Here is a 226,181-nt window from a genome sequence, read left to right as displayed (position 1 = left end):
GCCGCCGTTGAAGCTGGTCTGCACGGGGGAGGCGCGGCCCATCAGTCGTAATTCTCGCGCGCGTCGAGCCAGTCGGAGCGGAAATCGATCCGTCCCTTGCGGTCGCCGCTCGCCAGCCCATCCTGCCGCTTCGCGCGCCGCAGCGCCTCGTCATACCCCACGGACATCCGGGCGGCGATGCTGTCCAGCGCGGTCACCGGAATGGCCAGCTCCATCGCCAGCCGATAGCCGAGGCAGTCGACGAACCCCGCTGACCATTTCGAGACATCCTCGATCCGGCGGATCCCGCGCAGCCGCAGCGGCGCTTCCGCATCGCTCAGGATGAACCGGCCTTCCTGTTCGCCGATGAAGAAGTCGCAGCTCGCCCGCTTGGGCGGCAGCCAGCGCAGCCAGTCGCCGGGGATCTCGAACGCGCGCTTATAGCCGAACGCCGGCGCATCGGCGCTCGCCGCCACCTCCGCCCGCGCGATCGCGAAATTCCAGGGATGGTCCACCAGCACGCCATCGCGCGCTTCATCCCAAACGGCCTTCGCGGCCGTGGCGGCCGCGCTCTGTTCGTCGATGCTGATGATGCGCTGCGCGCTGCCGATCAGGGCGAGAGCCCTGTTGACGATCCGGGTCTGTGACGGCGGCTGCGGCATGTTTCACGTGGGACCTGGTCGAAAGGGGTTGTGCCGCCGCCTTCCCGGCAACGCCCGCTGAGGTCGGGCGGCGGCACGCCGGTCGGCGAGGAATTACCGACCGGAAAAGTAGAGATCGATGGTCAGGATGCCGGAGCTGGGCAGCGTCGCCGCACCCACCGTCATAATCACCGTCTCATCCGCTTCGAGCGGAGCATCGTCGACCGCGGAGGCGAGGCCGAACAGCGCCGGCGCCGCCCCGGTGAAGGTTGCGGCCGCCATATACTTGCCGGCGGTGCCGGCGATGCCGACCGCGATCGTCGAGCTGCCCATCGTCGCCGAAGCATTGATGATGCCGAAGGCGAAGGCGCAGCCGCCGGGGATCTTGCCCAGCACGTTCGTGTCACCGCTCGCCCGCGCCACTGTCGCCTGCGAGAGGTCGAGGGTCGCGCGGATGCGCCGCATGCGCGACTGATACACACGGCCATCGGCCTTCTTGGCCGGAATGACCGTGCCGTCGAGGACACCAACGGTCTCGGCGGAATAACCTTGTGCCATTTCATGTCACCTCACTTGCTGGATGACCGGCGGACCGTTGGCGATCCGCCAGCGATCAGGGTTACGCCGCTTCGAGGCAGAGCATCTGGAAGCACTTGTCTTCCAGAATGCGGGTGGCCGCACCGCAGGTATAACCCGCGATTTGCGTCGAGTGGTTCTTGTCGGCGCGCTCGTCGATCTTGCCCTTGAAATCGAGCCAGGTGCCGAAGTGCATGCCGCCGGGCATGAAGAACGGCACGCGCCGATAGCCGGTGCCGTCCACCGTCAGCGACGCCGCGAGCGGATAAGCCTTGGTGTTGCCGATCTCGGCCATCACGAAGCGGAAGCCGAGGAACGTCACCACCTTGCCGCTCTGCAGCGCCTGCACGTCGAGCGGGTTGAAGTCGCGCGACTGGATCTGGCTGATCTTCAGCAGATCTTCCAGCTGGGCGCCGGTGATGATCGCGATCGGCATCTCGCCCTCGCTCTCGGCGAACGCCTGCACGAAGTTGCGGCGCATGCGGATCAGCTTGTTCAGCGTGATGCCGCCGGGGGTGCCGGTCTGCCCATAGTCCACCGCCATGATGTTGGCGGACTTGAAGGGCACCGCGGTCGCGCCTTCCTCGCCGGTATAGGCCGTGCCGTAGAAGCCCTGCAGCCAGCGATCGTCCTGCGCGCGGCGGATCGCCTTCGCGGTCTGCGTCGCGATCGGCGACTTCAGGCCAACTTCGGTCGCCATCTCGTCGTCGGGATCGATCAGCGGCGCCACGGATTGCCGCTTCGGCTTCACCAGCCAGCGCCGGTTGACGTCGGTGTCGGTGTTCTGCGTGTCGCCGTTGCGGGTGTCGATCTCGCGCGCGACCAGTTCATCGAAGCGATCTTCGATCTGGACCTTCTTGCCCGTGTAGCTGCCTTGCGTCGCCAGCGGCTTCAACTTGCCCGGCATTTCGTTGAGCGCGAAGGTAACTGCCTTGCGATACTCAACGGTACGTGTGACTTCGGCCCAATTCTCGGCCATTACAGCCTCCTGAAAGAAACCCGGTTGATGGTGAGTTTCGATCGGGATGGCCGCCGAACGGCGGGGCCGGTCTGGCGGTTTAACGTCCGCCTACGACGCCGCGGCTTTCGCGGGAGCACCGGGGCCGCGCCCTTGCGGGAACGGGATGGCCGGAAAGTCGGAGGGATTGGACGCGGCTTCCCCCGGTGCCGATGGGGCCGGAAAATGAGTCCGGCCCCGGTTTCTGTCAAGCCTGATTTCAACCGCCCTGCGCGAGCCGGATCTCCTTTGCCGCGGCCGCCTTCACCAGCCGGTTATATTCCGCCTGCGCGGCCACATCACCGCTCGCCACCTTGGCGCGCCACCCCGCATCCTTCATCTTCGCTTCAAGCACCGCGTCGGGATCGCCGCCGCCATAGCCGCCACCGTCGCCACCATCGACGCGCAACGCCTCGCCGGCCTTGTCCGCCAGCCCCAGCATGAACCGCGCGGCCGGCCCGGTGCCGAGGCGCTTGACCAGATCCTCCGCCACATCCTGCGCCTTGTCGCCGGTCAGCTGGCGGAACAGCTGCTGCATTTGCGGCGCGCGCTGATCGTAATCGGGGTACTCCGCCTTGAGCGCCGCCAGCCCGGCTTCGTCCGCAGCCGCTGCGGCCGAGATCGCGTCGCTGGTCTGCGCGTTGAAGAACTCGGCGATGCCCTTCGCCTGGGAGACATTCAGCCCCAGCTTGTGCGCGATCGGGCGGAACGCGGCGGCGAGATCGGTATCGCCTTCCACGCCCTCCAAACCGGGGATCTCATACTTCGCGGCATCGGCCGGGCGGCCGAGCGCGTCATACACCTTGCCCCAGTCATCTTCGCTCGCCCCCTCGCCGGGGATGACGAACTTCGATTTCGCCACCTTGTGCGCCTCAAGATGCGCCCGCGCGAGCGCAGGCACGTCCGCAAAGCGGCTCAGCGTCGCGTCGCCGCGCATCTCTTCCGGCAGCGCACCCATCCATTCCGGAGCAACGCCACCACCGCCGCCGCCACCGCCACCGCCACCGCCGGCGCCGCCTTCGCCGCCGCCTTCACCACCGGCGCCACCCCCGTCGACTTCACTCATCGTCTTCCTCCCTCAGTTCACGTGTGAGAGCGGCCAGCCGGCGCTGATCGAGCCGGAGACCGCCGAGAATGTGCAGATAAACTTCGCGCCGCCCTGCCATGCGGGCATGCTCATAGGGATCGGCCCGGAACGACGTCACATCGCCCCCGCAGGCGTGCGCCAGTTCGTCGAGGAACCGCACCGCGTCTTCCGTCAACTCGCCGTCGGCGCCGACGAACAGCCGCTGATACACCCGATGCCGGCGGAACAGCGCCGCGATCCGCGCGCGCACCTGCGAAACGCGCGTGCGCGCCGCCCGCACGATCGCCGCCGCTTCCTCATCAAGCCGCATTGACCGCCTCCGCCTGGCTGAGATCGTTCGCCACCTTCGACACGATCGGCGCCGCGGTCAGCAGGCGTTCCGCCGCGGCCGCATCGGCCTGTGCCTGCTCGGCGGCCGCCTTTTCTTCGTCGGTCGCCTCCCAGCTCGCCGGCACCGAATGGATGTAGCCGAGGCCACGCACCAGCTTTTCGAACGGATAGATGCTCAGGAACTGGTCCAGCATCTCCGGCCGCGCACTGATGATCGGCGTCACCCCTTCCAGCAGGCGATAGAAGCCGCCGGCGGACTGCGCTTTCTGGACGCGCGCCAGCGGATTGTCATAGCCGAGCTGGTAGAGCCCGCCGGCCTCGACGACTTCCGGCGGCATGTCGTCGAGCAGCCCCATTTCCCACATCAGGTCGATCTCGCGATCGGTCTGCGGGTTGAGCCATTCGGTTTCCTGCCGGCCGAGCGGCGCCAGCAGCACGCCCGTCTCCGCCTTGCGCTCCATGATGTCGACTGCGGTCACATGGCTCTTGAGCTCCTGATTGACCAGATACAGGTCATTCCAGAACGCGCGGTCGACCAGCGCCGCGGTGCGCTCCTGCAGCTGCAGCGCGTCGTTCAGGTCGGCGCCGTCGAACATCGCGCGCACCATCTGGTTGCCGCGATCGTCGAGGCCGCCATAGGTCACCCCGTTGGGCGTGAGCTGGATCCCGTAATCCAGCATGTCGTCGCCGGCGAGCAACGGCGGCCGCGCCTTGAACTCGATCGCCGTCACCAGGTCGCGCATCATCCGCTGCAGCGCCTTGACCGCGGGCAGCACCGTCATCGCCGGCGATCGGCCCCACGTCTCGCGCGGGCTCTTTTCGAAGCGGCTGACGATCAGCGGCATCGTGCGATAGCCACCCACGCTGAACAGCTCGCGCGAATTGAGCTCGACATAGCAGCTCGCGATCGGCTTGCCCCGCCAGTCGATATGCCCCGGTTCATGCCTGCTGTTCGGCTCGATCACGTGCAGATAGGTGATCTTGTCTTCCGACCGCCGGATATCGGTCGCCATTTCCTTCGCCTTTTCGGGCGCCGCCGCACCCCAGCGCTGGATGGACTGGCGCGCCGTCAGCTCGAATTTGCGGTGGACCGTGTCCACGCGGCCCCACGCATCCTCCATGATGTAGAGCTGGCCGATATGCTCGCTGCGATAGAAGATCCCCATCGGCCGGCCCTGCCGGTCGCGGCGCAGCTCCGGCCACATCCCCTGCGTCCCGAACGCCAGAAGGCTCGCGATGCTTTCATGCGCCTGCGTATCGAAGCCGGATTGCGGCGCGCTCCGCAGCGCGAACAGCTGCGACGTCTTGCGCTCATACCATTCGCGCACCCGCTGGGTTTTCAGCAGCGCGTCGTCGCGCGGTTCCAGCGTCTGCCAGCGCTGCCCGCGCGGGATGACATAGGCTTCGAAGGTCGCGATGCCGCGATCGAGCGCGAGGATGGCGCGTTCGTCGTAGATCCGGCGCATCCGCGCCAGCCCCTCCGTCCAGCCATTGCCCAGAAACTCGCTTTGCCGCGGGAGGACATGCTCGGCGATGTCGTTCCACATCGTTTCGAAATTGGTGCGCGACAGCTCCATCACGCCCTGGCGGTGAAGGATCGCATCGACATCGTGCAGCATCGTATCGGCTCCGTTGCCCCTCCGCGCCGGGCGCGCGCGAAGGGGGAGAGGGGGGGTCAGAACGCCAGGCTACCGGACGGGAATTCGGCTTCCGCGCCGCCACCGGCCGGCAAGGGGGCCGAAAGCTCGACCTTGGCGACGATGCGGCCCGAAGGATGCCCCAGCCACACGCCGAGGATCCTGTGGTGCGCCCCGTCGCGGCGCAGCGTCAGCGCCCGCATGTAGACCGCACGGCCGCTCTGCACCGCCCAGTCCGCCGGCGAGGTCTCGATCGCCGGCAGTTCGTCGATCGGGCCGCTCGCATCCGCCAGCACGATGAACATCGGCCCGTCACGCGTCATGTCGATCGCGCGCTGGCTGTCCGTCCGGTTGTCCCAATCGGGCTTTCCGGTCAGGTCCGGTTCCGGCACCGGCTGTTCGGCGGCGCCGACGTCGATCGCCGGCCCCGGCTCGGTCGCATCCAGCGTCTGCGGCTTGGCATTTTCGACATCGTCGCCGACGCCACGCACCGGCTGCGCCTGGTCGGGCACCGGATCGTCCAGCCCGGCCGTCTCGCCATCCTCAAGCCGTTCCTCACCGCCCTGATCGCCGCCCTGATCGTTGCTGGTCTGATCGCCTTCGTCGCCTTCGCCACCGTCATCGTTGGTCTCGCCGCCCTCGATGTCGTCGAGCTCCGCCGCGATCGCTTCCAGCGCGCCCTTGCGGGCACCGTCGCCCTTAGCTTCCTCGAGCCTCAGCAGCTGCTCGAGCTGTTCCTTCGACAGGTCGTTGAGCTCCGCCTTGAAGTCGTCGAGCTTCATCGCGGAAATTTCGTCAATCGCTTTCGTCATCGTCAGTCTCCCAATGTGCCGGATCACTCGCCCAGCAAGACTTTCGCACCCGGCGTCACCGCTTCCGCGCCGCCACCGGTCAGCTCATTCGCCCCCGCACCCCTGCGGCGGCGCAACGCATCCTCGCGCCGCGCCGCTTCCGTTGCCGCATTCCGCGTCACCACCGGCGGCGGCGCGGCCACCTTCGGCTTTTTCGCGATCCCGGTGACCAATCCCGCCAGCGGCGAAACCAGCCATTTGACTGCACCACCCATTACGCAGCACCTCCTGAGAAATAATCGTTTCCGAAGTTGACACGGGCGCGCCGGTTTTGTCCGCGGCGGCGCCGGTCTTTCCCATTGACCTCGCGCACCGCATCGCCATCAGCCAGCGCGAGATACTGCAGCGCGTCCTGACTATGACTGAACATATTCTTTGAAGGTTCGTTCGCGAACCGGCCTGTGCCGTCGCCGATCGCCACCCGCTGGTAATGATACCCGCCGAGGAAGCCGCGACGCAGGATCTTGCAATCCGCGCTCATCAGGAACCCGTCATGGCGCAGCATGGGCTGGCGGACGACTTCCAGCCGGGTGTGAAGCCGGTTCGTCCGCGCCGGCCGGATGCGATAGCCGATGATGCCGGCCACGATCTCCATCCAGCTCTTTTCGTTGCCGCTGTTGTCGGTGCCGTCCTTCGCCGAGGGGTCGCACCAGAACTCGATCAGCACGTTGCGATCGAATTCATCGTCGATCAGCCGCGGCCCGCCATTGTGGCCGCGCAGATCGCCCTCGCCGGGGCGATAATGGTGCGGGAACTTGTCGACCAGCCAAGCGCGCAGCGCCTGGCCGAAGCGGGTGGCGCCGGCCTTGCCCAGCGTCTCGCCTTCCTCCGCGAACACCGCGAGCTCGCCCAGCACGCGCAGATCGCCCAGCGAGGTACGCTGCCCGGCGACGGCCGCCGGCGTCAGCCCGCCGTCCAGGCCGATCACCAGCGTCCGCGACCGGTCGGCCTGCAGGGGTTCCGTGGCGACGTGGCGCGCGAAGTCGAATTCCGGATAGACCGGCTGGCCGATCACTACCGGCGCAAACTGGTTTTTCAGCATGCGGTTGATGTAGTTTTTCGACTTGTTGACTGCGATTTGCCGCTCGTAATAGCCTAGCGGCAGGTTTGCCAAATTCTCGGCGTTCGGATTGACCGAATTGTCATCGAGAATGGCGCGCGGCTGCTGATAGAATTCGATCAGCGGTTGACCTTGCAGCACCGGCGACAGTGCTTTCGCCACGCCATCGTCAAGTTCATTGTCGATGAACAGCTTGTACGTGTAATTGTCGATGTCGGGCGCGTTGAAATCCATGATGATTTGGGGATCGACCACCAGTTTCGGATCGAGATCCGAGAAACGGCCGACGCGACCGCTCAGATACTCCCAAACGCCCTGCGCCAGCGTGTCCGCCTCGTTGATCCACGCCGCGTTGATCTCCCAGCCGCGCAACGCCTGCTCGACCGACTTGTCACCGATCGCACGAAACTCCGCTTCGAGATCCAGCACGTCGATCGCGCGGCCGTTTTCGTCCTTCCGCAGCACGATTTGCACCTTGTGGCTGCGCGGCGCGTCGCCGGTGAACTTGCCGATATGCTTCGGCACCAGCCGGAACCACGACGGCAGCACGTTTTCATCGATATTGGGGTAGGTATCGCGGATCACGCCCACCTTGGCCTTGCGCCAGGTGACGCCCTGCCGATCGACGCGGCCCTTCTGCATCGCGCCGATCCGCAGCAGCTTCTGGCAGCACGTCAGCGTCTTTCCCGACCCGACCGGCCCCATGATCCCGCACACGAACGCCCGCGACTGGAGAAACCGCGCGGCCACCGGCCCGACCGGCTGCAGCCGGGTGACACCAAAGGGGGCGCTCACGCCGCGACCCCCAGCGTGCGCGCCAGCGCCAGCGCGTGGCTTTCCTCGATTTTCCTACGGATAACGTGCGCACACGCATCCCGATCGAGGCCGTTGTTGCGAGACCAGTGATGGGGCATGCCGAGGCATTCGATCAGATCTGCCTGCGTGAGTTCGACAGGGCCGCAGTTCGCCTCGATATACTTGGCGATCAGATCGGTGCGCTGGCGTAGCGGCGAGCTCACTTGCCACCCCGCTTGACAGCGCCCGCGCCCGGGCGCAGCGTCTCGCCCGACGAAGCCCGGCTGCCCGCCACCGCTCCGAGATAATTCCCGTGCCCGCCCGCCGCGATTGCGTTCCGGGCGCTCCCCGGTTCAACCCGCGCCCGTGCCCGCTTGGCAGACCCCGAATTTTCCGGCTCCGCTGCCAGCAGGGCGATCCGTAGGAATTTCTGGCTGCGACGTGCGCAGGGGCCGGATGGGCAGGCGGCGCCCCCAAGGGGGGCGGCACCCCCCCGGCGGCCACCGCCAGCGGCGCGGCACGGCCGGCGATCGGCGCACAGCCTCGAAAGCTGACGACGGAGCGCCGAAAAGCGAGGCATATCAACGCTTTGCGCGATCCATTCCGACGATGTCATTCCGACGCCTCCCGATCGCCATGCGTAAGTGACTGATTTTCCTCGAAATCCGGTTGGAGCGGATCGACATCGACGAATTCGGCCTCGACCAGCCCGGCGATCTCCTGCGCGGTGTGTGTCAGCCCCTCGATCGCCAGCGTCAGATCGCCCTTGACGCTCAGATCGACGGCGACGGGCATCTTGCCCTCCATGTACGGCGCGAGCTCGGCGGCCGCCGACTTGATCACCGCCAGCGCCTCGATCGGCTTGCACCCCAGCTGCGCCGCCAGGACGTCGGCAGGCGTCGACTGGATCGCCGCCAGCGTTTCCAGCGGGTGCGTGTAGCGGCTGGCGAGGTAATCCCGCCAGGCGCCCGTCGCCCTGTTCTTCGCACCCCGCGGCCGACCACGGCCCCGCGGCAGCGCATCGACTTCCGCCTTGGTCGGCGCCCGATCGGCGGGCAGCAGCGCCAGCTGCTCCGCATCGGCGCCCCGCACCGGCAGCGACCCGGCCTGCTCGACGGCATCGGCCACCGCCGACGCGATGCCAGCGTCACGCGCAGCCATATCCACCCCCTATTTTATTCTTTTTCAGAGGCTTAGCGGCGCGCGGGGCGATCGCGGCGAAGAAAGTTCCCACGGTTCCCAACCAAAAGCGGGCTTGGGAACCGCGTTGGGAACGATTTTTTCGGCCTATCTCAACAAGATAGGTAAATAGTTCCCAAGTTCCCAATAAATAGACATGACCCCAGACGCGCGTGCACGCGCATGCGCGCATATCATCATGCGCGCGCGAGGCTTGGGAACTTGGGAACTTTCGTGTCAAGTGATTGAAAATGCGAGGGAATAAAGTTCCCAATCGCGGTTCCCACGAAAGTTCCCAATTCCAGTTGGGAACTTTCCCCCGCGCCCGATCGCAGACCGACAGCGGCCCGCCGGCCACTGCATTGACGTCATACGGGAACGGGCGCGGGAGCGCAAAAAAAATTGCGCGGCGGGCGCGGGTGCGGGCGCTTCGCGCTAGGTCGAGCCTTCGCGCGGCGATGGACGATAAGGAGTGCCCGCGCACCGGTTTGATTGACCTCCGGCCAATCAAACCTGCGGGCACGCGTTGGCCTGACGGCGGCCGGCAGCACGCGCAGGGGCATAAATAAAAATCTTGATGTGTGGATTGACAACCAGAATAGGGCCGCTTTATAGGAACTGCAACGGCGCTGGAATTGTCCGCGCCAAGGGTCAGAAAGGACCGCAAATGCCCACCATCGATCGCTCCGCAACCGCCAAAGCCATGGCCAAGGCAATTGCTTTCAAGGCCGTTGGCAAGGACGCCGAGGCGGAGAAATGGGCGCGGGAGCTCGTCCGCCTGCTGCAGTGCGCGAACATCCTGCGATAAGTTTTTCTCATCACGAACGGCGCCGGCACGGGCCGCGCCATGGGTCAGAAAGGACCGATCATGAAGACCACCGATCTCTATCAGACCATCACCGACACCATCGTTGCGGCGATCGAGGCGGGCACCAAGCCCTGGGCGTGCGACTGGACGCGCAGCGGCGTCCAGTCGATGGATCCGCGGCGCCACAACGGCGAGCGCTATCGCGGCATCAACGTGCTGCTGCTGACCATGTCGGCGCAGATCAACGGCTATGCCGGCGGCACTTGGATGACCTACCGGCAGGCGCAGGATCTCGGCGGGCAGGTGCGCCGCGGCGAAAAGGCGACCCCCATCGTCTATTTCAAGATGTTGGAGCGGGAACGCACGAACACGCGCACCGGCGAGACGGAGGATTACTTGATCCCCATGCTCAAGAGCTACAGCGTGTTCAACGTCGACCAGATCGACGGCCTTCCCGAACGCTTCTATCCGGCGCCGGTCGCGCTCATCACCGGCAAGGAGCGCGACACCGTCGCCGAGGCGGCCATCCGCTCTAGCGGCGCCAGCATCCGCGAAGACGGCGGCGACCGCGCTTTCTACCGCCCCTCGACGGACAGCATCCACCTGCCGGCCTTCGATCGCTTCCACACCGTCGGCGGCTATCTCGCGACCATGGCGCACGAAGTCATCCACTGGACGGGCGCAAAGACCCGCCTCGATCGGCGCGGCGGCGAGACGTTCGGCGATAAGGCATACGCCTTCGAGGAATTGGTCGCGGAGATCGGCGCCGCCTTCATCTGCGGCCGCCTTGGCATCGCCGGCGAGCATCTGGACAACCACGCCGCCTATCTCGGCAGCTGGGTCAAGATCCTGCGCGGCGACAAGCGTGCAATCTTCAAGGCCGCGTCGCTGGCGCAGGCTGCGGCCGATCTGGCGCTCGCCGGCGCCGACGAGATCGCCGCCGAGGCCGCCGCGCATGAGGCGCCGTTGCGGATGGTGCTCGCCGCCTAACCGGCGGGCACGGGGAGCGATGGACATCATCCATCCTCCCCGTCATTCGTTGCGAACGCCGCGTAGGGCACCAGCACAGACCATTCGGCCCGCGCGCCGATCTTCACTTTCTGCCGACGATGCGCCCCCGGAATGCGCGCCAGCGCCTGAGACCACACCCCCTTGGACCAGCGCGTTTCACGCAGCAGCAGATCCAGCCCTTGGTGCGAATTGGCCACCGCCACGAACAGCGCCAGGCCCTTGTCATTGTCGGGCTTGGGCGGCCCGCCGCCGCGATAGCGCTTGACGCAGGCTTTCCCATCCTCGCCGACCTCGCGCAGTGCCGTCACCAGCACCATGCCGTGCATCTGCAGGCGCCGCTGCACCTTGTCGACGTCGGCGCCGGCATCGCCCATCAGGCTCGGCAGGCCGGCCGCCAGCGCGCGGTTGATCCACATCGCCACCGTTTCCGGTTCCTCGCCGCCGCGCCCCTGCGCGACGCTGGTCGCGATGCGCCGGGCCGCCTGTTCGCCTTCGCCCTCATCCTCCGCCTTTTCGGCCAGGTGGCGCGCGTCGAGCCCTTCCGCGATCGTCCGGATATGTTCGTTGTCGCCCGCGTCGTACAGCAGCAGATCCGCGCAGGCGAGCAAGGTGCCGAACTGATCCTGCATGCGCGGATCGTGGCCGACGTCGGCGAGCTCGGCGCGATACGCCTGCAGCACCAGGTCGAGCCGGTGCCACTCATCAACCATGCGCCGGCGGATCATTCCGCCCCACGCTGTGAGCTCTTTGGCGTCGATGTCGGGCACGGCCGCGTTTTCGGGGATCGGCTGCAGCTCAAGGATGGCCATGCGGCTGCGATCGGCGGAATTGAGCGGCGGGATGAGGATCGATGAAAACAGGAAACTCGATCGCATCGTGAAATCATGTGCGACGTGATCGGATCCGCCGCGGCCCATCTTGGCGCCACTGGCGGCGAGGCGCGCCAGCTTGATGATCGATTGCGCGCGGCGATCGTCGCCTTCCGCCTCGAGCTCATCCAGCGCGATCGGCAGCGTCCGCATTTTCAGCGTCTGCCGCACCCATGCCTCTGTCACATCGGCCGCCTGCAGCAGGCCGTTGGTGCCCATCACCAGCTCGACGACTTTCTGCAGCGTCGATTTGCCGGTGCCGCGGCCGCCGGTCACCCACACCGCCGGCCGCCATTCCAGCGCACCGCAGACCGATGCGGCCGCGATCCATCCCAGCATCAGCAGCGCGTCAAGCGTGCCGCGTTCCCAATGCCAGGTGCGGATGAGCCCCAGCAGATCCTCACCCACCCTGGTTGTCACCGGATCGTACCACGGGCGCGGGGTGCGCGGCGCTGCCGGATAGATCATGTCGCCCAGCACGCCAGGCTGACCCCATTGCTCGCCGGCCGGCTGGTCGCCCCGCCACACCGCGTCGCCACAGTGCAGCACCAGCGAACCATCGTCCGCGCGGTGCGCGCCGGCGCCGCGCACCTTGCCCTCCGGTGTCCACAGCCCGATGTCGGCGCAGGATTTCCGCAGCGCGCGCGCGGCCTGTTCGGGCCGCCAGCCTGTAATCGGAAAGTTGCCGTCTTTGTCCGGCTTTCCCCAACGCGGCCAGATCCGGTCGACCAGATCGACGCGACGGCCGAACAACCCCTCGATATTGCCCTTTTCCAGTTCCTTACTCTTGAGCGAGCGGATCTGTTTCAGCTCATCAAGGAAATAATACATGCCATCGAACGTGCCGAGCGGATCGATCGGGATTTCGATCGGCAGCCCGTCACGCTGCCGGCTGTTCGGCCCGTGATACTCCGGATCCTCGATCGACCAGCTGCGCCGGTTGCGTTCGGGCACGGGTTCGGGGCCAGGCCGCGCAGCGGCCGCGCCATTGATCGGCACCACCTTGGCGCCGTCGATCAGCGCGCCCAGCTTGTCGAGCCCGCCTTTGCGATTGCCCCCCCGGCTGGCCACTTATGCCGCCTCCATCCGGATCAGATCGTTCGGATCCTTCACGCCTTCCGGCATCTCGACCACCGCCACCGTCACACCCCTCGCTTGCTGCGCCTCGATCGCCAGCCGCAGCTGTTCGGCCGCCGGCGATCCGGGCGGATCATTCTGTTTCAGGATCACCAGCCGCCCCGTCGTGCGCGGCGGGATGATGATGTTCGCGATGTTGCTCAGGCTCACCGCCGCCAGCACGCGCAGCTCCGGCCGCGCGCACGCGGCCGAAAGCGCATCCTCGATCCCTTCGGACATGAAGATATCCACGTCGCCCGGCAGGTCGCGCAGCGTCACGCGGTGCGCGCCCTTCCACACGGGAATATAGCCGCCGACGTCGCGATAGACCCCCAGCGTCGATTTCGGATCGGGCATGTCCGCCTTGCCCCAGCTGCCATCCGCCCGCTGCGCCAGCCAGGTGCGATGCGTCGCCACCTGCCGGCCTTCCTGCTCGCCGGCGCTGGAAAGGATCCGCGCGATCATCGCCGGCAGCCGCGGCGCCTCTTGCCCTTCCATGGCCAGCTGCCCGCACGGCACCGCCGGATGCCATTTCAGCGCACCCGGCGCATATTGCTGCCCGCGCACTTCCAGACAGCTCAGGTCGATGCCGCGCCCGGTCAGGTACTGCTCAACCGGCGTGTCGACGATCGACGTCGCCCGCCGATCGGTGAACAGCGCCAGCGCCGCCCGGCGCCGCTTCTCCGCCTGTTTCGCCGCGTCGATCCGCGTCCGCGCGGCCGCGCGCTGCACTTCCGCGCGCCGCGTCGCCAGCCGGTCAGGATCCAGATTGTCCATGCCGAGATAGGATCGCGCCCACGCGATCGCGCTCCGCTTGTCGCCGCCGAACCGCACCAGCGCGACCAGGTCGAGCATGTCGCCCTTGCCCTGCGCCATGCCCGGGTTGAAATCATGCCAGTGGCCCGGGTTGCCGCCGCTCACATTGACGACCAGCGACTGCCCCTTGCTGTCAGCCAGATCGCCGGTGCGCCAGTGGATCCCAGATCGATGCCCGTTCGGGAAAAGGTACGGCGCCAGGCTGGGCGCCATCGCGTTCAGCAGCCCCGCGATCGTCTGGATCTCTTCCAGTCGCCGGCGCCGCTCCGCTTCGTCGCGGATCCTCGACATCGCTACGCCCCAAGGTTGGAGGCGGCCGATACGCTGGCCGCCTCCGCCCCGGTGCGACCCGTGGGGCTAACCGATGATGGGAATGCGCGTGTCACCGCCCGCGCTCACCCGGCAGGGGAAGCGGCTGCGTGCGCGTCGCGCCGGTCACGAAATTTGATCCAGAATGGGAGCATTCTCCCAAGTGGCAGATTTCGTTAACGATTTGCGCAGGAAGCTCAGACCCTTGTGCCTGCAATCGGAGGGGAAACGATGCCGAAACGCACCTGGTTCGTAGAGAGCGCGCCAACGGTAGCGCTGGCCGATGACGGACTGGTCAACGTCCGCCTGCGCGATGGTCGAGACGTCCGCATGACGTCCAACACCGCGCTGGAATATGCCCGCCGACTGTTCGCGGCGGTGGCCGATGCCGAGGACGCCGAGGACGACGGGCCGCCGCCGCCGCCGAGGCGACCGCATTTGCAGCTGGTCTGCGGCGCATGCCCGCGCGGCGACCATTAGGCCGCCTCCGCCAGAGGATCCGGCAGCTGCGGAAGCCCATCAGGTGGCGCGTCGCCCATTTCATAGAAATCGTTCGGCGCCACCTGATGACGGCTCAGCCAGAAGATCCGCCGCATCGTTTCCGCTTCCGGAATGCGATCACCCGTCTCGTACCGGCTCACCGTGGCGATGACGACGCCGAGCAGATCTGCCAGCTCTTGCTGCGTCAGCCCTTCGCCTCTCCGCCAATCGGCCAATTTCACGCTGGCGCACTCCACATTGCCGCCGAGATTTCCATTATGGATATTTCAGATCGGCGTGCTATGGCAATACGCCAATATGGGAAGTTGCCAGATCGTCTATATTCGGCCGGTGACGAAAGCGTTGCCTGCACCGAACCGGATCAAGGAGATCCGTGAAGCCTTGGGGATGACCCAGGTCGAATTGGCGCGCCGTGCGAACGTCACCCCGTCCGCGCTCAATAAGGTCGAGCTCGGCACGCGCGGCCTGGATCAGGACTGGATGCGCAGGCTCGCGCCGCTTCTCGGCGTCGCACCTGCCGAGCTGTTGCCCGATCGCGACAATCCCCACCGCCTCACCACCGAGGAACGGGAAATCGTCGAGCGATATCGCGCTGCCCAGCGCGAAGAGCAGCAGACCTTCCGCAAGGTTGCCGATGCCATGCTTCCAGACAGAGCGCAGAGGCTGGACAACGCGGCTTGACCCCCGGCGACCGGGCGCGCGAGATCGTCGCGAAGCTTGGTTGGCCGATCCCGTTTTTGCTCATCAATTTCTGCATTCTTCTAGCCGGCATCGCTGAGCTGTTGCCGCGTGCGGCCTTTGCCCTGTTTGCAGCCCTCTACGGCCACGGCGCCGCCTATGTCCTCGATCCCACTAGCTGGATCGCGGCTGCAGCATGCATGGCCTTTCGCCGCTGGTGGGTGGATGTTGCCATTGCTTTCGCGGTCTCAGCCTTCCTGACCAGCCTCGCGGATGGCGCGTTCGCACTACCGATCGCAGTCGTGATCGCCGCCCGGATGATATCCATCTTGGCTGTTGCTGCGCTGCCGGTGGCGGTAGCAAATGCGTTTGCCCGAAAGCCAATCGGGCAGTGATTGCCAGAATGGAAATTTTGTAGCTTGACGAATTAGCCATTTTGGAAATAGCAAGGCCCCCGTTCACACGAACGGAGGCCCCATGCCACACATCCACCCACGTTTTGCGGAGCGCCGGCGCGAGCTGGGCAGCCTCCGTCTCGAACGGCACGCCGAGGAATATCGGCTGCACGACATTCAGCGGCTGCTGCGCCGCGAGGATCTGAACGTCGCCGGCGCGATCTCGCTGATCCGCCGCCTCACCGAACATGACGGCTTCCCGCCGCCGATCAGCGTCCACATGCGCGGCGAGCGCCGCCTTCGCGGCCCCGAGGCCGTCCAGCGCGGCGCGATCTGGAGCAAGCCGGCAGTCGATGCCTGGCGTGCCGACGGCGACGAAACCCCGCCGCCGATCGCCGGCGCCGTCGAGGCCGCCAACCTCGCCGCCCACGGGTCCGCGCTCGACGAGCGCGCCCGCCTCCTGTTCGGAGGCGCGCGGGCATGAGCAAGCTGCCGCCCTTTCCTGAGTTAAAGCGCGCGCGCGTGGAAAATCGGCAGGCCGGCGCGCCCGTCATCCACTTCTGCGATCGCCCCAAACGCCCCGATCGCATCGCCCACCTTCAGCCGGTTGGCGACGTTGTTCTCAGCGAGGCGGAGCTCACCAGCCAGGCCATCTTTCGGGACGCTTCCGGAAAGGTCGAGGTCGCGTTGATCCTCGCAAACCGCGCGGACCCGGGCGACGCGGCCGGGCGCGGGTTCGTCTACTTTTTCTCGCCGGCAGAAGCCCGCCGCCTCGCAGATAGCGTCATGCGTGCGGCCGACGATGCCGAGCGGCGGACGAACTGACGATGCCCCGCGCATCCGACATCCAGATTGAAGAGGCCGCGCGCCGCCATGGCGTGTCGGTGATGATCGCCAGCTTCGGCGACGTTCACACCGTCACCTATGGCGGCCGCGATCTCTCGCTGCCCTTCACCGATCGCGGCAAGGCCGAAGGCTGGGCACGCGATTGGCTGAAATTCGCACGTCGCCGGCGATGACCGGCGATCGGCACTCGCTCCCGTCGCTGGCGGAGGCGCTGTGCCTCGCCGCGATGATCCTCATCGGCGCCGGCATCGGCGCCCTGATCGCGGTGATCCCATGATCGTCAACGAATTCGAAAACGCGCGGTCGCCCTCGACCAAGCCACCGCGCGTCGCTCCCTCCGCCAGCACGACCCCCCAACCCTTGGCGGAGGGAGCACCCTTCTGGTTACCGCTCGGCATCTTCGGCGGCCCGCTCGCCTGGGTGGCGATCGCCATCGCGGTCAGGCCGCTCCTGCCATGAGCGCGGAGAACCAACGCTCCGCCGCCGCCCGCAACCGGCAGCCATGGACCACCACCGAAGAGGCCACGCTGCGCGCGACCTATCGCCACGGGGTGGACCACGCCATGGCCGCGCTCCCGCACCGCACCCGCATGGCGATCTACATGCGCGCCAAGCTTCTCGGCCTGGCCGAACAGCGCGAGATGTGGACCGGCAGGGAGGTCGCGATCATCCGTCGCGTCTATCCGACGCAGGGATCCCGGGCGGTGCAGGCGCTGCTGCCGCACCGCTCGATCGAGAAAATTCAACACGTCGCCCGGCGCGTCGGCATCCGCCGCGAAGGCCGCCGCTGGACGTGGCGCACAAAGGCCGAAGCCCTATGATCCGCAATCCAGAAAACACGCTGGCGATCGTCAGTTGCCGCCCCGTCGCCGTCTACAGCAATAACGATGTCGCGCGCGTGATCGAAGGCCGAGGCCTCTCGACGATCGTCGCGGAGCGTATCGCCCAGATCAACGATCGCGGTTTCGACCTGGCGCACGACCAGCTCCGCCACCCGATCGACCTGGTACGCTACATGCGCACCTTCCTCGATCTCGCCGAGACCGCGCTCGCCGCCGAGCTCGGCGCCGTCGACCGCCTCACCGCGGATCCGGCGCCGCTCTACACGGACCTGCTCGACGAACAGGATCCGCGCACCTGCATCGTCAAGGCCGCCGCGCTCGCTTGGGCGCTGCTCGACCGGCTCGACTTCGCGCCGGCAGGGGAGGCGAGCCATGGTTGATCCGATCGAGAAAAAGCACCGTTCTTTGATGAACGGGGTCGCAAGCGCGCTCGACCACGCCTTCAACCCGGACGGCAAGAGCAGCGTCGTCTTCACCCTCTTCATCGCCGAAGCCGGCAAGATGGAAGGCGGCCGCGTCAACTACATCAGCAACGGCAGCCGCGATGACATGGTCGCGATGGTTCGCGAATGGCTGAACCGCGTCGACGGCCGCGGCGCGCATGCGCCTTCGACGGCTACGAAGCAGTGAAGCCCTCCTGCACCAGCTGCCGCCACGAGCGCCTGCCGGCGATCAACCATCCCTGCGCCGCCTGCCTGCTGGCCCTGCGCCGCGGCGAGAGCCGCACCCAGTTTCAACCCAGGAGCAACGCCAATGTCTGACGTCGTCGCAGCCGAACAACTGCGCCTGTTCATAGAGCGCATCGAACGGCTGGAAGAAGAGAAGGCCGGCATCGCTGGCGACATCAAGGATGTTTACAGCGAGGCCAAGTCGAACGGCTTCGACACCAAGACGATGCGCTCCATCGTCAGCCTCCGCCGCATGGAGAAGAACGCCCGCGACGAAGCCGAAGCCCTGCTGGAAACCTACAAAGCCGCGCTGGGGCTGGATTGATGCCGGCGCCAGACGACACCGAGCTGCGCCGCCTCGCGCTGCTCGCCGCCAAGCAGGCGATGAAGGCCTGCGCCACCCTCACCGCGATCGCCGCCGAAGGCCCGGACCATCCGGAGCCCTTCGGCCACGAAGAAGTGATCGAGCTGCTGTGCGACGCGGCCAAGATCGCGCTCGCGATGGTCGACACCAGCACGGACGACGAGCGCGGCCAGATCGAGGCCGCGCTCGCTCGCTATCTTGAGGGGTGGGTCGGCTGATGGGCGCTTCGAAACCCACGCTTGGCTATGGCAGCCGCACCGAGGCGGTGCATGGACTGCGCGCGCAGGGGATCCCCACCGCACAGATCGCTCGCGCGATCGGCATTTCCGTCTCGACGGTTTCCGCGTTGGAAGCCGGCAGCAGTCGGCCGCGTCGCATGCCTCGCCCCAGCGAGGAACGCGGACGCACCGTCGTCGTGCCCACCGATATCCTTGATCGTCTGGGCCCGCCCGCCGCCCGACGCGGCATCCACCCCAACAGCCTCGCCCGGCTCATCCTCGAAACCGTCGTCGACGAAAACATGATCGACGCCGTGCTCGACGATGCAGCCGGGCATGAGCCCTTTTGAAGGATTGACCCAATGCCTCGCCCAATCCGCTGGAGCGATGACGATCGATTTTTCGGCCCGTTCACCTACGCCAATGAAAACCGCGGCTCGCGGTCCGAGAGGCGTATCCTCGGCGCCTATCTTGACAGCGGCGACGACGACGAACGTGCCGGCTGTCGACTGCGCATGCACCTGCTCGGTCACACCCTGATCGCCGCCCTGCCACGCCTGTTCGGGCCGGCAAGGCAGTGGGTCGATACATCCCACTATGAATGGTCGAAGAACCCGAACGGCGGCTATTGGGATGTTCATCATCGCAGCTATGGCTTTCTGTTCGTCGCCGGCGCTCTTCATGTCGATTACGGCCCACAGACGCATGACAGCGAAACCGATCGGACGAAGATTTACTTCCTCCCTTGGCGTTCGTGGCGACATGTTCGGCGCAGCTTCTACGGGCTGAAGGGCGAGCATGTCGCCACGATTAAGGATCGGTCCCGCAAAGGGCTGACGGACGCAGAGCGGCGCGCGATCTGGGACGAGAAAGAGCAGATCGAAGCTGCCGCCCCGGTTGCCAGCTTCGCGTTCGACGATTTCGATGGCGAGCGGATCACCGCAACCACCCGCATCGAAGAGCGGGAGTGGCGCCTCGGCGAAGGTAAATTCCGCTGGCTGTCAATCTTCCGGAAGCCGCAGATCCGCCGCTCGCTCGACATACGTTTCTCGGCGGAGACCGGCAGGCGCAAGGGCTCTTGGAAGGGCGGCACGGTCGGTCATAGCATCGAGATGAAGGCCGGCGAACTGCACGAAGCCGCTTTCCGCCGCTACTGCACCGAACATTCGATGACCTTCATCGGCCCCGCCGCATGATCGGCTTCGATTTCCCCATGATGTCGGCGCCGATCGCGCACCCGATCGAGGCCGACCACATCATCCGCCTCTCGCGCCGGCCGCCCTGGTCGATCGACCGCGCCGACATCCTGCGGGAGATCGAAACCGAGCTGGCCCACCGCCACGCCACCTATCCGAAAATGGTCTCAAAGGGCGCGCTGGATCCGAAAGAGGCGCACCGCCTGATCGAGCGCCTGACCGACATCGGCGAGGGCATCCGCGGCCACGCCACCCAACTGCCATGGCGTCAGAAGGTCAACGAGCTCCGCCGTGACATCTTCATGCGCCGGCGCAACTGGCCCCAGCGCATCGCCAATCACCGGCTGATCGAGGACGAAGCCGCCGACCGGATGGCGGCGATCGAGGCCGCCCACCTGTTCTACTGGATCGACGGCGTCGACATCGATGAAGAGGCGAACGGCGCCGAAACCCTCACCTTCGCCAGCCCCGAGGATCCGCACCCGCGCGCCTTCGACCACCTGCGCGCCGCCCGCGCGCACGAAGATGCCGCCCGCGCCGCCGGCGAGATCTGGGCCCGCCCCATCGTCACGATCGACGGCCTGCCGATGCTCGCCGGCCCCGATCACTGGATCAGCCAGGAGGCAGCATGAGCGACGAGTTTGGCCAGATGTTCGATTGGATCCGTCGCCAGCGCCGGCCCGTGCTGGCTTCCGAACTGGCAGACGAATTCGGCTACGGATCCGCGAACGACGCGATCGTTGAGCTGCAGCGCCGCGGCCGGATCCGCGCCACGTTCCCCGAGGCGAAGCCCGGCGACAGCGGCCGCCAGTTCTGGGAAGTCGAATGACCGCCGGCTATCGCCCCTGCCGCACCGGCCTGCACGTGTACGGCGTGCGCGACGACGACGAACAGGGCTTCACCCAATCAAACCTGCCGATGCGCAATCCCACCTGCGCATCGGCGCTTTTTGAGGCGGCACGGGCCGAGCTCGCCTGCAGTGAAAGTGAGCCCCACGACTTCGCGGTCGAGCTCTTCATCGCCGGCGATCATGCGAACGATTTCAGCATCACCCGCCAGATGCTGCCCCGCCTCGAACGCCTTTACCGCGCAACCTTTAGTTGAAGAGGGAGAGTGAAGATGAGTTATGACCAACGAATTATTGATATCGCATCTAAAGCCGCCGAGGGCGCCGCGAGGAATGCTGCTCGATACGGCGTGCCGCCGCAGATGTTGATGGCTGACATCACTTTCGCGATTGCCGACGCGATCGAAAACGGCACGCTCCGACTTGACGACGCCGTACCTCTGACCTTCGCTCAGTTGCGCACTGCGAACATGTCGCGCTGCATGCGCTGGCACCCCCGCGGCATCAACGAATGGTCGCTCAGCGACTGGATGACGGCGCTGGGTGGCGAGGTCGGTGAGGCGATGAACATCGCAAAGAAGCTCAACCGCGACCGCGACAGCATTGTCGGAAACTTCGTCAATGCTGAGGAACTGCGCACGGCGCTGGCGGACGAGCTCGCCGACATCGCGATCTATCTCGACATTCTGGCGGCGAGCGAGAACATCGACCTTGCCGCTGCGATCGTCTCCAAGTTCAACCGCACCAGCGCCAAGGTCAACTTCCCCGAACGGCTCCCCAGGCCGGCGCGGGCCGCCGCCAGCATGGCCGGCACCACGCAGACGGCCGCATCGACCGGGGCGCAGCAGGAACATGGCGCTGTCATGTCGGCGATCGGCCATCCCAACGACAGCGGCGGCGGGCAGGAACACAGCGACATCATGCGCGCCATCGGCCACGGCTGAGGGGAGCGCGCCATCATGACCATGATCGCATGGCTCCCCCCGACCTTCGTCGTCGACCAGCACAGCGCCAACGCCTCCAACAACCCGATCCGCATCGTGATCAAGCGCGGGGTGCCTTGCCCCGCCGCGATCATGATCCAGGAGTATCGGGAATGGTGCTTCAAGGCGCGGTTCTGGATCCCCGCGCTGGCCGCCGGCATCGCCCTGCAGCTTTTGCTGTGGACGATCATCCCGTTCTTCATGGCTGGCCCGGCCGCGCTGCTGATCACCCGCGTCGGCCCGCTCCACCGCCGGCTTGAGATCGATGGCGTCGCCGCCGACATCGAGGTGGCGGTGCGCCACTACGGCGCCGATCGCGACGCCTACACGACAAAAAAGGCTCAGGCCCGCCGCAACTACAGCCAGTTCAAGGGCATGACGCTGGACGCCATCCTGCGCCTGATCGCCAGCCGTCAGAAGGCCGCGGCCATCTACGTCGCCCGCCGCGAAAGCCGCATCGCCTTCTACCGGAGGAAGCTGGGATGAGCAGCCGCACCGATGACATCCTCTCCCGCGCTGTAGCGGAGGCTATAGCGCGGGAAACGGCGAGGATTGCCGACGAAGAGATCGCCGGCATCCAGCAGCGCGTCACCGATCGCGTCCGCCAGTCCATCGGCGGCATCGCCACGCGCGTGCTTGACCACGTAATTTTCGAGCGCGCCGAGCGCGAGCTCGTGATCCGCGTAAAGATCGAGGACAAGAGCAATGGCTGACACCCCGTTCGTGCGCGAAGAGCGCTACATCGTCATCAAGCGCAAGCACCTCGACGACAGTCAGGAAACTGCGGTTCGTGCCCTGCTCACCGAGCAGGGCATAGGCATCGTCGAATGCGCCGTCGTCGAGAGCGACTGGCCGGAATACGAGCCGGTCTGGAAAATGATCGAGGATCGCGTGGCTGGCGTTCTGAAATCCTGCCCGTTTTGCGACAGCGAAGCCGACTACGAACACCTCGAAAACGGACGATGGTCAATCGGCTGCGTAGATCCCGCGGGCAATTGCATGGGTTTTCAGACGCTCCAGACATTCGCCACTCAGGCAGAGGCGCGGAGGGCATGGAACACCCGCGCCAATCCTACCGAGCAAATCTCCGGAGAGCATACGTTCAGCATAAAGATCGCGGACGTATCCGAATGATCGACATCGCCCTGCAGATCATCGCCGGCACCGGCGTGATCCTGCTGGCGATCGCCGGCGTGCTGCTGTGCTGCGTCGCCCTGGTGCCGCTGTTCCGGCTTGCCTTCAAGCTCGACGAGATCTGGAGCCGGCAGCACCGGCTGCACGTCTTCCTCTACGAAGCCAGACACATACTCGGCCCCGCGCTGATCGCCCTTGGCTGGCTTGTCCTCGCATGGGCGATCGGCAGGGGAGTGCTTTCATGACCACCGCTACCGAAGCCGAAGTCGTCGGCCGCCGCATCAACGATATGGCGCAGCACGTCGGCGACCAGTTCCATGAAATTCTCGGCCGTCACATGCTGCTGATGCCCAGCGGCCACGAAGCCATCATGGTCGGCGTTTCCGCTTGCGCCAACCTGCTCTGCGAGGTGGCCGCCTTCGGGTATCGCGAGGCCATCGACAACGGGCAGAACGCGACCGAGATCTGGAAGGCCATCTTCCAGATATTCGAGGAAACCTTGCCCGACTTCCGCGGCCCCACCGCCGCCGAGCTCGGCATCGTTGAGGGAGTGCAGGGATGACCGAGCAGCCCGAGTATACCCGCGAGCAGCTGCACGACATGATGACGGACGAGCGGTGCGACGCTGCCCGGATGCAACTGCAGCAGGCCCTATTGGCAGAGATCGAGCGGAACATGCTCGACCTGCCGTTCCCCGTCGCGATCGGTGTGTCGGTCGCCGGTCTGGTCGGCCTCGCCTGCTACGCCTACCAGACCATGCCGCCCCGGCTCGGCGCCACCGAGGCCGATCTCCGCCGCGGCCTGCACGAAGCGATCGATGGTATGTGGGAGGAGACCCGCCAGTCGGCCATGGAATTCACCGGCTGGCCCACCGTGTTTTCCGATGCGGCCAATGGAGAGGCAGCGCCGGCATGAGCGGCGAGGGTTGGATCGTCGGCCGCGCTGACGACGGCATCTACGTTGAAGAAGGTGTGCCCTTTGTGGTCGGCGGGATCAGCAGCGGCGAACAGCATTTCAGCACCGAACTGGAAGCGTTGCGCTACGCGTCGATGTGCATTGACGATGATTACGAACGTGTCGTTGCGAACCGGAAGGATATCCGCGCGCGGCTTCGCAAGGCCGAGCGCAGCAAGACAGCCGCGGACCGACGATCCGCACGACATGCCGCTTGACGCCCCCGCTAGGGCCGCTTTATAGGAACTAACGCCGCGCGGTATCGGCCGCGCGAAGGGTCGAAAGGACCGCACATGAACCCAGATGAAAAGCTCGAGGTTTTTTCCAGAGGCGTCGACCTGCTCGGCGGCCAGCGCGCCACCGCAAAGGCGCTGGACGTGACCGATCGCACCATCCGCAAGCTGCTGTCAGGCGAGATGATCGTGCACGACGGTTTCATGAAGGACATGGCCGCCGCGCTCCACACCATGATGGCGGACTGCCGTGACCTGATCGCCAAGATCGACGGGCCGGAGCGGGCCGATGGCTAAGCTCGATATCCAGTATCTCACCGCCAAGAAGACGGCCGCCGGCCCCGCCTATTACTGGCAGCCGTCGCCGGCGCTGCGCAAGGCCGGGTGGAAGCCGCTCGCGCTGGGCCGCGACATCCAGCAGGCGATCAAGGTCGCGATCGATCGCAATCGGCAGGTCGACGCATGGCGCGCCGGCGGCGCCAAGCCCAAGACGGTGGCCAAGCATGTCGAGGCGAAGACCGTCGGCGCGCTGATCACTGCGTTCGAGAAGGCCAAGTTTCGGCCGGCAGGCGAGGGCGGTCTCGCCGACAACACGCAGCGCGAATACAAATCGAAGCTGCGCACGATCGAGGCCTGGGCGGAGGACGGCCGCACCCCGCTGGCCGCGATCGACCGCAAGCGCGTTCGCGTGCTGCGCGACGCGCTGTTGACCCCGATCGCCGAAGGTCCGCGCAAGGGCGAGGTCCGCCACCATGGCGCGCACGCCACGCTCCGCGTGCTGCGCACCCTGCTGCAGTTCGGCGTCGACGAGGGTTGGATCGCGGAAAACCCCGCAATCAATCCGGGCATTTCAACCCCGCCGCCGCGCGACCAGGTGTGGAGCCCCGCCGCGCGCGCCGCGATCGAGGACATCGCCGGCGCGGACGGAGCGCCCAGCCTCGCCCTCACCATCGCGCTCGCGCCGTTCTTCTGCCAGCGCCAGGCGGACATGCTCCATCTGTCGATCGGCCAGTACAAGGAGATACCGGCCTACATGATGGATGCCGACGTCGCCGAGACGCTGGCCCGCATGCACGACGATGGCCGGATCATGGGGATTGAGATCCGCCAGCGGAAGGGCAAGCGCTGGATCGGCGTGCCGATCGTCGGCCCGCTGCGCGACCGCATGGAGGCGGAGATCGCCAAGCGCAAGGCGGAGGGAAAGCTGCAGCTGTTCGTCGACGATCGCGACGGCCGCGCATGGACGCGCAGCAGCGGCCAGACCGCATTCCAGCGCCGCTTCGCCGAAATGCGCGATGCCGCGATCGCGGCCGCGAAGAAGGCGGGCGACACCGCGCTGGCGGCCGAGCTCGACGACCTGCAGTTCCGCGACTACCGCCGCACCGGCGTCGTCATGCTCGGCGAGCTCGGCCTCGCCGATCATCTGATCGCCGCGATCACCGGCCACAGCCTCGACGAGACGAAGAAGATCCTCGAAGTCTACATGCCCCGCACCACCGGCATGGCCGCCCGCGCCATCGCCCTCAGCACCGCACGGGCCCAGCCCAAGACGAAGGAGCAAGCCAATGGCCAATGAGAGCGCCGCTGGGCGTGACGGCTTTATCCTGGCGGCCGGCCGGAAGATCTATCACGTCTACAAGCAGAGTTTCCCGATGGAGTTTTGGTACGGCCTGACGCCAGATGCCAATCGGGAGTTCCATGACCGCCTCATAGATGTCCGCAGTCTGCCGGAAAGGTATCGCAGGGACAGTCACCCGCTGGAGGTGCATTGGACCGCCATCCCTAAGCGCAGCTTGGCCAAAGCTGGACGAGAGCAGCTTGTGGCGCACGCCATGACGTTCGCCGCCGCCATAGTAGATGGGTACGATCTCGACGCGCACATCGATCGCGAGCGTGCGGCAGCCGAGCAGGAGGCGGCACAAAGGCGACAAGAGAAAGCCAGGCAGGAAGCCGCGTGGTTGGCTGCAGGGCTTTGCTGCTGCTGCGGCCAAGTTGAGTGCGATATTCCGTTCTGACACGCCCTGTTGACAGCGCCGTCAGCGCCCGCCAATGAAGCTCCCGCGCTGCCATCGTCGGAATTCCGACGTCGGAAGCGTCGGAATACCAGAGGACTCTAGGCCAAAATCCTAGGATTTCTGCGGGTTTGCGGGTGTAGCTCAATGGTAGAGCAGAAGCTTCCCAAGCTTACGACGAGGGTTCGATTCCCTTCACCCGCTCCATTGATATCCAACGGTTTCTCCAGTGACGCGCAAGCCGGCGTGCAGGAACGCTGCAGTAAGGCGGGAAAACGCTCCAGGACGCGGCGCTTCAATCTCATCAATGATCGTCTCTGTGACCGCCAGCGCAAGCCTCAGATTAGCAGTATCGGGGATGGAGTAGATGTCGGTAATCGGCAACTTTTTATGGCCGATCGCTTCCACACGGTGCATCTATTGCCAGGCGAATCACAACCTCGATCCCTAGATGAACATCAAGACATGATCCCACTTGCGCATAAGGCATCAGCTAGTCATCAAACGCGGGAACGCTAGCGAGGCGGCCTTGTTGTCCATCGACTGTGCGCGGCGATGACTGCACATGGTGTGGATTGAGCAAAGCCGCTCAGTCGACCCATGCGCGGAATTCGTTGCCTCCAGCCTTAATTTGCGACTGTATCCGGACCCGCCTGCCGTTTGCACAGTCGGCGAACCATTGCAGCATTCGAGCGGTCGACTTGCTGGAGATCGAAATCGCGTCGACACGGTCGCATTCTTCAAAAGTAGCAGCCTTTTCTGCCGCGCCACGCATCAGCGTGTTGGCGTACAGAAATGCATCATCGCCCATCTTGGCATAGAGACGTGGGTAATCTTCTGGCTTATACCTATGGATGGCGTCTGCGGCGATCGGCGCATGAGAGGCAGGTGTGTCTTCTACTGGGGGCAGCGCTGGAGCTTCGGGTCTCCATCCTGCCCGTGCGAGAACGACGGCGGCAACCGCCGCGAACAAGCAGATGCCAACAAACACGCAGGCCACGATTTTGATTGTCGACGCTAAGTCGGTGTCTGCTTTCATCTGCCCCTCCATGACGACGCCAGTTCCGCGAATTCGACTATGCTCGTCAACAATGCTCTTCTGTTCTTTTGCGATGGCTTAGGTCTTTGCCAACTCGATCAGCACCTTCCACTCCGCATCGGTGACAGGCGAAACCGACAGCCGCGACTGGCGGATCATCTGCATCTCAGCCAGTTTGGGCTCGGCCTTCATTTCCTTGAGCGTCACCGGTTTCGCGAGCGGCGCCACCGGCTTCACCTGCACCGAAATCCATTGGCCGTCCTCGCCATCGGCCTGCGGGCCGCGGCTGATTTCCATGATGCCGACCGCGGCCTTGGCATCGCCGCTGTGGTAGAACAGGGCTTGGTCGCCGGGGACCATCGCCTTCAGGTGCAGCCGTGCGGCGTTGTTGCGGACACCGTCCCACTCGGTGCTGCCGTCCTTGACGAACTGTTCCCAGCTATAGGATTCGGGTTCGGACTTCATCAGCCAATAGGCCATCGCGGTTCCCCTTTCTCGTCGTCCGGCGCAGGCTTGCCATGTCGCGCGGCGCGACTCAACGACTGCTGGTGGTGGCGGACGTCCGTCGCTAGGGGGCGTGCATGACCGCGCAAATCGACCAGTTTCACGCAATCGCCATCAGCCGCATCGCTCACCGCATGGCGGTGGAAGGCCATCCGGTGATCCATATGGAGTTCGGTCAGCCCTCCACCGGCGCGCCGCGCAAGGCGATCGAACTGGCGCATCATGTGCTCGACACCGACGGCATGGGCTATTGGGAAAGCCCGTTGCTGAAGGAGCGCATCGCGGCGCATTATGCCGAGCAGCATGGCGCGGTCGTCGATCCCGAACAGGTGATCCTGACCTGCGGCGCATCGCCCGCCTTCGTGCTCGCGCTGACCTGCGCCTTCGCGCCGGGTGCCCGCGTGGCGCTCGCGCGGCCGGGCTATGTCGCCTATCGCAACGCGCTGAAGGCGTTGTCGATGGAGCCGGTCGAGATCCCATGCGGTTCGGCCGAGCGTTTCCAGATCAGCGGCGCGGCGATCGAGGCGCTCGATCCCGCGCCCGATGGCGTGATCGTCGCGAGCCCCGCCAATCCCACCGGCACGATCATCGACGCCGAGGAATTGCGCGCGATCGCCGAGGTCTGCACGCGGCGCGGCATCCGCATCCTTTCCGACGAGATCTATCACGGCCTTTCCTATGTCGAGCCGGCGCGCTCACTGCTCGAATTCTCGCCCGACGCGTTCATCATCAACAGCTTCTCCAAATATTTCAGCATGGCGGCATGGCGCCTCGGCTGGCTGGTGGTGCCGCCTGAAATGATCGCCGCGGCACGCGCGCGGATGGGCAATCTGTTCCTGACGCCGCCCTCGCTCAGCCAGCATGCCGGCCTCGTCGCGTTCGACTGCCGCGACGAGCTTGAGGGGCATGTCGATACCTATCGCCGCAATCGCGCGCTGCTGCTGGAGGCGCTGCCCGCGCTCGGCCTGCGCCGCATCGCGCCGCCGGATGGCGCCTTCTACATCTACGCCGATATCGGCCACCTGACCGACGACAGCCTTGCCTTCTGCGCGCGGCTGCTGCGCGACACCGCGGTCGCCACCGCGCCCGGCGTCGATTTCGATCCGGTCGACGGCAACCGCTTCATCCGCTTCAGCTTCGCGGTTTCCACCGATCGCGTGGAGCAGGCGCTCGACCGGCTGACACCCTGGTTCGCCGCGGCGGGGTAAAGGCACGGAACGGCCAACCTCCACAGATCGCTTGATCCGCCGCCCCGCATCGGGAAGATGCACGCCGTGCCAACCGGAGATCGCGCCCCTTCTTCCCGTTCCGTCGGTCGTCCGCGCCGCCTGACGCTCGACCGGCTGCTCGATACCGCCATCGACATGGGGCTGGCCGAGCTCAACATGAAGGATCTGGCGGCGCGCCTCGGGGTCGGCATTGCCACGGTCTATCGCTATGTCGAAAGCCGCGAGGCGCTGATCCGGCTGGCGGCGGGGCGGCGCGCGATCCGGTCCGCGCCGGCGGATGTGGGCCAGCCCTGGCAGGAGATCGTGCGCGATTATGCTGCGTCGCTGTTTAGTTCGGTCGGGCAGGAACCGGCGCTTGTGATCGGCTTCATCGAGGCGCGCTGGGGCATCGCGGTGGAACTGGAGTTCGTCGACGGCTTCCTGGGCGCGCTTGCCGCGCGCGGTTTCGATCGAGACGAGGCGATGGCGCTGTATCGCGCCGTCACCAAGATCGTGCTCGGCGCCGCGGTGGCCGCGCATCATTTCGCGGCGCTCGCCGCGCGCGACACCAGCCAGGCGCGCGAACTCGCCGCCGCGCTGGCCGCTTGGGACGAGGATGAACTGCCGCACCTGCGCGCCGCTGCTGACGCCTATGCCGACGAGGCGGCGGCGGTCGACTGGCGGCCCGCGCTGGAAACGGTGCTCGATGCGCTGGCAGTCAGCCGCGGCTGAGCGCGGGCGTGGGAACATAAGGGAGAGAGGATATGAAGCGCATCATCGCATTCGCTCTCGCCGCGTCGGCGGCGATTCCCGCCATGGCGCAGGATGTGCAGGTGCCGTCCTTCACATTGCCGGTCTCCAACCAGCTCAGCCCGGAGGCGCGGGCGGTGCTCGATCGGATGCGCGCGGCGACCGCCCCGAAGGAGATCGCCGGCGACATCGCGAAGCAGCGCGCCTTCTACCAAATCTACAATGATAATCGGCTGGCGGAGATGCGCCGGCATTTCCGCACCATCGAACGCCGTGAGAGGATCGGCGGCGTCGCCGTCGACATCGTGGAGCCCGCCGCGGGCATCGCCCCTGCCAATCGCAACCGCGTGCTGATCAACGTTCATGGCGGTGCCTTCCTGTGGGGATCGGGCAGCGGCGCGCTGGTCGAGGCGATCCCGATAGCCGCAACGATGCGCATCCGGGTGGTGACGGTGGATTACCGGTTGGCGCCCGAGCATCGTTATCCCGCAGCGTCCGAGGATGTGGCGGCGGTCTATCGCGCCTATTTGAAACAGCATCCCGCCGCAAACATCGGCATCTATGGCTGCTCGGCAGGCGGGGTAATCACCGCGCAGGCGACGGCATGGATCCGCAAGGCCGGGCTGCCCCGCCCCGGCGCGATCGGCACCTTCTGCGGCACCGGTGCGCCCTATTCGGGGGACAGCCCGTTCCTGGCCGATCCGATCACCGGCGGGCCGCCGCGCGATCCGGCGCCGCTGCCGACGACCTTGCCATCCGCTTACATGGCAGGGGTGCCGGCAGAGGACAGCGCGGCCTATCCGCTGATGTCCGACGCGGAGGTGCGGGCGATGCCGCCCACCCTGTTGCTGGCGGGCGGACGCGACTTCGCGGTCAGTGGGTTGACGCTTGCGCACCGGCGATTGGCGCGGCTGGGTGTCGAAAGCGAATTGCACCTGTTCGACGGCCTGCCGCACGCCTTCTTCGTCTGGCCGGACATGCCGGAATCGGTCGAGGCCTATGATTTGATCGGTAGTTTCTTCGATCGGCATCTGGGCCGTTGAATAGCGGCACAAATGTCACACTGCTGCAATGGTTAATGTTGCAGCAGGCTCTCTGCATTGCCGACCGTCCCCCTCGGCATTAGGTCACGCGCAATGGCGCAAAGACCGCCGCTGAATAAAACAGGAAGGGACAGAGTCATGATGATCCGCTCATCGGTTCAGGCGCTTCTGCTGGGCGTCTCGCCCGCGGTGTTGATCTGGGCCACGCCCGCTGTCGCGCAGAGCGAAGCTTCTGCCGCCCCTGCCGAAACCGCCGAAGCGGAACCCGCCCCGCCGGAAGACACCGGTGAGGACATCGTCGTCGTCGGCACCGCCGGCGGCGGTACGCGCCGTCAGGACGCCTCGTTCGCGGTGACGACGCTGAGCGCCGACACGATCGCTCGCGCCGCGCCCAACAGCACGGCGGATCTGCTGCGCACCGTGCCCGGTGTCATGGCGGAAAGCTCGGGCGGCCAGAACGGCGCCAACATCTTCGTGCGCGGCTATCCATCGGGTGGCGATGCGCAGTTCGTGACCTTCCAGGTCGGCGGCGTGCCGATCTTCCCGCCACCGACGCTGTCGTTCCTCGAAAACTCGCAGTTGATCCGGCTCGACGAGACCGTCCAGCGGGTCGAGGCGGTGCGCGGCGGCACGGGATCCTTGTTCTCGAACGGTCAGCCGGGCCTGACCGTCAACGTCGTCCAGCGGACCGGCGGCAGCGCACTGCACGGCCTCGCGAAGGTCTCCTACACCGATTATGACGAGGTGCGCGGCGACGCCTGGATCTCTGGCCCCTTAGGCAAAGATACCAGCTTCATGGTCGGTGGCTTCTACGCCCAAGGCAATGGCATCCGCGATCCGCAGTTCCGGGGCGAAAAGGGCGGCCAGATCACCGCCAACATCCATCATGATTTCGACAGCCGCGGCACGGTGGACATCTATGTCCGCTACCTCAACGACCGCGGCCAGTGGCTGCTGCCGATCCCGGTGATCCAGAACGGCCGCAAGGTCAGCGCCTACCCGGGCTTCGATGCCGGCACCGGCGCGCTGCCCGGCCGCGAGACGCGGATCACCACCAACAATGCCGGCCGCACTCTCGACCTGGCCGAAGGCCGCGGTGCCGACGTGATCAACGCCGGCATCGCCTTCGAATATGAGCTGGTCGACGGTTTGCGCGTGCGTGAGCGCTTGTCCTACCTTGGCGGCAATGCCGATACCGTAGGCCTGGTACCGACCGACCCGCCGCGCAGCGCCGCCGACATGGCGGTGACGCTGGGCGGTGCCGGCTCCACCGTCGGCAGCCTCACATATGCCAATGGCGGCGGCGCGGTTGCGGGGGGTGCCAATGCGCAGGTGATGCGCGCGGGCGTCTGGGAAGTGCGCAAGAAGATCGACTCGTTCGTCAACGATCTCGGGCTGGAATTCACGAGCGGCAACAACAAGTTGACCGGCGGATTCTATTACGCCGCCTACAACACGCGTGATCGCTGGGCGCTGGGCAATCAGGTGCTACTGGCCGCCGAGCCCAATGCGCGCGTGCTCAACCTAACCTTGGGCGACGGCCGCATCGCGACGCGCGACGGCTTCACCTCAGGCGCGGGCTTCCTCGTCGACGCCTATTATGAAGGTCAGGATTATGCCTTCTATGCGGTCGACGAGTTGCAGATCACGCCCGAACTGCGCATCGACGGCGGCATCCGCTGGCAGAAGCATCTCGTCGACGCTGCGATTCGTACACCTTCGGGCACGATCAACCAGGATGGCAATCCGGCGACGCTCTACGACAACGCTACCAACGTGTTCGGCGAACGACGCTTCATCGACTATTCGGAGGATGAATGGTCGTGGACGGCGGGTGCCAATTACGACTTCACCAGCCAGATCGGCGTGTTCCTGCGCTATAGCCGCGGTAACAGCTTCCCCCAGTTCGACAATTTGCGCGAAGGCCTGTTCATCACCGCGCAGGTCGATACCTATGAAGGCGGGCTGAAGCTGTCGCTGCCTTATGCCAACCTCTACGCCACCGTGTTCCACAACAAGTTCGATGGTCTGGCGACGACTCAGTTGATCGATAATACGCCGGTCAGCGCGGTCGGCGGCGCGAAGGCGACGGGCGTCGAACTGGAAGGGCAGGTGCGGCCGTTCCAGGGCTTCAGCATCTCGGCGGCGGGCACCTATCTGGATGCCAGCTACGAGGATTTCTTCAGCGGCGGCGGCACGATTGACAACACCGGCAACCGCGTGCAGCGCCAGCCGAAATGGGCGTGGCGAGTGACCCCGGCGTATGAGCTGGACGTTGGCGGCATCACGCCTTCGATTTTCGCGACGCTGCAATATACCGGCGACCGCTTCTCGGACCCCGAGAACAACCAGTTGCTGCCGCGCTTCTACCAGCTCGACGCGGGCGTTTCGGTCGACATCAACGAGCGACTGAAGCTGCAGGTCACCGGCAACAACCTGACAGACGAACTCGGCCTGACCGAGGGCAACCCTCGGATCATCGGCTCGCAGGGGTCGGGCCCGATCCTCGCGCGTCCGATCCTTGGCCGGTCGTTCCGGTTCAGCGCGGCGTACAACTTCTGATCGGGGGCGGCTGCGCCATCCGACTGTCTCGGGAGACCTGATGATGGATCGGCGTAGCTTCCTTCGGGCGACGTCCGGCCTTGCCGCCGGCGTCGCGGTCGCGCCGGCGGTGCGGGCCGCCACCGCCGCGAAGCGGCAGCGCAACGTGCTGCTGCTGATCTCGGACGATCAGGGGCTCGATCTCGGCTGCTATGGCGTGCCGATCCGTACGCCCCGGCTTGACCGGCTGGCGGGGGAGGGCACGCGCTTCACCAACGCATTTGCCGCGGTCTCATCCTGCAGCCCCAGCCGCGCGGTGATCAATACCGGGCTCTATACGCATCAGAACGGCATGTACGGGCTGCAGCACGACGTGCACCACCAGTCGCTGCTCGACGGGATCGAGACCCTGCCGGCGATGCTGCGCCGCGCAGGCTATGCCACGGCACTGGTCGGCAAGAAGCATGTCGGGCCGGACAGCGCCTTTCCCTACGAAGCCGAACTGGTGCCCGAGCGATCGGGCATACGCGACGTGCGCGAACTGGCGATCGCCACGACCAGCTTCATCCGCTCGACCGACGATCGCCCCTTCTTCGTCACGGTGGCGTATAGCGATCCGCATCGCGCCGCCGGCGGCTATGGCAATGAACGGCCGTGGCCGGACGTGACTGCGGAGCATTATGATCCGGCACGGCTGCCGATCCCGTCGCACCTGCCGGACCTGCCAGCGGTGCGCGCCGATCTGGCGGGCTATTATGAATCGCTCAGCCGGCTCGACACCGGCGTCGGCATGATCCTCGACGATCTCGTCGCCACCGGGCGTGCCGAGGACACGCTGGTGATCTTCCTCAGCGACAATGGCCGGCCGTTTCCCGGCGCCAAGACCAACCTTTATGGCCCCGGTCTCCATCTGCCGCTGATCGTGCGCGCGCCGGGTGCTACGGCGGCGGTGAACGAGGCGATGGTGAGCTGGGTGGATATCGCGCCGACCGTGCTGGACTTTACCGGGGTCGATCCGCCGCAGGCCTACACGCTGTCGGGCAACTCGCTGTTGCCGCTGTTGGGGCAGAGTGGCGGGGCAGGGCGCGACCATGTGTTCGCCAGCCACGCCTTCCATGAGATCAACCAATATTATCCGATGCGAAGCATCCGCACGCGGACGCACAGCTATATCCTCAATCTCGCCCATCCCCTCGACTATCCGATCGCAGGCGACGTCGCGGGGTCGCCGTCATGGCAGGCGATCGTCGCCGATCCGGCGACCCGGCTCGGTAAACGGACGCAGCGCGCCTATCTGAAGCGGCCGCCCGAGGAGCTTTACGACCTCGCGCGCGATCCCGACGAACTGGTCAACCTGGCCGGCGATCCGGCGCAGAAGCGCGTACTCGACGATCTGCGCGAGAAACTGCGCACGGTGCGCGCGGCGACGCGCGACCCCTGGCTTGCCGGGCAGACCGATCCCTATACCCATCTGGAGCATAAGCCATGACCGAGGATCCGACGCGCCGGGGCGTGCTGCTGGCGGGCGGCGGCGGCGCCTTCGGCCTCTATTCCTGGGCGGCCGGCGCCACGACGGTCACGCCACCTGCACCGCGCCCGACCTTGACGTTGAAGCGGAAGCCGGGGGTAAAGCCGCGGAACATCCTGTTCGTGCTGACCGACGATCATCGCTTCGATGCGATGGGATTCATGAAGGCGCAGGATTTCGGCGAGACGCCGACGCTCGACCGGCTGGCGCGCGAGGGCGTGCATTTCCGCAACGCCTTCGTCACCACCGCGCTCTGCTCGCCCTCGCGCGCGTCGATCTTCACCGGGCTCTATGCGCACCAGCATCGTGTGGTCGACAACAACCACCCGATCCCGCCGGGGCTGGTCTATTACCCGCAATATCTGCAGGCGGCGGGTTACGAGACCGCGTTCATCGGCAAATGGCATATGGGCGCGGAGACCGACACGCCGCAGCCGGGCTTCGATCGCTGGGTGAGCTTCAAGGGGCAGGGCACCTATATGCCCAGCGCCGATGGGCTGAACGTCGATGGTCGCAAGGTGCCGCAGTGCGGCTATATCACCGACGAGCTGACCGACTATGCGCTCGACTGGATCGGCACGCGCAAGGGCGACAGGCCGTGGATGATGCATCTCGCGCACAAGGCGGTGCATTCCGAATTCATCCCGGCGCCGCGCCATGCCGGGCGCTACGCCAAAGAGACGTTCCGCTATCCCGAGACGATGAAGGCGGGCGCGCCCGGCCGGCCGATGTGGGTGGAGAACCAGCGCAACAGCTGGCACGGCGTCGACTATGCCTATCATGGCACGCTCGACATCGCCGATTACTACAAGCGCTATATGGAAACCTTGCTCGCGGTCGACGAGGGGCTGGCGCGGATCATGGATCTGCTCGCGAAGCGCGGCGAACTCGACGAGACGCTCATCGTCTATATGGGTGACAATGGCTTCCAGTTCGGCGAGCACGGCCTGATCGACAAGCGCACCGCCTATGAGGAGTCGATGCGCGTCCCGCTGCTCGCGCGCTGCCCGGCACTGTTCGGGCCGGGGGCGGTGGAGAAGGTCGTCGCCAATATCGACATCGCGCCGACCATGCTCGCGGCGGCGGGGCTGGAGGCGCCGCGGGGCATGGCGGGTGCCGACGCGCTGCCGCTGGCGCAGGGCAAGGCGGTGCCGTGGCGCAGCGAGTTGGTGTATGAATATTACTGGGAGCGCAACTTCCCGCAGACCCCCACCGTCCACGCGCTGCGCGAGGACCGGTATAAGTATATCCACTTCCACGGTATTTGGGACATCGACGAGTTGTACGACCTCGAAGCCGACCCGCACGAGGCGAACAATCTGCTGGCCCGGCCCGGCCACGAGGCGCTTGCCGAACGGATGAGCGCGAAGCTGTTCGCAGCACTGGAGGAGAGCGACGGCATGCAGATCCCGCTCAGCCCCGATGCGGGGGAGCGCAACGAATTGCGCGACCCGAACGGGCCGCCGGGGGCGCCGTTCCCGGCACGATTTTTCAGACGGCCGCCCGCACCTGCCGGCGGATAATCCAAGGCACTGGTTGGTCAGGGTCAGGCGCGACCGGTCAGAACGTCATCCAAACAGCATCATGATCGGAGTTCTGGGTCGGATAGAGCGTTGCGTTTCCCGGGTTGGCGGTACCCTGATAAAAGAAGTAATCGAGGCAGAGACCGCCCTGATGCGTGGCGCCGCCCTGGGACACGATATCAAACGTATTCGGCCTGTTGCTCGTGCCCACATCGAAGAACGGCTGAGCGAGTTCTGCGTTGAAGTCTCCCCCGATCACGATGGCTTGTGCATCCAGCCGCGATACAGTTTTGAGGAATGGCGTAACATCTCCCATGCCGACGCCGCCGGACGTCGCGTGGATGGTTCCGATGATGGTTCCTGCGACGTTCATATACAATCCCGACCGTCCGCTTGAACTGCCCGTCCAATGTTTAACGTCGGCGGGAGCGTTGGAGAGGATCGCCGTGCTGCATCGCGAATTGAATGCGCCGGCCTGATAGGAGGAATACATATATTTGTTGCCGTTCCACAACTTCATATGTCCACATTCCTGGAGAAGAACATAGTCATATGCTGCGCACATCGTGGCCAGTTCCGCAGCTTTGCCGGGGTGTGTCGTGGGATCGCCTTGTGTGTTCCAGGTGATGACAGTTGGCACGCACCACTCCTGCATTGACTGCTTGCTATCGCGTTGCGACAATTGAATGACGCCAGGTTGACGATATCGACAGATCGTGTTGCAGGTGTAGCCTCTCACTGGACCTGCGGCACACCGGCATCACCGTCCGCCGGTCGTGGCCGCTGCATCAGATCCGGCCAGCGTTCGTCGATCGCGCTGGCGACGCCGTTGGTCCAGCCGAAGCCGTCCTGGTTGGGATATTCGCCGCCGCCGCCGGGCTTGCGCTCCTCGACATCATATTTCTCAAGCATCTTGCCGGTTTCGGCATAGGCGCGGGCAACGGTGCCCATCCAGCGGCCGGCGATGTCGCGGGCGAGGTCGGTCTCGCCGTAGCGGGCGAGGCCGTCGATCGCGACCCATTGCAGCGGCGCCCAGCCATTGGGCACATCCCATTGCAGCCCGGTGCGCGCGGTGGTGGTGCGCAGGCCGCCGGGCGCAAGCAGCTTTGCACGGACCGTGGTCGCGGTCGCCTTCGCCTGCTCCGGCGTCGCCGCGCCGACGAACAGCGGATAGAGCGCGGCCGCGCTCAGCGCCGTGGTCGGCTTGCGCGTCTCGCGATCCCAGTCGGCGAAGCGGGCTTCGCGGGCGACCCAGAAGTAGCGGCCGATCGCGGCCTTGCGCTTGCCGGCAAGCGCAGTGAATTCGGTCGTGCAGGCCGCATCGCCCGCGGCCTTGCAGCGCGCGGCGATGCGTTCCTCCATCGCCAGCATCAGGCTGTTGAGATCGACCGGCACGATCGCGGTGGTGCGGATCGTCGCGAGCGACTTGCCGTCGGCGAGCCAGCGGCTGCTGAAATCCCAGCCGCTTTCGGCACCTGCGCGCAACTCGCGCTGCACGGTGGCGGCGCTGCGCCCGGAGGGCTTCGCTTCGGCCGCGGTCGCGACATCCTCCGCGAAGGATTCGTCGCGCGGGGTGTCGCGGTCGTCATAATAGCGGTTGAGCAAGGTGCCGTCGGGCATCTTCACGACGCGCTGGCAGGCGCCGCTCTTGTCGAGGCAATCCTTGCCCTTCATCCAATAGCCATATTCGCGCCGCAGCGCGGCCAGCCGGCGCGCCGAGGTGGCCGGATCGGAGTCGCGCGAAAGATCGAGCATCAGCGCATAGAAGGGCGGTTGCGAACGGCTGAGATAATAGGTCCGCATGCCGTTGGGGATGTGGCCATGGCGCTCGATCACTTGGGTGAAATCGGCGAGCATCGATTCCACCAGCGGCTGCTGGCCGTCGACGGCAAGGCCGAGCATCGTGAAGAAGCTGTCCCAATAATACATTTCGCGGAAGCGGCCGCCGGGGACGACATAGGGTTGCGGCAGCGCGATCGCGGAACTGCCCGCTTCCGGCACCACCGGCTGGCGGACCAGCATCGGCCACAGCGCCTGCACGTGATGGCGGACGTCCGATGCCTCATGATCGTTGACGCCGGGCACCTTGAAATTGGCGAGGACGAAGGCACGCAGCGCGGTCGCGTCCGCCGGGGGCTTGCCGCGATAATCGGCGAGGATCGCGGCCGGATCGCGCTTCGGCACGGCATCGACGAAGGTCTTGCCATCGGGGAAGACGCGGCTGGTCTGCACCGCTTCGAACAGCGGGCCGAACAGTTCGGCGGGCGATTGCTGCGCGTAAGCGGTGGCCGGAGACAGCGCCAGCAGCAGCGCGGCGAGGCAAGATCCGAACGGCTTCAACATTCAACTCCATCACAGGCGCAGGCATCGCTGCCGGTCACGAAGGGGAGCATAGCGCCGTGGCCGCGGATTGCGAACCGGCAGCGTTCGGCCGCCGGCCCGAGCCCCGTTTCTGCCGTTCGATCGGCACGCGGCTGCGCCCCCGCGTGAGCATGTTCACGCGGGGGCGTTGCCGGGTTTCAATCGAAGGTCGGCCTACTCAGCCGCCAGCGCATATTCGAACGTCGGCGCGGGTGCGAGGAACTCGCCCGGCCGCGTGCCCGTCGCCCCGCCATCCTTCTCGAACGTCGGCGTGCCGTTGACCAGGGTCAGCCGCATCGGCGCGGGATCGCGCGTGTAGCGCCAGGTAATACCGCCCATGCCGTCGGGCGCGTCGAAGATCTTGCGTTCCTCGCGCCGCTCGATCTCGTCCATGTTGAACACGGTGATGTCCGCGGGGTTGCCCACCGCCAGCACGCCGCGCCCCTGCAGGTTGAAATGCTCGGCGAGCTTGCCGGTCTGGACGTGGACCGCCTCCTCGATCGTGATCTTGCCCTGGCGGACATAGTAAGTGAACAGCAGCATGTTCTCGCCCGGCCCGCAGAACATCTGCGCATGCGCGCCCGCGTCGGAGACGTTGCCGACCGATCGCGGATCGCGGATCAGTTCGACGATCACCTCCTCGTTCATCGGATAGGGCGCCATGTGGACGGTGGACTTGATGCCGTTGCGCAGGATCCAGTCCGCCATCGCGTCGGAGCGATGCTCGATCCCGGTCATCTTCATATAGTCGGAAAGAGTGAGGTTCATCGGCCCCACGCCATTATCCGAATTGCGCAGCAGCAGCCGATCGGGATTGCTCATCGGCGCATGCGCCCACGCCTTGGTGTCCCAACTTTCGCGCGCGCGTGCGCGCCAGTCCGGATCGGCGAGCAGCCGTTCCTTCTCTGCCCAACTGTCCGCCGCGACCACCTCATGCCACACGAAATCGCCCGACTGCGCGAAGATCAGCGACTTGGTGAGCGACAGCGTGTTGGTGGGGGAGACGTGGGTATAGGCGGTCCAGAAGTCGCGGCCCTCCGCTTTCAGTGCATCATGCTGCTTTTGCAGGTCGGGCACGATCGGCTTCTGAAAATCGAGCGTCGGGATGCCCGCCCACTGGATACGCACGTCGAGACCCTCGGCCAGCCGCGCGAAGCGTGCGAGGGTCGCCGGGCAATTGAGCCGTATGAACGTGTCCATCACCACCTGGCACACCGTGCCGGGGTTGCGCGACAGCACTTCGAGCAGCGCGCGGAACTCCTTGTCCTCGGCGGCGAAGGTCGGCACCGGCCGGTCGTCGCCGTCGAAATCGAGCTGATTGGTCGAAAGCCCCATCGCGCCCGCCTTGCAGGCATCGTCGAGCAATTCGCACATCTTCGCGATTTCATCGTCGGTCGCGGCGCGCGTCCAGGCATCCATGCCCATCGCCGCCAGCCGGATCGCGATGTGGCCGACGAAGGCGGCATAGTTCAGCGGAATTTTGACGTTCTTCGTCATCGACGCCTTATATTCGGACCATCTGCGCCAGTCCCATGGCAGTTCGTTGACGAAAGCCTGCTTATCGATGTCCTCGAAGAAGGCGAAGATGCCGACGATCTCGTTGCGCACCGCCTCGTCATCGGAGATCGGTGCGGCGGAAAAGCCGCAATTGCCCATAACGATCGTCGTCGCGCCGTAGCCGGGCAGGGGATTAAGATCGTCCTGCCACCACATCGTAGCGTCATAATGGGTGTGCGGCTCGATGAATCCCGGCGTCACATAGCAGCCGGTGGCATCCACCACCCGCTCACCCGGCTTTGCTTCGAGATCGCTTCCGATTTCGGCGACGGTGCTGCCCGTCACCCGTACATCGGCCTTCCTGGCCGGCCGCAGCGTGCCGTCGACAACGGTGCCGCCGCGGATCAATATATCTGCCATGACCTCTCCCTTCGCTGCATCCGGCGCTCCGGGAGTCTGCATCCGCCCCCTTAGCCGGAAGACCCGCAGAATATGGGAGTTTGGCGCCCGTCAAATCGTCCAGCGCCGGGAGGGATCGTGGAGGGATCCCTCTGGGGTGCATCGTGCGAGCCGCAATGCGACGCCGCGGGCTATCAGGCGTTGTCCGCCGTCACATCCTTGATCACGGTCTTGAGCGGCGCAAAGTTGCCGAAAAGCCCGCGCAAGTCGGCGCGCCGGCTGAGGACGTCGGCCAATGTGTAGCGATCGAGTACGGCGAGGAAGGCTTGCGTCGCTTCGTTGAGGATGCGGGGCAAGGTGCAGGCGGGCGCGATCAGGCAGGAACTGCAGTCGACGAGGTCGAAGCCGGTTTCGGTATGGCGGATGATCGCTCCGATCGTGATGTCGCCGGCCGGGCGGCCCAGCTTGAGGCCGCCATTGCGGCCGCGCACCGCGGTGATGAACCCGGCCTGGTTCAGATCCTGGACGATCTTCTTCAGCGTGTCCTTCGAGATGTCATAGACCTGCGCGATCTCGGCGATCGACGAGAGATCGCCCTCGTCGCGCGCGCCGACATGGAGGAGCACGCGGACGGCATAGTCGGTGTAGCGGGTCAGCTGCACGGAAGGGCACCAGCGAAAGGCATCGCCCGCTCATGACGCGCAAGACGGTCCGGCTCAAGCCGGACCGTCTTGCTGGCGCGATCGGAGGGGTAGGCTGTCAAGCCGCGAGCCTCACATCGTCGGCATGCTCGGGGTAGGGCGCGATCTGCCCCGCCGCCTGCCCGCCAAGCTCATCGGCAAAGCCATGGTTGACGTCGCGGTGATGCGCCTCGTCGGCCCGGACCTTGAGCACCACATCCCGCAAGGTCGCATGCGTGGGCAGCTTCCAATAGTGGAGTGCGACCGCGGGGGCGGGGCCGTTGACGATCCGGCCGGCGTCGATCGCCTGAAGGAAGTGGGTGTAGCTGATCACCGCTTCCTCCTCGAAATAGCCGACGACGCGATGCGCGACCCGCGGTGCGACAAGGTAGAGCGCGAAGAAGGCGGTGTAGAAGCCCGCCTGCACCAGCAGGATCAGCAGCCGTTCGAGGATGTTGGGCTGCGCCACCGCGACGAAGGTCATCAGATGCATCCGCTCATTCTCGGCTTCCTCCATCAAGGTGCGGATCCAGCCATTGTCATCGACCATGTGGCGCAGGCACTTCAGGTGAGTCAGCGTCGCGCCGACCATGCCGGGCACCGCCGCGACGGTTTCGATCACGATCGCGCGATGGCCGTGGCGCTGCTGAAACAGCAGGTCCGCGAAGAAGCGCATGGTCTTGGTGAACCCCCAGGCGACGCGATCACCCAGATTCTCGGGCCGGCGGTGTTCGATGCTCACTGCAACATGGTCGATCATTTCACATCTCCCTGTCAGCGCGGCGCGTCAGGAGGGCGAGTCGCGTAAGGTGTTTTGGAGTTACCCCTTTGCGGATCGGCATGCAATTAAAAGGTGCTGTTGACTTGCACCTTAATGCCGCCACATAAAGTGCATGTGATTCGCACCTTATGGGATCGACTCCAATGACCCGTCCTCCGTTGATCGATGAGGCGGCGCTGCGCCCGCTGATCGAGCATTTCTACGAACGCGTGCGGGCCGACCCGCTGCTCGGCCCCGTATTCGGCGCCGCCGTCCATGACTGGGATGACCATCATGCGCGGCTCGCCGATTTCTGGTCGTCGGTGATGCTGACGACGGGGCGCTACAAGGGCAACCCGGTCGCGCTTCACCTCATCCATGCCGACAGCATGACGCCCGACCGCTTCGCGCGCTGGCTGACGCTGTGGCGCGAGACCACCGACGAGCGGCTCGATCCCGCCGCGGCGGCCGCGATGCAGGCCAAGGCCGCGCGCATCGCCGAGAGCCTGCAACTCGCCGTCCAGTATCGCAGGCCCGCCGCGGCCTGATCATCCGACCAACAAGGAGACCGACATGTCGTTGACCCCCACGACGATCGCCATTGTCAAGGCCACCGTTCCCGCGCTTGCCAAACATGGCACCGCGATCACAACTGCCATGTATGCCCGGCTGTTCCAGGACGCGCATATCAAGGCATTGTTCAACCACGCCAACCAGGGCGAAAGCGGCGCGCAGGTCCATGCGCTGGCCGCGGCGATCCTTGGCTATGCGCAGAACATCGAGAATCTCGGGGCGCTGGCGCCGGTGGTCGAGCGCATCGCCTACAAGCATGTCGGCTATCACATCCTGCCCGAACATTATCCCTATGTCGCCAATGCGTTGCTCGCGGCGATCAAGGAGGTGCTGGGCGATGCCGCGACCGATGAGATCCTGGCGGCGTGGGGCGAGGCCTATTGGTTCCTCGCTGACATATTGAAGGCGCGAGAGGTTGTGCTGCGCGGTGAGATATTGGCGGCGGAGGGCGGCTGGGACGGCTGGCGCCCGTTCGTGGTGGCGGAAAAGATCCGCGAAAGCAGCACGATCACGTCATTCATCCTGAAACCCGAGGATGGCGGGCCGGTGCTGCGCCACAAGCCCGGCCAGTATCTGACGTTCCGGCTGAAGCCGCAGGGGCGCCCAGAATTGAAGCGCAACTATTCGATTTCCTGCGGACCCAATGGCGCCTTCTACCGCATCTCGGTGAAGCGCGAGGCGGACGGGCAGGGTGGATCGCGCTTCCTGCACGATCAGGTCGCCATCGGCGACGTGCTCGAAACGACGCCGCCCGCCGGCGATTTCTACCTTCCCGAGGCGCCGCAGCGCCCCGTCATCCTGCTGTCCGGCGGGGTCGGGCTGACGCCGATGGTCTCGATGGCGGAGGCGATCGCGCGCGATCATCCGCATGTCGAGGCGCATTATGTCCATGGCACGCTCAACAGCGAGACGCACGCGATGGACGTGCACGTCCAGGCGCTGGCCGCAACCTGCCCGTCGCTCAACGTGACGACCTTCTACAGCGATCCGCTGCTGGACGATCGGCTTGGCGAGACGCACCAGGGCGAGGGCTTCATCCCAATCGACTGGCTGAAGCGCCACACGCCGCTGCTTGAGGCGGACGTGTTCCTGTGCGGCCCCAAGCCCTTCCTGCACAGCTTCGTGACGGGGCTGGCGCTGGCGGGCGTGCCCGCGGCGCGCATCCATTACGAGTTCTTCGGCCCCGCCGACGAACTGATGGCGGCATAGGCGCGATGTGCGCCGCCATATCGCAGCCCTACCGGTCGACGCCGGTATTCACCGAGCAGAGCCTGCCGCAGGCGCTGCAGCGTGAGCATCGGACGAAACCGGGCGTTTGGGGCGTCATCCGCATCCTCGAAGGGCGGCTCCGCTACCAGGTCGAGGACGGTCGGCCGGCGGAGACGCTGACCGCCGACCGCCCCGGCCTGGTGCTGCCCGCCGAGTTGCACCATGTCGAACTGATCGGCCCGGTGACGATGCGGGTCGATTTCTACGATCATGAGCCGGTGGGGTGGAAAGCGAGCTGATCGCACCCGGCATGAAGCCCTTTCCCGCGGCACTTCGCGGGAGAGGTTTGGGTCAATGCGCAGTGCTGATTACCAACGCTTCGGTGCCGGGGGTCACGCGCGCCCGCGCATCGGCGATCACCTCGGCGCGGCATTCATTAGCCTTGCGTTGCATCGACAGGTGAATCCGGTAGATGCCGGGACTGCAGACCGCCTTGGCGGCGCGGTTCAGGCGGGCGTTGAAAACACGCTGACCCGCGGGTGTCGAGAGATCGAGATCTCCGACCCGCGTGGTCACGCTGTCTTCGGCTAGAGGGGTGTGGGCAAGCGCCGGCAACGGCGCGAGTGCCAGCCCGAAGGCCAGCACGAGGTGAAGCCGCATCCTTGATCTCCTGCGAATATCCCCAGTCTTTTTACGCTGGGGTGCGCGCTCCATATCACCGCCGCGCGGCTTCGCCAACAGGGTGTTTCGCTGCGCCAACGGAGGCGCGCATGTGGTGCATATCCGACGCTTGCTTTCCCGGCGGGCGCGCTCAGGTGATGGCGCTCTTCATCGGTCCATGTCAGCCAGCGCCAGCCGCAGCAACTCGCTCATCTCGCGCCGCGCGCCCTCGGCATCGCCCGCCACGATCGCCTGGTGGACGCGCTGGTGCTCGGGAAGGGGATCGCGGGGCAGGCCGTGCTTGCGCTGCTTGAAGCGGGTCGTCCAGCGCACTGCCGCGCCCACGGTGCTGGCGAGTGCTGCCAGCGGCTCATTGCGCGCGGCGTCGAGGATGGCGCGGTGGAAACGCTGGTCGGCGTCCTGCCCGGCGGCATTGCCGAGGCCATAGCGCGCCATGTCGTCAAGCGCAGCGGCCATTTCCGCGACGTCATGATCGTCGCGGCGCAATGCCGCGAACGCCGCCGCGGCAGGCTCGATCACGCCGCGCAGTTCGAACAGCCCGCGGATGAACGCGGCCTCGGGCTCGCCCTCGAACGACCAGGCGAGTACTTCGGGATCGAGCAGGTTCCAGCGGCTGCGCGGGGTGACGCGGGTGCCGGCCTTGGGGCGGCTTTCGACCAGCCCCTTGGCGGCGAGGATGCGGATCGCCTCGCGATAGGCGGTTCGCGAGACGCCCAGCGCCTCGCTCGCCTCGATCTCTCCGCCGAACACGTCGCCCGGCTTGCGCCGGCCGCCGACGATCTCGATGCCGATATCGCGTGCGATCTTGCCGTGGATGCGGGGCGAAGCGCTGCGATGCTCGTCGTCCAAGATCGTCCTCTCCGGCGGGTTCAGTCCTCGAAGGCGTCGGTAACCGACGTTTCCCCGGTCAGGAAAGCATCGGCGACCAGACGGAACGGCGCGACATCCACATCGCTCTTGCCCGCCGCGATCAGAGCCGCGAAGCGCGCATAGAGTTCGGGATATTCGGCCTCGGCCGGGAGCGGTTGCGGCACGCCATCGAGGGTCAGCGTGTTGCCGCCATGCGAGAGCGTGAGCAGGCCGGCGTCGGTCTCGACCTCGATATCCCAGGTCTGCGGGCCGGTCTGGCGCCAGTCGAACTCGGCATTGATCGGCGCGCCGCTGCCGCTGCGCATCGCCAGCCGTGCCGCGATCGGCGCCTTTCGGTTGGCGGGGACTTCAAGGTGCGCCTGCTCCAGCCGCACGGGATCGGCCAGCAGGTGCGTGAGGATCGACAGCGCGTTGATGCCCGGATCGAACACGCCAAGCCCGCCCGGCTGCCAGATCCACGCCTGGCCGGGATGCCAGTGACGGACATCCTCCTTCCACGAGATGTCGATGCGGCGCAGTTCCTTGCCCGCGATCCATTGGCGCGCGGTCTCGACGCCGGCGGCGTAGCGCGAGTGCCAGCTAGCGAACAAGGTTACGCCGGCCGCGTCGGCGGCGCGGGCGAGATCGACCACTTCCGACAGCGTCGCGCCCGGCGGCTTTTCGAGGAACACATGCTTGCCCGCGGCCAGCGCGGCGCGGGCGGCGGCATGGCGCACCTGCGGCGGCTGGCACAGCGCGACCGCATCGAGCGTCGGCTGGTTGGCGAGCATCGCGTCGATGTCCGCATAAGCGGGAATGCCGTCTGCCTGCGCGTTGCGGCTGGCGGTGGCGGCGAGGACGAATTTATCGCTGCCTGCGATCGCGGGCACGTGCTGATCGCGCGCGATCTTGCCGAAGCCGACGATGCCGACCCGGATCACAGCGCGACAACCTTCACATCGACGGCATCGGCCACGGCGAGCGGGTTGCGCACCGGCAGAATGAAGGGCGCCGCCTCCACCTCGAAGATGTCACCCGGCTGCGTTGCGACCCCATCCGAGAAGGAGAGGGTGGCGGTGCCGAAGAAATGGACGTGAACGTCACCCGGCCGGCGAAACCCAGCATATTTGAAATGGTGATGTTCGAGATTGTGCACCGAGTGCGACATATTGTCCTCGCCCGAGAGGAAGGGCTTTTCCCACAATGTCAGGCCGTTGCGCAGGATGCGGCTGGTGCCGCGAATGTCCCGCGGCAGATCGCCGAGCAGCAATTCGGGCCCGAGCGCCGCCGGCCGCAGCTTGCTGTGCGCGAGCCACAGATAATTGCCGCGCTCGGTCACATGATCGGAGAACTCGTTGCCAAGCGCGAAGCCGATGCGCACCGGTTCGCCGCCCGGACCGATCAGGTAGATGCCGGCGATCTCGGGTTCCTCGCCGCCATCCAGCGCGAAGTTCGGCATGGTCAGCGGCGCGCCCGGTGCGACGAGGATCGCACCATCGCCCTTGTAGAACCATTCCGGCTGAACGCCGGCACCGCCATCGGCGGGCTTGCCGCCTTCGACGCCCATCAGGAACATCTTCATGGAATCTGTCGGCGCCGGGTTCTCCACCGCCGCGCGGTGCATCTTGTCGCGCCCCTCGGCCGAGCCGAGATGGGTGAGGCCGGTGCCGCTGACGAGCAGATGCGCCGCATCTTCATGGTCGATCGGCGCGAGCAGAGTTACCGCGCCGAGGTCGATCGGATTGCCGAGCCGGAGCGCGGCGTGGGCCGCGAGCGTTTCGCCCGCCGCCAGCGCCGCCTCCGCGAGCGCGAGGGTGGAGGCGAAGCCCTCCACCCGGCGCGCATCGCCTTCACCATCGAGCGCGGCGACGCCGCGCGCACCATCGTCGAACTGAACGAGCGAACGGATCACCGCGGCGACCCCTCACGCTTGCCGTCGAGGCGGCGGGCGATGGCCCACGGATTGGCATCGCTGATCGCATCCGGCAGCAGCGAAGCCGGCAGGTTCTGGAAGCAGACCGGGCGCAGGAAGCGATAGATGGCGAGCGTGCCGACCGAGGTGGTGCGGCCATCGCTGGTGGCGGGGAAGGGGCCGCCATGGACCATCGCCGGGCTGACCTCGACGCCAGTCGGCCAGCCATTGGCGAGGATGCGGCCGACGCGATCGGCGAGCACCGGGATCAGCGCCTTGGCATCCGCCTCGTCGGCGGGATCGAGCAGCAAGGTCGCGGTAAGCTGGCCCTCGAGGGCGGCGACCACCGCGGTCAGTTCCTGCAGATCCTGGCAGCGCACGACCACCGAGGAGGCGCCGAACACTTCATGACCCAGCGCGGCATCGGCGATGAAGCTCTTGCCGTCCGTCTCGAACAGCGCGCCGATCGCCTGGTTCTCGCCTTCGCCCTTCTGGCTGCGGGCAACGGTGCGTACGGCATCGTTGGTGGCGAGCGCATCGACGCCCTTTTCATAGGCGGCGTGGATACCGGGAGTGAGCATCGTGGTCGAGCGGCAGGCGCCGAGCGCTGCACCGGCACGCGCAACGAACGCGTCCAGTGCAGGCGAATCGATGCCGAGGACGAGGCCGGGATTGGTGCAGAACTGACCGGCACCCATCGTCAGCGATCCGATATAGGCGTCCGCCAGCGCCTCGCCGCGCGCTTCGAGCGCCGCCGGGAACAGGATCACCGGGTTGATGCTCGACATCTCGGCATAGACCGGGATCGGCTCGGCGCGGCTCGCCGCGATGCGCATCAGCGCGAGACCGCCGCCGCGGGAACCGGTGAAGCCAACCGCCTTGATGCGCGGATCGGAGACCAGCGCGCCGCCCAGCTCATTGGTTTCGCCCGGCAGATAGGAGAAGACGCCGGCCGGCAGCCCGCTCGCGTCGACCGCCTTGCGGATCGCGCGCGCGACCAGTTCGCCGGTGCCCGGATGCGCCGGGTGGCCCTTGACGATCACCGGGCAGCCGGCGGCGAGCGCCGAGGCGGTGTCGCCACCCGCCACCGAGAAGGCAAGCGGGAAGTTGGAGGCGCCGAACACGGCGACCGGGCCGACCGCGAGGTTGACGCGGCGGAGGTCCGGGCGGGGCAGCGGCGCGCGATCGGGCAGCGCCGGATCGATCGTCGCATCCAGGAAATCGCCCTGGCGAACGACGCCGGCGAACATGCGGAGTTGGCCGACGGTGCGGCCGCGCTCACCCTCCAGGCGGGCGCGGGGCAGGCCGCTCTCGGCCATCGCGCGAACGATCAGATCGTCACCGATCGCGAGGATCTCCTCGGCGATGCGCTCCAGAAAGGCGGCGCGGCTTTCCGGATCGGTGGTCGAATAAGCGGGGAAGGCCGCAGCGGCGAGCGAGGCGGCATCGGCCACCGCGTCGGCCCCCGCCGAGGAGAAGTCGGGGGTCAGCGCCGCGCCCGTGGACGGGTCCACGGAACCGAAACGCGCCTCGGCCTGGCGCAGCTCTGCGCCGATCAGCATCGCACCGTCGATCATTGGAATAACTCCCAGGAATAACTCAGACATAATAGGAAGAAGGGCCGAGGGGTGCAACCCTGACAGCGGTTGATGTCAGGGTTGCGGACACAGTTCGTCACCCGGCGTGGCGGGCTGGTCGGGAACGCCGGATGTGACGGGTGGCGCCATCATCAGGCTGGCGGTGGGTCCGGGCAGGGCCGGGTCGGTGGCAGCGTAGAAGGGGTCGTGCTGGGCTTCATCGAGCGTCACGAAGCGGAAGCCGAGGGCGCGGTACTGCTCCAGCAGGCGCGGCAGCATGCGCGCGCCGAACGCACCGATGTGGAGCAGCAGCACCTGCGGCACCTCACGCCGCGCGACCGTTTTCGCGTTGAAGCGCGCCCGGGCCGCATCTGCGCGCGCGGCATCGAGATAGCGGCTTTCCAGATCGGCGATTGCAGCCTCGTTGCCCTGCGTTACGCAGCGGGCGTAGGGCACGTTGTAGGCGAAGTCTGCGAAAGACATGGTCACAGCCGCAATCTTGTAACCGCGTTCGGCAAGCGCGGCGCGCACCTCGTCGCGGTCCTCCAACTGCTCGCCTTCATCAAGGAAGGGATAGCGGAAGCGCTTCGGTTGGCTGAGTAGAAACGAGGCGTTGGCATCAATCTCGGCAATGAACGCCGCGGCGCCCACCTTGCTTAGCCCCCGATGGTTAAAGGTGTGATCGCCCAGCGGCAGTCCCGCTGCCTTCCATGCCGCCAGGACCTCGGCGGATCCGGGCTCTACGTTGGCGCCGTTGACGAAACCGGTTGCAGGTACATGCGCATCTTTCAGCGCGGCAATCGTGGCGCGGGCGATGCCGATCGGTGTTTCGCCAGGGGGCAGTGGGCCGTGCACGGGCAAATCGTCGATCGTCACCGCCAGCATCGGCTGCGCCGACACGGTGGACGGTGGTGAACCGGGCACAGACATGCATCCGGCAAGGAGCATATATACGACCAAGCTGGCGCTACCTATCCGCATATCTCCTCCCCTTATCATCAGCCCTAGCATAGACGCGGAGGGGAGCGAGGAAGAAGCGTGGTCTGACCTGAGTTCGAGCTGCTTGCCTACTGGCCAAAGGCCAAACTGCCAGCGTCGTAGCGCTGCAGAACTATCTCTTCTTTCTCACGATCGCGCCATTCGCCGCGCCACGCATCCCAGTTCGATATTGATAGTTATTCGCAAGATGGTTAGGCCCTTTCTCGGAGGGGGCGGCGGCAATGATTCTGGCGGACAAGACGGCGTGACGAAGCCGAAGATGATGGAAAGCGGGGGCCTGTCGATGGCCGCGCGGCTGGCGGCGGTGCCTGGCGGATATGCGCTCGTCAGCCTCGTCTGCGCCTGTCTCGCCCGGCTGCTGCCTGCCGAGCGGGTGGAGGCGGTGACTGTTTCGATGCTGCTTTCCTTCCTGCTTTATGCGCTGATCTTGCTCGGGGTGTTCGCGGCGCGCAGCGTGGCGAAGCTGTGGCTGTGGATGGCCTCAGCTGCGGCGCTGGCTGGCGCGGTGCTGCTGGCTTCGCTCTGGGGCGGAGGGCGGCTTTGAAGGCGGGGTTCCGCCAATCGATGGCGTGGCTGCACACCTGGTCGGGCCTGCTGCTTGGCTGGTTGCTGTTCGTGATGTTCGCCTGCGGCACCGCCGCCTATTTCCAGGATGAGATTACACGCTGGATGCAGCCCGAGGTGACGACCGAAGTCACTCCAGCGAAGGCTGCGGATGCGGCGGCGCGCTGGCTGCAGGCAAACGCGCCGGGCGCCTCGCGCTGGTACATCACCTTGCCCGGCAAGCGATCGGCGACGACGCAATTGTTCTGGACCCCGGGGGAGGGGCGCACGCGCGGCCCGCGGACCAAGGCGGTGATCGATGGCAACGGGCAGGAGGTCGCCGCACGCGCCAGCGCCGGCGGCTATTTCCTCTATCGTTTCCATTTCGACCTTCACTACATCCCGGTGATCTGGGCGCGCTACATCGTCGGCGTCGGGGCGATGTTCATGCTGGTCGCGATCTTTTCCGGCATCGTCACGCACAAGAAGATCTTTGCCGATTTTTTCATGCTGCGGTTTGGGAAGGGGCAGCGGAGCTGGCTCGATGCGCACAACGTCACTGCCGTGTTGGCACTGCCCTTCTATTTGATGATCACCTATACCGGGCTGGTCTCGCTCGACCGGCAATATGTGCCCGCGCCGATCGCGGCTGCCTATCCCGAGCCCGACGCCTTCAATGCGGAAAGCTTCCCGCAGGGGGGCGAGGCCGAGGCTGCGGGCAAACCCGCGCCGCTCGCCTCGCTGGCAACGATGGTCGCAATCGCGGATCGCCACTGGGGCGGCGCGGGTGTCGGCTATGCCTATGTCACCAACCCCGGTGACGCGGCGGCGCGGGTGGTGCTGACCCGCGCGCCCAGCGCCTCGATGGACAGCAATGGCGAGACGCTGCAGTTCGATGGGGTCAGCGGCCGGCTGCTGTGGGTGGCGCCTGAGGCGGGCGCGGCAATGCGCACGCGCGGCGTGATGATCGGCCTCCATGCCGGGCGCTATGCGGATGTCGCGCTGCGCTGGCTCTATTTCCTCTCGGGGCTGGACGGCACGATCATGGTCGGCACCGGGCTGATCCTGTGGACGGTCAAGCGCCGATCAAAACTGCCCGATCCCGTGCGGCCGCATATCGGCTTCCGTATCGTCGAGCGGCTGAACATCGCGGTGATTCTCGGCTTCCCGATCGGCCTCGCCGGCTATTTTCTTGCCAACCGACTGCTGCCGCTGGGCATGGCCGCGCGCGCCGATTGGGAGGTGCACAGCCTGTTCCTGACCTGGGGCGCGATGCTGCTGATCGCGCTCGTCCGCCCGCCGCGGCGGGCATGGATCGAACTCAGCGCAGTGGGTGCGCTGCTGTTCGGCGCCATCCCGCTGGTCAGCGCGCTGACAACCGATCGCACCCTTGTCGCCAGCCTGCTGGCGGGCAACTGGACCTTCATCGGTTTCGAACTGACGATGATCGCGTTCGCCGCAGCCTTTGCGTGCGCGAGCTGGAAGGTGGCGGCAGCGGCGGTCGCCGCCAGGGGTCGGCCGCATCGGGTGAAGCGCTCGCACCATGGGGAAGCGCGGGCATGATCGTGCAGATCCTCGCGCATCTTGCGATGCTGGCGCTGGCGACGGGCGGCTTCATGCTGCTGTGCGCGGCCAATCCCCGGCACCAGCAGGGGCTGCTGCGTCGGCGGCTGGATGCGGGCATGTCGCGCCGGTTCTATTGGGCAGGCTGGGTTGTGCTGGCGGCAGCCATCCCAGTGGCCTGGACGGCTTATCACACGGCCACCGGCACGGTCGTTCTGTTCGGCTTCGCCACGCTCGGCGCGGCGATCACCATCGCCTTCGCCAATCGCGGCAAAGCGTAGAGGCGCGACTCTTTTCGCGGCCGCGCCCCAGGAAGGCCATGTCCTCCCCGAGCGAAGCTCGAGGAGGAAATACCGTCGTCAGATGAAACGGTTGATCAGGTTCTCGATGCGCTCCTGACGGCCGGAGCGCGGCTTGGGATCGAGCGCCTTAGCTTCCGCGAGGTCGGCGATGCCGGCGAGGTCGAGGGTGCCGATCTGGCCGCCCAGTTCGCCGTCCCAGCCGGCATAGCGCTCCGCCTTGATCGCATCGAGGCGGCCGTCCTCGATCAGTGCCGCCGCATTGAGCAGGCCGCGCGCGACCGTGTCGATGCCGCCGATATGGCCGTAGAACAGGTCCACCGCGTCCATCGACTGGCGGCGCACCTTGGCGTCGAAGTTGAAGCCGCCGGTGGTGAAGCCGCCCGCGCGGATGATCTCGACCATCGCCAGCGTCAGTTCCTCGACCGAGTTGGGGAACTGGTCGGTATCCCAGCCATTCTGGTGATCGCCGCGATTGGCGTCGATCGAACCGAAGATGCCGAGCGCGCCGGCGGTGGCGATCTCATGCTCGAAGGTGTGGCCGGCGAGGGTCGCATGGTTGGCCTCGATGTTGACGCGGACTTCGTCTTCCAAGCCGTAGCGCTTGAGGAAGCCATACACCGTCGCGGTGTCAAAGTCGTACTGGTGCTTGGTCGGCTCGTGCGGCTTCGGTTCGATCAGGATCGTGCCCTTGAAGCCGATCTTGTGCTTGTGCTCGACGACCAGCGACAGGAAGCGGCCGAAATTGTCGAGTTCGCGCTTGAGGTTGGTGTTGAGCAGCGTCTCATAGCCTTCGCGGCCGCCCCACAGCACATAGTTGGAGCCGCCCAGGCGATGCGTCGCTTCCAGCGCATCGCGCACCTGCATCGCGCCGAAGGCATAGACTTCGGGATCGGGGTTGGTGGCGCCGCCGGCGGCGAAGCGCGGGTGGCTGAACAGGTTGGCCGTTCCCCACAAAAGCTTGCGGCCCGACGAGGCCTGTAGCGCTTCGAGATGGTCAACCGCCTCGGCGAAGAAGCGGCGATGCTCGGCGACGCCCTCGGCCGCAGCCATCACGTCGACGTCGTGGAAGCAGTAATAGGGCACGTCGAGGCGGGTGAAGAAATCGAACGCGACTTCGCGCTTGGCCTTGGCGGCGGCACTGTCATTGGCGCCCTGGTGCCACGGGCGGTTGAAGGTGCCGCCGCCGAACACGTCCGAACCCGGCCACACGAAGGTGTGCCAGAAGCAGATGGCGAAGCGCAGATGGTCTTCCATCCGCTTGCCCAGCACCACCCGATCCTTGTCGTAGAAGCGGTAGGCCAGCTCGTTGTCGCTGTCGGGGCCTTCGTAGCGGATCGTCGGGATATCGGCGAAGAAGTTGGACATCAGTGGTTCCTCGGAGTGATGCGGGGATAGGCGTCGCGGAACGCGGCTTGCTTGGGGGCAAGCCGGTCCACCAGTTCGGGATCGGGGGCGATGCTGTGGGAGACGGGCGGAGCGGCGCAGACCTCGGCCGGCGTGCCGCCATCGACCGCAAGCTGGGCGAGCCGTGCGGCACCGAGTGCCGGGCCGACTTCGCCACCCTTGAGGTAGACCAGTTCGACGCCGAGCGCCGCCGCCAATGTCTCGCCCCAATAGCGCGAGCGTGCGCCGCCGCCGATCACCGACAGGCGCTCGACCTGCGTGCCGGCCTCACGAAGCACGTCCAGTCCGTCGCCCAGCGCGAAGGCGACGCCTTCGAGCACGCTCTGCGCGAGCTTCTCCGGCGTCGTGTCATTGTCGAGGCGGAGGAAGGCGCCGCGCACCTCGGCGTCGTTGTGCGGCGTGCGCTCGCCAGAGAGATAGGGCAGGAACAGTTCGGGACCGCTTGCGGGACCGGTGGCCTCGGCGCGGGCGAACAGGTCGGCGGCGCCGGCGGCACCGGTCAGCCGCGCGACCCAGTCGATGCAGGCGGCGGCGGAAAGGTGGACCGACATCTGGTGCCACAGGCCCGGCAGACAGTGGCAGAAGGCGTGGACTGCGCGCGCCGGGTTGGGCCTGAAGCCGTCGGTGGCGACGAAGATCACGCCCGAGGTGCCGAGCGAGAGCAGCGCATCGCCATCCTGCACCACGCCGACACCTGCGGCGCCCGCCGCATTGTCCCCGGCGCCGCCGACGACGGGAACGGCAGGGACGCCCCACAGCTCGGCGATCTCTGCGCGGAGCGTGCCGGTGATGTCCGTGCCCTCGACCGCGCGTGGCATATGACCGCGGGTAAGGCCGGTGGCGGCGAGCAACTCGTCACTCCAGTCCCGCGCGCCGGTATCCAGCCACAATGTGCCGGCAGCGTCGGACATGTCGGACGCCTTCTCACCCGTCATCCGCAGCCGCACATAATCCTTGGGCAGTAGCACGGTGCGGACGGCCTCGAACAGCGCCGGCTCATGATCGCGCACCCATAGCAATTTGGGCGCGGTGAAGCCGGGCATCGCGATGTTGCCCGATATGCTGCGCAGCCCAGGCGCCGCCGCCTCCAGTTTCTCGCACTCGGCGAAGGAGCGCCCGTCGTTCCAGAGGATGGCCGGGCGCAGCGGCGTGTCGTCCGCGCCGAGCAGGGTCGCGCCGTGCATCTGGCCGGCGATGCCGACGCCGCGCACCGCGCGTCGCACCGCGGCGGGGATCGCCTGCACCGCGGCGGTTGTCGCCGCCCACCAGGCTTCGGGATCCTGTTCGGACCATAGCGGCTGCGGGCGCTGGACGGTGAGGGCGGCGGTGCTCTGCGCGACAACGGCGCCATGCTCGTCGAGCACCACCGCCTTGACGCCCGATGTGCCGATATCGATGCCGAGAAACATCAGCGGGCGCTCATTTCACAAACGGGTCGATGGTGCGGATCGTGCCGTCCGTATTGTAGAACAGCTCGGTCACCTTGACGTTGCGCAGCCGCGTTTGGCCGGAAAGCTGGCTGTCGGCATAGAACAGCCACCAGCGGCCGTCCTTCTCGACGATCGAGTGATGCGTCGTCCAGCCCTGCACCGGTTCGAGGATGCGGCCCTTGTAGGTGAAGGGCCCGTAAGGCGAATCACCGATCGCGTAGACGAGATAGTGCGTGTCGCCGGTCGAGTAGCTCAGATAATATTTGCCCTTGTACTTGTGCATCCAGGCGGCTTCGAAAAAGCGGCGGTCGGCATCGCCGCCGAGCAGCGGCTTGCCGGCTTCATCGACGATCAGCACATCGCGGGGTTTTTCGGCGAACTCCATCATGGTGCCGTCCAGGCGCGCGACCTTGGGCGTCAGCGCGGGCTTGTCGGGCGCTTCGAGATCGGTCTTTGAACCATTGGGCTCATAGGTGCCGGTGGTATTGCGCTGGAGCTGGCCGCCCCAGATCCCGCCGAAATACATATAACTCTTGCCGTCATCGTCAGTGAACACCGACGGGTCGATCGAGAAGCTGCCCTTGATCGGCTGCGGATTGGCCTTGAACGGCCCGACCGGCGATTTGGAGGTCGCGACGCCGATGCGGAATGCGCCCTGCCGGTCCTTGGCGGGGAAGTAGAGATAATAAGTGCCGTTGCGATAGGCCGCGTCGGGCGCCCACATCTGCTTTTCGGCCCACGGCACTTGCGCGACATCGAGCGCGACAGGATGGATCGTGACCTTGCCGCCGACCTTGTCCATGCTGAGGATGCGATAGTCGCGCATTTCGAAATGGCCGCCCAGATCGTCCTCTGCAGCGGGACCGTCGATGTCGTGGCTGGGATAGATGTAGATCTTGCCGTTCCACACATGGGCGGAAGGATCGGCGGTGTAGATTTCGCTGACCAGCGGCTGCGAGAGATAACGGCGGCCATCGGGCGCTCGTGGCTCATCGGCACGCACGGGGGCCGCAGCGGCAATCAGCCCGATGCTTGCCATCAGCGGCAACGCGATCCGGGCGCGTGAGCTTCTCATCATCCTCTCCTCCTCGGCTCCATCCACCGTATCGACGGACGGTAGCGCTACCATCGACATGGCGCAAGTGCGCCATGCGTGGGATCATAAGGGGGATGGCAGGAGACGGGAAGGGGGAGGCACGCATATCGTGCCTGCCCTGACGGCTCAGGCGAGCTTAAGCCCTTCCTTGTTCATGCGGGCGGTAAGTTCACGCGATGCAGCCTCGTCGAGACGTGCGTCGAGCGCCGGGAACAGATCCTCTTCTTCCGCGCGCATATGCGTTTCAAGGCTGGCGCGGAGCTGACGAAGCCGGGAGATGAAAGCGTCTCCCTGACGCGGCATCCGCTCGAGCTCGAACAGCGCATGCTTCACGTCGCCATGGTCGCTCACCAGCCGTTCGGCCTCGATCGCATCGCCATGATCGCGCAATGCCGGGTAGATCACATTTTCTTCCTGGAACGCGTGCTTGCTTAATGCGTGCTTGATCTGGGTGAGGAGCACGGTGCGGCGGGCGGTCTGGCTATCGTCGGTGGCCTCGATCAGTTCGAACAGCCGCAACACCGCCTTGTGTTCGGCCGCCAGCGCGTCGCGCCAGCCGCCGGCAAGAACGGTGGGGGCCTGCACTGCCAGCTTGCGGCCGAAATTGGCGGCAAGCCCTGCCACGACGCCGAGAGCTGCGGCCCCTGCGATCTTGAAGACGTTGGAGCGGTCGAAGTTGGCGCTGGGCTTGACGGGATCGTGCGTTGCGGCGGGGTTGATCGCCTCGACATCGACCACCTCGGCCGGGGCGGTTTTACCCCCTGCGCGTGGCTTGGTGGTGGTGGCGCGGTCGGCCTGGGGCGCCGCGGCCTTGCTCTTCGTCGTGCTCGCCATGTTGACCTCCGGTTGGAACTTGCTCGCCGAATCAACAATGCGGCGGCGCGTGGGTTCCGGTCGGTCTCGGCGAATGCGCTCGATCAGGTCGCCGGCGGCGTCTCGAAGCGCTCGATCACCCAGGCTTCTTCCTGCGCCGCGGCCAGCCAATCCTGCATATAAGGGTGGCTGAGCACTGCATCCATATAGGGAGCGGCGAAACGCGGCACGGGCACCGAATAGGTGACAAATCGGGTGACGACGGGCGCGAACATGATGTCCGCGGCGCCGAATTCTCCGAACAGGAAATCGCCCGTACCGCCATAGCGCGCACGCGCCTGCGCCCACAGAGTGAGGACGCGGGTGATGTCGGCGAACACGTCCGGTGCCAGCGGTCGGGGCGGAAATTGCTGGCGGATGTTCATGCTGAGGTTGCGGCGCAGCGCCGCGAAGCTCGAATGCATTTCGGCCGCCATCGATCGCGCCATGGCGCGCGCGCCGTCATCCTCGGGCCAGAAACGGTTGCGGTCGGTCTTTTCCGCAAGCCATTCAATGATCGCCAGCGAATCCCATACGACGATCTCGCCGTCCCACAGGATCGGCACCTTGCCGGAAGAGGGCGCGAACTCGTCGCCCTCGCGGCGCTTGTCCCAATCATCGTCGTACAGCGGGACGACGACCTCCTCGAAGGGAAGGCCCGACTGCTTGGCAGCGAGCCAGCCGCGCAGCGACCAGGAGGAGTAAGCCTTGTTGCCGATGATGAGCTTGAGCATCCGCCAGCCATAGCCGGTGCGATGCGTGCAAGTCGAGAAGCCGTCTTGCTAGGGGGTGATCGATTCGAGCACTGCGGCGCGCAATTCGGCCATGCCGAAGCCGGTTTCGCTCGACGTTGCGATGATTTCCGGGTGTGCGGCGGGGCGGGTGCGCGCTTCGGTGGCGGTCTGGTCCAGCACCGCCGTCAGTTCGGTCGCCTTGATCTTGTCCGCCTTGGTGAGCACCAGGCGATAGCTGACCGCTGCGTCGTCCAGCATCTTCATGATGTCACGGTCGACATCCTTGATGCCATGGCGCGAATCGATCAGCACCAGCGCGCGCTTCAGCACCTGCCGGCCGCGCAGATAGTCGTTCACCAGGTAGCGCCACTTGCGGACCATGTCCTTTGGTGCCTTGGCGAAGCCATAGCCCGGCATGTCGACCAGCCGCATCACCAGCGGCGCGCCGACATCGAAATAGTTCAGTTCCTGCGTCCGCCCGGGCGTGTTGGAGGTGCGGGCAAGGCCGTTGCGGTTGGTGAGGGCGTTCAGCAGCGACGATTTGCCGACATTGGAGCGGCCGGCAAACGCCACTTCGGGAACGTCGGGATCGGGCAGGAAGCGCAGTTCGGGGGCCGATTTCAGGAACGCGACCGGCCCCGCGAACAGCTTGCGTGCCGCCTCGACCAGTTCGGCCTGCGCTTCCGCCGCACCCTCGTCCGCTTCGTCGCTCACTTCGCTGCGGCGTCCTTGAGCGCCGGGTGGCGGCTGTAGAGCCACTTCTGCTGCGCGATGGTGAGCAGGTTGGACACCGTCCAATAGAGCTGCAGGCCGGCCGCGAACGGCGCCATCACGAACATGAACACCCACGGCATCAGGCTGAACACCTGCTTCTGCATTTCGTCCATCGGCTGCGGGTTCAGCTTGAACTGCAGATACATGGTGATGCCGAGCAGCACGGGCAGCACGCCGATCGCCAGGAAGCTGGGCGGGGTGAAGTTCAGATAGCCGAACAGGTTGAGCAGGGTCGCGGGATCGGGGGCCGAGAGATCCTTGATCCAGAGGATGAAGGGCTGGTGGCGCATTTCGATCGTCAGCATCAGCACCTTGTAGAGCGCGTAGAAAATCGGAATCTGCAGCACCAGCGGCAGGCAGCCCGCGATCGGGTTCACCTTTTCCTCGCGGTACAGCTTCATCATCTCTTCCTGAAGCTTCGGCTTGTCGTCCTTGTAGCGTTCCTGCAGCGCCTTCATCTTCGGCTGCACCGCGCGCATGCCCGCCATCGAGGCGAACTGGCGCTGCGCGATCGGGAACATCAGGCCGCGCACCAGAACGGTCAGCAGGATGATCGCGACGCCGAAATTGCCGGCGAACTTGAACAGCCAGTCGAGCACCCAGAAAATCGGGCGTTCGATCGGAGCGAACCAGCCCCAGTCGATCGCCTTGTCGAACTGGACGATCTTCAGCTTGTTCTCATAGTCCTGCAGCACGCCCACTTCCTTCGCGCCGGCGAAGAAGCGCGTCTCGGTGGAAAGCGCGCGGCCGGGCTGCACCACCGTCTGGGCAGCGCGGAAGTCGGCCTGATAGGCGCCGTCGGTGGCGATGCGGAACTTGGCGTTCACCGCCTTGCCCTGATCGGGCACCAGCGCGGTCAGCCAATATTTGTCGTTGAAGCCCAGCCAGCCGCCGGTGGTCGAGAAATCGACGCCGTTGTTGCCAGCGGCATCGACATCCTTGAAGTCGACATCATAGTTGGCGGCGCCGTTGAACACGCCGGTCGGGCCGGTGTGGATCGTCCAGCTATCCGGATCCTTCGAAACGCCGCGCTGGGTGACATAGCCATAGGGCTGCACCGCGACCGCGCCGGCACTGCGGTTGGCGACGGTCTGCTGGACGGTGAACATGTAGTGATCGTCGACCGCGACGCGCATCGCGAAGACGAGGCCTGCACCATTGTTCCAGCTCAGCGTCACCGGCTTGCCGGGCACCAGTTCGGCCGCGTCGGCAGTCCACACCGTGTTCGGACCGGGAACGGCCACGCCGTCGCCCGACCAGCCGAAACCGGCGAGGCGCGCATCCTTGGTGCCGGCGGGTGCCAGAAGGCGGATCGGAGGCGCGTTCTTGGCGATCGTCTCGCGATAGTTGGTCAGCAGGATGTCATCGATCCGGGCGCCCTTCAGCGCGATCGAGCCCTGCAGCTTCGGCGTGCGCACCGGCAGGCGCGGCGAGGCGCCGAGCGCGGTCGCGACCGGGCGGATCGCGCCAGGTGCGTCGGTCGCCGGCGCCGAGGCGGTGGGTGACGCAACCGGTACGGACTTGCCGTCGACCATCTTGGTCGCTGGCGGGTTTGCGGTGGGGAAGAAATAGTCGGTGAGGAACTGGCCGCCAAACAGCACCAGCGCCGCGATGAGCGCGAAAATGATCAGATTGCGCTTGTCGTCCACGCTAAACTCCCACCCCGTCCGAATGATCGCCCGTCAGGGCACCGGGTCATAACCGCTGCCCCCGAACGGATGGCAGCGTGAAATCCTCCGGACAGCCAGCCAGCTGCCCTTGAGCGCGCCATAGCGCTTCCATGCCTCGATCGCATAGGCAGAACAGCTTGGCTGATAACGACAGCTTGGCGGCAAGATCGCCGAGGGGCCGAGCTGCCACGCACGCGCGGCAAGGATCAGCAGCCGGGCGATCATCGCCTGGCTCGATCCAGTGCCTTCGTCAATTCTTCGCCCAGCAGGTCGTAATCGCGCTCGACACCGCCGGCCCGCCCGATCAGCACATGATCCGCGCCCGGCACGCCGCGCTCCTCAAGGAAGGTGCGTGCCAGTTCGCGGAAACGGCGCTTCATGCGATTCCGCACGACAGCGCCGCCGATCTTCTTGGTAACGGTGATGCCCAGCCGAATCGCCGAATCGCCGTCATCGCGACGACGGACGAGCAGAACGAAGCCGGGCATGGCCACGCGCTTGCCGCTGTTCGCCGCGAGATAATCCGCGCGGCGGGTAAGCCGGTTCAGGCGGACAGCTTGCTGCGGCCGCGGGCGCGGCGCGCGCGCAGAACCTTGCGGCCCCCGACAGTCGCGCTGCGCGACCGGAAGCCGTGACGGCGGGCCCGCACGAGCTTGCTGGGCTGAAAGGTGCGCTTCATCGCTCATTCCTCAAGTGTCAGAATAGAAAAAGGGCCGCCGTTGCGGGCGGCCGCTGTGAAGGGCGCCGATAGGCAAAAGGCGCCATGAAGTCAATCCGTCGGCTCACCCCTTGAGGCGGCGATCGCGACATCGCGACATATCGCAATCCGGCGACGCGCGCTGGGGCGCCGCAGGCCCCAGTCCGCCCAGTCGCCCCAGCCGGGATGACGGCGTTTGAATCGCACATAGCGGCGCTTTGCCCAAGCGGAATTCCGGAGAACGAGGCCGAGTCCCGCGGCGAAGACGATGATGCCGCCGGGGCCGGGCAGGGGGCCGACGAGCGGCGTGAGCGCGATCAGCAGCCAGCCGACACCGCAGAGCAGGGTGCGTATCCGGGGATCGCGGCCCAGCGCGCCCCATGTCTGCTGCAGTGCCAGGCGCCATGTCATGGAGTTGAGGTGGGAGGGATTGATCGCCGGAACAAGCCGATGCGACGTCGTTCGTCGCATCGCATCGGGTGCTCGTCGGTTCGCGGCAGAGGGTGGCAATCAGATTTCGCTCGACTCCGCGCCGCGCCTTCGTACAAGCCGGGCAAGGAACAAAGGGGGAATATTATGGTCTCGATCGTGTCGACCGTTGCCTATCTCGGGCTCGATGCGCGCGCGGTCGAGGCGCAGGTGCAGTTGACGCCGGGGCTGCCGGCATTCGTCGTCGTCGGCTTGCCTGACAAGGCGGTGGCGGAAAGCCGTGAACGGGTGCGCGGGGCGATCGCCGCGATCGGCCTCTCGCTACCGCCCAAGCGGATCAGCGTGAACTTATCGCCGGCCGACCTGCCCAAGGAAGGATCGCATTATGATCTGCCGATTGCGCTGGCGCTGCTTGGCGCGATGGGCGTGATCGATGCCGAGACATTATCCTCCTATGTTTTCGTGGGCGAACTAGGGCTCGACGGTCGACTGGCGCCATCGCCCGGCGTGTTGCTTGCCGCGCTCCACGCGGCGGAGGTCGGCAAGGGGCTGGTCTGCCCTGCCGCGCAGGGACCGGAGGCGGCGTGGGCGAGTGGCATCGAAGTGCTCGCCGCGCCCGACCTGATCGCGCTGCTCAACCATTTCCGCGGGCGCGCGTTGCTGGCACCGCCAGTGCCTGGCGAGGTGGAGGCGCGTGCGGCGGGGCCGGATCTCAAGCAGGTGAAGGGACAGGAAACCGCAAGGCGCGCGCTGGAGATCGCCGCGGCCGGTGGCCATAACCTGCTGATGGTCGGCCCGCCGGGCGCCGGCAAGTCGCTGCTCGCCGCCTGCCTGCCGGGCATCCTGCCCGATCTGACGCCGGCGGAGGCGCTGGAGGTGTCGATGATCGCCAGCGTGGCGGGCGAACTCAATGAGGGGCGGATGGTTCGCAGCCGGCCGTTCCGCAGCCCGCATCATAGCGCCTCTATGGCGGCGCTGGTCGGCGGCGGTATCCGTGTTCGGCCGGGCGAAGTGAGCCTCGCGCATCTCGGCGTCCTGTTTCTCGACGAACTCGCGGAGTTCCAGCGCGTCGGGCTCGATTCGCTGCGCCAGCCACTGGAAACGGGCAAGGTCAGCGTCGCCAGGGCCAACGCTCATGTCACCTTTCCGGCGCGCGTACAGTTGATCGCGGCGATGAATCCATGCCGCTGCGGTCATCTCGGCGACCCCGCGCTCGCCTGCTCACGCGCGCCGCGGTGCGCTGCCGACTATCAGGCGAAGGTCTCGGGGCCGCTGCTCGATCGTATCGACCTGCATGTCGAGATGGTGGCTGTCACCGCGGCCGATCTCGTCCTGCCGCCGCCCACGGAAGGATCCGCTCAGGTTGCCGCGCGCGTCACCGCCGCACGCATGGTGCAGACCGAGCGCTATGCGAAGGTGCCCGTCCGCACCAATGCGGAGGCTGACGGCGAGTTGCTGGACCGCGTCGCGACGCCGGATGACGCCGGCCGCACCCTGCTCGCGCAGGCGGCAGAGGCGATGCGCCTGTCTGCGCGGGGCTATACGCGCATCCTGCGCGTCGGCCGCACCATCGCCGATCTCGACGGGTCCGAGGGCGTTCACCGCGCTCATGTGGCAGAGGCGCTGAGCTACCGGCGGCGGGCACCCATGGCATAAGCGGGAAAATGCGATCCGTGCATCCGCAATGAGTTCTTGATCCTGCGACGATTTTGAGGGAGCGTCGGCTTTGTCGGCCGACATCAGATCGGCCCTTGGGGCGCGTTTATCTGTATTTCTCAAGGGGATCCGCTATGGAATGGATGACACTGGCGCTCAAGAAATATGCGCAGTTTGACGGCCGTTCACGGCGCAAAGAATATTGGATGTTCGTCCTGTTCAATATCATCGTGGCCGTTCTGGCGATGATCATTGACATGATTCTGGGTATCAACACACTGGTTTTCGGCGTTTATGGCCCGCTTTACACCATCGTGGCGCTTGGCCTGCTTATTCCGAGCATCGCTGTAGGAATTCGTCGCCTGCATGACACGGACCGTTCGGGTTGGTGGATGCTGATCGGGTTGGTTCCGTTTGTCGGCGGTATCGTGCTGCTGGTATTCTTCGTTTCCGAAGGATCGCGGGGCCCGAATCGTTTCGGTGAGGATCCTAAATCGCCGGGGCACGTTGACGTGTTCGCGTGAAATGCTGGCGGGGGTGGTCACGTACCGTCCCCGCCATCCTTTTTGGGGCAAACAGGGGACCGCTCAATGGAATGGATGATTCTGCCGTTGCGTCGCTATGCCGATTTTTCGGGGCGTTCGCGGCGCAAGGAATATTGGATGTTCACGCTGCTGCAGCTCATCGTTTATGGCGCGGCAGCGATCGTTGGCGGCATCTTTGCGCTGATCTATAATGCGACGGCTGGTGGCAGCGATGCCGGCGGCGTGTTCGCGATCATCTTCCTGGTTCTCTTCGTGATCGTTGCTTTCGGGCTCATCATCCCGAATATCGCGGTCACTGTCCGGCGCTTTCACGACCAGGACAAGTCGGGCTGGTTCATCCTTCTCAACCTGATTCCCTATATTGGTGGCATCATCGGGCTGGTGTTCATGTGCCTGGAAGGCACGCGCGGTGCGAACCGCTATGGTGACGATCCCAAGTCGCCTTCGCACTACGACGTTTTCGCCTGATCCCTATCTGATTGGTCCGGTTGCCCCGCATGGTGCGCGCGGGGCATAGCTGCGCCATGCCCGATCCCGATCCGCTCGATCCCGATCCCGTCGCCCGACTCACGCCGGGCGAGCGCGATTGTTTGCGGCTGGTGCTCGATCACAAGCCATCGAAGGAGATCGCGATCCGGCTGGGTATCGGCCCCGATGCGGTGGACAAGCGAATCAAGCAGGCGATGCGCAAGCTGGGCGTCTCGACGCGGGTCGCCGCGGCACAGCGGCTGGCAGATGCGGAAGCTGCGACCGGTCCGGGCGGTACGGGCGCTCCCGACGCCGGAGCCCATGGCGAAGCAGACCGGTACCAGCGGCTGGTATACCAATCGGCGGCACTGGCCGCGGCCGCCGAACCCCGGGCATGGATCGATCCGCAGCCGGCAACGGAAGGGGCGGCGACCGGGTTCCGGGAAGAGCGCATGGCGTTCGATATCCTGGAAGCGGATCCCACTCCGCCGGCCGTAGGGATCGATGAAGACGCGATCGACGGACGACGGATCCTCAGGATCCTCGCATCGATCATCGGCATTGCAATCCTCGCGGCGCTGGTTGCGGGCGGATTGCTCAGCGCCATCCTGGCGGGGCAGCAGGCTCTGGAAGCCGCGCTGACCTGACCCGGCGGTTCACGGGCACCCGCATCGTCAACGCCATGCCCGCCGACCAGGGCGGAAAAGGGGAATGCATGTCCGAAGCGTCTACCTCCGTCGTTCATCCTGATTTCCAGCGGTCGCGCAGCGGCCGCCTCGTCGCCGCCGAACGGATCGCCGAGCCGCTGATCGGTACCGAGGCCGCGTTCGACGCCGCGATCGGCCAGCTCTCGCTGCTCGGTGCCGCCATCGCAACGTCGCGCGTCGATGCCGGCATGGCGGCGGAATTCAGCCAGGGCAGCCTTGAGGATATCGCCGAAACGCTGACCGCCACCGTCGCCGCGCGCCGCGCGCTGATCAACACGCACCGCCGGCTAGGCGCGATGCAGCGCAAGGCCGGGCTGGAGGCGATCAATTTCGGCGCCGGTGACGGCAAGCCGCTGCCTGCCTTCACGGCCTGATACTGAGGTTGGGATTGACCGGGCCATCGCTTGATGGTCCGGTCGGTTCATGGCCCTGATCCTGTTGCTCACCGCGTACTGGACCTATCTTGTACTATGTTGTGGCTTTGCATTGTGGCGCGGCGGCCCGCCCGAACGGATTGCCGCATGGGGCATGATCGCGGCGTCGGTGCTGACGATCTTCGCCGCCGATCCCGACGGCTATGTCCAGGTCGAATATGCGGTTCTGGCGATCGACCTCGGGCTGCTGGCGCTGCTGGTCGCGCTTGCGATCGTCGCTGAGCGGCGCTGGACGTTATGGGCTGCCGGCTTTCATCTCGTGGGGGTTTTGACCCCGATCGCCTTCATGCTGTCTCCGACGGCTATCCGCTTCGCCTACGCGTTGATGCAGGGTTTCTGGGCTTATCCGACACTGACGGCGTTGCTGCTGGGCGCGATCGCGCACCGGCGGCGGGTGAAGCGGGGAACGGACGGCAGGTCCTGGCGGCGCTTCTCGCCCCGCTCGGCACTCCAACCGCCGCGCGCGCCGCCGGTCAACTGATGGACGAGTTCGGCAGTGTCGCAGCGGTGATGAGCGCGCCGCCGGACCAATGGGCGCGATTGCTGGGTGCGGGTCATCCGGCGATCGAGCAGCTCGGCGCCACTCGTGCCGCGGTGCTGCTGTGGCTGCGCGAGGAAGCGATCGTCGCGCCGATCTTCGCGAATTTCGATGCGCTGCTCGATTATCTGCAGGTCGATATGGGCCGGCAGCGCGAGGAGTGCCTGCGGGCGCTCTATCTCAATGCGCGCAACGAACTGATCCGGGACGAGACGCTGATCCAGGGCACGATCGATCAGGTGCCCGTCTTTCCACGGGAAGTGGTGCGGCGGGCGATCGAACTTGGCGCGGCGGCCTTCATCCTCGTCCACAACCACCCATCAGGGAATTCCGAGCCCAGCGCCAAGGATGTCGAGGCGACGCTCAGGCTGCGCAGCGCCGCCGCACTGTTCGACATCAGCCTGCACGACCATATCATCGTCGCCCGCGGCGGGGCGACCAGTCTGCGCCGAAGAGGATTGTTGTGACCCAATCGACCGATTTCGCCGCTGATCTGCCGGGCATCGCGCGTGCGCTGCTCGATGAGCGCCGCGCGCGGGATGCCCGGCTCGGCGACGGTATCTTCGCCGACCCGGCCTGGGATTTGATGCTTGCTGCCTATGTCGGCCAGCGCGCCGGGCGGCCGCTTTCGGCGGCATCGCTAGAGACGGCGAGCCCGGTGCCGCGGTCCACGGTGCAGCGCTGGGTGCGGCTGCTCGTCGAGCGCGGCGTGCTCATCCCATCGGGAGAGCGCGACATCACCCTCACGCTCGCAGGGCCGGCGCTGGCGCGCATGGAGGATCATCTGGCATTCTTCGCAGGCGCGCTGCCAGCGCGCACGCGCGCCGACTGAAGCCGGCTGCCGGCCGTCTGCAACGAAGTCGCAGGCAGGTGCTGGAAATGTCCGATCCGCTCGCGTATAGCGCCGCTTCGGCCGGCGTTTCGCCGGACTTACGTCATGCGGGCGTGGTGAAATTGGTAGACGCGCCGGACTCAAAATCCGGTTCCGCAAGGAGTGTCGGTTCGAGCCCGACCGCCCGCACCACCATGGAAATCGGCGGAAACCGGCGGGCCGATGACGGGCTGAACAGGGCGCGTCGAAGGCGCGGACGACATGTTCGGCGGGCTGATTCGCGCCGGCAGGCAATCTAGACGCGTCTTGATCCCATCATTGGTGCGTTTGGATCGCCTCGTCCAGAATCCGGAGCGCAGAGCGGCTAATTTGTTGCATCGATGTGACAAAAATTGGTGAGATTTCACATTCATGCTGGTGTAACGTCGCAGCAACGAATCAAAACAGGCTAATCAGCGGGGGGCTGGTCGCGACAAATGTTCCAAAATTTCGCGAGACAATAGATCGGCCGCGTCAATCACCGGCGCTTTTCGGCCGATTCGTGTTCACGGCGAAGTACCGGAGGGCGATCGATCGAATCAGATCGTCTGGTCGGTAAGATGTCATGTCGAATTGATTTCTGATCGGAAGGTTCAAAACACCGGGAAGGTGAAGAGCGCACGAAGTCTGCGAGTATCATTGGTCAGGGGGAACATGATGCGTTGGGGGATGGCGGTTCTCGCCCTTAGGTTTGGGCAGCGGGCGATGGCGAGTTGGGCGGTGGTCGGTCAGCCGCGCGGCCGGCTCCATCGGGCCAGCACGTCCTGGCGACGGACCTCAACAGCTTCGATGCGCGTGCGTGGCGCCGATGCCGTCGGCACGGTGGGCATCGCGCCGCACATGATCGGCATCCATCTCCGGACCCATTTTTGAATATGATTAAGGGCGCTTTTCGGGCGCCTTTCCTTTTATCGATCGCACACGGATACATAGGGGACTGCATGCAGAATGAGACCAAGCGCCGTTTGCGTCAGGCTTTGATCGCAGCCACCGCCGCGCTGGCGTTCGCTGCACCGGCCGCCGCCAAGGATATGGTGATCCACGCCGGCACGCTGATCGACGGCGTTTCGGCCACGCCGAAGAAGCAGGTGTCGATCCTGATCAAGGATGATCGTATCAGCGGTGTGCAGAGCGGCTTTGTCACCCCCGCCGGTGCCGAGGTGATCGACCTCTCGCAGGCGACGGTGCTGCCCGGTCTCATCGAAACCCACGACCATATTTCCTCGTCGGGCGACCGCCGCCCGCTCAACCGCTTCACCCAGACCGAAGGCGACGCGGTGATCTCGGCCATGCTCAACGCGCGCCGCGAGATCGAACTCGGCTTCACGACCGTGCGCGACGTGGGTTCGGGCCCGCTGACCGCGCCGGCGCTGATCCGTGGCATCAATTCGGGCAGGATCGTCGGACCGCGCCTTTGGACCGCGCTCGAGGCGCTCGGCCCCACCGGCGGCCATTCCGACCGGGCCAATGGCATGCGGCCGGACATCAGCTTCGAAGGGCGCGACGCCGCGATCATCGACGGGCCGGAAGAGGCCAAGATCAAGGTGCGCGAGCACCGGCGGCGCGGCGCTACCGTCATCAAGATCATGCCGAGCGGCGGCGTAGCCTCGATCGGTGATGATCCGCATCACATGACGATGGCCGATGACGAGATGAAGTCTGCGATCGATACCGCGCACGAACTCGGCATGAAGGTCGCCGCGCACGCGCACGGCAAGAAGGCGATCGACCATGTCATCATGGCCGGCGTCGATTCGGTCGAGCATGGCACCTATGCCGATGCCGAGACCTACAAGCTGATGAAGGCGCGTGGCACCTTCCTCGTGCCGACACTGCTCGTCGCGGACGCGATCTACCAGACCGCGATCAAGACGCCGGAACTGCTGCCGCCGACCGTGGCCGACAAGGCGATCGCAGTGACGCCGACGATGATCGGCAATGCCGGCCGCGCCTATCGCGCCGGCGTCAAGATCGCGTTCGGCACCGATCAGGGGGCGACCTCCAACCGCAACAAGGGTGAGGAATTCGCGCTGCTGGTGAAGGCGGGGCTGCCGCCGATGGAGGCGATCTTCACCGCCACCCGCAACGCCGCCGAACTGATCGGCACGCCCGAGGATATCGGTTCGGTGCAGACCGGCCGCTATGCGGACATCGTCGCGGTGCAGGGCGATCCGATCGCCGACATCACCGAGTTGCAGCGCGTCCGCTTCGTGATGAAGGGCGGCGAGGTGCTCAAGAAGGATGGGGTGATGCAGCGCTGATCCACCGGCGATGCCCTTTCACGTCCTTTTCGATCTTCGGGAGTTTCCCATGAACGCCAAGCGCATCATCCTCTCCACCGCTCTCTCGCTCGTTTTCGCCGCAGCGGCCGCGACGCCTGCCGTCGCGAAGGATGTCGTCATCCACGCCGGCACACTGATCGACGCCGTGTCCAAGGCGCCGCGCAGCAAGGTGTCGATCGTCATCAAGGATGAGCGGATCGTCGCGGTCGAGCCGGGCTTCGTCATGCCCGCTGGCGCTGAGGTGATCGACCTGTCGACCGCCACAGTGCTGCCGGGCTTCATCGATACGCACGACCATATTTCGATGGGCCGCGACTGGGGCGTGCTCGCGCGCTTCACCCAGAGCGATGGTGACGGCACCATCACCGCCGCCCTCAACGCCCGGCGCGAGATCGAGATGGGCTTCACCGCGATCCGCGATGTCGGCTCGGGCCCGATCGAGGCGCCGGCGCTGATCCGCGCGATCAATGCCGGCAAGCTGATCGGCCCCCGCATCTGGACCGCGCTCGAGCCGCTGGCGGCGACCGGCGGCCATTCGGACGCGGCCAACGGCATGCGCCCCGGTATCGAATTTGCCGGCCGGGATGCCGCGATCGTCGATGGTGCGATCGATGGGCGGGTGAAGGTGCGCGAGCATCAGCGCCGCGGCGCCACCGTCATCAAGATCATGCCGAGCGGCGGCGTCGCCTCGATCGGCGACGATCCCAACCACATGACGATGACCGACGACGAGATGAAGAGCGTCATCGACACCGCGCATGAGCTTGGGATGACGGTCGCCGCGCACGCGCACGGCAAGAAGGCGATCGACCATGTCATCATGGCCGGCGTCGATTCGGTCGATCACGGCACCTATTCGGATGCCGAGAGCTACAGGCTGATGAAGGAGCATGGCACCTTCCTCGTGCCGACCCTGCTCGTTGCCGACTGGATCTATCAGGTCGCGGTGAAGGCGCCGGACAAGCTGCCGCCGACGGTCGCCGAAAAGGCGATCGCGGTGACGCCGACGATGATCGGCAATGCCGGCCGCGCCTATCGCGCGGGCGTGAAGATCGCCTTCGGCACCGACGTCGCCGGCTCGTTCGACCGCAACAAGGCGGAAGAGTTCGCGCTGCTGGTGAAGGCGGGGCTGACGCCGATGGACGCGATCCTCACCGCCACCCGCAACGCCGCCGATCTGCTCCACGCCAGCGATGATATCGGCTCGATCCAGGCCGGCCGCTACGCGGACATCGTCGCGGTGCAGGGCAATCCGCTCAGCGACATCACCGAGCTGCAGCGCGTGCAGTTCGTGATGAAGGGCGGCGACGTGGTGAAGCAGGGCGGCGTGCTCGCGCCGTGGGCGAGCAAGTAGGGATCGGCTTCGGAACGAGGGGGTATCGCATGGGGTTCAGGAAATTGCTCGGACTGGGGACGCTGGCGGCGTTCTCCGGCGCGGCGCTGCCGCTTCCCGCACTGGCCCAGGCGGCCCCCGCTTCGGGGCGGCCCGAGATCAAGTTCACCACGACCGGCGCCTTCTCGATGGCCGATATCCCGGCCTACAAGGGCGACAACAAGGATATCTACGCCCACATTGAGAAGAACAAGGCGGCGCATATCGCCAATCTCCAGCGCTGGGTGCGGCAACGCTCGATCAGCGCGCAGAATGATGGCGTGCGTGAGATGGCCGAACTGGCCGCCGCGGATTTCCGCAAGATCGGCTTCCAGGAGGTCGAGGTCGTCCCCACGAGCGGCCACCCCGGCGTGTTCGCCTATTACAATGCCGGCGCGAAGAAGACGCTCGTCGTCTACATGATGCTCGACGTCCAGCCGGTCGAGCCCGAGGACTGGAAGGTGCCGCCGTTCGAGGGCGCCATCGTCGAGGATCATCCGCTCGGCCGCGTGCTGATGGCGCGCGGCGCCACCAACACCAAGGGCCCCGAGCGGGCTTTCCTCAACACGATCGAATCGATCATCGCGGTGCGGGGTAAGCTGCCGGTGAACCTGATGGTGGTCGCGGAGAGCGAGGAGGAACTCGGCTCCCCGCATTATCCCGAGATCATCGCCAAATATGCCGATAGGCTGAAGACGGCGGCGGGATCGATCTATCCGGGCGGCGGCCAGTCTCCGGCGGATGGCGCGGTCTCGATGCAGCTCGGCAACAAGGGTATCCTCTATGTCGAGCTGGAGGCGAAGGGCAACCCGACTACCGGCGGCCCGCAGAAGGCCGAGATCCACAGTTCGTGGAAGGCGACTACCGATGCGCCCGCATGGCGGCTGACGCAGGCGCTCGCGACTTTAACCTCCGCGGACGGCAATACGATCGCCATTCCCGGCTATTACGACAAGATCCGCCAGCCGAACGAGGAGGAGCAGCGCCTGTTCAACGGCACGCTCGCTGGGTGGGAGAAGCGCCAGCTTACCGTGCGCAAGGGTTTCAACATCGATCATTGGTATAACGGGATGGACGCGCGCCAGTCCCTGTCGCGCTATCTGTTCGATACCACGCTCAACATCGATGGCATCGCGACCGGCTATGACGGTCCGGGGATGAAAACCATCCTACCGCACCGCGCCTACGCCAAGCTGGATTCGCGGCTGGTGCCCGATCAGACGCCGGATGAGATGCTGGCGCTGATGCGCAAGCATCTCGACGAAAAGGGTTTCGCCGACATCGAGATCCGCAAGCTCAGCGGCTATCCGTCCTCACAGACCTCAGTCAGCGCTCCGCTCGTCCGCGCGGTGCTGGGCACCTACAACAAATATGGCCTGACCGTGGACGTCTCGCCGCGATCGGGCGGCAGCCGGCCCTCCTATGTCTTCACCCAGACCTTGGGGCTGCCGGACGTCACGCTGGCGATCGGCCATGGCGCCGATGCGCACGCGCCCAACGAATATCTCGTCATCGATCCCAAGCCGGGGTCGAAGATCTTCAGCCTGACCCAGGCGGAAGGCTTCTACGCCGACGTGCTCTACGCGCTGGCGGCGATCAAGTGAGTGCCCGCCCGCGCCGGCAGCGGCGCGGCCACGTGTTTTCCCAAGAGGATGACGTCATGACCACGAAGAGTTTGGGCAAGAAATTCGGACGCCGGGCGATGCTCGCGATCAGCACCACAATCGCCCTCGGTGCGGCGTCCGCAGCCAGCGCGAAGGATGTGGTGATCCACGCCGGCACGCTGATCGACGGCACCTCCGCCGCCAAGCGCAGCAAGGTCTCAATCATCGTCAAGGATGAGCGGATCGTCGGCGTGCAGGACGGGTTCGTGACGCCGGCGGGCGCGGAAGTGATCGACCTTTCCGGCGCGACCGTGCTGCCCGGCATGATCGACATGCACAATCACGTCACCGGTGGCGGATCTCGCGATCGGCTGCGGGGTACGGTAGAACAGGCGGCCTATCAATCGAGCTGGAACGTCAACGCCATCCTCAACGCGGGCTTTACCAGCGTACGTGACGTCGGCGGCGCGACCGAGCTGGTCGTGGCACTCCGCGACTCGATCAACTCAGGACTGATCCCTGGCCCACGCCTGTCGGTTTCGGGCAACGGCCTCAGCCCCACCGGCGGCCATGGTGACCCCACCAATCACATGGACCCGCGCTGGCAGCGCACCAATGACTGGAAGCTGGGCGTCGTCGATGGCCCGATCAGCGCGATCCGCGCGGTGCGCGAACTGCACAAGCGCGGCGTGAACCTGATCAAGATCGCCGCGTCGGGCGGCGTCGCCAGTCCCGGCGACGATCCCGCGCTGCAGCTTCTCAATGACGAGGAACTGAAGGCGATCGTCGAGACGGCGCATTCGCTGGGCATGAAGGTCGCCAGCCATGCGCACGGGAAGGCCGGCATCGATGCGGCGGTGAAGGCCGGCGTCGATTCGATCGAGCATGGCACCTATGCCGATGCCGAGAGCTACAAGCTGATGAAGGAACGCGGCACCTATATGGTGCCGACGCTCTTCGCCGGTCAGGAGATCTACGACGTCGCGGTGGCGACGCCGGACAAGCTGCCGCCGACGGTCGCGGACAAGGCGATCTCGGTGACGCCGACGATGCGCAAGAACGCGATCAACGCCTATCGCGCCGGCGTGAAGATGGCGATGGGCACCGACCAGCTCGGCTGGCGGCCGCATGGCGAGAACGCCAAGGAGCTCGAATATATGGTCGCCGTCGGCATCAAGCCGATCGACGCGATCCTGATGACGACGCGCAACGCCGCGGATCTGCTCGGCAAGTCCAACGATGTCGGCTCGATCCAGGCCGGCCGCTTCGCGGACATCGTCGCGGTGGATGGTGACCCGACGCAGGACATCAAGATCCTGCAGAGCGTCAAGTTCGTGATGAAGGGCGGCAGGGTCTTCAAGGCGAACGGCAAGCCGCTGCCGCTTGACTGAGGCGCGGACGGCACCCCGTCCCCTCCGTCCCCCAAGCAGATCATGAAGGGTTTCAAGCCATGAAAAAGAGTTTCACGAAGGCGGCACTGGCGCTTGGCGCGCTGCTGTCCACCACCGCACCGGCGCTCGCCAAGGATGTCGTCATCCATGCCGGCACCTTGATCGATGGCATCTCGACCACGCCGCGCACGCAGGTTTCGATCGTCATCAAGGATGACAAGATCGTCGGCGTCGAGAAGGGCTTCGTCACGCCCGCGGGAGCGGAAGTGGTCGATCTGTCGGGCAGCGTCGTGCTGCCGGGGCTGATCGACATGCACGACCATGTCAGCGGCGGCGGATCGCGGCGCGACAAGCTGCGCGGCACGCCCGAGCAGCAGGCGTTCCAGGCGACCTGGAACGTGCGCCAGATCCTCAACGGCGGCTTCACCACCGTGCGTGACGTCGGCGGCAATATGGAGGTGATGGCGGGCCTCAAGAACGCGATCAATTCCGGCCTCATCCCGGGGCCGCGGCTGTGGATATCGGGCCCGGCGATCAGCCCCACCGGCGGCCATTCCGACCCCAGCAACGGCATCGATCCGCGCTGGGAGCGCACCGACGACTGGAAGATGACCGTCATCGACGGCCCGGTGGAGGCGATGAAGGCGGTGCGCGAACTGCACAAGCGCGGCGCCGATCACATCAAGATCCACTCCAGCGGCGGCGTCGCCAGCGTCGGTGACGATCCCAACCTGCAGCTCCTGCGCGACGACGAGCTGAAGGCGATCGTGGATACCGCGCATTCGCTGAACATGAAGGTCGCCAGCCATGCGCATGGGAAGGCCGGCATCGAGGCGGCCGTGCGTGCCGGCGTCGATTCGATCGAGCATGGCACCTATTCGGATGCCGAGACCTACAAGCTGATGAAGGAGCGCGGCACCTACATGGTTCCGACGCTGTTCGCCGGCAAGGAGATCTACGATGTTGCGGTGACCACGCCTGACAAGCTGCCGCCGACGGTGGCCGGCAAGGCGATCGCGGTCACGCCGACCATGGTGCACAACGCCGTCGGCGCATGGAAGGCCGGCGTGAAGGTCGCGCTTGGCACCGACCAGCTCGGCTGGCGGCCGCACGGCGAGAACGCCAAGGAGCTGGAATATATGGTCGCCGCCGGCATCCCGCCGATGGATGCCATCCTCGCCGGCACGCGGGCTGCGGCGGATCTGCTCGGCCGCTCGAACGAAGTCGGCTCGGTGCAACCCGGCCGCTACGCCGACATCATCGCGGTGACCGGCGATCCCACCAAGGACATCACGATCCTGCAGAAGGTGCAGTTCGTGATGAAGGGCGGCAAGGTCTACAAGCAGGACGGCAAGCCGCTCGCCTTCAATTGATGACGACTTCCCCTCCCGCTTGCGGGAGGGGGCAGGGGGAGGGCGTGTCACTCTTTGGCGGACTCGACAGGCCCTCCCAAAAAATGACTGCCGAGCGGGTCGTCATTTTTCTCCCCGACGCTGCGCGCCGAAACGAGAAAGCCCAACAGAGCACACGCCGCCTCACACGTGAAAGCCGCGGCGCCGCACGATCGACTTCAGCGAGACGATTGAATTCACGTGCGCGATGCTGCGGATGGCGGTCAGTCGGCGCAGCACATGTTGGTAATGGTCAAGGTCGCGCACCACCACCCGCAGCAGATAATCAGTGCTGCCGGTGGTCATGAAGCAACTGATGACTTCGGGGAAGTCGTTGATCTCGCGCTCGAACTCGCCCAGCATTTCATCGGACTGGCGCTCGAGCGTCAGCATCACGAAGATGCTGAGCGATCCAGCCATCCGCTTCTCGTCAAGGATCGCGGCATAGCCTTCGATATAGCCTTCGCGCTCCAGCCGGCGCACGCGCCTGAGCGTGGGTGTCAGCGAAAGACCGATGTCATCCGCCAGATCGCGCCAGCTGATCCGGCCGTCCGTCGCCAGCGTCTGCAGGATCTTGCCGTCATAAGCGTCAAGTTCGGCGCCCTGTTCCATCCCGGCGGGACGGAGCCGTTCCATGCCGCTCAACTTCCGGTCGCGACGCTGCTGTCGTCCAGGCGATAGAATATGCCGCCGCGGTCCGCCTTCACCAACCGCAGCGTGCCTTTCAGCACCAGCGGACCATCGGTGACGCGCACTGCTTGGCTCGTATGCACGTCGATGAAATGCGTCGGCCCCATCGCCATGTGAAACAGGCAGTCCGGCTGATACTGGAACAGGATGAAACGGCTCTGCTCCGCCTTGCCCTCTTCGGTCGGCATCATGAAGCCGGCGACGGTTACGGTCTGGTTGTCGAGCGCCGCGACCTCCGCTGAGAACGACGGCTTCAGATAGTTCCGATCAGTCGCCTGGTCGTGCCACTCGATCGCCTGCGCGCTTTCCAGCACGTCCCAGGAAAGGCCGCCTTCCGGGGTGGGGGCCTTCACGCCATCGTCATGCGCCTGCGCCCGCGGAACAGCGATTATCATCGTGGCGGCGCAAACTGCCGCAATCAACCAAACCCTCATCTCGTCCAGCAACTCCGTCCTTGATTGGCAAACGGTGCCGCGCCGCACCCCCAATCGGCGACAAGACGCTCGGCAGTAGATGCAGCATAGAGCGATTTCTCACGCATTTAAAAGACCGATGACGCCTGAAAAGATGATCCGCGGCGCCGGGCGGCCGATCCTTATCCCGCACGCTGCCCCTCGGCGCGGCGCTGCTGATCGAGCGCGTCGAGCACCTCCCCAGGGTCGATCGTCTGCTTGATCTCCTGGATCTGCGGATCGTCGATTGCCACATCCAGTCGCTCGGCGATGCGTTCCACGAGTTGTGCCAGCTTCGTCAGTTCATGCTCGGCAAGCAGATTAATATGGAGGTCGAGGTCGGCCCGCTCGTCGGCCGATGCCGCCATCCGGTTCTGGCTGATCAATACGAAGGTCGAAAGAAAGATCGCCTCGACCGAGGCCTCCATCGCGAGCACCACGAATGTTGGATCGAACGGCTCGACCAAGGGCAGCCAGCCAAGGTTGATGAGGATCCATGTGCCGTAGACGATCAGATGGAGCGCAACGAACGTCATTGAGCCGGTGAAACGCGTGACGCGTTCGGCGATCCTCTCGCTTAACGGCGCTTCCCGCGCCTCGGCTGTCCGGCGCGCCGTAAGGTCGCGGATGTTCTCCGCCAACGCCGAGGCCATTTGTGTCGAGGATTCCGCACGCATGAATCGCCAACCGATCATGCGTGCGGATGTTTCTTCCTATCGGATCATATCTGCCGCAGGGACATAAGGCAGGTTAAGATCACGCGCGACCGCCTCATAGGTGACATGGCCGTTGCAGACATTGAGGCCTGCCAGCAGGTGCGGATCGCGCGCCAGCGCGGCCTTCCAGCCCAGTTCGGCGATGCGCAGCGCGTGCGGCAGGGTTACGTTGTTTAGCGCATAGGTGCTGGTGCGCGCGACCGCGCCCGGCATGTTGGCGACGCAATAATGGACGATGCCGTCGATGATGTAGGTCGGCTCGGCATGCGTCGTCGCGTGGCTGGTTTCGAAGCAGCCACCCTGGTCGATCGCGACGTCGACGAGCACCGCGCCCTTCTTCATCGTCTTGAGCATGTCTGCGGTGACGAGCTTGGGCGCGGCGGCGCCCGGGATCAGCACGCCGCCGATCACCAGATCTGCTTCGGCCACCGCGGCTGCGAGGTTGGCGCGGTTGGAGAAGCGCGTCTTGGCACGCGCCTCGAAATAGATGCCCAGCCGCTCGAGCACCTCCGGAGAGCGATCGAGGATGGTCACGTCGGCACCCATGCCGGCCGCCATCTGCGCTGCGTTGAAGCCGACCACACCGCCGCCGATGATCGCGACCTTGGCGGGCAGCACGCCCGGCACGCCACCCAGCAGCACGCCGCGGCCGCCATGCGCCTTCTCCAGCGCGGTCGCGCCGGCCTGGATCGAGAGGCGGCCGGCAACCTGGCTCATCGGCTTGAGGAGGGGCAGGCCGCCCGACGCGTCCGTCACCGTCTCATAGGCGATGCACACCGCCTTGGAGGCGATCAGATCGCGGGTCTGCTCGGGGTCGGGGGCGAGGTGGAGATAGGTGTAGAGGATCTGGCCTTCGCGCAGCATCGCCCGCTCAGCGGGCTGCGGCTCCTTGACCTTGACGACCATTTCGGCGCGTTCGAAGATCTCGGCGGCAGTGGCCACGATCGTCGCACCGGCAATGCGATAGGCCTCGTCGCCCGAACCGATGCCATCGCCCGCGCCGGTTTCCACCAGCACCTCATGGCCGTGCGCGACCAACTCGGTGACGCTCTCGGGCGTCAGCCCGACGCGATATTCGTGGTTCTTGATTTCCCGTACGGTGCCGACGATCATGGAGGCTCTCCCCTGTTAAGGTCGCGAGAGTGTATCGCGGTTTGCGCGCGATTTTCTCCCTGATATGGCGCTCCCAACGCCCGCTGGCGGGATTCTATCCCGCTGCGAAACACATGACGGGATGGCGCAATGATGGATAAGGCCGATCGAATCCTGCTTGAGGAATTGCAGGCCGACTCACGCAGACCGATCGTGGAACTTGCCGAACATGCGGGATTGTCCAGTTCGGCCTGCCATCGTCACATCCGCATGCTGGAAAACGAAGGCTATATCGAGGGTTATAGCGCTCGGCTCGATCCGGAACGCCTGGGGCTCGGTCTCCATGCGCTGGTCGAGATTTCATTGACCCGGCAAAGCCGGGAAGCGATGAATGCATTCGAGGACGCCGTCGGCCGGTTCGACGATATCCTTTCGTGCGATCTCACCTCGGGCTCCGCGGACTATGTGATCCGCGTCGCCGCGCCCGATCTTGCCGCGTTCGACGATATCCACCGCAACTGCCTTGCCCAGCTTCCGGGCGTGTCGGCGATGCGCACCAGTTTCGTGATCCGCCAGATCAAGCCGTGGCGCGGCTATCCGGTTCCGGAGCGCTGAATCAGACGCCGATCAGCTCGGCCAGGCGAGCCGAAAGCGCATCGCAATCGCCCTTCACCAGCAACTGCTTCGATCGCGCCGTCGTGCCCGATAGCAGGCTCACATCCCGTCGCGGAACGACGAGCGCTTTGGCGAGAAGCGCAATCACCCCCGTGTTGGCGCTGCCCTCGACCGGGGCGGCGGTGATGCGGACGCGCAGTTCGGGGCGACCGGCCGCGTCCGCCGCCACGCCCTCTATCGCGTCGCGCGCGGCGCGGGTCGTCACGCGTACGGCGATGCGCAGGCCTTCTCCATGCGGCGTCGCCGGCAGCATCAACCGATCGCGGCGGTCACGGCCTTGCGCCAGCCGGCGAGGCGGCTGGCGCGCGCTGCGGCGCTGGCGGCGGGCCGGAATTCATCGATCGCGCCGCGCATCGTGGCCGCCTCGTCGAGCTTGTCGAACAGCCCGCAGCCGAGCCCGGCGAGCATCGCTGCGCCGACCGCGGTGGTCTCGACGAACGCGGGGCGTTCTACCGGCACGTCAAGCATGTCGGCCAGATCCTGCGCGATCCAATCATTCGCGGCCATGCCGCCATCGATCCTGAGCGTCGTCCAGTCGAAGCCGTCGGCGGCGAAGGCAGTCTTCAGGTCGTTGGTTTGGTGCGCCATCGATTCGAGCGCCGCGCGCACGACATGCGCGCGGCTGGTCGCGAAGCCGAGGCCGGCGATCAGGCCCTGAGCGCCCGGTTCCCAGTGCGGCGCGCCCAGCCCGGAGAGCGCCGGCACGAGGAAGCAGCCGCCATTGTCCGCCACGGAGCGTGCCAGCTCCTCGGTCTCGGTTACGCCCCCGATCAGCTTCAGGCTGTCGCGCAGCCATTTGACGAGGCTGCCGGCGACAAACACCGATCCTTCCAGCGCATAGCTGCGTGCGCCGCCAAGCTGCCAGGCGATGGTGCCCAGCAGCCGGTGACGCGATCGGGGGAAAGTTTTGCCGGTGTGGGTCAGCACGAAGGCGCCGGTGCCGTAGGTCGCCTTGGTGTCACCAGGCGCCAGGCAGCGCTGGCCGATCGAAGCGGCCTGCTGGTCGCCCGCGAGCCCGCAGATCGGGATCGCGCGGCCGAACAGGTCGGGCAATGTCTCGCCGAAGCGGCCGGCGGAATCGACGATTTCGGGCAGCAGCCGGCGCGGCACGCGGAACAGGTCGCACAGTCCGTCGTCCCAGCCGCCGCTGCCGATCGCCATCAGCGCGGTGCGCGAAGCGTTTGTGGCATCGCTGATGTGCAGGCCACCGGTCAGCCGGTGGACGAGATAGGATTCGACCGTGCCGACCGCAAGCCTGTTGCCCGCCTCGCGCAATTGCGGCCAGGTCTCCAGCGCCCACCCGATCTTGCTGCCGGAGAAATAGGGATCGAGCAGCAGCCCGCTCAGCGCCTGCACGCCCGGTTCCTCGCCATCCGCTTTCAGGCGGCGGCAGATCTCGGCGGTACGGCGATCCTGCCACACGATCGCGGGCGCCAGCGGCTCACCGGTGTCGCGATCCCAGAACACCACAGTCTCGCGCTGGTTGGTGATGCCGATCGCGGCGATGGCATCGGCGCCGCCGACTTCGGCGATCACCGCGCGGCAGGTTTCCAGCACCTTGTCCCAGATCTCGGCGGCGTCATGCTCGACAAGGCCGGGCCCGGGGTAATTCTGCGTCAGTTCGGCCTGCGCGCTTGCCAGCACCTCGCCCGACGCATCGAACAGCATCGCGCGGGTCGATGTGGTGCCTTCGTCGATGACGAGGATGTGGTCGGCCATATAAGGGGCCGGCGCCCGATCAGCCGCGGCTGACCGCGAGGGTCGGGCGCCGGGCCGCGTCCTCGCCGCGCGGCAACCGGCCTCCGGAAAGGATGTCGCCGATCGGGCCAGGCAGGCGCCGAAGCAGCAGCGCGAGCAGCAGCGTGGCGATCAGCACCAGCGCGGGTTGAAGCGTCAGATAGGCTGGATAGATCGGTGCCCCCAGCGTGCCGGTCACCTGGCCCAGCAGCGGTCCGCCCAGCCACAGCATGACGAGGTGGGAGCAGAACAGCAGGAACATATAGGGCTCCAGCCGCCAGAAGATCGGCGAGAAGCGCGATTCCGCGAGGCGCCATGCCACCTGCCAGAAGGCGAGCGCGCCTGCGAAGCGCAGCACGAGATCGACCGCCTGCATCGACAGTGTCAGCTTGCCAAGCACGATCGGTCCCTCCAGCACCGTCCACAGCTTCACGCCGCCCAGCAGCAGGAACGCGGGCAGGATCAGCAGCGGCGATATCTGCGCGAGCTTCGGGCCGATGCCGGCGCGGCGTACGCCGATGCCGATCAGGAAGAACAGCAGGATGGGCGGGCGCAGGAACAGCACAGTATGCCATTCGGTCAGGATCCATGCCAACACCAGCGCAGCGGCGATACCGAGCATCCACCCGCGCGCGCGGACGAGCAGGGGGGCGGCCAGCATGCACAGGAACAGGTCGCGCAGGAACGGCATCTGCACGTTGATGTCGTTGGCGCGGGTCAGCGCGACCAGCTCGTCGGCGAACCATTGCGCATCGCGGGGCACCGGCACCTGCATGCCGGCGAGCGTGCCGATCGTCGGGATCATCAGGATCGCGATCGCGTTCCACGCCACCATCGGCGCCAGGATCGCGCGTGCCTTGCCGCCGATGAAGCTGCCATAGCTGCGCTTCATTGCCGAGCCGACCACGAGATAACCCGAGATCACGCTGAGCAACGGTACCGAGGAACGACCCAGCAGTTCGACCAGCACCGCGCGATAAACGGATTGGGTGCCGTGCATCAGCGCCTTGGATTGCTCGATCGTCAGCCCGGTCCAGCTGTGGACGTAGACGATGCCGAGGATGCAGATGACGCGCGCGACCTTGATCGCGCTCTCGGTGCGGATCGCGTCCGCGCTGCGTGCGACACCCTTTTCGGTCATCGACCGCAACCCTCGTGCTTCGTCCGCCTGGCCAGTGCAACGGTCATGCGTCGATCGCTTCCTCGTCGAGCCGTGCCGCATTTTCCTGGATGAACGTGAAACGATGTTCTGGGTTCCGGCCCATCAGCCGGTCGACGAGGTCGCGCACGCCGGCGCGTTCCTCATATTCCTGCGGCAAGGTGATGCGCAGCATGGAGCGGGTGCGAACGTCCATCGTGGTTTCGCGAAGCTGCTGCGGGTTCATCTCGCCGAGGCCCTTGAAGCGGCTGACCTCGACCTTCTTGCCCTTGAACTCGGTGCGTTCCAACTGTGCGCGGTGCGTTTCGTCGCGCGCATAGGCGCTCTTGCCGCCCGCAACCAGCCGATAGAGCGGCGGCTGCGCGAGGTAGAGATGGCCGCGACGGACGAGCTCGGGCATTTCCTGGAAGAAGAAGGTCATCAGCAAGGTGGCGATATGCGCGCCGTCCACATCGGCGTCGGTCATGATCACGATCCGCTCGTAGCGGAGGTTGTCGGGCACGCATTTGTCGCGTGTGCCGCAGCCGATCGCTTGGATCAGATCGGCGATTTCCTGGTTGGCGAGGATTTTGGTGGTGTTCGCCGAGGCGACGTTGAGGATCTTGCCGCGGATCGGCAGGATCGCCTGCGTCTTTCGGTCGCGAGCCTGCTTGGCAGAGCCGCCCGCGCTGTCGCCCTCGACGATGAACAATTCGGTGCCCGCGGGATCGTCCGCCGCGCAGTCCGTCAGCTTGCCGGGCAGGCGCAGCTTGCGGCCGGCGGTCGCCGTCTTGCGCTTGACCTCGCGCTCCGCCTTGCGGCGCAGCCGTTCGTCCATGCGATCGAGCACGAAGCCCAGCAGCGCGCGGCCGCGCTCCATATTCTCGTTCAGGAAATGGTCGAAATGGTCGCGGACGGCGTTTTCCACGAGGCGCGCAGCCTCGGGGCTGGTCAGCCGGTCCTTGGTCTGGCTCTGGAACTGCGGATCGCGGATGAACACGCTCAGCATCAATTCACTGCCGGTCATCACATCCTCGGGCGCGATGTCCTTGGCCTTCTTCTGGCCGACCAGTTCGCCGAACGCCCGAATGCCCTTCACCAGCGCGGCGCGCAGCCCGGTTTCATGGGTGCCGCCATCGGGGGTGGGGATGGTGTTGCAATACCAGCTATAGCTGCCCTCGGACCAGAGCGGCCACGCCACCGCCCATTCCACGCGGCCCTGCTCGTCGGGAAACGGATGGCGCCCGGCGAAGAATTCGGTGGTTGCGCATTCGCGATTCTCGATCTGCGCGCGCAGATGATCCGAAAGCCCGCCGGGGAACTGGAACACCGCCTCGGGCGGCGTATCGTCGCTGATCAGTTCGGGCGCGCATTTCCAGCGGATCTCGACGCCGGCGAACAAATAGGCCTTGGAGCGGACGAGCTTGTACAGCCGCGCCGGCTTGAAGTGCATCTCACCGAAAATCTCGGTGTCGGGCACGAAGCTCACGCTGGTGCCGCGGCGGTTGGGGGTGCCGCCCAGCTTCTGCAGCGGCGTCATCACCGCACCGCGCGAGAAGCTCTGGCGAAACAGCTCCTTGTTGCGCGCGACCTCGATCACCGTCTCGCTCGACAGCGCGTTGACCACGCTGACGCCGACGCCGTGGAGGCCGCCTGAGGTGGCATAGGCCTTGCCAGCGAACTTGCCGCCCGAGTGGAGCGTGGTCATGATGACTTCGAGCGCCGACTTGCCCGGGAATTTGGGATGCGGGTCGATTGGAATGCCGCGGCCATTGTCGACGATGGTCAGCCGGTTGCCTGGTTCGAGCACCACCTCGATCCGGCTGGCATGCCCGGCGACAGCCTCGTCCATCGCATTGTCGAGCACCTCGGCGGCGAGGTGGTGGAAGGCGCGCTCGTCGGTGCCGCCAATATACATGCCGGGGCGGCGGCGCACCGGCTCAAGCCCCTCGAGCACCTCGATCGACGAGGCGTCATAGGCGCCGGAGGTGGGGATGGGGGCCGCGAACAGATCGTCGTCAGACATGGTCGGAGGCTATGGGGCCGCGACGCCCCGCTGGCAAGGCATGGCCCGGTGCATCGCCGCATGCATGCGTTGCATTCCGGCCACAGTCGTGGTCGGAACGACGGACGCGATGGATCGATCCGCGTTCGTCTCCGTTCCTGCCGAGCTTGTATGAGCGAGTATGGAGTAGCGTATGCGTATCAAATATCTTGCGTCGGTGGCGGCGCTTGGCCTGGTGTCGATTGCGATGCCCGCGGCTGCGCAGGAGGTGACTGAGGACGGCTTCTCCGGCGTCTATGTCGGCGGATCGTTCGGCGCGACGCTGCAGCCCAATGATGGCGGTTCGCGGATCAATTTCGATACGGATCTCGATGGAGATTATGGCGATACCGTGAACACCGCGGGCGGCGCCAACGCCTTCTCGCCGGGCTTCTGCGGCGGGCGGGCGCTGGGCGCCACGCGCGATGCGGGGTGCAAGAGCGACAAGGACGGCATCGAATATTACGGCCATGTCGGCATCGACCGGCAGATGGGCTCGTTCGTGGTCGGTGCCGTGGGCGAGTTCGGCAAGAGCGAAGCCGAGGACAGCGTCTCTGCGTTCAGCACGACGCCTGCGCGCTACACCATGACCCGCGAGTTCAAATATAACGCCGGCCTCCGTCTGCGTGCGGGTTACACGCCGAATGGAAGCACCCTGTTCTACGGCACTGGCGGCGGTGCCTGGGCGCGGATCAAGAACAGCTTTTCGACCAGCAACGGCGCCAACTCCTTCGCGGGCAGCGGCAATTCGGATGCTTGGGGCTGGAGCGCCGGTGGCGGCGTCGAACAGAAGTTGGGCAGCCACTTCTCGGTGGGGCTGCAATATCTCTACACCAGCCTGAAGGACGATGATTATGTCGTCCGCGCGGGGCCTGGCACCGCGCCGGTGACCAACCCGTTCCGTCTCGTCAATCCGGACGGGACCGACTTTCAGCGAGGTGACGACAAGTTTCAGACCCACAGCGTGCGGGCGACGGCCTCCTTCCGTTTCTGACGAAGGCGAGCCGAAAAAGGAAAAGGCCGGCGCGTGGCGCGCCGGCCTTTTTTCATGTCACCGATCGGATCAGCGCACGCGGGGGCCGCCGAAGGGCAGCGGCGGCGGCGGGCGGCGGTCACGGCGGGGCAGTTGCGCCTGATAGGCCTGGCCACAATGCTCTACGCAATAGGGGAAGCCCGGGTTCACCTGCACGCCGCAGAAGTGGAAGTCCGGCTCACCCGGGTGCCCCAGCGGCCACTTGCAGATGCGGTCGTTGAGGTCGAGCAGGCTGGTCTTGCCGGCGATATCGGCGCTTGGCTTCGCCGGCACCAGACGACGCGGCGGCGCGGGCGGGATCGGGGCCTGCTGGTCGCCGGGGCCCTGGCGCAGGAAGCCGCCGGGACCGACTGAACGCATTGCCGGCTCGGCCGGGCGGGGCGCCTCGGCCGGTGCTGCGGACAGCGGCTCCGCGGCGGCAGGAGCAGCGGCCGGTGCCGGGGCAGGGCGGGGGGCTGCGGCCTGGGCGGGCACAGGGGCCGTGGCCGGCGCGGGTTCGGCGGCACGCGGCGGCGGCGGTGCAGCGGCGGCAGCGCGGCGCTCCTCGGCCTTTGCCTCGCTTTCGTTCGCCTTCACCGGCGACGGGCGCGACTGCAGGCCAAGCCGGTGCGCCTTGCCGATCACGGCGTTGCGGCTCACACCACCGAGTTCTTCGGCGATCTGGCTCGCGGTCATCCCCTGTTCCCACATCGTCTTGAGCTGGTTGATGCGCTCGTCCGTCCAGGCCATCGATCGTCCTTGTTCAAATATCTCTGCGGCCAATCATGGCCTGCCATCAGTTCGTCTTGCGGGTTGGGCCGAACGCCGATAGGCGATCCGGCAATGAACGGCCAGCCCGAATCCGGAGTCCGCAACCCACCTGGCGTCCCGACCATACGGAACGTCAACTGGGCGGGGATGCGTGCCCTCTATATCAAGGAGGTGCGGCGTTTCTTCAAGGTGCAGCTCCAGACGATCTGGGCGCCTGCGCTGACGACGCTGCTTTTTCTCGTGATCTTCACCGTCGCGCTCGGCCGCGGCGGCACGCAGGTGATGGGCGTGCCCTTCGCCGATTTCGTGGCGCCCGGCTTGATCATCATGGGAATGATGCAGGCCGCCTTCGCCAACGCCAGCTTCTCGCTGCTGGTCGGAAAGATCCAGGGCACGATCGTCGATTATCTGATGCCGCCGCTCTCGACGGCCGAATTGCTGGCGGCGCTGGTCGGCGCCGCGACCACGCGAGCCATGCTCGTCGGGCTCACGCTCTGGCTGGCGATGCTGTTCTGGCCCGGCGTCCACATCCTGCCTTCGCATCTGCTGAGCGTGCTGTGGTTCGGTCTAATGGGATCGATCTTCCTGTCGGCGTTGGGGGTGCTCACCTCGGTGTGGGCGGAGAAGTTCGACCATGCCGCCGCCGTCAGCAATTTCGTGGTTGCGCCGCTGTCGCTGCTGTCCGGGACTTTCTATTCGGTCGACCGGCTCAGCCCGCTGTTCCAGACGATCAGCCACGCCAACCCGTTCTTCTACGTCATTTCCGGCTTTCGTTACGGCTTCCTCGAGCGGGCGGATTCGCCCGTGCTGATGGGCGCGGGCCTTATCCTTGCGATCAACCTCGTTCTGCTCGGCATCACCTATGCGCTGCTCGAGCGCGGCTGGAACATCAAGAACTGACGCCGCGTGCGGCGCGGCTCAGTCTGCAGCGGCGTTGCACGTCTTGAGCGCATCCGCCTCCAGCCCGGCGACGCCGACCTTGTAGCTGGCGACGGTGCCGACACTGCGGGCCAGGGCCTTGCAGGCGCGCATCATCGCGACGCCCCGCGTCTCGCCCAGGCCACTGCACTGGCGCTCGGCGCACCGCCACAGCCGTTCTTCCACCACCACCTTTTCGGGGACGGCGACGCCATCGGCAAAGTGCACCTCACCTGTGCTGCCCGCCCAGGCGGGCATCGCCGCGGTGATCAGGCAAGCGGCTACGGCCCAAGACATCATGCGAACCATCACATCCTCCTTGCGAAGTATAAGTAATGGTTGCATTATGCTACTGGAATTTCGGACGATGAAGCGCTACAACGCGCAAAACTTGTGTTGGTCGTCCAAATGTCAGTCGATCCGCTTGATGATGTCTTCGCCGCGATGCGGACTCGCACTGCGCTTTACGCGAGGTTCGAGGGCAGTGCGCCTTGGGGGGTGGAATTCGTCCGTGGTCGCGCAGCACGCTTCGGTCTGGTCGCGCAAGGCGGTTGTTGGCTGAGCGTCGACGGCGAGGCGCCGGTATGGCTCGAATCGGGTGACTGCTATGTCATCGCCTCCGGCCTGCGCTATGTGCTGCAGGACGATCCGGCCTCCCCGACCAAATTCTGCTTCGATGCACTGCGCGAACACAAGCATCATGTCGTCCGCCATGGCGGCGGCGGCGCGCCGGCCACGGTGATCACCGGCTGGTTCATGTTCGATGCGGTCAGCGCCCGGCCGCTGATCGACCTGATGCCGCGATTGATCCTCGCGCGCGTTGCCGAGGATCAATCGCAGATGATCCAGGCAACGCTGCAACTGCTCGCGTTCGAGACCGGGCAGCGTAACCTCGGCACCTCGATCGTCGTTAGCCGGCTGGCGGATATTCTCTTCATCCAAGCAATCCGCGCCTATGCCGACCGCGCGGGCGAGGAGGCCGGCGGCTGGCTGGGGGCGTTGGGCGATTCGCGGCTGGCGCCGGTGCTGGGTGCGATCCACGGCGCGGTCGACCATGGCTGGACGGTGGACGAACTCGCGCGGCTCGCCGGCATGTCGCGATCCTCTTTCGCCGCGCGGTTCCGGATGCGCGTGGGGCTGACCCCGCTCGACTATGTCACGCGGTGGCGGATGTATCGCGCCGGCACGATGCTGCGCCAGTCCGCGGAGACGATCGCCGGGATCGCCTATCGCGTCGGCTATGACAATGAATCGGCCTTCTCCAAGGCATTCCGCCGGGTCACCGGGGTGAGCCCGGGGCAGTATCGCCGGACGTCGGCGGAGAAGCCGGTGCCGGCACCGCCCAGCACCGCGCTTCGGCAGGCGGAAGCGGCGCTGGCGCGCTGATCGCGGCTATTTGCGAGCGGCGTCGCCCGAAAAGCTCAGTTGCAGCTTGTTCGAGGCGCGCGGCACATCAACCTCGGCGCTGTTGAACTCCATCGTTGCGCGCGGGGCGATCTGGCGGTCGGGCGGGGTGATCGTCCAGCCATAGACCACGCGGCCGCTGGTATCGCGCAGTTCGGCGAGGATATCGGGCACGCGCTGCGGGCTGTCGGTAGGATTCACGATCCGGCCGCTGATCGCGAGCAATTCGTTACCGCTCTCCATCTCGCGGCGCTCGGTGGTGGGAGGCTCGATCAGCAGCACCACGCGCGGCGCGGGCTCCGCAAAGCCCAGCCGGCTGGCAAAATCGTTCGCGAACGTCGGTGAGCCGAAATAGAACAGTGCGAGCACCCCGGCGAGCAGCGCGAGCGCGCCGCATGCCGCAACGCCGATCCACCGCCGCGAGCGCTTCGGCGGCAGCGCCTGTGGGGCAGCTGTCTGTGTCGCCGGCGCCTCGGATGGCGTGGCGGCGGGTTCCTCGACGGCGGCTGTTTCCCGCGCCGACGCCTCGGGCGCGGTTGCTTCCGACACCGGCTGATCGTCCGATTCTGCCTGCGTTTCGGGCGGCGGCGCGGCTTCGGCCATCGCGGCGGATTCGTCCGGATCGATCGGAGGCTGGAACCAGCTATGCTTGCACGCCGCGCACCGCACCGATCGGCCTTCCGCGCCGATCGCGTCGTCGGGCACGGAATAGGTCGTCCGGCATTCTGGGCACTGCAGGATCATCGTTTGCGGGCAGACTTTTCTGTCATTCTCGGACGCGATTTGCGCCGTCCGCTGCTTCTAAGCACCGTTGGCGCGCCGCATGCAAGCGTCGAAGCATGGCCGCGAACGATCGCCGCCGCTTTACGCCGCACCTGCGGCTGTGCGATGGCGAATGCGAATGGGCGGACCGGGAAGCGGCTTGGGCAGCATCGTACAATTCGAGGATGTCGGGCTGCGTTATGGCGCCGAGGGCGATGTCCTTTCGGCGATCGATTTCGCGCTGGCGCCCGGCAGTTTCTATTTCCTGACCGGTCCATCCGGTGCGGGCAAGACGTCTTTGTTGAAGCTCCTCTACCTGGCGCTGAAGCCCACCACCGGTACCGTGCGGCTGTTCGGCGAAGATGTGGCGAGCCTGCCGCGCGCGCGCCTGCCCGCGCTGCGTCGCCGGATCGGCGTGGTGTTCCAGGATTTCCGGCTGCTGCCGCACCTGTCGGTGTTCGACAATGTCGCGCTGCCGTTGCGCGTCGCCGGCGTTGCGGAAGGCGAGATCGCCGGGCCGGTGGAGGAGATGCTGCACTGGGTGGGGCTCGGCGCGCGTGCGGGAGCGCGACCCGAGACACTGTCGGGCGGCGAGCAGCAGCGCGTGGCGATCGCACGCGCGGTGATCGGGCGACCGGAGCTGCTGATCGCCGACGAGCCGACCGGTAATGTCGATGCCGAGATGGCGGCGCGTCTGTTCCATCTGTTCGACGGCCTCAACCGGCTGGGCACGACTTTGGTGGTGGCAACGCACGATATCCATCTGCTGCAGGCGGTGGCGGATCCGCAGATCATGCGGCTTGATCGCGGCCGCCTGGCTGACCCGACCGGCGCGCTGCGCTTTCCGCCGCGGCGGCGGTCCGAAACGGGGGCGGCGGCGTGACGAGCACCGCATGGCTCGGCGATGCGATCGCTCGCTCGTTCGGCAGCGCTGCCGATCGCCGCCTGCTGCCAGAAGGGCGCGCTGTGGGGCCGATGCCCTGGGTGGTGGCCATCATGATGTTTCTTGCGGTGCTCGCCACCGCCGCCGGCCTCGGCCTGTCCAACGCCGCTGGCGGATTGCGCGCTGACCTGGCCGGCCGCGCGACGGTGCAAATCGTCGAGGCCGATCCAGTGCGTCGCGTTGCCGCGACTAAGGCGGCGATCACGGCGTTAGAAAATATGACCGGCGTCGGCGACGTTCGCCGGGTGCCCGATGCGGAGATCGCGGCGCTGCTCGAACCCTGGCTGGGTGTCGGCGGGATCGATGCGGACCTACCGGTACCGGTGTTGATCGATCTCGACATCGCTCCGGCGGACGAGGCGGCGGTGCTGGGCCGGATCGAGACAGTGCTGGCACGTGTGGCGCCCGGCGCGCGGATCGATCGGCATGCGGGCTGGCTTGCGCCGCTGTCGGGGCTTCTCGGCGCCTTGACCTTGCTAGCGGGCGTGATCGTCGCGCTGGTCGCCGCGGCCACTGCCGCAACGGTGGTGCTGACCGCGCGCGGCGCGCTCGACACGCATCGCCAGACCATCGCGATTCTCCATCTGCTGGGCGAAACGGATGGTCGCATCGCCGGCCTGTTCCAACGGCGTATCGGGCTGGATGCGCTGTTCGGCGGCATTGCGGGGGCGGCGGCGGGGATCGTCGCCCTGCTCGCGATCGGTGCGCGGATCGAGGCGGTTGGCGCCGCCGCGCTCGCCGGCGGTGCGATCGGGACGGGCGGGTGGCTGCTGCTTGCCTGCCTGCCGGTGGCGGGCGGTGTGCTCGCAACGATCGCCGCCCGGTTCACCATCCTGCGCGCGCTGGAGCGATTGCCATGATCCGGCGCGCCGCCTCGTTGTTGCTTATCGTGTGGGCGCTTGGTTTCGCGCTGTTCGTCGTGCTGTTACCCCAGCCGCTGCCGCCGGCGCGCTCCGATGCGATCGTCGTGCTGACCGGCGGCCCAGGGCGGATCGAGCGGGGGCTTGCCCTGATGCGTCGCGGACTTGCCAAGCGAATGCTCGTTTCGGGCGTGGCGCCCGCGGTGAAGCCGCACGAACTCGCCTTGCGCACGCGCGCGCCGCTCGCCCTGTTCGAGTGCTGCGTCGATCTGGGGCATGAAGCGGTCGATACCCGTTCCAATGGCGAGGAGACCGCGCGCTGGATCGAGGCGCGGGGCTATCGCAGCGTCCGCCTTGTCACCACGGACTGGCATATGCCGCGCGCCGCACTGGAATTGCGGCATGCGCTGCCGCGTGATGTGACGGTGGTGGGCGATGCCGTGAAGAGCGACCCCAATTTCGGGATGCTGCTGATGGAATATAACAAGTTCCTCGTGCGCCGCGCCGCCGTGCTCGTGGGGCTCTGAGCGTGATCGCCGCATTGCGCTCGCTGCTGTTCATGCTCGTCTTCTACGGCGCCACGGTGCTCTTCGTGCTGGCGGCGTTGATCGCAGGGCTGGTCCACCGGCGCTGGTTGGTCGCCGTGGCCAATGGCTGGGGCCATTTCTACGATTGGTCCACGCGGGTGCTGCTGGGCATCCATATCCGCATCGAAGGGCAGTTGCCGCAAGGACCGGTGCTCGTCGCGCTCAAGCATGAAGCGATGTACGAAACGCTGCGTGCGATCCCGATGTTCGATACGCCCGCGGTGGTGATGAAGGCCGAACTCTCGCGCATCCCGCTGTGGGGCTGGGCGGCACGCCGCTATGGCATCATCCCTGTCGATCGTGACGCCGGCGCCCGCGCGATGCGCGAGATGCTGGCGGCGGCGAAGACCGCGGCGGGGGAGGGGCGTTCAGTGCTGATCTTCCCAGAGGGTACGCGCGTGCCGCCCGGAGAGACGCCGCCGATCCGCGCCGGCTTCGCCGGGCTCTATAAGGCGCTGGGGCTGCCCGTGGTGCCGATCGCCCTCGACAGCGGGCGGTTGTGGACGCGCGGGATGACCAAGCACGCCGGCACGATCACCTTCCGCATCGGAGAGACGATCCCGACCGGCCTGCCGCGCGCCGAGGTTGAGGCGCGGGTGCATCGTGCGATCAACGCGCTGAACCACTGACGCCTTCTTCCGGCTTCCCTTTCGCGGGCTGTTCCTTCAATTATACTCCGAGTAATCGTATCGATGCCGCGACTACGGATACGGCGATGGAGGCAGGGATGAACTGGAACGGCCAGAATATCATTGCAGGCGCGCTGCTGCGGCTGTCGCGCCGGCAAATGCTCGCTGGAACAGCCGTCGCCGCATTTGTCGGACCAGCGCTGGCTGCCATTCCTGCCGGCGCGGGGGTCCGCAAAGTTGAGCCCGTCGGCCTCCGGCACGTCCGTCTCAAGCCCTCGATTTTCGCGGACGCGGCAGCCGCAAATCGCCGCTATTTGCTGTCGCTGGACCCGGAGCGGCTGCTCCATAATTTCTATCTTTCCGCCGGCCTCCCGGCACCGGCGCCGCGCTATGAGGGGTGGGAGGCACAGGGCATCGCCGGCCATTCGCTCGGCCATTGGCTTTCGGCCTGCGCGCTCGCGATCGCCAATGGCGGCGACGCGGCGCTGGCCGCGCGGCTCGACCATTGCCTCGCCGAAATGGCGCGGATCCAGGCGGCGCATGGCGACGGCTATTGCGGCGGCACTACCGTCGACCGCGATGGCGAGACGGTGGACGGAAAGATCGTGTTCGAGGAGGTGCGCCGCGGCGAGATCCGCACGCAGGGCTTCGATCTCAACGGCGGCTGGGTGCCGCTTTACACTTGGCACAAGGTTCATGCCGGGCTGCTCGATGCGCACCGGCTGGCGGGAAATGCCCGCGCACTGCCGATCGCGCTCGGCCTCTCCGCCTATCTCGCGGGCGTACTCGAGCCGCTCGACGATGCGCAGATGCAGCAGGTGCTGCGCGCCGAACATGGCGGCCTCAACGACAGCTATGCCGAAACCTATGCACTGACCGGCGATCCGCGCTGGCTGCGGATGGCGGAAAAGATCCGTCACAAGGCGGTGCTCGACCCATTGGCGGCCGAACAGGACAAGCTCGCCGGGCTTCACGCAAACACCCAGATCCCCAAGCTGATCGGCCTCGCGCGGCTTTACGAGCTTACCGGCGAGGCCCGGCAGGCGACAGCGTCGCGCTTTTTCCACAAGGCGGTGACCGGCCGTCACAGCTATGTGATCGGCGGCAATTCGGAGCGCGAGCATTTCGGCCCGCCCGGTGCGATCGCGGGCGCGATCACCGAGGCGACCTGCGAGGCGTGCAACAGCTACAACATGATGAAGCTCACCCGGCACCTCTATGCGTGGCAGCCGGATGCGGGCTGGTTCGACTATTTCGAACGCGTCCAGCTCAATCACATCCTGGCGCACCAGCGGCCTTCGGACGGCGCCTTCGTCTATTTCATGCCGCTCTCGGCGGGGGCGCGGCGTAGCTATTCGACGGCCGAGGAGAGCTTCTGGTGCTGCGTCGGCTCGGGGATCGAGAGCCACGCAAAACATGCCGAATCGATCTATTGGCAGGGGCCGGCCACGCTTTACGTCAACCTGTTCATCCCCTCCTCGCTCGACCTCGCCGAGCAGGGCCTCGCGCTCGATCTCGACACGCGCTTCCCGATGGACGGCACCGTTGATCTCACCATTCGCAAGGCGCCCGCCGCCGCGACCACGCTTGCGCTGCGTCTGCCTTCATGGGCGCGCGAGCCGCGCCTCAGCGTCGATGGCAAGGCGGTGCCGATCGCACGGCGCGATGGCTATGCCATGCTCAGCCGTCGTTGGCGCGCTGGCCAGCGCATCCGCCTCGAACTGCCGATGGCGCTCGCCGCGGAGCCGACGCCTGATGATCCCGCGCTGGTCGCCTTCACGCATGGCCCATTGGTGCTCGCGGCGGACCTCGGGCCGGCGGCCGAGCCGTTCGAAGGCGCCGGTCCGGCGCTGGTCGCCGCTGGCGATGCCGGGGCGGCGCTGACCCCTGCAGGCGGCGCGCATCGCTTCACCGCGCGCTCGGCGCTGGGCGAATCGATCAGCCTTGCGCCCTTCTTCAACCAGTACGACCGCCGCACCGCCGTCTATTTCCCCACCTTCACCCCCGAACGTTGGGCGGCAGCGCGCGACACCTATGTCGCGGCCGAGGCCGAGCGGCAGGCGCTGGCGAAGCGCACGGTCGACACCGTTTATCTGGGCGAGATGCAGCCCGAGCGCGATCACGCGTTCAAGGCGGCGGAAAGCGCCACCGTGCAACTCCATGGCCGCAGCGCGCGCAAGCTGAAGCCGGGGCAGAGCCTGTCGATCGACCTCGCGCGCAAGTCGGGGGCGTCGGTGCTGCGCGTGATCTACTGGGGCGGCGATATCGACCGCGAAATTGAGATTCGCGTCGATGGCGTGCTGCTAGCGACCGAGCGGCGGCCCGGGCCAAAGGTCGGCAAGTTCGTGGCGGTGGATTATCCGCTGGCCGCAGGCAACGCAGCGCGCGCAACGGTGTCGTTCACCGCGCGGAAGGGTGAGGCGGATATCTATGAGGTGCGGATGATGGTGGCGCAGGCAGCGGCGACCGTTTGAGTTCGGTTCCCCTCCGTTCGTCCCGGGCGAAGTCGAGGGGCGAGTCACACGAAGGTGCTTATTGGCATTTGGAAGCTGGGGAGGGGAGGAGCGCTCTCCCTATTCGTGAGACCGCCCAAAGTCCGGCCGCGCATCATCCTGGCCCTCTTCGATGATGCTCCGCCGGATTGCTCGCGTCCGTGCGAACAGGTCGAAGAGCGTATCGCCATCGCCCCAGCGGATCGCACGCTGCAGCGCAGTCAGATCCTCGGAGAAGCGCTGGAGCATCTCCAGCACGGCTTCCTTGTTGGAGAGAAACACGTCGCGCCACATCGTCGGGTCGGACGCGGCGATGCGGGTGAAGTCGCGAAAGCCGCCGGCCGAATATTTGATCACCTCGCCGCGCGTCACGGTCTCCAGGTCCGATGCGGTCCCGACGATTGTGTAGGCGATCAGGTGCGGAAGATGGCTGGTGACGGCGAGCACCAGGTCATGGTGTGTCGCGTCCATCCGCTCGACCTCGGCACCCAGCGCCTGCCAGAACGCCTCGACGCGTGCGACCGCGGTGGCGTCCGCATCGGCGGCGGGGGTGATGATGCACCAGCGTTTGTGGAACAGGCTCGGGAAGCCGGCTTCCGGCCCGCTATTCTCGGTGCCCGCCACGGGGTGCGCGGGGATGATCGTCACACCCGGCAGCGCTGCCGCCAACGCCGCCGCAACGCTCGCCTTGCACGAGCCGACGTCGCTGACGATCGCCTCGGGCGGCAGGTCGGCGGCGATGTCTGCCGCCGCGGCGCCCATCGCGCCGACAGGCACGCACAATATGACGAAATCGGCGTCGGTCACAGCCGCGCCGGGGGTGTCGGTGATGTCGTCGGCCAGATCGATGGCGCGGGCGATCTCGCGCACCTGCGGATCGGCATCATGTCCTGTCACCCGCACGGTCGGCATATGCTGGCGGATCGCGCGCGCGATAGAGGAGCCGATCAGCCCCAGTCCGATGACGGTAACCCGCGAAAAAGGCAGCATCAGCCCGCCGCCTCGCACAGCCTGCGCAGCGCCTTCGCGAGCCCTTGTGTTTCTTCCGGCGTGCCCACCGTGATGCGCAGGCCGTGCGGCAGCCCCTGGCCAGGCAGCCAGCGGACGATATAGCCCGCGTCCATCAGCCCCCTATAGGCCTGCTCGGCGCTGAGATTGCCTTCAAACAGCACCAGCAGGAAGTTGGCGCGGCTGGGCACCGCGCGCAAGCCGTGATTGCCCAGCGCGCCGACCTCACCGACCAGCCAGGCGAGCCATTCGCGGTTGTGTGCACGGCTGGCTTCTTCCCAGGCAAGGTCGTTGACCGCGGTAATCGCGGCGATCTGGCCAGCGCTGGTCACATTGAACGGCGCCCGGATGCGGTGCATTGCCGCCACCGCTTCTTCCGATCCATAGCCCCAGCCGATCCGCTCGGCAGCGAGGCCGTAGATCTTGGAGAAGGTGCGGGTGACGATCACATTGGGTTCGGTCTGCGACAATTCGAACGCGCCGTCCTGCTCGTCCCCCTCCAGATATTCGGCATAGGCCTGGTCGACGACCAGCATGATGTCCGGGCGCAGCCCGGCATGGAGGCGGCGCAATTCCTCGCGCGCCGTATAGGTGCCGGTGGGATTGTTGGGGTTGGCGATGAACACCAATGTCGTGCGTTCGGTGACGGCGGCGAGGATCGCATCGACGTCGGTCGCATAATCCTTGTCGGGCGCGATCACCGGCGTCGCGCCGGTGCGGCGCGCGGCGATGTCGTAGACCGAGAAACCGTAGCGAACGTAGATCACCTCGTCCCCCGGCCCCGAATAGGCGCCGGCGGCCAAGTGCAGTACCTCGTCCGATCCCGTGCCGTAGATCACTCGCGCTGGATCCAGGCCGTAGCGCGCGGCGATCGCTTCACGCAGCGCCGCGGCGCTCGCATCCGGATAGCGGCTGAGGCTGGCCCGACCCTGCTCGAACGCTTCCACCACCGCGGGGCTGGTGCCCAGCGGGTTCTCGTTGGACGAGAGCTTGGCGACCTTGCGGCCGTCATCGGTGGTCGAACGGCCCGGAACATAGGGCGCGATGTCCATGATCCAGGGCTTGGGGACGGGGGCGTTGACGGGCTCTGACATGGTGTCGGCGCATGGCGGAACGGCGGGGCGATGGCAAGCCGCTGGTGTCACGCGTTGTTCATGCTAGTGTGCCCCAAAAGGAGAGGTGTCATGAACGGTTGCAGAGAGGCGCGATCGGCGCCCGAATTGTTCCCTGCCGGGACGCGGGGATGCTGAGCGCGCTGGTGCTTGCGCTGGCGCTGGCCACCGGGAATTCCTCCGCCGCGGTCGCGGATGCGGAGAATGCTGCGCCGGCGGTGAGCCGCGAGGATGTTGTCGCGTGCGGCGTCGTGCCGGGCCGCGTTGCGATTGGGTTCGACAAGGATCTCGACGAGGAAGCGATCCAGATCGCGAAGGGCGCGGATGCGCTAGGCGACAAAACGCTCACTTGCCTCGCCGAAACCAGCGTGCGCACCGACATGCTCGTGCAGTTCGAGGACAAGGCGATCGAGACGCGCTATCGCGCGATCTATTGGCCGATGGTGCAGCAGCGGCAGCATGACATGGCGGTGCGCTGGCTGACCGAACATGATCTGATCGCTGGGTTGCCGCAGCCGGCGGATGGCGTGCCGCTTGCCGACTATGCCCGTGCGGTCGAGGCGCATTGCGGCGCCAGGCAGGGCACCGCGCTGGCCGCCGAGGGCAAGGACATGGTGACGCTGGACGCCGCGACCCTGGTCGATCCGGCGGCCGGCCCGCGCGTGGAATGCATGATCCATGTCGTCGCCGCGTCAAACCCGCCGGGTGCGGTGTCGCTGGGCTTCAGCGGCCTCGAGGGCGGCGGTCCGCGCTGAGCCGCTTGAACGCCGGCGCGCACGCGCCTAAGGGCGCGCGAATGTCCGACGACCAGCGTTATGGCCTTGCGCGCCACGCGATCCTCCCCGGGCCGCTCGCGCTGGATGGCGGCGGCACGCTGTTCCCCGTTGAGATTGCCTATGAAACCTACGGCGCACTGAATGCCGATCGGTCCAACGCGGTCCTGATCTGCCATGCGCTGACCGGCGATCATCATGTCGCCTCCACCCATCCGATCACCGGCAAGCCGGGCTGGTGGTCGCGCATGGTGGGGGCGGGCAAGCCGATCGATCCTGGGCGGCACTTCATCGTCTGCGCCAATGTCATTGGCAGTTGCATGGGGTCCTCGGGCCCGGCCTCGATGAACGCCTTGTCCGGCGCCCCCTATGCGATGCGCTTTCCGGTGATCACGGTGCGAGACATGGTGCGTGCGCAGGCGATGCTGCTCGATCATCTCGGCGTCTCTGTGCTGGACTCGGTGGTCGGCGGCTCGATGGGGGGCATGCAGGCGCTGCAATGGGCGGCGACCTTTCCCGATCGTGTGCGCGCCGCGCTGATCATCGCCTCCGCCGCGCGCCACAGCGCGCAGAATATCGCCTTCCATGAGGTCGGCCGGCAGGCGATCATGGCCGATCCCAACTGGAACGGCGGCAATTATTATGGCGGGAAGCCGCCGGCCGCGGGGCTCGCGGTGGCGCGGATGGCTGCGCACATCACTTATCTTTCCGAAGCGGGGCTGACAGAGAAGTTCGGCCGCCGGTTGCAGGGGCGGGACGCCAAGAGCTTCGGCTTCGACGCCGATTTCCAGGTGGAAAGCTATTTGCGCCATCAGGGGATCAGCTTCGTCGACCGGTTCGACGCCAATTCCTACCTCTATATCACCCGGGCGATGGACTATCTCGACATCGCCGAGGAACATGGCGGTCTGCTTGCCAACGCGTTCCGCGGCACGCGCACGCGCTTCTGCCTGGTCAGCTTCGATACCGACTGGCTTTATCCCACCCGCGAATCGCGCACGATCGTGCAGGCGCTCAACGCGGCCGGGGCGCAGGCAAGCTTCGTCGAACTGTCGAGCCCCTATGGCCATGACGCCTTCCTGCTCGACGTTCCCGAATTGAATCGCGTCGCCGACGGTTTCCTGCGGGCGGGCGTGGCGTGAGCGTGCTGCCGGCGGGCTACCGCCTCTCCGAAGATCATGCCGAGATGCAGATCGACGTGATCCACGCCTATCTGGCGCGCAGCTATTGGGCAGAGGGCATCCCGCGCGAGACGGTGGAGCGTGCGGTGGCGGGCTCTCACGTCGTCGGCGTGTTCGCGGGCGATCGGCAGCTGGGCTTCGCGCGCGTCGTCACCGACCACGCCACCTTCGCTTATCTCGCCGACGTCTTCGTGCTGGAGGAGGCGCGCGGACAGGGGCTGGCGCGCGCGATGGTCGCGCACCTCCAGAGCCATCCACGGCTGCAGGGGCTGCGGCGCTGGCTGCTCGCGACGCGCGATGCCCACCCGCTCTACGTGTCGCTCGGCTGGACGCCGATTGCCGACCCCACGCTGATGATGCAGCGCCACGACCCGGACGTGTACCGCCGATGACCCCGCTTCGCCCCGACCTCGCCATCATCGCCGCCAATGTCGCGCCAGGCGCTCGCGCGCTCGATATCGGCTGCGGAGACGGCGCGCTGATGGTCGCGCTACGCGACGAACGCCAGGTCGATGCGCGCGGGCTCGAACTCGATGCCGGCGACGTGTCGCGCGCGGTGACGCGGGGCCTTTCGGTGGTGCAGGGCGATGCCGATACCGACCTCGCTTCCTATCCCGACGACAGCTTCGACTATGCGATCCTCAGCCAGACGTTGCAGACGACCCGTCGTCCGGACCAGGTGATGGATCATCTGTTGCGTATCGGCCGCCACGCCTTCGTCTCCTTTCCCAATTTCGCGCATTGGCGGGTGCGGCTGTCGTTGCTGTGGGGCGGGCGGATGCCCGTGACGAACAACCTGCCCATGCGCTGGTACGACACCCCCAACATCCACCACCTGACCATCGACGATTTCCGCGCCTTCGTGAAGGAACGCGGCATCGCGGTGGAGCAGGCCTGGTTCCTCTCGGGCGGATCGCTGACGACCGCCGCCGCCGCCAATTTCCGCGCGGACCATGCGGTGTTCCTGCTTAGTCGCTGAAGCGTTTTGGGGCTTTCCCCGCCGCGCCTGAGGCGCTAAGGGCCACCGCCTGCCGATGGTGGGGCGTCGCCAAGTGGTAAGGCACCGGTTTTTGGTACCGGCATTCGCAGGTTCGAATCCTGCCGCCCCAGCCAGTCGAACCGTCGTATTCGGCTGCTAGGTGTCCTTAAATCGGAATCGATCTCACGCCGGGCAGTGGCTCTGAGTCGAAACGGTCGGATCTCGTAACCCATCCGTGTTCCGAGTGACCCGCAGAGGCCAAGGCTGCATATCGAGCGTCTGACGCGTGGAGAACGGGTCTGGACGTGTCGGCGACAGCTCGCCGCGACCTGCCTAAGGGATACCTGCAACAATAGCGACCGCGTCAATGAGTGCCGATCAATAAGCTTCCGTAGGTGACGCGTTAACACTGAAATATGCATCTATCTTCGTCACAGCAAAATCCACGTACGCCGCGACTTCGCATGCTCTCACGCTATCGAGCAAATCCAACGCATGGCTCATCAAAGCTCGCGCTTTCAAAAGAGTTTCGCCGGCATCGTCATCATATATTCTCATGCTCGTGCACCCATCGCAAGATTTCAATCAAAAGCAATATCCGCGGGAATTGAAGGCGGCCTGACGAACAGCGGGAATCCCACAAGGGGCGCAAATTTTGCTATTCGCTCGTCCAGCGCCAGCAGTGTATGCAGTGGCTAATGAGTCTTCAACAGGACACATTTCTCCAATCGGCCCATTTTGGTGGCAGGCTCCCTCATCGGTCAGAGCAGGCAGAGCCTGGGGTTTTGCGGCCGAAACAACCAACCGCGAAACGTCTCTGTAAGCAGTCATCGCTGATCGGCTTGAACAAAGGATCGTCGATATTTGGGCCCCCCCCGGCTGGCGAACCGCGGCTTCGCCCCCAGTAGCTATCCGGTTCTAACGACACTCCGCCAATCGCGGACGGTAGCAGCAGATCCGGCGCGACTTAGCCGAGTGGGGTTTGTGGCCCGACCCTCCGCACAAGACGCGTAGGTTCACTTTCAGCAAGGTCAGCGGAAACCCGTAATTCCCAGGCCAGTGCGCCTTGCTGACGGCTGAGCGCAAGCGCCTCTTCCAGTAACGCAACCCGTGCCGCCTGGGCGCCGGCGGAATTCATGATCGCGGCCTTCAGGCGAAGCAACTCGGGCATCGCAAAGCGCTCGCCGTTGGCATTACAGCGCTTGAGCGTGGCGTCGACCAGCGCCAGCGCCTCGCCGGTACGTGCCTCCGCGGCAAGGCCGCGAACAAGTGCGATCGAAAAGGGCGTCGTCAGCAACTCATAGCGGGCGGCGCGAAGCCGAGAGAGGCTTTCCTCGATCGCCCCGAGCGCGTCTCCGGTGCAGCCGCGCTGGATGTTCAGCTCGCCCCGAAGCCCGGCCGCAGCCGCGATATAGGGGCCCAGCGCATTGACTTCGGCGCATTTCGTGAAAGCGGCGAGATCCGCCTCGGCGCGGACGAAATCGTCCATCCAGAGGAAGACGGAGAACGACCAGATCAGCGCGATGCAATGCGTGATCGAATGGTCGAGATGGGCTGCTTCGCGGACAAATTGTTGCGCCAGTCGTCTCGCCTGCTCGGCGTCGCCAGTAAGCCAAAGCGTTCGCGCCAGGGCAATCCCGGAGCGATTGCGGTGGTCGAAGCCGTAATGGATGGTCTGCCCGCGCGCTGAAGGTGGGCTCTTCCGCAGTGAAAGCTCGAGCGCGTGCCGCGCGGCGTTCTGGTCGCCGGCGAGATGATGCGAGATGCCCAACAGTGAATAAGCGACGCCGATCGCCTCGGGTTCGCGGAGCGCTTCGGCAACCTGGACAGCACGCTCCGCGTGGCGTGACGCGACCTCATACTCGCCGACGCGCTCGTGGAAGATGTGGAGCCGGCCGAGCAGGCGCAGCTGGTTCCATTTGTCGTCGAGCGCCGTTGCGATCTCGAGCGCGCGGGCAAGCGCGTCTCCCGCCGCCGCGCTGTTGCCGCGCGTGAACATCAGCGTAATACCGAGTGCGGCTTGCAGCTCTAGCTCCAACGCGGTGCCGCGCTGGTCGTCCAGGATTTCCGCCAGCGCGCGGCTCGACCAATTACGGCATTCGAGCAGGTGCGACAGGTTGAGGAATACGGGAGCACTGGCAGCCGCGAGGCGGACGGCCAGCCGCCGGTCGCCGTCGATCCCGAAGCACCAGTCGAGCGCGCTGCGGATGTTGCCGAGCTGTGGCCGGAGCGGCCGCGCATCCTGCAGCACGCCCTCGTCTTCCTCTGCCATTTCGAGCGCGGCGAGGAAGAAGGCGGCGTGGCGACGCGCGATGACGCTCTGCGTCGCGTTGCCGCGCGCGCGCAGCTTCTCGCGCGAATAAGCGCGCGTCATCTCCAACAGCCGATAGGTGCCCGTGCGGCGCGAACGATCGGGTGCGATCAGCGACTTGGATACGAGTTCGTCGAGCGCGACTGCAACCTCGTCCGATCCGATCTCAACATCGGCAACGACCTCCAGGGCGGCGTCGATCGAAAACGGACCGACGAAGATCGAGAGCCGCTCAAGCACGATACGCTCGGAACCGGAAAGCAGATCGTAGCTCCAGTCGAGCGTCGCCTGGAGCGTCTGCTGGCGCGGCTGCGCGGTGCGGCGGCCCGGCCAGGCGAGAATGAAGCGCTCGCCGAGCTGGCGCGCGGTGGCGGCGATGCCGTGCGTCGCCACGCGGACGGCGGCCAGTTCGATCGGCAGGGCCATGCCGCCGAGCCGCTGGCACATCTCGGCGAGCAACCGGGCGGCCTCGTCGTCGACCACCAGCGCGCTGTCGGCGGCAATCGCTCGCTCGCGGAAGAGCTGCACCGCCGGATAAGCCAGCAATTGCTCGCACGTCAGCTCCGAAAGGTCCTCCGGATAGTCGAGCGCGTCCAGACGCAGGACATGCTCAGCGCGCACGCGCAGCGGCTCGCGCGACGTGGTGAGGATCCTGGCCCGCGGCGCCTGGTCTACGATTCGTTCGACGATGGCGGCGACAGCCTCGATGACGTGTTCGCAATTGTCCAGGATCAGCAGAAACGAGCGATCGCGGATATGGCCGAGGATCACGGCAGTCGGATCGTCGCTTTGCACCGCGATGCCCATCGCGCCGGCGATCATCGAGGGCACCACCGCCATGTTCTCGATCATGCTGAAGTCGACGAAGGTGACACGATCCTCGAACAGCGGGGCGAGCCGGTGACCGGTCTCGATGGCGAGCGACGTCTTGCCGACACCCGCCGCGCCGACGATCGAGAACAGCGGGATATCGGCGATGCGATCGATCAGAAGCGTTACGTCGCGCTCACGCCCGATCAGATGCGGCAGGCGCGGGGGCAGGTTCGTGCCGGCAGGGCCACTTCCGCCGTCTTCCGGCCCTCGCCGCTCCGCACCGCCCTGCCGCTCGACCGGCGCAACGAACGCATAACCGACCCCGACTTGGGTCGTGATGTAACGCGCACCGTCGACACCGTCGCCGAGCAGCTTGCGTAGCCCGGCCATGTGGAAGCGCAGGCTTCCGTCCTCGACCACCACGTCGGGCCAGACGCGCTTGAGCAGCTCGCGTTTGGATAATACCCGGCCCGGCTGTTCGGTGAGCACCACGAGCAGGTCGAAAGAGCGGCCGCCCATCTCGACGGGTTCGCCGTGCCGGGTCAGCAGGCGCGCCTCAGGGTGCAGGCAGAAAGGCCCGAAACACATGCGCCCACCAAGCTGCCGATCCAGGTCCGCCACGATCCGCCCCTAGCCTTGTCCGCCGGGCCGATCCATGCCGCGATTGGCGGCCTGCCTCAATCCCCCGGTGCGTTCATTCCTCCTGGAAATCGGTAGTGAGGCTAAGCGCACGCCAGCGGGCCAGTTCGTCAAGCCGGGCCTGATCGCTGCGCTCGATTGCGGTGACGGCGTCCCTTCCCAGCGGCAGGCGGAGTGGAGGGGCATCCGATGCGACGATGGCAAGAATGGCTTGCGCGCCCCGGTGGGGGTCGCCGGGTTGCCTGCCATGATATGCCGCCTGCATCCGTGCTGCATTTCCGACCACCGCGTCATATTCCGCGCGGCCGGTGTCGAGCGTGGTCGAGGATCCGGCGAAGTCGGTGCGGAAGCCCCCTGGCTCGATGATCGTCACGCGAACGCCGACAAGTTTCATTTCCTGCGCCAGCACTTCGGAAAAGCCTTCGATGCCCCATTTCGCCGCCGAATAAGCCGCGCGACCCGGCGCGCCGAGCCTTCCGCCAACAGACGAGAACTGGATGATATGGCCGCTCCGCCGCGCGCGCATGTGCGGGATCACGGCCTTGGTCATTGCTATCGTGCCGAAGAGATTGGTGTCGATCTGGCGACGGAAAGAGGCCAGCGAAGTGTCCTCGACCGAGCCGACATCCCCATAGCCGGCGTTGTTGACGAGCACGTCGAGCGTGCCGAACGCGGCTATCGCCGTGGATATGGCGGCAGCGACGTCCGTCTCGGAGGTCACGTCGAGCCGCGCGGTGGCGAGCGTGCCGGGGCGACCGTCGCCGAGGCCGGCAAGCTGATCGGGATCGCGCGCCGTCGCCAACAGATTGTCGCCGGCGTCGAGGATCGCCTCGCACAAAGCGCGTCCGAAGCCGCGCGAGCTGCCGGTCACCAGCCAGGTTTTTGCCACGGTCTTTTTCCTCAACCAAACGTGAAGACATAGGCGCGCACGCCGGGGCGCGAGAATTGAATTGCCAGCGTGCGATCCGCGATTGCGTCGGTCTGGCGGATCAACTGATAGAGCCGGTCCTCCCGCACTTCGCCCCAACCGGCCGCATCGACATCCACGCCGTGGCCGTCGCCGGGCGCACGGCCGTCGATCGTCACGCGGAAGCGCACCGGGCGGCCATCTGGCGCGCCGCCTAGCACAAGATGGGCGTCGCGAGCGTGGAAGCGGAAGCGGATGCTGCCGGAATCGCTCTCCTGCACCGCATATTCGCTGCCGATCTTCCAGCGACCCGTCAGATCCCAGCGATTGCGCGAAAGCGCCGCGGCGGGGGAATAAACGTGAGCGGTATCCCGGCGGAAACCGTCCGGAGACGCGAAGCCCGCCGCCTTCGCGTAACCCAGATAGGCCTCTGGCGAGCCCAGATCGGGCCAATCGGCTTGCGCCTCGACCCCCTTGGCATCGACCGGAGCCAACGGCACGTCCGAGACATCATGGCCCGCCTCGCTCAACAGCGTGCGGATCAACCGCTCGCCCGCGTCAAAGCCGCCTTCGCCGAGCTGATAGTCACGGATCCTGCCTTGCGCGTCGATGAAGTAGATGCCCGGCCAGCCCCTGTTGGCGAACGCGCGCCATACCGCATAATCATTGTCCTGCACGTTCGGATAGGGGATGCCCAGTTGCGCGAGAGCGCGGCGGACATTGGCCGGATCCTTTTCAAAGCCGAACTCGGGCGCGTGGATTCCAACGACTTCCAGCCCATCGTTGCCGTAGCGCTGGCCCCAGGCGCGGAGATAGGGAATCGCGCGCAGGGAATTGATGCACGAATAGGTCCAGAAATTGACGACGACGACCTTGCCGCGCAGCGACTTGCGGCCATCGGGCGCCGTCAGAAGCCAAGGCGCGGCGCGCTGCAGCACATCGATGGGCTGCGCGGTCGTCACTAACGGTGCTTGCGATGCTGCGTCGCCGACTTTGGTCGGAGACCGGGCCAGGACGAGCGCGTCGCCAAAGCAAAGCGCGGTTGTCGCAACAGCGGCGGCAACTGCGACTGCCGCGAAGCCGAGCGAACGTCTGTTGTGCATGGTGCCTGCCTCCTGTGCTGGTTATCGCTTACATAGGCCGGGCGTGTGATCCTTCGCGTTAGCCGTCGCCATGCATGCGTTAGTTGCTGATAGCCGTTGCTGCCCGTCTGCAGCCCTTGCGCACGCTAACACGGGATCACCGCACCTAACGTGCGCGACCGCCCCGTATCCCTAGATCCACTCAGGACAAGATCGGGAGAATAGCCGCATGTTCGCAGACCAAGTCTCGCGTCGTCAGTTCGTCGCCGCAGCGGGCGTGGCAGGAGCGCTCGGCGCGTTGCCGTCGATCGCCCGCGCTCAAGGAAGCGACAGTGCCATTCGACCTTTCCGGATCGCCGTTCCGGACGCAGAGATACGGGCGATGCGGCGCCGGATTGCCGAAACTCGCTGGGCTGATACCCAGCCGGTCGACGACGACGGCCAGGGCGTTCGCCGCGAAGCGCTCGAGCCGCTGATGCGCTATTGGGCGGAGGCCTATGATTGGCGCAAGGTCGAGGCGCGGCTCAACGCGCTGCCGATGTTCCTGACGCGGGTCGACGGGCTCGACATCCACTTCCTCCATATCCGCTCGCGGCACGAGAACGCGCTGCCGATGATCCTCACCCATGGCTGGCCGGGATCGATCCTCGAATTCCTCAAGGTCATTGCGCCACTGGCTGACCCGACTGCGCATGGAGGCAAGGCCGAAGATGCGTTCCATCTGGTCATTCCCTCGATCCCTGGCTTCGGCTTTTCCGCCAAACCGACGGGCCCGGGTTGGGGCTCGGATCGGATCGGTCGTGCCTGGGCGACGCTGATGCGGCGGCTCGGCTATGACCGCTATGTAAGCCAGGGCGGCGATTGCGGCTCGGTGATCTCGCAGCGCATGGCGCTCCAGTGCGTGCCCGGGCTGATCGGCATCCACCTCAACATGCCTGCGGTGGTCCCTGCCGAGATCGCCCATGCCCTTGCCGCCGGCGATTCCGGGCCAGCAAGCCTGTCAGCCAAAGAACGTGCAGCATTCGACCAACTCGTCGCCTTCTATCGCGACAATTCGGCTTATGCCGCGATGATGAACACCCGGCCTCAGACGATCGGCTACGCGCTGGTCGACTCGCCGGTCGGGATGGCCGGTTGGATGTACGAGAAGATCGGCCAGTGGACTTATCCCGCTGGCGATCCCGAGCGCGTGCTGGGCCGCGATACGATCCTCGACGACCTGTCGCTCTACTGGCTCACCGGCACGGGCGCGTCCGCCGCGCGGATCTACTGGGAAGACCATAGCAACAACTTCAATGCCCGCGGGATCATCGATCTGCCGGTCGCCGTGAGCGTATTCCCCGGCGAGATTTTCCGCGCGCCGAGAAGCTGGGCCGAGCGCTGCTACACCAACCTCTTCTACTTCAACGAAGCACGCGACGGCGGTCATTTCGCCGCCTGGGAGAAGCCCGGGCTGTTTGCCGAGGAAGTCCGCGCCGCCTTTCGCCCGCTCCGCTGAGCCCGACCCCTAAGGAGACTATCATGTCTGACACCAAGACCCTGTACACCGCGCACGTGCATGTCACCGGGGGTCGGGAGGGCGCCGCCCGCAGTTCGGATGGCCGTCTCGACATCGCACTCGCGGCGCCCGGCAGCACCGGCACCGGGACCAATCCGGAGCAGCTCTTCGCTGCCGGCTGGGCAGCCTGTTTCGAAGGCGCCATGGCGATTGCCGCCAAGGCCAAGGGCGTGACCCTGCCCGCCGATCTCGCCATCGATGCAGCGGTCGAGTTGCGCCACGGCGCAGACGGCTATGCGCTCGCCGCCAGGCTCGATGTCAGCGTCCCGGGCATCGAGCCCGAGGTTGCACGCCCGCTGATCGAGGCGGCGCACCGCACCTGTCCTTATTCGAAAGCGATCAAGGGCAATATCGACGTCGTCGTCCGTCTCGTCTGACCCCGATCTCGAAGAGGCCAACATGAACAAGCTTATCGCCGGCGGGCTGTTGCTCGCCGCCGCGGCGCTGCCGCTCACCGCCGCGGCGCTGCCGCTCACCGCGCAGGCCCAAACCGCGAAACCAACCGTGGTGCTCGTCCACGGTGCCTTCGCCGACTCATCGAGCTGGAATGGCGTAGCGCGGATTTTGACGCGCGACGGCTATACGGTGGTCGCCGCCGCAAATCCGCTACGGGGGGTTCGCGCCGATGCTGATGCCGTGCGCGCGCTGGTTGACAGCATCCCGGGTCCCGTCGTGCTCGTCGGGCACAGCTATGGCGGCTCAGTCATCAGCGAGGCGGGCGAAGGCGCGACGAACGTCAAGGCACTGGTCTACGTCGCCGCCTTCGCGCCCGAGGCGGGAGAGACTGCGATTGGCCTCACCGGCAAGTTCCCGGGAAGCACGCTCGCACCCGCGCTGGCGCCGCCGGTGAAGCTCGCGGGCAGCGGCAACGACCTGTACGTCCTCCAGGCACGTTTTCACGAGCAGTTCGCAGCGGACGTGTCCCTGGCCGAGGCGCGGCTGATGGCCGTCGGTCAACGCCCGATCGCGGAAGCAGCGCTGGGGGAGGTGTCCACTGCGCCCGCGTGGAGGCATGTTCCGTCATGGTTCGTCTATGGCGACAAGGATCGCAATATCCCGCCCGCCGCACTGGCATTCATGGCCGGCCGTGCGCAGGCGCGCGAAACGCTCGTCGTGAAGGGGGCCTCGCACGTCGTGATGGTCTCGAACGCACCAGCGGTGGCGAGCCTGATCGAACGGGCGGCGATCGATCGATGAATGCGCGCCCGCGGCTGGCTTCTTTCGCAAATGCGGTGCCGGTCGCGGGCGGGTTGCTTCAGCGAGAATAGCCGGTGAAGACGAGGTCTGCCTTGTCGTCGATCGCGCTGAGCTTGGCGTGGCAAGCGAAGCAGGTCCGGTTGAGCGCTGCATCCTGGTTCGCCGCGCCGTTTTCGAACTGGCCATAGCCCCAGCCGCCGCTCGCGACATAGCGCTTGGCGTCCTTGACGCTGACCTGAACGTTGATCGGCTCGCCGGCGATGAACGACTGAGGCGCGGGGAAGACGCGATCGTTGCGGGGCGACGATTGGTACCTCCACGCCAGCCGGACGAGAATGGACCCGTCCGGAAACGGACGCTTGCCGTCGCGGAAGGCTTTCACCGCGATGTCGTTGCCCAGGATGGCGCGGATATCATTGTTCTTGCCGGCCTCGTGCGCAACGCTGATCAGCTTCCAGTCGCGATAGCCCTTGGGAAGCTCGACGCCGTAGACCGGCGATCCATCATGCGCGGGGCGCCGCGCGATGGCCAGGCTGGAGACGTCGAAGATCAGGGCGCCAAGCGCGAGGCCGCAGGTGGCGAGACGCTGCATATCAACCTCCTCAGCCCGCCAGCTGCGCGACGTCGAGCACCGCCTTGGCGAAGGCCGCCGGCGCCTCTTGTGGCAGATTGTGGCCGATCCCGCCGGTAATCAGCCGGTGCGCATAGGCACCGGTGAACCGCGCGCGATACTGGCCGGGTTCGGGATGGGGCGCACCATTGGCGTCCCCTTCCAGGGTGATCGTCGGGATTGTTACCGGCGGCGCGGCGGCGAGCCTGGTCTCCACCGCATCATAGTGCGCCTCGCCCTCGGCGAGCCCGAGCCGCCAGCGATAATTGTGGATGACGATCGCGACGTGGTCAGGATTGGCGAACACCGCCGCTGAACGCTCGAAGGTCGCTGAATCGAACTGCCATTTGGGCGAGGCGAGCTGCCAGATCAGCTGGTTGAACGCCTTGGTATTGGCGGCATAGCCGGATCTGCCGTGCTCGGTAGCGAAGTAGAATTGATACCACCATTGCAGCTCGGCCTGCGGCGGCAGCGGCGTGGCGTTGCCGGCTTGGCTGCCGATCAGATAGCCGCTGACCGAAACCAGCGCCTTGCAGCGATCGGGCCAGAGCACCGCCATGATGTCTGCCGTCCGCGCGCCCCAGTCGAAGCCCGCAACGATCGCCCGATCGATGCGCAGCGCGTCCAACAAAGCTAGTCCATCGGCGGCGAGCGCGGCTTGCTGCGCGTTGCGTGGTGTCTCGGCCGAGCGGAAGACGGTGCTGCCATGACCACGCAGGTGCGGCACGATCACGCGAAAGCCGCGCGCGGCGAGCAGCGGCGCCACCTGGGCGAAGGCATCGATGGCGTAGGGCCAGCCGTGGAGAAGCAGCACTGCCGGGCCCGAAGCAGGCCCCATCTCGACATAACCGATGCTGAGCACTCCGGCGTCGATCTGTCGAAGCGGTCCGAAGGGCGGGCGGGGCGATGGCCTTGGTACCGTCGCCGCGGCAGCGGCGGATGTGCCGCCGCCGGCCACGGCGGCGGCAATCACGGCGGCGCCGTGGACGAAGCCGCGGCGGTCGGTGAAGGTCTCGGGCAAACGCGTCGACATGGCTCGGATCCTTTCGGCGGCAGGGAAGGTGCCCACATATTCCTGCCCAAGCGCAGTCGCTTGTTAATCGTTATGATCTGCTGTGAGCGCGCGATGGGCTTCTCGAAACGGCTCTTGGATGCTGCGTCCGGCAACGGTGCAAACACGCTCGGGCCTTCCCGCTGGGCGGAGCCGGTTCGTCTTCCTGCAACCCGCACCGGGCCGGATCGTTCAGCTAGGGGCTGCACGAATGGAGGCCATCAGTGGATACTGCCAACACTGCACCCGTCGAGCGCGTCGCCCGCGTACTCGCCGGTTATGAACTCAGCCGCAACGGCGAAGGCGATATGGTCTCGGCAGGCGAGGCGGTGAATGCGCTTTGGCCCGATTTCACCGGGGCCGCACTGGCTGTTCTGAACGCATTGCGCGCGCCCAGTGGTCGGATGGCTGCAGTGGGTGACCCGGAAATCTGGGAGAGGATGATCCTGGCGGCGATCGAGGATGAGACGATCTCCGAATCCTGACGCTGAGATGGCAATCGGATCACGATGCCGGTGTGGCACCGTCGCGGTGCGTGCCGGCTCGCACCGGCGGTGACGTGTCGTCTTACCAGTCGATTGCCGTTGTCCACCGACCTGGATAGTCCCCCCTGCACAGCCGTTTTGTACCATGCGCTCCTGGAGCGAAATCGGGAATGAAAGATGCTTGGGAATTGGAGCAATCGCAGCACCGATGACTTGATCCGCATCGTTGCGGCAGGTGGCGGTGTTCGGGTTTCGGCAACCAGGATCAGCGCGTCTGACCTTGTCCTTGTGGCCGCCGCCATGACCGAACGATCCAGGCTGATCATCACCGGTTGCGGCCGTCTATCAGTCGATGATGCGGTCAGGATCTCCGCCGCATCGGTGGGCGTGGTCCTGTTCGACGATTGAGCAGTTTGGAATGGCCCGTTTGATAGACACGGCCCCGAATGGCGGCCAGGCTCTCAGCCGATGTGAAGGACGAGTAGCCTGGCGCTGACAGGAAAATTGCGTTTCAGTCTCCGGGGGGATCAAGCGCCACGATAGCCCCGCCTGCCGCCTGCAACCGCGCGATATAGGTGGCGCGATCGACGACCTGATATGGGAAATACAAGCCCGGTGCCGTCGGAACCGCACCGTCGAGCCCCGTCAGCCGCTCGAGGATCATGGCAACGCCGAGCGCGGTCAGCGGCGCGGCGCCGCCCGGGTGGAAGACCGCGTGACGCGTACGCCGAAGCGCACCCTCCTGGTCTTCACCGGTCAACTCGATGATGATCTCGGTGGACATCGGTTCGCCGCGGCGGCGGCTCGAACTGATGCCATTGGCGATATTGAACTCGACGGTCGGTGCGCCCGTTTCCGTCGCAAGGCCAACGACGTCGATGGACGAGAAGCCGGATGCCTCCATCCGCGTTCCGTCAATGGCGCTGAATGTCGTCTTTGCCTCGTCGTCACGACGCCAGATGTAGGCACCATCGCTGCGGGTCAAAGCGGCGGGCAGCATGCCGGCAAGGCGCTCGAAATCCTCCGCGACGGCCGGACCCGGCTGCTCATCATCGTCGACCAGCGCGCCGATCCTGATGGCATCGAGGCGTTTGAACGATTTTGCGCACTCCAGCGTCGCGACGGTGGTCGCGCCGACAAGCCATTCATAGCCGAGCACGATCGCTGCGGCGTCCGGCCGATGCATATGGATCGCGACTTCCGGCGCGATCTCGTAAATGCCCGATGAGATACCGAGATGTGGTATCCCGCGCCGTTGCGCGAAACGCAGGCCGGCCAGGCGTTCGTCGGCATAGAAAACGGCGGCTGCCCGCACGCCGCGATCGCCGAGCCCGAGATCGTCCTCCCGCGGCTCCAGGACCACGCCTTCGGCATTGCCGATCGCCTCCGCCGCCTCCCGGCTTTTCGCCAGATCGCGTCCCCCGATCAGGAGCGGTACATCGGGATAAACCGCACGCAACGCCTGAGCGCTCTGGCGCCCGATCGCGCCGGATCCGCCCATGAGGAGGATGGGATCTGCAGTCATTGGCTCATCTCCATAACCTGTCGATACAACCTTCCCCTGGTTGTTGGGCAACGGGAAGGCGGAGGGACACGAACGATCGGACCGCGCTGCCGGTGCCATCGTGCAGGCTCCTGGAGGCCGACCGGCGGTGCCTGTTGCTCGACATTGTGCAGCCGATCATCTGCCGTGCGGATCGCCCCGGCCAACTGCATGTTCCGGAAATCGCCCGGCGTTTGACCGCCATCTATATTTGCCGTGCATCGATCTGATCGACAAACTCTTCGGCGCAGCAGAAGCGCTGTCGGTCGCAATCTCCCGCCAGATGCGGCTGAAGGAAGAGGCTGTCCTCGTGTTGCGGCGTTGATGGGCGCACGATGACCGCAGCCGAGCAGGGCTGCGGCAGGCTTCGCATCTGCACAGGGTGAGGAGGATCGGATGTCGGGAACCGACAGGGATGATATTCTTGCGCTGCTTCGCGAGCAGGATGCCGCCACCGCACGCGGCGATGCTGCGGGCGTGATCGCCCCGAACGAGGCGGACTCAGTGATATATGATCTGCCGCCACCGCTGGAAGTGCGCGGTAATGCGCTGAACGATCCGTCTGGGCTGATGCGTGGTTCGCCATTTGGGAGGGGCCAGTGACCGTCGAACTCTTCGAGCCGGCACTGATCCTAGAGCGGAATCTCGCCGTCGTGTTCGGATTGAGCCGAATGCGCGGCGACAAGAAGGGGCAGGGGCCGCTTGACGCCTGGAACCGCCGGACCATCGTCCTGCGTCGCGACGATGGTGCGTGGCACATCGTTCACGAACACAAATCCTGTCCGATGGAGATGGATGGCAGCGGGCGGGCGGCGACCGACCTCCGGCCAGAAGGCGAAAGCCAGCCGCCCGCGCAGCACATGCGATAAGGGATGATCCAAGATGGACGCGACCCAGAATAAAGACCGTACGCCACGCCCGACCGGCCCCTTCGCCGTCCGGATCGACGGCTACAGGCACCTGACGACTGGCGTGTTTCCGGCATGAGCAGTGCTTTCACGCGCAGGGCGGTGATCCGGATCGGCTCGGTCGCCGCGCTGCTGCCGTTGTGGGCGCAGCGCGATGCTGAGGCCGCGGACGGCGCAAGAGATCTAGCGTCGGCGCAGACGAAGGGAGATGCTGAGGCAATGACGGACGATGAGGCAAGCCGCGGGTCGAAATCGCGACTGATCGGGATTGTACTGTTCGACGATTTCGAGACGCTCGACGTGTTCGGCCCGGTTCAGATGTGGGGGCGGCTTCCCGAACATCGCCTGTTGTTCATATCCCCGAATGGCGGTGCGGTCACCTCTGCGCAGGGAACGGTCGTGAACGTGGGCAGTTCGTTCGGATCGGCACCTCAGCTCGACATTCTGATGGTGCCCGGTGGCATGGGCACGCGGCCACTGGTGAAGGACGCGGCCCTGCTCGACTTCGTTCGTCGCCAGGATCGTGCCACCCGGTGGACGGTGTCGGTCTGCACGGGTGCCGCCATCCTCGCGCGGGCAGGCGTACTCGATGGGCGCCAGGCCACGACGAACAAACTGGCCTTCGATTGGGTGTCAAGCCAATCGGATAAGGTTCGCTGGCGGCGCAAGGCGCGCTGGGTCTTCGATGGCAAATATGCCACATCCTCCGGCGTGTCGGCCGGCACTGACATGGCGCTTGCCCTGGTCGAAAAGCTCTATGGACGGAAGGCGGCCGAACATGCGGCCATGATCGCCGAGTATCAGTGGCATGACGATCCGGACAATGATCCCTTTGCGTCCGGGCAGTAGGGATCGCCGGCATCCAGCCCATGGGCAGCGCCTCGATGCGCCGCAGCTTCTCGACGAACGGCCCGGGGGACGTGTGGGGTACGCCCGCACCCGGGCCTAACCGAGCAGCCAACTGTGGGAATTGCGCTACGGCTGCTGCCGCTTGGCCGCAATGCTCCAAACCGTCCAATGATCTTTTGGGGCTATCCGCAAGGCGGCCGCGTCGACACGGGCAATGGCTCGGCGGCGTCCCACAACACCGCCGAGCCACCCGCTCCCGCGAACCGCGATCGAGCGATGGCGCGGGCATTAATGCAGTTGTCAGCAACTCGTGCTGATCGGAGTTAGGCCGCCGAGGGGCATCCGTATAATGCGGTGGACATCGGTATTCGACCGTCGGCAAACTGGGTAAGGGCGCCCATCGTCACGCCATAACGCCTGGCATCCGGCCGTCCGCCTGGTCGCCCGAACATCGAAAGCGTTCGATGGTGGGTTCAGCCGTCTTGCCCATGGACCGGTGTCGCGGGTCATTCCTGCTGGGTCAGAACGCGAAGGTCTCCGCCGCCACAAGCTTTTCCCAGGCAGTGCGATCTGGAACGTCGCCGCCGCGGTTCCATGCCGTACCCATATAATAGGTGAAGGGCTTGCCCGGGTCGATCCGTAGGAGGACGAGATAATTCTCCGCATCCTGTGCGAAGCCGACCAGCATCTTCGGATCCACGGCCACGGCGACGCCCAGCGCACCGTGCCCGGCGTCTTCCGGCTCCCAATAGGTCATGCGGCCCGTGTTTTTATCCTGCTGGAGAAAGCCCTTGCCGTTTTTGCCGACCTTGCCGATGCCGATGGCGACGGTAAGGGGTTCGCTGGTGTTGGAGCTCAGTGTCGAGCGCATCTTGGTGAAGTGCGATCCCAACGGCAGCGAGAATTCGCGCGTTTCCCATACCGTACGGACGACATCGACGGGCCAGGGTTTGTAGGTCGCGGAGAAGCGCGCGACCTTGCCGCCGGTCTCGTCGATCCGGTAGCTCGCGAAGTTGCGGCTGGTCCACAACTTGTTGTCGTACCATATGCCGAGGCCACCGGTGCCGCGGGTGCGGCCGACATCGTAAAAGTCCAGCCCCTCGCCGCGGTCGACATGGTAGTTGGGGAATTTGAGCTGGCGATCCATGAACGGCCAGCGCACCCGCTTCGCCCAGGCATCGATACCCGAGCCGGACGGCGCCTCCACCTTTTCCAGCGCCGGGCCGTAGATGCGGTGGGCTACGAGGTCATTCTCCCACAGCAGGTCGTCGAGCCGGTCGGGCGCAAAGCGCACGACGGCGCGGGGTTTGCGTTCGGACGGCGCCGGAAGGGCAAGCGGTTCGACGGTCGCCGGACGGCCGGTATCGGCTGGATCGTATGAGAGCGCTTCTGTCGCCTTCATTTCGGCGGCACGGCGCGTGATTTCGGCCTCGCCCTGGACGGTCTTCGGGGCGGGCGGTACCGGCGTGGTCGCGGCGATGAGCGCTGCGCTGTCCTTCGTCGGCTCGGCTTCAGGCAGGCTGCGGGTTTCACCGGAGAGGTTCGCCATTTCCAGCGTGGCGAGGATATAGGCGCCATTGGCGTAGGGCCCGGTGTCCTCCGGCTTCGTGTGCACCGGCTGGTCGCCGGTCTTCTGCGCGGAACCGAGCTGGCCGCCGGGCAGGATGTGCCGGTTCAGCGCCGCCCACCCCTTCAGCACCCGGGGCTGGTAGGCCGCGCGATCGAGAAGGCCATGGTTCACGCCCCAGGCGAGGCCATAGGTGAGCAGGGCCGAGCCTGATGTCTCGGGTTCGGCATAGGCCTCCGGCGCGAGCAGGCTGGACGGCCATAGCCCGTCCGGTCGCTGCAGCCGCGCAGTGCTCGCGGCGAGTTTGCGGAAGAGGTCGACATAATAATCCCGGCCCGCGAAATCCGCCGGCATCGCCTCGATCCAGCGCGCCAGCCCGGCGAGCACCCAGCCATTACCGCGCGACCAGTAGACGGGTTTGCCGTTGGCTTCGGTGCGGCCGGCGAAGCGTTCGTCGCGCAGAAACAGCCCGTCCTGCTCCACCCAGAGGCGTTGTGCCGTGCGACGCCACTCCTTGTCGGCGGCAAGCAGATATTTCGGGTCGCCGGTGATCGCGGACATGCGCGCGAGCACCGGCGGCGCCATGAACAGCGCATCGCACCACCACCAGATGAGCGCCTTCGTGTCCGTCTTGCGGGCAAGGTGCGGCACCTGCCAGTCGAGGCGCTGTTGCAGCGGCATCAGCACGCCCTCGATCCGGCGGCGCGCGTAAAGCTCCTCATAAAGATCGCCCACAGCGATATCGTCGGCGTTGAGCATCGTCTTGCCGGACTTCGCGCCGCGCACCGCATAGTGATAATGTTCGGCGACCATGGTGAGGAAACGCAGTGTTTCGGGGCGGTCCGAAACGCGCGCCAGCCGCGCCGCGCCGACATAATAGACTGCAGAGACCCAGTTGGGCGCCATGGCATCGAGCGCGCCGCCGGTGGAGAGCGGGATCGGCTGACGCGCCATGTCGGCCATCTGCGCGGCGTTCACATATTCGGCTGCCGCCAGCGCTTCGGCGCGGGTCGGCAGGCGGGTGCCGGACGTGTCGAGCTTCGGGCGGGGCAGGGAAACCAGCCAGTCGGACTCGACGCCGGCGACCGGCGGCTCGGCCTTCGCCGAAGCGAGGGGGGCGAGCAGGGTGCCCGTGAGCAGGATCGCGCAAAGCGCCCGGTATCCAGCATGCCGGCGGCTGCGTTTCACGCGCATTCTCCTCTTCAATCCTGCTCAGAACGATCCGCGCACACCCAGCAGGAATTCGCGCCCGAAGTGGCGATAGTTCGATACGCGATCGGTGGCATCGACATAGCGGTCATTATATTCGTCGGTAAGGTTGACCGCTTCCAATGACAACTTGATGGCATCGGTAAGCTGGTAAGAGATCGAGGCATCGATGTTGAGCGTCGAATTGATGCCTTCTTCGGTGTTGTTGTTGCCGCCGGGAAAGGCGACCAGATAGCTGTCCCGATATGCTGCCGAAACGCGTGCGCTGAAAAGCTTCGTCTCATAGTAGAACGTGGCATTGTACATGAACTTCGATTGGCCCGTCAGGCGGTTCTTGCCATAATCGCCATAATCGACTTCGGCATCGACGAACGTCACATTGCCGATGAAGCCGAAGTCCTTCAATGCGCCGGGCAGGAAGCTGAACGGCTGCTGATATTGGACCTCAAGTCCCTTCAGCGTGCCGCCCGTGCCGTTGATCTTGCGGGTGACCTCGAAATCCTCGTCGGGTGAGGCCGGGGTGCCGATCAGCAGGCTGTCCGGCAGGCCAAGGCTCGCCCAGGGAACCACATCGGTCACGGTGGTGATGAAGCTGTCGATCTTCTTGTAGAAGACCGCCGCGGCAAGGAGCGATTCCCGGGCGAAATACCATTCGACCGACGCGTCATAATTGGTCGCGCGGAAGGGATCGAGCATCGGGTTGCCGTAGGACACCCGCCGCGTCGGCGTGGAGAGGCTGCCGCCCGGCGTCAGGTCGCCCAGCGCGGGGCGCGACATGACCTTGGCGGCGCCAAGGCGGATGACCACGTCGCTGGCGGGCTCGATCGCGAGGTTGAAGGAGGGCAACCAGTCTTCGTAGCTGTTCTTCACCGTGACATAATCGGTGTTGAGGAAACCCGAGGACGTCGTGCCGGTGTGCGCATACCGCAGCCCGGCATTGCCGCGTACCACCAGACCGCCGATATCGGTGTTGAAGTCCGCCTGGATGAAGGCGCCCTTGTCACGCTCCTTCACCTCGCGCGTGCCGTTGTAGGCCGGCACGAGTGGATCGTCATAGATGCTCAGGAAGTCGTTGATCGCCCAGATGTCCGGCGTGATGTAGCTCAGGTCGCTGCCCGCCGGGATGCTGAGCCCGCCCTTAAGCGATTCGATCTTGCCGAGGTTGCTCACGTCGGTTGCCCGGTCCGCGCCCGACAGGGTCGAGACGGCCTGCTGGAAGCCGAACGTGTCGAAGCCATAGGTGCGATATTCGCCGCCGCCCTTGATTGTGATGTCTTCGGTCAGGTCATATTCCAGCGCGCCGCCGGCAGTCTTCAGGCGGAAGTCGGCGCCGCCGGTGCTCTTGCGCCATTCGGTCAGCGTGAAGTTGCGGCCGTCGGTGACATCGAAGCCGTAGGAGATCTGCGGCAGGCGGTCGTTGCCGCGGAAGTCGAACGTGTAGCCGTTCATGTTCTGCGCGTCGAACATGTAGGACACCGACAAGGGGGTGCGCGCCTTCGCGTGCGAAGTGCCCAGCTTGATCCGCGCGCGGAAGCGATCGCTGAAGGCATGTTTGGCATTGAGCGAGAGTTGCGAGAACTGGCTCTCGTCCCGCGTGAAGCCATTCTCTGTGCGCACGTCGACGCGGTCGAACACGCCATAGGAGATGATGTTCTTGGTCGGATCGATCTCATAGTCGCGCACCACCGTTTCGCGCACACCGCCTGCGGCCCGGCTGAAACTGATGGCCTCGATATTGGGGCTCTCCGCCTCCTGGTTGAAGCGCGAATAGAGGCCATCCAGATTGACCTCGGTATCGTCGGTCGGCTTCCACTGCAGCGACGCCGTGATGCCGAGGCGATCCTCCGCGAAGGAGCCGATCGTGTAGCGCGGGATGCGCGGATAATAAGCGGAGAGCAGCTCGCTGCGCTCGGCGTCGGTGGTGCAGGTTACGCAGCCCGCGAAATTATTGCCCGCGCCATAAGCGGCGGAGCGATCGCCGCTCTGCCAGCGGGTGGTATTGAAGCTCTCGCTGGTCGGCCGGCGCTCGCTATAGGCGACAGAGACGAGTGCCCCGAAGGTCTCATCCGGGTTCGCCCAGCTCAGCAGCGCGGCGATGCGGGGCAGCACCTTCTCGGACAGGTCGTTGTATGAGGCTTGCGCCGAGAGGGCGCCGTGGATGCCCGCGCCGAAATCGAGACCGCGGCCCGTCTGCAGATCCACCGTCGCTCCGAGCGAGCCTTCTTCGATCTCGGACGACTGGGTTTTGCGCACCGTGATCGAGTTGAACAGTTCCGAGGCAAAGATCGAGAAGTCGAAGCCACGGCTGCGGTTCGAGCCGATCGCTGCCTGCGCCTCCAGACCGTTGATCCGTACGCGGGTGAAATCCGCGTTGAGACCGCGCACGCTGATCGTACGGCCCTGGCCGCCGTCGCGCTCGATCGTGACCCCCGGCAGGCGCTGGATTGATTCGGCGAGATTGAGGTCGGGGAAGTCCGCCATGTCCTCGGCGAGAATGGTATCGACTGCACCCGCCTCGTTGCGCTTCACGTTAAGCGCCTTGTCGAGGCTGCTGCGAAAGCCGGTGACGACGATCTCTTCGACGGGGGCGCCGTCGGTGCTCGCAGCGGGATCCTGCGGCGGTGCTTCAGCTTCCTGCGCCAACGCTGGCACCGCCAAGGTCGCCAACATGAGTGCGGTGGCGGATGCGCCCAAGGTGAGGCGTTTCCGTGCGTTGCTGCCGTCGTACATCTTCTTCTCCCCTCCGGACCTGGAATCTATGGGACCGGTGTCAATCAAGATGTATGATAACTTAACAGCGGACGCAACGCATTTAGTGGGATGAAAAGCGTTGAGAAACGGGGATTTTGCGGTGAGCTGCTCATTTTGCCCGGCGCTTTGTCGCATCGCCGGGCGGCAGAGATGTGATGTATCCCTAGCGGGGCGGGCTCAATGCGCAGCCTGTAGCGGCCAGTCGGCGCCGGTGATGTCGACCATGTATACATGGTTGAGGCCATGCATGTTCGAACAGAAAATCAACCCACGGCCATCGGGTGTGAAGGTTACGTTCGGCTCGAGCCGATAGTCATGGGCGGACATGTCGACGAGCCGCAACGAGCGCATGACCTCGATCGTGACCAGATCGGGCTTGTCGCTGTCGGGGTCGCCATCCGGCACCGGTTCGGGCTTGAGGAGGACCAGCCATTTGCCGTCGGGCGCATGTGCGACCATCTCCTCGTCCCCGCCATCGCCGGCGTAAAGCGTGCCATCGGGCGAGCGGTTGAAATGCACTGACCAGTCATTGCGCCTGACGCGCCGCCACACCCGCGTGCCGGTCTCCAGGTTGACCGACGCGACCCAGAACACCTGCCCGCGCGGCGTCTGGAGATCGTAGAACACTTCCTTGCCGTCGGCGCCGAACCACTCATGGCCGAAAATCTCGAAGTTGATCGTGCGGTCGTGCAGCTTGCGCAGGTCCGATCCGTCGCTGCGCATCGTCCACATGCGATCGACGCGATGCCAGGGGCCTTCATGGCTGAAGATGATGCGTTGGGGATCGGTGGGGGAGAATTGGGTATGGCCGATCCACTCGTTTGTCTTGTGGATGACCTTGCGCTCGCCGGTCCTCAGATCGAAGGTGAAGATCTCCATCGGATAGCGCGCCGCCCATCGTTCCAGCATCCGCACGCCCTTGGCGCGGGCGAAGTTGAGCGGCTTGCCGTCCGGACCGGTCGCGGCATATTCGGCCTGATCGAAGCGGCGGTTCTTGGGATCCCTGACGCCGGGCTGCAGCGGTTTCGAGCCATAGGCCACGAAGCCGAGCATCAGCGTATCATCTGCATTGGCGGCGTTGATCTGGCCGGCGGGGATGCGTCCGATGCGGCGGGCGCTGCCGCCATCGGCCGGAATCGCGAAGATGGTCCGCGGCCGATCCATCGGCTGCGCCTCGCCCGGATCGCTGACCGAATAATAGACGGTGCGCGACGTGCGCGCCGTGAACAGCAGGTCCGCCGCAGGATCGGCCACGAGGGTGCGGCGCGCATAGGTCTTCAGGTTCACCGTGGTGATCCCGGCGGGAGAGGACATGACCATCAGATCCCCTTCCGGCGTGAAGCTGTTCTTGTAGAAATAGAGCTTGCCGCCGCCACCATCCGGGCTGAGCCGCACGATCCGGCGGCCGGTCTTCGGATCGGTCCACGCTGCCGGCGCCGGTCCCGTCGGTTTCGGGCGCGCCGGCGCGGCCGGAGCCGGAGCTGCCGCTGCGGTTCGCGACAATGCCGCACCTGCAACGGTTCCGGCGGCCAGCCCCTTGAGCAAGCCGCGTCGCGTCTGCTTCTCGATCATCAGTCTCTCCATCGCGATCAGGGCGCGGGCGTGATGCCCTCGACGCGCACCTTCCAGCCATTTTTGGGAAAGCCGGGGGCATGGCCGGTCGAACCTTCCCAGCCGCCCGCCATCAGCCCCACTGCCATCAGCAGCGAGCCGTTCGACGGGAAATAGGTCTCCGCAGCGCGCCGGTAGCCCGCGCCATCGGGGTTGTTTGCCATCGCGACGCCCCCCGCGCCGCCCGACACCGGCACGAGATCCTCCGCATGGGCATCGAGGTGAACCCGCGGGGTCATGCCCGTTGATCCCCATTGGTTGTTCTTGCGATTGGCAAAGAGCCAGTCGACTGCTTTCTCGGGTTCGCCCAGCCGCGCTGCCGCCATCGCCAGCATCGGAAAGTCCCAGCCCCAGGTTTGGCGCAGATCCCAGTTCGCCTCCACGGCGGCAAGCGTGCGGCGCATCGCCGGCGCGTCGATGCGTGCGCCGGGGATGAAGCCATAGGCCATCAGGAAGGATGGATGGTCGCGATTCTTGCAGGGCTCGGCAGCGGCATCGCCCTTGCACCGTGCAGAGGCCGCGGTCGTCCAAAAATCTTCCATGTTCTCGACGGGAAGATAGAGGCCATCGCGCATCGGCGGCGGGGCGAGGCGGCGCAGGGCATTGTCCCACGCGGGCTTGCGGGGCAGTCCCTGCCGTTCGCGCCATTGCTGCGCGACACCCAGCGCCCAGCGGAAATATTCCAGCTCGAACGTCGGGTTGGTCGTCGTCAGCGGATCATAATTCTCCTGCGCGGGGATCAGCGGCGGGCCCAGGTTCAGCCGACCATTCGTATTGGTGGGCCAGGATGCGAGGAGGTCCGCGGTCGCCTCGACGAGTTCGCCATAGCGGGCGAGCGTCTGCCGTTCCGCCGCGTCGCCCTTGTGGGCGCGCCGGACGAGTTCGGACATCAGGATCGGATGAGGCTGCTGCCACATGAGGAAAGGCGAGACCAGGCTGGGGCTGTTGCGCCCTTCCGGCCCGACCATCTTCGGCCACCATGCGCCCTGCACCTTGTGCCGCGCCGCCTCGGCGCGCGCTTGCGGAAGATGCGCGACATACCAGGGCAGGCTGCGTTCGAGCAGGTCCGGATGCCCCCACAATGCCTGCCACGCCGAATGCCAGGGGTGCATCTCGAGGTGGAACTTGCCGAACCAACTGTTGGAGAACAGGCCTTCTTCCTGCGGCGGCAGTTCGCCCGCGCCATTGATCGCGGAGAGATATTGCGAGAGCACCACCCGCCGTTCCAACTCGGCCGCGCGCGGATCGGTGCTGCCGCTGAAATCGATCGCGCCGCCCTTCGTCCAGAACGCCTGCCAGCGATCGGCCACGGCCGTCGCGCCTGTCCGCGCGTCCGGCAGTGGCTTGAGCGCGGCATCGCGATCGAAGCTGACGACCAGGCGCAGCGCCTCCTGCGTCCCCCTGGCATGCACCGCGCCGTCGCGCTGCATGGCCAGCGCCCCGTCGCTCTCAACCAGTGACCAATAGCGCGTCGCGTCGATGTCGCGCCTGAGATGGATCCTGTGGGTCGCGCTGTGCAGCACCTGCGTCACGCCGCCCCCGTCCCAGCGGGACGGATCGGGATTGATCTTCGGATCGACGCCCGGCCACCGTACGGAAAGGCCCAGGCGTCCGGCCTTCGCCAGCGGCGAGATGACCTCCACCGCCACCGCGTCGCGCCCCGCCAGCACACGCGTCACCACGGTGACCGGGCTGCCCTGATAGGTGAAGCGACTGGTCAGCGTGCCGCGCCACATGTCGAGCCGCTGGCGCGTGTCGGAAACCGCCTCGAACCGCAGCGGCTTGCCATCGATCGTCATCGCTACGCGACCGAGCGAGATGCGGTGCGGATTGGCGCGGAGCCAGTTGATCGCCGGATTTTTGTCGGCGTCACTCCATGATCGCATCCAGGCATAGGGCTGTTCGCCCCGCCCGGGCACCGGCACCTGAACCAGCCCGTCCTTCTCGCTATAGCCCGCCTTGTCCGGCGCCGTGTGCCAGCCCCACTGCGCCATCGTCAGCAGCGGGGCGAGGGGGGAGTAAAGCTCGGGAAAGGTCTGCAGGCCGGTAATGTCGGCGGTGAAGCCGAGATCGCCATTGCCCAGCATCACCGGCGCGTGGGGATCGAGCGTCGTCAGTACGGGGTCGTGTCGCTCGACCAGTGCCTTCCGGTCGATGCCCTGGGCATGGACGGAAGCACTCGCCAGCAACAGCGTGGCGGCGATGCCGAAGCGCGTCGGAAGGCCATTCGCGAAATCTGGGCCCATGCTCTTCTCCTGATCCGGGCGGCTGCGGCTGTTTGGCGCCCCTCATCCGGATAAGCGGAAACGGTGTCAACGACAGATCGGCTTAAAAAGTTGTACGATAAGAAAGGGCGCTTTGCCCTTTTCCCAGCCGTTTTGACGTGTTAGCGGCGTTTCGGACGGGTGTTTTGGCCAGAACTGACCTGACAACCGACAAGCGGAACAGCCTGACCCCACCGGTGGCAAGCCGGCGCGGCCTGAGGGAGAGAGCCATGAAATTCGCGACTGCCCTTGCGTTAAGCCTCGCCGGCACGGCGCTTGCCAGCGTAGGCGCCGATGCCAGGATCATCGCGGTCAACCAACCGGCCCTCACCCTCACAGAAGACCGTATCGGTACGCTGCCGGACGATCGACAGGCGGTGTGGCGCGCCTATCTCCTGCGCTCCAGGGCGCAGATGCAGATCGATCGCCAATCGCTCGTCACCGAACTTGCGCCGGGGCAGACGCCACCCCCGCCGCCGCGGGCGGTCGGGCCCTCGCAATACAACATGCCGATCGATCAGCCGGCGAACTGGTACGGGACGGCGGAGGCGCGACGTATTGCCGATACCATCGTCAGCTTCCAGACGCCGGCGGGCGGATGGAGCAAGAACCAGAACCGCGCCGGCCCTGCGCGCCTGCCTGGCCAGCGCTACGCCAATGATGCCGAGACGATGATCCAGGATCCGGCAAACTTCGATGCGCCCTATGACCGGTTCTGGACCTTCGTTGGCACGCTGGACAATGATGCCACCACCACCGAGATGCGCTTCCTCCAGCGTGTCGCGGCGGCGCTCCCCGGCGAAGACGGCGCGCCCTATCGCGAGAGCTTCGTGCGCGGCGTCCAATATCTGCTCGCGGCACAATATCCCAACGGCGGCTGGCCGCAGATCTGGCCGCTGGAAGGCGGCTTCCACGACGGCATCACCTTTAACGACAACGCCGTCGCCAAGGCCGCGATGCTGCTGCAGGAAGTGGCGACGCGGCCGGATTATCGCTTCGTGCCGCAATATCTGCGCCGCCAATCGGCTGCCGCGGTCGGGCGCGCGGTGGATGTGATCCTGGCCGCGCAGGTGCGGCGTGACGGCAAGAGGCTCGGCTGGCCGCAACAGGTCGATCCGCTGACGCTGGAGCCGATCTCGGCGCGCAATTACGAACCGCGTTCGATAGCCAGCGGGGAGACGACGGACGTGCTGATCTTCCTGATGGACCAGCCCGCCCCCTCGGCCGACGTTCGTGCGGCCGTGGAAGGGGGCATCGCGTGGCTCAAGGCGGTGGCGCTCTACGACCATGCCTGGGAAAAGGTCGGTGACGAGGGGCGCAAGCTGTTCCCGCGCAAGGGCGGGGGGCCTCTGTGGTCGCGCAACTATGACGTCGTCACCGGCCAGCCGATTTTCGGCGACAAGGACCGCTCGATCCATGACGATGTCAATGAGATCTCGATTGGTCGGCGCAACGGCTATAACTGGTGGGTCTCGGCGCCGCAGGCAGCGCTGGATGCGTACGCGAAATGGGTGAAGCAACGCTGAGAGGCGTTGTGCCTCGCGCGTCGTTAACGGCACTCGATCGAGCGGAGCGCCCCTTCCTTCTTCTGTCTTCTGTCTTCTGTCACCCTGCAACCAATAGGGGGGAAGTGGACTTGCCACTTCCTCCTCCGGCTCAGCCTATTCGCACCCGTCAGGCATAGTCGCGGCTAGCCACGATGAACGCCGATCCCTTGTCGAGGAAATGGCGGACGACGCGGAACATCGCGTCCGCCTGATCGACCTGCACGGCATGCGCGGCATCATAGACATAGGTCACGCGACCATTGGGCATGGCGGCGGCGATATGCCGGCCAGCTTCGGGCGGGGTCACGCGATCGAGCGTGCCCATGATCGTCAGCACCTGCGTTTCGATTGTCGGCAGCAGCGCGACAAGTGCATCGTCGACCAGTAGCGGCCCGCCATAGGCCCGGAAGGCGTTGCGGTTGCCCTCGGCCAGTTGGGGCGTCGGGGCCAGGTGCGCCGCCTTTTCGGGATAGGCGAACAGGCCGGCGCGGCCCGCCTGCGGATCCTGCGCCGCCGGGTCCGCGCCGAGGGCGACGCCGGCGGGCGCCTCCAGTACCAGATCGGCCACCAGTTCGGGATGTCGTGCCGCCACATAGAGCGCGACGCGGCCGCCGAATGACCCGCCGAACACATCGATCGCCGCGGCGCCGATGACGGTGCGGATGAAGTCGGCGGCGAGATCCGCCAGATCGACCACGCTTGCAACGCCTTCCAGCATCGCGCTGCCGCCAAAGCCCGGCAGCACCGGCATGATCACGCGGCGCTCTCCCGCCAGTTTTTCCAGCAGCGGGGTCCACAGCGGCCCACCCGATGTGTGCAGCACCAGCAACGGCCGGCCTTCGCCCGCCTCGAAATAGGTGACGACGCCTTTCGCGAGCGCCGCAGTCTTGGTCTCGTACATCTTGCCCCTCGCGCTCACAGGTCGCGGACGTGCGGCAGCACGCGGTCGCGGAACAGTTCCATGCCCTGGCGCACGGTTGAGATCGGCAGATTGCCGATCTGCATGCTCATGTTGATGCCGCCGCAGCCAAGCTCTTGCCTAAACCGCTTGATCTGGTTCACCACGGTTTCCGGGCTGCCGCAGAAGATCGAACCGGCGTCGATCATCTCCTGGATCGTCTTCTTGGCGGCCACCTTGTCGAGCCGGCTGTCATAGCTCGCACCCGCCGCCTGCTTGTTGAAGTATCCGGCCTGCAGCACGAGCTTCAGCGCGTCATAGGTGGGCTTCATCAGCGTTCCGTGGAAGTAGTCCAGCGCGCTCGCGAACACCTCATGCGCTTCCTCGTCGGTTTCGCAGATGCAGGTGCTGGCACCCATCATGATCTCTTCGTCGAGCGGGTCCCAGCCATGGTCATTCGCAGTTCGGCGATAGATGTCGACGTTCGCGCGGGCGAGTTTCATGTCGGAGATCAGCCCCATCGCCATGATCGCGCGGCTTTGCGCGGCGAAGACGGCGGATTCCTCGTTGCTGGCCGACATCAGCACGCGCGGCGGCGACTGGATCGGTCGCGGCCAGATCGAGATCGAACGGAACTGGTAATGCTCGCCTTCCCAGCCGAAGGGCTCTGGCTCCTGCCAGCATTTCATGATCAGTTCCGCGGCTTCCTTCTGCCGCGATCGGGATTCGCCCGGCGGCGAATTATAGGCGACATATTCGTGCGGCACGCCGCGCATGAAACCGGCGATCAGGCGCCCGCCGCTCATCACGTCGATCATCGCATATTCTTCGGCAACGCGGACCGGGTTCGAGAGTGGCAGCAGATTGCCGACCATGCCCAGCGCGATCGTCTTGGTTTCACGCGCGAGGATGGAGCCGATCAGGTTGCAATTGGCCATCGTGCCGTACGGGCTGAAATGATGCTCGTTGCACAGAGCCATATCGAAACCGCACGCCTCGGCATGCACCAGCAGGTCGGTATAGTCGTGATAGAGCTGGCGCCCGACTTCCGGATCATAGTCCCGGTTGGGCGTGGGATAGGTGCGCGGCGGCTCCGGATAGTGCGGCCATGGCATCAGGTTGAAGAAACCGAACTTCATCTTGGCTCCCGGCTTGTGGATATCGATGGATCAGGATGGAATGGCGCTGACCGAGCGGCGCAGCGCCGCACGGCCGATCGTCAGCGTGGCGAAACCCGCTGCGGCGCCGACGCCGCCGACGATCGCCATCGACAGACCTAGGCTGGTCGGGCGGCCGAACACATGATCGGTCAAGAATGCGGTCACCAGGGCGATGACGGCCTGGCCCAGCACGTTCTGGACGAAGAAGAACAGCGCGACATAGATGCCGCGCAGCCGGTTCGGCGCGATGGCGGCGGCGACCACCGCGTGGTGGCCAACGGACGCGCAGACGAGAAACACCAGAATCGCGAGCGTCGCCAGCGCCGCCCAGGCGTTAGCCAGCAGCGGCATCGCGATCGACACCGGCACGAGCACCGCTGCACACCACATGCCGGTGCGAAACGCGGCGTCACCATGTCCCGCGGCTTGCGCGCGATCGGTCATCAACGCGCCGAGCCATTGCCCCAACGTGGTCGGCACGAGGAAGATGAGCGCGAGCGGCAACGCCAGCACGCCGGGCCCCATGTCATGCAGCCGTCCGAACAGTGCGGGCCCCCACAGCAGGAAGCCGGCGAAGGGCAGGTTGATGAAGCTGTAGCCCAGGATGTAGCAGGCCGAGACGCGCCTGTTCGCGCGCAGGAAGGCCAGCAACCGCACCGAGCCGTCCGCGGCCGCCGCCGCAAGGCTGCGACGCGGTGGCTCCCGCATGGTCAGCGTGACGGCAGCTAGCAGCAGGCCGGGCAGACCAGTTGCAGCGAAGACGAAGCGCCATGGTGACAAGGCCCCCAGCACCGGCATGTCGATGCCGCCGTGCCCGGAGGCAAAGCTGATCAGCGCTCCGCCGACGAGATAGGCGACGCTCGACCCCAGCGAGACGCCGAGCGTGTAGATGGCGACCGCACGACCGCGCTTCTCCGGCGGGAAATAATCGGCGATCAGCGAATAGGCGGCGGGTGACAGCGCCGCTTCGCCGATGCCGACGCCGACCCGCGCCAGAAACAGCCAGCCGAAGCTCGGGGCGAGCCCCGATGCGATGGTGCACAGGCTCCACAAGGCGATGCCCGCCGCCACGATAACCCTTCGGGAGATACGGTCGACCAGCCAGCCGATCGGCAGGCCGACCGTGACGTAGAACAGCGAGAAGGCAACCCCGCCCACCAGCGCGAACTGCATGTCGGTGAGGCCGAGATCCGTCGAGATGGGCCGGATCAGGATCGACAGGATGATCCGGTCGATGAAGGACAGGATATAGGCAAGCAGCAGCAGCAGCAGCGCCCAGCGCGCCTGTTGGCGTGGCGGCCAGCTGCCGCCCCTGGACGCGGACTCCACCATCTCGAACCCCCTGATGGTATGCTGATATGACTGTCATACAAACATAGCGTTCGAGGTTTGGCAATCCTTCGTTGCGCGGGCGCCGTATCGTAAATGCCGCGCTGGCGGCGGCTGAGCGTGGTCGACGCCGAAAGCGGGGCTACGTGCGTCGATTCATATCAATCATGTGTCGTGAAATATCTGTTCGCCGCGATGAGATATATGCAATAGCGATTCCGCCCAGCCGATCGTGCGATGGCCGTATGAATGGGCGCCTTGGGAGAGACGCGTGAAAGCTGTGCACCGGACCCGCCGAATGGCGGCGTTTTTCGTCGAAAGCCGCGCGGTGCTGTCGGTGCCCATTCGAGCCAGTCTCGCGCTGCTTCTCCTTTGCCTGTCGCTGTCGGCCCCGGCACAGGCGCGGACGGTGCGAGAGAATGTGGCGATCGCGGATGGCTGGCGGTCTGCAGTGTTCGACGCCGAAGCGGATGGGAAACTCCCTGCGGCGCAAGGCTTCGAAGCGGTGGCGTTCGACGATGCCGCCTGGGCGACCGTCTCGGTGCCGCACAACTGGCAGGGCTATGCCTTTGCCCGCCAGGTTGTGAAGGGCGCGCGCCATGGCAGCGCCTGGTATCGCCGCCACGTGTCGATCGCGGTGCCCCGGGCGGACGAGCGCATCCTGCTGATGTTTGAGGGCGCAGCGAGCTATGCCACCGTCTGGGTCAATGGCAGGCAGGTCGGCCGGCACGCGGGCGGGCTCACCAGCTTCACCCTCGACATCACCGATGCGGCGCGCGCCGGCGACAATCTGATCGCCGTTCGCACCGACAATCCCGCCAACATCCGTGACCTGCCCTGGATCTCAGGAGACGATCTCGAAAAGAATGGCTGCTGTGAGGGATCGCAGCCGTTCGGGCTGTTCCGGCCGGTGCATGTGGTGCGCGCATCGTCGTTGCGGGTGGCGCCGTTCGGCGTGTTCGCCTGGGGTGCGCTCGGGCAGGTGAATATAGACCGTGCGGACCTGATGGTACGCAACGAGATCCTCAACGACGCCGGGCGCGCGCGCGATTTCGAGATCGTGAACCAGATCGTCGATCCGTTCGGCAAGGTGGTGTCCGAAGCCCGCATTCGCCAGCGGCTGGCGGCGGGCGCCCGTGGTCAATATGATCACGCCTTGCCGACGATCGCGCGTCCGCGGCTCTGGTCGCCGGAGGCTCCGACGCTCTACAGCCTGCGGGCGCGGATCATGGAGAATGGCCGGGTCGTCGATGAGACCAGCACGCCCTATGGCATCCGCACGGTCGAGATCCGCGCTGCGGCTGATGGCAGCCGGCGCTTCTTCCTCAACGGGCAGCCGATGACGCTGCGTGGCATCGCCGAATATGAACATAATCTCGGCGGATCGCACGCCTTCTCGCCCGAGCAGGTCGATGCGCGGATCGCGCAGGTGGAGGCGGCCGGCTTCAACGCCTTCCGCGACGGCCATTATCCCCACAATTTCCGTTACGGCGATCGGCTGGCGCAGGATGGCGTGCTTTGGTGGACCCAGTTCAGCGCCGCACTCTATTTCGACACTCCTGAATTCCGCACCGGCTTTCGTGCATTGATGGCGGATTGGGTGCGCGAGCGGCGCAACAACCCGGCCGTGTTCATGTGGGGGCTGCAGAACGAGAGCAAGCTGCCCAAGGCGTTCGCCGAGGAAATGGTCGCGCTGATCCGCGAACTGGATCCGACCGCCTCGAAGCAGCGGCTGATCACCACCTGCAACGGCGGTGAGGGTTCCGACTGGAATGTGCCGCAGAACTGGTCCGGCACCTATGGCGGTGATCCCGCCAAATATGGCGAGGAACTGATCAAGCAGGCGCTGGTCGGCGAATATGGGGCGTGGCGTTCGCTCGAACTGCACAGCGAGGCGCCGCATTCCGATGGCGTGCTCTCCGAAACGCGGATGGCCGCGCTGATGCAGCAGAAGGCGCATCTGGCGGATGAAGTCGCCGATCGCAGTGTCGGGCAGTTCCACTGGCTGCTCACCACCCACGAAAATCCCGGCCGGCCGATGAAGATGGACGGCACCCAGATCTGGGATGGCATCCGCGAACTCGATCATGTCGGCCCCGCCAACAACAAGGGGCTGATGACGCTGTGGGGCGAGCCGCTGGACGTCTACTACATGTTCCGCGCGCGGCAGGTGCCGGCGGCGGAAGGGCCGATGGTCTATATCGTCTCGCACACCTGGCCTGATCGCTGGCAGGCGCCGGGTCGCAAGTCGGGCATCGAGGTCTATTCGAACTGCCCGGAAGTGGAGCTGTTCAACGGCCGCTACAGCCTCGGCCGGCGCGCGCGCGATGGCGAGGGCCGCTTCCGCTGGGATGATGTCGAGGTCCGCACCAGCATCCTGTCTGCCACCTGCATCGTGGCTGGCGCGGTCCGCGCGCGGGATACGATCCGGCTCAACAACCTGCCTGCTGAAACGCAGGCACCCGCCAAGGCGGCACGCGACGTGGTGAAGGTGGAGAAGGGCCGCCATTATCTCTATCGCGTCAACGCCGGCGGGCCCGAACTTGTCGATGCCGATGGCAATCGCTGGCTGGGCGACAGGCATCTGGTAGCGGGTGCCGCCTGGGGCTGGCGAAGCTGGGCGGATGCCTATGGCGAGCTCGATCCGCAGCTCGGCAGCCGCCGCAAGAGCTTCGACATGATCGAAGGCACCGCGACGCCGGCGCTGTTCCAAAGCTATCGCTACGGACGCGAGCAGCTCAGCTACAGTTTCGCGGTGCCTGATGGCGATTATCGCATTGAACTCTACTTCGCCGAGCCCTGGTATGGTCGCGCCGGCATTGACGCGCGCGGGTGGCGGCTGTTCGACGTCGCGGTCAATGGCCGCACGGTGATCCGCGACCTCGACCTGTTCAAGGAAGCCGGCTTCGGCCGCGCGATCCGCAAGATCGTCACCGCGCGCGCCGAGGGCGGTAAGCTGCTGCTGAGCTTCCCGCGCGTCGCGGCGGGGCAGGCAGTCATCTCGGCCATCGCGATCTCCGCCGCCCGGCCCGGCGAGGCGCAGCGGCCGCAGGGAACCGATCTGATCGCGGCAGTGGAAGGCGATGCCGCCGCGCTGTCCTATCTCGACAATGGCGATGCCGCGACGACGGACGGCGCCGTCCGCTGGACAGGTCTCTCGCACGAACTGCTCGACAGCGATTGGGTGCGGGCCGGCGGGGGGGCCACCGTGCAGTTGCGGACCGATGCCCGGCTCTATCTCGCGCTACCGCAGGGCATGGCCACACCCGCCGGCTGGCAGGAAAGCAAGCTGAAGGGCGCGACCGGCGCCGACGTCAGGCGCTTCGTCACCCGCCGCGCCGGGGCGGGCGAGTGGATCGCGGTCGGCGCCGGCGTGCCCCTGCTTGTGCGCCGCCCGCTGCTGTCCCCTTATGCGCCGGGTACCTTCCTCGGCGGCCGTGGCCGCGGCATAACCGATGCCGAACTGCCCGCGAACAGCGTGACCAACGGATCGGTGCAGACCAATGTGAAGGGCTATGGCGGCCAGGGCTTCATCGCCTTCGGCGCGGGCGCGTCCACGCTGGGCTGGACGATCGAAACCGGCGTCGCCGGCCGCCACCGTATCGCGCTGCGCTATGCAAAGAGCGGTGCCGCGCCCGCGGACGCGCGACTTTCGATCCGCGACGCGAGCGGCATCGCGGTGGTGACGATGGCGCTTCGCTTCGCGTCAGGTGACGGCTGGCAGGATGTCGCCGTGGAAACGCCGTCGATGATCAACGCCGGCACCTACAAGGTCGAGCTCGATCTGGCGGACGGCAGCGGTCTCGCGATCGACTCGATGCAGCTCGACTAAGCGACGGAATGGACAACCGCGTCGAGGATGATCAAATCGCGGCCAACACCGCCAGGCGGGCTGGCGGCACATTTCACTGCTTCTGCGCCGCCACCACGCGCAGGATGTTGCCGCTCCACATCTTCTCGATGTCCGCGTCGGAATAGCCCGCGGCGCGCAGCCGCTCGGTGATGCTGGGCAGCGCGGTAATATCCTCGATGCCTTTCAGCCCGCCGCCGCCGTCCCAGTCGGCACCGAAGCAGATATGGTCGACGCCGCCGACCTCGATCGCGCGCAGCACCATCTTCATATAGCTCTCGAAGTCCGCCGCCCACATCGACTCGGTCTTGTCGAGTTCGTGCCAGCGGCGAATGAAATCGGCCTGCTCGGTGGGCGACATCGCGTCCATATGCTCATATTTGCCGAACAGCTCGGCGCGTTCGGGCGAGAGGTTCATCTCCGACAGGAAGATCGTCGAGATGCACATCGCGCCGCCTTTCGCCGCCAGCTTGCGCAGCCGCCCTTCATCGAGGTTGCGGGGATTGTCGTACGCCGAACGCAGAGAGGAGTGGGAGAGCAGGATCGGATGTTTCGACAGTTCGAGAAGCTGGTCGAAAGCCGCGTCGGACGCGTGGCTGGCGTCGATCACGATGCCCAACCGGTTCATCTCGGCGACCCACTGTCTGCCCAGCGGGCTCAGCCCGTTCCAGCGCGGCGTGTCGGTGGCTGAATCGGCGAACTGGTTGTTCTTGGAGTGGACCGGCCCCGCCAGCCGCACGCCGCGCTTGTAGAACTCGTCGAGCAGCTTCAGGTCTTCACCCAGCGGGTAGCTGTTCTCCATCGACTTGAAAGCGATCAGCTTACCGTCCTTTTCCAGCCGCCGCGCATCGTCGGCGGTCAGTGCCGGCGCGATGCTCGCGGCGTTGGCGGCGATCACCGTGTCGATCAGGTCCGAACGCTTGCGCGCGAAGGCGAGCGCATCGGCAAAGCCCTTCGGGGTTAGCGGCCCCTGGTCGGTGTAGATCGCGAAGAAGCCGCCATCGAGATTGCCGTCCTTCATCCGCGGGATGTCGATCTGCGACAGGTCGGTCGCGAGATTATGGCGATCGGCGAAGTTCCAGCCCTCGCGCGTGAAGTGCAGCGGCGTATCGATGTGGGTGTCGAGCACCAGCATCTTCGCGTGCGGCACCGGACCGGTTTCGGCCTGGCGGTTGGTCTCGTCCGCCGTCGGCGAGCAGGCGGCAAGCGCGGTAGCACCGAGAAGAGCCAGCCGCTTCACTTGACGGCCTCCACCGGACGCAGGTCGAGATCCTGATAGTCCCAACTGAAGTCGGCGATTTTGCTGACGGGCTTCAGCGTCACCCCGGTCACCCTGCCGTCCGCGTCGAGCGCGAAGGTGACATAGGCGGGCTCGATCGCCGGATCGTCGAACGCGGTGACGAAGCTGTCATATTGCCAATGCTCCAGCCGGCCCGCCATGCGCGGGGTCGAGGTGAAATCGATGGTCAGGCCGCGCGGGCCCGACGCCACCACGACATCGCCATACCACGGGTCTCGGTAGCGGCCAGCGTAGCGCGCGGTCGGCAGCGAGGGGCCGACCTTGGCGGGGGGCGCCGCGCGGGTGCTGGCCAGGAACTTGCGACCATCCTCCAGCCGCGCCTCGAACCAGTCCTGCCATTTCGTCGTCCAGCCATAATCGGGCTGGTCGAGATAATGGTCGAGCAGATCGTAATAGAGCCCGAGGATCATGCCGCTATCCTCTGAATTCATCATGATCGCGAAAGCGATGTCGCGATCGGGGATCAGCACGACGCGGGTGATCGATCCGAACACGCCGCCGCTGTGCTGAATGATGCGGTGGCCGCGATAATCCTGCACCTGCCAACCCAGCGCATAGGCCTGGTAATTGGGTTGGGCGGGTTTCAGGTTGTCGGGCAGCGGGGTGATCGGCATCGAGACGACCGGCGTCCACATCTCGGTTGCCTGCGCCTCGCTGAACAGCCGCCCGCCGCCGGGCAGCGCGCCATGGGCGAGCTGGATCTTCAGCCACGCCGCCATATCCTCCGCGCTCAGCGCCAGCCCGCCGGCGGGGGCACCATTGCGGCCCAGCTCGTCGCGCTCGTCGAGCGCCTGCTGCGGCCCCAGCCCGCGCAGCGCGCCGGAAAGGCGGGCATGCGGCCAGGAGCGGTTGGGCGTGCGGAAGCGATCCTCGCTGTCGCTGGTCGCCTGCTTCATGCCACCGGGGCGAAGCACACGATCGCGGATGAATTCCTCCCAGCGCTGGCCGCTGACCTCCTCGATCAACTGGCCGGCGACGGCGTAGAGGATATTGTCATAGGCATAGGCCGACCGGAAGCTGGTGCGCGGCTTGAGGAAGGCGACGCGCTCCACCGTCTGGCGCCGCGTCAGGTGCGTGCGCGGCACGAACATCAGGTCGCCCTGGCCGAGGCCGAGGCCGCTGCGATGGACGAGCAGATCACGGATGGTGATCTCGCGCGTCACCCACGCATCGTACATGCGGAACCAGGGGATGTGCTTGATGACCGGATCGTCCCACGCGATCTTGCCCTCGTCGACGAGGATGGCGAGCGCCGCGGCGGTCATCGCCTTGCCGGTCGATCCGGTCTGGAACAATGTCTGGCCGTCAATCGGCGCCTTCTCGCCGATCTTGCGCACGCCCCAACCGCGCGCGACCGTCGTCTTGCCCTTCTCCACGACGGCGATGGACACGCCGGGCGCGCCGATCTTCTGGCGCAGCGTCTCGACCATCGTGTCGAGATCGGCCGGCGGCTCCCCGCGCGCGGGCATCGCAAGCGCGCAGAGCAGGGGGAGCAGCAGGAAGCGGGCAGGGCTCATGATGAAATCTCCGCGCGGAGCAGGCGATGGACGCCGATGGTGAGCAGGGGGGCAACGAACACGGCGAGGAACAGCCAGGCGAGGAAGCGGTAGCCGCTGGCGATGAGATCGACGAGGCCGATGCGGGCCGCAACGAACATGCAGCCGGCGAGGATCGCAGCCCCGATGATGGCGCGCGCCGCCGTCGTCAGCGGCGGCCGGCCGCGGCCCTCGATCGCGCCCGAGATCCGCTCGTTGATCGCATGGACCGCGCCCGCGCCGCTTTCGAGCAACGCGGCGAAGATCATCACCTGGAACAGGATGTGGAACGCGGGCACGCCCATCTGCCGCAACAGGAAGTCGGACGGCAAGGTTTCGGCACCGATCGCCGGATAGAAGGCCATCATCGCCACGAAGAACAGGATCGCCGGTGCCATCGCCAGCGGGCCCGCGATGATGCCGGCGACGATCGCGTCGCGCCGGCTGGTCAGGTGGCGCAGCACCGGCAGGATCACGACCGCGCCGACGATGTTGTAGCTGGCATAGGTCAGCCCGCCCGCCACCCAATTGCCCTGCGGCGGCGGCGCCTCGGCAAACCCTTCGCCGATCAGCCCGCCGAACTTGGCGAGCGCGAGCAGCAGGAACAGCGCGTAGACGCTGTACAACAGGATCGAGACATATTTGAACATCTCCTCGACCACGCCGGTGCCCCATGCCGTTACGGCGACGATCGCCGCGGCGAGCAGCACCGATCCCGCCGCCGCCGGCCATCCGAAGGTGGCGGCACCGATCGCACCGGCGGCGGCGCCGAACACCGCGAGGATGAGGATGACGAAGATCAGATAGGCCGCTTCGAACGCGACCCAGGCCGGCCCGAGCAGCTTCCGGAAGAAGCTGCGATAGTCATAGGCATCCATCGCCCGGGCAAGCGCGAAGGTGAGGGCGGCGATCAGGCTCCACGCGGCCGTGGCAAGCAGCATCGCGGCAAGCCCGCCCCACGGCCCGGCGGGCACGAAATATTCGGCCAGCTCGCGGCCGGTGGCATAGCCGCCGCCGATGATGACCGCCTTCAGCGCAAAGCCGGGGAGCAGGTAGCGTTGGAAGCGGGTGGCGGAGGTCATGAGAGCGGCGCCGGCACGCTCCCTCTCCCTTCGGGGGAGAGGGTTGGGGTGAGGGGAAGTCGCGCTGGGCTTACAGCGTCGTCATACTTAGCACCGGAATGCTGCGCATTCCGCAGATCGTGCCGATGGCCCGATCTGGCCCTCACCCATCCTCTCCCCCGAGGGGAGAGGGGCCGGTTGGGCGTCACTTGACGCAATTCTCGACCAACGCCTCGAACCCGGCCCCGCCACGGATCGGATCCGCCACCGGCAGGCCAAGCCGTTCCCGCTCCGCCGCCATCAGCGCCTCGGCGGCCTCCGCGCTGTATCGCGACGTGTTCAGGCTCACGCCCACGCAGCGGATCGCCGGATTGGTCCGGCTGCCCAAGCGAATGGTGAGGTCGATCACCTCTTCGATGCTTGGCAGCGCGAAATCCTCAAGGCCCAGTATCACGCTGCGGCTGGGATCATGGCACACCACGAATACATCCGGCTGGCTGCCATGAAGCAGCCCCAGCGACACCGCTGCATAGGCCGGGTTGAACAGCGATCCCTGGCCCTCGATCAGATCCCAATGGTCGTCCGGCGCATCGGGGCTCAGCATTTCCGCGGCGCCCGCCTCGAAGTCGGAGATCACCGCGTCCATCGGCATGCCGCCGCCGGCGATCATGATGCCGGTCTGGCCGGTCGCGCGGAAATCGGCGTTCAGCCCGCGCGCCACGAACGCACGGTGCAGTGCCAGTGCGGTATATTTTTTGCCAAGCGCACAGTCGGTGCCCACCGTCAGCAGTCGCTTACCGCTGCGCTTGCGACCGGTGCCGACGGGAATGTTGGCGGGCGGAGTGCGGATGTCGATCAGCCGCCGGCCGGTGCGCTTCGCCGCCTCGGCCAATGCCGGCACCGCGCCCAGCCGCGCATGGAGCCCGCTGACGATGTCGAGACCGGCCTCCATCGCTTCGACCAGCACGGAGATCCAGCTCTCGCCGATGATCCCGCCCTGGTTGGCGACCCCGATCACCAGCGATCGTGCGCCCGCAGCCTGCGCCTCGGCCGGCGACAGTCTGGGCAGGCCGGTGGTGACGGTGCAACCCGCGGCCGAGCATTCGCCCACGCACCGGTCCGCCGCCCAGTCGGCGAGGCCGAAGGCGGTCTTGGCGAAGCCGGCCTCCGTCGTGTCGCCAAGGAACAGCAGATAGGGCTGCGGCAGCGTCAGGCTTTCGACCAGACGGCCTGTCGGCGCGTTCATATTGTTTTACTCCTGCACTTAGAAGTTGGCGCCGAGCGTGAAGCCCAGCGTCCGCGGCCGGATCGGCGAAGCGAGCACGGCGGTGCCCGGCCGCGTGCCGAAGCCCGCGGCGCTGGTCAGCCCGCGGCTGTCGGTGAGGTTCCTGGCGTAGACCGACAGCGTGTAGCGATCGAACTGGATACCGGCTCGGAGGTCGGCGACGGCATAGCTGTCGATGGTCAGGCGGCGACCGAAGGTCGTCTGGTAATTGTCGTCGAAGTCGGTGACCTGATCGCTTAGCATCCGCACGCTGCCCCCGACGAACGCTGTCGCGCTGTCGCCCAGCGTCCATTCATAGTCGGCCGACAGGTTGACCGTCCATTTGGGCGCATAGGGCAGGCGATCGCCGTCGAAGCCTCCATTGCCCTCGGGCAGGTCCTCGTCCAGCTTGGCGTCGTTGTAGGTAGCGTTGAGCACCACGCTCATCCCGCGTACCGGGCGCAATGTCGCGGCGACTTCGGCGCCCTTGCTGCTCGCGCTGTCGCCATTCCCGTCGGCGTTGATCGGGCCAATCGCGGTATTGTAGGTCACGAGGACCTGAATGTCCCGCCAATCGAGATAATAGACCGACGCGTCGATTGCGAAGCTGTTGTCGGGCGTCTCCGCGCGAAAACCGGCCTCGTAGCTGACCAGCGTGTCCGCCGCATATTGCGACGGGAAGTCGGCGCCGGCGCCAGGCGGCACGACATTCGGGCCGCCGGGACGATAGCCTTTGGCGACGCGCGCATAGAGGGTGGCGTTGTCCGAAAGCTCGAAGCGCGGGGAGACCGACCAGGTGAAGACGTTTTCGGACGAGTCACCCATAACGATGTCCGGGATCACCGGAGAGCCGGAGAAGAACAGCAATGATCCGTCGAGCACCTGGTGGGTGCGCTGGCTGTTATGGCTGTAGCGTGCGCCAGCGGTGATGTCGAAACGGTCGGACAGGTACCAGGTGACGCTGCCGAAGCCGGCATATTCGCGATAGCGCGAACTCAGATCGGCACTCAGGAAATCGGGGAAGGTCACATCGGCGCCCCCCGGCCCGGCGGGCAACGTCAGCTCGGGATCGATCGCTTGGCCGCTGCCCAGTTCGAACGGCAGATAGCGCTGGAACAACTGCCCCTTCTCACGGGTGTAATAGCCGCCGATCAGCCATTCGAAGCTGTCGCTGGTGGCCGATTGCAGCCGCAATTCTTGCGTGAACTTCTTCTGCCCGGCAAAGGCAGGAAAGGTGGTGCCCAGCGGCGGCACGCCGGGCCCGCCGAATATGGAATCGGCGATGCCGGGCAACTGGTAGCTCGCATCATAGATTTCGTTCTGGTCAAGCGTGCCGTAGCTGGTGACCGAGGTCAGCGTGGCGGGGCCGAAATCCCAGCCGATCGTTGCGTTATACAGGCGATAATCGACATTGTTCTGCTCGGGATAGAATTCCGATCGGGTCATCCTGCCTGCGGTGGAGGCGCCGCTGTTGGGATCGGTCGCCAACGGCTCCAGCGTCACCGGATCGGCATCGAAGCTGGCCCGGGAGTTGGAGCGGATGTTCTGCGCGATCGCGGTCAGGCGGACGGAGAAGGCGTCGGTCGGCGCGAACAGCAGCGAGGCGCGGCCACCATAGCTTTCATAATCATTGGCATCCTTGCGCGCGATGCCGACCGTGTCGATGAAGCCCCCGACCTTGCGGTAATAGCCGCTGACCCGCACCGCGAGCATGTCACCCAGCGGCACGTTGAGCACGCCATTGGCGTTCCAGCTCTCGTCGCCGCCCCTGGTGATCTCTGCCCCCGCCTGCGCCTTGCCTTCGACGACGCCGAGCTTGGGTTCGGTGGTGACGAATTTGACGAGGCCGCCGAGCGAATTGGCGCCGTAGAGCGTACCCTGTGGCCCGCGCAGAACTTCGACGCGTTCGATGTCGAATGTGTCGATGTCCCCGGCGAGCACCGCGCCATTGCTCTGCCCGGTGCTCGGCCCATAAGGCGTATCATCGATGTAGACCGCCGCTGTCGGGCTGGCGCCGCCGGTGTTGATGCCGCGCAGCACGATGCGCGTCTGGCCGGGATTGGCTTGCTGCAGGCTGAGCCCTGGCACCAGCGCGGCATAGTCTACGAAGCTCTTGGCCTGCTGCCGCTCGAGTTGCTCGCCGCCGACCACCGAGATCGATTGCGGGATTTCCTGCAAGGTCTGCTGGCGCTTCTGCGCGGTGACGATGATGTCGCCCTCACGCTGCTCGTCCGCCGGCGCCTGCGCCAGGGCGGGTGATGCGGCGGCCAGCGCGATCAGGCTGGCCGCGAAAAGATGTCCACGCTTTGTGATCATGATGGCGTCCCCCAGGCTTGGCCGAGCAGGCGGCGGAAATTGCCCCCAAGCACAGCTGCGATGTTGCTGTCGGAATAGCGGCGCCGGATCAGTTCCTCGGTCAGGTCGAAGACCTTGGCGGGATGGTCGAACCCATCGATGTCGATCCGGTCGCGGAAAGCGTAGCTGCCTTTATAGGCGCCCTTCAGCGCTTCATATTCAGCAGGCACCATGTCGTCATAGCCGTTGAGGTCGGCATCCGATCCGATGCCGACATACTCGATGGCGGTCAGCTTCGCGACATGGTCGATATGGTCGGCCATATGGCCGACATTGGTGGGATCGGTCAGGCGCACGAACATGCGCACGCCGGTGATGCCCATCACCCCGCCCTTGGCGGCAAGCGCCCTGATCGCCTCGTCTGTCTTGACGCGTGGGTGCGCGATCAGTGCGCGGGCATTGCTGTGGGTGATCGCGATCGGCCCCTTGGCAAGTGCGATCGCATCCAGCGTCGTGCGGTCCCCGCAATGCGAGACGTCGACCAGCATGCCCTGCTTTTCCATCTCGGCGATGATCGCCGCGCCATAATCGCTGACTCCGCCGTCGACGCGATCGGTGCAGCCCGATCCGATCCGGTTCTGGCTGTTGTAGGTGAGCTGCGCGCAGCGCAACCCGAGCCTGCGGAACAGCGCGACATCCTCGATCCGCTCGAAATGCTCGGCATTCTGCAGCCCCATGATCACCGCGCTCCTGCCGTCACGCTTGGCGCGATCGAGATCGTCGGCGGTGTCGACGAGCGTGAAGACATGGCTGTTGCGCCCGGCGAAGCCCTGCCAGCCCGCCATATATTCGAGCGACTTGGTCCGCGCGTCCGGTCCGCCGAGACCATAGCTGTTGTGAAAGCCGGTGATCCCGCTGGCGCGGAACTCCGCGGCCTCGCCGTCAGTCAGGCGGTGAGAAAAATAATCCTCCGCCAACGTGATCTTGAGCGGGGCGAGCATGTCGATGACGAGCGATGAGGCAACGAGATCCACCGCGCGGCGCGAATAGGTCCGGCCCGGAACCGCGGCGAAGGCGAAGCTTCCCCGGTTGATCATGGGCGCAGACAAGACCGTGCCGACCGCGCCGGCAATGATTGCGCGGCGCGTGATCGGGAATGACTGGGTCATTCCGGATTCCTTTTCAGCTTTGTTTCGTTTCGAAGACTAATGTCCTGATTGGAAAACTGTCAACCCAATCAGGATAAGAATATTATGCATCGCCCCAGATTGCCGGTGGGCAAAGGATCATGCCGTTTTGATATGCGACGCCTGGCACGCGATCGCACGCGAGGAAGGTCGGTCCGTCGAGGTCGACAATATCGCAGAGCTGGCCGACCAGATGGGATGGTGCCATCGACAGGCTGCTGCCCATCATGTTGCCGACCATCACCTCCAGTCCGAGCGTGCGCGCCTGCCGGGCGATCGCCAGCCCCTCGGTCAGCCCCCCACATTTGTCGAGCTTGATGTTGACCGCGTCGAACCGTCCAACCAGCCCTTCCGTGTCCGCGAGCGAGAGTGCGCTCTCGTCCGCGATGAAGGGCAGGGGCCGCTCCAGCCCGTCGAGATCGGCTTCGCGCCCGCGCGCCAGCGGCTGTTCCAGCTGCGCGACCTTTGCTTCGAGCAAGGTAGGTAGCAGGCGTGGCAGCGTTTTCAGCGTATAGCCCTGATTGGCATCGACGCCGATCCACGCCTCCGGCCGCGCCGCGCGGATTGCGATGATGCGCGCCAGATCCTCCTCGACATCGCCGGTGAGCTTGACCTTGACCGGGGCGGCGGGATCGATCGCCAGCGCGGCCTCGGCCATTGCCGCCGGCGCATCCGCGCCCAGCGTCAGCGTCGATCGCAGCGGGCGCGGCGCCTCCAGCCCGGCAAGCTGCCATACCGGCTTGCCGGCCTGCTTCGCCTCCAGATCCCAGAACGCGCAGTCGATCGCATTGCGGGCGCCACCTGGCGGCAGCAGGTGCTGCAGTTCGGCACGTGTCGCGCCGCCCTCGATTGCTGGCCGCACGCTCTCTGCCTGGATGAGCATATGGCCGATATCGTCGCCGAGATAATAGACGCCCGCTCCCTCGCCGCGGCCGCGATGCAGGCCGTCCGACAGTTCGGCGACGAGCAGGGCAGTCTCGGTGAAGACATGGCCGGAGATGCGAAACGGGCGGTGGTAGGGGAAGCGCTCGACCGAGAGTGTGAGCACCAGCGACCCATGTTTCGGAACGGCCATCAGTAGACCATCCCGAAGCCGTAGAGGTGGAAGCGCAAGGTCACCCACACCAGCACCAGCGCCGCAAGCAGCAGCAGCACCGCGCCCAGCTTCATCGTCCAGCGGCGCTTGTCCTTGAACGCCAGCCACAGGTGCCAGGCCGTGGCGGCGAGCAGGCCGAGCGTCGCGATCGGCGTCAGCACGCGCAGCAGGTGGATCAGCCAGTCGAGCGGGCCGCCGACCGCGCCGATATCGGCGGTGAAGATCATCACCAGCGCGATCCAGCCCGCGACGGCGGCGATCACCAGCCAGCTGAACAGCCGCGACAGGCGCCAGGCGCGCAGGGAACGGCCGGCCAGCGGGAAGGTCGCGCCGAAATTGCGGCGGACCAGCGCCCGTACCGGCCAGCCGATCGCAGCGATCAGCACGAGCAGCAGCGCCACGGCGAGTGCCGGGCTGAGCCACGCGCTGTTCTCCCCCGCGCCTGCGGGTTCGAACACCATGAAGGGAGAGCCGGCGTCGAGGCTCATCCGCACGACGCGCCCATCCTTCACTTCGGCGGCAAGGCGTTCGCCGGTGCCCATGTCGCGCCAGACAAAGGGTGTTATCTCAACCCAGTCCCGTGCGCCCGCGCTGAGCCCGTCGAGCGCGGGCATGGCGATCTTGCCGTCCGCTCCGACCACGACCTGCGGTTGGCCGAGCAGGCCCAGCACGCTCATGAAATTGGTGAACGCGCCACGGCTGCTCACATAATGCCCGGCGAGCATTGCGGCGTGTTGGCGCGCCGTATCTGCATCGACCTGACGCGTATCCGGCCGGCCGGTCGCCGGCAGGTAGCGGTCGGCGAACTGGTGGAACAGACCATTGCGCAGCGCGTGCGCCGCGCCTTCCTTGCCGATGCTGTTGAGCGATACATAGAGGCCGATGTCGGCATCCGGGAACAGCCAAAGATAGGAATGGAACCATTCGGTATCGCCGCCATGGCCAATGGCGCGGCGGCCGTTGATCCATTGTTCGTAGAAGCCCAGCGCCATCGTGTTGAGCGGACCGACGCCGGGCGCCCGATAGTCATGCATCATCTTGGTCGTCGCCGGACTGAGCAGCACACCCCCGTCGTTGAGATGCGCCATCATGAAACGGCCCATGTCCGCACCCGAAGCGGAGAGGCTGCCTGCGGGCGCAGGGATCACGATCTCGAACGGCTTGGGCTCCGCGGCCGGCGAGGCATAGCCTCTGGACATGAAGGGCTGCAGCGACGCAGGCAGCGGCTGGCGGAAGCTCGCATGGCGCATGCCCACGGGCGAGAAGATATGGCGTTCGACATAGGTGTCGAACGATTCGCCGCTGACCCGCTCGACGATATAGCCGGCGACTGCCGTCGCGTAGTTGGAGTAAGCGGGGGTGGTGCCGGGAGCGAACACGCGTTCGGGCAGCGCCAGCGGCATCAGCTTCTTCAGCGGCATCGCCGCCTTGGGATCGCTGCTGATCAGGTAGCGGATCGATTCCTCGAAGCCCGCGGTGTGCGTCATGATGTTGCGCAACGTGATCGGCTTGCCCTGGTAGGGCGGGATCTTGAAGTCGAGATAGCGGTTCACGTCGGCGTCGAGGTCGAGCTTGCCGGCCTGCACCTGCTGCATCACCGCCGTCCAGGTGAAGAGCTTCGAAACTGATCCTGGACGGAAAAGCGTTGTCTCAGGGGAGACCGGCTTGCGGCCGGCAAGATCGGCGTATCCATAGCCCTTCTGCAGCACGGGACCGCTGCCGCGCACGACGACGACCACCGCACCGGGAATTTGCGCGCGCTGCAGCGCGTAAGGCATGAACCCGTCCAGCCACGCCTCGAGGTCGGCGGGGTTGAGCGCGGCGCTGCCTGCGGGCGCGGGCGGCGGTACGACGCTTTCGGCAGCCGGCGCGGGCGGCGGGACAGCCGGCCCTTGAGCAGCCAGCGGACCAGCCGCGAACGCTGCCAGCGTAACCATCAGTTTGCGAAGAAAATGCATGGCATCCCCCTTCAAGGCGCGCCGTGCTATGCCTTGCGGCAGACCGCGCGAGGCCCTACCAAGGACCAATCAGTTGTGACCCGATAGAGACATAATGATCCTGATTGGAAAATTGTCAAACATGGAATGGAGCCGGTGATGGCGACGCGTATCAAGCCGCCGACGCTCGCCGAGGTTATGCGCGGCATTCGCGCGCGGAATGGCTGGACGCTCAAGCAGATGAGCGCGAAGTCCGGCATTCCGGTTTCTACCTTGTCCAAGGTCGAACATGACCGGCTGACCTTGAGCTACGACAAGCTCCAGCAGCTCAGCCAGAAGCTCAACATCCGCATGTCGGATCTGTTCGCCGAGGGCGAGGAGGAAGCCGCCCCCCAGGTCACCGGTCGCCGCAGCATCGGCACTGTCGAAAAGGCGGTGCGGGTGACGACCGACAATTACGACTATCATTATTTCTGCACCGATCTCCGCCAGAAGCGGATGATCCCGATCATCACCCGCATCCGCGCGCGCAGCGCCGATGAGTTCGGCGATCTCGTTCGCCACAAGGGGGAGGAGTTCATCTATGTGCTCGAAGGGCGGATCGAGGTGCACACCGAATTCTACGATCCGGTCACGCTCGACGTCGGCCAGGGCATCTACATCGATTCGCTGATGGGCCACGCCTATGTCGTCGCCGACGGCTATGACGAGGCGCTGGTGATCGGCGTCTGCTCCAGCGCAGAGGACGGGCTGATGGACTCGCTCATGAGCCTGCACGGCTAGGACGGCGCATTGGTCTCTCCGCCACTCTCTCTTGAAACCGCCCGAGTCGGACTATATTAGACCAGTCGTCTAGTAGGATGAGAGTCGATCCATGTCCGCTCCCGCAACGTCCGAGAGGGCCACCGATGTCCGATCGCACATTCTCGATACAGCGCAGCGCCTGATCGGTGCGCGGGGGTTTTCGGCCGTCGGGCTGAACGAGATCCTTGCGGCCGCAGGCGTACCCAAGGGCTCTTTCTATCATTATTTCGCTTCGAAGGAGGTGTTTGGCCGCGACCTGCTCGATCATTATTTCGACAAGTATCTGGCGGAGGTCGACGCGCTACTGGCCGACGCAGATGTGCCGGCCCGTGCGCGGCTCGGTGCCTATTGGCAGTTCTGGAGGCAGAACCAGGAACGCGACGATCCCGACGGGAAATGCCTTGCCGTCAAGCTCGGCGCGGAGGTTTCCGACATCTCGGAGGATATGCGCACGGCGTTGAAGCATGGCACGTCGGCGATCATCGACCGGCTGTCGCGCGTCGTGGAACAGGGGCTGGCGGACGGTTCGATCAGAACCAGCCGCGCGCCGCACGATGTTGCCGAGACGCTCTACCAACTCTGGTTCGGCGCGAGCATCATGGCGAAGATTGCGCGTAACGGTGCCTCGTTCGATACGGCCTTGGCCGCGACCGACCAGGTGCTGGGCGCATAACAGGATTTCGACCAACCGATCGTCTGCGTCTGAATTGTAGACGACCGGTCTACTGAAAATGTTGCGGGTGAATCCCGAATTAGGCGAAGGAGACTATCCATGAAGGTTCTGATGGTGCTGACGTCGCATGATCAGCTCGGCGATACTGGTCGAAAGACCGGCTTCTGGCTCGAAGAGCTGGCCGCGCCCTATTACGTGTTCAAGGATGCCGGCTACGATATCACGCTTGCCTCGCCGGCGGGCGGCAAGCCGCCGCTCGACCCCAAGAGCAACGAGGCCGGCTTCCAGACCGACGCGACCCGGCGTTTCGAGGCGGACAGCGAAGCGGCTGCGGCATTGGCAAATACCGTCACGCTCGCCTCGGTCGATGCCGACGACTTCGATACCGTCTTCTACCCCGGTGGTCACGGCCCGCTCTGGGATCTCGCCGAAAGCGCGGATTCGATCGCGCTGATCGAGGGCTTCATGGGGGCGGGCAAGCCGGTCGCCCTTGTTTGCCACGCGCCCGGCGTGCTGCGCCACGTGACCGCCGCCGATGGCCGCCCGCTTGTCGAGGGCAGGACGGTCACCGGCTTCACCAACACCGAGGAGGAAGCCGTCGGCCTGACCAAGGTGGTGCCCTTCCTCGTCGAGGATGAGCTCAAGGCCAAGGGCGGCCTCTATTCGAGCGGGCCGGACTGGGGGTCTTATGTCGTGCAGGACGGCCGGCTGATCACCGGCCAGAACCCCGCCTCGTCGACCGCCGCCGCGCAGCGCCTCGTCGAGGTTCTGAAGGCGAGAGCATGAACGTCGACCGGCGGACAGCCTAGGCCAGGGTGAACATCGCCAAGCGGAGGCCGCGTAAAGCGGCCTCCGACAGCTCGGACCGGCAGAATGGATGTTCGGACCCTCCGCGCGTCCGGGGTTGCCCGTCACCCGGACGCCGCAACACCTTCCTCGCGCAATTCCTTCTTCGACAATTTTCCGATTAACGTCCGCGGCAGGGCATCGCGGATCTCGATCTCGCGGGGCAGTTCGATCTTGCTGATCCGCGTGCTGAGGAAGCCGCGCAGTTCTGCCGGGGAGGCGGCCTCTCCGGGGCGCAGCACCACGAACGCCTTGGGCGCCTCGCCCCGATACGCGTCGGGCACGCCGATCACGACGGCTTCGGCAACCGCCGCATGCTCGTACAGCGCATCCTCGATCACCCGCGGATACACATTGTATCCGCCGCACAGGATCAGATCCTTGATGCGATCGACCAGAAACAGATAGCCGTCGGCGTCGAGATAGCCGACATCGCCGGTCCGCAGCACGCCGTCGGCCAGCACCTCCGCGGTCTCGGCAGGCCGGTTCCAATAGCCCTTCATCAGTTGCGGCCCGGCGACGCAGACCTCGCCGCTCTCGCCGGTAGCCAGCGCTTCGCCGGTCTCCAGCGACCGGATGATGATCTTCGTGCCCGGCATCGCCACCCCGGCGCTGCCATCGCGCGGCGTGGTGCCCACCGGGTTGCAGGTCACCGTCGGCGACGCCTCGGTCAGCCCATAGCCTTCGACCACTTGGGCGCCGGTGCGCGCCTCGAACCGGCTGCGCACCTCCGGCGGCAGCGGCGCACCCCCGGACACGCACAGCCGCAAGGTCGAGGTGGCGGGCAGCTTGTTGTCGGGCAGCGCATTGAGCGCGATCAGGATGGTCGGCACGACATAGAGGCGGTGCGGGCGCGTGCGCTTCATCGCGGCGAGGAAGCTCGCCATCTCGAAGCGCGGCAGCAGCACGATGCGCGCGCCGGTGTGGATCGCATCGTGGAACGCGGAGGTCAGCGCAAAGACGTGGAACAGCGGCAGCACCGCCATCACCGTCTCCGGACCCTCCGTGCGTGTCCGGTCATGCGCCGCCACCTGCAGGCAGTTCGCAACCAGCCCGCCATGTGTCAGCATTGCCCCCTTGGGTAGCCCGGTGGTGCCGCCGGTATATTGCAGCACTGCCACGTCGTCGGGCGTGCGATGGACCGGCGTAGGGGCGTTAGGGGTGCGTTCGAGGTTTCTAAAGGGGGTGGTACGGGGGTCGGTAGCGCCCCGATCGAGCACATCCCGGCGCTTGAGCGCGCGATAGGCGAGCCCCTTCAGTGCCGGCAGCGCCTCCGCCATCGGGCAGGAGATGATATGGTCGAGTGAAGCCACCGCCGCGACCTTGGCGTGCACCGCCGGAAGATCGATGACGAACGCGATCCTGGCACCCGAATCCGCCACCAGATGGCTAATTTCGCGCGCGGTATAGAGCGGGTTGGTGCCGACGACGATGCCGCCGGCGCGCAGCACCGCGAAATAGGCGATCACATAATAGGGGCTGTTGGGCAGGCACAGGCAGACGCGATCGCCCGCCGCGAGGCCCAATGCCTGCAGCCCCGCAGCGACGCGCCCGACCGCCGCATCGAGCGCGCCGTAGCGCATCGTCCGCCCCATGAAGTCGAGCGCGATGCGATCCGGCCATTGCGCCACCGCGTGGTCAAGCAGGTCGGTGACGAGCCTCGGCACCGGCGCTGCCATTAATCGAGTTCCACGTCGAGCAGGCGGACATATTGCTGGCCCGAATGCATGTCGCGCTCGACCATCCCCCCCTGCGGCGTCGCGCGCGGATAGGATATCTTCAGCACATTGAGGTCGGGCGCCGGAATGCGCTTCACCAGCGCGGGATCGGTGCTGAACAGGCGCGCGAAGAGTTCGGGCGAAAGTGCTGGACTGGCATGATATTTTTCGAATGCCTCAGGTCCTTCGAACCACATGTCGATCGTGATCCAGAAGGGCCCCGCCTGTTTGGAGCGGATGTGCGGGCAGATGTCGCGGATCTTGGCCATGTTATGCTTGTCCTTTCTGCGCGCGTTCAGGCCTGGCCGCCAATCCAGACGGTGCGGACCAGCGCCATCGGATCGTCGAGCGCGACGACATGGTTGAGCTTGAATTCGTAGACCGGCCCGCGCGGTACGTCGGCGGGGGAGAAGGCGAAGCCATAGCTCGGCAATTCCTTGTCCATCACCGCGGGGTAATGGAAGAAATAGGGGTTGCAGCTATGCGCGATCGCGCTGGCCAGCTCCTGCGTCCGCGCGGTCGCGACGAACAGCACGCCCAGCTCGCGCGGTGCCGGTGTGCCGGCGGGCACTTCGGCGCCGTCCACCGCGTTCCACCCATACATGCGCAGCGAGATGTGGAAGTCGCCTAGTTCCTCGGCCGGGATCGACTGGCGCGTGCGCGCATAGAGCGCGGCGAGGAAGCGATCGTGAAAGCCGGATACGTCGCGCAGCACGTCCGGATCCTGAATGCCGACCAGCATGATCGTCTGGAACATGCCGCCGCCGGCACCCTCCAGCTTCATCGTGTAGGGATGCTCCTCCCACACCGATCCGGTCACGCGGGTGGTGCGGCCATCCTCCAGAAGCGCGTAGCGCGCACCGCTCACCTCCAGCACGCCGCCCGGCTCGGTCAGTCGATAGGGGTCGGTATTTTCGTAGAGCATGTGGGTGGAGACGCTGAGTGGCGTGCACTGATTGTCGAGCGCCAGCGGCTGCACCTCGAACCCATCCGCATCGAAGCTGAGCAGCACGCCCGCGGTCAGCCGGTTGACCGCGCACTGACCGCCGCATTCGCCGATCTTGCCCGCGTGCCACGCCGCCCCCCATGGCGCGCCCTTCCAGATCGCGAAGCTCGCCAGCACCGCCGTGTCGGTCGATCGGCCGCCGAGTATCACGTCGGCCCCCGCCTCCAGCGCGGCGATATAGGGTTCGACGCCCATCAGCGCGACGATATGGTCGCACGCGTCGACCGTCGCATCGTCTAGCGGGCCGAGCGGCGCCAGCGGCGTGATCCGCCCTTCGGCGTTTAGCGCCTTGATCCGCTGCTTCTCCTGCTCACTGTAGAGCAGGGCGATCTTCGGATTGATGCCGAGTTCGGCGATCACCTCCAGCAAGATGTCCCGCGTCCAGTCGAGGTTGATGTCGCCGCCCGCCTGGCCCGAGGTGCCGATGATCACCGGGATGCCCGCCTTGGCGTGCGCCTTCATCAATATGGTCAGGTCATGCTTCACCGCGCTGCGGCTGTTCTTGGATTTGCCGGTGGCGAGATAGGCGGCGCCGCTGTCGGTCGATCCGGCGTCGGACGCGATGGCGTGCGCGCCTTGCGACAGGCCGTAATCGACTTCGTCCTGCTTCACGCCGGCGCCGAGCGATCCGCAGGGCACGATGATCTTCACGGGGGCCGAAAGGGGCCGGCTCATAATCTCACTCCATGATGGGAAAAGGGGACGCCGCGGGTGCGATCAGCGGCCATCGAGCTTCCACGCCAAGGTCACGCCATAGGTGCGCGGCGGGTTGTAGGTGCCGAAGTTCGCGCCGAGGAACACCGATTGGAAGGTGCGGCTGCGCTCGTCGGTCAGGTTCTTGCCCCACAGCGACAGCGACCAATGGTCGGCGATGCCGGCCAGGATCAGCCGCGCGTCGATGAAATGGGTGTGGGGGCGGATCTCGGGCGGCTGGTTGCTGTTGTCGTCGAAGATCCGGCTTTCGTAGCGATAGTCGGCAGCCGCGGTCAGTTCCAGCGGCCCGCCCAGCGCGAGCGTGTAGGATGGCGACACGGTAACCTTGTGCGTCGGCGTGCGCGAGATCGTGTTGCCCGATCGATCGACACCCGCATCGTCGAACCGGTCGAAGCGGGCATGGGTATAGGCGTAAGCCGCCGAGATGCTGAAGCCGGGGAAGGGACGCGCATCGAGCTGCGTCTCATAGCCCTTGATCGTGGCGGCACCGGCATTGTTGGTCAGGATCGAGCCATCCGGCTGCACCTGCCGCGCCTGCAGGTCGCTATAGTCGATATAATAGAGCGTGTTGTTCCAGATCAGCTTGCCGCCGAAGAAGCGGCTCTTCTGACCGATCTCATATTGCAGCGCGGTTTCGGGATCGAACGGCGTCAGCGCGTCCTCGGCGCTGGAGGGCGTATCCTGGAAACCGCCGCTCTTGAAGCCGCGCGAAACCATGCCGTAGAGCAGATGATCGCGCGCCGGCTTGAAGTTCACGCCCGCGCGATAGGTGACGTCGTCCCAGCTTTTCGAGGCGGTGACGTCGAAGAATTCCTCGCCCCGCAGCGGCGCGTCACTGCGCAGATTGCCGACATTGTAGGTCTTGTCGTCCCGCGAATAGCGCGCGCCGCCGATCAGGCTGATCGTATCGGTGATCGGCACGGTGACGTCCCCGAACACCGCGATGCTGTCCAGCGTGGCGCGCTGGTCGTAGATCTCGGTCAGCGGGATCGGCGCGACGAACACCGTGTCGAGCGTGAAGATGTCCGATCGGTCGGTCTGCTGGCGATAATGGTAGAAGCCGGCGACCCAGCTGATCGCACTGCCGGCGGGGGACGACAGCCGCACCTCCTGGCTCGAAAGCTCCGATTCCTCCTCCTCGCCGCCGCTGATGTCGACGAGGTTGGTCGACGGATTGCCGCCGTCGAAATCATAGCGCGATCGATAGTCGAGGTTGCGGAACGAACCGAGGAAGGTCAGCGTCGCGAAGTCGAGATCCCAGTTGATCTCGCCGCGCACGCCGAACGTGTCGCGATTCTGGTAGCCCGCGAACGAACCGGCCGTGGTCTTGGGATCGCGGTCGACCGTATAGGCGGCGGACAGCGGATCTGTCGGGTCGCGGTCGAGCACATGCTGCGCCGGCCCGGTCGCGCGGTCGCGCGTGCCGTCGACGGTGAAGTGCACACTCAGCCGCTCGGACGGCTCGGCATAGAATTGGAAGCGGCCGCTCAGCGTGTCCTGATCGTCGACGCGCTCGTCGAGCAAGGTGTTGCGGGCATAGCCGTCATGCGATCGATAGGCGCCGCTGACCCGGATCGCGCCGGTATTGGCGGCGAAGGGCAGGTTGACGAAGCCGGCGCCGTCGACGCGATCATAATTGCCATAGGTGAATTCGGCTGCGGCATCCGTCGCCGACGTATCCGGCCGCCGCGTGATCACATTGATGCCGCCGCCGACGACGTTGCGGCCATAGAGCGTGCCCTGCGGCCCCTTCAGCACCTCGATCCGCTCGATATCGAACGCGTCGAACGCCACCGCGGCGGGGCGGCCGAGATAGATTTCGTCGAGGAACACCGCAGCGCTGGGGTCGCCCGCAGCACCGCGGTCGGATGATCCGATGCCGCGCACCGCGAGGCGCGGCTGCGTCGCCGGGAAGGCGTCATAGCTGAGGCCCGGCGTACGCGTGACGATGTCGTTGACCTCCTGGATGCGCGCCTGCGCGATCTGCTCGGCCCCGAACACGGTCACGGTGACCGGCACGTTCTGCAGGCTCTCGCTGCGGCGCTGCGCGGTCACGATGATGTCCGCCACCGCATCGGCATCCGGCTGGGCGGGCTGATTATCCTGTGCGGCGTCGGCCGGACGGGTCTGCGCATGTGCCGATTGTCCGATGCTCGCCAGCGCGCAGGCCATCGCCAGCGCGCCGACATGATGATTGTAGCGTGATCCCGCCATTCGAGCGTCCTCTCCGGTCCGTTTTGGTGGCCCTGTCGGCCTTATCGGATGCTGGCTTATGAATTTTGCATCCATTCCGTCAATCAATGATTCTATGCAAAATTCGTTATGGTCATTCGCCGCGTTTTCAGGCAGCAAAGGCCAGAATTGGCATTTCCGCAGGCAGGCGGAAGCGGCCGAACGACGCAAAATAGCCGGTCGCGGGAGGGTGTCGCGCTCTATTGGATGCAAAATGCCCGCGACATGGCGGGCGCGGTGCGGCGCGCTATGCCGCCGCGATCATCGCCGCGTGGCGATGGTGGCGAGGCGGTGCTTGGTATCCAGCACGTGCGCCAGCATGTGGCGCTCGGCCAGCGGCCCATCCTCGGCGGTGATCGCCGCCAGGATATGGCCATGGTCGGCCTGCGACCTGACGATGTGCTGCGGCGGCGTTTCCGGAATGGTGCGGTGGCGCTGCGGCACGAGCTGCGCGACCGCCGGGCACAGCCGGGCGATGTCGCCGAAGATCGGGTGGATCAGGGTCATCCGGATCGCGTTGCGGATCACCACATTCTGCGATGCGGCGACGATCGTGAAGTGGAACAGCCGGTTGTTGCTGTACCAGTCATGCTCGATCGCCTCGGACCAGCGGCCGGCATCGATGATCGCCTGCCCGCGCGCGACCATGTCGCCCAGCGCCGCCAGCCCCTCCGCACTCCAGCCATGATCGACCGAAAGCCCGCAGGCGCGGCTTTCCAGCACCGCGCGCGCCTCGATTGCATCCAGCACGTCGTGGAAGGTGATCTCGCGCACCGTATAGCCGCGGTTGATGCTGTAGCTGACCAGCCCCTCGGCGGAGAGGATCGCGAGCGCGCTGCGCACCGGCGTGCGCGACACGCCCAGTTCGGTCGCCAGCGCTTCGGCCCGCAGCCGGCTGTTGGCCGCGATCACGCCGGTCACGATCCGTTCGCGGACATAGCTCAGCACCGTCATCGTCGCCGGCTCGGTGCGCATCGCGCGGGTTTCGGCGTGGTGGCGAAGCGCCGGTCGGGCGGCGGGGCTGGAATTGCTGGTTGCCATGTCGATCGACCGTCTAGCATCAACACTCGCCCGCGCGAAAGCGCCGCGGCGCTTTCTGGATCCAAAATATGACGCTCGCGCTGCTCGGCTTCGCTACGGTCCTCACCTTCATCACCTTGATCATGACCCGCCGGCTGTCGGCGGTGGTCGCGCTCGTTTCCATCCCGATCCTCTTCGGCCTGATCGCCGGCGCAGGCACCGGGCTCGGCGAAATGATGCTCAAGGGCGTGGCGGACGTCACGCCGGTCGCGGTGATGCTCTCCTTCGCCGTGCTCTATTTCGCGGTGATGATGGATGCCGGGCTGTTCGATCCGCTCGTCCGCCGCACCGTCAGGATGGTCGGCAATGATCCGATGCGCGTCTCGATCGGCACCGCCGCGCTGGCCTCGCTGGTGTCGGTGGATGGCGATGGCACCACCACCGCGCTGATCGTGATCTCGACGATGCTGCCGATCTACCATGCGATCCGCATGAACCCGATGATCCTCGCCACCTTGCTGGCGCTGACCAACGCGGTGATGAACTTCGTGCCGTGGGGCGGCCCCAGCGCGCGCGCCGCCGCCGCGCTGAAGGTGGATCTGGTCCACGACATCTTCGTGCCGATGCTGCCCGCGATGATCCTCACATTGATCGGCATCTTCGTGCTCGCCTGGCATCTCGGCCGCATGGAGCGCCGCCGGCTGGGCTGGTCGCCCTCCGCCGCGCCGGTCGCGGCCGGTGACGTCGAGGATCCGGCGCGGCCGGAGCGGCGGCCGCGGCTGATCTGGTTCAACCTCGCGCTGACGATCGCGCTGATGGTGTCGATGATGACCGGCGTCGCGCCGCCGCCCGCGCTGATGATGATCGCCTTCGCGATCGCGCTGACCGTCAACTATCCGTCGCTCAAGGAACAGCGCGCGCGGCTGGAGCAGCACGCGTTCAACGTGGTGATGGTGGTGGCGCTGATGTTCGCCGCCGGTTCCTTCACCGGCATCGTCGCGGGCACGGGCATGCTCGATGCGATGGCGGCCTCGCTGCTGCACGTCGTGCCGCCGGCGCTGGGCCCCTATCTCGCCTCGCTCACCGCGCTGCTGAGCATGCCGATGACCTTCCTGATGTCCAACGACGCCTATTATTTCGGCATCGTGCCGGTGGTGGCGCAAACCGCCGCCTCGTTCGGCATCCCGCCCGAGGTGATCGCCCGCGCATCCCTGGTCGGGCAACCGGTGCACTCGTTCAGCCCGCTCCTCGCCGCGGTCTATCTGGCGTCGGGACTGCTCGGGCTTGAGGTCGGCGACGTGCAACGCTTCGCGCTGCGCTACGCGGTGCTGACGTCGCTGTTCCTGCTGGCGATGCTGCTGGTCACCGGCGCACTGCCGCTCAGGGTGTGAGGTGCGGAATTCGGGGCATGTGCCAAATAGCCCTCTCCCGCACTTCGCGGGAGAGGGTTGGGTGAGGGCGCGAGCGAAGCGAGCGTTCTTCGGCACCGAGCGATCCGCAGATGCGGAGCTTAAGAACAGGAAGAAGCCTCGCTGCGCTCGCGCCCTCACCCAACCCTCTCCCACGAAGTGCGGGAGAGGGCTTTACACCCGGCTCCGAATGAAATGCGGCAACGCCAAAGCCTCCGAAGAGGACGGGCTATAACCAGGAGAGAAGCCAGATGCGTCTGCCCGATGACACCGCGCCTTCTCCCGCCGGCGCCACCGTCACGCCGCCCACGCCCCGCGCAGATTTCGACGCCTGGTGGACGCTCGCCGTCGTCACCGCGCTCTATGTCATCGGCTATCTCGATCGCTTCATCGTCACCCTCGTCGTACCGGATGTGCAGGCCGACCTCGGGCTGTCCGACACCCGCATCGGCCTGATCCTCGGCCCCGCCTTCGCGATCGCCTATGCGCTGTTCAGCCTCCCCTCCGGCTGGGCGGCGGATCGCTATTCGCGGCGGATGGTGATCCTGTTCGGCGCCGCGCTCGCCGGCATCGCCACCGCTTTCTCGGGCATGGCGACCTCCTTCGCGATGCTGCTCGCGTTGCGCATCCTCGTCGGCGTCGGCGAATCCTCGCTGGTGCCGGCGGCGCTGTCGCTGGTCACCCAGAAATTCCCGCGCGATCGGCTGACCACCGCGATCTCGATCTTCTCGATGGGGCCGAAGGTGGGCATCGCCGTCGCACTGGCGCTGGGCGGGGTGATCGTCTCGCTCGCCGGCGTGCTGGCGGCGGACGTGCCGGCGTTTCGCGGCGTCGATGCGTGGCGGCTGGTGTTCATCCTCACCGGCGTGCCGTCGCTGCTGATCGGCTTTCTGTGCCTGACATTCCGCGAGCCGGCACTCGCCGCACCGCGCAGTGGCGCGTCGCCGGCGCAGGCCGGCGCGCTGCGCTTCATCGCCGCGCAATGGCGGCTGTTCGTGCCGATGCTGGTCGGCATCGGCGCGATGATGGTCTGTGGCCAGAGCCTCGTCGCCTGGGTACCCTCGCACCTCCATCGCGCCTTCGCGTGGGAACCGATCGGCTATGGGCCGCTGCTCGGGCTGGTCAGCGCGATCGGTGCCGGGTCGCTGGTGATCAAGGGCATGATCATGGACCGGCTGTTCGCGCGCGGCATCGGCGACATCCATCTGCGCTTCTACACATGGCTGTTGATCGCGACCTATCCGGCCGGCGTCGTCACCTTCCTCGCGACCGGCCGGGCGCTGTTCTTCCTCTGCTATGCGCTGATCTCGATCATCGCGATTCCGTGCCTGGCCTATGCCTCGGTGACGATCCAGATGGTGACGCCGGCGGCGATGCGCGGTCGCGTGCTCGCCATCCTCTCGGTGCCGCTCGCCATCATCGGCGGCTTCGGGCCGCCGCTGGTCGGCCGGCTGACCGACGGGCTGTTCGCCGATCCGGCGAAGCTGGGCTGGTCGCTGGCGCTGGTCGTCGGTGTCTCGGTGCCGATCGCGATCGTCGCGCTGCGCCTCGCACTGCCGGGGCTGCGCCGCGCGATCGACGAAAACCGTTCGGCTACCGCTTCGTGATCCGCTGCCACAGCGCCTCGGCCGCGGGGGACTGGCGGGCCTTGGGCCGCCATAGGCGGATCTCGATCGGCACGTCGCGCTCTTCCGGTGCCGCCCGCACCAGCGCGCCCGAGGCGAGATCCTCCTCGACGAGCCCCAATGCTGTCCAGGCGACGCCGCGGCCATCCTTGGCCATCGCGGTCAGCACGCTGGCGAGGTGGGATGTGAACACCGGCTGCGGCGGCGGCTCGCGCCCTTCCGCCGCCCACGCCGCGGCGAGGATCCGGCCCATGCCCGATTCCGCGGTGAAGCAGAGCTGCGGCGCATGCTCGATGTCGCCGCGCGCGGCGAGGCCGGGGGCGATCACCGGCAGCAGCACGTCGGTGCCCAGCGGCACTGATCGGAAGTCCGAACCCAGCTTGGTCGGGGCGGCCTCATGATGGTGGCACAGCAGGAATTGCGCGCGGCCTTCCACCATCAGCCGCTCGCACCCCATCATATTGTCGGCAACCAGCTCGATCCGCGCATTGTTCGCCTGATCGGCTTCAAGCCGGCGCAGCCAGGCGGGGAAGAAGGTCAGCGAGAGCACATGGGTGGAAGCGAAGCGCAAAGTCTCCGAACTCGATTTGGCGATGGCGCGGGTTTCCTCGCGGCCGAGCTGCAGCCGGCGCAAGGTTTCCTCCGCGACCAGCCTGAACCGCTCGCCCGCCGGGGTCAGCCGGATCGTGTGGGTGCTGCGATCGACCAGGGTCGCGCCCACCCAATCCTCAAGCGTGCGGATCCGGCGGCTGAAGCTGGGCTGGCTGACGTTGCGCTGGTCGGCCGCGCGCGAAAAGCCGCCGCTGTCGATCAGGGTGAGGAAATCCTCGAGCCATTCTGAATCCATTCCTCTGCTTGGGCGCAATGTGCTGGTTTTGCAAGCATCGGGCCGCGCGACCAGGCAGTGCCACGATGCGAATAGAATGATACGAACAGTGAATTGGATGCAAAAATTGCGGGCTGCTAGGCCGCCCGAAGAAGCAGGAACAGGCAGAGGATGAGGCGGATATGAAAGGGCAGTTCGACCCGGTGTCGCTGGAGATCCACTGGAGCCGGCTGGTGGCGGTCGCCGATGAGGCCGCGACCACGCTGCTGCGCACGGCCTTTTCGCCGATCATCCGGGAATCCAATGATTTCGCCACCTGCCTGATGAACGCGCGCGGCGAAACCGTGGCCGAATGCAGCGGCGGCATTCCCGCCTTCGCCGGGCTGCTCGGCCGCGCCTGTCGCGCGATCCTCCAGCGCATTCCGGCGGACGCGTGGCAGGATGGCGACTGCGTGTTCACCAACCATCCGTGGATCGGCACCGGCCATCTGCCGGATATCGCGGTGATCGCGCCGATCTTCCACCGCGGCGCGCTGGTTGGCTTTTCGGGCTCGGTCGCGCACACCACCGACATCGGCGGCAGCATGAGCCCCGAAAATTGCGAGCTGTATGAGGAAGGCGTCTGCATCCCGCCGCTCCACCTCTATCGCGCCGGCGTGCGCAGCGAGGCGATGCTTGAGCTGTTCCTCGCCAATGTCCGTCAGCCCGATCTCGTGCTTGGCGATCTCGAGGCGCAGGTCACCGCCAACCGCGTCTGCCAGGAGCGCGCCGTCGCCTTCCTCGACGATAGCGGGCTCGCCGATCTCGTCGATCTCTCCGCGACGATCCAGGCGATGTCCGAGCGCGCGATGCGCGACGCGATCGCTGAGGTGCCCGATGGCGTCTATCGCTCGGCGGTCGATCTCGACGGGTTCGAGAATGAACCGGTCCATGTCGAATGCGCGGTCACCGTTACGGGAGACGGTATGGCGGTGGATTATGCAGGCAGCTCCCCGCAGCTCGCCCGGCCGATCAACTGCACGCTGAACTACACGCAGGCCTATTCGATCTACCCGATCAAATGCATGCTCGATCCGCACACGCGGCGCAACGAAGGCTCCTATCGGCCGATCGCGATCACCGCGCCCGAAGGCTCGATCCTCAGCGCCAAATTTCCCGCCGCCGTCGCGGCGCGGCATCTCTCCGGCCATGTCCTGTCATGCGCGATCTATCAGGCGATGGCCGAAGCGCTGCCGGGCAAGGTGCTGGCGGACAGCGGCGGCGCGCCGGCGATGCGCGCGCAGATCGGCGGGGTCGACGATCGCGGCGATCGCTATTCGGTGCTGCTGTTCGCAAGCGCCGGCATGGGTGCCTCGGCGCAGGGGGATGGGCTGTCGACCACCGCCTTCCCGACCAATTCTGGCGCGGGCAGCATCGAGGTGCTCGAAGCGGTCTCGCCGCTGCTGTTCCGGTCCAAAAGCTTTCGCGCGGATTCGGGCGGGGCGGGGCGGCATCGTGGCGGCCTCGGCCAGACCGTCGAGATCGAGAATCTCGCGCGCACGCCGGCACGCTTCATCATCGTCGGCGATCGTGAGCGCAACCCGGCGCAGGGGCTGCTCGGCGGCGCGCCCGGCGCCCCCGCCGCGGCCCGGATGGAGGACGGCCCGGCGCTTCGCCTCAAGGCGCGCGGCGCGCTGCCGCCGGGGTCGGCGCTTCGCCTCGATTTTGCCGGCGGGGGCGGCTTCGGCGATCCGGCCGGGCGGGATCCCGCCGCCATCGCGCAGGATGTCGCGCAGGGGCTGGTCAGCGAGGCTGCTGCGACGCGCGACTATCCGCACCGCGCGCTGGAGGAGGCATGATCATGGTCCGCACGGCGCGCATCGGTGTCGATATCGGCGGCACCTTCACCGACTTCGTGCTTCATGACGAGGCGCGGGGCATCATGCGGACGGGCAAGCGCCTGACCACGCCCGACAATCCCGGCCGCGCGATCGTCGAGGGCATCGTCCGCCTGCTCGACGAGACCGGCACCACCGCCGGCCAGATCCACAGCATCGTTCACGGCACGACCCTGATCACCAACACGGTGCTCGAACGCACCGGCGCCAAGGTGGGGCTGATCGCGACCGAGGGCTTCATCGACACGCTCGAGATGGGCCGCGAGACCCGCTACGATGTCGATGATCTGTTCCAGCGGCCCGCGCCCGTCATCGTGCCGCGCGATCTGCGGCGCAGCGTCGCCGGGCGCATCCTCGCCAATGGCGATCAGCACAGCCCGCTGGACGAGGCGGGGCTGCTCGCGGCGGCGGGCGACCTCGTCGATGCGGGGATCGAGGCGCTCGCGATCGCCTTCATGAACGCCTATCGCAACCCGGCGCATGAGCAGCGCGCCGGCGCGCTGGTCAAGGCGCGTTTCCCAGATCTGCTCGTCACGCTTTCCTCGGCGGTGGCGCCCGAACTGCGCGAATATGAGCGGACCAACACCGCCTGCGTGAACGCCTATGTCCAGCCGCGCGTCCATTATTATCTCGACCGGCTGGTCGACGATCTCGCCGCGCTCGGCTTTGCTGGAGACCTGTCGATCATGTTGTCGAGCGGTGGGCTGACGACGATCGAGGAGGCCAAGGCGTTTCCCGTGCGCCTCATCGAATCCGGCCCGGCGGCAGGCGCGATGGCCGCCGCCTTCATCGCCCGCCAGATCGGCGAGGATCATCTGATCTCGTTCGACATGGGCGGCACCACCGCCAAGATGTGCCTGATCGAGAATGCCCAGCCGCATGTGAAGCATGATTTCGAGGCGGGGCGACTCCATCGATTCAAATCGGGCTCGGGTTTGCCGCTCAAGGTGACCGTGGTCGACATGATCGAAATCAGCGGCGGTGGCGGATCGATCGCGGCGACCGACGCGCTGGGATTGCTCAAGGTCGGCCCGCGCAGCGCCAGTTCGGTGCCGGGGCCGATCGCCTATGGCCGTGGCGGCACCGAGCCGACGGTGACCGATGCCGATCTGCTGCTCGGTTGCCTCGATCCCGATTATTTCCTCGGCGGGGAGATGGCGCTCGATCTCGATGGGGTGCGCGCGGCGCTCGGCGCGCGGCTCGGCACGGCGCTCGGCATCGATGGCGCGGCGGCGGCCGGCGGCGTGCGCACCATCGTCAACGAAAGCATGGCGGCGGCAACGCGGATGCATCTCGCCGAAAAGGGCAAGGATCCGCGCGCCTATGCGATGCTCGCCTTTGGCGGCGCCGGGCCGGTCCATGCCTATGGCCTCGCCAAATTGCTGAAGGTCGGCCGGCTGATCGTGCCGATGGGGGCTGGGGTGATCTCGGCGTTTGGCTTCCTCGTCGCGGCACCGTCGCATGACAGCGCGCGCGGCTATTTCGCGCGGCTGGACCGGATCGACTGGGATCAGGTCAACACGCTGTTCGCCGGGATGGAGGCCGACGCCCGCGCGCGGCTGGCGGGAGCAGGCGACGCCGATGCGATCCGCTACGTCTGGACGGCGGACATGCGCTATCACGGCCAGGGCTTCGAGATCGGCGTGCCGATCCCGCGCGGACCTCTCGGCGCCGCCGATGCGGATGCGGTGCGCGCGGCGTTCGATCGCAGCTATGCCCAGCTTTTCGGCCGGACGGTGGGCAATGTGCCGGTGGAGGCCGTCAACTGGCGGCTCCACGCCTCGCTCCCCGCGCAGCAGATCAGCCTTGCGCACGCGCCGGTCGATGCGCCTGCCGAGCGGCCCTCGCGCAGCGTCGACTTCCCCGGCTTCGGCCGCGTCGAAACGCGCGTGTTCGATCGCTATGCGCTGGCTCCGGGCACGGTGATCCAGGGCCCGGCGATCTTCGAGGAACGCGAGTCCAGCTTCAATGTCGGGCCCGACGCGACGGTGACCGTCGACCCCTTCGGCAATCTCGTCGCCGAGATCGCCTACCCCGAGGCCGCGCCCATCGCGCGCGCCGATGCCGGAGCCGTGCATGCCCTCTGAGAACCGCCGCGTCGTCGTCACCCAGCGCTTCTTCGACGAAGCCACGATCGACTATCTGCAGCAGGCCGGCTGCGAGGTCGTCCAGGCCGAGCTGCCGGTGGGGCAGGCAGACGGCAATCTCTCCCACGCCGAACTGGTCGATCGGCTGCAAGGCGCAGCGGGCTGGATCGTCGGCCATGCCCGCGTCACCCGCGAACTGATGGCCGACCTGCCGGACCTGCAGATCATCTCGCGCCGCGGCGTCGGCTATGAGCGGATCGACCTCGCCGCCGCGGCCGATCTCGGCAAGGTCGTCTGCATCGCGGTGGGCGGCAATCATGAATCGGTCGCCGATCATACGATCGCGCTGATGCTCGCGGTCGGCCATCGTTTCCGCGAGACGCAGGCCAATATGATCGACGGCAACTGGTCGATCCTGCTGGGCAATGATCTCTATCGCAAGACGGTGGGGGTGATCGGCCTCGGCCGCATCGGCCGCAGCGTCGTGCGGCGCCTGCAGGGCTTCGAGCCCGAGATCCTCGCGCTCGCCGGGAGCGCCCCGGATGCCGATTTCGCGACGCAATTCACTGTCACGTTTGTCACCTTCGAGGAATTGCTGGCGCGCAGCGACTATATCACTCTGCATGCGCCGCTGACTCCGGCGACCCGCCTGCTGATCGACAAGCAGGCGCTGTCGCGGATGAAATCCTCCGCCTATCTGATCAACACCGCGCGCGGCGGGCTGGTCGATGATGAGGCGCTGCTGGAGGCGCTGTGGGCGGGCGAGATCGCGGGGGCCGGGCTCGATGTCTATCTGAGCGAGTCCGATCCCGCGCTGAAGCCGATCACCCAGTCGCTGGTCGAACTGCCCAACGTCATCGCCACGCCGCACTCCGGCGCCTCCTCGCAGGAAGGCATCGCCCGGACCAACATGGTCGCCGCGCGCTCCGTGGTGGCGGTGCTCGATGGCGGCGCACCGCCCGAGGAATGCCTGCTGGTCGACGGGCGGTGAGGATGCGGGGGCGATCGATCCGCGCCGTGGGGAAACAGCGTCGGTCGCGTCCGGCCGGGGGGCGGTCATGCGCGGCGCGGGCATGACCGCGGCCCGGGCGCTGCTCCGCGCGATGTTCGACGCTGCGGTGGCGAGCGCCAGCGCCGATCGCTGCGTGCCGCCCAACCTGCCGCCGGCCCCCAAAGGGCGCACCGTCGTGGTCGGCGCCGGCAAGGCGGCGGCGGCGATGGCGCGCGCGGTCGAAACGCATTGGGCGGAGCCGCTCGAAGGCGTCGTGGTGACGCGCTACGGCCACGCCGTTCCGTGCGCGCGCATCCGCGTGCTGGAAGCGGGCCATCCCGTGCCCGACGCGGCCGGTGTCGCGGCGGCGCAGGCCCTGCTCGCTGCGGTCGCGGGGCTCGGCGCCGACGATCTCGTCCTGTGCCTGATCTCCGGCGGCGGATCGGCGCTGCTGCCCGCGATGCCGCCCGGCGTCTCGCTGGAGGATGAGCGCGCGCTCACCCGGGCGCTGCTCCGCTCGGGCGCGACGATCGCGGAGATCAACGCGGTGCGCAGGCAGGTCTCGCTGATCAAGGGCGGGCGGTTGGCGGCGGCGGCGGCACCGGCGCGCGTCGAGACCTTGATCATTTCCGACGTGCCGGGTGACGATCCGGCGCTGGTCGCATCCGGGCCGACGATCGCCGATGCCGCCGGTTCCGAAACCGCCCGCGCGGTCATCGCGCGCCATGGCATCACCCCTTCGGTCTCGATTGAGACATGGCTTCGGGGCGATAAGGGGGCGTTAGCGGTGTCTTTGGGGGGCGTTAGGGTGGTGGCAACAGCGCAGATGGCGCTCGAAGCCGCCGCTTCGGTGGCGCGCGCGGCGGGCTATGCGCCGCTGATCCTCGGCGATGCGATCGAAGGAGAGGCGGCGGTGGTCGGCACCGTCCATGCCGGGATCGTCCGGCAGGTGCTGGCGCACGGCCAGCCGGCGGCGGCGCCCTGCGTGCTGCTGTCGGGCGGAGAGACCAGCGTCACCGTCCGCGGCGGCGGGCGTGGCGGGCGCAACGTCGAATTCCTGCTCGGGCTGCTCGATGCGCTGGGCGACTGCCCCGGCGTGACGGCGCTCGCCGCCGATACCGACGGGATCGACGGCACCGAGGACAATGCCGGCGCGTTGATCGACGAGACCTCGTTCGCGCGGGCCAGTGCGCTGGGCCTCTCGCCCCGCGACCATCTCGCGCGCAACGACGGCTACAGCCTGTTCGACCGGCTCGGTGACCTGCTGATGACCGGGCCGACATTGACCAATGTGAACGATTTCCGGGCGATCCTGATCGATCCGCCCGGCCAGGGGGATGGAGCGTGACGAAGATGATGGGGGACAATGCCCACCGGATCGCGGTGATCGCCGGAGACGGCATCGGCAAGGAAGTCGTGCCCGAGGGGCTGCGCGTGCTGGAAGCGGTGGCCGCGCGATGCGGGTGCAATTTCCGCTTCGATCATTTCGATTTCGCGAGCTGCGACTATTATCTCGAACATGGCACGATGATGCCCGCCGACTGGAAGGCGCAGATCGGCGGCCATGACGCGATCTTCTTCGGCGCGGTCGGCTGGCCGGCGACGGTGCCCGACCATGTCTCGCTATGGGGATCGCTGATCCAGTTCCGCCGCGAGTTCGATCAATATGTGAACCTGCGCCCGGTGAAGCTGATGCCCGGCGTCCCGAGCCCGCTCGCCAACCGCAAGCCCGGCGACATCGACTTCTATGTCGTGCGAGAGAACACCGAGGGCGAATATTCCTCGATCGGCGGCCGCATCTTTCCCGACACCGATCGCGAAGTGGTCGTGCAGGAAACGGTGATGACGCGTATCGGCGTCGACCGGATCCTGAAATATGCCTTCGACCTCGCCCAGCGTCGTGAAAAGAAACACCTGACATCGGCGACGAAATCCAACGGCATATCGATAACCATGCCCTATTGGGATGAACGGGTTGAAGCAATGTCGGCGATTTATCCTGAGGTGCGATGCGATAAATATCACATAGATATTCTGGCGGCGCACTTTGTGCAGCATCCTGACTGGTTCGATGTTGTCGTCGCCTCGAATCTGTTCGGGGATATCTTGTCGGATCTCGGCCCGGCCTGCACCGGCACGATCGGCATCGCGCCCGCCGGCAACATCAACCCGGAACGGCGCTTCCCCTCGCTGTTCGAGCCCGTCCACGGCTCGGCGCCGGACATCGCCGGTCAGGGCATCGCCAACCCGATCGGCCAGATCTGGTCCGCCTCGCTGATGCTCGACCATCTCGGCGAGCCCAAGGCGGCGGCGATGGTGCTCGACGCGATCGAGGCCGTGCTCGCCCGCCCCGACTATCGCACCCGCGACCTTGGCGGCACGGCGAGCACGGAGGATTGCGGCAAGGCGGTGGTCGATGCGCTCATGGCGGGGTGAGGGCGTGACGCGCCTCTGGCGCTCCCGCCCCACCACCTGGGCGATCCTTCTTCTCATCTCCCTCGCGCTCACCAACGCCCTGCGCCTCGCCCATCTGCCCGCCGCGCTGATGCTCGGCCCGATGGTGGCGGCGATCTGGGTGGCGGACATGCGGCCCGGACTGAAGCTGCCGCGCTGGCTCACCGCGCTCGCGCAGGCCATCCTCGGCTGCCTGATCGCACGGTCGATGACGCCGCCGGTGCTGCTCGAACTGGTGCCGCACTGGCCGGCGCTGCTCGGCATGAACCTGCTGCTCACGATGCTGATCATGCTGCTCGGCTTCGTCGCCGCGCGGTTGCGCTGGCTGCCGGGCACCTCGGCGATCTGGGGCATGTCGCCCGGCGGCGCCTCGGCGATGGTGCTGCTGTCCGAAGCCTATGGCGGTGACAAGCGGCTGGTGGCGCTGATGCAATATCTGCGCGTCGTCGCCGCGGCGCTGGTGGTGGTGCTGATCGGCATCCTGCTCGGCCAGCCCCATGCCGGCGGCGCGACGATCGTGCCGGGTGGGCCCGCCACGCCATGGCTGACGCTGGGGCCGCCCCCCGCCGTCCTCGGCACCGCGGCGCTGGCCGGCATCGCGACGCTCGCCGCACTGTTGCTCAAGCGCCAGACGCTGGTGATCTTCGTCTCGGTGTTCGGCGGCATCGCCCTGCAGATGGCGGGATGGTTGCGGCTAGAAGTGCCGCCGCTCAGCGTCGCGGCCGCCTTCACGATCATCGGCTGGCACATCGGCCTCAGCTTCACCCGCGCCGCGCTGCTCGAAAGCGCGCGGCTGCTGCCCCGCATCGCGCTCAGCATCCTCGCCATCCTCGCGCTCAGCGCCGCGCTCGCGCTGCTCTTCGCCAGGATCATGCGCATCGACTTCCTCACTGCCTATCTGGCGCTCAACCCCGGCGGCACCGACGCGGTGCTGGTCGTGGCGGAGAGCGTTGCGGTCGATCTGCCGCTGATCATGGCGATGCAAATCTCCCGCATCATCCTCGTCGTGCTGCTCGCGCCACTGTTCGGCCGCTGGGCAGCGGCGTGGCACATGACTGCGGCGGGCAGGCGTGACGATCGGCAGGATCGGGAGGCGGAGGCGCTGGCCGAGGATGCCGATACGATCGGATAGATCCTGCTTGTCAGTCGAGGATTTGCAACTCGATGTTCCGGAACTCGACCGGGTGGCCCTCACCCTGCAGCGCGATGTACCCGCGCTTCAGCTGCAGCGTCCCGCCGGCCGCCGCGACCAGCGGCTTCGCATCCTTGTCTTCAGGATCCAGTTCGGCACCGGAATAGCGCAGCACGGCCTTGCCATCGATGAAATGCGTGACCTCGCCCGAGGGCAGTACCTCCAGCTCCGCCTTGGTCCAGCGCCCTGCTGGCAGCAGCGGGGATTTTGAGAGAATGCAATGCCTGGGATCGCGCTTGCCCTCGAACAGCACTGTCGTCCCGGGCGTGCAGAGATTGGCCGTAGGTTCTTCGGTCGGGCGCGGCGTGGCGAGCAACTGCATCTCGAGACTCACCGGAAAATCCTGGTCGCGGCGGATCGTTGCGGGGGCCTGCGAATGGAACATCAACCCCGAATTGGTCGCCTGCCACTGCTTGATGCCCGGCAGCGATTCACCGAACAATCGATATTCGAACCTTATGCGAAAGGCGCCAAGGGGCCTTTTCCAGAAGAGATGGCCGAACTCACCGGTGAACTTCCGGTAATTGGTGTGCGACACGCGGATCGCGCCGTCCTGGACGACGAACATGTGAAGCGGGTCTTCACCCAGCGGACGGCCGGTGATCTTGGGCGTCCAGCCGTCGAGCGTCTTCCCGTCAAAGATCGGCTGCCATTTCGGTTCGGACGGCGGGGCCGCGCCCAGCAGCAATGCCGCACATATGAGAAAAGGCATTTTCATCCGGCGCTCATCCTGTTTTCCGATCCCCCATATGCGCTTGTGCTTGCTCTCGCGGCATTGGTCCAGCGGTTCCGGCCGGAGCATGCGGGGAGACGATGATCGATCTCACCCACTACGTCGCGCGCAGCGCTTGACCACGATCGGGCGCCACTCCCATGCTGGATGGATATGTGCCGGCAGGGAGAATGGTGATGAAGTCTATGGTCCATCTGGTTGCGCCGGCGCTGCTTGCCGCCTCCCTGCTCGGCGCGGCGCCGGCGTTCGCCCAGGCGCAGCCCCAGCCGGTCGTGGCCACGGGCGTGTCCGCCGAGCGGATCGCGCGGGTCGGCCAGCTTCTGCAGGATTATGTCGATCAGGGCCGCATCGCCGGGGCGGTGGTGCAGATTCAGCAGGATGGGCAACCCGTCTATGCGAAGGCGGTCGGTTGGCGCGACAAGGAGGCTCGGGATCCGATGCGGCAGGATAGCATCTTTCGCATCGCCTCGCAGACCAAGGCGCTGACCAGCGTGGCAGCAATGATGCTGATGGAGGAAGGCAGGTTGCTGCTCAATGATCCGGTCGGCAAATATCTGCCGGAATGGACGAATACCAGCGTTGCCGTGGCCCGCTCCGACGGTAGCGGCTACGACGTGGTTCCGGCGAAGCGGCCGATCACCATCCGCGATCTGCTAACCCACAGCGCGGGCATCTCCTATGGCGCGGGGCCGGCGGAAAAGGCGTGGCGGGACGCCGGCATCCACGGCTGGTATTTCGCCGATCGTACGGAGCCCGTTTCGGCGGTCGTCGCGCGTATGGCGAAGCTGCCGATGGCCGCGCAGCCGGGCGAGAAGTTCGTCTACGGCTTCAACACCGATATTCTCGGTGTTGTGGTCGAGAAGATCAGCGGCAAGACGCTTGCGGCCTTCCTCGATGAGCGGTTGATCCGACCGCTGGGTATGAAGGATACCGCCTTCTACGCCCCCCGTGACAAGGCCGGGCGGCTGGCGGTCGTCTATTCGGCCGATGCCGGCGGGGTGAAACGAGCGCCGACACCAGGGGAGCGGCGCGGCAGCGGCGGTCATGTCGGCCAGGGCAATTACGTTGAGGGCCCGCGCACGGCGTTTTCGGGCGGCGCCGGCCTGCTGTCGACCGCGGCAGACTATGGCCGTTTCCTCGAAATGCTTCGCCGCGGCGGCGAACTGGATGGGCGGCGCTATCTCAGCCGCAAGTCGGTGGAACTGATGACGAGCAACCATCTGGGCGATATAGATTATGCGCCCGGCATGGGCTTCGGCCTCGGCTTCAGCATCCGCGCCGATGTCGGCAAGGCGGGCGAGCCGGGCTCCGCTGGCGAATTCGGCTGGGGCGGCGCGTATCACAGCACCTATTGGATCGATCCGAAGGAGAGGTTGACCGTCGTCTACATGGCGCAGCTCGTTCCTGCGGAAGGCGTGGATGATCATGGCAAGCTGCGGGCGCTGATCTATCAGGCGCTTGAGTAAAGAAGCCGGTCATGACGTCGCCGCGCCGATCCATCCTTGAGCGCCTCTTGTTTCCTTCGGCAGCGTTCAGCACGGAAGGGCTGGCTCGCAGCGTTGCCGGCAAGCGCGTCGTGATCACCGGCGCAAGCTTCGGCATCGGTCGCGCCGTCGCGCTGCGCCTCGGCGCCGCCGGTGCGGATATGATCCTGATTGCCCGATCGCAGGACGCGCTTGGAGCGCTTGTTGCCGAGATCGAGGCGGCGGGGGGGGGCGCCACCGCGATCGCCGCGGATTTGATCGACGCTGCGGTGGTCGAGGCATTGGCGGGCGACCTTGCAACCCGCGGGATCGACATCCTGATCAGCAACGCCGGCAAGTCTATCCGCCGATCCTTGTTCGATTCGCTCGATCGTTTCCACGACGTGACCCGTACGATCGCGGTGAATTATCTTGGACCGGTGCGGCTCATCCTCGCACTTGTTCCGGCACTGCGGGGGCGGGGCGGGCATATCCTCAGCATCTCTGCGGCGAATGTGCTGCTGCACCCGCCCCTCGCTGGGGCGCGTATCAGGCGTCGAAAAACGCTGCGGACCAGTGGCTGCGGCCCGGGAAGCCGGACAAGCGTTCGCCGCGTGCAACATTGGCCGCTGCGGATTGAGGCGGCGCGGGCGGGGCAGAAATCTCGAAAGATGGCGACCGTCGCAAATCGCGCGTGCCGCTCATCGAGGATGCTTACGCAACGGGGTCTAGGCCGGGGTGGTCGCCGCGCCGCGGATGCCGTCGCTAGGCGGCGCCTACCCCTCTGACGGCGCTCCGGCATCAACCGGGCGCGATGCCCGAGACGTGCGGGGCGTTTCCGAAATGCTCAATCAGCAACTCTGTCAGCACCCGAACCTTGCGGGCGGGGTGCTGACCCGGGGGGCGGACAACGAAAATGCCGAATTCTGGCGGCGGATAGTCCGTCAGAACCGGCACCAACGCTCCGGATGCGAGATGCTCGGCGATCACGCCATCGGGCAGCATGGCGATGCCGAGCCCTGCGATGACCGCTGCTGCGATAGCGACGCCGTTATCCGCCTTGAACCGGCCTTGCGGATTGATCGTGACCGGCTTGTCGCCATCGGTGAAATACCAGGATTCCGTGCCCTGGAGGATGGCTTCATGGTCGAGAAGCTCCTCGGGCGTTTCGGGCGATCCGTGCGTCGCAATATAGTGTGGGCTGGCGACCAGTGTCGCGAAGATCGGTCCGACCCGGCGTGCGAGTAGCTTGGATGGTGGCAGACGGCCGACCCGGATCGCACAATCGAACCCTTCCTCGACCAGATTGACGAAGCGGTCGCTGTGGCAGGTGTGGACATGCAGCGCGGGGTGGCGAAGCGCCAGATCGGCAAATGCCGCCGCGAAATGCGTCGGGCCGAAGGTGAGGGGGGCCGCGATCCGCAGACGGCCGCGAAGTTCGCCGGAGGGCAGGATCGTCTCCCGCGCGATGTCGATGTCGGCGACCGCTTTCGCCGCATATTCGCGGAAGGTCGCGCCCGCTTCCGTCAGCGAGGCTCCGCGTGTGCTCCGCGCGAGCAGCTGAACGCCAAGGTCCGCCTCCAGCCGGATCAGCCGCCGGCTGACGATCGCCTTGGCGATGCCCAGCCGGCGCGCCGCGGCGGTAACGCCGCCGGCATCGGCAACCTCCACAAAGGTTCGCAACTCCAGAATATCCATTCCGCGTTCCCAAATCTGTGACACGAAGTGCCTTCAGTCGACACTAGCGTGCCAGAAATAGCGATGGCAGTAATCGTCAAGGCGGCGCTGATTTTCGCCCGCCGATCGAGAAAAGCACCATCAACGACTACTGAGGAAAATCATGAGCTTTCGTAATGGCCTCGACTCGCTTCTTCGTCCCGAGGACTCGGTGCTCGTTCTGATCGATCACCAGCCCTTTCAGCTCGCGAACCTCAACAGCCATATTCCACATGATATCGTGAGCAATACGGCGGCTCTGACCAAGACCGCCAAGGCCTATGGCGTCCCGACGATCATCACCAGCGTCATCGCCGACCGGGGCGGTCTGGTGTTTCCACAGATCACCAATGTCTTCCCCGACCAGGAGGTCATCGATCGCACGACCCTCAACACTTGGGAGGATCCGAAGGTCGTCGATGCCGTCAAGGCAACGGGACGCAAGCAGTTGATCATTGCCGGACTCTATACCGAGATCTGCGTCGCGATGCCGGTGATCCACGCCCTGGGTGATGGGTGGGACGTGACCGTCGTCACCGATGCATGCGGCGGGGTTTCCGTCGAATCCCATGCGGTGGCCATCCAGCGCATGATTTCCGCCGGTGCCAATGTGATGACGTGGCTCGCTGTCGCCTCCGAATGGTATCGCGACCACGCGCGCACCGAGCATGCCGCCGAATTCGTCGAGGTGCTCCAGCAGCATGCGGCGGGCAGCGGCATCGCGTTCCTGTGGGAACAGCAGTTGCTCAACACCGATGTGAAGTCGCTGGAAAGCGCAGGCTTCTGATTGCAAGAGGCGGCGGAACCGACACGATGGTTTCGCCGCCATCGCGCTTGTCCGCCGGCCCGATATAGCCAGCCGTGGCGAAAAGGGACGGGCAGGCACCGCTCAAGCGTCTTCCGGCGCCATGTCGAAGCGGAAGCTGGACCCGGTCAGGCCGCCCCGCATATCAGTCTGGTCATAGCTGAGCCTGCCCGCCGCGCCGATCGCGACGAGCAGCGGCAGGAGATGGCCCTGGTTCAGCAGCGCAGTCATGATGCTTTCCTCAGCGGTGCCGTCAACGGCTCCGGGATGGGCTGGGTGAAGACATGGTCGAGGCCCGACATCGCATCGCCCTGCACCTGCTCGGCCAGGCGCTCCTCGTCGCGGCGACGGATGTCCTCGACGGTTTCGTCGACATCGGCTTCCGCGAAACCGACCGCGCGCAATCCCTCGGCCCCCATCTGGTACGCGGATTCGACCGTCTCCCGGACCTGATAGTCCACTCCGGCGCGGATCAGGTCCACGGCATGTCCGCGATCATAGCTCCGCACCAGCAGCCTTGCCTGGGGGAAGGAATGGCGGACCAGTTCGGCGATCTGCAGCGCGGCTTTGCGGTCATCGATGCAGACGATGATTGCATCCGCGCCGCTCGCGCCGGAATGGTGAAGGGTGTCGAGCCGCGAACCGTCTCCAAAGAAGACCTTGAAGCCGTAGCGTGCGGCATCGCGGATGCGATCGGGATTGTTGTCGATGACTGTAAGGTCGATGCCGCGCGCCAGCAGCGCCTGCGACGCGATCTGGCCGAACCGTCCGAATCCGATGAAGAGGATCCGGCCCTTCAGGCCGTGCGCGATATCGACGCCGTCCATCGACGCCTCGGTGCGCAGCAGTCGGTCGGCCGCGATCATCAGCAAGGGCGTGAGCGCCATCGACAGGATGACGATGGTGGCGAACAGCGCGTTTTCGCGCGCGTCGATGACGCCGCCCGAGGTTGCAGCCGCGTAGAGCACGAAGGCGAATTCACCACCCTGCAGGAACATCGACATCCGGTGCAGTGCCTGATGGTTGTCGCTCCCGAACAGGCGCGCAACGCCATAGACGACGACGCCCTTGGCCACCGTGAACGCGGCGAGAATCGACAGGAGAAGCGGCCATTCCGCCGCGACGACCGACAGATCGAGCGACATGCCGACCGCAAGAAAGAACAACCCCATCAGCAGCCCGCGGAACGGCTCGACATCGCTCTCGATCTGGTGGCGATAGCTTGAGCTTGAAAGCATCACCCCGGCAAGGAAGGCGCCCATGGCCATCGAGAGGCCGGCGACGTCCATCAGGAGCGCCGCACCCAGCACGACGAGCAGCGCCCCGGCGGTCAGCACCTCGCGTGTTCGCGCCCGCGCCAGCAGCGCGAAAAAGGGGTTGAGGCCGAAGCGGGATACGCCCAGCAACGCCAGCAGCGCGCCAAGTGCGACGAGACCTTCCATCCAGCCCGCCCTGCCGTGCGCTTCCGGTGACAGGAAGGCGACCACCGCCAGCAGCGGCACGATCATCAGATCCTCGAACAGCAGGATCGCGACCGACTTCTGCCCCTCCGCACTTGAGATTTCGCCGCGATCCTGCAGCACGGACATGATGACCGCCGTGGAGGAGAGGACAAAGCCCGCGCCGGCAATGAACGCCACCGCGGGGGGCATGTCGAAGATCAACGCCGCCGCGAGCGACAGCGCGGCGATCGCGAGCGCGACCTGGGCGAGGCCGAGCCCGAAGATCTCTCCGCGCATCGCCCACAGCTTGTAGGGCCGCAGTTCCAGCCCGATCACGAACAGGAACATGACCACGCCGAGTTCGGAGAAGTGGAGGATGGACGTCGCATCGGTGAAAAGGCCGAGCGCCGATGGCCCCACCAGCACGCCGGCCGCGAAATAGCCCAGCACCGATCCCAGGCCGAGCCGCCGGAACAGCGGCACTGCCACGACGGCGGCGCCCATCAGCGCAACCGCAGGCCCGATCGTTTCTCCTAGGCTCACCTCAGCCATGATGTCGCATATCCGTTCCTGTCCTCTCGGGACCAGGATGCGGCCGCGAGTTTGCTTGCCGGTGCAGATGACCCGTCGCCGGAGAGAGGTCATCGAACCCGAGAGTGGCAGTCTGGACGTTGAAGCGATAGGGCGCGTTCGCGACAAACTGTGTCACGGCTTCCGGAACGCTGACGAAGGTTCGTGCGCGATCTTGCTCTTTCTCGCGGGCCGCGTTCCGCGATCGGCAACACAGAAACGCGCGAAACGGCGCTATCGCAGCGGCATCCGGAATGGCAGATCTCGATCACGCGAACTGGGAGTTTGATGTGGAAAAGATCGGCCGGGACCTCCTGGAAATGCAGCGGGTTCCGCTGGCTGAAGCGCATGTCGCCGCGATCCGGCAGGCCGGCACCCAGATCCTCTATCCGGCCGGCACGGTGCTGGTCCGCCCCGGCGACCCGGTCGAGACGTTCGTCTATGTGGTGGACGGCGAAATCGAGGTGATGAACAGCTTCACCGGTGAGCGGCTTGTTCCCGCGACGCTCGGGCCCACCCAGTTCATGGCGGAGATTTCCTTCCTTTCAGGCGGAAGCTGGTCGATGGCGTTCCGCGCGGCGCAGGACACACGGGTGATCGAGGTGCCACGGGCCGAGATGCTCAGGCTGATGGCGGCGGTCCCCGAGATGTCGGACATCATCATCACCGTTCTGGCGGCACGGCGGCGCAGGCAGCTCGAGAGCGGCGACAGTTCGCTCGTGCTGATCGGCGAGGAGGCGGACCGCGACGTCCGCCGCATCGCCGAATTCGCAGGCCGCAACCGGCTGCCCTGCGCTTCCCATCCGCTGGGCAGCGCTGAGGCGCACGCTTTTACCTTGAGCTGCGCGGCCGATCCCGGCCGGCCCGCGGTGATCTTCGGCAAGGACACCGTGATCCTCGATCCGACGCCGGAAAAGATCGCACGCCTGATCGGGATGAGCCAGGATCTGGTCAATGACGAGGCGGTCGACGTCCTCGTCGTCGGCGGCGGGCCAGCCGGCGTCGCCGCGGGGGTTTATGCGGGTGCCGAGGGATTGAGTGCGCTGGTCGTCGAGGACATCGCGATCGGCGGCCAGGCCGGCACGTCGAGCCGGATCGAGAATTACATGGGTTTCCCCACGGGCATTTCGGGCGCAGACCTTGTCTGGCGCGGCGAGGTGCAGGCGATGAAGTTCGGTACGCGCTTCGCGGTGCCCCTGCGCGTGGATGCGCTGGAGCGGCTGGAAGAGGGTGGCTTCTGCGCGACGTTCAACACGGGCAGCCGCGTACGTACGAACGCGGTCGTGATCGCGACCGGCGTCCAGTATCGCCGGCTGCCGATCGATCGGCTTGCCGCGTTCGAGGGGGCGGGGATCTATTATTCGGCTACGGAGAACGAGGCGCGCTTCTGCCGGGATGCCGAGGTGATCATCATCGGCGGCGGCAATTCCGCCGGGCAGGCGGCGATGTTTCTAAGCCGCGTCGCGGCGCGCGTCCGGCTCCTCGTCCGCGGCGATTCACTCGCCGCCTCTATGTCCAGCTATCTCTCAAGCCGGCTGGAGGCCGATCCGGCGATCACGATCGAATATGGCGCCCAAGTCGCTGCCGTACATGGCGAAGACCGGCTGGAGGCGGTGACGATCCGCCGCGATGGTGCAGACGAGCGGGTCGATACCTGCGCGGTGTTCGTGATGGTCGGCGCCGTACCGAATACGGGATGGCTCGCCGATCTGGTGCAACTGGACGCGAAGGGCTTCGTGATGACCGGCGCGGACGTGAACGCGGCTTCTCCATTCGCGACCTCTTGCCCCGGCATCTTCGCGGTCGGCGACGTGCGTGGCGGATCGGTCAAGCGTGTCGCCTCTTCGGTCGGCGAAGGCTCGGTGGTGATCTCGAAAGTGTGGGATCATGTCCGCGGCTGACCCCGCGCCCGGCTCGGGCAGCGCTCAGTCTGCAAGCGGCGGCACGACGCGATCCGCCTGTTGCCGCTGGATGGCGCATTCCTGAGCAAGAAAATCGACCAGCGCGCGAACCGACGGCAGAAGTCCGCGGCGCGATGGGAAGACGGCATGGACGATGCCCGCGCGCGGTCGCCACTCAGGAAGGACATGAACGAGCCGTCCCGTCCTAATATCGTCCCAGATGAAAATCGTCGGCAATTGCACCGCGCCGGCACCTGCGATCGCGGCAGCGCGCAGGACGGACATGTCGTCCGTTACAAGGCGCGGTGTATGGGGCACGGTGGCGACCTGACCATCGGCATGATGTAGTTCCCAGCTATGATCGCGGTGCGGCCGTACCAGATCGAGGCTGGAGAGCGCGCGCAGATCCGCCGGCGAGGCGATGTCTGCCGGCATCAGTGCGGGGGCGGCGACGAGGCATTGTGCGCTTTCGTCGAGCCGCCGCATGACGAGGTCTGACGCTTCGATCGGCGGGAACCGCACGCGGATTGCCAGATCGAACCCTTCGGCGATTACATCGACGCGGCGGTTGGTACTTTCCAGATGCACCTGGACGCCGGGGTGAAGCATCATGAAGCGCGCGATCAGTGCACCGAACTGGAAGGAAAGCAGCGCGGTGGGACAACTCATCCGCACGATGCCGCGCGGCTCCGCCTGCACCACGGCCGCGATCTGCTGCGCCGCTTCGGCTTCGATGAGCATCGCGACGCAGCGCTCGTAGAATTCACGCCCGATCTCGGTCACCGAAAAACGCCGTGAGGAGCGGTTGAGCAGGCGGACGCCCAGTCGCTCTTCCAGAAGGAGGATGCGGCGGCTCAGCCGGGATTTTTGGATGCCGAGCGCGCGACCCGCCGATGAGAAACCACCATGGTTCACCACAGCCGCGAAATAGAAAAGATCATTGAGATCCTGCATCGTCCTGTTGATAGGACGCTGTGTCATATCTCACAATCTTTTTTCGCCATCGTCCCGTCATTAACTCTCGATCAACGCAAGGCGTCGTTTGGCGCAACGCAATCGGAGAAGAGAAATGGCCAAGAAAATCCTCGGCCGTTATGGCAACGACCGGCAACATTGGGTGGGTGATGGCTTCCCCGTCCGTTCGCTTTTTTCGTACCGGACGCTGGGCGCGCACATCAGCCCGTTCCTGCTGCTGGACTATGCCGGCCCGCATTTTTTCGAGCCGACCAACGAGCGGCGCGGGGTCGGCGAGCATCCCCATCGCGGCTTCGAAACCGTCTCCATCGTCTTCGACGGTGAGGTCGAGCATCGTGATTCCGCCGGCAATGGCGGCGTGATCGGCCCCGGTGACGTCCAGTGGATGACTGCGGGCGGCGGCATCATTCATGAGGAGTATCATTCACCCGGCTTCGCAAGGACGGGTGGGCCCTTCCGCATGGTGCAACTCTGGGTGAACCTGCCTGCGAAGGACAAGATGGCGCCCGGCGCCTATCAGGGCATCGTAAAGGACGATATCCCCGTGGTGTCGCTCCCCGGCAGTGCGGGCAAGGCGCGCATCATCGCCGGTGCCTATCGCGGCGCCAAAGGGCCGGCGCACACCTTCACGCCGATCAATGTCTGGGATCTGACCCTGAAGGCGGATGCGGATCTGACGCTGGACCTGCCCGAAGGCCATACGGCGATGATCGTGGTGCTGACCGGGCATGTCACGGTGGCCGACGGCCATGGTGCCGGCGAGGCCGAGGTCCTGCTGCTCGATCGCGAGGGCAGCGACGTCGGCATCCACGCGGATGGTGACGCCAGGCTGCTGGTCCTCACCGGCGAGCCGATCGATGAACCAATCGTGGGCTATGGCCCGTTCGTGATGAACAGCGAGGCGGAGATCCGCCAGGCTGCCGACGACTTCAACAGCGGACGTTTCGTAACGGCCGCGGCGTGATTGAGGGGCCGGACTCGTCCATCGGGTCCGGCCCCTCTTTCGTGCGGAGGGTCGTGCGTCGCCCGCCCGCGCGATCGGGGCCCCGGCCCGCATCCGGCGCAGAACGTTCAATCAGGAAAAAGGGAGCTGCCAATGGCCAGCGAAGCGATCCGCAATGGACAGACCGATCATCTTCTCACCCCGGAGAATTCGGCCTTCATCGTCATCGACTATCAGCCGATCCAGGTTTCTTCGATCCGATCGATGCCGCGCGACGAACTGGTGTTCAACATCGTCAGCACCGCCAAGGCGGCGGTGAACTACAAGCTTCCGATCATCCATTCGACGGTGAACGTCGCCACCGGCCGCAACAAGCCGCCGATCGCGGAACTGCAGGCGGTGCTCGGCCACCTGCCCACCTATGATCGGACCTCGATCAATAGTTGGGAGGACACGGAATTCAAGCAGGCGGTCAAGGCGCTCGGCCGGCGCAAGCTGATCATGACGGCGTTGTGGACCGAAGCCTGCCTGACCTTCCCCGCGCTGGATGCGATCCAGGAGGGCTATGAGGTCTATGTGCCGGTCGATGCCGTCGGCGGCACCTCGGTCGCTGCGCATGAGGCAGCGCTGCGTCGCGTGGAGCAGGCGGGTGCCAAGCTGATCAGCCGCGTGCAGATGTATTGCGAACTGCAGCGCGACTGGGCGCGCGAGGCGACCGTGCCGGGCTTCATGGACGTGTTCGAGAGCTTCGACGGCTTCAATCCGGAAAAGGCGGCGACGGCGACTGCCGGCGTGTAATGCAAAGGCGATGGCGGCGGTCCCGGGCGGCCGCCATTCGCTGTCGGCGCTGCCGGCCGAAAACGGGAAGCTCCCGGCTGCCGACGTTGCAACGGTTGGCGCGAGTCTTGGGGCTGGTCCAGACTGTCCGAACGCGATGATTCCACCCGGCTGAGGACGCCTTTTCGGGTTCAGCAACTGCTGCACCCGGGGCGATGGAGCACTGCCGCTTTCGAGCGATGATGGTTGTGCTTGGGGCGTCGACCTCGATATTGTCGATGCGATGAGAGCGAAGTTAGCGTCACCTCCCAAAGCTCCGGCAACGGCGGCTGGTACCATCCCGGATTTCGTCGTGGTCGACGTCGAGACCGCATGCCAGCGCGTCAGCAGCATCTGCCAGATCGGCATCGTCGGTTTCAAGGATGGGATGGAGATCTTCGACTATGAGACGTTCGTCGACCCGCTCGACGATTTCTCATCCTTCAATACCCGCATCCACGGCATCACCTGCGATCATGTCGCCGGCAAGCCGAGCTTCGCCGATCTTCATGCGACCATCGATGGCCATCTGTCGGGGCGCATTACCGTTGCGCATTCCTATTTCGACAAGGGCGCGCTGGGTGCTGCCTGCCAGCTTCACCGGCGTGCGCCGATCGAGACGCAATGGCTGGACAGCGTGCGCGTCGCCAAGCGGGCATGGCCGGAGTTGCCGAGCCATCGCCTGAACGTGCTGACCAAATTCTTGGGCATCCGGCACCGGCATCATGATGCGCTCAGCGACGCTCGCGCGGCCGGTATGGTCATCCTGCGCGCGATCGAACATACCGGCATCGACCTCGCCGGTTGGATGGTGCCCGCAAGGACGAGCGGTGCGGCGGCGCCCAAACCCGCCGCCACCGGCCCCCTCAAGGGCGAACGGGTCGCACTGCTGGGCGCGCCGCGCGATGGCGCGCTGGCCATCAGCCTCGCCGCAGCTGGCGCGCGCATCATGGCATCGGTGGGTACCACCACGACGATGCTGGTCATCGGCAACGATCAACCCTTCGGCCGCTATGTCACCGCGCACGAAGAGCATCGCCGCGCCGACGCGTTGCGGCAGAGGGGAAATGCAATCGGGATCGTCACCGAGGCGGAGATCCGCGCCCGCATCACGTTGCCGATCGTCTCCTGACGCTTACAGCCGGTGCAGCGCCGGGCGGTCGGGCGTAACCTGATAGCCGACCAGCGTACGGATCGCGCCGCCCGGCTTCTCGATCTCGTCGATCACCTTCACCTCGGTGGTCCAGCGCTGGGGCGTGATGTCGAAAAGCTGGTAGCCGCGCCGATCGGTATAAAGATCGAGATTTGGATTGTTGCGCAGGACATGGGCGAACGGCTCCTCGCCGCGGCCATTGCCGCCCGAAGAGATCGACGTTGCGAGGAACTCCACCGCGACAGGCTTGCCGTCCGGCGTCAAGCCGTTCTCCGGCACGATGCCCGCTGCATGTTTGTGATGGTCGCCGGTGGCGATCACCACATTGCTGAGGCCGTTGCGGCGGATGCTCTCGACGAGGCGTGCCTTGGCGGGGCGATAACCGTCCCACAGGTCAGTTTCCAGGATCGGGCGGTCCTGGCCAGGCGCGCGAACATCGAGCGGCATGACGATGACCTGCTGGGCGAGCAGGTTCCAGGTCCGCTGGTTGCCCAGCCCCTCGTCCAGCCATGCCTCCTGCACATGTCCCAGCATTTCGGGGCTGGCATGCGCCTCGGGCGTGCAGGTGTCGGCACGGGCGATATCGTTGCACGACTGATCGGTACGGTAGCTGCGTGTATCGAGCACATGCATGCGCAGCAGGCGGCCAAAGTCCAGCCGGCGGAAGGCGCGAATGCCCTCAAGGCCCGGCATCTGCGCGCGGCGCACCGGCATATTCTCATACCAAGCCTGATAGCCCGCCATACGGCGCAGCAGGAAGGCCTCGGGCGGGGTGCCGTCCTGATCGAAATCGCCGGCCCAGTTGTTGTCCACCTCGTGATCGTCGAACGACGAGGCGAAGGCGCAGGATTGGTGCGCTGCCTGAAGCTGCGGGTCCGCCTTGTACTGGGCGTAGCGGCGGCGATAATCGTCGAGGCTGTAGATCTCGTCGCCGGCATGGCTGCGCACGACATGCTCGGCCACCGGCCGGCCTGCGCCCTCATAGATATAGTCGCCATAGTGGAAGAGGAGATCCACGTCGGGCTCGCGCGCTAGCGCCCCCCATGCGCCGTAAAGCCCGGCTTCCCAATGCTGGCAGCCGGCGACGCCGATGCGCAGCCGGTCGAGCCCGGCGTCGGCGGCGGGCGCGGTGCGTGCGCGGCCGACCGGGCTGGCGTCGCTGCCGGCCACGGCGAAGCGATACCAGTAATGGCGATGCGGGCTGAGGCCGCCGACCTCGACATGAACGGAATGGCCGAGTTCGGGCCGCGCCATCGCCTCCCCCTTGCGCACGACGCGGGCAAAGCGTTCATCCTCGGCGACCTCCCAGGTGACGGGGACCGTTACCTGCGGCATCCCGCCATGCTCGTCGAGCGGGCGGGGGGCGAGGCGCGTCCAGATCACGAAGCCATCGGGCCAGGGATCGCCCGAAGCGACGCCAAGCGTAAACGGGTTCGCGCCGAGCGGCCGGTCAAGCACCGCCGCGGCAGCGTGGGCGGGAAGGCCGGCGAACAGCAGCAAGCCTGCCCCGGTCTTCATCAGCGTGCGGCGGTCGATGGTCATGAGGGGAACATCCTGGGCAAAAGAGGGGGCGAGGGAGCACTGTCACCCGAAAGCTGACAATTTGATGTCAGCCATCCAGATTGTTGTGCGCTGGATCAGGGGGCGGGGGCACTACCCGTTTCGGGATCATAGTTCGGGTGGGCCGGATCCTGCGGGCGCGGGTCGCCGACGCTGGGCTTCGCGCTTTCCTTCCAGGCCCGGTAGAGCAGGTCGCGTAGCATCGCCGCGCCCGCCGCGCTGCGGCGATAGACGAAGTCGCGCCCTTCCTTGCTCGACGGGTCGGAAAGGATGCCGCGCTTGTCGAGATCGAAAATCGTCTCGACTTCGGCATTGCTCTCGTCGAGGAAGGCGAGAACCTGCCTGAGAAGATCGCCATCCTGCCGCTGCGGCGCGCCGATGCGCGCGGCGAAATCCGCGGGCTGAAGGTCGATCGCGTCGGCATAGCCGATCTCGAAATGGCCGTGGATGCCGCCGCTGCGCGTATATCCCTTCGGATTGTCGCCGACCCAGCCCTCGCAATGGATGCTGGCATGATGCGGGTTGGTGCCGTCGCCGATATAGTGCGACATCCAGGCGGTGTAGAAGGCGAGGGTCCGCTCGATATTGGCGGTCGGCTCGCCCCGTGAGCGCTTCGCGCGCAGGCTGCGCATTCCCGCGACGATGCGGCCATATCCCTCCATCACTGCATAGGGCAACGTGCCCGTCCAACGCACGTTGAGGCGTTCGGCCGCCTTTAGGTCGATCGTCCGCACCCGTTCATGCTCGCGGTGGAGCGCCAGCACGAAGGCGTAGCGCGAACGCGGCACCGGATCGAGGAAGCGCAGGCGCTCGACGAACCAGGTGTGGTTGGGATCCTCGTCGATCTTGGAAAAGGGCTCGGAGGAGGAGCGCCAGGTGTCGGGGGCGCCTGCCTCCTCGCCGATATATTCGGCGTAATCGCGCAGGAAAACCGGGCCGTCCGCAGGCAGCGCGTCAAGCGCGGCATGGTCGATGACGGCATGGCCGCGCCCGCCCCAGGCGAACGCTGCGGACGATTGCACAGTCGCGAGCAGCGACAGGGCGATGAGGGCAAGTCTGCGCATCAGTTGATCGCTTTTCGGAGAGAAACGGCAACCGGCCGGACGCGCCATGCATCCGGCCGGTGTGCGGGATCAGAAGTTGTAGGACACGCCGACATAGGCACGGCGACCCGAATAGATCGAGCTGGTCAGCCGGTCCTTGGTATCGCTGCCGAGATACTGCCACTCGTGCGACTTGGTGAGGTTGATGATCGAGGCGGTCAGCATCAGCCCGTCCCATAATTCGTAGGACGCGTTGAGATCGACCTGCTCATAGGGGGCGGTATAGGTGTTGAGGCCCGAGGAGAGCCCGCCCACCACAGTGCCGCGGCGGTTGTAGGATGCGCGCAGCAGCATCCGGCGCGTCTCGTAGAACAGCGATGCGTTGAACTGGGTCTTGGCGCTGCCGACCAGCGGCGAGGTGCCGACCTTCTCGCCGTCCAGTGTCACGTCGGCGGTCGAGGTGTCGTTATAGGTGAAGTTGACCTGCACGCCGAGGCCGAAGGGCAAGGTATGTTGGGCATAAAGCTCGACGCCCTGCGACACCGCGCTCGAACCGTTGGCGACCGTCGAATAGGATTCGATCAGCACCTGCTCGCCGGCCACGTCGCGGGTGACGTCCATCACCAGCGGCACGATGAAGTTGGAGACCTCCTTGCGGAACGCGGTCGCGCCGACCACCGAACCGGGGCGGAAATACCATTCGAGGCCGATGTCGTACTGCCAGGCCTTGAATGCTTTCAGCTGCGAGTTGCCGCCGCTGCCGGACCATCCCGCGAACTCGCCGAACTGATCGCGGTCGAAGGCGTAAGCTTCCGACTTGTAGGTCAGCGAGCGGGCGCCGGCGAGGTCGGAGATCGACGGCCGTGCCACCACCTTCGCCACCGCGCCGCGCAGCAGCAGCGTGGGGGTGACGTCATAGGCGAGGTTCATGCTCGGCAGCACGTCGGTATAGCTCTTGCGCTCGTGCAGCCGGATATTCTCGATGATCTCGCGCTGGGTCAGCGGCAGCACCTGGCAATTGCCGTCCGCGCCCAGCGGCCGGTTCGGATCGAACGGGCCGTTGGGGCCGTCGACGCAATAGTCGACCAGATATTGCAGCCTATCCGAGGTCTCGTCGCGCTGGATGGTCTGAACCACGCGCACCCCGATATTGCCGCGCAGCCCGCTGGTCGCGAAATTCGCCTGCGCATAGCCGCCCAGCGCCTCTTCGCTGAGGTCATAGACATTGTTGGGCTCGGGCTCGCGCACCGAGGGGCCGTAACGCTCGTTGATGATGTCGAGATAGCGTTCGAAGTTAACGCCCGGATAGAGGTTCGCGCTGAAGCCGCCATTGATGTTGCCCATCGGCGTATCATAGAAATATTCGGGCTGCGCGACCGCGCCTCGCGGCGTGTTCTGGTAGCGGATCTTGTTGGCGGCATCGGCATACCATTCGTTGCGGCCGGTTTCGCGATGGACCTCCAGCTTGCGCCATTTGCCGCCAAGCTGGATCGAGCGGAGGAAACTGTCGTCGAACGAGCGCGTCAAGTCGAGCTGCACATAAGGCTGGTCGATCGCGCTGTTGGTGAAGCTGGAATTGGTGCCGCCGATGTCGATCTGGGCGATGCCGTTTATCAGATTGTCTTGCAAGTTGGGCGAGAACTCCATCGCCACGCCCTTGCTGCTGAGATCCCACGCGCTAAGGAAGTTGCCGTTCTGCTCTTGCCCGGTCACGGTGATGCGCGGCTTGGCGGCGACCTGGAAGCGCATCGAGGGGCCGCCGCGCGACGCCGTCTTGCCGACCTTGAGGATCGCATCGAATCGGTCGCGCTTGTAATGCGCCTCACCCTCGAAGGTTTGCGAGTGCTGCTTCTCCTTCGAATAATAGCCGGTCAGGCGCGGCGTCTCCATCGTGCACATCGGCTTCGCGTTCAGGCACGGCGCGCCATCGACGGCGAAGGTGGCGGACTTCATCACCGTGCCGCTCTGGTCGAACATGGCGTCGCTGAAGAACTTGCCATAGCCCCATTCGGGGATGGTCAACTGGTTCATCACATAGTCGCTGCTATACTCGAACCGAAAATAGTTGGCGGTCAGGGTCAGCGTGTCGGTGGGGCGGAACTGGGCGGTGGCCTGGATGCCGAAGCGCTCGCGATCCTGATCGAAGATTTCGGCGCGCACCGATTGCGGTGCCCAATAGCCGGTATAATGGTCGCCGCCGATCGTGCTCTGGCCGCCGCCGGTCCAGTAGGAGACGGCCGCATCATTGGCGATCGGGTTGCCGTTCACATCGGTCGCGCGTTCCAGCACCCGCCCGTCGGCGCCGCGGTCGCTCCACCAGCGCCAGGTGCCCGCGGTCGAGCGCATCTCGCGGTTGGTGCGCTTCTGGTAGACGCCGCCGATCAGGAAGCCGATCGTCTCGTCCTTGTTCTTCCAGGAATATTGCGCACCGATCTGCGGTTCGAACCTGTCGCTGTTGTCGGAATAGGTGCCCTCCGTCGAGATGAAGCCCGAGCCTGAGGGCACGTCGAACGGCCGGCGGGTGTTGAGGATGATGGTGCCGCCGATACCGCCTTCCTCAAGCCGCGCCTCGGAGGATTTGTAGACCTCGGTGCTGGCGATGAAGTTGGCAGGCAGCATCACATAGTTGAACGACCGCTGCGGATCGCCGCTGTCGGCACCGGCCAGGAAATTGCCGTTGAGCAAAGTCTGGGTGAGGCCCGGCTGCAGGCCGCGGATGCTGACGCGCGAGCCTTCGCCGCCATCGCGGGTGATCACAACGCCCGGCATGCGCTGCAACGCGTCGGCGACGTTCTTGTCTGGAAACTTGCCGATATCCTCGGCGGTCACGACATCGACGAACGCATTGGCCTCGCGCTTCTGCTCGAGGGCTTCCTCGATCGACTGGCGATAGCCGGTGACGACGATCTCGGGATCGGCATCCGGCGCCGGTTCACTCGGCGCAGCAGCGGGCACGTTTCCCACCATGCCCTGCGCGAGCGCCACGACCTGGCCGTCATCGCCGACGACGCGCAGCCCCGAACCCGCGATCAGGCGGCCGAGCGCTTCCTGGCGCGTCATCGTGCCGCGCACCGACGGCGCGGTTACGCCGCGGATCCTCGCTGCGGGATAGACGATCTTCACCCCGGCCTGCTTGGAAAAGGCGATCAGCGCGGCGCCGAGCGACTGGGCGGGAACATCGAAATAGACGGATACCGCCTGCGCCGGGGCGGCGACGAGCGCGGTCGAAGCGATCAGGGCAGCAGCAAGCGACGTGAACGTACGGACGGACATGGAAATCTTTCCCCCGACATGGCGCAACACCTGCGCCATTCACGGGGATGACGGGATGGAGGGGCACTGCCTCCAAGTCGGCGCTAAAAAAATTCAGCGGGTCAGTTCATAGCCGCCCGGGGTCGCAACGACGCGCGCGTCGAGGCTCAGCGAAACCGCTTGCAGGAATTGATCCGGCCGATTGAGATCGAAGCGCCCGCCGATCTTCTCGCGCGCGAGGTCGGGGTTGGTGACGATGATCTTGCGGGTGAGGTGGCGGTTGAAATCCGCCGTCGCCTCGGCGACCGACTGGTCGAGGAAGACGATCTCGCCGGCGCGCCAGGCCATCAGCGATTCGACCTGCTCGGTGCTGCGTGGCTGCAGCCGCGGCGCGCGATCCTGATCGACGATGACCGACATTTTTGGATGCAGCACCATGGCCCGATCACCACCGGGAAGCGGCATCGCCGCGCCATCCACCAGGGTCAGTTCGGCATGGCCATCCCTGATGCGCGCATCGAACAGCCCGGGCGCAAGCGGCAGCGCGGCATCATTTGCGCGCAGCACTGCGGCGCCGCCCGGGCGCAGGTCCAGCGCCAACTCGCCGCGGTCGAGCCGCAACATCCTTTTCCCGGCGGTGAAACGCCAGGACAGCGAACTGTCCGTGTTGAGATACGCGACGCTGCCGTCGGGCAGCGGTACCCGTCGCTTCTCGCCGACGCGTGTCGTCGCATTGTCCCAGGCGTAGGCGCGCTGAGCGAAAAATCCCGAGCCCAGCATCATGACCGGTAAGGCGACCGCGGCGGCCCTCAGCCATTGGCGGCGATTGGCGGTGGCGGGGGCTGGCTCGACCACACTCTCGGATGCATCGGCTACTGCCGGCTCGGTTGCCATCGGTCCGGCAGCAGCGGCGCTCTCCCAACTTGCAGCGACGCGTGCATAGGCGACCGCATGCGCGGGACTGGCCTGGCGCCATGCCTCGAACGCCTCCGGCTGCGCGCTTCCTGCGTCGAGCGCGGCAAGCCAGCGCGACGCTTCGGCAATAAGGGCATCCTGACCCAGTGGGTCTTTCGACATCATCATTTGTGGTAAGTCTGCAAAAAGGGCGCGATCATCGGGCATCGACCGCCGCCATTCATCTATCAAGCGGCTTCCGGTCAGAGAAGCATCTTCTCCCGCGCTTGTTCCGGTGCCGCGTCGGCCGGCGGATCGTGCGGCGTCAGCGCGAGCGTCAGCAGTTCCACCGCGCGTGCCAGCCGCTTTTCGAACGTCGATATGCTGATGCCGAGGTCGCTCGCAATCTCGCGTGGCGTATCCTCGGCGAGGCGGCGACGCACCAGCGCCACCCGGCAGCGTTCGGGCAGCGCGGCGATGGCCTGCTGGACCCGCGCCAGTTGCGATTGCGCCGCGACGATGCGGAAACTGTCCGGCCTGTCGTCGGCGATTTCGGTCATCGCCGGTTCTGGCAGCGGCTGCATCGTAACCACCCGCGCCTGCCGGATCCGCTCGATCGCCAAATTGTGGATCATCCGCATCACGTAGCCTGGCGGATTGGCGATCGCGCTCCACCCGTCGAGCGTGAATAGCTTCGCATAGACATCCTGCAGCATGTCGCCCGCCTCATCGTCATTGCGCACCGTACGGCGCGCATAATCGAGATAGGCGCGTTCGTGGGGCAGGACTTCGTCCATGAACCAGCGATCGATCGGACGGACGTGGGGGGCGGTCACGACGAGAAACCCGCAAGGCCAGGGGAGTGGTGCGGGCGCCTCTAGGTGCGAAAAAAGTAACTTCGATTACAGGGCGGGAGGTTTTTTGCGGTGCAGCATCAGTGCGCAGCAGCCTTGTCGCGGAAGGGCGCTTGTGGCGATAAGAAGCAGCCCGCATCGCGCTTGGCGAGCGGGCCGCGATATTGGCCTGCGAAGCGCATCGGAACGATCCGTCGAGGGATCGTCCCAAGCGCGTGCGTCTTACTCGGCGGCTTCGGCCAGCCGGCTTTCCAGCGCGTCTTGCTGGCGAACCAGCGCGGGCGGTAAGGTCGCGCCGAAGCTCTCCAGATAGGCGCGGCTGCGTCCGGCCTCGTCCTGCCAGGCTGCGGTATCGATCGAGAGCAATTGCTCGAGATCCGGTGCGGCAATGTCGAGCCCGTCGACGTCCAGCGCATCCGCGCTCGGCACAAGCCCGATCGGGCTGGCATCCGCTGCGGCGCTGCCCTCGACGCGATCGACGATCCATTTCAGGACGCGCGAGTTCTCGCCGAAGCCGGGCCACATGAAGCGGCCGGCATCATTCTTGCGGAACCAGTTCACCATGAACAGACGGGGCAGCACTGCGGGGTTGGGCGCGGTGGCACCGATGTGCAGCCAATGGCCAAAATAATCGGCGATGTTGTAGCCGCAGAAGGGCAGCATCGCGAACGGGTCGCGACGCAGTTCCCCGACCTTGTTCTCCGCCGCTGCCGTGCCCTCGGACGCGATGTTGGCGGCCATGTAGACGCCATGTTCCCAGTCATAGGCCTCGGCGACCAGCGGCACGACGCTCGCGCGGCGGCCGCCGAACAGGATTGCGGAGATCGGCACGCCTTGCGGCTGGTCCCACTCCGGCGCGATCGACGGGCACTGGTCGGCGGGCGCGGCGAAGCGGGCATTGGGATGCGCGGCGGGCGTGCCGCTCTCCGGCGTCCAGGCGCGGCCCTGCCAGTCGGTCAGCGTCGCCGGCGGGGTCTTGGTCAGCCCCTCCCACCACACGTCGCCCTCAGGGGTCAGTGCGGTGTTGGTGAAGATGGTATCGCGCGCCAAGGTTGCGATGGCGTTGGCATTGGTGCTCGGCGAGGTGCCCGGCGCGACGCCGAAGAAGCCGGCTTCCGGGTTGATCGCGTAAAGCCTGCCGTCAGCACCGAAGCGCATCCAGGCAATGTCGTCGCCCACCGTCTCGGCGGTCCAGCCGGGGATGGTCGGTTCAAGCATCGCCAGATTGGTCTTGCCGCAGGCGCTCGGAAACGCCGCGGCGACATAATGCACCGCGCCTTCCGGATTGGTCAGCTTCAGGATGAGCATATGCTCCGCCAGCCAGCCGCCGTCACGCGCCATGATGCTGGCGATCCGCAGCGCGAGGCACTTCTTGCCGAGCAGCGCATTGCCGCCATAGCCCGAACCATAGGACCAGATTTCCAGCGTTTCGGGGAAATGCACGATCCACTTCTCGTCGTTGCAGGGCCAGGCGACGTCGGCCTCGCCCGCGGCCAGCGGCGCGCCCACCGAATGGACGCACGGCACGAAGAATCCGTCCGGCCCAAGCATTTCGAGCGCGGGCGCGCCCATGCGCGCCATAATGCCCATGGAAAGCACGACGTAGGGGCTGTCGGTGATCTCGACGCCGATCACGCTCTTGTCGGATTCGAGCGGCCCCATGCAGAATGGAACGACATACATCGTCCGCCCGCGCATACAGCCGGCAAACAGCGAATCGAGGTTCTGCCGCATCGCCGCAGGCGCGAACCAGTTGTTGGTTGGGCCGGCGTCGGATTCCTTCTCGGAACAGATGAAGGTGCGGCTCTCCACCCGCGCAACGTCACGGGGATCCGAGCGCGCATAGAAGGAATTAGGCCGAAGTTCCGGATTGAGGGGGATAAGCGTGCCGATATCGACAAGCTGTCGTGTGAGACGCTCGCGCTCTTCGAGGGAGCCGTCGCACCAGTAAACCGCGTCGGGCTGGGTAAGCGCCGCGATCTGCGAAACCCAGTCGGCGAGACCCTGATGGGTAACCGGATGCGCCGCTGCGGCGGGCTCGATTGCGCTATCTACCAGCATCCCGGACCTTCTCCCTGCAACGCTCTATCTTCCGTACTCGATATAACCATCGGCGCGCGGGCCCAAATATGATTAGCGGAAGGGTATAAGCCTGGGTTAAAGATGGTGCGTGGACCAGCTTTTCGACCTCAACCTTCGCCACCTAGGGCTGCTGGAAATCATGCATGCCAGCGGTAGCCTGAGCACGGCGGCGCGCGAGGCGGCGATCTCCCAGCCGGCGCTCACCCAGGCGCTTGCCAAGCTGGAAACCGCCTTCGGCACCCAGCTTTTCGAGCGCACGCCACTCGGCATCGTCGTCACGCCAGTCGGTCGCCGCATCCTGAGGCGGGTCGGGCGCGGCCTCAACCAGTTCGGCAAGGCGCTACGCACCGGGCGCATCGATGCGCAGCGCAAGGGCACCGAACGCTATCTGACGATGGCGCATGTCCGCGGTTTGCTGGGGCTGTCCGAAGGCGGCAGCTTCGTTCGCGGCGCAGAGATCGCGGGCGTTTCGGTGCCGGCGCTGCATCGCTCGGTACGCGACCTAGAACAACTCTATGGCGTGCCGCTGGTCGAGCGCCGCGGCCGCGGCGTCGGCCTGACCCGCTCGGGCACGAAACTGGCAGACGGTTTTACCTTGGGCGTGTCGGAATTGCGCACCGCGCTGGACGAGGCGGTGCACAGCGGCGGCCGGCTTGCGATCGGGGCGATGGCATTGTCGCGCTCGCTGCTCCTCCCCGCGACGCTCGCAGACCTGCTGCGGCATGCGCCCGACGCGCATGTCGATGTCGTGGAAGGCGCCTATCTTGAACTCGTCGAACTGCTGCGCAGCGGCAGGATCGACGTCATCGTCGGGGCGCTGCGCGAACATCCGCCGCGAGATCTTCATCAGGAGGCGCTGTTCGTCGATTGGCTTACGATCATCGGCCGCGCCGATCATCCGCTCGCGACGCGGGTCGCCGGGTTCGAGGATCTGGCGGCCTTTCCCTGGATCATCGCTCGGCGTGCATCCGGGCTGCTCGAACGGTGGCAGCAATTGTTCGATCGCGCCGGCAAGCCGCGGCCGCGGGCGCCGATCCAGTGCGGCTCGGTCGCGCTCATCCGCGGCGTGCTCGGCCGTAGCGACTTCCTGACATTGCTGTCGGTCGACCAGGTGCCATCAGAAATCGAAACCGGCGCGCTCGTCCGCATCCGCTCCGAAATACCCGATACCGAACGGACGATCGGCGTCATCACCCGGCGCGACTGGTATCCGACATCGTTGCAGGAAGCGTTCATGGCGGCGCTGAAGCGCAATGTGCCTGCGGTGCAGCCTGCGGGAGAGGATGCTGGATAAGCGCAGGTAAGGGGAGGGGGCGACGCCCCCTCCGTCCAGTCCATCAGCTCATATCCGCCGCGAACGCCACATCCCGCTGTGCGCGGAGCTCCTCCAGCCGCGCCACCAATGCGCGTTCGATGCTTTCATAGGCCGTGCTGCCCAGCGCCATGCGGCGCGGCGGCTTTTCGGCATCGCCCGCGGCGATCATCGCATCGACGGTGCGGTCGGCATCACCCTTGATCACGAAGCTGCCATCGGCCACCGCGCGGCGCACCGCACCCGCCGGGGTCGCGTCATAAACCGGGCTTTCTGGCGCGCGATCGAGCGCGGCGCCGAAATTGGTGCCGGTCGGGCCCGGCTCGATGATCGTGAACGTGATGCCGAACGGCGCCACCTCCTGCGCCACCCCCTCGACGAAGCCCTCGATGCCCCATTTGGTCGCGTGATAGGCGCTGAAGTTCGGATAGGCGATCTGCCCGCCCTCGGACGAGACCTGCAGGATCCGCCCGCCGCCCTGCGCGCGCAGATGCGGCAGCACCGCGCGGATGAGCTGGATCGATCCGGTGAGGTTGGTCGCGATTTGGCGGTCAAGCTGGTCGTCGGTCAGTTCCTCCGCCGCGCCGAACAGGCCGTAGCCGGCATTGGAAACGATGCGGTCGATCCGCCCGAACGCGGCGAAGGCCGCCGCCACCGCGGCGCGGATCGCGTCGCGATCGGTGATGTCGAGCGCGAGCACATGCAGGCGCTCGCCATACGCGGCGGCGAGGTCGTCCAGCGCCTCTACGCGCCGCGCGGTTGCGACGACGCGGTCGCCGCGATCCAGCAATTTGCGCGCCATGCCGAGGCCGAGCCCCGAGGATGCGCCTGTGATAAGCCAGTTGGTCATGATGATGATCTCCTTCCGGCTCACGATTTAGGCCTCCGCCATTGATGTGATAAGAAAAGCTAATCGGCATGACCTGTTGAGGAATTTGCACGAATGAGCGACGTCAGCTTGACCGATCTCAACGCCTTTGCGGCGGTGGCGCAGTACCGCAGCTTCCGGCGTGCGGCGGACGCGCTGGGCGTGTCGCGCTCGGCGCTCAGCCATGCGGTGCGCGCGCTTGAGGCGCGGCTCGGTGCGCGGCTGCTCCACCGCACCACGCGCAGCGTCGCGCCGACCGAGGCGGGGGAGACCCTGCTCGCGCGCCTCGTCCCCACCTTGCGCGATCTTGACGAGATGCTGGACGCGGTCGGCCAGTCCGGAGCGGAGCTGACCGGCACATTGCGGATCAACGCCAATGAGGGCGGCGCCGGCTGGCTGCTGCAGCATGTCGTGCCCAGCTTCCTCCAGCGCCACCCACGCGCGGCGATCGATCTCGTCAGCGAGGGCCGGCTGGTCGACATCGTCGCCGAAGGGTTCGATGCCGGCGTGCGGCTGCGTGAGGCGGTGCCGCAGGACATGATCGCGGTGCCCTTCGCCGGCGCGATCCGCTTCCTCCCCGTCGCCGCCCCCGCCTATGTAGCGGCGCACGGCCGGCCGCAGAGCCCGGAGGATCTGCGCCGCCACCGCTGCATCCGCCAGCGCCTGCCGAGCGGCAAACCCTATCGCTGGGAATTCGTGAAGGGGACGCAGGAGCTTGCGGTGGAAGTGCCGGGCAGCATCATCCTCGACCACAGCCGCCTGATGGTGGACGCCGCGATCCTCGGCCTCGGCATCGCCTTCGTGCCGGAGCCCTATGCCGCGGACGCGCTGGCGGACGACCGGCTGGTGCCGCTGCTGGAGGAATGGTGCCCGTGGATCGAGGGGCTGTGTCTATATTATGCGGGCAACCGCCATGTGCCGGCGGTGCTGCGGGCGTTCATAGACGTGCTGCGACAAAGCGGAGATTGAGGACATGGCGGCACCCTATATCGGGGACATAATACTAAACTCTGCACGTATCCGGAGTTTGGTATTGTGTCTCCGAAATAGCAGCGCCCGCGGAGAGAAGGCTGGTTGGTCTACTCTGCCGCTTGCGCATCCTCCGCCGCGAAGCGTTCCCTGAACAGATCGAACGGCTCGTTCGCCGGGTTTGCCTCGCGGAACATCCGGCGGCCTTCTTCCTTGGGATAATCCGCATAGAGCATAGTCTGCGTACCGATGCGGCGGATCGAGAGCACGGTGTCCATCTGCTCCATGAACACGCCCAGCTTGTCGACCGGCGCGCAGGCGATCACCTGCAGGTTGAACTGGCGCAGCAGGCTCAGGCAGGAATTGACGTTGCCGCCGTCCAGCGCGTTGAACGCCTCGTCGAACAAGATGATGCCCAGCCCCAGCCGCTCGCGATCATCCTCGCCCGAATGGCAGACATTGTTCATCGCGCAGGCCATCGCGATGTAGAACGGCACCTGCTTCTCGCCGCCCGAACCGCTACCCTGCCGCTTCGCATAATCCGAGGTGACCCGGCCGCCGTCCAGCGTTGTCGTCTGCAGTTCGAAGTGGAGATAGTTGCGATAGTCGCTGATCTGCTCGACATTCTCTCCCTCGTCGATCATCCGCTTCAGCCGCTCGACGCCCTTCATCAGGCTCGGCTCGATCCCCTCGCCATCACCGTCGAACAAGGTCGTCACGTCGATGCTGTCCATCTGCACGCGGCGCGCGATCTCGACGATCTCGGCATAGAAGGGGTCGGGTTTCACCTCGAAACGATAGAGTTCGCCGTGGAACGGCCGAACGCTCAGGCTCTTGTTGAGGCTGGCGATCTGGCGTTTTGCGCCCTCCAGCCGGTCATGCAGCTTCACCAGCATGTCGGTCTTCAGCGCGGTCTCGATCGCGGCGCGGGCCTCCTCGGCCTGGGCGCGATAGTCGGTCAGCGTGTTGGTGACGATCGCATCCTGCTGGCGTTCCAGCCAGGCGAGTTGCGCCGCGGGGCCGGCGTCGCGATCGAACTGGTCGAGGATCCGCGCCTCATAGGCGAAGGCATGCGCCTTTTGCGGCGCCTGGCCGAGCAATTGGGTGACGCGGCCGCGCGCCCCCGCCGCCCGCTCGCGCGCGGCGTTGCGCACCGCCGGCAATATGCCGCCCTGTTCCTCCAGCAGCGCCGTGAACAGCGCCCCGGCGCCCTCCACCTCTCCCAGCTCAGCGAAACCAGCATCGGCGCGCGAGAATTCCTCCGCCGCGGCGCGCATCGTCTGTTCGGCGCTGCCCACCTTGTGCGCGGCGACGCGCTGCGCGGCCTCGTCGTCCTTCAGATCGTCCTTATGGCCCTCGAGGTCGCGGCCGAGATCGGCCAGCCGCTCGCGGATCGCCACCGGCCGCTCGCCCTCCAGCGTGCGGATATTGTCCTGCACCTGCGCCACCGCCTCCGCGGCGGACTGGCGCTCGCGCTCCAGCTCGGCCAGCTTGGCGCCGCCCGCCGCCTGCGCGAAGCGTGCCATGTCGGCGATCAGCAGCGCCAGCGCGTTGGCGCCCTGTTCATGGTTGACCAGCGCGCGCTCATCCCCCGCGATCGCCTCTTCCACCAGCGGGATGTTGCGCGCCGCCGCATCCTTGCCCAGCAGCCGCGTCGTCGCCGCGCGGCGATTCTCGATCGATCCGCCCGAGGCCGAGAGGCAATCCGGCGTCACCGCGCGATCATGCGAGAGCAATTCCTTCTCGGTCTGCACGCGGCGCACGCCGTTCAGCCGGCGGTTGATGAAGGCGCGGGCGTGGGGATCGTCGGTCGCGATCACGTCCGCGAGGCTCCCCACCGCGGGCACCTGCCCGACATCGCGGCTGCGCGTGGTGTTGACGATCTGCGTGCCGATGAAGTCGCGGCGCTGCCGGCGCAGCAGCCCGATCGCGGTTTCTGCATGCTCGGGCGCCACGATCAGCGCCTCGCGCGCCGCGCCGAGCAGGGTCTCCGCCGCGTCCGCCCACACCGGCTCGATCACCTCGACCAGTTCCGCCACCGATTTCGCCGCGATGCCATGCGCGGCGAGATGCTGGATCAGCCGCGTCGTGCCATTGGCCAGCATCACTCCGCCGCCACGCATCGTGCGGAGCTGTTCGCGTCGCTCGCCGATGCTCGCCTTCAGCGCGGCGATGCGGGCAAGGTGGGTATCGCGCTGCTGCTGCGCGCGGCCGACATAAAGCTCCAGCGGCGCCACCGCCTGCGCGACGATCCGGTCGACGTCGCGGGCGCTCATCGGCGTGCCGTCGCCCACCCGGCTGCGCAGCGCTGCCAGCGCCTCGGCCACCTGCCGCGCCTCCTCGCCGCCGCCCACCGGCACGATGCGATCGACCAGCCCCACCGCGCCGACGATCGCGGCAAGAAAGCCCTGGTAGCGCGCCTCCGCCGCCTGATGGTCGCGCTCGGCGATCGGCAGGTCGATCTTGCGGAATTCGCGGATCGCCTGTTCCTTGGTGTCATTGTCGAGCGCGCGGGTGATCTCGCGCATCTCGCCGCCGATCCGCTCGATCGCGTCGCGGGTCAGCGCCAGCGCGCGGTCCGCTGCATCCTGCGCCTCGATGCTCTCACGGTGCTGCGCGGTGACGTGGGTGAGATGCGCCTCCAGCCGGTCACGCTCCGCCTTGCTTTCCACCCAGCGGAAGCGGCCTTCATCCTCGATCCGGTCGAGCAGTTCGCGATAGGCGGCGATCGCCTCGCCCACCTGCTTCTTCTGCACCTCCAGATTCTCGATCGTCTCCAGCAGCCCGCGCCAGGTGGCGACCGACTTGCGCAGCGCTTCCACATTGAGCCCCGCCGGATCGAGCATGAATTCGCGGACGAATTCGGTCGCGCTCTTCATCTCGCGGATGCGCAGGCCGTTGCGCAAGGTCTTCAGGAATTTGTCAGCATCGGCATGATGGCCCTTGCCGCCCAGCGCGGTCAGCACGCGGCGAGTGAAATGGGTGGGGCGGTGGCCGAGATTCTCGAACCCCGCCGTCCGTTTCAGCCGCGTGACGAGCTGGTCATAGGGCAGGATCCGCGCGTCGGCGCCGTCATCCTCCAGGAAGTCCGCATCGGTCAGCGACTGGTCCGGCGCGATGAAGGCGCCCAGCACCTCCTCGTCCTGCTCGCCGTCGACTGCGCTCAGACCAAGCCCGATCGTCCAGCAGCGCCCGTCATGCTCGCGCTCGAACACCAGCGACAGATAGGAGATGCAGCGCTCGCGCAGCGTTTCGCCCGCCACCTTGCCCAGGCAATAGTCGAACACCGAACGCTGCTCGCCGGTGCGCCTGGTCTGCCCCGCGGTCACGTTGGCGCTGGCGTTCAACTGGAAATAATTGCGGTTGTTGCCGGTCAGCACGATCTGGATCGCATCCAGGATCGATGATTTGCCAGCACCGTTGGGGCCGATCAGCGCCGTGCTGTCCCTCAGGTCGATGCTCAGCCGCTGGAAGGTGTACCAGTTGATCAGGTTGATGCGGGCAAGCTTGATCACCGGTCGCTCTCCTCGGCCGCCGCTGCCGGCGCCTCCTCTTCCTCGTCGTCGGGGGCGATGCCGGCGCCCGGATCCTGCCCGGTGCGGCGCACGTCGCTGGCCTTGATCCATTCCTCGATCCGCGCCTGCCATGCCTCGCCGGTCACCCCGCGGATCGCCGGGCGGATGGTGATCGCCACGCCATTTTCCTCCGGGAACTCGTCGCCCAGATCGACGAAGCGGCGGCGGCGGAACGCGTCGAGGATGCGGCGCACGCGCGGCCAGGGCGGGCGCGCGCGCGCCACCCACTGGTCGTAACGCTCCATCACCTCCATCGAGCTGGTCTCGACATGGCCGAATTCCTCCTGCGCCATCGTCGCCACGCCCTGTTCGAAGGCGGCGCGCAGCGCGAGCAGGATGATCGTCTCGTCGACCGACAAGGTGCTGCGCGCGAGGCTTTCGAGCGGGCGCAGCTCGATCATCATCTCCTCCTCGCGGATCATCAGGCCGCGGCCGATCGCATCGAACAGGCCGGTGAAATAGCCGCGGTGGCGCAGCACCAGATCATAGGCGGCGGCGGCGCCATGATCGTCGCGGAACAGGCATTGCTGCGCCAGCAGGCGATCCGCGGCGCGCACCATCATCTCCTTCGACAGATCGGCATTTTGCGGTTTTTCGAGAAGCTCTTCGAGGTCAAGCAGCGTGTCGCGCGTCATTCTGTCCGGTCTTGGATGAAGGGGTTGTGCGTTCGATACGGAAGGCGGTGAAGGCGGACCAATCGGTTTCGACGAGCCGGCCGGGAAGGTGGACGACGCGGAAGCGACGCAGCAATTCCTTGTTGCCCATCATGTCGATCTGGCGCGCGCCCTGCAGCAGCAGCGCCTCGTCTGGCCCGGCGATGGTGAAGTCCGCCGCGTCCAGCGCGGCGCGCTCGCCCAAGTTGCGCTCGATATAAGCGGCGACCTTTACGGGGGTGACGGACAGGCGCAGCAGCCACGCCTTCTGCGCCTGGTCATAGGCGACGAGCGCGGGGTCGATCGATTGGCGCGCGATGCTGGTCGGCATCGCGACGATACGCCGCACGGTGGGCGTGGCGAGGCTGTCCGGCCCCCAGCAGCGCACCGGATCGGCAAGGTCCGCGGGGGTGTCGACGGGCGCGTCCCAGCCGATCTGCTGCGCAGCAATGCCGCGCAGCAATTGGGTGATCCGGCCCAGGGTCGAGCTGTCGACCTCGCGCATATAGCTGATCGTGCGGGTGATGCGCTGCTCGAAGCGGCTGCGGAAGGCGTCGATCTCGTCGAGCCGGTCCTCGGCGGCGTCGAAGATGCGCTTCACCTGATCCAGATGCTGGCGCACCTTGTGCCGCGCCATCTCCTCGCCGGTGGCAAGCCCCTGCGCCTGATAGCCGCGCGCGAAGGCGGCGAGGATCGCGGGGTCATTCTCATAGCCGGCGATCCTCAGCAGGATGCGGCTGCGGTGGCGGAACGGGTTGTTGGTCGTCTTGATCGCCCGATAGTCGGAGATCAGCACCTCCTCCACGAAGCGGAAGAAATTGGCGAGGATGCGCGCCGGCTGCGGATCGGCGACGATCTTCTGCTCATGCGCGCGCAGATTGCCGATGATCGCGGACAGATGCTGCTGGAAGCGCCGGGCGCGCTGCGCGCTGTCCGCCAGCGACGATGCCTTGTCGAACGGATCGTCGCCCAGCCGCTCGATCACGCTTTCGATCGCGGCGATGGTGCCGCCGAAATGGATCGCCTCGCCCTCCTCGATCGCGTCCAGCGCCTCGAGCAGCAGCGAGACCGACGCGTCGAGATCGACCATCTGGACATAGCCGCGCTTGTGCTCGACCAGCCAGCCGGCGGCGGTCAGCCGCTGGTAGACGTTGAGCGGGTTCTGGCTGGCATCGGCATTGGCCGCGTCCGCCGCGAAATCCTCGGCGATGTCCGAAAGCCGGTCGAGCTGCACCGCGATGAAGGCGACGAGATCGTCCTTGCGGACGGCGTTGGCATAATTCTCGCCGAAATACTCACGATAGACCGCCAGGATCAGCCGCGCATAATCCCGCCGCGCGGGAGAGGAGAGCACGCCGAACAGGCCCGCGGGCAAATGCCCGAACAACACATCCCGCGCTTCCTCACCGTCACTGATACGTTGCATCGACACCCTACGCCCTACGGCCGGCTCCGATAGAGGGGTGTGTGCCGAGGGGCAAGCGCAAGCCCTCTCGCCCCGGTGGACGCACGCGGCAGGCTGGTGCAGAATGGCCCGGTCAATTCGCGCAGGAGCATCGACGATGCTGTGGGCAAGGATGTCGATAACGGCCAGCCTGCTCCTTGCCGTTCCGGCACCGGGCCAGCCGCCCTTGATGACGCCGCGGGAGTTTCAGGCGATCCCCTCGCTCCCGGCGGATGCGACCTCCCGCTATGGGACAGATCACGACCAGTTCGGCGAATTGCGGCTCCCCCCCGGTCCCGGCGGCACCCGGTCGTCGCGCTGATCCGCGGCGGTTGGTTCAAGGCTGCCTATGCGACGCTGCGCGATCTGGCTCCGATCGGCGATGCGTTGAAGCAGCAAGGCATCGCGACGTGGAACATCGAATATCGCCGCCTCGGCCAGTCGGGCGGTGGCTGGCCCGGACCCTATCTGCGTGCATGTGCCACACGAAATCGCCGGCGATGCGCACCAGCTTGAACTGATAGTCGTTCATCTCGGCGATGATCCGCGGGCTCCATTGCTCGGCGAAAAGCGCGAACTTCTCGGCGAAGCGGACCGGCGTGTAGGGCTGGGTCACGGCAGCGCATGTGGCGCATCGGAACAGGGGGCGTCGAACGGGAGATCTGCCCGTTACGCGATACCGCGGCATCGCCGACGCCGCGGGTCTTGGTCCGATGGGCTGCTCCTCATGGACATACCTGCACGGACGGCGGGAGGAGCGTGTTATGCCGCCTCGTTGATTCTCACCGCATCCGCCGCCGCGAGCCAGCCGAATGTCATCGCCGGGCCCAGTGTCGCGCCGGCGCCCGGATAGGAATAGCCCATCACCGAGGCAGCAAGATTGCCGACCGCATATAGGCCGGGGATCGCGCCGCCATCCTCGCGCAGCACGCGGCCGCGGCCGTCGGTGACGAGCCCGCCATTGGTGCCGATATCGCCGAGGTGGAGCGGGATTGCGTAATAAGGGGGCTGATCGACCGTGCCAAGCGTGGGATTGGGGGAGACGCGGGGGTCACCATAGAGCCGGTCATAGGCGGCGTCGCCGCGGCCGAAATCCTCGTCGCGGCCCTTGACGACCATCGTGTTGAAGCGGGTGATGGTGGCATCGAGCACCGCAGTGTTGAGCTTGGTCTTCGCGGCTAGTTCCGCGATCGTCGAGGCCTTGTGCAATATCTTGCGCACGTCCGCGGGCAGCATCGCATCGGGCATTCCGGGGATCACCGGGCCGGCCGGATAGCGGCTGCGATAGCGGCTGTCGAAGATAAGCCAACTCGGGTCGGTGCCCGCGCCCGGCTTGTGCCGCGCCATCATCGCCTCGCCGAAGCGATGGTAGGACAGCGCCTCATTGGCGTAGCGCCGCCCGGCCTGGTTGACGATGATTGAATAGGGCAGCGCGCGCTCCACCGTGGACAGCCGTGCGCGATCCTCGCCCGGAACGCGAAACACCGGCGCCCACCAGGCGGAGTCAAGGTTGCGGACCGCGGCGCCGATCTGCTGCGCGGCGATCAGCGCATCGCCTTCGTTGTTGACCTGCGATCCGCTCGCTTCGGGTTGTGACGAACTCGGAAGATGCTCCTCACGCAGCGCGGGGTTGCGCTCGAACCCGCCTGCGGCGAGCACCACGCCCTGCCGTGCGCCCACCCTGATGTCGCGGCCCTCATGGCGGATTACCGCACCCGCGATCCGGCCCTGTTCCTCGATCAGCGACACCAGCGGGCTTTCCAGCCACAGCGGCGTGCCGGTGGCGTCGATCGCCTTGCGCAATTGGCCGAGCAGCGCGGTGCCGAGCGTGAGGCGGCGGTCGCGCGGGCTGCGCAGCCGTTGCGGCACGTCCAGCCAGTAACCGCCCATTACCTTGGCCACCGTCTTCATCCAGCCCTTGGGGCGGAACAGCACGATGTTGGTCTCGTCCAGCTTCCAGTTGATCCGTCCCCACAGGCTAGCGGCAGGTGAGGCGCGCTGCATCGTGTCGAACGCCTCGCGGCCCAGCGTGCGGGCATCCACCGATCCCGGCATCAGGTGGGTACGAAAGCCTTCGCGGCTGCCCTTGGTTTCGGGATAATAATCCGGATAGGGCAGTGCAGCATATTGCACATCGGCCTCGCGCTCGATCCAGGCGAGCATGCGGTGGGCATTGTCGATGAAGGCGTGAATCTGCTCGTCCGCGACATTGGGCGCGGTCAGCCGGCGGACATAGGCGAATGCCTCATCGAGATCGTCGGGATGGCCCGCGGCCGCGGCGAGATGGCTGCCCGGAATCCAGATGCCCCCGCCCGACGTAGCGGAGGTGCCACCCCACAGCTTGCCCTTCTCGGCGATCAGCACCTCTGCGCCGGCCTTCGCGGCGCGCAACGCGGCGACCAGCGCGCCCGCGCCCGATCCCACCACCAGCACATCCACATCCATGTCGAAAGCCATATCCTCTCCCGTCCGACGCATTTTTGATGTTATGCGAATTCAGAAGGCTTCATATCAACGCATATCGGACGCATCCAGCGATAAATTGAGCGGGTGCGTCATGGCGTCGATCTTGTCGGCTATGGATCAATGTTGCGCAGGCGGGGTTTCGTTCGGCGCAACCGGAGTATAGTCTTCCTTCTTCCAGGGTTGATGAGGAAAGTGCAGGTTTGCGTCGGCAGCGCGGGTCGGACGGGCCGGAGGAACGGTCGGATTTCCTGACGGACGTGGTTCTCGGCGCGCGCTATCGCGACGAGATCGCGTTGGCGCACATGCCGGTGACCCGGGCGTTTTTCGCGATCGGCGGTCTCTATTTCGCGGTGATGACGATCGCCGGCCTCGCGGTACGTGAGGGGCTGGAGCGGCTGGTGCTCGTATCCTCCACCTCCGCGCTGGCGGTGGGCGGGCTGATCGGCTGGCTGTTGTGCCGGCAGCCGCGCAGCTATCGCACGCAGGAGGCGATGGGGTTCGTCGCCAATCTGGCGATGCTGGCGAACCTCATGCTGGCGCTCGCCATCAGCTTCGATCAGAGCAAGATCGTCTATTTCATCATCATGATCACGGTCTATGCCGCGGTCGGCATCAGCCTCAGGATCATCCTGCTCAGCGCGGTGATGGTGGTGCTGGGCATGGCCTTCCATCTCCATGCCCGCCCGCCCGACCTTGGCCTGCTCTATGGCTTCGTGCTGTTCGGCGCGGGGCTTGCGGCGGTCGGCGGCTGGATGCTCGGCCGCCGCGCGCTGATCGAGGCGATCGACGCCCGCCACGGCGCGGAGGCGCTGGCCACCGAAGCGCGCGCGCAGGCGGCGACGGACAGCCTGACCGGCGTCAGCAACCGCCGCGCCTTCCTCGACGCGCTGGAAGATGCGATCGACCGGCTGCGGCGAGAGGGGCGGCGCTTCGCACTGGTCGTCCTTGACCTCGACGGGTTCAAGCCGGTCAACGAATATCATGGCCACCAGGTTGGTGACATGATCCTCACCGACGCGGGCTACCGGATCGCGCGGCGCTGCGGCGTGGACGGGTTCGCGGCGCGGCTGGGGGGCGACGAGTTCGCGCTGATCGTCTGGTCGCCCGATCGTATCGCCGATCCGGGCAAGCTGGCCGCCGAAGTGGCCGCGGACATGAACGAGCCTTTCAGTTGCGAGGGCCGATACATTCGCATCTCCGCGTCGGTCGGCTGCCTCGTCTGCGACGATCCGGACCTGTCGGTGGATACAGCGATGGAGCGCGCCGACTTCGCGCTGCGGGTCGCCAAGCGCAACCGGGCGGGTGATGCGGTGGTGTTCGACCAGCGGCTCGAACGCGAGATGGATAATCTGTTCGTGATTGACCAGGCGCTCAGGAGCTGCGATCCCGAGGAGGAATTTCACCTCGTCTACCAGCCGCAATATGACATGATCTCGGGCCGCACGATCGGCTTCGAAGCGCTGGCGCGCTGGCAGAGCCCGAGCATCGGTATCGTCACGCCCGACGTGTTCATCAAGGTTGCCGAGCAATCGAGCCGGATCTCGACCCTGGGCGCGGTGCTGCTGCGCAAGGCGCTGGCGGACCGGCGCGATTGGCCGGTCTCCGTCACCACCGCGTTCAACCTGTCGGCGCGGGACATCTTGTCGGATGCGGCGATCGACACTTTCATGGGCATCGTTGCGGAGTCCGGCGTGCCGCCGCAGTGCATCGAGTTTGAGGTAACCGAGACCGCGATGATGCCCGATTTCGCCACCGCGACCGGCAATATCCGCCGGCTGCGCGAGGCCGGGCACCGCATCGTCCTCGACGATTTCGGCGTCGGCTATTCCAACCTCGGTCGCGTGCAGCAATTCCGCTTTGACAAGATCAAGGTCGATCGATCCTTCGTGCGCGACATTGCGGAGTTCCCGAACTCGGTCGCGCTGATCCGCTCGATCTTCGACCTCACCGTCAACCTTGGCCTCGACTGCGTGGTGGAGGGCGTCGAGACGCCCGAGGAGATGGAGGCGCTGCGCCGGATCGGGGTGGGCGTGGTGCAGGGCTATATGATCAGCCGGCCGATGGCCGCAGGCGCGGTGGTGGAGTTTCTTCACCGTGAATCACGATCGGTTGATGGTGCGCGTATTGGCGGCGTTTCGTCGTGAAGATCGAATTTGCGTAATCTGATCTGTCCGTATAGGCGCATGTCGAGATAAATCGACGTGCTGGAGAGAGGGCGGATGAACGGAGAGGTGCTGCGCCGGCTGGATCGGCTGGAATCGATCGACGCGATCCGCCAGCTCGCCGCGAAATACAGCCTGGCACTCGACATGCGCGATGCGGACGCGTGGGTGGGGCTGTTTCCCGAGGATGTGAAGGTGGGTGGCGGCGCGGTTGGCCGGGCGGCGTTGCGGGCCTGGTTCGACGAGACGATGCGCGTCCAGTTCACCGGCACCTCTCACCATATCGGCGGTCATATCATCGAGTTCGACGATCCCGATCGGGCACAGGGCGTGGTGTATTCGAAGAATGAACATGAGACCGGCGACGAGTGGGTGATCATGCAGATGATGTATGTCGACCGCTATGAGCGCATCGACGGCCGCTGGTTCTTCCGCCGCAGATTACCCCTCTATTGGTACGCAACCGACCTCAATAAACCCCCGATCGGCCCCCTGAAAATCCGCTGGCCCGACCGCGAGGCCTATGATGGCGGCTTCCATGATTATTTCCCGTCATGGACGGCATTCTGGGCGCGCAGCGGCCCGGCCGACACGCCGGTGGCCGAGCCGGCGCCGCTGGAGCGGTTCATCGAAACTATGCGCGGCGACGCCGCGGCGCCCAAAGTGAAGGTGCGCTGATGGCGGGGCTTTTCGATCCGGTCCGCCTCGGCGCGCTCGACCTGGCCAACCGCGTGGTCATGGCGCCGATGACGCGCAGCCGGGCGGGCGATGATGGCCGGCCCAACGCGCTGATGGTCGAGTACTACCGCCAGCGCGCGAGTGCAGGGCTGATCGTGAGCGAGGGCATCCAGCCGAGCATCGTCGGCAAGGGCTATGCGCGGACGCCCGGGTTGCATGACGCGGGACAGGTGGTGGCGTGGCAACCGGTCACCGCGGCGGTACATGGCGCGGGCGGTCTGATCGCGGCGCAACTGATGCATGTCGGCCGGATCGCGGCCGCGGCCAACCGGCCGGCGGGGACGGAGACGATCGCGCCATCGTCGATCGCAGCGCAGGTGAAGCTGTGGACGCCGGAGGGCATGCGCGCCACTGAAACTCCCCGCGCGCTCGAAACCGCGGAGATTGCAAGCGTGATCGAGGATTTTGCCGCCGCGGCGCGCAATGCGATTGCGGCAGGGTTCGACGCGGTCGAACTGCACTGCACCTCAGGCTATCTGCCCGCTCAGTTCATGGCGAGCGGCAGCAATGTGCGAACCGACGGCTATGGTGGTGTGGTCAGCAACCGCATCCGCTTCGTCGTCGAGACATTGGAGGCGCTGGCGGGGACGGTGGGGGCGGATCGTGTCGGCTTCCGGATCTGCCCTGGCAATCCGTTCAACGACCTGTTCGACGAGGATCCTGCCGCGACGCATGCTGCGCTGCTCGACGCGGTGGACGGCATGGGGCTCGCCTATTGCCACCTGATCGACATGACGGTGCCGCAGGCGGTCGACCAGCGCGCGCTTGCCGCCGCACACTGGCATGGGTTGCTGATCCTCAACGAAAGCATCGACCAGCCGCGTGCGGAGGCGCTGCTGGCCAAAGGTGCGGCGGACGCGGTCGCGTTCGGCCGGCTGTTCGTCGCCAATCCCGATCTCGTTCGCCGCTTCCGCGAGGGGCTGGAGCTTGCGCCGTTCGACGCGGCGACGCTCTATGCCCCCGGCGCGGCCGGCTATAGCGACTATCCTGCCTGGGGATATCCGACGGTCAGAAGTTGAACCGCACCGTCGCGTAGATCTCCCGCGGTGCGCCGGGGATGGCGACGAACTGGCCGGTGGGAGCCAATGTCGCCTGGTAATAGCCATAGAGCTTGTCGGTCAGGTTGGTGCCCTCGACCGAGAGCTGCACGCCTTCCAGGAAGCTTGGCTCATAGGAAATGCGTGCGCCGAGCAATGTGTAGGATTTCTGGAAGGAAGTCGGGTCCGCGGCTGTCAGGAATTGCGAACCCTTGTGGGAGAGGTCGCCGCGCAGGGTGAGTTCGCCGGCGCCCGTTTCGAACGCATAGGAAATGCCGGCATTGACCGACCAGTCCGGAATCTGCGGCACGCGGCTATCGAGGGTGAAGCCGCTGGCGAGCGCCGCATCGGTCAGTGTGTCGAACTTCGCATCGACGTAGCCGACGCCGAGGTTGAGGTTGAGCCCGCGCAGCGGCACCGCCTGCGCCTCCACCTCGAAGCCCTTGATGTTCGATCCGCCGGCGTTGCGGGTGGTGCGGAGGTTGGCGTTGGTGACAGGATCGACGCTCTGCACGGTGAGCTGGATGTCGCGATATTCGGAATAGAAGCCGGCGACGTTGAAGATCAGCCGGTTGTTCAGCCAGCTCGTCTTGGCACCCAGTTCATAGCTGGTCAGCTTTTCGGGATCGTAACGCGGCGTCGGCGTCGACGCGACGGTCGAAGCGCCGAAGCCGCCCGACTTGAAGCCCTTGGAGAAGCTCGCGTAGATCAGCGCATCGCGGCTGGGCTTATACTCCAGCGCGACGCGTGGCGTGAAGGAATCCCATTCGGCCACCGCCTGCGATAGCGGCACCACGGTCAGTCCGCTCTGCGGGCGCATCACCGAGGTGGAATACTCCTTGCGATCCTTGTTGTAGCGCGCGCCGACGGTGATGCCGAAGGTATCGGTGACGTTGAACGTCTCCTGCGTGAACAGCGCCCAACTCGTCGCCTGCAGGCCGAAGGTGGTGAAGGTGTTGCCCGCATCCGCCGCGGTGGGCGTGCCGCCGCCCGCGACGATCGCCTCGTAAATGCCCTCGAAGGATCGGGTGAAGACGGTGGAATCGCCATCCTCTCGGAAGGCATAGGCGCCGATCAGGAAGTTCAGCCGGCCGTCGAGCGCGGTGCCGCCAAGCTGCAATTCCTGGCTGTATTGGTTCTGCTGCATCGTCGTGCGCGTCTGCTGCAGCGGGTAGGGGGTCTGGTCGCCATCCACCTCGATATGCGCGTCGATGGTGCGCCATGCGGTGATCGACTTCAGCGTCACCGTGTCGCTGAGATCGGCGGAGAGGATCGCGGAGACGCCGCCGATATCGGCATCGTCGCGCTGCGGCTGCAGCGAATAGATGTGATAAGCGTCTTCGGATACCCAGCGCCCATCGTAGATCGAACCGGCGGGCAGCCCGAGGCCGGCGTTGAGATAGGGCGCCGCGAACTGGTTGTAGCGCGCGATCTTGGCGACGGTGGCGCCGCTGGGCACGAATGCGAGGAAGGCTCCGCTCGGCGGCTTCTGGCGTTGGCGGGTATAGTCGCCGGCGAGCTTGAGGGTGACCGCGTCGGACAGGTTGAACTTCAGCGCGCCGCGCAGAATGAAGCGGTTCTCATTGCCGTAACGGGCATCGTCGATCAGCCGGCGGCCATAGCCGTCATTGGTGAGATAGGAGGCGGAGAGTTTGAGGCCCACCACATCCTCGACCAGCGGCGTGTTGATGAGTGCGGTTCCGTCGGCGCGGCCATAGGAGCCGAAACGGACCTTGAGCAGACCCCGGGCATCGCCCGACATGCGCGGATCGGTGGTGACGACGTTGATCGCGCCGCCGATCGTGTTGCGGCCATAGAGCGTGCCCTGCGGGCCTTTCAGCACCTCGATCCGTTCGATATCCTCGAGGCTGAGCAACCCGCCCAGCGAACGCGCGATATAGACGTCGTCGACATAGAGCCCGATGCCGGGGTCGGTCGGGAACTGGAAATCACCGGTGCCGACGCCGCGGATATAGCCGGCGAAGGCCGAGCCGCCGCCAGCGGGGCGGTTGGTGGGGTGAAGTTCGAGGTTGGGCGCAAAATTGCTGATGTCGGCGAGATTGTCGACGCCGCGATCGGTAAGCGCATTGGCGGAGAGCGCGGTGACCGAAAGCGGCGCATCCTGCAGCCTCTCCTCACGGCGTTGCGCGGTGACGACGATATCCTCGACGCCTTCGTTGACCGGTGGGGGCGGCGGTGCCGCGGCATCCGTTTGCGCCAGCGCCGGCGTTGCCGCGATCAGCAGCGCGGTAGTGGATGCGGCAATGCTCAGCCTGCGGCGAGCGGCGGACGTGCCAGACGACATGCTTTCCTCCCCAAAACTCGTGCCGGGTTCTGCGACCCGTCACGTGATTAGGTATGAGGCATTACAGTTGATGTCAAACCCTATCCCGACAGCGCGGGATCAAGGCGTTTCGAAGCGGATTCCGATGGTTGCGGTGCGCGGCACCTGCGGCACGAACTGCGTGCCCGTCGCCGCCTGCGCGATCGATCCCAGCGCGAAGCGGTTGCCCGCCGTGTCGAACAGGTTGGTGACGCGCGCGAAGAGGGTTGCGCGGCCGAGGATCACCGACGCATCCGCTTCCCAATCGAAATAGTCGCCCTGTGGACGCGTCAGCGAAGGACCGATGCCGAGGTTGGATTCGCCGAAATAGACCAGCCGCGAGGAGAGCGTATAGGGCACGCGCGCGGCCGGTGATGCCTGCCAAGCGACAGTCATCTGCGCATGGAGGCGCGGAACATTGGGCAGCCGGGCCTTGGGGATGATGATGATCCCGAAATCATCGGACTGGATCGTGGCGCGGTTGAAGGTCGCACCGCCGCTTAGCCGCAATCGTCGTGAGGCCTGCCAGCCGGCTGTCGCCTCCACCGTCAGCAGACGCGCGTCGCCAATATTGGTGGTGAGCAGGAAGCCCGCGCTGTCGACCGTATCTGCCTGAACGTCGCGCCAGCGGCCAAGCGAGACGCCGAGCGAACCGGTTAGCACCCGATCCGTTGCGGGCGGCACACGGATCGCCGCTTCCCACGCGGCAAACCGGTCTCCATCGACGAAGCCCTTGCCGGCCGTAGCGACCGAGGCGCTGTCCGGCCGGTAGCTTTCGGCGTAGCGCAGCAGCAATTGCGCCGCGCCGGTGACTGGCACCGTCGCCGCGACCGAGGGCAGGCTCCGCCATCCGTCGTTCACACGCCGCGATGTATCGGGCAGCGGCCCCGCAGCGGTGGCGCGGCTGTGCCAGCGGACCAAGCGCAGCCCCAGCGCGAGGTCGACGGGGCCGACGCTCTGCGTGCCTTCCCCGAACAGCGTGCGCTCGCTGACCGCGGCGCGGGTCGCGAGCGCGAAGACGCTCTGTGGCTCATGGGAAAGGGTGGCGAAGATCGCGCTGCTTTCGACGGAGGCGATGCCCGCGAGCCATCCGCCGCCCAACGCATTTTTATGGCTGATCCGCGCCTCGCCGGCGGTCACCGTGGCGGTGTTGCTGCGGTCGAAGAACAGGATGTCGGGGGACGGACGCCCGCTGTCGAACCGGTCCTGTAGTCGGGCGTAGGAGCGCGAGAGGTTGGCGACGATGGTGAGCGGGCCGGCATCGTGACGCATCGTCATGGAGGCAAGGCGATAGCGCTTGGCGAAGGGTTCGCCGACAATGGCTGCGCGGGCGAGTGGCGCCGCCTGCATGTCCGCATAGCCGGCATCGCGGGCATCGATATGCTGGGCGATGCCGGCCAGATCGATATGCCAGCCGGCAGCGGGGCTGATCGTGAGCGACATCCGCGCGCCAATGGTGTCGAGCCGGTTGGCGTTCGTGATGCCGCGCCCGACATCGTCGATGAAACCGCCGTCGCGGGTACGATAACCGACCATGCGGAGCGCGGCGGTGCCATCCGAGAGCGGCAGGTTGAGCATCGCCGCCGCCTCCGCCCCCGGTGCGCCATGGCGGGTGAATGAGCGGGAGAGCGTCAGTGCGCCATCTGTGCCGCTCGCATCCGCTGCACGGGGCTCGATGCGAATGATGCCGCCAAGCGAGCCAGCGCCATAGAGCGCGCCCTGCGGTCCCAACAGCAGTTCGACGCGGGCGATATCGTAAAGCTTGAGGTCGGGATCGGGGCCGGCATAGTTGAGCCGTGCCTCCCCGAAATATTGGCCGACTGTCGCCTGCGCCTGCCCGCTGTAACTGGAATCGCCTACGCCGCGCAGGAACAGTTTGTCGCGACCCGAGCCGAGATGCGTCGAACTGAGCGAGGTCGCGACGCGCTCGATCGCGCCGGTGCCGTCGCGCTCGGTGAACGCGAAGGCTTCCGCATCGACGACCTGAGCGGTCGCCGGATAATGGGCGAGGCCACCATCGCGCTTGGTGGCGGTGACGACGATGTCGGCGGGGGGCGTTGTCGGCAAGCGGGTCAAAGCATCGGGGTGGGGAATCCGCGCGGTCGGTGGTGTCGGGACGATGCGGAACGCGGCAGCATCGACCGTGATGATCCGTACCGGCAGGCCACGGACCATGCGGTGCAGTGCATCGGTGGTTGAGAAGCGGCCTGCGAGGCGGCGGACGGGCAGTGCGGCCAGTGCGGGATCGGCGATGGCGATGCTGCTGTGGGTGCTTTGGGCGAGGGCGTCGGCGGCGTCGCCGAGGGGGCCGGCGGCGATCTCGATCCGGTAGGATTGCTGTGCCGATGCCGGTGCGGCGACCACCGCCGACGCGACGATCGCGAGGCTCAGGGCGCCGCTTCGAGGATCCACTTGCCCTCCCGATGGACCACGCGGACCGCGAGCAGCGGCGCCAGCCGCGCCATGCTGCGATCGACGTCGAGGTCGAGTTGGATCGTCGCGGTCACGCGCATGTCCGCGAGTGCCGGATCGGCCTCCACCGGCACCTGCAACGCGCGCGACAGATCGGCGGCGACATCAGTGAGGCGTTCGTTTCGGTAGCGCAGCAGCGGCGTCGCCCAGGCGCCGATCGTGCCGACGGCAACTCTGCTCACCTGCGCATCCGCGTTGCGCGCGACCAGCCTTTGTCCCGGATGCAGCGTGACCGAGTCCTTGCTGACGCCGCGATAGGCGACCGCGCCCTCGGCGACCGCCACCTCGATCCGCTGCGGGGCGATGGCGACGGTGAAGCGTGTGCCGAGATCTTCCACCGTACCGCCGGCAAAGGCAACGCGAAACGGCGCGTCGCTAACATGCACGATGTTGAACAAGGCTTCACCGCTGATGAGCTGCGCGCTGCGCGGTTCATCGCGATCGAGCCGCAGCCGCGCGCCGCCGTGGAGGACGATAAGGCTGCCATCGTCGAGCCGGATGCGGCGATGCTCGCCCGGCGCGGTGGCGATCTCATAGGTGGCAGCCGGGCGCGTCGTGACGAAGGCGACCAGCGCCGCTGCCGCCGCGGAGACCCCGATCAACGGCGTCAGGATACGCCGGATGCGGCCGGGCCGATAGGCTGGTTGATGGCCCGCGGGTGCCGAGGGTTGCGGCAGAGCGAGCACCGGCGGATCACGCTGCAGATCGTCCGCCACGCCTGCGTCGAGCGCGGCGAGCCGGTCATAGGCGTGGGCGTGCGCCGGATCCGCTTCCAGCCAGGCGGTGAAGCCGATCCAGTCATCAAAAGTGGGATCGCGCTGGCGGATCAGCCAGTCGATCGCACCCTCCGCCGGATCTCGATCGCGGCGTTCAACCATTGGTTTCGTCCTTCAACGCCGCCAGCGCCCGATAGCCGCGCTGGATATCCTTTTCGACCGCGCTCACGCTCAGGCCATAGCGCGCGGCGATCTCGCGCTGCGTGAGCCCCTCGGCCCGGAACAGAAAGAAGATGTCCAGCACACGCTGCCCTACCGCCTGCAGCCGCTGGCGGGCGAGCGCGATCTCCTGCCGGGCGACGATCGCCCCCCACGCATCGGCTTCATGTTCGGCGGTGACGTCGCCCCAGGCATCGTTGCGTGCTTCATGCCGGGTTTCGCCGCGATAGGCATTGATCATCAGATTGTTCGCCGCGCGAAAGAGGTAGTTCAGCGGGTCTGGAATCGGCCCGCGCGGCGCGGCGCAGATGCGCAGCCATAATTCCTGCACCAGATCCTCCGCACGCGGGCCGGCCCCGCGCGCGCGCAGGAAACGCAGCAGCGCAGGGCGGTTGGCCAGATAGACGGCTTCCAGCCCGGATGCGGGCTCCGCCGCCGCTGGCGTCCGGCGATCGCCGTCAGGCGGCATCGCCGCCATCATACGCTTTACGCACCAACCGTCTTCGACTCCCAATCCGCGCGCTGGGAAGACGGCGAGGTCTGAGCCGACCCGCACCTCGACTTCGATCGCTGGTGGTTGTGTAAAGTTCGAGTTCATGCCTGCTTCACGGGAATAAGAAGGTGGACGCCGGGTGGCTAGGGAACGAGCACCCGGCGTCCGGCCAGGTCAGAAGCCGATGCGAACGCCGACGCGCCCAGCGAGCGCGTCATAGCTGCCACCGACTTCGCCCTGGCTTTCAGCGAAGGCCTCGAATCCGGATGTCGTGCGATAGGAAAGGCCTATCCGGCCCTCGCCATAGGTACCGAGGCGATCGGCACCGATCGTCTCACGCGCCCCAGCGACCAGTTCCAAGCCATAATCGTCACCGAACTGGTGGACGGCATGGCCGCTGGCATAGATCGTCAGCGCCGTGCCGTCTGAGGAGAGCATGGTGCCGCCGATGCGGGCACCGATGCGGCCCTTCACCCCAGTGGAATCGTGGAATGCGATCTGCTGGCGTCCGGCATGCAGCGTGTCGACCGATGTCCGCGTCCATGCGAGCCCGACCGTTGGTTCGACGAACAAGCCGGGGTTGCCGAACCGCACGCCCATCTCACCGTCCGCGCCCCAGGTGGAACCGTCGATCTTCGTCGCGGCATCGAGCGCATCGGTCTTCAGCTTGATGTCATGACGGTCATATTTGACGAGCAGGTTGGCGAACAGCCGTTCGCCAACATAGCCGGCATAAAGGCCGACATTGCCGGTGGAGAGATCGATTTCATCCCGGGTGTTGCGATAATCGAGGTCGGATTGGGTGTAGCCCGCGGTCACGCCGAAGCGCAGCGCGCCGCCGTCCCCATCCCGGCCCAGCAGGTCGAGGCCGATCTGCCCACCCTGGCGCGTCTGGCGATAGGAAAGGTCGGTGGTGCCGCCTGCGCCCGTACTGGTCCAGTCGCGTGACACACGGCCGCCCTGCATGGCCCCCCACAGCCGCCGCGTGGTGGATGCCTGGCCGCCGAGCTGTGCGTCGCGCTGGCCGAGGCCGTTCTGGCGCCACAGATCGGCGCTGGCATCCCACACGGCGTCCGCCGCGTGGATTGCGCCAAGCTGGCGATAGGCGGCGCTGCCCGCACGGCCGATCAGCGCATAATCGCCGCCGTCTTGCACGAGCGTATAGCGGACGAAGCCGATCTCGAGGCTGGCGGGGGAGATGCGGAAGGCATCCGCCGCCGAATCTGCGCCGGTGCTGACGACGGTGATGCCGTCCGGGTCGGTCAGCACGGCGTCGGATGCATCGATGGCGAGGTCGACGAGCGTCGATCCGGTTGCGGCGCCTGCCACGACGAGCCGATCGGCCGTGCCCTTTTCGGTGTCGAGATCGACCAGCAGCCTGGCGCCGCCGATGCCGCGATAGTCGCCGGATAGCGTTAGCGTGTCGCCGATTGCGCCGTTTCGCAGGTCGATCGTGCCGCTGTTCTCGAACCGCTCGAGCCCGGTGAACGCATATTTGCCCGCGGTGCGCTCGGTGGCGAGCCTGACGATGCCGCTGTTGCGCAGCGTGTCGACGCCGGTTCCGAAGTCGCTGTCCTTCGCGATCAGGAAGGTGCCTCGATTGTCGAAGATGTCGTCGCCTGCAACGAACTTCACCGCGCCTTCGATCCGGCCATGGTTGGTGAGTGCGACCGAGCCCGTATCGGCACGGACGGCATAGCCTTCGCCCGCCGCGATCGTGCCGCGATTGACGATGGTGGCTGCACCGGTGAGTGCGAGCGGATCGGCTGCTGCTATCGGAACCGCGCCGATACCGATGCCACCGCCACCACCGGCGCTGCTGCCGGGGACGGGGCAGGGGTTGGGGGAGCCGTCCGCGGGATCTTCCATCGCGCAGCGTTCGCCGGGCGCGTTGACGAGAATACCGTCCTGCCCGCCGGACACGCTGCTGCTGGCGGCGATCTCGATCGTGACATCCCTGCCTTGTGCGAAGATCGCGGTCCCCGCGTCGGACCGGATGGCGCCGCGCAGGTCGAGCGCGGCGGTGCCGATCATATCGGTCTCGATCGCATGGCTCGCATTGGCGTGGACATCGCCGGCGAGGATCGTCGAATTGCCGAGGCCCATCGCGCTGATGCCGATCGCGCCGTCTCCGGCGACGCTGATATCGGCCGCGCGAATGTCGATATTGCCGTCGCGTTCGAGGAGCGGCCCCGATGCGGCGCCGATGAAGAAGCCAGGGAATTTTGTGCGTGCGAGGATGCCGGAGCTAGTGGCGCCGCTGGCCTTGATATCCTGCGCTTCGATCTTCAGGTCGGCCCCTTCACCGAAGGCCAGGATGCCGGCCGACCGGTCTCCGACGACATCGACGGCGCCGGCCGTGCGGATTGTGCCGGTGCCATAGCGTGCGACCATGTCGATGCCGGTCGCACCTGCGCCGTTCGCGGTGAGCGTGCCGGCGGTGACCACCTGACCTTCGCCGCCGGTGGTGATGCTGCGGATGCCCTTTGCATTGTGGCCCTCGATCAGCAGCGGCCCGGTCAGCTGGACGAGGGTGGAAAGGCCGCTGGCCCAGAGGCCCGTATTGCTTTCCCCCTTCATCGTCACGCTGCCGGCGAGGATGCGGGCGGTGTCCTCCCCGGCGCGCGCCGAGGCCCCCACGGAATAGCTGCCGCCGATGTCGATCGTGCCAACGTCGATCGCCGCCGAAGCGAAGGCGGACGAGGCGATGATGCCGGCCCCGCTGTCACCGGTCAAAGTCCCGACCTTGATCCTGGCTTCGCCGCTGTTCGTGAAGGCCTGGATGCCGCCGCCTTCACCGGTGAAATGGGCGTTGTCGACGACGACGTTCAGACCGCCCAGCGCCTGCGCGTCGACGCCGATGGAGCCGAACCCGTCGAGCGCGAGATCGCGGACGTGGATGTAGCCGCTGCTGTCCGTGAGCAACGTGACGCCGGTGCCGCTGTCTCCGCTGAGCTTGATCGCATCGACATCGATGATGACGTCACCCACGCCCGCCGCGTAGACGCCGTCATTGTTGTTGCCGCTGATGTCGATGCTGCCAATGCCGATATAGGAGGAACCGCCGACCACCTGTTCGTCGACGATCGCGCCGTTGAACAGGTTGACGCCCCAGACATAGTCGCCCGAGGATTCGATGCGGTCGATGCCGATATTGACCTGGCCGCCGGTGATGATCTTGACCGTATCCGCGGCGAAACCATTGGTGGAGACGAGCCCCGCGTCGATGATGACGTCACCGGTGATGCTCTCGACGATGATTGCGAAGGACTCGTCGCCCACGCTGCGAACCTCGTCGACGGTGATGCGGGTTGTGCCGGTGGCGGTGAAGGTGTTGATGCCCCAGGACAGTTCAGCGGGGATCGCATCCGACGTCACTGTGCCGAGGTTGATGTTGATATCGCCCTTGGCGAAGGCGACCGCGCCGGTGGCACCGCGCGTGGCAATGTTGGTGCCGGCGCCGTTGATCGTGACGCCGCCCTCTTCGGAAACGATCAGCAGACCGGCCGCGCGTGGTTCGGGCGTGATCGAGAGGCCGGGTGCGAGATCGACGATGACGTCGCCCGGCGCATCATAGCCGATGCCTTCATCGAAAGGCTGATGATCGGGCGTGCAGGAAACCTGGCCCTCGACCAGCGCACCGCACTCGTCCTTCGCATAGGCGGCGGTGGCGGTGGAGCAGAGCAGGGCGGCGGCAAAGCCGATGCTGGTGGCGGAGAGGAGAGGCTTCGGTGACGGCGTTTTGGTCATCGGCGGGTCCCTTTGCGCTGTGCCTTTTGGCGTTGCGCGGCGAAGACACCGCCGGTGCGGAAATCCCGCACCGCGACCGAAACTTTTGGCGATGTTTCCAAGGGCGACCGGATCGGCGTGCCGTCGGGCGAGGGGGGCGGGCGCGACGGCGACGGGGTAGGGGCTGCTTCGCCGATCAGGTCACCCCCTTGATGCGCCGATCGACCGGCGAAAGCCATTATACACTGGTGTAGTCGCGGCCATCCTTGGCACAGGGCCTGTGCGACGCAGTGCCCAGGGAGAGATACCCGATGGTGTCGTTCGGCATGTTGACGCTCGACGCTTGCAGCGTGCTTCGCCATGATCGGCGATTGGTAAAAAGTCAGGTAACGGAGCGAACGTGCGGCCGGGGGCGTATCGGTGGATGACGGGGGCTATCGCGCTGAGCGGGGCGGCGGCGGTTTTCGCGGTGGATATGGTCGCAGGGTTCGACGTGTCGGTCGCGATCCTCTACGCCGTCGTGCTGTCGGTCGCCGCGCTCGGGCAGAGCGAACGCGGCATCATGTTGGCGGCGGCGGGATGCATGATCCTGGCAGGGTTGGGCTGGGCGGCGGTGCACGGATCGTCGCCTGATCTGGCCAGCGTGCTGCGACTGCTGTTCGCGACGACGGCGATCTGCCTTACCTGCGCGTTGCTGGTCGGCGGCAAGAAATTGCAGGCGCTGCGCGAGGCGCTGGAGGCCAGCCGCGCCGACCTGCTCGATTTCAACGCGACGCTGGAGCATCGCGTCGAGGAACGGACCGCCGACCTGCTGCGTACCGAGGCGCGCTATGCCAGCCTTTTCGAAGTCAGCAACATCACCTTCGCCGAGCAGGATCCGGGCGAGGCGATCGGCGTCGTCGCCGAACTCAAGCGCCAAGGTGTCACCGACCTCGCCGCTCATTTCGCCCAGCATCCCGCCTTGCTCGAACGGTGCGTTGCAGCGTTCCGCACGGTGCGCGTCAACAGCGCTTGCGCGCGGATGCTGGGCTATGACAGCGTCGAGGACCTGGTCGCGGTGCCGACCGCCGGCCTTTCCGACGACATCGCCTCGGTCGTGCTGCGCCAGCTCGAAATGATCTTCTATGACCGCGAGCATATCGAGGGGCGCATCGTGCTCAACGCACGCGACGGGCGCGGCGTGCCGATCTATTACACGGTCAATCGCCTGCCCGACGAACGCCAGCTTTCCAGCCATCTCGACCTGACCGGCCAGGAACGGATCGAGGAGATGCGTCTGGCCGCGCAAGAGGAACTGGCGCGCGCCAATCGCGTCGCCACCGTGGGCGCCTTTTCCGCCTCGATCGCGCACGAACTCAACCAGCCGATCACCTCGATGGTGATGGACGCTCAAACCGGGCTGCGCTGGCTGCGACGTGCCGAGCCCGATCCCGAAGCGGCGATCCGCATCCTCGAACGGCTCGCGCGCACCGCGCAGCGCATGGCCGCGATCGTCGAGCGCACGCGCGACAGCGTGTCGAATGGCGGGAAACGGCGTGCGGTGCCGGTCGATCTCTGCGCACTGGCTGCTGAAACGCGCGACCTGCTGGAACGTGATGCGCGGCGCAGGGATGCAGTGATCGTGCTGGCCTGTGCTGCCGATATCCCCGCAGTTTCGGCCGATCCCATCGTGCTGCAGCAGGTGCTGGTCAATCTGCTGACCAACGCGATGGACGCCATGGTCGACACAGTGGGAGAGCGCGTAGCGACGCTGTCGATCGCCGTGGTCGACGACATGGTGGAGGTTATGGTCTCGGATCGAGGCAGCGGCATCGCAGAGGAGCATATGGCCCGGCTGTTCCAGCCCTTCTTCACGACCAAGCCCGACGGTGTCGGCATGGGGCTGCAGATCTGCCGGTCGCTGATCGAGGGCTATGGCGGTACGCTGACCGCGGCCAACCTGCCGGAGGGCGGCGCGCTGTTCACCTTCGCACTGCCGATCGATGCGCTTGCGGTGCCCGATCCGATCCGCAACATCGCACCCGCGGACTGACCGGACGACGTGGTGCAGCCAGCGCTTTCCGACCAACTGGCGCGCGCGGGCGCGCTGCTGAACGCGCAGCGGTTCGCCGAGGCGGCGGTGCTGCTGGCACCCCTCGCGCGGCAGCATGCGCAGATCGCCATGGTGCGCCATCTCAACGGCGCCGCTCTCGCGGCGACGGGGGACAGGGCTGGCGCGGAGCGTGAATTGCGCGCCGCCGTGGCGCTGGAGCCGGCGCGGCACGAGGCGGTGCTGCTGCTCGCACAATTGCTCGGCGCGGGCGGGCGGCATGAGGAACTGGTGGGGTTGACCGAGACGCTGGCGGCGCTGCCGCAGGCGCCGGTGGGGTTGCACGATCTGCGCGCGCAAGCTTTCGAGGCGCTGCACATGCCGGATGCGCGGGTCGCCGCGCGGCGGCGGATCGTGGCGCTGCAGCCGGGGCGGTCGGTGCCCGAGCATAATCTGGCGGCGGCGTTGGGCGATGCCGGCGATGCCGAGGAAGCGGTATTGTTCGCAAGACGGGCGCTGGCCGCCGTCGACCGGCCGGAGACTTGGCTGGTGCTTGGACGCGCCTTGCAATCGATGGCGCGGTTCGACGAGGCGGAAGAGGCTCTCCGCGCGGCAGCCCACCGCCGGCCGGGCTATGTCGATGCGCTGCGCGATCTGGCGCAACTGATCTGGATGCGCGGCGGCGATCTGGCGGCGGCCCGCACTGTGCTGGCGCGCAACGGGTGCGAGCCGGCGGTCGCGGCACGGTTGCGCGCCGTGGAGGCGCGGCTGATCGAGGCGGCGGGCGATGGTGCCGGTGCTTACGCGTTGCTTTCACGTGAGGGCACGGGTGGCGACCCGGTCGCTGAACTCACTGCGGCGCATCTCGCTATGGCGATCGATCCGGCACTTGCGCTGGTGCATGGCCGCCGCGCGGAGGCCGTGGCGCCGGGCGATCCTGCGGTGCAGCGCAGGATGATCGAACTCGAGCTTGCGGTCGGACAACCGGAAGCGGCTCTCGCCCGCCTCGATGGCGCAATAGCGGCCCAGCCGCTGGATCAGGGACTGGTGGCGCTGCGATGGATCGGCTGGCGCATGCTCGGCGATTCCCGCGCGGCGGCGCTTTATGATTATAACGCTTTCGTCGGCGCTGCGATGCTCGACCTCCCGCCGGGTTGGGCGCGGCTCGACGATTATGTCCGCGACCTGGTGGTGGCTCTCCGTGCCGCGCACGGATTGCAACGCCATCCGCTAGACCAGTCGCTGCGTCACGGCACCCAGACCACCGCCGAACTTACCCGGTCGAGCGATCCCGCAATCCGCGCCTTCACGACCGCGATCGACGGGCCGATCCGTCGCTATATCAAAGCGCTGGGTGCCGGCGACGATCTGCTGCGCCGGCGCCGCGCACGGGGCTATCGGCTGAACGGATTATGGTCGGTCCGGCTGCAGCCGGGCGGCCATCATGTCAGCCATGTCCACCCGCGCGGCTGGATCTCCTCGGCCTGCCATCTCGAACTGCCCGACACCGCCGACGGCACCGACGAGGGCTGGTTGACCTTCGGGCAACCCGGCATCCCCGTGCAGCCGGCGCTTGCCGCCGAACATCGCGTGCGGCCAGTGCCGGGGCAACTGGTGCTGTTCCCATCCTATATGTGGCACGCAACCGTGCCCTTCAGGGGGGCGGGCAGCCGGCTGACGATCGCGTTCGACGTCGTACCTGCCTGATAATTCGCGAGAATTGGCGAGGATGCACCGGCGATTTCCGCGAAATATCACATGTTCTAGGTTGTGCGGATCGGCTTTAGGCCGCAGCATCGCGCCCAGGCGTTCGTCAGCGCCGAAAGATTTCGGGTTCCTCGGGGGAGTATCCATGATGACGTCGTTCCGCTTCCGCCATGTCGCCGGTGTGGCCCTGGCCACCCTGGCGCTCGCTGCCGCACCCGCCGCCGCGCAGGAGGTGACGCCGGAAAAGCTCGCTGCGCTCAAGGCCGATGCGGCCACGCGCGTCGACAGCAAGGCCAAGCTGATCCAGGAGATGGTGGATTCGATCTTCAGCTTCGGCGAGCTGGGGATGCAGGAGGTGGAAACCTCCCGCTACATCACCGAGGTGCTCGAGAAGAACGGCTTCAAGGTCGTCCGCGGCGTGGCCGGCATGCCCACGGCGTGGACGGCGACCTGGAACAACGGCACCGGCGGCCCGACGATCGCGATCGGATCCGATATCGACGGCATCCCCAAGGCTAACCAGAAGCCGGGTATCGCCTGGCGCGAACCGATGGTGCCGGGCGCGCCGGGGCATGGCGAGGGGCATAATTCGGGGCAGGCGGTGAACATCGCCGCCGCGCTAGCGGTCAAGGAGATCATGACGCGGGAGAAGATCCCCGGCACCTTGATGCTGTGGCCGGGGGTGGCGGAGGAGCCCGTTGCGGGCAAGGCCTTCTTCGTGCGCGACGGCATGTTCGCCAATGTCGATGCGGTGCTGTTCACCCATGTCGGCTCCAATCTGGAGACCAGCTATGGCCAGCCGACCGGCACCGGCGGCGTTTCGGTGCTCTACACCTTCAACGGCGAATCCGCGCACAGCGCCGGGGCACCGTGGCGCGGGCGCAGCGCGCTCGACGCGGTCGAGCTGATGGATGCCGGCTGGAACTTTCGGCGCGAGCATCTCCGCCCGGAGCAGCGCTCGCACTATGTCATCAAGGATGGTGGCGATTTTCCCAACGTCGTGCCCTCGGTCGCAACCGTCTGGTATTATTTCCGCGAGCAGAGCTTCGAAAACATCCGCAAGAATTACGAGATCGGCAGCAAGATCGCGCAGGCCGCGGCGATGATGACCGATACCAGCGTTACCAGCCGGATCATCGGCACCGCGGCGCCGCAGCACATGAACAAACCGATGGCCGAGGCCGCCTATGAGAACATCAAGCGCGTCGGCCTGCCGACCTGGACGCCGGAGGAGCAGAGCTTTGCAAAAGCGGTGCAGAAGCTGGTCGGCGGCAAGGAAAAGGGTCTCGACACCGAATTGAAGCCGCTGACGCCGCCCGATCCCGAACCCAAGAGCGGCGGTTCCGACGATATCGGCGACGTATCCTGGACCAAGCCGACGATCACGATCCGCTACCCATCCAACATCCCCGAATTGCCCGGCCACAACTGGTCCAACGCGATCGCGATGGCGACGCCGATCGCACACAAGGGGGCTGTCGCGGGATCCAAGGCAATGGCGATGACCATTCTCGACCTGATGACGACGCCGAAGCTGCTGGCGGACGCACGGGCCTATTATACCGACGTCCAGACCAAGGATGTGAAGTATCAGCCGATCCTGACTGATGAAAAACCCTATATCGAGATGAACGCCGACATCATGGGAGAATTCCGCGAGCGGATGCGGCCTTTCTATTACAATCCGAAGAAGTACAAGACCTATCTGGAACAGATCGGCGTAACCTGGCCGACGATCGTCAAGCCGAACTGAGGCGAAGGCACGGGGAGCGCGGCGGCGGACCGCCGCGCTCCGAACCGGTTCAGCCTGCAACGACTGCGGACGGGCCCTCGGTCAGCGCGACGGTGTAGACGCGCCGCGCGACGCGCCAGCCGGCGTCGGTGCGGATGAGATCGTCGGCATATTGTCCCCACATCGAATAGAGCGCGCCGTCATGCGCGCCGCGGCCACGGTGAACAGCGTAGTAATTGACCTTCGCGGTTGCGTTGTCGCCATCGGGGTGGATGCGGAAGTTCAGCACATTGTGGTGGGTCGCGCCGCAGCTCGATTGCGGGCCGAGATTGGCGTGCATCGAGGCGATCAGACTGGCGCGGTCGGGGCTGATTACGCCCGGCCCCAGCGCCTGCGTGTAATCGCCGACGGCATCCTCGGTGAACACCTCGTCCATGCGGTCGAAATCCTTGGAATCGACGATCTCGCAGTAGCGGATATAGACTTGGGCAATCGCATCCTTGTCGATCAGGTCAGCCGACGACATTCGATTCTCTCCCGTTCTGATTGCGTAGCATGATGTGGCATGAGCTGCCGTTGGGGTAGTTCGGGTTCACCTGATATGCGATTCTGCGTCGCCAGATGATCCCATTGACTGCGCATCATGGGGCGCTTTCTTGTCGCTTGTCCAGCCGCGCGATAGCCTGATCGCGATCGGAAAACGGGTGGCGGGATCGGCGAGACGGAGGCCGGGCCGCACCAGTCACGCCCGTGCCAGCAGGCAGGATCATAGGAGAGAGCAATGGCAGCCATGTTAATCAAGGGCGGCACCATCATCGACGGAACGGGTGCCGATCGCCGGGCGGGCGACGTGCGCGTGGTCGATGGATGGATCGCTGAAGTGGGCGAGGATCTTGCAGCGCAGGCGGGGGACGAGGTATTTGACGCCAGCGGCTGCATCGTCTCGCCCGGCTTCATCGAGGGCCACACCCATTATGATGCGACGATGTGGTGGCAGCCCGATCTCGATCCGCTGCCCGGCGTCGGCGCCACCACCGTCATCACCGGCAATTGCGGCTTCACCGCCGCGCCGATGTCCGACGATCGGGATGCGCAGCTGGAGATGGTGAAGATATTCAGCTTCTTCGAGGATATCCCGCTGGAGCCGTTCCTTAAGCATGTGCCGTGGGATTGGCGGACCTGGTCCGAATATAAGGCGTCGGTGAAGCAGCGCGTGAAGCTGCCGCTCAACAACGCCGCCTTCGTCGGCCATATCGCGATCCGCATGGCGGCGATGGGGCTTGAGGCGTGGGAACGCCCCGCCAATGCCGACGAACGCAAGGTGATGGCCGACATGCTCGACAACGCGCTGGCCAACGGCGCGCTCGGCCTTTCGACCAACCTGCTCGACCATGACGGCGACAATCGCCCGATTCCGACACTGGTGGCCGACGATGCTGAATTCGAGGCCTTGTTCGAGGTGCTGGAGCGCTACCCCAACACCACCTTCCAGTGCATCATCGACGTGGCGCTGATGCGCGATACCGGCCCGGCACAGACCGACCGCATGGCGAAGCTGCTGAAGGGCCGCAACATTCGCGTGCAGTTGACCGGTGCGATCCCGACTGTCGCCTACCAGAAATATCTGCTGCAGCCGATGCGCGACCGCGTCGAGCAGATGCGCGCTGACGGCATCGACGTGTGGCCGGGCTATGCGCATGTGCCGCTGACCGGCCAGCTCAGCCTCTACAAGTCGCTGATCTTCGCCCAGTCCAACGACTATGTCTGGCATGAGGTGGTGAAGGCGGACGGCGCCGAAGCCAAGGAGGCGCTGCTGCGCGATCCCGACTGGCGTGCGCGGGCGCGCGAGAGCTGGGATACGCAATGCTATCCCCAGTCGCCGATGAACAACCCGAAGATGTTGCTGCTGACCAAGCTGGGTTCGGACAATGGCGAAGGCCCGTTCTGCACGTTGCAGGAATATGCCGAGCAGCTGGGGCTGCACCGTTCGGATGCGATGGCCGAATGGCTGTTGAAGAACGGCGTGCTTTCAACCGTGCGGATGGCGCCTTTCGACATGGACGACGACGTGGTCGTCGAGATGATCCGCGACCCCAGGACGGTTGGCAACATCACCGACGCGGGCGCCCATCTGCAGATGCTGTGCGGCGGCGGCGAGAACCTCGTCTACCTCACCAAATATGTTCGCGACCAGAAGGCGATCAGCCTCGAGGAAGCGGTGCATTCGATGACCGGCAAGCTCGCCGGCCATTTCCACCTGACCGACATCGGCGAGATCAAGGCCGGCAAGCGTGCGGACATCGTCGTGTTCAACTTCGACGAGATCCAGCAACACGATATGGAGAAGGTCTACGACGTCACCGACGGCAAGGGCGGCATCACTTGGCGCTACACCCGCCAGGCAGCGCCGATGAAGCTGACGATGGTCAACGGCGAGCCGATCTTCCGCGACGGTGCCTATACCGGGGCGAAGCCGGGAGCGTTCCTCGAACCCGCAAATGACAGCCAGCCGACCGCAATCGCGGCGGAATGACGAGATAGAAATCGGAGAGTGATTATGACGGATATGCTCATTCGCGGGGGTCGCGTGATCGACGGCACCGGATCGGCCGCTTTCGACGCCGACGTCCGCATCGCCGGCGACCGTATCGTCGAGATCGGCAGCGATCTGCAGCCGGCGGCGGGCGAGGAAGTGTTCGATGCGGCGGGATGCTATGTCACCCCCGGCTTCATCGAGAGTCACACGCATTATGACGCGACCATGTGGTGGCAGCCGGATCTCGATCCGCTGCCCGGCAACGGCGCGACCACGGTGATCCTGGGCAATTGCGGCTTCACCGCAGCGCCGCTTTCGAAGGACAAGGCGGCGCAGCTGGAGATGATCAAGATCTTCAGCTTCTTCGAGGATATCCCTCTGAAGCCGTTCCTGGAACATGTGCCGTGGGATTGGGAGACCTGGTCCGAATATCGCCAGTCGATGGCGCGCAACATCAAGGTGCCCGCCAACTACTCCGCCTTCGTCGGCCATATCGCGCTGCGGCTCGCGGCGATGGGCGTCGAAGCCTGGGAACGGGTGGCGACGCCCGAGGAAATCGCGCGCATGGCCGAGCTGTTGGAAGATGCGCTGGCCGCCGGTGCGCTCGGCATGTCGGACAATCTGCATGACCATGACGGCGACGATCGTGCGATCCCGACATTGATCGCCGACGATGCCGAGTTCGAGGCGCTGTTCGCGGTGATGCAGCGTTATCCGGGCACCACCTACCAGTGCATCATCGACACCTTCATGCGGAAGACCGGCCCTGCGAGCCTCGAACGCCTCGGCCGGCTGACCAAGGGCCGTGGTATCCGCATGCAGATCGCCGGTGCCGTGCCGACCCTGGAGTTCCAGAAGGACATCCTGCCGGCGCTCACCGAGACGCTGACGCGGCTCAAGGCCGAGGGCGCGGACATCTGGCCGGGCTACGCGCATGTCTCGCCCACCAGCACGCTCAGCCTGATCAAGTCGCTGATCTTCGCCCAATCCAACGACTATGTCTGGCATGAGGTGGTGCTGGCGGAAACGCATGAGGAAAAGGCACGGCTGCTCGCCGATCCGGATTGGCGGGCGCGGGCGCGTGAAAGCTGGGACACCAAGGCCTGGCCGCATTCGCCAATGAACAATCCACAGGATCTCTACCTGCTGGATTCCGAGAACGGAGCAGGGCCGATCGGCGGCACTCTGAAGGAATTCGCCGACAGCCGCGGGCTGCACCGGTCGGACGCGATGGCGCAGTGGATCATCGAGAATGGCACGCGCTCGACCGTGCACATGGCGCCGTTCCCCAAGGATGAAGAACTGACGCTCAAGCTGATGATGGACCCGAAGTCGGTGGGCAACATCTCGGACGCGGGCGCGCATTTGCAGATGCTGTGCGGCGGCGGCGAGAATATCCTGCTGTTCACCAAATATGTGAAGGATGGGCTGCTGAGCCTGGAGCAGGCGATCCACATCAAGACCGGCAAGCTCGCCAATTTCTTCGGCTTGCACGAAACCGGAGAGATCAGGGAAGGTCGCCGTGCTGACGTGGTCGTCTTCGATCTCAACGAGATCCGCTATCGCGCCATGGAAAAGGCCTATGACGTGCCGGACGGCGAGGGCGGCACCACCTGGCGCTTCACCCGTCAGGCAGCGCCGATGCGGCTGACCCTCGTCAACGGCGTGAAGACGTTTGCGGACGGCGCCTATACCGGCAACAAGCCCGGCGAATATCTGGCGCCGACGGCAGCGCCGGTCGAGGCGCGGCAGCTTGAGGAAGCGGCAGAATAAGCCTAAGGCAGGTTGAAGGAAAAGGCGGGGCAGCGCGCGCTGCTCCGCCTTTTCATTTTGCAAGCTGCGTTACGCGATTCCGCAGCTCCGCACGCCTGGGATAGTGGAACACGTCCCCAGGATCCGACCGTCTCGCGCATATCGGAAGTTGCGGTCAACACACTGGACACGCAGAAACCCTTATCGCCGCCGGTCTGCCCGTTACTGTTCGAGGCAGACCGTGAAAGCGGCGCCGGAATAGGAAGGGGCATCCTTCCATCCAGGAGGGGATGAGCATTGCAGACCAAGATCCAGCAAAGTGCGGGCCTGTTGGCGTTGGGGATCGCCTTGACGGCGACGCCGGCGCGCGCGCAGGACGCGGCGCCGGCGACGAGCAGCGCCGTGACCGAGGACATCATCGTGACCGCGCAGCGTCGCGAGGAGCGGCTGGTCGATGTGCCGATTGCCGTCAGTGCGGTCAGCGCGCCGGCGTTGGAGCGCGCGGAGGTGACTTCGGTGGCGAACATCGCCGCGATCGTGCCGAACATCCAGATCAACCAGACGGTGGGCAATAATTTCGGGCCTTTGATTTCGATCCGTGGCCTCGCGCCTTCGGCGGACACCAGCCTTGCCCGCGACCAGCCGGTGGGCCTCTACATCGATGGCGTGCCGATCGGAAAGTCGACCGGTGCGGCCTTCGACACGGTTGATCTCCAGCGCGTCGAGGTGCTGCGCGGGCCGCAGGGCACGCTCTATGGCAAGAACACGATCGGCGGCGCGGTCAATCTGATCACCCGCGCGCCGACAGGGGAGTTCGGTGGATCGCTGGTGCTGGGCGCGGGCGAGTTCGGCCGCTTCACCCAGCGGCTGACAGTTGACCTGCCGCAGATCGGCGATTTCAAGGCCAAGGTGGCGGTCGCTGCGCGGCAGAACCGCGGCTATTTCCGCAACAACTTCAACGGCACCCATTTCGGCAAGGAGGAGATGGTCGCGGCCCGCGCCGACCTCGTGTGGCAACCATCGCCGAATTTCAGCGCCGCCTATGCCTATGACATCACCGACAGCAAAGGCCTGCCCGCAATCCTGGCGATCAGTGCCGGCGGTTCGGTGCCGGCGACCAGCCCACTGATCGCGCCCTATATCTACACGAGTCGGCCCGACGACGGTATTTCGGCGCAGAGCGCGCTTGCCAGCGACTTCCGGGTCAACGGTCATGCGCTGACCCTGCAATTCGATGCGGGGGAGAGTCCGCTGGGTGATCTGCTGTTCAAGTCGATCACTGCGCGGCGGACGATGCACAGCTATTCGGCCAGCGACTTCGACGGCACACCCAACGACCTGCTGCGCATCATCCTGCAGAATGATTATGAGCAGTTCACCCAGGAAGTGCAGATCATCGGCACCGGATCGCAATTCCGTTTCACCTTGGGCGGCTTCTATCTCGACGACAATTATGACGTGTTCAACCCGCGCTGGAACTTCCAGTTCGGCGGCGACCGCTTCGATCTCAGCGAGCGCGGCGGCAAGTCCAAATCCTACGCCGCTTATGGCCAACTCACCTGGACCCCGGCCTTTGCCGACGGCAAGCTGGACGTCACCGTCGGCGGCCGCTGGACGCGCGAGGAGAAGCGCGCGCGCGAACTGCTGCTCTCCAACACCAACTATGCCGCCAATCCGCGCGGGCCGACTTCCGGCGTGTTCCAGCGCGGACCCGATGGCACGCCGATCACCCGTAGCGGACAGCCGGCGGCCGGAGCACGGCCGGGCGCTGGCGGCATCGGCCCCAGCGACCTCATCCCGCTGGAGAATGAGGATAGCTGGTCGCAGTTCAATCCCGAGTTCAACATCGTCTACAAGCTTAGGCCCGACTGGTCCTTCTACGGACGCGTCGCCACCGGCTTCAAGAGCGGCGGTATCAACGATACCGCGGCGACCAATGCGGCGTTCCTGACGCCCTATGATCCGGAAGACCTGCTGTCGTTCGAGCTGGGCACCAAGATGACCGCGTTCGATCGGCGGCTGTCGCTGAACCTCTCAGTCTATCATTCGATCTACAAGGATTTTCAGGCGGGCGTGTTCGTGCCCGAACTGGTGACAACCAACATAATCAACGCCGGTGAGGCCAAGTTCACCGGCGTCGAGGTGGAGGGCGCGGTGCGGCCGTTCGACGCGCTCACGGTCAATTTCGGCTTCGGCTATGTCGACGCGCGCTACACCGATTTCGTGCTGCCCAACGGCACCGACGTAACCGACACCTACACCATCCCGCTCTCGCCCAAATATAATTACCTGATCGGCGCGCTGCACCGCCTGCCGCTGGGCTTCGCGACGTTGGAGACCAACCTCAACTATAGCTGGCGTAGCTCGCAATGGGCGACGATCACCGCCGACCCGCTGTCTAAGCGCAAGGCCTATGGGCTGCTCGATGGCCGCATCGCGCTGACCGACATCGATCTCGGCCGGGGCAGCCAGCTTGAGCTTGCGGTATGGGGGCGCAACCTGACCGACGAGAAATACTGGATCAGCGGCATCAACCTTTCCACCTTCACCGTGCGGCAATGGGGCGATCCGCGCAGCTTCGGCGCCGAGGCGCGGATCCGGTTCTGACCGCGGCGATGCGACGGGCGCTCGATCGCAATGCGTATCTGTGCCTGCTGGCGATCACCTTCTTCACCGCGATCGGCAATACCGGGCTGATCTCGATCATGCCGGCGATCGGCCGGGTGATCGGCATCAGCGATACGCTGGTCGCCAGCATCTTCTCGCTCTCCGCCCTGGTGTGGGCGACGGCATCGCCGTGGTGGGCGCGGGTTGCCGACCGGCGCGGGAGGAAGCCGCTGATCCTGGTAGGGCTGGTCGGCTTCGCCGGATCGATGGTGGGGTGCGGGGTCGCGATCCATGCCGGGTTGGCGGGGCTGCTCGCGCCGGCATCCACCTTTGCCTGCTTCTTCCTCGTCCGTGCGAGCTATGGCCTGTTCGGATCGGCATCGGCCACGGCGTCGCAGGCCTATGTCGCCGATCGCACCGAGGGGTTCAGCCGGGTGCGGGCGCTGAGCGGGCAGGCGGGCGCGCTCAGCCTCGGCACGATCGTGGGGCCCGCGCTTGCGCCCTTCCTGATCCTGCCGCCGCTGGCGCTGGCGATGCCGATGTTCCTGTTCGGTGCCGTCGGCCTCGTCGTGCTGGCGATGAGCGCCTGGATGATCCCGCCCGAAGCGCGGCGACAGGCGGGCGGGGCGGGGGATGCCGGCGCTGCGCCGTCGCGAATGTGGCGCGATGCGCAGGTCGCGCCCTTTTTCCGCTTCGGCATCATCCTCGCCTCCGCGCAGGCGATGAACCTCTATACATTGGGCTTCGTCGTTATCGACCGGCTCGGCGGCGCGCCGATCGCCGCGCAGAAGGCGGTGGGGCTGGCGATGGTCGGCGGCGCGCTGGCCAGTCTGATCGCGCAATGGGTGGTGGTTGGCTGGTTCCGGCTCACGCCGACCGCGATGACGCAATGGGGCGGGGCTCTGGCTGCCGCGGGCAATCTGCTGATGATGGCGGGTGCGGACTATGCCAGCCTCGCCGCCGGCTTCGCCATCGCCAGCTTCGGTTACGGCCTGGGGCGGCCGGGCTTCGCGGCCGGCGCGTCGCTGGCGGCGGGAGCGACGGAGCAAGGGCGGGTGGCCGGCACCGTTTCCTCCATTGCGGGCGCCTCGATCGTCGCGCCGCCGATCGTCGCGGTGCTGCTTTATGAATGGTGGACGCCGGCGCCCTTCGTGCTGGCGAGCGCGGCGCTGGCCGCGATCACCGTCTACAGCCTGAGAAATCCGGCGATCTCCGCGGTTCGGCCGAATGTTTCCTGAGGGCGATAATGCGTCCACGGGCCGCGCCTTGTGCGGGCGGCGGAGCGACACATAACCAGATCATCCGGCGGCCGCGATGCCGCCCATCGAGAGATTCCGTTGGGAGAGTGATTGTGGACAGATATCTGGTGATCTCGTCGGACGGCCATGTCGGCCTGCCGCCGGAGCGCTATCGGACCTATCTTGAAAGCCAATATCATGCGGCGTTCGACGAAGCGATCGAACGCGAGATCAAGATGCGCGAGGAGCATGAGAAGCGCTTCCTGATCGACGATTTCAACACCAAGTGGCGCGCGCGCGTGGGCGATGGGCTGGAAGGCGCATGGGACGGCACGATCCGCAACCGTGTGCTCGACCAGGACGGCGTAGCCGCTGAAGTGCTGTTTCCGGACGGCATCACCGAACGCAACGCGCCACCCTTCGGCGCTGACATCGGCCTCAAGCCCTTCGGTACGACGCCGGAACTGCAATGGGCCGGCGCCCGCGCGCATAATCGCTGGCTCGCCGACTTCTGCAGCGAGGATCCGGCGCGGCGCATCGGCCTCGCGGTCATCCCCGCGCTCTACGATCTCGACGAGACGCTGAAGGAAATCCGCTGGGCGCACGAACATGGGCTGAAGGGCGTGTTCTTCCCGTCGATCACCGACGGCTATGACATGTACAACCACACCAAATATTATCCGGTGTGGGATCTGCTGCAGCAGACGAAGATGCCGCTGCATTTCCACTCGGGCGGATCGCCCGCCTACGACACCACCCAGCCCGGCTGGATCGGCACCTATTTGTGCGAGTTCGCCTTCTGGATGACGCGGCCGCTCTGGTCGATGACTTTCGGCGGCGTGTTCGAGGAATATCCGCAGCTCAAGGTGCTGTTCACCGAGGCGGGCGGTGAGTTCTGGTTCCCGTGGGTGATGCAGTTGATGGACATCCGCGCCTCCGCCAAGCACACCAGCGGCAAGCTGGGCGACTACAACGCCAATATGACGATGAAGCCGAGCGAATATTTCGCCCGCAACGTCTGGGTCGGCTGCTCGGCACTGCCCGATGAGGAGACCACCGAGAGCTATTATCAGATCGGTATCGATCGCATCCTGTGGGGCACCGACTATCCCCACCCCGAAGGCACCTGGCCCTCGACATTGGAGAAGATGGTGCTGAGCCTGGGCGGGCTGCCCGAGCCGGACATCCAGAAGATGCTCGGCGGCAATGCGCTGGATGTCTATGATGTCGACCGCGATGCGCTGGCGAAGATCGCCGCGCGGATCGGCCCGGCCAAGTCGCACTTCTACAAGCAGGCGGCCGAATAGGCGGCGATATTCTTTCCTTGAAGCCAACCAGCTCGCTCACATCGGTCGTGGCCATCAGATTTCCCCTCTCCCGCACTTGGCGGGAGAGGGCAGGGTGAGGGGCCGGAGCGAAGCGGAGGCGTTCTTCTTGTTCTTCGGACACCGAGTTCACCGACGCTCCGGCGCCCAAGAACGCTCGCTTCGCTCGCGCCCTCACCCCAGCCCTCTCCCGCTCTTCGCGGGACCATTGCAAAAGTGGATCGGGGCTGATTCACTTCGTCATTGGGAGACGAAGATGTCGGTTCAGCTCGGATTTGCAGATCACGTGGTCGGTG

General features: G+C 66.1%; 211 protein-coding genes, 3 tRNA genes and 1 pseudogene (1 of these 215 running past the window's edge). 111 read left to right on the top strand and 104 right to left on the bottom strand.

All coding sequences use genetic code 11. From position 1 onward, the window contains the following. From FHS96_RS24765 to FHS96_RS24710, 12 genes are all read right to left on the bottom strand, one after another. Positions 1 to 42, bottom strand: partial view of a phage tail protein gene (locus FHS96_RS24765; protein WP_429598266.1) — the 5' end (the start) only. Its footprint begins 2,163 nt before the window's first position; the window shows 42 of its 2,205 coding nt (coding positions 1-42); the start codon lies at positions 40 to 42; the stop codon falls past the left edge of the window. After that, the gene (locus tag FHS96_RS24760) at positions 42 to 641 is read right to left on the bottom strand and encodes a phage connector family protein (protein ID WP_429598264.1); all 600 of its coding nucleotides are present in this window, start codon (positions 639 to 641) and stop codon (positions 42 to 44) included. Before FHS96_RS24760 ends, FHS96_RS24765 begins: the two co-directional genes overlap by 1 nt. 93 nt (positions 642 to 734) lie before the next feature. Further along, positions 735 to 1,178: a hypothetical protein gene (locus tag FHS96_RS24755; RefSeq protein WP_429598262.1), complete on the bottom strand. Its 444-nt coding sequence runs from the start codon at positions 1,176 to 1,178 to the stop codon at positions 735 to 737. Positions 1,179 to 1,239: 61 nt separating this feature from the next. Further along, on the bottom strand, positions 1,240 to 2,175 hold the full coding sequence (locus FHS96_RS24750) for a phage capsid protein (protein WP_429598260.1): 936 nt from the start codon (positions 2,173 to 2,175) through the stop codon (positions 1,240 to 1,242). Between the two features lie 238 nt (positions 2,176 to 2,413). Further along, positions 2,414 to 3,259: a hypothetical protein gene (locus FHS96_RS24745; RefSeq protein ID WP_429598258.1), complete on the bottom strand. Its 846-nt coding sequence runs from the start codon at positions 3,257 to 3,259 to the stop codon at positions 2,414 to 2,416. Further along, positions 3,252 to 3,590: a Bbp19 family protein gene (locus FHS96_RS24740; RefSeq protein WP_429598256.1), complete on the bottom strand. Its 339-nt coding sequence runs from the start codon at positions 3,588 to 3,590 to the stop codon at positions 3,252 to 3,254. The genes FHS96_RS24745 and FHS96_RS24740 overlap by 8 nt, the downstream gene beginning before the upstream one ends. Further along, positions 3,580 to 5,229: a portal protein gene (locus FHS96_RS24735; protein WP_429598254.1), complete on the bottom strand. Its 1,650-nt coding sequence runs from the start codon at positions 5,227 to 5,229 to the stop codon at positions 3,580 to 3,582. The genes FHS96_RS24740 and FHS96_RS24735 overlap by 11 nt, the downstream gene beginning before the upstream one ends. Positions 5,230 to 5,285: 56 nt before the next feature. Beyond that, on the bottom strand, positions 5,286 to 6,059 hold the full coding sequence (locus FHS96_RS24730; protein WP_429598252.1) for a hypothetical protein: 774 nt from the start codon (positions 6,057 to 6,059) through the stop codon (positions 5,286 to 5,288). 23 nt (positions 6,060 to 6,082) lie between these two features. Continuing rightward, positions 6,083 to 6,313, bottom strand: coding sequence for a hypothetical protein (locus FHS96_RS24725; RefSeq protein ID WP_429598250.1), 231 nt, complete (start codon positions 6,311 to 6,313; stop codon positions 6,083 to 6,085). Continuing rightward, complete coding sequence (locus FHS96_RS24720; RefSeq protein ID WP_429598248.1) at positions 6,313 to 7,953, bottom strand: hypothetical protein; 1,641 nt, start codon at positions 7,951 to 7,953, stop codon at positions 6,313 to 6,315. The genes FHS96_RS24725 and FHS96_RS24720 overlap by 1 nt, the downstream gene beginning before the upstream one ends. Then, the gene (locus tag FHS96_RS24715) at positions 7,950 to 8,177 is read right to left on the bottom strand and encodes a hypothetical protein (RefSeq protein WP_429598246.1); all 228 of its coding nucleotides are present in this window, start codon (positions 8,175 to 8,177) and stop codon (positions 7,950 to 7,952) included. Before FHS96_RS24715 ends, FHS96_RS24720 begins: the two co-directional genes overlap by 4 nt. A 388-nt stretch (positions 8,178 to 8,565) precedes the next feature. Then, the gene (locus FHS96_RS24710; protein WP_429598244.1) at positions 8,566 to 9,114 is read right to left on the bottom strand and encodes a hypothetical protein; all 549 of its coding nucleotides are present in this window, start codon (positions 9,112 to 9,114) and stop codon (positions 8,566 to 8,568) included. 685 nt (positions 9,115 to 9,799) lie between these two features. Here FHS96_RS24710 and FHS96_RS24705 point away from each other — a divergent pair. Both FHS96_RS24705 and FHS96_RS24700 read left to right on the top strand, forming a co-directional pair. Next, positions 9,800 to 9,940, top strand: a complete 141-nt coding sequence (locus tag FHS96_RS24705; RefSeq protein WP_429598242.1) for a hypothetical protein — start codon at positions 9,800 to 9,802, stop codon at positions 9,938 to 9,940. Between the two features lie 60 nt (positions 9,941 to 10,000). Beyond that, positions 10,001 to 10,930 carry an ArdC family protein gene (locus FHS96_RS24700; protein WP_429598240.1) on the top strand — a complete coding sequence of 310 codons (930 nt, stop codon included), beginning with the start codon at positions 10,001 to 10,003 and terminating at the stop codon, positions 10,928 to 10,930. Positions 10,931 to 10,956: 26 nt separating this feature from the next. On the opposite strand, the gene FHS96_RS24695 is transcribed toward FHS96_RS24700, so the two are convergent. After that, positions 10,957 to 12,891, bottom strand: a complete 1,935-nt coding sequence (locus FHS96_RS24695) for a hypothetical protein (RefSeq protein WP_429598238.1) — start codon at positions 12,889 to 12,891, stop codon at positions 10,957 to 10,959. After that, positions 12,892 to 14,043 (bottom strand): DUF7146 domain-containing protein, encoded by a 1,152-nt coding sequence (locus FHS96_RS24690; RefSeq protein ID WP_429598236.1) that lies wholly within the window; start codon positions 14,041 to 14,043, stop codon positions 12,892 to 12,894. It lies immediately after the preceding gene. A 249-nt stretch (positions 14,044 to 14,292) separates the two neighbouring features. Here FHS96_RS24690 and FHS96_RS24685 point away from each other — a divergent pair, with 249 nt between their 5' ends. Continuing rightward, on the top strand, positions 14,293 to 14,541 hold the full coding sequence (locus FHS96_RS24685; protein WP_429598234.1) for a hypothetical protein: 249 nt from the start codon (positions 14,293 to 14,295) through the stop codon (positions 14,539 to 14,541). Here FHS96_RS24685 and FHS96_RS24680 read toward each other — a convergent pair. Next, positions 14,538 to 14,783, bottom strand: a complete 246-nt coding sequence (locus tag FHS96_RS24680) for a helix-turn-helix domain-containing protein (RefSeq protein WP_429598232.1) — start codon at positions 14,781 to 14,783, stop codon at positions 14,538 to 14,540. The two genes, FHS96_RS24685 and FHS96_RS24680, sit on opposite strands and share 4 nt — an antisense overlap. Positions 14,784 to 14,859: 76 nt before the next feature. Between FHS96_RS24680 and FHS96_RS24675 the strand changes: the two genes are divergently transcribed. The 27 genes from FHS96_RS24675 (at position 14,860) to FHS96_RS24545 (ending at position 26,139) form a co-directional block, all read left to right on the top strand. Continuing rightward, positions 14,860 to 15,243, top strand: a complete 384-nt coding sequence (locus FHS96_RS24675) for a helix-turn-helix domain-containing protein (RefSeq protein ID WP_429598230.1) — start codon at positions 14,860 to 14,862, stop codon at positions 15,241 to 15,243. Further along, positions 15,240 to 15,635 carry a hypothetical protein gene (locus FHS96_RS24670; RefSeq protein ID WP_429598228.1) on the top strand — a complete coding sequence of 132 codons (396 nt, stop codon included), beginning with the start codon at positions 15,240 to 15,242 and terminating at the stop codon, positions 15,633 to 15,635. Before FHS96_RS24675 ends, FHS96_RS24670 begins: the two co-directional genes overlap by 4 nt. A gap of 82 nt (positions 15,636 to 15,717) precedes the next feature. Continuing rightward, complete coding sequence (locus FHS96_RS24665; RefSeq protein ID WP_429598226.1) at positions 15,718 to 16,119, top strand: hypothetical protein; 402 nt, start codon at positions 15,718 to 15,720, stop codon at positions 16,117 to 16,119. Further along, positions 16,116 to 16,460, top strand: coding sequence for a hypothetical protein (locus FHS96_RS24660; RefSeq protein WP_429598224.1), 345 nt, complete (start codon positions 16,116 to 16,118; stop codon positions 16,458 to 16,460). The genes FHS96_RS24665 and FHS96_RS24660 overlap by 4 nt, the downstream gene beginning before the upstream one ends. Before the next feature lie 2 nt (positions 16,461 to 16,462). Then, a complete protein-coding gene (locus FHS96_RS24655) occupies positions 16,463 to 16,654 on the top strand; it encodes a hypothetical protein (protein ID WP_429598222.1) in 192 nt (63 codons plus the stop codon). A gap of 282 nt (positions 16,655 to 16,936) precedes the next feature. Then, the gene (locus FHS96_RS24650) at positions 16,937 to 17,302 is read left to right on the top strand and encodes a hypothetical protein (protein WP_429598220.1); all 366 of its coding nucleotides are present in this window, start codon (positions 16,937 to 16,939) and stop codon (positions 17,300 to 17,302) included. Beyond that, a complete protein-coding gene (locus tag FHS96_RS24645) occupies positions 17,299 to 17,703 on the top strand; it encodes a hypothetical protein (protein WP_429598218.1) in 405 nt (134 codons plus the stop codon). Before FHS96_RS24650 ends, FHS96_RS24645 begins: the two co-directional genes overlap by 4 nt. Next, complete coding sequence (locus tag FHS96_RS24640; protein WP_429598216.1) at positions 17,696 to 17,953, top strand: hypothetical protein; 258 nt, start codon at positions 17,696 to 17,698, stop codon at positions 17,951 to 17,953. Before FHS96_RS24645 ends, FHS96_RS24640 begins: the two co-directional genes overlap by 8 nt. Before the next feature lie 123 nt (positions 17,954 to 18,076). Further along, positions 18,077 to 18,316: a DUF2312 domain-containing protein gene (locus FHS96_RS24635; RefSeq protein WP_429598214.1), complete on the top strand. Its 240-nt coding sequence runs from the start codon at positions 18,077 to 18,079 to the stop codon at positions 18,314 to 18,316. Further along, positions 18,316 to 18,573, top strand: coding sequence for a hypothetical protein (locus FHS96_RS24630; RefSeq protein WP_429598212.1), 258 nt, complete (start codon positions 18,316 to 18,318; stop codon positions 18,571 to 18,573). The genes FHS96_RS24635 and FHS96_RS24630 overlap by 1 nt, the downstream gene beginning before the upstream one ends. After that, positions 18,573 to 18,923 carry a helix-turn-helix domain-containing protein gene (locus FHS96_RS24625; protein ID WP_429598210.1) on the top strand — a complete coding sequence of 117 codons (351 nt, stop codon included), beginning with the start codon at positions 18,573 to 18,575 and terminating at the stop codon, positions 18,921 to 18,923. Before FHS96_RS24630 ends, FHS96_RS24625 begins: the two co-directional genes overlap by 1 nt. Before the next feature lie 12 nt (positions 18,924 to 18,935). After that, positions 18,936 to 19,769 carry a hypothetical protein gene (locus FHS96_RS24620; RefSeq protein WP_429598208.1) on the top strand — a complete coding sequence of 278 codons (834 nt, stop codon included), beginning with the start codon at positions 18,936 to 18,938 and terminating at the stop codon, positions 19,767 to 19,769. After that, positions 19,766 to 20,401 (top strand): hypothetical protein, encoded by a 636-nt coding sequence (locus FHS96_RS24615; protein ID WP_429598206.1) that lies wholly within the window; start codon positions 19,766 to 19,768, stop codon positions 20,399 to 20,401. Before FHS96_RS24620 ends, FHS96_RS24615 begins: the two co-directional genes overlap by 4 nt. Next, on the top strand, positions 20,398 to 20,598 hold the full coding sequence (locus tag FHS96_RS24610; RefSeq protein WP_429598204.1) for a hypothetical protein: 201 nt from the start codon (positions 20,398 to 20,400) through the stop codon (positions 20,596 to 20,598). The genes FHS96_RS24615 and FHS96_RS24610 overlap by 4 nt, the downstream gene beginning before the upstream one ends. Beyond that, the gene (locus tag FHS96_RS24605; RefSeq protein ID WP_429598202.1) at positions 20,595 to 20,873 is read left to right on the top strand and encodes a hypothetical protein; all 279 of its coding nucleotides are present in this window, start codon (positions 20,595 to 20,597) and stop codon (positions 20,871 to 20,873) included. Before FHS96_RS24610 ends, FHS96_RS24605 begins: the two co-directional genes overlap by 4 nt. 111 nt (positions 20,874 to 20,984) lie before the next feature. Then, positions 20,985 to 21,560 carry a hypothetical protein gene (locus FHS96_RS24600; RefSeq protein ID WP_429598200.1) on the top strand — a complete coding sequence of 192 codons (576 nt, stop codon included), beginning with the start codon at positions 20,985 to 20,987 and terminating at the stop codon, positions 21,558 to 21,560. A gap of 15 nt (positions 21,561 to 21,575) precedes the next feature. Continuing rightward, positions 21,576 to 22,085 carry a hypothetical protein gene (locus FHS96_RS24595; protein ID WP_429598198.1) on the top strand — a complete coding sequence of 170 codons (510 nt, stop codon included), beginning with the start codon at positions 21,576 to 21,578 and terminating at the stop codon, positions 22,083 to 22,085. Then, on the top strand, positions 22,082 to 22,312 hold the full coding sequence (locus FHS96_RS24590; RefSeq protein ID WP_429598196.1) for a hypothetical protein: 231 nt from the start codon (positions 22,082 to 22,084) through the stop codon (positions 22,310 to 22,312). The genes FHS96_RS24595 and FHS96_RS24590 overlap by 4 nt, the downstream gene beginning before the upstream one ends. Continuing rightward, positions 22,305 to 22,733 (top strand): Lar family restriction alleviation protein, encoded by a 429-nt coding sequence (locus FHS96_RS24585; protein ID WP_429598194.1) that lies wholly within the window; start codon positions 22,305 to 22,307, stop codon positions 22,731 to 22,733. The genes FHS96_RS24590 and FHS96_RS24585 overlap by 8 nt, the downstream gene beginning before the upstream one ends. After that, positions 22,730 to 22,978: a hypothetical protein gene (locus FHS96_RS24580; RefSeq protein WP_429598192.1), complete on the top strand. Its 249-nt coding sequence runs from the start codon at positions 22,730 to 22,732 to the stop codon at positions 22,976 to 22,978. Before FHS96_RS24585 ends, FHS96_RS24580 begins: the two co-directional genes overlap by 4 nt. Beyond that, positions 22,975 to 23,295: a hypothetical protein gene (locus tag FHS96_RS24575; RefSeq protein ID WP_429598190.1), complete on the top strand. Its 321-nt coding sequence runs from the start codon at positions 22,975 to 22,977 to the stop codon at positions 23,293 to 23,295. Before FHS96_RS24580 ends, FHS96_RS24575 begins: the two co-directional genes overlap by 4 nt. Further along, the gene (locus FHS96_RS24570; protein WP_429598188.1) at positions 23,292 to 23,648 is read left to right on the top strand and encodes a hypothetical protein; all 357 of its coding nucleotides are present in this window, start codon (positions 23,292 to 23,294) and stop codon (positions 23,646 to 23,648) included. Before FHS96_RS24575 ends, FHS96_RS24570 begins: the two co-directional genes overlap by 4 nt. Next, positions 23,645 to 23,905 (top strand): hypothetical protein, encoded by a 261-nt coding sequence (locus FHS96_RS24565; RefSeq protein ID WP_429598186.1) that lies wholly within the window; start codon positions 23,645 to 23,647, stop codon positions 23,903 to 23,905. The genes FHS96_RS24570 and FHS96_RS24565 overlap by 4 nt, the downstream gene beginning before the upstream one ends. A 75-nt stretch (positions 23,906 to 23,980) precedes the next feature. Further along, positions 23,981 to 24,217 carry a hypothetical protein gene (locus tag FHS96_RS24560; RefSeq protein WP_429598184.1) on the top strand — a complete coding sequence of 79 codons (237 nt, stop codon included), beginning with the start codon at positions 23,981 to 23,983 and terminating at the stop codon, positions 24,215 to 24,217. Next, complete coding sequence (locus tag FHS96_RS24555) at positions 24,210 to 25,496, top strand: hypothetical protein (RefSeq protein WP_429598182.1); 1,287 nt, start codon at positions 24,210 to 24,212, stop codon at positions 25,494 to 25,496. The genes FHS96_RS24560 and FHS96_RS24555 overlap by 8 nt, the downstream gene beginning before the upstream one ends. Continuing rightward, a complete protein-coding gene (locus FHS96_RS24550; RefSeq protein ID WP_429598180.1) occupies positions 25,486 to 25,935 on the top strand; it encodes a hypothetical protein in 450 nt (149 codons plus the stop codon). The genes FHS96_RS24555 and FHS96_RS24550 overlap by 11 nt, the downstream gene beginning before the upstream one ends. A gap of 130 nt (positions 25,936 to 26,065) precedes the next feature. Then, positions 26,066 to 26,139, top strand: a tRNA-Gly gene (locus tag FHS96_RS24545). Here FHS96_RS24545 and FHS96_RS24540 read toward each other — a convergent pair. The 3 genes from FHS96_RS24540 to FHS96_RS24530 form a co-directional block, all read right to left on the bottom strand. Next, a complete protein-coding gene (locus FHS96_RS24540; RefSeq protein WP_429598178.1) occupies positions 26,128 to 26,340 on the bottom strand; it encodes a hypothetical protein in 213 nt (70 codons plus the stop codon). The genes FHS96_RS24545 and FHS96_RS24540 overlap by 12 nt on opposite strands. Positions 26,341 to 26,521: 181 nt before the next feature. Continuing rightward, complete coding sequence (locus FHS96_RS24535; RefSeq protein ID WP_429598176.1) at positions 26,522 to 26,971, bottom strand: hypothetical protein; 450 nt, start codon at positions 26,969 to 26,971, stop codon at positions 26,522 to 26,524. 78 nt (positions 26,972 to 27,049) lie between these two features. Next, positions 27,050 to 27,451 (bottom strand): EVE domain-containing protein, encoded by a 402-nt coding sequence (locus FHS96_RS24530; RefSeq protein WP_429598174.1) that lies wholly within the window; start codon positions 27,449 to 27,451, stop codon positions 27,050 to 27,052. Positions 27,452 to 27,552: 101 nt separating this feature from the next. Between FHS96_RS24530 and FHS96_RS24525 the strand changes: the two genes are divergently transcribed. The 6 genes from FHS96_RS24525 to FHS96_RS24500 all read left to right on the top strand — a co-directional run bounded on the left by FHS96_RS24525 (position 27,553) and on the right by FHS96_RS24500 (position 36,068). Further along, positions 27,553 to 28,683 (top strand): aminotransferase class I/II-fold pyridoxal phosphate-dependent enzyme, encoded by a 1,131-nt coding sequence (locus tag FHS96_RS24525; protein WP_429598172.1) that lies wholly within the window; start codon positions 27,553 to 27,555, stop codon positions 28,681 to 28,683. 66 nt (positions 28,684 to 28,749) lie between these two features. After that, positions 28,750 to 29,415, top strand: a complete 666-nt coding sequence (locus FHS96_RS24520) for a TetR/AcrR family transcriptional regulator (protein WP_429598170.1) — start codon at positions 28,750 to 28,752, stop codon at positions 29,413 to 29,415. A 32-nt stretch (positions 29,416 to 29,447) separates the two neighbouring features. Next, on the top strand, positions 29,448 to 30,476 hold the full coding sequence (locus FHS96_RS24515) for an alpha/beta hydrolase (protein ID WP_429598168.1): 1,029 nt from the start codon (positions 29,448 to 29,450) through the stop codon (positions 30,474 to 30,476). Positions 30,477 to 30,614: 138 nt separating this feature from the next. Then, a complete protein-coding gene (locus FHS96_RS24510; protein WP_429598165.1) occupies positions 30,615 to 33,038 on the top strand; it encodes a TonB-dependent receptor in 2,424 nt (807 codons plus the stop codon). 40 nt (positions 33,039 to 33,078) lie between these two features. Beyond that, positions 33,079 to 34,506, top strand: a complete 1,428-nt coding sequence (locus tag FHS96_RS24505) for a sulfatase family protein (RefSeq protein ID WP_429598163.1) — start codon at positions 33,079 to 33,081, stop codon at positions 34,504 to 34,506. Further along, on the top strand, positions 34,503 to 36,068 hold the full coding sequence (locus FHS96_RS24500) for a sulfatase family protein (protein ID WP_429598161.1): 1,566 nt from the start codon (positions 34,503 to 34,505) through the stop codon (positions 36,066 to 36,068). Before FHS96_RS24505 ends, FHS96_RS24500 begins: the two co-directional genes overlap by 4 nt. A gap of 37 nt (positions 36,069 to 36,105) precedes the next feature. On the opposite strand, the gene FHS96_RS24495 is transcribed toward FHS96_RS24500, so the two are convergent. The 5 genes from FHS96_RS24495 to FHS96_RS24475 all read right to left on the bottom strand — a co-directional run bounded on the left by FHS96_RS24495 (position 36,106) and on the right by FHS96_RS24475 (position 41,765). After that, the gene (locus FHS96_RS24495) at positions 36,106 to 36,708 is read right to left on the bottom strand and encodes an endonuclease/exonuclease/phosphatase family protein (protein WP_429598159.1); all 603 of its coding nucleotides are present in this window, start codon (positions 36,706 to 36,708) and stop codon (positions 36,106 to 36,108) included. A 95-nt stretch (positions 36,709 to 36,803) separates the two neighbouring features. Then, the gene (gene treA / locus FHS96_RS24490; RefSeq protein WP_429598157.1) at positions 36,804 to 38,411 is read right to left on the bottom strand and encodes an alpha,alpha-trehalase TreA; all 1,608 of its coding nucleotides are present in this window, start codon (positions 38,409 to 38,411) and stop codon (positions 36,804 to 36,806) included. A gap of 192 nt (positions 38,412 to 38,603) precedes the next feature. Beyond that, positions 38,604 to 40,346: an N-acyl-D-amino-acid deacylase family protein gene (locus tag FHS96_RS24485; RefSeq protein WP_429598155.1), complete on the bottom strand. Its 1,743-nt coding sequence runs from the start codon at positions 40,344 to 40,346 to the stop codon at positions 38,604 to 38,606. A 173-nt stretch (positions 40,347 to 40,519) separates the two neighbouring features. Further along, a complete protein-coding gene (locus tag FHS96_RS24480) occupies positions 40,520 to 40,987 on the bottom strand; it encodes an Rrf2 family transcriptional regulator (RefSeq protein ID WP_429598153.1) in 468 nt (155 codons plus the stop codon). Positions 40,988 to 41,084: 97 nt separating this feature from the next. Continuing rightward, on the bottom strand, positions 41,085 to 41,765 hold the full coding sequence (locus tag FHS96_RS24475) for an alternative oxidase (protein ID WP_429598151.1): 681 nt from the start codon (positions 41,763 to 41,765) through the stop codon (positions 41,085 to 41,087). Positions 41,766 to 41,929: 164 nt separating this feature from the next. Here FHS96_RS24475 and FHS96_RS24470 point away from each other — a divergent pair, with 164 nt between their 5' ends. Genes FHS96_RS24470 through FHS96_RS24460 form a run of 3 tightly spaced genes read left to right on the top strand, consistent with a single transcriptional unit; the run spans position 41,930 to position 43,846 of the window. Then, positions 41,930 to 42,313, top strand: coding sequence for a group III truncated hemoglobin (locus FHS96_RS24470; protein ID WP_429598149.1), 384 nt, complete (start codon positions 41,930 to 41,932; stop codon positions 42,311 to 42,313). 25 nt (positions 42,314 to 42,338) lie between these two features. Next, on the top strand, positions 42,339 to 43,547 hold the full coding sequence (gene hmpA / locus FHS96_RS24465) for an NO-inducible flavohemoprotein (protein WP_429598147.1): 1,209 nt from the start codon (positions 42,339 to 42,341) through the stop codon (positions 43,545 to 43,547). A 5-nt stretch (positions 43,548 to 43,552) separates the two neighbouring features. Next, entirely contained in the window at positions 43,553 to 43,846 is a 294-nt protein-coding gene (locus FHS96_RS24460; RefSeq protein WP_429598145.1) for a TehB family protein, read from the top strand. A 52-nt stretch (positions 43,847 to 43,898) separates the two neighbouring features. Here the strand turns inward: FHS96_RS24460 and FHS96_RS24455 are convergent, their stop codons facing one another. The 6 genes from FHS96_RS24455 to FHS96_RS24430 form a co-directional block, all read right to left on the bottom strand. Next, positions 43,899 to 44,207 carry a UrcA family protein gene (locus FHS96_RS24455; protein ID WP_429598143.1) on the bottom strand — a complete coding sequence of 103 codons (309 nt, stop codon included), beginning with the start codon at positions 44,205 to 44,207 and terminating at the stop codon, positions 43,899 to 43,901. A gap of 168 nt (positions 44,208 to 44,375) precedes the next feature. Further along, entirely contained in the window at positions 44,376 to 45,077 is a 702-nt protein-coding gene (locus FHS96_RS24450; protein WP_429598141.1) for a FadR/GntR family transcriptional regulator, read from the bottom strand. A gap of 20 nt (positions 45,078 to 45,097) precedes the next feature. Beyond that, positions 45,098 to 46,018: a Gfo/Idh/MocA family protein gene (locus FHS96_RS24445; RefSeq protein WP_429598139.1), complete on the bottom strand. Its 921-nt coding sequence runs from the start codon at positions 46,016 to 46,018 to the stop codon at positions 45,098 to 45,100. Beyond that, positions 46,015 to 46,989: an AraD1 family protein gene (gene araD1 / locus FHS96_RS24440; RefSeq protein ID WP_429598137.1), complete on the bottom strand. Its 975-nt coding sequence runs from the start codon at positions 46,987 to 46,989 to the stop codon at positions 46,015 to 46,017. Before araD1 ends, FHS96_RS24445 begins: the two co-directional genes overlap by 4 nt. After that, complete coding sequence (locus FHS96_RS24435) at positions 46,986 to 48,566, bottom strand: aldehyde dehydrogenase (NADP(+)) (RefSeq protein ID WP_429598135.1); 1,581 nt, start codon at positions 48,564 to 48,566, stop codon at positions 46,986 to 46,988. The genes araD1 and FHS96_RS24435 overlap by 4 nt, the downstream gene beginning before the upstream one ends. Positions 48,567 to 48,641: 75 nt before the next feature. After that, a complete protein-coding gene (locus FHS96_RS24430) occupies positions 48,642 to 49,451 on the bottom strand; it encodes a polysaccharide deacetylase family protein (RefSeq protein WP_429598133.1) in 810 nt (269 codons plus the stop codon). 358 nt (positions 49,452 to 49,809) lie between these two features. Between FHS96_RS24430 and FHS96_RS24425 the strand changes: the two genes are divergently transcribed. Genes FHS96_RS24425 through FHS96_RS24415 form a run of 3 tightly spaced genes read left to right on the top strand, consistent with a single transcriptional unit; the run spans position 49,810 to position 51,952 of the window. Then, positions 49,810 to 50,109 carry a hypothetical protein gene (locus tag FHS96_RS24425; RefSeq protein ID WP_429598131.1) on the top strand — a complete coding sequence of 100 codons (300 nt, stop codon included), beginning with the start codon at positions 49,810 to 49,812 and terminating at the stop codon, positions 50,107 to 50,109. Then, a complete protein-coding gene (locus FHS96_RS24420; RefSeq protein WP_429598129.1) occupies positions 50,106 to 51,671 on the top strand; it encodes a PepSY-associated TM helix domain-containing protein in 1,566 nt (521 codons plus the stop codon). The genes FHS96_RS24425 and FHS96_RS24420 overlap by 4 nt, the downstream gene beginning before the upstream one ends. Further along, positions 51,668 to 51,952 (top strand): DUF3325 domain-containing protein, encoded by a 285-nt coding sequence (locus FHS96_RS24415; protein ID WP_429598127.1) that lies wholly within the window; start codon positions 51,668 to 51,670, stop codon positions 51,950 to 51,952. Before FHS96_RS24420 ends, FHS96_RS24415 begins: the two co-directional genes overlap by 4 nt. 78 nt (positions 51,953 to 52,030) lie before the next feature. Here the strand turns inward: FHS96_RS24415 and xylA are convergent, their stop codons facing one another. From xylA to FHS96_RS24360, 11 genes are all read right to left on the bottom strand, one after another. Next, positions 52,031 to 53,338, bottom strand: coding sequence for a xylose isomerase (gene xylA, locus FHS96_RS24410; RefSeq protein WP_429598125.1), 1,308 nt, complete (start codon positions 53,336 to 53,338; stop codon positions 52,031 to 52,033). Beyond that, on the bottom strand, positions 53,338 to 54,786 hold the full coding sequence (xylB, locus tag FHS96_RS24405) for a xylulokinase (protein ID WP_429598123.1): 1,449 nt from the start codon (positions 54,784 to 54,786) through the stop codon (positions 53,338 to 53,340). Before xylB ends, xylA begins: the two co-directional genes overlap by 1 nt. A gap of 10 nt (positions 54,787 to 54,796) precedes the next feature. Continuing rightward, a complete protein-coding gene (locus tag FHS96_RS24400; RefSeq protein WP_429598121.1) occupies positions 54,797 to 55,882 on the bottom strand; it encodes a glycoside hydrolase family 43 protein in 1,086 nt (361 codons plus the stop codon). Positions 55,883 to 56,029: 147 nt separating this feature from the next. Further along, a complete protein-coding gene (locus tag FHS96_RS24395) occupies positions 56,030 to 56,887 on the bottom strand; it encodes a hemerythrin domain-containing protein (RefSeq protein ID WP_429598119.1) in 858 nt (285 codons plus the stop codon). Further along, complete coding sequence (locus FHS96_RS24390) at positions 56,821 to 57,489, bottom strand: glutathione S-transferase family protein (protein ID WP_429598117.1); 669 nt, start codon at positions 57,487 to 57,489, stop codon at positions 56,821 to 56,823. Before FHS96_RS24390 ends, FHS96_RS24395 begins: the two co-directional genes overlap by 67 nt. Positions 57,490 to 57,537: 48 nt before the next feature. After that, positions 57,538 to 58,203, bottom strand: a complete 666-nt coding sequence (gene yihA / locus FHS96_RS24385) for a ribosome biogenesis GTP-binding protein YihA/YsxC (protein ID WP_429598115.1) — start codon at positions 58,201 to 58,203, stop codon at positions 57,538 to 57,540. After that, positions 58,200 to 59,912, bottom strand: coding sequence for a membrane protein insertase YidC (yidC, locus tag FHS96_RS24380; protein ID WP_429598113.1), 1,713 nt, complete (start codon positions 59,910 to 59,912; stop codon positions 58,200 to 58,202). Before yidC ends, yihA begins: the two co-directional genes overlap by 4 nt. Positions 59,913 to 59,945: 33 nt before the next feature. Then, on the bottom strand, positions 59,946 to 60,158 hold the full coding sequence (gene yidD, locus FHS96_RS24375; RefSeq protein WP_429598111.1) for a membrane protein insertion efficiency factor YidD: 213 nt from the start codon (positions 60,156 to 60,158) through the stop codon (positions 59,946 to 59,948). Further along, complete coding sequence (rnpA, locus tag FHS96_RS24370) at positions 60,155 to 60,481, bottom strand: ribonuclease P protein component (protein WP_429598393.1); 327 nt, start codon at positions 60,479 to 60,481, stop codon at positions 60,155 to 60,157. The genes yidD and rnpA overlap by 4 nt, the downstream gene beginning before the upstream one ends. After that, the gene (gene rpmH, locus FHS96_RS24365; RefSeq protein WP_429598391.1) at positions 60,478 to 60,612 is read right to left on the bottom strand and encodes a 50S ribosomal protein L34; all 135 of its coding nucleotides are present in this window, start codon (positions 60,610 to 60,612) and stop codon (positions 60,478 to 60,480) included. Before rpmH ends, rnpA begins: the two co-directional genes overlap by 4 nt. A gap of 90 nt (positions 60,613 to 60,702) precedes the next feature. After that, positions 60,703 to 61,101: a hypothetical protein gene (locus FHS96_RS24360; protein WP_429598109.1), complete on the bottom strand. Its 399-nt coding sequence runs from the start codon at positions 61,099 to 61,101 to the stop codon at positions 60,703 to 60,705. 105 nt (positions 61,102 to 61,206) lie between these two features. Here FHS96_RS24360 and FHS96_RS24355 point away from each other — a divergent pair, with 105 nt between their 5' ends. The 14 genes from FHS96_RS24355 (at position 61,207) to FHS96_RS24290 (ending at position 74,300) form a co-directional block, all read left to right on the top strand. Next, complete coding sequence (locus tag FHS96_RS24355; RefSeq protein WP_429598107.1) at positions 61,207 to 62,715, top strand: YifB family Mg chelatase-like AAA ATPase; 1,509 nt, start codon at positions 61,207 to 61,209, stop codon at positions 62,713 to 62,715. 134 nt (positions 62,716 to 62,849) lie between these two features. After that, positions 62,850 to 63,239: a DUF805 domain-containing protein gene (locus FHS96_RS24350; protein ID WP_429598105.1), complete on the top strand. Its 390-nt coding sequence runs from the start codon at positions 62,850 to 62,852 to the stop codon at positions 63,237 to 63,239. Between the two features lie 66 nt (positions 63,240 to 63,305). Next, complete coding sequence (locus FHS96_RS24345) at positions 63,306 to 63,728, top strand: DUF805 domain-containing protein (protein ID WP_429598103.1); 423 nt, start codon at positions 63,306 to 63,308, stop codon at positions 63,726 to 63,728. Positions 63,729 to 63,757: 29 nt separating this feature from the next. Beyond that, positions 63,758 to 64,375 (top strand): helix-turn-helix domain-containing protein, encoded by a 618-nt coding sequence (locus tag FHS96_RS24340; RefSeq protein WP_429598101.1) that lies wholly within the window; start codon positions 63,758 to 63,760, stop codon positions 64,373 to 64,375. Positions 64,376 to 64,443: 68 nt separating this feature from the next. After that, positions 64,444 to 64,809 (top strand): hypothetical protein, encoded by a 366-nt coding sequence (locus FHS96_RS24335; protein ID WP_429598099.1) that lies wholly within the window; start codon positions 64,444 to 64,446, stop codon positions 64,807 to 64,809. Between the two features lie 49 nt (positions 64,810 to 64,858). Continuing rightward, positions 64,859 to 65,350: a hypothetical protein gene (locus FHS96_RS24330; protein ID WP_429598097.1), complete on the top strand. Its 492-nt coding sequence runs from the start codon at positions 64,859 to 64,861 to the stop codon at positions 65,348 to 65,350. Continuing rightward, on the top strand, positions 65,350 to 65,874 hold the full coding sequence (locus tag FHS96_RS24325; protein ID WP_429598095.1) for a JAB domain-containing protein: 525 nt from the start codon (positions 65,350 to 65,352) through the stop codon (positions 65,872 to 65,874). Before FHS96_RS24330 ends, FHS96_RS24325 begins: the two co-directional genes overlap by 1 nt. Then, complete coding sequence (locus FHS96_RS24320) at positions 65,871 to 66,239, top strand: hypothetical protein (protein ID WP_429598093.1); 369 nt, start codon at positions 65,871 to 65,873, stop codon at positions 66,237 to 66,239. Before FHS96_RS24325 ends, FHS96_RS24320 begins: the two co-directional genes overlap by 4 nt. Before the next feature lie 107 nt (positions 66,240 to 66,346). Beyond that, positions 66,347 to 66,431: transfer RNA gene (locus FHS96_RS24315), tRNA-Leu, on the top strand. Positions 66,432 to 67,219: 788 nt separating this feature from the next. Continuing rightward, on the top strand, positions 67,220 to 68,539 hold the full coding sequence (locus FHS96_RS24310; protein WP_429598091.1) for a metal-dependent hydrolase family protein: 1,320 nt from the start codon (positions 67,220 to 67,222) through the stop codon (positions 68,537 to 68,539). Between the two features lie 49 nt (positions 68,540 to 68,588). Further along, positions 68,589 to 69,914, top strand: a complete 1,326-nt coding sequence (locus tag FHS96_RS24305; RefSeq protein ID WP_429598089.1) for a metal-dependent hydrolase family protein — start codon at positions 68,589 to 68,591, stop codon at positions 69,912 to 69,914. A gap of 29 nt (positions 69,915 to 69,943) precedes the next feature. Next, positions 69,944 to 71,536 carry a M20/M25/M40 family metallo-hydrolase gene (locus FHS96_RS24300; RefSeq protein ID WP_429598087.1) on the top strand — a complete coding sequence of 531 codons (1,593 nt, stop codon included), beginning with the start codon at positions 69,944 to 69,946 and terminating at the stop codon, positions 71,534 to 71,536. A gap of 56 nt (positions 71,537 to 71,592) precedes the next feature. Further along, positions 71,593 to 72,927, top strand: a complete 1,335-nt coding sequence (locus FHS96_RS24295) for a metal-dependent hydrolase family protein (protein WP_429598085.1) — start codon at positions 71,593 to 71,595, stop codon at positions 72,925 to 72,927. 59 nt (positions 72,928 to 72,986) lie between these two features. Next, positions 72,987 to 74,300, top strand: a complete 1,314-nt coding sequence (locus FHS96_RS24290) for a metal-dependent hydrolase family protein (protein ID WP_429598083.1) — start codon at positions 72,987 to 72,989, stop codon at positions 74,298 to 74,300. A 162-nt stretch (positions 74,301 to 74,462) separates the two neighbouring features. Here FHS96_RS24290 and FHS96_RS24285 read toward each other — a convergent pair whose 3' ends face one another. The 4 genes from FHS96_RS24285 to ald form a co-directional block, all read right to left on the bottom strand. Then, on the bottom strand, positions 74,463 to 74,954 hold the full coding sequence (locus FHS96_RS24285; RefSeq protein WP_429598081.1) for an Lrp/AsnC family transcriptional regulator: 492 nt from the start codon (positions 74,952 to 74,954) through the stop codon (positions 74,463 to 74,465). Positions 74,955 to 74,959: 5 nt separating this feature from the next. Beyond that, positions 74,960 to 75,403 (bottom strand): DUF3299 domain-containing protein, encoded by a 444-nt coding sequence (locus tag FHS96_RS24280; protein WP_429598079.1) that lies wholly within the window; start codon positions 75,401 to 75,403, stop codon positions 74,960 to 74,962. Between the two features lie 200 nt (positions 75,404 to 75,603). Next, positions 75,604 to 76,155: a DUF1003 domain-containing protein gene (locus FHS96_RS24275; protein WP_429598077.1), complete on the bottom strand. Its 552-nt coding sequence runs from the start codon at positions 76,153 to 76,155 to the stop codon at positions 75,604 to 75,606. An 18-nt stretch (positions 76,156 to 76,173) separates the two neighbouring features. Continuing rightward, positions 76,174 to 77,289 carry an alanine dehydrogenase gene (gene ald, locus FHS96_RS24270; protein WP_429598075.1) on the bottom strand — a complete coding sequence of 372 codons (1,116 nt, stop codon included), beginning with the start codon at positions 77,287 to 77,289 and terminating at the stop codon, positions 76,174 to 76,176. A gap of 132 nt (positions 77,290 to 77,421) precedes the next feature. Here ald and FHS96_RS24265 point away from each other — a divergent pair, with 132 nt between their 5' ends. Further along, complete coding sequence (locus FHS96_RS24265) at positions 77,422 to 77,883, top strand: Lrp/AsnC family transcriptional regulator (RefSeq protein WP_429598073.1); 462 nt, start codon at positions 77,422 to 77,424, stop codon at positions 77,881 to 77,883. 1 nt (position 77,884) lies between these two features. Here the strand turns inward: FHS96_RS24265 and FHS96_RS24260 are convergent, their stop codons facing one another. The 4 genes from FHS96_RS24260 to parE are packed head-to-tail and all read right to left on the bottom strand — an operon-like array spanning position 77,885 to position 82,844. Beyond that, a complete protein-coding gene (locus tag FHS96_RS24260; protein ID WP_429598071.1) occupies positions 77,885 to 78,196 on the bottom strand; it encodes an ACR/YggU family protein in 312 nt (103 codons plus the stop codon). Beyond that, positions 78,196 to 79,662, bottom strand: a complete 1,467-nt coding sequence (locus tag FHS96_RS24255) for an FGGY family carbohydrate kinase (RefSeq protein WP_429598069.1) — start codon at positions 79,660 to 79,662, stop codon at positions 78,196 to 78,198. The genes FHS96_RS24260 and FHS96_RS24255 overlap by 1 nt, the downstream gene beginning before the upstream one ends. Before the next feature lie 19 nt (positions 79,663 to 79,681). Then, entirely contained in the window at positions 79,682 to 80,821 is a 1,140-nt protein-coding gene (locus FHS96_RS24250) for an acyltransferase family protein (RefSeq protein WP_429598067.1), read from the bottom strand. Positions 80,822 to 80,864: 43 nt separating this feature from the next. After that, positions 80,865 to 82,844 carry a DNA topoisomerase IV subunit B gene (gene parE / locus FHS96_RS24245; protein ID WP_429598065.1) on the bottom strand — a complete coding sequence of 660 codons (1,980 nt, stop codon included), beginning with the start codon at positions 82,842 to 82,844 and terminating at the stop codon, positions 80,865 to 80,867. Between the two features lie 172 nt (positions 82,845 to 83,016). Here parE and FHS96_RS24240 point away from each other — a divergent pair, with 172 nt between their 5' ends. Beyond that, on the top strand, positions 83,017 to 83,856 hold the full coding sequence (locus tag FHS96_RS24240) for an outer membrane protein (protein ID WP_429598063.1): 840 nt from the start codon (positions 83,017 to 83,019) through the stop codon (positions 83,854 to 83,856). A gap of 69 nt (positions 83,857 to 83,925) precedes the next feature. Here FHS96_RS24240 and FHS96_RS24235 read toward each other — a convergent pair whose 3' ends face one another. Further along, positions 83,926 to 84,624 carry a GcrA family cell cycle regulator gene (locus FHS96_RS24235; RefSeq protein WP_429598061.1) on the bottom strand — a complete coding sequence of 233 codons (699 nt, stop codon included), beginning with the start codon at positions 84,622 to 84,624 and terminating at the stop codon, positions 83,926 to 83,928. Between the two features lie 93 nt (positions 84,625 to 84,717). Between FHS96_RS24235 and FHS96_RS24230 the strand changes: the two genes are divergently transcribed. After that, positions 84,718 to 85,545, top strand: a complete 828-nt coding sequence (locus tag FHS96_RS24230) for an ABC transporter permease (RefSeq protein WP_429598059.1) — start codon at positions 84,718 to 84,720, stop codon at positions 85,543 to 85,545. A gap of 18 nt (positions 85,546 to 85,563) precedes the next feature. On the opposite strand, the gene FHS96_RS24225 is transcribed toward FHS96_RS24230, so the two are convergent. After that, complete coding sequence (locus tag FHS96_RS24225) at positions 85,564 to 85,872, bottom strand: DUF8200 family protein (RefSeq protein WP_429598057.1); 309 nt, start codon at positions 85,870 to 85,872, stop codon at positions 85,564 to 85,566. Between the two features lie 99 nt (positions 85,873 to 85,971). Between FHS96_RS24225 and FHS96_RS24220 the strand changes: the two genes are divergently transcribed. Further along, a complete protein-coding gene (locus FHS96_RS24220; protein WP_429598055.1) occupies positions 85,972 to 86,949 on the top strand; it encodes an AraC family transcriptional regulator in 978 nt (325 codons plus the stop codon). Between the two features lie 6 nt (positions 86,950 to 86,955). Here FHS96_RS24220 and FHS96_RS24215 read toward each other — a convergent pair whose 3' ends face one another. After that, positions 86,956 to 87,711, bottom strand: coding sequence for a zinc-ribbon domain-containing protein (locus FHS96_RS24215; protein ID WP_429598053.1), 756 nt, complete (start codon positions 87,709 to 87,711; stop codon positions 86,956 to 86,958). A gap of 178 nt (positions 87,712 to 87,889) precedes the next feature. Between FHS96_RS24215 and ftsE the strand changes: the two genes are divergently transcribed. The 5 genes from ftsE (at position 87,890) to FHS96_RS24190 (ending at position 93,222) form a co-directional block, all read left to right on the top strand. Then, positions 87,890 to 88,612: a cell division ATP-binding protein FtsE gene (ftsE, locus tag FHS96_RS24210; RefSeq protein ID WP_429598389.1), complete on the top strand. Its 723-nt coding sequence runs from the start codon at positions 87,890 to 87,892 to the stop codon at positions 88,610 to 88,612. After that, positions 88,609 to 89,532, top strand: coding sequence for a cell division protein FtsX (locus FHS96_RS24205; protein WP_429598051.1), 924 nt, complete (start codon positions 88,609 to 88,611; stop codon positions 89,530 to 89,532). Before ftsE ends, FHS96_RS24205 begins: the two co-directional genes overlap by 4 nt. Beyond that, a complete protein-coding gene (locus tag FHS96_RS24200; protein WP_429598049.1) occupies positions 89,529 to 90,059 on the top strand; it encodes a YdcF family protein in 531 nt (176 codons plus the stop codon). Before FHS96_RS24205 ends, FHS96_RS24200 begins: the two co-directional genes overlap by 4 nt. Positions 90,060 to 90,061: 2 nt before the next feature. Continuing rightward, positions 90,062 to 90,748 carry a lysophospholipid acyltransferase family protein gene (locus tag FHS96_RS24195; protein WP_429598047.1) on the top strand — a complete coding sequence of 229 codons (687 nt, stop codon included), beginning with the start codon at positions 90,062 to 90,064 and terminating at the stop codon, positions 90,746 to 90,748. A 98-nt stretch (positions 90,749 to 90,846) separates the two neighbouring features. After that, entirely contained in the window at positions 90,847 to 93,222 is a 2,376-nt protein-coding gene (locus tag FHS96_RS24190) for a beta-L-arabinofuranosidase domain-containing protein (RefSeq protein WP_429598045.1), read from the top strand. Positions 93,223 to 93,321: 99 nt separating this feature from the next. Here the strand turns inward: FHS96_RS24190 and FHS96_RS24185 are convergent, their stop codons facing one another. Together FHS96_RS24185 and hisC are read right to left on the bottom strand one after the other, a co-directional pair. Further along, the gene (locus tag FHS96_RS24185) at positions 93,322 to 94,230 is read right to left on the bottom strand and encodes a prephenate/arogenate dehydrogenase family protein (RefSeq protein ID WP_429598043.1); all 909 of its coding nucleotides are present in this window, start codon (positions 94,228 to 94,230) and stop codon (positions 93,322 to 93,324) included. Then, the gene (gene hisC / locus FHS96_RS24180) at positions 94,230 to 95,342 is read right to left on the bottom strand and encodes a histidinol-phosphate transaminase (protein ID WP_429598041.1); all 1,113 of its coding nucleotides are present in this window, start codon (positions 95,340 to 95,342) and stop codon (positions 94,230 to 94,232) included. Before hisC ends, FHS96_RS24185 begins: the two co-directional genes overlap by 1 nt. A 149-nt stretch (positions 95,343 to 95,491) precedes the next feature. Here hisC and FHS96_RS24175 point away from each other — a divergent pair, with 149 nt between their 5' ends. The 5 genes from FHS96_RS24175 (at position 95,492) to FHS96_RS24155 (ending at position 98,427) form a co-directional block, all read left to right on the top strand. Next, complete coding sequence (locus FHS96_RS24175) at positions 95,492 to 96,115, top strand: hypothetical protein (protein WP_429598039.1); 624 nt, start codon at positions 95,492 to 95,494, stop codon at positions 96,113 to 96,115. 41 nt (positions 96,116 to 96,156) lie between these two features. Next, positions 96,157 to 97,275 (top strand): homoserine O-acetyltransferase MetX, encoded by a 1,119-nt coding sequence (metX, locus tag FHS96_RS24170; protein ID WP_429598037.1) that lies wholly within the window; start codon positions 96,157 to 96,159, stop codon positions 97,273 to 97,275. Further along, positions 97,272 to 97,706: a GNAT family N-acetyltransferase gene (locus FHS96_RS24165; protein ID WP_429598035.1), complete on the top strand. Its 435-nt coding sequence runs from the start codon at positions 97,272 to 97,274 to the stop codon at positions 97,704 to 97,706. Before metX ends, FHS96_RS24165 begins: the two co-directional genes overlap by 4 nt. Continuing rightward, positions 97,703 to 98,293, top strand: coding sequence for a methionine biosynthesis protein MetW (metW, locus tag FHS96_RS24160; protein WP_429598033.1), 591 nt, complete (start codon positions 97,703 to 97,705; stop codon positions 98,291 to 98,293). Before FHS96_RS24165 ends, metW begins: the two co-directional genes overlap by 4 nt. 59 nt (positions 98,294 to 98,352) lie before the next feature. Then, positions 98,353 to 98,427, top strand: a tRNA-Gln gene (locus FHS96_RS24155). An 833-nt stretch (positions 98,428 to 99,260) separates the two neighbouring features. On the opposite strand, the gene FHS96_RS24150 is transcribed toward FHS96_RS24155, so the two are convergent. Beyond that, the gene (locus tag FHS96_RS24150) at positions 99,261 to 101,426 is read right to left on the bottom strand and encodes an ATP-binding protein (RefSeq protein WP_488168730.1); all 2,166 of its coding nucleotides are present in this window, start codon (positions 101,424 to 101,426) and stop codon (positions 99,261 to 99,263) included. On the opposite strand from FHS96_RS24150, the gene FHS96_RS29380 reads away from it, so the two are divergent. Beyond that, positions 101,394 to 101,798 (top strand): hypothetical protein, encoded by a 405-nt coding sequence (locus FHS96_RS29380; RefSeq protein WP_488168731.1) that lies wholly within the window; start codon positions 101,394 to 101,396, stop codon positions 101,796 to 101,798. The genes FHS96_RS24150 and FHS96_RS29380 overlap by 33 nt on opposite strands. Here FHS96_RS29380 and FHS96_RS29375 read toward each other — a convergent pair. The 3 genes and pseudogenes from FHS96_RS29375 to FHS96_RS24140 form a co-directional block, all read right to left on the bottom strand. After that, positions 101,784 to 101,936: pseudogene (locus FHS96_RS29375) on the bottom strand (winged helix-turn-helix domain-containing protein); the annotation flags it as partial. The gene FHS96_RS29380 and the pseudogene FHS96_RS29375 sit on opposite strands and share 15 nt — an antisense overlap. A gap of 175 nt (positions 101,937 to 102,111) precedes the next feature. Continuing rightward, positions 102,112 to 102,945, bottom strand: coding sequence for an oxidoreductase (locus FHS96_RS24145; RefSeq protein WP_429598031.1), 834 nt, complete (start codon positions 102,943 to 102,945; stop codon positions 102,112 to 102,114). A gap of 11 nt (positions 102,946 to 102,956) precedes the next feature. Further along, a complete protein-coding gene (locus FHS96_RS24140; RefSeq protein ID WP_429598029.1) occupies positions 102,957 to 103,925 on the bottom strand; it encodes a redoxin domain-containing protein in 969 nt (322 codons plus the stop codon). Between the two features lie 502 nt (positions 103,926 to 104,427). Here FHS96_RS24140 and FHS96_RS24135 point away from each other — a divergent pair. From FHS96_RS24135 to FHS96_RS24125, 3 genes are read left to right on the top strand one after another with little or no spacing between them, the layout of a single operon-like run. Continuing rightward, positions 104,428 to 105,543, top strand: a complete 1,116-nt coding sequence (locus FHS96_RS24135) for an epoxide hydrolase family protein (RefSeq protein ID WP_429598027.1) — start codon at positions 104,428 to 104,430, stop codon at positions 105,541 to 105,543. Positions 105,544 to 105,566: 23 nt separating this feature from the next. Further along, entirely contained in the window at positions 105,567 to 105,980 is a 414-nt protein-coding gene (locus FHS96_RS24130) for an organic hydroperoxide resistance protein (protein WP_429598025.1), read from the top strand. Between the two features lie 22 nt (positions 105,981 to 106,002). Beyond that, a complete protein-coding gene (locus tag FHS96_RS24125; protein WP_429598023.1) occupies positions 106,003 to 106,800 on the top strand; it encodes an alpha/beta fold hydrolase in 798 nt (265 codons plus the stop codon). Between the two features lie 58 nt (positions 106,801 to 106,858). Here the strand turns inward: FHS96_RS24125 and FHS96_RS24120 are convergent, their stop codons facing one another. Further along, positions 106,859 to 107,392: a cytochrome P460 family protein gene (locus tag FHS96_RS24120; protein WP_429598021.1), complete on the bottom strand. Its 534-nt coding sequence runs from the start codon at positions 107,390 to 107,392 to the stop codon at positions 106,859 to 106,861. 10 nt (positions 107,393 to 107,402) lie between these two features. Next, positions 107,403 to 108,443 carry an alpha/beta fold hydrolase gene (locus tag FHS96_RS24115; protein ID WP_429598019.1) on the bottom strand — a complete coding sequence of 347 codons (1,041 nt, stop codon included), beginning with the start codon at positions 108,441 to 108,443 and terminating at the stop codon, positions 107,403 to 107,405. A 242-nt stretch (positions 108,444 to 108,685) separates the two neighbouring features. Here FHS96_RS24115 and FHS96_RS24110 point away from each other — a divergent pair, with 242 nt between their 5' ends. Next, entirely contained in the window at positions 108,686 to 108,946 is a 261-nt protein-coding gene (locus FHS96_RS24110) for a hypothetical protein (protein ID WP_429598017.1), read from the top strand. Positions 108,947 to 109,457: 511 nt separating this feature from the next. Here FHS96_RS24110 and FHS96_RS24105 read toward each other — a convergent pair. Then, a complete protein-coding gene (locus tag FHS96_RS24105) occupies positions 109,458 to 110,570 on the bottom strand; it encodes an NAD(P)-dependent oxidoreductase (protein ID WP_429598015.1) in 1,113 nt (370 codons plus the stop codon). A 315-nt stretch (positions 110,571 to 110,885) separates the two neighbouring features. Here FHS96_RS24105 and FHS96_RS24100 point away from each other — a divergent pair, with 315 nt between their 5' ends. From FHS96_RS24100 to FHS96_RS24090, 3 genes are all read left to right on the top strand, one after another. Beyond that, positions 110,886 to 111,092 carry a hypothetical protein gene (locus FHS96_RS24100; protein ID WP_429598013.1) on the top strand — a complete coding sequence of 69 codons (207 nt, stop codon included), beginning with the start codon at positions 110,886 to 110,888 and terminating at the stop codon, positions 111,090 to 111,092. After that, positions 111,089 to 111,358 (top strand): nuclear transport factor 2 family protein, encoded by a 270-nt coding sequence (locus tag FHS96_RS24095; protein ID WP_429598011.1) that lies wholly within the window; start codon positions 111,089 to 111,091, stop codon positions 111,356 to 111,358. The genes FHS96_RS24100 and FHS96_RS24095 overlap by 4 nt, the downstream gene beginning before the upstream one ends. A gap of 114 nt (positions 111,359 to 111,472) precedes the next feature. After that, positions 111,473 to 112,246, top strand: coding sequence for a DJ-1/PfpI family protein (locus FHS96_RS24090; RefSeq protein ID WP_429598009.1), 774 nt, complete (start codon positions 111,473 to 111,475; stop codon positions 112,244 to 112,246). 520 nt (positions 112,247 to 112,766) lie between these two features. Here FHS96_RS24090 and FHS96_RS24085 read toward each other — a convergent pair. The 4 genes from FHS96_RS24085 to FHS96_RS24070 all read right to left on the bottom strand — a co-directional run bounded on the left by FHS96_RS24085 (position 112,767) and on the right by FHS96_RS24070 (position 121,630). After that, positions 112,767 to 115,001, bottom strand: coding sequence for a glycoside hydrolase family 88 protein (locus tag FHS96_RS24085; RefSeq protein WP_429598007.1), 2,235 nt, complete (start codon positions 114,999 to 115,001; stop codon positions 112,767 to 112,769). Positions 115,002 to 115,025: 24 nt separating this feature from the next. Then, the gene (locus FHS96_RS24080) at positions 115,026 to 117,752 is read right to left on the bottom strand and encodes a TonB-dependent receptor (RefSeq protein ID WP_429598005.1); all 2,727 of its coding nucleotides are present in this window, start codon (positions 117,750 to 117,752) and stop codon (positions 115,026 to 115,028) included. Between the two features lie 198 nt (positions 117,753 to 117,950). Next, positions 117,951 to 119,345, bottom strand: a complete 1,395-nt coding sequence (locus FHS96_RS24075) for an oligogalacturonate lyase family protein (RefSeq protein WP_429598003.1) — start codon at positions 119,343 to 119,345, stop codon at positions 117,951 to 117,953. 17 nt (positions 119,346 to 119,362) lie between these two features. Beyond that, a complete protein-coding gene (locus FHS96_RS24070; RefSeq protein ID WP_429598001.1) occupies positions 119,363 to 121,630 on the bottom strand; it encodes a hypothetical protein in 2,268 nt (755 codons plus the stop codon). 248 nt (positions 121,631 to 121,878) lie between these two features. On the opposite strand from FHS96_RS24070, the gene pelA reads away from it, so the two are divergent. Continuing rightward, positions 121,879 to 123,174 carry a pectate lyase gene (pelA, locus tag FHS96_RS24065; RefSeq protein WP_429597999.1) on the top strand — a complete coding sequence of 432 codons (1,296 nt, stop codon included), beginning with the start codon at positions 121,879 to 121,881 and terminating at the stop codon, positions 123,172 to 123,174. A 148-nt stretch (positions 123,175 to 123,322) separates the two neighbouring features. Here pelA and FHS96_RS24060 read toward each other — a convergent pair whose 3' ends face one another. The 3 genes from FHS96_RS24060 to FHS96_RS24050 are packed head-to-tail and all read right to left on the bottom strand — an operon-like array spanning position 123,323 to position 126,585. Further along, positions 123,323 to 124,096, bottom strand: coding sequence for an alpha/beta fold hydrolase (locus FHS96_RS24060; protein WP_429597997.1), 774 nt, complete (start codon positions 124,094 to 124,096; stop codon positions 123,323 to 123,325). 14 nt (positions 124,097 to 124,110) lie between these two features. After that, on the bottom strand, positions 124,111 to 125,232 hold the full coding sequence (locus FHS96_RS24055) for an LLM class flavin-dependent oxidoreductase (protein ID WP_429597995.1): 1,122 nt from the start codon (positions 125,230 to 125,232) through the stop codon (positions 124,111 to 124,113). Positions 125,233 to 125,262: 30 nt separating this feature from the next. Continuing rightward, a complete protein-coding gene (locus tag FHS96_RS24050; protein ID WP_429597993.1) occupies positions 125,263 to 126,585 on the bottom strand; it encodes an MFS transporter in 1,323 nt (440 codons plus the stop codon). Positions 126,586 to 126,880: 295 nt separating this feature from the next. Between FHS96_RS24050 and FHS96_RS24045 the strand changes: the two genes are divergently transcribed. Continuing rightward, positions 126,881 to 130,414, top strand: a complete 3,534-nt coding sequence (locus FHS96_RS24045) for a malectin domain-containing carbohydrate-binding protein (RefSeq protein WP_429597991.1) — start codon at positions 126,881 to 126,883, stop codon at positions 130,412 to 130,414. Between the two features lie 73 nt (positions 130,415 to 130,487). Here FHS96_RS24045 and FHS96_RS24040 read toward each other — a convergent pair whose 3' ends face one another. From FHS96_RS24040 to FHS96_RS24005, 8 genes are all read right to left on the bottom strand, one after another. After that, positions 130,488 to 131,672, bottom strand: a complete 1,185-nt coding sequence (locus FHS96_RS24040; RefSeq protein ID WP_429597989.1) for a dipeptidase — start codon at positions 131,670 to 131,672, stop codon at positions 130,488 to 130,490. Then, positions 131,669 to 133,249: a serine hydrolase gene (locus tag FHS96_RS24035; protein WP_429597987.1), complete on the bottom strand. Its 1,581-nt coding sequence runs from the start codon at positions 133,247 to 133,249 to the stop codon at positions 131,669 to 131,671. The genes FHS96_RS24040 and FHS96_RS24035 overlap by 4 nt, the downstream gene beginning before the upstream one ends. Beyond that, the gene (locus tag FHS96_RS24030; RefSeq protein ID WP_429597985.1) at positions 133,246 to 134,349 is read right to left on the bottom strand and encodes a YkvI family membrane protein; all 1,104 of its coding nucleotides are present in this window, start codon (positions 134,347 to 134,349) and stop codon (positions 133,246 to 133,248) included. Before FHS96_RS24030 ends, FHS96_RS24035 begins: the two co-directional genes overlap by 4 nt. Positions 134,350 to 134,533: 184 nt before the next feature. After that, positions 134,534 to 135,574 carry an N-acetyltransferase DgcN family protein gene (locus FHS96_RS24025; RefSeq protein WP_429597984.1) on the bottom strand — a complete coding sequence of 347 codons (1,041 nt, stop codon included), beginning with the start codon at positions 135,572 to 135,574 and terminating at the stop codon, positions 134,534 to 134,536. Positions 135,575 to 135,592: 18 nt separating this feature from the next. After that, entirely contained in the window at positions 135,593 to 137,908 is a 2,316-nt protein-coding gene (locus FHS96_RS24020; RefSeq protein ID WP_429597982.1) for a TonB-dependent receptor, read from the bottom strand. After that, on the bottom strand, positions 137,905 to 139,056 hold the full coding sequence (locus FHS96_RS24015; RefSeq protein WP_429597980.1) for a dipeptidase: 1,152 nt from the start codon (positions 139,054 to 139,056) through the stop codon (positions 137,905 to 137,907). Before FHS96_RS24015 ends, FHS96_RS24020 begins: the two co-directional genes overlap by 4 nt. Before the next feature lie 82 nt (positions 139,057 to 139,138). Then, a complete protein-coding gene (locus FHS96_RS24010; protein WP_429597978.1) occupies positions 139,139 to 140,149 on the bottom strand; it encodes a dipeptide epimerase in 1,011 nt (336 codons plus the stop codon). After that, entirely contained in the window at positions 140,149 to 142,128 is a 1,980-nt protein-coding gene (locus FHS96_RS24005; protein ID WP_429597976.1) for a serine hydrolase domain-containing protein, read from the bottom strand. Before FHS96_RS24005 ends, FHS96_RS24010 begins: the two co-directional genes overlap by 1 nt. A 138-nt stretch (positions 142,129 to 142,266) precedes the next feature. Here FHS96_RS24005 and FHS96_RS24000 point away from each other — a divergent pair, with 138 nt between their 5' ends. The 3 genes from FHS96_RS24000 (at position 142,267) to FHS96_RS23990 (ending at position 144,370) form a co-directional block, all read left to right on the top strand. After that, on the top strand, positions 142,267 to 142,890 hold the full coding sequence (locus FHS96_RS24000) for a helix-turn-helix domain-containing protein (RefSeq protein ID WP_429597974.1): 624 nt from the start codon (positions 142,267 to 142,269) through the stop codon (positions 142,888 to 142,890). 91 nt (positions 142,891 to 142,981) lie between these two features. Continuing rightward, positions 142,982 to 143,584 (top strand): TetR/AcrR family transcriptional regulator, encoded by a 603-nt coding sequence (locus FHS96_RS23995; RefSeq protein WP_429597972.1) that lies wholly within the window; start codon positions 142,982 to 142,984, stop codon positions 143,582 to 143,584. Between the two features lie 99 nt (positions 143,585 to 143,683). Then, complete coding sequence (locus FHS96_RS23990) at positions 143,684 to 144,370, top strand: type 1 glutamine amidotransferase domain-containing protein (RefSeq protein WP_429597970.1); 687 nt, start codon at positions 143,684 to 143,686, stop codon at positions 144,368 to 144,370. A 125-nt stretch (positions 144,371 to 144,495) separates the two neighbouring features. On the opposite strand, the gene FHS96_RS23985 is transcribed toward FHS96_RS23990, so the two are convergent. The 5 genes from FHS96_RS23985 to FHS96_RS23965 all read right to left on the bottom strand — a co-directional run bounded on the left by FHS96_RS23985 (position 144,496) and on the right by FHS96_RS23965 (position 151,141). Continuing rightward, a complete protein-coding gene (locus FHS96_RS23985; protein ID WP_429597968.1) occupies positions 144,496 to 146,109 on the bottom strand; it encodes a long-chain-fatty-acid--CoA ligase in 1,614 nt (537 codons plus the stop codon). Beyond that, positions 146,109 to 146,417: a DUF4387 domain-containing protein gene (locus tag FHS96_RS23980; RefSeq protein WP_429597966.1), complete on the bottom strand. Its 309-nt coding sequence runs from the start codon at positions 146,415 to 146,417 to the stop codon at positions 146,109 to 146,111. Before FHS96_RS23980 ends, FHS96_RS23985 begins: the two co-directional genes overlap by 1 nt. A 26-nt stretch (positions 146,418 to 146,443) precedes the next feature. Next, positions 146,444 to 147,829, bottom strand: a complete 1,386-nt coding sequence (locus FHS96_RS23975; protein WP_429597964.1) for an acyclic terpene utilization AtuA family protein — start codon at positions 147,827 to 147,829, stop codon at positions 146,444 to 146,446. A gap of 42 nt (positions 147,830 to 147,871) precedes the next feature. Further along, on the bottom strand, positions 147,872 to 150,082 hold the full coding sequence (locus tag FHS96_RS23970; protein WP_429597962.1) for a TonB-dependent receptor: 2,211 nt from the start codon (positions 150,080 to 150,082) through the stop codon (positions 147,872 to 147,874). Between the two features lie 279 nt (positions 150,083 to 150,361). Continuing rightward, positions 150,362 to 151,141 carry a GntR family transcriptional regulator gene (locus FHS96_RS23965; RefSeq protein WP_429597960.1) on the bottom strand — a complete coding sequence of 260 codons (780 nt, stop codon included), beginning with the start codon at positions 151,139 to 151,141 and terminating at the stop codon, positions 150,362 to 150,364. Between the two features lie 68 nt (positions 151,142 to 151,209). Here FHS96_RS23965 and FHS96_RS23960 point away from each other — a divergent pair, with 68 nt between their 5' ends. Then, positions 151,210 to 152,511, top strand: coding sequence for a CitMHS family transporter (locus tag FHS96_RS23960; RefSeq protein WP_429597958.1), 1,302 nt, complete (start codon positions 151,210 to 151,212; stop codon positions 152,509 to 152,511). Positions 152,512 to 152,780: 269 nt separating this feature from the next. Then, the gene (locus tag FHS96_RS23955) at positions 152,781 to 154,136 is read left to right on the top strand and encodes an MFS transporter (protein ID WP_429597956.1); all 1,356 of its coding nucleotides are present in this window, start codon (positions 152,781 to 152,783) and stop codon (positions 154,134 to 154,136) included. Here the strand turns inward: FHS96_RS23955 and FHS96_RS23950 are convergent. Further along, positions 154,123 to 155,001, bottom strand: a complete 879-nt coding sequence (locus FHS96_RS23950) for a LysR family transcriptional regulator (RefSeq protein ID WP_429597954.1) — start codon at positions 154,999 to 155,001, stop codon at positions 154,123 to 154,125. The genes FHS96_RS23955 and FHS96_RS23950 overlap by 14 nt on opposite strands. 161 nt (positions 155,002 to 155,162) lie before the next feature. On the opposite strand from FHS96_RS23950, the gene FHS96_RS23945 reads away from it, so the two are divergent. The 6 genes from FHS96_RS23945 (at position 155,163) to FHS96_RS23920 (ending at position 163,521) form a co-directional block, all read left to right on the top strand. Further along, positions 155,163 to 156,818: a hydantoinase B/oxoprolinase family protein gene (locus FHS96_RS23945; RefSeq protein ID WP_429597952.1), complete on the top strand. Its 1,656-nt coding sequence runs from the start codon at positions 155,163 to 155,165 to the stop codon at positions 156,816 to 156,818. Continuing rightward, the gene (locus FHS96_RS23940) at positions 156,815 to 158,944 is read left to right on the top strand and encodes a hydantoinase/oxoprolinase family protein (RefSeq protein WP_429597950.1); all 2,130 of its coding nucleotides are present in this window, start codon (positions 156,815 to 156,817) and stop codon (positions 158,942 to 158,944) included. The genes FHS96_RS23945 and FHS96_RS23940 overlap by 4 nt, the downstream gene beginning before the upstream one ends. Beyond that, positions 158,934 to 159,935, top strand: a complete 1,002-nt coding sequence (locus FHS96_RS23935) for a phosphoglycerate dehydrogenase (protein ID WP_429597948.1) — start codon at positions 158,934 to 158,936, stop codon at positions 159,933 to 159,935. The genes FHS96_RS23940 and FHS96_RS23935 overlap by 11 nt, the downstream gene beginning before the upstream one ends. A gap of 82 nt (positions 159,936 to 160,017) precedes the next feature. Next, on the top strand, positions 160,018 to 161,283 hold the full coding sequence (locus FHS96_RS23930) for a glycerate kinase type-2 family protein (protein WP_429597946.1): 1,266 nt from the start codon (positions 160,018 to 160,020) through the stop codon (positions 161,281 to 161,283). A 5-nt stretch (positions 161,284 to 161,288) separates the two neighbouring features. Further along, positions 161,289 to 162,371, top strand: a complete 1,083-nt coding sequence (locus tag FHS96_RS23925) for a tartrate dehydrogenase (RefSeq protein ID WP_429598385.1) — start codon at positions 161,289 to 161,291, stop codon at positions 162,369 to 162,371. Continuing rightward, positions 162,352 to 163,521, top strand: coding sequence for an AbrB family transcriptional regulator (locus FHS96_RS23920; RefSeq protein WP_429597944.1), 1,170 nt, complete (start codon positions 162,352 to 162,354; stop codon positions 163,519 to 163,521). The genes FHS96_RS23925 and FHS96_RS23920 overlap by 20 nt, the downstream gene beginning before the upstream one ends. A 10-nt stretch (positions 163,522 to 163,531) precedes the next feature. Here the strand turns inward: FHS96_RS23920 and FHS96_RS23915 are convergent, their stop codons facing one another. Continuing rightward, positions 163,532 to 164,383, bottom strand: coding sequence for a 3-keto-disaccharide hydrolase (locus tag FHS96_RS23915; protein WP_429597942.1), 852 nt, complete (start codon positions 164,381 to 164,383; stop codon positions 163,532 to 163,534). Between the two features lie 107 nt (positions 164,384 to 164,490). On the opposite strand from FHS96_RS23915, the gene FHS96_RS23910 reads away from it, so the two are divergent. Further along, a complete protein-coding gene (locus FHS96_RS23910) occupies positions 164,491 to 165,780 on the top strand; it encodes a serine hydrolase domain-containing protein (protein WP_429597940.1) in 1,290 nt (429 codons plus the stop codon). 11 nt (positions 165,781 to 165,791) lie between these two features. Then, positions 165,792 to 166,565, top strand: coding sequence for an SDR family NAD(P)-dependent oxidoreductase (locus FHS96_RS23905; protein ID WP_429597938.1), 774 nt, complete (start codon positions 165,792 to 165,794; stop codon positions 166,563 to 166,565). Positions 166,566 to 166,578: 13 nt separating this feature from the next. Here the strand turns inward: FHS96_RS23905 and FHS96_RS23900 are convergent, their stop codons facing one another. After that, the gene (locus tag FHS96_RS23900; protein WP_429597936.1) at positions 166,579 to 167,460 is read right to left on the bottom strand and encodes a LysR family transcriptional regulator; all 882 of its coding nucleotides are present in this window, start codon (positions 167,458 to 167,460) and stop codon (positions 166,579 to 166,581) included. Between the two features lie 157 nt (positions 167,461 to 167,617). Between FHS96_RS23900 and FHS96_RS23895 the strand changes: the two genes are divergently transcribed. Then, on the top strand, positions 167,618 to 168,280 hold the full coding sequence (locus FHS96_RS23895) for a hydrolase (RefSeq protein ID WP_429597934.1): 663 nt from the start codon (positions 167,618 to 167,620) through the stop codon (positions 168,278 to 168,280). A gap of 102 nt (positions 168,281 to 168,382) precedes the next feature. Here FHS96_RS23895 and FHS96_RS23890 read toward each other — a convergent pair whose 3' ends face one another. Together FHS96_RS23890 and FHS96_RS23885 are read right to left on the bottom strand one after the other, a co-directional pair. Next, positions 168,383 to 168,529: a hypothetical protein gene (locus FHS96_RS23890; protein WP_429597932.1), complete on the bottom strand. Its 147-nt coding sequence runs from the start codon at positions 168,527 to 168,529 to the stop codon at positions 168,383 to 168,385. After that, entirely contained in the window at positions 168,526 to 170,292 is a 1,767-nt protein-coding gene (locus FHS96_RS23885; protein WP_429597930.1) for a monovalent cation:proton antiporter-2 (CPA2) family protein, read from the bottom strand. The genes FHS96_RS23890 and FHS96_RS23885 overlap by 4 nt, the downstream gene beginning before the upstream one ends. A gap of 272 nt (positions 170,293 to 170,564) precedes the next feature. Here FHS96_RS23885 and FHS96_RS23880 point away from each other — a divergent pair, with 272 nt between their 5' ends. Then, positions 170,565 to 172,211 (top strand): FAD-dependent oxidoreductase, encoded by a 1,647-nt coding sequence (locus tag FHS96_RS23880; RefSeq protein WP_429597928.1) that lies wholly within the window; start codon positions 170,565 to 170,567, stop codon positions 172,209 to 172,211. 24 nt (positions 172,212 to 172,235) lie between these two features. Here the strand turns inward: FHS96_RS23880 and FHS96_RS23875 are convergent, their stop codons facing one another. After that, positions 172,236 to 173,192, bottom strand: a complete 957-nt coding sequence (locus tag FHS96_RS23875) for a LysR substrate-binding domain-containing protein (protein ID WP_429597926.1) — start codon at positions 173,190 to 173,192, stop codon at positions 172,236 to 172,238. Between the two features lie 88 nt (positions 173,193 to 173,280). On the opposite strand from FHS96_RS23875, the gene FHS96_RS23870 reads away from it, so the two are divergent. From FHS96_RS23870 to FHS96_RS23860, 3 genes are all read left to right on the top strand, one after another. Then, positions 173,281 to 174,150 (top strand): pirin family protein, encoded by an 870-nt coding sequence (locus FHS96_RS23870; RefSeq protein ID WP_429597924.1) that lies wholly within the window; start codon positions 173,281 to 173,283, stop codon positions 174,148 to 174,150. A 132-nt stretch (positions 174,151 to 174,282) separates the two neighbouring features. After that, positions 174,283 to 174,927, top strand: a complete 645-nt coding sequence (locus FHS96_RS23865) for a hydrolase (RefSeq protein ID WP_429597922.1) — start codon at positions 174,283 to 174,285, stop codon at positions 174,925 to 174,927. Between the two features lie 262 nt (positions 174,928 to 175,189). Continuing rightward, positions 175,190 to 176,077: an exonuclease domain-containing protein gene (locus tag FHS96_RS23860; protein ID WP_429597921.1), complete on the top strand. Its 888-nt coding sequence runs from the start codon at positions 175,190 to 175,192 to the stop codon at positions 176,075 to 176,077. A gap of 3 nt (positions 176,078 to 176,080) precedes the next feature. Here the strand turns inward: FHS96_RS23860 and FHS96_RS23855 are convergent, their stop codons facing one another. The 6 genes from FHS96_RS23855 to FHS96_RS23830 form a co-directional block, all read right to left on the bottom strand. Continuing rightward, positions 176,081 to 177,640, bottom strand: a complete 1,560-nt coding sequence (locus FHS96_RS23855) for an alkaline phosphatase D family protein (RefSeq protein WP_429597919.1) — start codon at positions 177,638 to 177,640, stop codon at positions 176,081 to 176,083. A 95-nt stretch (positions 177,641 to 177,735) separates the two neighbouring features. Further along, positions 177,736 to 178,722 carry a phospholipase C/P1 nuclease family protein gene (locus FHS96_RS23850; RefSeq protein WP_429597917.1) on the bottom strand — a complete coding sequence of 329 codons (987 nt, stop codon included), beginning with the start codon at positions 178,720 to 178,722 and terminating at the stop codon, positions 177,736 to 177,738. Positions 178,723 to 178,791: 69 nt separating this feature from the next. Continuing rightward, complete coding sequence (locus tag FHS96_RS23845) at positions 178,792 to 181,974, bottom strand: TonB-dependent receptor (protein ID WP_429597915.1); 3,183 nt, start codon at positions 181,972 to 181,974, stop codon at positions 178,792 to 178,794. A 93-nt stretch (positions 181,975 to 182,067) separates the two neighbouring features. Then, a complete protein-coding gene (locus tag FHS96_RS23840) occupies positions 182,068 to 183,030 on the bottom strand; it encodes a FecR family protein (RefSeq protein ID WP_429597913.1) in 963 nt (320 codons plus the stop codon). A gap of 80 nt (positions 183,031 to 183,110) precedes the next feature. Further along, a complete protein-coding gene (locus FHS96_RS23835) occupies positions 183,111 to 183,683 on the bottom strand; it encodes an RNA polymerase sigma factor (RefSeq protein WP_429597911.1) in 573 nt (190 codons plus the stop codon). Between the two features lie 240 nt (positions 183,684 to 183,923). Further along, on the bottom strand, positions 183,924 to 185,762 hold the full coding sequence (locus FHS96_RS23830) for a phosphoenolpyruvate carboxykinase (GTP) (protein ID WP_429597909.1): 1,839 nt from the start codon (positions 185,760 to 185,762) through the stop codon (positions 183,924 to 183,926). A 109-nt stretch (positions 185,763 to 185,871) separates the two neighbouring features. On the opposite strand from FHS96_RS23830, the gene FHS96_RS23825 reads away from it, so the two are divergent. Next, on the top strand, positions 185,872 to 187,077 hold the full coding sequence (locus FHS96_RS23825; RefSeq protein WP_429597907.1) for a LysR family transcriptional regulator: 1,206 nt from the start codon (positions 185,872 to 185,874) through the stop codon (positions 187,075 to 187,077). Positions 187,078 to 187,120: 43 nt separating this feature from the next. Here the strand turns inward: FHS96_RS23825 and FHS96_RS23820 are convergent, their stop codons facing one another. Then, a complete protein-coding gene (locus FHS96_RS23820; RefSeq protein ID WP_429597905.1) occupies positions 187,121 to 187,945 on the bottom strand; it encodes an SDR family oxidoreductase in 825 nt (274 codons plus the stop codon). Between the two features lie 93 nt (positions 187,946 to 188,038). On the opposite strand from FHS96_RS23820, the gene FHS96_RS23815 reads away from it, so the two are divergent. Beyond that, on the top strand, positions 188,039 to 188,932 hold the full coding sequence (locus FHS96_RS23815; RefSeq protein WP_429597903.1) for a LysR family transcriptional regulator: 894 nt from the start codon (positions 188,039 to 188,041) through the stop codon (positions 188,930 to 188,932). Positions 188,933 to 189,042: 110 nt separating this feature from the next. On the opposite strand, the gene FHS96_RS23810 is transcribed toward FHS96_RS23815, so the two are convergent. From FHS96_RS23810 to FHS96_RS23790, 5 genes are all read right to left on the bottom strand, one after another. Then, positions 189,043 to 192,447 carry an SbcC/MukB-like Walker B domain-containing protein gene (locus tag FHS96_RS23810; protein ID WP_429597901.1) on the bottom strand — a complete coding sequence of 1,135 codons (3,405 nt, stop codon included), beginning with the start codon at positions 192,445 to 192,447 and terminating at the stop codon, positions 189,043 to 189,045. After that, positions 192,444 to 193,142, bottom strand: a complete 699-nt coding sequence (locus FHS96_RS23805) for a DUF4194 domain-containing protein (RefSeq protein WP_429597899.1) — start codon at positions 193,140 to 193,142, stop codon at positions 192,444 to 192,446. The genes FHS96_RS23810 and FHS96_RS23805 overlap by 4 nt, the downstream gene beginning before the upstream one ends. After that, entirely contained in the window at positions 193,120 to 194,586 is a 1,467-nt protein-coding gene (locus FHS96_RS23800) for a Wadjet anti-phage system protein JetA family protein (RefSeq protein ID WP_429597898.1), read from the bottom strand. The genes FHS96_RS23805 and FHS96_RS23800 overlap by 23 nt, the downstream gene beginning before the upstream one ends. A gap of 355 nt (positions 194,587 to 194,941) precedes the next feature. After that, complete coding sequence (locus tag FHS96_RS23795) at positions 194,942 to 195,220, bottom strand: cupin domain-containing protein (RefSeq protein ID WP_429597896.1); 279 nt, start codon at positions 195,218 to 195,220, stop codon at positions 194,942 to 194,944. Between the two features lie 146 nt (positions 195,221 to 195,366). After that, a complete protein-coding gene (locus FHS96_RS23790; protein WP_429597894.1) occupies positions 195,367 to 197,061 on the bottom strand; it encodes an FAD-binding protein in 1,695 nt (564 codons plus the stop codon). 209 nt (positions 197,062 to 197,270) lie between these two features. On the opposite strand from FHS96_RS23790, the gene FHS96_RS23785 reads away from it, so the two are divergent. The 3 genes from FHS96_RS23785 to FHS96_RS23775 all read left to right on the top strand — a co-directional run bounded on the left by FHS96_RS23785 (position 197,271) and on the right by FHS96_RS23775 (position 200,989). Beyond that, complete coding sequence (locus FHS96_RS23785; RefSeq protein ID WP_429597892.1) at positions 197,271 to 199,214, top strand: putative bifunctional diguanylate cyclase/phosphodiesterase; 1,944 nt, start codon at positions 197,271 to 197,273, stop codon at positions 199,212 to 199,214. Positions 199,215 to 199,289: 75 nt separating this feature from the next. Further along, entirely contained in the window at positions 199,290 to 199,910 is a 621-nt protein-coding gene (locus FHS96_RS23780; RefSeq protein WP_429597890.1) for a nuclear transport factor 2 family protein, read from the top strand. Then, the gene (locus FHS96_RS23775) at positions 199,910 to 200,989 is read left to right on the top strand and encodes an alkene reductase (protein ID WP_429597888.1); all 1,080 of its coding nucleotides are present in this window, start codon (positions 199,910 to 199,912) and stop codon (positions 200,987 to 200,989) included. Before FHS96_RS23780 ends, FHS96_RS23775 begins: the two co-directional genes overlap by 1 nt. Here FHS96_RS23775 and FHS96_RS23770 read toward each other — a convergent pair. The 5 genes from FHS96_RS23770 to FHS96_RS23750 form a co-directional block, all read right to left on the bottom strand. After that, on the bottom strand, positions 200,979 to 203,312 hold the full coding sequence (locus FHS96_RS23770) for a TonB-dependent receptor (RefSeq protein ID WP_429597886.1): 2,334 nt from the start codon (positions 203,310 to 203,312) through the stop codon (positions 200,979 to 200,981). The two genes, FHS96_RS23775 and FHS96_RS23770, sit on opposite strands and share 11 nt — an antisense overlap. A gap of 99 nt (positions 203,313 to 203,411) precedes the next feature. Beyond that, positions 203,412 to 205,742: a TonB-dependent receptor gene (locus FHS96_RS23765; RefSeq protein WP_429597884.1), complete on the bottom strand. Its 2,331-nt coding sequence runs from the start codon at positions 205,740 to 205,742 to the stop codon at positions 203,412 to 203,414. Beyond that, the gene (locus FHS96_RS23760) at positions 205,718 to 206,680 is read right to left on the bottom strand and encodes a FecR family protein (protein WP_429597882.1); all 963 of its coding nucleotides are present in this window, start codon (positions 206,678 to 206,680) and stop codon (positions 205,718 to 205,720) included. The genes FHS96_RS23765 and FHS96_RS23760 overlap by 25 nt, the downstream gene beginning before the upstream one ends. Continuing rightward, a complete protein-coding gene (locus FHS96_RS23755) occupies positions 206,673 to 207,206 on the bottom strand; it encodes an RNA polymerase sigma factor (RefSeq protein WP_429597880.1) in 534 nt (177 codons plus the stop codon). The genes FHS96_RS23760 and FHS96_RS23755 overlap by 8 nt, the downstream gene beginning before the upstream one ends. 198 nt (positions 207,207 to 207,404) lie before the next feature. After that, positions 207,405 to 210,980 carry an autotransporter outer membrane beta-barrel domain-containing protein gene (locus FHS96_RS23750; protein ID WP_429597878.1) on the bottom strand — a complete coding sequence of 1,192 codons (3,576 nt, stop codon included), beginning with the start codon at positions 210,978 to 210,980 and terminating at the stop codon, positions 207,405 to 207,407. 403 nt (positions 210,981 to 211,383) lie between these two features. On the opposite strand from FHS96_RS23750, the gene FHS96_RS23745 reads away from it, so the two are divergent. The 3 genes from FHS96_RS23745 to FHS96_RS23735 all read left to right on the top strand — a co-directional run bounded on the left by FHS96_RS23745 (position 211,384) and on the right by FHS96_RS23735 (position 216,448). Continuing rightward, complete coding sequence (locus FHS96_RS23745; RefSeq protein ID WP_429597876.1) at positions 211,384 to 212,991, top strand: sensor histidine kinase; 1,608 nt, start codon at positions 211,384 to 211,386, stop codon at positions 212,989 to 212,991. A 12-nt stretch (positions 212,992 to 213,003) separates the two neighbouring features. Beyond that, on the top strand, positions 213,004 to 214,695 hold the full coding sequence (locus FHS96_RS23740; protein ID WP_429597874.1) for a putative 2OG-Fe(II) oxygenase: 1,692 nt from the start codon (positions 213,004 to 213,006) through the stop codon (positions 214,693 to 214,695). Between the two features lie 145 nt (positions 214,696 to 214,840). Further along, entirely contained in the window at positions 214,841 to 216,448 is a 1,608-nt protein-coding gene (locus FHS96_RS23735) for an amidohydrolase (RefSeq protein WP_429597872.1), read from the top strand. Between the two features lie 49 nt (positions 216,449 to 216,497). Here FHS96_RS23735 and FHS96_RS23730 read toward each other — a convergent pair whose 3' ends face one another. Beyond that, the gene (locus tag FHS96_RS23730; protein ID WP_429597870.1) at positions 216,498 to 216,953 is read right to left on the bottom strand and encodes a nuclear transport factor 2 family protein; all 456 of its coding nucleotides are present in this window, start codon (positions 216,951 to 216,953) and stop codon (positions 216,498 to 216,500) included. Positions 216,954 to 217,208: 255 nt separating this feature from the next. On the opposite strand from FHS96_RS23730, the gene FHS96_RS23725 reads away from it, so the two are divergent. The 5 genes from FHS96_RS23725 (at position 217,209) to FHS96_RS23705 (ending at position 225,867) form a co-directional block, all read left to right on the top strand. Then, positions 217,209 to 218,960 (top strand): N-acyl-D-amino-acid deacylase family protein, encoded by a 1,752-nt coding sequence (locus FHS96_RS23725; RefSeq protein ID WP_429597868.1) that lies wholly within the window; start codon positions 217,209 to 217,211, stop codon positions 218,958 to 218,960. Between the two features lie 24 nt (positions 218,961 to 218,984). Further along, a complete protein-coding gene (locus tag FHS96_RS23720) occupies positions 218,985 to 220,736 on the top strand; it encodes an N-acyl-D-amino-acid deacylase family protein (protein WP_429597866.1) in 1,752 nt (583 codons plus the stop codon). 276 nt (positions 220,737 to 221,012) lie between these two features. Next, a complete protein-coding gene (locus FHS96_RS23715; protein ID WP_429597864.1) occupies positions 221,013 to 223,322 on the top strand; it encodes a TonB-dependent receptor in 2,310 nt (769 codons plus the stop codon). Between the two features lie 8 nt (positions 223,323 to 223,330). After that, positions 223,331 to 224,560 carry an MFS transporter gene (locus FHS96_RS23710; RefSeq protein ID WP_429597862.1) on the top strand — a complete coding sequence of 410 codons (1,230 nt, stop codon included), beginning with the start codon at positions 223,331 to 223,333 and terminating at the stop codon, positions 224,558 to 224,560. 113 nt (positions 224,561 to 224,673) lie between these two features. Continuing rightward, positions 224,674 to 225,867 (top strand): amidohydrolase family protein, encoded by a 1,194-nt coding sequence (locus FHS96_RS23705; RefSeq protein ID WP_429597860.1) that lies wholly within the window; start codon positions 224,674 to 224,676, stop codon positions 225,865 to 225,867. Positions 225,868 to 226,181: the final 314 nt, after the last annotated feature.

The sequence above is a fragment of the Sphingomonas zeicaulis genome (genome assembly GCF_050433225.1).
Taxonomy (GTDB): Bacteria; Pseudomonadota; Alphaproteobacteria; order Sphingomonadales; family Sphingomonadaceae; genus Sphingomonas_D; species Sphingomonas_D zeicaulis.
Note: the sequence above shows the minus strand (reverse complement) of the source record. Positions and strands in the feature narration are given on the sequence as shown.

What these genes read in the sequence shown, in the direction of transcription:
- FHS96_RS24760 (WP_429598264.1), bottom strand. Translation starts at nt 641, where the DNA reads ATGCCGCAGCCGCCGTCACAGACCCGGATCGTCAACAGGGCTCTCGCC.
- FHS96_RS24755 (WP_429598262.1), bottom strand. Translation starts at nt 1,178, where the DNA reads ATGGCACAAGGTTATTCCGCCGAGACCGTTGGTGTCCTCGACGGCACG.
- FHS96_RS24750 (WP_429598260.1), bottom strand. Translation starts at nt 2,175, where the DNA reads ATGGCCGAGAATTGGGCCGAAGTCACACGTACCGTTGAGTATCGCAAG.
- FHS96_RS24745 (WP_429598258.1), bottom strand. Translation starts at nt 3,259, where the DNA reads ATGAGTGAAGTCGACGGGGGTGGCGCCGGTGGTGAAGGCGGCGGCGAA.
- FHS96_RS24740 (WP_429598256.1), bottom strand. Translation starts at nt 3,590, where the DNA reads ATGCGGCTTGATGAGGAAGCGGCGGCGATCGTGCGGGCGGCGCGCACG.
- FHS96_RS24735 (WP_429598254.1), bottom strand. Translation starts at nt 5,229, where the DNA reads ATGCTGCACGATGTCGATGCGATCCTTCACCGCCAGGGCGTGATGGAG.
- FHS96_RS24730 (WP_429598252.1), bottom strand. Translation starts at nt 6,059, where the DNA reads ATGACGAAAGCGATTGACGAAATTTCCGCGATGAAGCTCGACGACTTC.
- FHS96_RS24725 (WP_429598250.1), bottom strand. Translation starts at nt 6,313, where the DNA reads ATGGGTGGTGCAGTCAAATGGCTGGTTTCGCCGCTGGCGGGATTGGTC.
- FHS96_RS24710 (WP_429598244.1), bottom strand. Translation starts at nt 9,114, where the DNA reads ATGGCTGCGCGTGACGCTGGCATCGCGTCGGCGGTGGCCGATGCCGTC.
- FHS96_RS24705 (WP_429598242.1), top strand. Translation starts at nt 9,800, where the DNA reads ATGCCCACCATCGATCGCTCCGCAACCGCCAAAGCCATGGCCAAGGCA.
- FHS96_RS24700 (WP_429598240.1), top strand. Translation starts at nt 10,001, where the DNA reads ATGAAGACCACCGATCTCTATCAGACCATCACCGACACCATCGTTGCG.
- FHS96_RS24690 (WP_429598236.1), bottom strand. Translation starts at nt 14,043, where the DNA reads ATGTCGAGGATCCGCGACGAAGCGGAGCGGCGCCGGCGACTGGAAGAG.
- FHS96_RS24685 (WP_429598234.1), top strand. Translation starts at nt 14,293, where the DNA reads ATGCCGAAACGCACCTGGTTCGTAGAGAGCGCGCCAACGGTAGCGCTG.
- FHS96_RS24675 (WP_429598230.1), top strand. Translation starts at nt 14,860, where the DNA reads ATGGGAAGTTGCCAGATCGTCTATATTCGGCCGGTGACGAAAGCGTTG.
- FHS96_RS24665 (WP_429598226.1), top strand. Translation starts at nt 15,718, where the DNA reads ATGCCACACATCCACCCACGTTTTGCGGAGCGCCGGCGCGAGCTGGGC.
- FHS96_RS24660 (WP_429598224.1), top strand. Translation starts at nt 16,116, where the DNA reads ATGAGCAAGCTGCCGCCCTTTCCTGAGTTAAAGCGCGCGCGCGTGGAA.
- FHS96_RS24655 (WP_429598222.1), top strand. Translation starts at nt 16,463, where the DNA reads ATGCCCCGCGCATCCGACATCCAGATTGAAGAGGCCGCGCGCCGCCAT.
- FHS96_RS24650 (WP_429598220.1), top strand. Translation starts at nt 16,937, where the DNA reads ATGAGCGCGGAGAACCAACGCTCCGCCGCCGCCCGCAACCGGCAGCCA.
- FHS96_RS24645 (WP_429598218.1), top strand. Translation starts at nt 17,299, where the DNA reads ATGATCCGCAATCCAGAAAACACGCTGGCGATCGTCAGTTGCCGCCCC.
- FHS96_RS24640 (WP_429598216.1), top strand. Translation starts at nt 17,696, where the DNA reads ATGGTTGATCCGATCGAGAAAAAGCACCGTTCTTTGATGAACGGGGTC.
- FHS96_RS24635 (WP_429598214.1), top strand. Translation starts at nt 18,077, where the DNA reads ATGTCTGACGTCGTCGCAGCCGAACAACTGCGCCTGTTCATAGAGCGC.
- FHS96_RS24630 (WP_429598212.1), top strand. Translation starts at nt 18,316, where the DNA reads ATGCCGGCGCCAGACGACACCGAGCTGCGCCGCCTCGCGCTGCTCGCC.
- FHS96_RS24625 (WP_429598210.1), top strand. Translation starts at nt 18,573, where the DNA reads ATGGGCGCTTCGAAACCCACGCTTGGCTATGGCAGCCGCACCGAGGCG.
- FHS96_RS24620 (WP_429598208.1), top strand. Translation starts at nt 18,936, where the DNA reads ATGCCTCGCCCAATCCGCTGGAGCGATGACGATCGATTTTTCGGCCCG.
- FHS96_RS24615 (WP_429598206.1), top strand. Translation starts at nt 19,766, where the DNA reads ATGATCGGCTTCGATTTCCCCATGATGTCGGCGCCGATCGCGCACCCG.
- FHS96_RS24610 (WP_429598204.1), top strand. Translation starts at nt 20,398, where the DNA reads ATGAGCGACGAGTTTGGCCAGATGTTCGATTGGATCCGTCGCCAGCGC.
- FHS96_RS24605 (WP_429598202.1), top strand. Translation starts at nt 20,595, where the DNA reads ATGACCGCCGGCTATCGCCCCTGCCGCACCGGCCTGCACGTGTACGGC.
- FHS96_RS24600 (WP_429598200.1), top strand. Translation starts at nt 20,985, where the DNA reads ATGGCTGACATCACTTTCGCGATTGCCGACGCGATCGAAAACGGCACG.
- FHS96_RS24595 (WP_429598198.1), top strand. Translation starts at nt 21,576, where the DNA reads ATGACCATGATCGCATGGCTCCCCCCGACCTTCGTCGTCGACCAGCAC.
- FHS96_RS24590 (WP_429598196.1), top strand. Translation starts at nt 22,082, where the DNA reads ATGAGCAGCCGCACCGATGACATCCTCTCCCGCGCTGTAGCGGAGGCT.
- FHS96_RS24585 (WP_429598194.1), top strand. Translation starts at nt 22,305, where the DNA reads ATGGCTGACACCCCGTTCGTGCGCGAAGAGCGCTACATCGTCATCAAG.
- FHS96_RS24580 (WP_429598192.1), top strand. Translation starts at nt 22,730, where the DNA reads ATGATCGACATCGCCCTGCAGATCATCGCCGGCACCGGCGTGATCCTG.
- FHS96_RS24575 (WP_429598190.1), top strand. Translation starts at nt 22,975, where the DNA reads ATGACCACCGCTACCGAAGCCGAAGTCGTCGGCCGCCGCATCAACGAT.
- FHS96_RS24570 (WP_429598188.1), top strand. Translation starts at nt 23,292, where the DNA reads ATGACCGAGCAGCCCGAGTATACCCGCGAGCAGCTGCACGACATGATG.
- FHS96_RS24565 (WP_429598186.1), top strand. Translation starts at nt 23,645, where the DNA reads ATGAGCGGCGAGGGTTGGATCGTCGGCCGCGCTGACGACGGCATCTAC.
- FHS96_RS24560 (WP_429598184.1), top strand. Translation starts at nt 23,981, where the DNA reads ATGAACCCAGATGAAAAGCTCGAGGTTTTTTCCAGAGGCGTCGACCTG.
- FHS96_RS24555 (WP_429598182.1), top strand. Translation starts at nt 24,210, where the DNA reads ATGGCTAAGCTCGATATCCAGTATCTCACCGCCAAGAAGACGGCCGCC.
- FHS96_RS24550 (WP_429598180.1), top strand. Translation starts at nt 25,486, where the DNA reads ATGGCCAATGAGAGCGCCGCTGGGCGTGACGGCTTTATCCTGGCGGCC.
- FHS96_RS24535 (WP_429598176.1), bottom strand. Translation starts at nt 26,971, where the DNA reads ATGAAAGCAGACACCGACTTAGCGTCGACAATCAAAATCGTGGCCTGC.
- FHS96_RS24530 (WP_429598174.1), bottom strand. Translation starts at nt 27,451, where the DNA reads ATGGCCTATTGGCTGATGAAGTCCGAACCCGAATCCTATAGCTGGGAA.
- FHS96_RS24525 (WP_429598172.1), top strand. Translation starts at nt 27,553, where the DNA reads ATGACCGCGCAAATCGACCAGTTTCACGCAATCGCCATCAGCCGCATC.
- FHS96_RS24515 (WP_429598168.1), top strand. Translation starts at nt 29,448, where the DNA reads ATGAAGCGCATCATCGCATTCGCTCTCGCCGCGTCGGCGGCGATTCCC.
- FHS96_RS24510 (WP_429598165.1), top strand. Translation starts at nt 30,615, where the DNA reads ATGATGATCCGCTCATCGGTTCAGGCGCTTCTGCTGGGCGTCTCGCCC.
- FHS96_RS24505 (WP_429598163.1), top strand. Translation starts at nt 33,079, where the DNA reads ATGATGGATCGGCGTAGCTTCCTTCGGGCGACGTCCGGCCTTGCCGCC.
- FHS96_RS24500 (WP_429598161.1), top strand. Translation starts at nt 34,503, where the DNA reads ATGACCGAGGATCCGACGCGCCGGGGCGTGCTGCTGGCGGGCGGCGGC.
- treA (WP_429598157.1), bottom strand. Translation starts at nt 38,411, where the DNA reads ATGTTGAAGCCGTTCGGATCTTGCCTCGCCGCGCTGCTGCTGGCGCTG.
- FHS96_RS24485 (WP_429598155.1), bottom strand. Translation starts at nt 40,346, where the DNA reads ATGGCAGATATATTGATCCGCGGCGGCACCGTTGTCGACGGCACGCTG.
- FHS96_RS24475 (WP_429598151.1), bottom strand. Translation starts at nt 41,765, where the DNA reads ATGATCGACCATGTTGCAGTGAGCATCGAACACCGCCGGCCCGAGAAT.
- FHS96_RS24470 (WP_429598149.1), top strand. Translation starts at nt 41,930, where the DNA reads ATGACCCGTCCTCCGTTGATCGATGAGGCGGCGCTGCGCCCGCTGATC.
- hmpA (WP_429598147.1), top strand. Translation starts at nt 42,339, where the DNA reads ATGTCGTTGACCCCCACGACGATCGCCATTGTCAAGGCCACCGTTCCC.
- FHS96_RS24460 (WP_429598145.1), top strand. Translation starts at nt 43,553, where the DNA reads ATGTGCGCCGCCATATCGCAGCCCTACCGGTCGACGCCGGTATTCACC.
- FHS96_RS24455 (WP_429598143.1), bottom strand. Translation starts at nt 44,207, where the DNA reads ATGCGGCTTCACCTCGTGCTGGCCTTCGGGCTGGCACTCGCGCCGTTG.
- FHS96_RS24435 (WP_429598135.1), bottom strand. Translation starts at nt 48,566, where the DNA reads ATGATCGACGGTGCGATGCTGATCGGCGCAGAGCTGCGCCAGGCCGAG.
- FHS96_RS24430 (WP_429598133.1), bottom strand. Translation starts at nt 49,451, where the DNA reads ATGCTGGCGGTGACGATCGACGATTTGCCCGTGCACGGCCCACTGCCC.
- FHS96_RS24415 (WP_429598127.1), top strand. Translation starts at nt 51,668, where the DNA reads ATGATCGTGCAGATCCTCGCGCATCTTGCGATGCTGGCGCTGGCGACG.
- xylA (WP_429598125.1), bottom strand. Translation starts at nt 53,338, where the DNA reads ATGTCCAACTTCTTCGCCGATATCCCGACGATCCGCTACGAAGGCCCC.
- xylB (WP_429598123.1), bottom strand. Translation starts at nt 54,786, where the DNA reads ATGTTTCTCGGCATCGATATCGGCACATCGGGCGTCAAGGCGGTGGTG.
- FHS96_RS24400 (WP_429598121.1), bottom strand. Translation starts at nt 55,882, where the DNA reads ATGAGAAGCTCACGCGCCCGGATCGCGTTGCCGCTGATGGCAAGCATC.
- FHS96_RS24390 (WP_429598117.1), bottom strand. Translation starts at nt 57,489, where the DNA reads ATGCTCAAGCTCATCATCGGCAACAAGGCTTACTCCTCCTGGTCGCTG.
- yidD (WP_429598111.1), bottom strand. Translation starts at nt 60,158, where the DNA reads ATGATCGCCCGGCTGCTGATCCTTGCCGCGCGTGCGTGGCAGCTCGGC.
- rpmH (WP_429598391.1), bottom strand. Translation starts at nt 60,612, where the DNA reads ATGAAGCGCACCTTTCAGCCCAGCAAGCTCGTGCGGGCCCGCCGTCAC.
- FHS96_RS24360 (WP_429598109.1), bottom strand. Translation starts at nt 61,101, where the DNA reads ATGCGACGAACGACGTCGCATCGGCTTGTTCCGGCGATCAATCCCTCC.
- FHS96_RS24355 (WP_429598107.1), top strand. Translation starts at nt 61,207, where the DNA reads ATGGTCTCGATCGTGTCGACCGTTGCCTATCTCGGGCTCGATGCGCGC.
- FHS96_RS24350 (WP_429598105.1), top strand. Translation starts at nt 62,850, where the DNA reads ATGGAATGGATGACACTGGCGCTCAAGAAATATGCGCAGTTTGACGGC.
- FHS96_RS24345 (WP_429598103.1), top strand. Translation starts at nt 63,306, where the DNA reads ATGGAATGGATGATTCTGCCGTTGCGTCGCTATGCCGATTTTTCGGGG.
- FHS96_RS24340 (WP_429598101.1), top strand. Translation starts at nt 63,758, where the DNA reads ATGGTGCGCGCGGGGCATAGCTGCGCCATGCCCGATCCCGATCCGCTC.
- FHS96_RS24335 (WP_429598099.1), top strand. Translation starts at nt 64,444, where the DNA reads ATGTCCGAAGCGTCTACCTCCGTCGTTCATCCTGATTTCCAGCGGTCG.
- FHS96_RS24330 (WP_429598097.1), top strand. Translation starts at nt 64,859, where the DNA reads ATGGCCCTGATCCTGTTGCTCACCGCGTACTGGACCTATCTTGTACTA.
- FHS96_RS24325 (WP_429598095.1), top strand. Translation starts at nt 65,350, where the DNA reads ATGGACGAGTTCGGCAGTGTCGCAGCGGTGATGAGCGCGCCGCCGGAC.
- FHS96_RS24310 (WP_429598091.1), top strand. Translation starts at nt 67,220, where the DNA reads ATGCAGAATGAGACCAAGCGCCGTTTGCGTCAGGCTTTGATCGCAGCC.
- FHS96_RS24305 (WP_429598089.1), top strand. Translation starts at nt 68,589, where the DNA reads ATGAACGCCAAGCGCATCATCCTCTCCACCGCTCTCTCGCTCGTTTTC.
- FHS96_RS24300 (WP_429598087.1), top strand. Translation starts at nt 69,944, where the DNA reads ATGGGGTTCAGGAAATTGCTCGGACTGGGGACGCTGGCGGCGTTCTCC.
- FHS96_RS24295 (WP_429598085.1), top strand. Translation starts at nt 71,593, where the DNA reads ATGACCACGAAGAGTTTGGGCAAGAAATTCGGACGCCGGGCGATGCTC.
- FHS96_RS24290 (WP_429598083.1), top strand. Translation starts at nt 72,987, where the DNA reads ATGAAAAAGAGTTTCACGAAGGCGGCACTGGCGCTTGGCGCGCTGCTG.
- FHS96_RS24285 (WP_429598081.1), bottom strand. Translation starts at nt 74,954, where the DNA reads ATGGAACGGCTCCGTCCCGCCGGGATGGAACAGGGCGCCGAACTTGAC.
- FHS96_RS24280 (WP_429598079.1), bottom strand. Translation starts at nt 75,403, where the DNA reads ATGATAATCGCTGTTCCGCGGGCGCAGGCGCATGACGATGGCGTGAAG.
- FHS96_RS24275 (WP_429598077.1), bottom strand. Translation starts at nt 76,155, where the DNA reads ATGATCGGTTGGCGATTCATGCGTGCGGAATCCTCGACACAAATGGCC.
- ald (WP_429598075.1), bottom strand. Translation starts at nt 77,289, where the DNA reads ATGATCGTCGGCACCGTACGGGAAATCAAGAACCACGAATATCGCGTC.
- FHS96_RS24265 (WP_429598073.1), top strand. Translation starts at nt 77,422, where the DNA reads ATGGATAAGGCCGATCGAATCCTGCTTGAGGAATTGCAGGCCGACTCA.
- FHS96_RS24260 (WP_429598071.1), bottom strand. Translation starts at nt 78,196, where the DNA reads ATGCTGCCGGCGACGCCGCATGGAGAAGGCCTGCGCATCGCCGTACGC.
- FHS96_RS24255 (WP_429598069.1), bottom strand. Translation starts at nt 79,662, where the DNA reads ATGGCCGACCACATCCTCGTCATCGACGAAGGCACCACATCGACCCGC.
- FHS96_RS24250 (WP_429598067.1), bottom strand. Translation starts at nt 80,821, where the DNA reads ATGACCGAAAAGGGTGTCGCACGCAGCGCGGACGCGATCCGCACCGAG.
- parE (WP_429598065.1), bottom strand. Translation starts at nt 82,844, where the DNA reads ATGTCTGACGACGATCTGTTCGCGGCCCCCATCCCCACCTCCGGCGCC.
- FHS96_RS24240 (WP_429598063.1), top strand. Translation starts at nt 83,017, where the DNA reads ATGCGTATCAAATATCTTGCGTCGGTGGCGGCGCTTGGCCTGGTGTCG.
- FHS96_RS24235 (WP_429598061.1), bottom strand. Translation starts at nt 84,624, where the DNA reads ATGGCCTGGACGGACGAGCGCATCAACCAGCTCAAGACGATGTGGGAA.
- FHS96_RS24230 (WP_429598059.1), top strand. Translation starts at nt 84,718, where the DNA reads ATGAACGGCCAGCCCGAATCCGGAGTCCGCAACCCACCTGGCGTCCCG.
- FHS96_RS24225 (WP_429598057.1), bottom strand. Translation starts at nt 85,872, where the DNA reads ATGGTTCGCATGATGTCTTGGGCCGTAGCCGCTTGCCTGATCACCGCG.
- FHS96_RS24220 (WP_429598055.1), top strand. Translation starts at nt 85,972, where the DNA reads ATGTCAGTCGATCCGCTTGATGATGTCTTCGCCGCGATGCGGACTCGC.
- FHS96_RS24215 (WP_429598053.1), bottom strand. Translation starts at nt 87,711, where the DNA reads ATGATCCTGCAGTGCCCAGAATGCCGGACGACCTATTCCGTGCCCGAC.
- FHS96_RS24200 (WP_429598049.1), top strand. Translation starts at nt 89,529, where the DNA reads ATGATCCGGCGCGCCGCCTCGTTGTTGCTTATCGTGTGGGCGCTTGGT.
- FHS96_RS24190 (WP_429598045.1), top strand. Translation starts at nt 90,847, where the DNA reads ATGAACTGGAACGGCCAGAATATCATTGCAGGCGCGCTGCTGCGGCTG.
- FHS96_RS24185 (WP_429598043.1), bottom strand. Translation starts at nt 94,230, where the DNA reads ATGCTGCCTTTTTCGCGGGTTACCGTCATCGGACTGGGGCTGATCGGC.
- hisC (WP_429598041.1), bottom strand. Translation starts at nt 95,342, where the DNA reads ATGTCAGAGCCCGTCAACGCCCCCGTCCCCAAGCCCTGGATCATGGAC.
- FHS96_RS24175 (WP_429598039.1), top strand. Translation starts at nt 95,492, where the DNA reads ATGCTGAGCGCGCTGGTGCTTGCGCTGGCGCTGGCCACCGGGAATTCC.
- metX (WP_429598037.1), top strand. Translation starts at nt 96,157, where the DNA reads ATGTCCGACGACCAGCGTTATGGCCTTGCGCGCCACGCGATCCTCCCC.
- metW (WP_429598033.1), top strand. Translation starts at nt 97,703, where the DNA reads ATGACCCCGCTTCGCCCCGACCTCGCCATCATCGCCGCCAATGTCGCG.
- FHS96_RS24150 (WP_488168730.1), bottom strand. Translation starts at nt 101,426, where the DNA reads ATGATCGCCGGCGCGATGGGCATCGCGGTGCAAAGCGACGATCCGACT.
- FHS96_RS24135 (WP_429598027.1), top strand. Translation starts at nt 104,428, where the DNA reads ATGCGGCGCCGGATTGCCGAAACTCGCTGGGCTGATACCCAGCCGGTC.
- FHS96_RS24130 (WP_429598025.1), top strand. Translation starts at nt 105,567, where the DNA reads ATGTCTGACACCAAGACCCTGTACACCGCGCACGTGCATGTCACCGGG.
- FHS96_RS24125 (WP_429598023.1), top strand. Translation starts at nt 106,003, where the DNA reads ATGAACAAGCTTATCGCCGGCGGGCTGTTGCTCGCCGCCGCGGCGCTG.
- FHS96_RS24120 (WP_429598021.1), bottom strand. Translation starts at nt 107,392, where the DNA reads ATGCAGCGTCTCGCCACCTGCGGCCTCGCGCTTGGCGCCCTGATCTTC.
- FHS96_RS24115 (WP_429598019.1), bottom strand. Translation starts at nt 108,443, where the DNA reads ATGTCGACGCGTTTGCCCGAGACCTTCACCGACCGCCGCGGCTTCGTC.
- FHS96_RS24105 (WP_429598015.1), bottom strand. Translation starts at nt 110,570, where the DNA reads ATGGCACCGGCAGCGCGGTCCGATCGTTCGTGTCCCTCCGCCTTCCCG.
- FHS96_RS24100 (WP_429598013.1), top strand. Translation starts at nt 110,886, where the DNA reads ATGTCGGGAACCGACAGGGATGATATTCTTGCGCTGCTTCGCGAGCAG.
- FHS96_RS24090 (WP_429598009.1), top strand. Translation starts at nt 111,473, where the DNA reads ATGAGCAGTGCTTTCACGCGCAGGGCGGTGATCCGGATCGGCTCGGTC.
- FHS96_RS24080 (WP_429598005.1), bottom strand. Translation starts at nt 117,752, where the DNA reads ATGTACGACGGCAGCAACGCACGGAAACGCCTCACCTTGGGCGCATCC.
- FHS96_RS24075 (WP_429598003.1), bottom strand. Translation starts at nt 119,345, where the DNA reads ATGATCGAGAAGCAGACGCGACGCGGCTTGCTCAAGGGGCTGGCCGCC.
- FHS96_RS24070 (WP_429598001.1), bottom strand. Translation starts at nt 121,630, where the DNA reads ATGGGCCCAGATTTCGCGAATGGCCTTCCGACGCGCTTCGGCATCGCC.
- pelA (WP_429597999.1), top strand. Translation starts at nt 121,879, where the DNA reads ATGAAATTCGCGACTGCCCTTGCGTTAAGCCTCGCCGGCACGGCGCTT.
- FHS96_RS24060 (WP_429597997.1), bottom strand. Translation starts at nt 124,096, where the DNA reads ATGTACGAGACCAAGACTGCGGCGCTCGCGAAAGGCGTCGTCACCTAT.
- FHS96_RS24055 (WP_429597995.1), bottom strand. Translation starts at nt 125,232, where the DNA reads ATGAAGTTCGGTTTCTTCAACCTGATGCCATGGCCGCACTATCCGGAG.
- FHS96_RS24050 (WP_429597993.1), bottom strand. Translation starts at nt 126,585, where the DNA reads ATGGTGGAGTCCGCGTCCAGGGGCGGCAGCTGGCCGCCACGCCAACAG.
- FHS96_RS24045 (WP_429597991.1), top strand. Translation starts at nt 126,881, where the DNA reads ATGGCGGCGTTTTTCGTCGAAAGCCGCGCGGTGCTGTCGGTGCCCATT.
- FHS96_RS24035 (WP_429597987.1), bottom strand. Translation starts at nt 133,249, where the DNA reads ATGAGCCCTGCCCGCTTCCTGCTGCTCCCCCTGCTCTGCGCGCTTGCG.
- FHS96_RS24030 (WP_429597985.1), bottom strand. Translation starts at nt 134,349, where the DNA reads ATGACCTCCGCCACCCGCTTCCAACGCTACCTGCTCCCCGGCTTTGCG.
- FHS96_RS24025 (WP_429597984.1), bottom strand. Translation starts at nt 135,574, where the DNA reads ATGAACGCGCCGACAGGCCGTCTGGTCGAAAGCCTGACGCTGCCGCAG.
- FHS96_RS24020 (WP_429597982.1), bottom strand. Translation starts at nt 137,908, where the DNA reads ATGATCACAAAGCGTGGACATCTTTTCGCGGCCAGCCTGATCGCGCTG.
- FHS96_RS24015 (WP_429597980.1), bottom strand. Translation starts at nt 139,056, where the DNA reads ATGACCCAGTCATTCCCGATCACGCGCCGCGCAATCATTGCCGGCGCG.
- FHS96_RS24010 (WP_429597978.1), bottom strand. Translation starts at nt 140,149, where the DNA reads ATGGCCGTTCCGAAACATGGGTCGCTGGTGCTCACACTCTCGGTCGAG.
- FHS96_RS24005 (WP_429597976.1), bottom strand. Translation starts at nt 142,128, where the DNA reads ATGCATTTTCTTCGCAAACTGATGGTTACGCTGGCAGCGTTCGCGGCT.
- FHS96_RS24000 (WP_429597974.1), top strand. Translation starts at nt 142,267, where the DNA reads ATGGCGACGCGTATCAAGCCGCCGACGCTCGCCGAGGTTATGCGCGGC.
- FHS96_RS23995 (WP_429597972.1), top strand. Translation starts at nt 142,982, where the DNA reads ATGTCCGCTCCCGCAACGTCCGAGAGGGCCACCGATGTCCGATCGCAC.
- FHS96_RS23990 (WP_429597970.1), top strand. Translation starts at nt 143,684, where the DNA reads ATGAAGGTTCTGATGGTGCTGACGTCGCATGATCAGCTCGGCGATACT.
- FHS96_RS23985 (WP_429597968.1), bottom strand. Translation starts at nt 146,109, where the DNA reads ATGGCAGCGCCGGTGCCGAGGCTCGTCACCGACCTGCTTGACCACGCG.
- FHS96_RS23980 (WP_429597966.1), bottom strand. Translation starts at nt 146,417, where the DNA reads ATGGCCAAGATCCGCGACATCTGCCCGCACATCCGCTCCAAACAGGCG.
- FHS96_RS23975 (WP_429597964.1), bottom strand. Translation starts at nt 147,829, where the DNA reads ATGAGCCGGCCCCTTTCGGCCCCCGTGAAGATCATCGTGCCCTGCGGA.
- FHS96_RS23970 (WP_429597962.1), bottom strand. Translation starts at nt 150,082, where the DNA reads ATGGCGGGATCACGCTACAATCATCATGTCGGCGCGCTGGCGATGGCC.
- FHS96_RS23965 (WP_429597960.1), bottom strand. Translation starts at nt 151,141, where the DNA reads ATGGCAACCAGCAATTCCAGCCCCGCCGCCCGACCGGCGCTTCGCCAC.
- FHS96_RS23960 (WP_429597958.1), top strand. Translation starts at nt 151,210, where the DNA reads ATGACGCTCGCGCTGCTCGGCTTCGCTACGGTCCTCACCTTCATCACC.
- FHS96_RS23955 (WP_429597956.1), top strand. Translation starts at nt 152,781, where the DNA reads ATGCGTCTGCCCGATGACACCGCGCCTTCTCCCGCCGGCGCCACCGTC.
- FHS96_RS23950 (WP_429597954.1), bottom strand. Translation starts at nt 155,001, where the DNA reads ATGGATTCAGAATGGCTCGAGGATTTCCTCACCCTGATCGACAGCGGC.
- FHS96_RS23945 (WP_429597952.1), top strand. Translation starts at nt 155,163, where the DNA reads ATGAAAGGGCAGTTCGACCCGGTGTCGCTGGAGATCCACTGGAGCCGG.
- FHS96_RS23940 (WP_429597950.1), top strand. Translation starts at nt 156,815, where the DNA reads ATGATCATGGTCCGCACGGCGCGCATCGGTGTCGATATCGGCGGCACC.
- FHS96_RS23935 (WP_429597948.1), top strand. Translation starts at nt 158,934, where the DNA reads ATGCCCTCTGAGAACCGCCGCGTCGTCGTCACCCAGCGCTTCTTCGAC.
- FHS96_RS23930 (WP_429597946.1), top strand. Translation starts at nt 160,018, where the DNA reads ATGACCGCGGCCCGGGCGCTGCTCCGCGCGATGTTCGACGCTGCGGTG.
- FHS96_RS23925 (WP_429598385.1), top strand. Translation starts at nt 161,289, where the DNA reads ATGATGGGGGACAATGCCCACCGGATCGCGGTGATCGCCGGAGACGGC.
- FHS96_RS23920 (WP_429597944.1), top strand. Translation starts at nt 162,352, where the DNA reads ATGCGCTCATGGCGGGGTGAGGGCGTGACGCGCCTCTGGCGCTCCCGC.
- FHS96_RS23915 (WP_429597942.1), bottom strand. Translation starts at nt 164,383, where the DNA reads ATGCTCCGGCCGGAACCGCTGGACCAATGCCGCGAGAGCAAGCACAAG.
- FHS96_RS23910 (WP_429597940.1), top strand. Translation starts at nt 164,491, where the DNA reads ATGAAGTCTATGGTCCATCTGGTTGCGCCGGCGCTGCTTGCCGCCTCC.
- FHS96_RS23905 (WP_429597938.1), top strand. Translation starts at nt 165,792, where the DNA reads ATGACGTCGCCGCGCCGATCCATCCTTGAGCGCCTCTTGTTTCCTTCG.
- FHS96_RS23895 (WP_429597934.1), top strand. Translation starts at nt 167,618, where the DNA reads ATGAGCTTTCGTAATGGCCTCGACTCGCTTCTTCGTCCCGAGGACTCG.
- FHS96_RS23890 (WP_429597932.1), bottom strand. Translation starts at nt 168,529, where the DNA reads ATGACTGCGCTGCTGAACCAGGGCCATCTCCTGCCGCTGCTCGTCGCG.
- FHS96_RS23885 (WP_429597930.1), bottom strand. Translation starts at nt 170,292, where the DNA reads ATGGCTGAGGTGAGCCTAGGAGAAACGATCGGGCCTGCGGTTGCGCTG.
- FHS96_RS23880 (WP_429597928.1), top strand. Translation starts at nt 170,565, where the DNA reads ATGGCAGATCTCGATCACGCGAACTGGGAGTTTGATGTGGAAAAGATC.
- FHS96_RS23875 (WP_429597926.1), bottom strand. Translation starts at nt 173,192, where the DNA reads ATGACACAGCGTCCTATCAACAGGACGATGCAGGATCTCAATGATCTT.
- FHS96_RS23870 (WP_429597924.1), top strand. Translation starts at nt 173,281, where the DNA reads ATGGCCAAGAAAATCCTCGGCCGTTATGGCAACGACCGGCAACATTGG.
- FHS96_RS23865 (WP_429597922.1), top strand. Translation starts at nt 174,283, where the DNA reads ATGGCCAGCGAAGCGATCCGCAATGGACAGACCGATCATCTTCTCACC.
- FHS96_RS23860 (WP_429597921.1), top strand. Translation starts at nt 175,190, where the DNA reads ATGAGAGCGAAGTTAGCGTCACCTCCCAAAGCTCCGGCAACGGCGGCT.
- FHS96_RS23855 (WP_429597919.1), bottom strand. Translation starts at nt 177,640, where the DNA reads ATGACCATCGACCGCCGCACGCTGATGAAGACCGGGGCAGGCTTGCTG.
- FHS96_RS23850 (WP_429597917.1), bottom strand. Translation starts at nt 178,722, where the DNA reads ATGCGCAGACTTGCCCTCATCGCCCTGTCGCTGCTCGCGACTGTGCAA.
- FHS96_RS23845 (WP_429597915.1), bottom strand. Translation starts at nt 181,974, where the DNA reads ATGTCCGTCCGTACGTTCACGTCGCTTGCTGCTGCCCTGATCGCTTCG.
- FHS96_RS23840 (WP_429597913.1), bottom strand. Translation starts at nt 183,030, where the DNA reads ATGTCGAAAGACCCACTGGGTCAGGATGCCCTTATTGCCGAAGCGTCG.
- FHS96_RS23830 (WP_429597909.1), bottom strand. Translation starts at nt 185,762, where the DNA reads ATGCTGGTAGATAGCGCAATCGAGCCCGCCGCAGCGGCGCATCCGGTT.
- FHS96_RS23820 (WP_429597905.1), bottom strand. Translation starts at nt 187,945, where the DNA reads ATGACCAACTGGCTTATCACAGGCGCATCCTCGGGGCTCGGCCTCGGC.
- FHS96_RS23815 (WP_429597903.1), top strand. Translation starts at nt 188,039, where the DNA reads ATGAGCGACGTCAGCTTGACCGATCTCAACGCCTTTGCGGCGGTGGCG.
- FHS96_RS23805 (WP_429597899.1), bottom strand. Translation starts at nt 193,142, where the DNA reads ATGACGCGCGACACGCTGCTTGACCTCGAAGAGCTTCTCGAAAAACCG.
- FHS96_RS23800 (WP_429597898.1), bottom strand. Translation starts at nt 194,586, where the DNA reads ATGCAACGTATCAGTGACGGTGAGGAAGCGCGGGATGTGTTGTTCGGG.
- FHS96_RS23790 (WP_429597894.1), bottom strand. Translation starts at nt 197,061, where the DNA reads ATGGCTTTCGACATGGATGTGGATGTGCTGGTGGTGGGATCGGGCGCG.
- FHS96_RS23780 (WP_429597890.1), top strand. Translation starts at nt 199,290, where the DNA reads ATGAACGGAGAGGTGCTGCGCCGGCTGGATCGGCTGGAATCGATCGAC.
- FHS96_RS23775 (WP_429597888.1), top strand. Translation starts at nt 199,910, where the DNA reads ATGGCGGGGCTTTTCGATCCGGTCCGCCTCGGCGCGCTCGACCTGGCC.
- FHS96_RS23770 (WP_429597886.1), bottom strand. Translation starts at nt 203,312, where the DNA reads ATGTCGTCTGGCACGTCCGCCGCTCGCCGCAGGCTGAGCATTGCCGCA.
- FHS96_RS23760 (WP_429597882.1), bottom strand. Translation starts at nt 206,680, where the DNA reads ATGGTTGAACGCCGCGATCGAGATCCGGCGGAGGGTGCGATCGACTGG.
- FHS96_RS23755 (WP_429597880.1), bottom strand. Translation starts at nt 207,206, where the DNA reads ATGCCGCCTGACGGCGATCGCCGGACGCCAGCGGCGGCGGAGCCCGCA.
- FHS96_RS23750 (WP_429597878.1), bottom strand. Translation starts at nt 210,980, where the DNA reads ATGACCAAAACGCCGTCACCGAAGCCTCTCCTCTCCGCCACCAGCATC.
- FHS96_RS23745 (WP_429597876.1), top strand. Translation starts at nt 211,384, where the DNA reads ATGACGGGGGCTATCGCGCTGAGCGGGGCGGCGGCGGTTTTCGCGGTG.
- FHS96_RS23735 (WP_429597872.1), top strand. Translation starts at nt 214,841, where the DNA reads ATGATGACGTCGTTCCGCTTCCGCCATGTCGCCGGTGTGGCCCTGGCC.
- FHS96_RS23730 (WP_429597870.1), bottom strand. Translation starts at nt 216,953, where the DNA reads ATGTCGTCGGCTGACCTGATCGACAAGGATGCGATTGCCCAAGTCTAT.
- FHS96_RS23725 (WP_429597868.1), top strand. Translation starts at nt 217,209, where the DNA reads ATGGCAGCCATGTTAATCAAGGGCGGCACCATCATCGACGGAACGGGT.
- FHS96_RS23720 (WP_429597866.1), top strand. Translation starts at nt 218,985, where the DNA reads ATGACGGATATGCTCATTCGCGGGGGTCGCGTGATCGACGGCACCGGA.
- FHS96_RS23710 (WP_429597862.1), top strand. Translation starts at nt 223,331, where the DNA reads ATGCGACGGGCGCTCGATCGCAATGCGTATCTGTGCCTGCTGGCGATC.